The sequence below is a fragment of the Chryseobacterium sp. GQ58 genome, from assembly GCF_059758895.1.
Genome location: NZ_JCAXEH010000002.1, coordinates 403,701 through 634,386 on the forward strand (window position 1 = coordinate 403,701; position 230,686 = coordinate 634,386).

Consider the following 230,686-nt stretch of genomic DNA (forward strand, 5'->3'; position numbering starts at 1 on the left):
GTTTTTCCGTTGTAGGCGGTAATCACATCGCTTGGAAGATATGCTTTTTCTGAAATTGCATTGTCGGTAACAGGTAAAATTACGGTGATGTTAAACGGAAGTTTCATCTCCGCAGCGTAAATCAATGTTCCGATTACAGCTGTTGCGCCGCCCATATCAGACTTCATGTAATGCATGTTGTCGGGATTTTTGAGAGAAATTCCGCCGGTGTCAAAAAGCACACATTTTCCAACCAATCCGAAAGTTTTTGCGTTTTTTTTGGTGGTTTTGTACTCCAAAATCGTAAATGCCGCGTCATAAGCACTTCCTTGATTGACGGAAAGAAAGGCTCCCATACCTAATTCTTCACATTTTTTTCTATTGAAGACCGTATATTTTAAAGAATATTTTTCAGCTAAAGTTTTAAGATAAAGGTTAAAAATATCAGGTTTTTTCAGATTAGCCGGTCTGTTGAGCCAATCTTGGCAAACCGTTTGTCCTTCGCAAAGTGCCTGAGTTTTTTTACTGATCAGAGTTAATTTTTCAGGACTTAAATTTTCAAAATGAATTTCAAATTTTTCGTTCCAGAAAGGATGGCTTTTGTCGAAAGGATATTTGTAAGTTCCCAAAAACAAACCTTTTACAAGCTCTTCAAACTGTTTTTCGCTAATGAAATCTGCTAAAATCAATGTAGGCACCGTCTGAAAACTCTTATTGTGAGCTTGGGAAAACTTTACCGCAATTTGCTGAAATTCAAAATCCTGAAGATCAGATTTTCCGATTCCTATAAAATAAGTAACGGTTTCTCCACTTGTATTAATGAAAATCTCATGTTTTTTTCCGGAAAAAAAAAGTGAAATGTTTTTATTATAATTTTCATATTCTTTAGCCCAAGATTCTTCCGTAAATAATTGAAATATCTGTGAATATTGTTTGCTTTTTTTGTTTAATAATTTCATAATTTTTTTTAATTTTTTAATGTGTTTTGTTGCGGCTGTACTTCCACAGGATTTTCGGTATTGTTGTAAAACAGCCATTCAATTGCTCTTGGGAATTCCTGCGACCAATAAAATTCTGAGTGAGAGCCGTCCGGATCAATGCTTGTTTTAAATTCAAAATCAAACAGATTTTTCTTTTCCCATCTTTTAAGATAATTTTCAAATATTTCTATTCTTTTTACCATTTTAGAGCCTTCCTTCCCGCCGCCGTAAAGATAAATTTTAGTTTTAAAAGGCGTTCTGAAATTCATCATCGGAAAATTATTGTTTGGTTCCACCCAAAGCGACGGCGAAAAAATCAATAATTTTGAATACACTTCAGGATAAAGAAAACCGCTGTAAATACTGATAAGAGCGCCCAAAGAACTTCCTCCGATTCCTGTATTTTCGCGGTCTTTTTTGGTACGGTAATTTTCGTCAATAAAAGGTTTTAAAGTATCTGTAATAAAACGGATGTATTTCTTCCCTTCAGAGCCGTTGGCAACATTATCGTTGTCAAAAATATATTCTTTGATTCGGTCTTCACTTCCGTGTTCTACAGCGATTACAATAACATCGCCGCGGCCGTATTCAGCCAAAATAGAAAGTTTTTTATCAATTTCCCAGTTTCCGTAAGCGCTTCCTTCATTGAATAGATTTTGAGCATCCTGTAGATATAAAACAGGATACTTTTTGTTTGAAATATAATAATCGTAAGGCAAAAGTGCCCAGACTTTGCGGTAACGGTCGAGTTGGGGAATATAAAATTCTTCTGAGATTATTTCAACAATCGGAAAAAACTCTTCTTTGAAAGGCCCCCAATTGAGCCTCCATTTTTCTACGACATCAGAAGTTTCGCCTAAAGATTTTATTATTTTTCTGTTCGGGGTAATATTTCTGTGCCGGTCTAGCTCTACATTTTCCCATCCTCCTTTGGTGAATTTATATTCAACTTCATTGCTGAGAATTTCATCATTTATTTCTATGGAATAGGTGTTTTTGTCGTCGGGCTTTAGCCTAAAATTGGGATCTTTGGGATTCCAGCTGTTGAAATTTCCTGTGATATAAACGGCTCTTTCATCGGTTTCATTTGTGTAAAGTCTGAATTTCATTAGCTGTGTTTGTGTTGTAATGACTAAAAGTATAAAATCTTTTTATTATATGTAACTTAAAATTAATAAAAAACGCTCTTTATCAAAGGAAAAATTTATATATTTGATAGTCATCGCCAATTTTTTGAATTTGATTTAACATAATATGTTTTAAAGTTCAAAAAGGTTTTCTGATGATCAATTAGACCAAAAAACTATGATGAATTCTGTAAAAACCTACACGCTTTTCACGGATCATGATATTTATCTTTTTAAAGAAGGTAAACATTATCGGCTTTATGATAAATTTGGTGCTCATTCCGTAGAAAAAGACGGAATAAAAGGCGTTTATTTCTCTGTCTGGGCTCCCAACGCGAAAAAGGTTTCGGTAATCGGAAATTTTAATAACTGGAATCATAAAGATCATATTTTATACCCAAGATGGGATGGATCCGGTATTTGGGAAGGTTTTATAGCGGGATTAACTTGGGGAACGCTTTATAAATATGCTATAGAAAACGTTTATGGTAAAATTTTAGAAAAAAGCGATCCTTATGCATTAAGCTGGGAACAGAATCTTCAGGCGGCATCTTTGGTTTCTACAACCTGGTACGAATGGAGTGATGAAGAATGGCTGGCAAACCGCTGGAAAAAAAATAGTCTGGAAGCTCCGATTTCTGTTTATGAGCTGCATTTGGGATCATGGGTAAGAGATATTGATGAACCGAATAGGTTTTTAAATTATAGAGAAATTGCAGATAAGCTGGTCCCGTATAGTAAAGAAATGGGCTTTACGCATGTAGAATTCATGCCGATTATGGAATATCCTTATGATCCGAGTTGGGGATATCAGATTACGGGTTTTTATGCAGCAACTTCACGTTTCGGATCGCCGCAGGATCTTATGTTTTTGATTAATGAGCTTCATAAAAATAATATTGGGGTGATTCTGGATTGGGTTCCTTCGCATTTTCCTGGTGATGCCAACGGACTACACTGTTTTGATGGTTCTTTTCTTTATGAGCACGAAGATCCGCGGAAAGGTTTTCATCCCGACTGGAAATCTTATATTTTTAATTACGGAAGAAACGAAGTTAAATCATTCCTGATTTCTAATGCCATGTTTTGGCTGGATCGTTATCATGCAGACGGTTTACGCGTGGATGCCGTTACTTCGATGCTGCATCTGGATTATTCAAGGAACGAAGGCGAATGGGAGCCAAATATTTATGGTGGAAACGTCAATCTCGAAGCAAAAACATTTTTACAGGAATTCAATACCGCAGTTTATAAAGAATTTGGGAACAGTATTTTTACCATTGCAGAAGAAAGTTCAGATTTTCCTTTGCTTACAAAACCTGTGCATGACGGTGGCGTGGGATTTGGCATGAAATGGATGATGGGCTGGATGCACGATACTTTAGATTATTTTAAAGAAGATTACGAAAATCGAAAATACCATCATCATAAGCTCACATTTGCCTCAATGTATATGTATAATGAAAATTATATGATGCCTTTGTCTCATGATGAGGTGGTACACGGCAAAGCAAGTCTGATTTATAAAATGAAAGGTGATGAATGGCAAAAATTTGCCAATCTCCGTGCCTTGTATGTGTATATGTTTACGAATCCCGGGGCAAAGCTGCTTTTTATGGGTGATGAATTTGGACAAACCAATGAATGGAATTTTAAACAGAGTTTAGATTGGCATTTACTGCAATATCCTGTACACAAAGGGTTGCAGAATCTTGTGAAAGATCTCAACCATTTATATAAAAACGAAACTGCATTTTACGAAAATCAGTTTAATCAGAATGGTTTTGAATGGGTGGAAGCGAATGATGAAAACAATTCGGTTTATATTTATTTAAGAAAAGGGAAAAAGAAAGACGATGTTTTAATGGTTATTTTAAACCTTAAGCCGGAGACTTTTGATTATAAAATCGGTGTCAATGCCGGGACAAGCTGGAAAGTGATTTTTAATTCTGATGATGAAAAATACAGCGGAAGCGGAGTCGAATCAACCGTTTTCAGGGAAGAAGATGAAGAATGGATGAGCCGCCCCAAATCTATATCTCTTAAGTTTCCGCCGCTTGCCGGAATTGTTTTAAAAATGAAAAAAGATAAAAATTATAAAGTACAAAGAATAAAACAACACAAAAAGTAATGACAATTTATCACCTCAGTACAGAATGTTATCCCGTCGCCAAAGTTGGTGGTTTAGCCGACGTTGTAGGCGCATTGCCGAAATACCAGAATAAAATAGATGGAATTGATGCAAAGGTTGTAATGCCTTGGTACAACAAATCGTTTATTTATGACCACGATTTTGAGGTGGTTTTCGACGGTTTCATTCATCAGGGGCAAAATATGCTTCAGGTTCAGGTGATGAAAGAAAAAGCGGATTCATTAGGTTTTGAATTGTTTTTGGTGAAAATTCCAGGGCTTTTAGATCGTGAAAATCCGTACGGTTACCGCGATGAGAATTTTCAGTTTCTGGCGTTTCAGCATGGTGTTTTACATTGGTTGAGTGCAATGCAAATCCGTCCCGATGTGTTGCATTGTCATGATTATCATACCGGTTTGGTTCCTTTTATGGTAGAACATTGTCCTGAATTCAAGTTTCTGAAAGGCACGAAAACCATAGGAACTATTCACAACGGAGAATATCAGGGAATGATGAGTTGGGATATGGTGCATTTTATGCCGGCTTTTGATCATTACAAATGGGGGCTTTTGGATTGGAACGGTCTTATCAATCCATTGGCGAGCATGATTAAATGTTCACATGCTTTTACAACAGTTTCCGAAGGCTATCTGGAAGAACTTTATGTAAGTTTTAAAGGTTTGGAAAGCCTTGTAAGAGACGAATTTACAAAAGCATACGGAATTATCAACGGAATTGATACCGATATCTGGAATCCGGAAACAGATCCGATGCTTGATTTTAATTACAATAGTAAAAATGTGCTTAAAATTAAAAATAAAAATAAGCGGAAGCTCTGCAAAGAATACGGCCTCAATCCTGAATTGCCTTTATTTGCTTTTATAGGACGGTTTGCTACAGAAAAAGGAGCAGATCTTCTTCCCGAAGTTGTTTGGAGGAGCATTAAACAAACTTACGGAGCATTAAATATTATAATTTTAGGTTCAGGAAACACTTATATTGAAGAAAAATTGCGTGAAGCAGACTTAGTTTATGCAAATTTCGCAACAGATATCGGATATAAAGAACATCTTTCGCATAAAATATACGCTTCGGCAGATTTTTTGTTGATGCCTTCACGGGTAGAGCCTTGCGGTCTCAATCAGATGTATGCCATGAGATACGGAACCGTTCCCGTGGTGAGCTATACAGGCGGCCTCCGAGATACTGTAAAAGATATTTCGACAGGAGGTTCAGGTTTGAATTTTACCTATCCGGGCGTAGATGATATCATTCATGCAATGATTCGCGGGCTAAGTATTTACAATCAAAAAAAGACAATGGATGATCTTGTACTTTCAAATATGAAATTTGATTTTGCATGGGAAAAATCCGCAGAAAAATATATCAATTTATATAAGAAATAAAATCACAAATTATTTATGAACCGTAATGTTATTTCAATCGTTTTAGGAGGAGGTAGAGGGACCAGGCTTTTTCCGTTAACCTATACAAGGTCAAAACCTGCTGTTCCGATTGCCGGAAAATACAGATTGGTGGATATTCCTATTTCCAATTGTTTAAATTCAGGATTGAATAAGATTCTGGTTTTAACACAATTTAATTCAGCATCCTTGAATGCACATATTAAAAATTCTTATCATTTTGATATTTTCAGCAGAGGTTTTGTAGATATTTTGGCTGCAGAGCAGAATGTTGAAAATGACAGCTGGTTTCAAGGCACTGCAGACGCCGTGCGTCAGTCGATGAAGCATTTGGAAAAATATGATTATGATTATATATTAATTCTTTCCGGAGATCAGCTTTATCAGATGGATTTCACCGAAATGCTGGATTTTCACATCGAAAAAGGAGGCGACGTTACCATTGCTACAATTCCTGTAAATGCTAAAGATGCAACAGGTTTTGGGATTTTAAGTTCAGATGATGAAGGAAATATTACTTCTTTTGTTGAAAAGCCCAGTTATGATATGCTGGAAGGTTTAAAATCCGAAGTTTCCGAGAACAACAAGCACGCTGGGAAAGAGTTTTTAGCTTCAATGGGAATTTATATTTTCACGAAAAGTATTCTTAAAAAAATGTTTGAAGATGGTGCGGGTGATGATTTTGGAAAAGATATTATTCCAAATTCCATCGGAAAATACACCACTTTAAGCTATCAATACGAAGGCTATTGGACAGATATCGGAACCATTGAATCTTTTTATGAAGCCAATATAGATCTTTGTCAGGATTTCCCTCAATTCAATTTGTTTTCATCTTCGCCTATTTATACAAGAGCGAGAATGTTGCCGCCGTCAAAAATTAATGGCTCTTATGTAAGCAAAGCTGTTTTCGGAGACGGATGTATCATTATGGCAGATAAAATTGAAAATTCTGTTATCGGAAACCGGACAAGAATAGATAAAGGAAGTACCATCGTAAATTCTTACGTAATGGGAGCCGATTTTTATCAAAATACAAAAGAAATTGTAATCAATGATAGGAAAGGCCGCCCAAATATGGGAATAGGAAAATACTGTTATATCGAAAAAGCAATTCTGGATAAAAACTGTTTTATCGGTGATAATGTACGAATTATCGGAGGCCGACACCTTGAAGATGGCGACTACGGAACCTATTCTGTACAAGATGGAATTGTAGTTGTGAAAAAAGGAGCCGTGCTTGAGCCGGGAACCCACATCGGATAAAAGGCTGAAAGTTTGACGCTGGAAGCTGGAAGTTTTTGAAAGTCATAGTTTAATTTAAGTACTAAAATTAAGTATCTGAATATTAACTTCCATCATCCATATTTCCATCATCTAACAAAATAAAAACTAGAGTGATCACATATTGGTCACTTTTTTTATTTGTATTACTTTTGTGCGATGCGTTTTTTCAAAATCATAGCCGTAATTATTGTTTTGCTTGTAGGAGCTTATGCTGCTTCAATGTATTATTTTGTGGATGAAAGTAAAAGTTTCACCGTTGAAAAGGAAATAGAATATCCTTTGGATAAAGTTTTTAATCAATTTAATAATCTTCAGAATTTTACGCGTTGGAACAATTTTTTTTCAAGCTCAAAATCGATTATTATTGATTATTACACGCCGTACGAGGGGCAGGGAAGTGCAATAAGCTACAATGATCCGGCAAATGAAAACGGAGGCGAAATGTTCATTCGATATGAAAATCCAAACAAAACGCTAAGATATCAACTGTTTGAAGATGAAGATGAAAATGCGACTTTAATTGATGTTAAATTTACGCCGGTTTCTGCTGAAAAAACAAAAATTATCTGGTTTGTACATACGCCGAAATTATCGGTTTTAGCAAGAGCCCAGAATTTTTGGACCGAAGACAGATTTACCGAAAACATTGATAAAAGCATGGCAAATCTTAAAAATGTTTTAGGAAATAAAGTTGAAAAAGACAATCAGCTGGCTTCCATAAAATACGACAGCTTGATGGTAGAAAACGAAGAAGCAAAAATGATTTTGGGAGTCAACGTAAGCACTTCTAATAAAAATGATGCTCTTTATAGAAATATTGTGATGAATTACAATAAAGTCTACAATTTTGTAAGCATGGATCTTGGTAAAAAAGACGACGAATTTGGTTACCCGATTCTTATCACCGATGCAGATAATTTTAAGGACAAAGAAGTTTCGTATTTCTTTGGAATTCCTTTATCAAAAAAAATAGGCATTACGGATAACAATTTTAATTTCAGGTCTGTAAATGCGACGCAGAATTATGTGATTTATTACAAAGGGACCTACGCCGGAAGAATAAAAGCAATTCAGCAGCTGATGCAGAAAGCTAAGAAAGATGAAATGCGCTACGGGGATATTTATCAGACTTTTATCGAGCCTCCGATGCAGGATCAGCAGGTCAATATGAAGCTTTCTTTATCGGTTTATAAATAAATTTCGTTAAATATTTTCTTTATATTTTTTTTAATAGTCTGAGGCTGTCCCAAGTCGGTTTTTTTTATTAAATTTGAGGATTAATTCGATAAACAAAATTTAATAATAGACAAACTGTAATAATGGACAGATTTTCATTCCTAAACGCAGCTCATTCTCAGTTAATTGAGGATTTATACCAACAATATTTAAAATTCCCGGACTCTTTAGAACCATCATGGAAGGCCTTTTTTCAAGGCTTTGATTTTGCGTTGGAAAACTATAGCGACGACGATAGCATTCAGTATGTTCAAAATTCAGTGAATTCTGCACCTGCGGTGCAGCAAATTTCGCAGGCGGCATCCAATGGTGAAGTTCCGGAGCATATCAAAAAGGAATTTAAGGTTGTAAATCTTATTGAAGCTTACAGAACGAGAGGCCATTTATTCACAAAAACAAACCCTGTCCGCGAAAGAAGACACTACACGCCTACTTTGGATATCGAAAATTTTGGTCTTACAAAAGAAGATTTAAATATAAAATTCAACTGCGCTGTTGAAACAGGCATGAAAGGTCCGGCTACATTGAAGGATCTTATTACGCATCTGGAAAACATCTATTGTGATTCTATCGGTGTGGAATATATGCATATCAACAATGTTCAGGAAAAAGATTTTATCAAGCAGTGGCTTCAGGTAAATGAAAATCATCCAAGTCTTTCTGTAAAAGAAAAAACGGATATTTTATTAAAACTAAATCAGGCTGTAGCGTTTGAAAATTATCTGCATACCAAATTTGTAGGTCAAAAGAGATTTTCTTTGGAAGGAGGCGAAACTTTGATTCCTGCTTTGGATCAGCTTATTTCAAGATCTTCTCAACTTGGTGTTGATGAGGTTGTTTTAGGAATGGCTCACAGAGGAAGGTTAAATGTTTTATCTAATATTTTCGGGAAATCTTACAAGCAGATTTTCTCAGAATTTGAAGGAAAAGAATTTGAAGAAGATGTATTTTCAGGTGATGTTAAATATCACTTAGGTTCATCCAAAAAAATAGAAACAGCTTCCGGAGAAGAAGTTGCCATTAATCTGACTCCGAATCCGTCGCATTTGGAAACTGTTGCTGCTTTGGTAGAAGGTATCTGCCGCGCAAAAGTAGATGACAGATACAAAGGTGATTATAAAAAAATATTGCCAATCATCATTCATGGTGACGGCGCGCTTGCCGGACAGGGAATTGCTTACGAAGTTGCTCAAATGATGACTTTGGAAGGATATGAAACCGGAGGAACGGTGCATATTGTTGTCAATAATCAGGTTTCGTTTACAACCAATTATACAGACGCAAGATCTTCTACATATTGTACAGACATCGCAAAAGTAACAGAATCTCCTGTAATGCACGTGAATGCAGATGATGCAGAAGCCGTGGTACATGCAATGCATTTTGCTGCCGATTTCAGAGCTAAGTTTGGAAAAGATGTGTATATCGATTTACTGGGATACAGAAAATATGGTCACAATGAAGGTGATGAGCCAAGATTTACTCAACCTAATTTATATAAATTAATCTCAAAGCACCCGAATCCAAGAGAGATCTATAAAGATAAGCTGATTCAGGACAGCGTGATTTCCAATGATGTTCTTAAAACAATGGAAACCGAATTCAAAGCGCTTTTAGATGAAAATTTTGACGCTTCGAAAGAAATTGAGAAAAACGCAATGGATTTATTTATGTCTGAAGACTGGACAAATTATCCAATGGCTAAAAGAGGAGCGGTGCAGACTCCTGTTGATACAAAATACGACTTGGAAAAGCTGAAAGAACTTGCCATAAAAATGACGACACTTCCGGCTGATAAAAAGTTTATCAATAAAATTACAAGGCTTTTTGATAACCGTTTGAAAGCAATTGACGCCAATTCATTGGATTGGGCTTTAGGAGAATTGCTGGCTTATGCTGCCTTGCTTACTGAAGGTCACAATATAAGAATTTCCGGTGAAGATGTAGAAAGAGGAACCTTCTCTCACAGACATGCCGTGGTAAAAACTGAAGATACAGAAGAAGAGTATATCCCGTTGAGACATATTTCTGAAAATAGATTTGATATTTACAATTCTCACCTTTCGGAATACGGAGTTTTAGGTTTTGATTACGGTTATGCGATGGCTTCTCCTAATACTTTGACGATTTGGGAAGCTCAATTCGGAGATTTTGTGAATGGAGCTCAGATTATTATCGACCAATATTTGGCTGCTGCAGAAGAAAAATGGAAAATTCAGGCCGGTTTGGTGATGTTGTTGCCTCACGGTTCGGAAGGACAAGGTGCAGAACACTCTTCTGCAAGATTGGAAAGATTCTTAACACTTTGCGCCAACGAAAATATGGTGGTTGCAAATGTCACTTCACCTGCCAACTATTTCCACTTGTTGAGAAGACAGTTGAAATGGCCTTTCAGAAAACCGCTAATTGTGATGAGCCCAAAATCATTGTTGAGACATCCAAAAGTAGTTTCGCCATTGGAGGATTTTGCAACAGGAAGTTTCCAGCCGATTTTAGATGATGCGAATGCAGATCCTAAAAAAGTAGAAAAATTAGTTCTTTGTTCAGGTAAATTATACTTCGAATTATTAGCTAAAAAAGAAGAATTAAATGCTGAAAATGTGGCTTTGGTAAGATTCGAGCAATTGTATCCTCTACAGAATGATGCAATCGAAGCGATCTTTAATAAATATGAAAATAAGAAAGAGATCGTTTGGGCTCAGGAAGAACCTGAAAACATGGGAGCTTGGTCTTACATTTTAAGAAACTTCAGAGATACGGGAATTCAGGTGATTTCTCCGGTGCCAAGCGGTGCTCCGGCTCCTGGAAGCCACAAAATGTTTGAGAAAAACCAAAATGCAGTGATCAACAGAGTTTTCGACAGAGACGATGCTCCTGCCAAAAGACCTGTAACAGCTTAATAAAAAAATAATGGTTAGAAGTTAGAAATTAGATACTAAAAACAAAAAATAAAAGTCTTTTATCTTCCTCTTTATTCTTCTAATCTAAAAGTTAATATTCAATTATAAAAATAAAAAATACTCAATATGTCAATTTTAGAAATGAAAGTTCCTTCACCGGGCGAATCAATTACAGAAGTTGAAATTGCAACTTGGCTTGTAAAGGATGGTGATTACGTAGAAAAAGATCAGCCTATCGCTGAAGTAGATTCAGATAAAGCAACTCTTGAATTGCCTGCCGAAGAAAGTGGAATTATTACTTTAAAGGCTGAAGAAGGTGATGTTGTACAAGTGGGCCAGGTAGTTTGTTTAATTGATATGGATGCTGCTAAACCGGAAGGTGCGGCTGCTCCTGCTGCTGAAGCTCCAAAAAAGGAAGAGGCTCCGAAAGCAGCTGAACCGGCTAAACAGGAAGCTCCAAAAGCAGCTGCTCAGCCAGCGGCAACAACGCAAACTTACGCAACCGGAACTCCATCTCCTGCTGCTAAAAAGATTCTTGACGAAAAAGGTATTGATGCTTCTCAGGTTTCAGGATCAGGAAGAGACGGAAGAATTTCTAAGTCTGACGCCGAATTAGCTGCTGTTCCTGCAATGGGAGGAAGCTCATTATCTGCTACAGGATCAAGATCTACAAATACAACTAAACTTTCAGTTCTTAGAAGAAAGATCGCTCAGAGATTGGTTTCTGTGAAAAATGAAACAGCAATGTTAACGACTTTCAATGAAGTTGATATGTCTGAAATCTTTAGACTGAGAAAGCAATATAAAGAAGAATTTGCTCAAAAACACGGAGTTGGACTTGGGTTCATGTCTTTCTTTACAAAAGCGGTGACAAGAGCATTACAAATGTATCCTGATGTAAATGCATCAATCGACGGAGATTTTAAAATTAATTATGATTTCTGCGATATTTCAATTGCAGTTTCTGGTCCTAAAGGATTAATGGTTCCTGTATTGAGAAATGCTGAAAATATGTCTTTTAAAGGTATCGAAGCAAATATCAAAGATTTGGCAACTAAAGTAAGAGACGGAAAAATCACGGTTGATGAAATGACCGGCGGTACTTTCACCATTACAAACGGTGGTACATTCGGATCGATGTTGTCTACACCGATTATCAACCCGCCTCAATCTGCAATCTTGGGAATGCATAATATTATCCAAAGACCTGTTGCGGTTGACGGACAAGTGGTAATTCGTCCGATGATGTATGTTGCGATGTCTTATGACCACAGAATTATTGACGGAAAAGAGTCTGTAGGATTCTTGGTAGCAGTAAAAGAAGGTATTGATAATCCTGTTGAATTCTTATTAGGCGGAGACGAAAGGAGAGGGCTGGAATTATAATTTATTCAAAATATAAATCAAAATATAATCTCGCCTTCCAAAAAGGCGAGATTTTTGTATGAAATAAAAAAAGCTAGTAAGAATGTTTTCTAAAATGACTTCTAATATTAAGGTTTCGGTAGTTCCCGAATATGACGTTAAAAACAGTTATCCTTCAGAAAACCGTTTTGTTTTTAAGTATAATATTGTAATAGAAAATGAAGAAGATTTTCCTATTAAAATTTTAAAAAGAAAATGGCTTATTTTTGATGTCGGATTTGGATTTACCGAAGTAGTGGGAGATGGGGTGATCGGCTTGACTCCCGAAGTGGAGCCACACGACAATTTTACCTATTTTTCAAACGTAATGCTTCGCTCCGGTGTAGGAAATATGAGCGGAAAGTATCTTGTAAGAAACGAAGAAACAAAAGAAAATTTTGAGATTGATATTCCTAAATTTGACCTTCTTTCTGAAATTTTCAGTAACTAAGAAATTTTAAATTAAAGTTTTTTAAGCTTTGTTTGAAAGTTCTCATGAATTTCTTCATTTCTGCTGATGAACAATTTTTCAAAAGCCAGTAAAGATATTCTTGCGCAGGCTTCAGCATCATCACCCGCTCTGTGATGCTTAAATTGTATCTGATGATACTCTGCAAGATGTTTTAAACCATATCTCGGAAGATAATTCCACGACTTTTTGGCAACCTGAATACTGCACAAATAATTAATACTTGGCTTGAACATTCCGTAATAATCCAGGCAGCTTCTTAAAACTCCGGCATCGAAACTCGCATTGTGAGCAATCATCAGACTTCCGTACATCATATCCTGCACTTCATACCAAATATCGTCAAATGTAGGTGAATCTTTCACATCATGTGGTAAAATCCCGTGAACATCAATATTTCTTTGGTTAAAATACGGAAAACTCGGAGGTTTTATCAACCAGGTTTTGGTTTTAACTATTTGCGAATTTTCAACCACACAAATTCCTAGCTCACACGCAGAATTTCTCTCGTGAGTAGCTGTTTCAAAATCTATTGCGCAAAAATCCATTTAAATAGTGTAAAATTAGTTTTTGTTAAATTTAAACAAATTCGAGTAATTATTATCTTCCTAAAAAATGTTTAAAAATCAACCATTTGGTTTGATAATAGTTTTCAATTTGATGTTTTTGCCTGAGTTTCCAGGTTTCTAAAGCTTGGCCATAAAACCCAAAATGAGCTTTTGCAACCGCCAAAAGATGTGAAAATCCGTTTTTGTAAGCAAAATAAAATGAAGCAATCCCGTCAAGGCATAATCTCAAAAAAATCAGCCAAATCAGTTTTGGGAAAGGCAAATTTTTCAGCATCATTGAAAGATTGTTTCTGATATTCAGATACGTTTTCTGAGCGCTTTGTTTATTTAAAGTTCCGCCGCCAACATGATAAATTTTAGATTTTCCTGTGTAAAATATTTTTCTCCCGGAATTCTTCAACCTCCAGCATAAGTCAATCTCTTCCTGATGTGCGAAAAACCTTTCGTCAAAGCCATTTTGATTCCAAAAATCTTGAGAACGGATAAATAAACAACATCCGGAAGCCCAAAAAATCTCTGTTTCGTCATTGTACTGGCCTTTATCTTCTTCCAGATTGTCAAAAATTCTTCCTCTGCAATAAGGATAACCCAGATTGTCGATTAATCCGCCTGCAGCACCTGCAAATTCGAAGAAATTTTTATTATTAAATGATAATATTTTTGGCTGAATTGCTGCAATTTGAGAATCTTTTTCAAATAAATTTAAAACAGGCTCGATCCAGTTTTCCGTAACTTCTACATCAGAGTTTAGTAGACAAAAATATTCTGCATCAATTTTCTTTAGACCTTCATTATAGCCGCCAGCAAAGCCATAATTTTTATTGTTTTTTACAATTTTAACCGAAGGAAATTCAGATTGCACGAAATCAACAGAATCATCATCAGAAAAATTATCAATAACATAAATTTCAGCTTCTTGGGAAAATTTAATGACACTTGGAAGAAATTTTTCAAGCCAGTTTTTGCCATTCCAGTTGAGTATAACAATTGCTAGTTTTCCAGACATTATGAATATTTTTTTTCGGAATCAAATGATTTGATAGAATCCTGATATTTCCACTTTCGGTGTGACCAAAGATAATTATCAGGGTTTTTGTGAATCGTATTTTCAAGCAGTTGATGAAACTTTTTCACCACTTCATTATTTACAAATTTCTCTCCGTCTGGATAAATCCGATGATAATTTACCTGATAAAAACCTCTTTTTACCTTCTTCATTTCACAATAGATAAAAGCAAGATCCATTCTTGTAGCAAGCTTGTCATAACCTATAAACACAGGAGTTCTTTGATTAAGAAATTCTATTCCGTAATTGACATGAGAAGAGTGCGGAGTCTGGTCGGCTACAAACATGTAAATCGATTCGCCATCATTTTTATTTCTGAAAATATTAAGAATCACTTCATTGGCTTCCAAAGCTTCATTCCCGAATCTGTTTCGAACTTTTTTCATTTGATTTTCCCAAAAATCGCTATTCACTTTTCGGTACACCGGATGGCAATGTTTTTGGGGAACAATTTTTGCCAAAGCATTGATCCATTCCCAATTGAAGACGTGTCCGGCCAATAAAATAATATTTTTACCTTCCTTTTGTGCGTCATGAAAAAGTTGCTGATTGATATGCTGCATTCTCACTCTGGCTTCAGTTTCCGAAATACTGAATGACTTTACCGTTTCTACTAAATAATCAGAAAAATTTAAATAAAATTTCTTCCTGATTTCTTCGATTTCTTTTTCGTTTTTTTCAGGAAATGACTTTTTGATATTCTGGGTTATTATTTTTTTTCTGTAGCCAACAAAATTATGATTGATGAAGAAAATAATGTCCGAAAAAACATACAATATTTTAAGCGGCATTTTAGAAATCAGGTAAAGTATTTTTATCAGAAAATTCATAAAGTTTACAAATTTAGTGATAAAAAAATTATGGTTTCATTTTTGCTAATAATTAGTATTAATTTTTTATTTTTAAAGTATGAAAAAGGTATCAAAAAATATAGCGCTATTGTCTTTACTTTCTTTAGGATCTCTTGCTTTTGCTCAAAAAGTTGAAGACAAAGAAGTAAAAACAAGAAAAGATCAATCTTTAATAGTGAAATCAGATAACGCTGAACAGGAAGCTAAAAAGAAAGCTGCGGCTGAAGAAAAAGCAAAAATGCCCAAGCCTTACGACCCAAAAGCTGATGCCCGAAAAGATATCGAAAGTTTATTAGCAAAAGCGAAAAAGGAAAATAAAAATATCATGATTCAGGCGGGAGGAAATTGGTGTATCTGGTGTCTTCGTTTTAATCAATATGTGCAGACAAATCCCGAATTGAAAGAATTGGTAGATAAAAATTATCTTTATTACCATCTTAATTATTCGCCGGATAATAAAAATGAAGAAACTTTTGCTAAATATATTGATTTAAAAGAACAACAATTCTATCCATTTTTTATTATTTTAGATAAGGAGGGAAATAAATTACATATTCAACAAAGTGATGTGCTTGAAGAAGATAAAGGCTACAATTTTGAAAAAGTAAAAAAATTTTTTCAGAAGTGGGAGCCTACTAAATAATAAAAAATCCTTTCAATTGAAAGGATTTCTTGTTTGTAATCTAACAATCTTGTACATGTAAACTTTGATCATTTGAATTATAACATGCAGCTCCATCTGAATAGCTAGTAATACATGATGTACATGAACTAACATAAGCCATAGAACCGTCCGAACAAGATACTGCACAAGATTTTCCCCCTGAAATTGTTCTTAATTTTTCTCTTGATAATTTTTTTAGATTTTTCATAAGATAATATTTTGTATTACAATTACTAAATTAGTGTTTTTTTTTAATTAAAATAGATATAAAGTAAAATAAATTTCAAATTATTATAAAATTTTCTTGATCCACTTTATTTTATTTTCAGAATAGGGAGGATATTTGATGTTCGGTTCGCCCCATGTTGCTTTATCAAGAATTGCTTTCTGATGCGAAAAAGTTTCAAAGCCAAATTTCCCGTGATAATTTCCCATACCGGAGTTTCCGACTCCGCCAAAAGGCAAATTGTCATTTCCCAAATGCATTACAACATCATTGATACAACCGCCGCCGAAAGACAGATTTTGAATAAACAGTTCTTTTTCTTCATCATTATTGGTGAAAATATAAGCTGATAAAGGTTTTTCGTGTTTCAGAACTTCATTCATCGCGTGACGTAGATTGTTAAAAGAAATTACCGGCAAAATAGGTCCGAAAATCTCTTCCTTCATTACAGGATCTTCCCAGCCGATATTTTTCATGATTGTTGGTTCAATAAAAAGTTTTTCTTCATCATAACTTCCTCCAAAATATATTTTTTCACGATCAATAAACTGAATTAATCTCTGAAAATTTTTATGATTAATAATTCTTGTATATTGTTCGGAATCCGGCTCGTATTTGAATTCGGCAATGTATTTTCTGAGTAACTCTAAAAGCTGCTCTTTTACAGATTCTTCAACGAGAATATAATCGGGCGCAACGCAAGTTTGTCCGGCATTTAAAAATTTGCCCCAGACAATTCTCTTGGCAGCAACTTCTATATTTGCTTCTTTTGTGACGATTACTGGCGATTTTCCACCTAATTCTAATGTTACGGGAGTCAAATGCTCTGCGGCGGCTTTGTATACGATTTTACCAACCTTTGTGCTTCCTGTAAAGAATATTTTATCAAATTTTAGCTTTAAAATTTCTGTAGTTTCGTCAATTCCACCTTCAAAAACATGAATATATTCTGACGGGAAGTTTTCATTAATCAATTTTGCCATTGCTTTCATCGTGTTTTCGGCAATTTCACTTGGTTTTAGAACGCAACAGTTTCCGGCGGCAATTGAGGCTATTAAAGGTGATAAAGAAAGTTGGTAAGGATAATTCCATGCTCCGATGACTAACGTGCAACCAAGCGGCTCAGAATGGATTTTGCTGGTCGCAATCTGATTGGATAAATTTGTTTTGACCTTTTTCGGCTTGGAAAGCGAATTTAAATTTTTTAAATAATAATCAATATCTTTTAATACAAATGAGATTTCTGTAACATAAGTTTCAAATTTAGACTTTCCGAAATCTTTTTGTATAGCGTCGTATAAAAGATTTTCATTTTCAACAACCAATGCTTTCAGTTTTTCGAGATATATTTTCCTGAATTTTATATTCTTGGTTTTTTGAGTTTTGAAGAATTCTCTTTGAGAAGAAAGTATATCTTGATAATTCATTTTAGGAGTATTTAAGTAATTAATGAAGCTAAAAAATGTGCCAAACAACAAAAAAACCACTTCATTTGAAGTGGTTTCTATATTTTTTAGAAAATCTCTAAGTCTTAAGCTTCTTCAGAAGGAGTTTCTTCTTCTACTTTAGCTTTTGGAGCTGGTTTAGGAGCTGCAACTACTGGTGGAGCATCAGATACTACATCAAATTCGAAGTTGTATTCTACATTTCTGTGAAGTCTCACAACTGCAGTTACTTTACCAGTTCTCTTGATTGTGTTTCCTGGGATTTTGATATATTTCTTTTCAATTTCAACACCTGCTTTAGCAAGAGCTGCAGAAAGATCTGCATTGTTGATAGATCCGAATAATTTGTCACCAGAACCTACTTTTGTAGGAATCGTGATAGAAGTTTTCTTCAATTGCTCAACTTTAGCGTTTGCAGCAGCGACCAATTTAGCTTCTTCTTCTTTTCTAGCTTCCAAAGTAGCTTCAAGAGTCGCTTTGTTTTTTGGTGTAGCCAAAAGAGCGATACCTTGAGGTAACAAGAAGTTTCTTGCGTAACCAGGCTTTACATTTACTGTATCGAATTCAAGACCTAAGTTTTCTACGTCTTTTTTTAGGATAATTTCCATTGTTGTTGTCCTTTTTTAGAGATTAGATGTTAGAAATTAGAAGTTAGATGATAGACGGTGTCTGTTATCTGAAATCTGTTATCTGAAATCTAAAATCAAGTTAGAATTAAAATTATTTATTCAGCAACAAAAGAAGCAAGCGAGCTTCCTTCTTTTATCTATTTTGTCTTATTTTAATAAGTCAGCTACGTAAGGCATCATTGCAAGGTGTCTTGCTCTTTTGATTGCAGCAGAAACTTTTCTTTGATATTTTAAAGAAGTACCAGTGTATCTTCTTGGTAAAATTTTACCTTGTTCGTTTACAAACTGTAATAAGAAATCAGCATCTTTGTAATCAACGTGCTTGATTCCGAATTTTTTGAATCTACAGTACTTTTTATCAGTTTTTGTGTTGATATCAAGTGGAGTAAGGAATTTTACTTCAGATTCACCTCCGGCTGAGGCTTGTTTAGCCATATCATCTATTGCCATGTCTTGTCTTTTTTAAATTTTGGGTTAGTTAATTAAGCTCTTGAAGCTTTAAGTTTAGTTCTTCTAGTTACAGCGTACTCTACAGCATGCTTGTCTAGTTTTGTAGTAAGGTAACGAATTACTCTTTCGTCACGTTTGAATGCCAATTCTAAATCAGCAACTACATTTCCTTCACCTTTAAACTCGATTAAAGTGTAGAATCCATTCTTTTTAAGTTGAATAGGATAAGCTAGTTTTTTTAATCCCCAATTTTCTCTAGTGACAATTTCACAGTTCTTTTCTTTCAAAAGATCTACATACTTGTTCACTGCTTCCTCCACCTGAGCATCAGATAGAACGGGAGTTAAAATGAAAACAGTTTCGTAATTGTTCATAATGTTAAATGAATTTGTTAATTATTTCGAGGTGCAAAAATAGAGATTTTATTTATTATACGCAATAACTCAGCCTTATATTTAGAAATTAAATATGATTTAATTAAGGTTTAAACTAGAATTGTCTGCTGCTAATTTTTAATCTTTACTATTTCTGGCCTCATGCAGGAAATTAACTTTCAAAACATCATATAATGAATGTCTGCTTACCAAAAGAGAAAGAATAGAAGAGATCATTCCCGCAAGCATCAGGTGAAAAATCAAAGAATGCCTGTCGGTCATTTCCAAAACAATGATGGCGGAAGTAAACGGCGCTCGTGTAATGCCGGTAAGAAATGCAACCATTCCTGCCAAAATCACAACGTTGGTTTCATTAGGTGTCAATTCAATTATTCCTGAAATTACCGAACCTATACTTGCTCCGGCTGTAAGAGCGGGGGCAAAAATTCCGCCTGCTCCTCCTGATGTGAAAGAAAGGGCAGGACCCAGCATTCTTAAAATAGGAACATACCAGTCTTCATGTTTGTTATCTGTAAAAAGTACGCGTTCCATTATTTCTTTTCCGGAGCCTAAAACTTCTCTGCTTATAAAAAAGGAAATACAGGCAATAAGTAAAGCACAAGAAACTAAAAAGATCACATTTGACTGATTGGTATGAAGATTTCTTTTTTTCCAATCGCTGATTTTCAACATAATAACTGAAAGCTGGCTGGCAAAAATACCCGCAATTCCTGCAACAAGAATGATAGGAAACATGACCATCAGAGAAACATCATTCGTTTTCGGGTAGCCTAAATACAAATAGGATCCCGCCAAAGTCTGAGCCGTCAAACCGGCAATAATTACCGCCGTAAAAAGTGCTGTTTTAAAATAATTGATATGTGTTTTTGAAAGCTCTTCGACCGCAAATACAATTCCGCCCAGAGGAGTGTTGAAAGCTGCAGCAAGTCCGGCTGCGGCTCCGGTCATGATCATGTTTTTCTTTGAAATCTTCGCCCACCATTCGGGAAGATATTCATTCACTTTTCTGAAAATAGATCCTGAAATCTGAATAGTTGGTCCTTCACGACCTACAGCGCCACCGCCAATTACCAAAACCACTGATGAAATAATTTTGAAAACAATGATCTTTAAACTTAAAAGGCTTCTTATTTTGGAATGTTCTTTTGGGTTGGCAAGCTCAACAGCAGCCATTACCTGCGGAATTCCGCTGCCTTTTGCATTGGGTGCAAATTCTTTTACGAGCCACCAGGAAAGCACAAATCCTATCGGAGCAATAATGAAAATCATCCAATCATTCCAATGAAGAATAACTTCTAAAAGCTTTTCTCCCCACGCAAAAATCTTAGCATACATCACCGCAAAAAAACCTGTAATAACGGAACCAATCCAGAACGGAATTGCCTGAAGCAAATTGTGTTTCAGCTGTTCGTTTCTGATGTTATCGAAAGATTTTTTTAGACTTTTTTGTAAAAGAGTAATGTATTTCAGCATTTGATAATTTTGAACGGTAAAATTAACCTTTAATTATGGAATTAATAATTTATTTTCAAATTTATAATAATTAAATCATTAATTCTCTCTTTAAACGTATTCTTTTAAAGGAAAAATTGAGTTCAAATACTTGATGATTTCTATCAATACATCATCTTTTAAAGATAAATATTAAAAAACCTCCGAAAATAATTCCGAAGGTTATATCTAAAATTTTGTAGTTGGTAAATAAATTAATTAATTATTACCAATTGTTTATACTTCCGTATTCATATCCCAGTTTTGAAGATAATCATGAACATGCTTTAAGAACATACCGCCTAATGAGCCGTCTACAACTCTGTGATCGTAAGAATGAGACATAAACATCAGTTGACGGATTGCAATCACGTCACCATCTTTAGTTTCAAGAACTGCAGGTTTTTTAACGATAGCTCCGATTGCCAAAATTGCAACCTGCGGCTGAGGAATAATAGGAGTACCCATTAAATTTCCAAAACTTCCAACGTTTGAAATCGTGTAAGTAGCGCCTTGAGTATCTTCAGGTCTCAATTTTTTATTTCTCGCTCTGTAAGCCAAGTCGTTGATTGCTTTTGCCAAACCTGAAAGAGACAATTGATCTGCATTTTTAATAACAGGAACAATAAGATTTCCGTCCGGAAGGGCAGTAGCCATACCGATATTGATGTTTTTCTTTTTAATGATGTTCTCACCATTTACAGAAACATTGATCATCGGATAATCCTGAATTGCTTTTACGATTGCTTTCACGAAGATCGGCATGAAAGTCAGTTTTTCACCTTCGCGCTTTTCGAAAATATCTTTATGTTTGTTTCTCCATTTTACAACATTGGTAACGTCTGTTTCGATGAAAGAAGTAACGTGTGGCGCAATATGTTTTGCTTTTACCATGTTTTCGGCGATGATCTTTCTCATTCTGTCCATCGGAATGATTTCGTCGCCTGCAGCTGTGGAAATTGTAGTAGCCGGAGCTGAATTTGCAACAGGTTTTGCCGCAGGAGTTGTTTGTTGTATAGGAGCAGCTGGCTGTGCAGGCTGATTTTCTCTGTTTGAAACGTATGCTAAAATATCTTCTTTGGTAATTCTTCCTTCCAAACCGCTTCCTTTGATGGATTTAAGTTCAGTTTCAGAAATGTTTTCTTGTTGAGCGATAGATTTCACAAGCGGAGATAAATAAAGGTCTCCGGAAAATTCTACATGTGAAGTTGCCGTTGGATTCAAAGGCTCTTCAATAGCTTTGATAGTTTCTACATCCGGAGCTGAAGTTTCTGTTTTTACTTCTTCAGAAGCTGTATTTCCGCCTTCTCCTTCAATTTCTAAAATGGCGATGGCTTCACCTACTTTTGCAACTTCGTCTTTTTGTTTTAAGATCTTTACGATTTTCCCTGAAACAGGTGTCGGAACGTCCGAATCTACCTTGTCTGTTGCAATTTCTACTACCGAATCATCTTCTTTTACATTATCACCTTCGTTGAATAACCAAGTGATAACCGTAGCTTCCATCACGCCTTCACCCATGGAAGGAAGCAATAATTTGTATTCTGCCATTTTCTTTTTTAGATTTTGACAAATATATAAAAAAAATCGGTTTTTTTATGAAATAGATAAATGTTAGAAAAATTCAATGTAAATATTTTCGCCTACATTTAATCCGAATAGCGTTTTTGCACCGTTCTTTTTGCTGCCTTTATAAATGGTCAATTCCAACTGTTGGCTTGCGTTGAAAATGGCAGCAGACTGCCCGTGATATTCAGTTTCTCTTTCCCAGTCGGCCACTACTTCGGTATGGCTCGAATAAATTTTGGATAAGCTTAAGTTTCTGAATTTTATGGTAAAACTTTCAAAACCTTTGCCCATACTTTCAAAGAATTCTTTACTGATATTTGAAATTATGTTTCCGAAATTATCAATATACATTACTTCACCGATAATCATATTTTCGGGTTCATTATAAACGGGTTTTGGGAAAAGAAGCTGCTTGGCGGTTTCTATTTTTCGCCCGATCACTTCCGGAAGCCCGCCATTGGCCAAATGTACCGCTACGGGAACAAAAACATCCGTTGAAGTGAAATTGACAATATCATCAAACCTGTTGTTTAAAGTAATTTCATAAATAGCTTCCGGTTTAATATCAAAAAAGATCAAACTCAGGACGCCATTATCTGCCGCTAAAAAATAAGACCCGTCTGCTTTGTAGAGAATATTCTTCCTTGATTTGTGAAAAAAACTGTCAACAGAGATGATATGAATGGTCCCTTTTGGAAAATATCTATAAGCATTCCTTACAATATAAGAAGTTTGAATAAGGTTATATGCCTGAATATCATGCGTAATATCAACAGTGTCAACTTCAGGGTTTAGAGACAGCACTTTTCCTTTCATTGCTGAAACTCTGTAATCTGTACGTCCGAAATCTGAGGTAAGGGTAATAATTGACATTAAATAATAACTGATGAACTGCAAATTTATCTAAAATAAAAAGAAAGAATTAAATATTGTGGATAAGAATTTGGTTTAAATTTGAAAAAAAACTTTAATTTTAAAATCTAATAAACTAAAAATGTTTGCATGTTTGAATTAACGTATGAATTAGAAGGTATTGATGCAAAAAACTTTTACGGTGTTAATAACCAATTTTTCAATTTAATAAAATCCAGTTTTCCAACCCTTAAAATCAACGGTAGAGACCATTTCATTTTTGCGATGGGTAATCAGGAAGCTCTTGATATATTTAGACAAAAACTTGATGATATTGTCAGTTTTATTTCAAAAAACAATTCTATCGGGCTGAAAGATGTGGAAAGTCTCCTTAATATAAAAGACGAAAACGAAAAGCAGCTTGTTTTCGATCAGGATATTATCGTAAAAGGTGTCAACGGAAAAATAATTAAAGCCAAAACCACCAATCTTAAAAAACTCGTCAAAGAAACCGAGAAAAAAGACATGGTATTTGCAATCGGACCTGCAGGAACTGGGAAAACATATACCAGCGTCGCTTTGGCAGCAAGAGCCTTGAGAGATAAAGAAGTGAAAAGAATTGTTCTGACAAGACCGGCCGTGGAAGCGGGTGAAAGTTTAGGATTTTTGCCTGGTGATCTTAAAGAAAAACTTGATCCGTATTTGCAGCCTTTGTATGATGCGTTGCGTGATATGATTCCACACGAGAAACTGGAAGGTTTTATTGAGAAAAAAGTAATTGAAGTAGCTCCGTTGGCATTCATGAGAGGACGGACTTTGGATGATGCATTTGTGATTTTAGATGAAGCTCAAAACACGACTCATGCCCAAATGAAAATGTTTCTGACAAGAATGGGAATGAACGCAAAATTCATCATTACAGGAGATCCTACCCAAATCGATTTGCCACCAAAGCAGCATTCTGGGCTGAAAGAAGCCATGCGGATTTTGAAAGAAGTAAAAGAAATAGGCTTTGTATATCTTACCGAAGAAGACGTGGTGAGACACCCGGTTGTAAAGAAAATTATCCTTGCTTATAACGAAGAAGATAAGAGAACCAGAGAATAAGTTTAGAAGTGTTATAGAAATGTTAAAAAATATTTTGCCGTTCCATAAAAAGTGATATATTTGGGCTTTAAAATTTATAAAACTTTTAACATGAAAAAACTATTACTAATTGCTACTGTTGCTCTTATGGGAAATGTAGCATTAAGCGCGCAAGAATTTAGATTTGGTCCAAAAGCAGGTTATTCTTTATCAATGCTTAAGGCAGAAGGTGACGGAGAATCTTATACATTCGATTCAAAATCTACATTTTATGTAGGTGGTTTGGCTGAATATAAGTTCAACGACAAATTTGCTGTACAAGGAGAAGTTTTGTATTCGCCGCTAGGAGGGAAACAGGAAGAAACTTATAGTATTACTCAAATGGGAATTACTGTTACAGGTACTGCAAAGTCAGATATAAAACTTGGAATGGTACAAATTCCTGTAAGTGCAAAATATTTTGCAACCGAAAATCTTGCATTTGGGTTAGGTCTTAATGTAGGTATACTTACCAGCGCAGAATCTGAATATTCAGTAACGGTAACCGGAGGAGATCAATCGGGATCAGAAAGTGGGACAGAAGATATTAAAGATCAAATGAATTCTCTTAATTTAGCACCATTTGTAGGAGCTGAATATACATTGGAAAATGGTTTATTCTTTGATGCAAGATATAATTTGGGAGTATCAAACCTTATCAAGAACCCGGAAGGAAACGAAACGTTGAAAAACAGCTTCTTACAAGTTGGAATAGGTTTCAAATTTGGAGGAAACTAAAATTCAAAAAATAAATTTTTATAAAGCAAGGCAATTTTGTCTTGCTTTTTTGTTTTTTAGACCGTTCTCGGCATCCGATTTGCTGTAGTTGAAAATTGAGTTAATAACAAAACTTTTAAATTATTAAAAATGAAAAAACTACTATTATTAGGTGCTTTTGCTTTTCTAGGAGGTGTAGCACATGCTCAGGAGGGTTTTAAGTTGGGAGGCCACATTGGTGCACCTGTAGGTGATGCGAGCAAATTTTCATCATTTACTTTAGGAGTAGACGCGTCTTATATGTGGAATATTACCAAAGGTTTGGATGTAGGTATTGCATCCGGATATTCACATTTCTTCGGAAAAGACAGATGGGACGATTTCGGATTTATTCCTTTGGCTGCTTCAGGGAAGTATAGATTTTCCGGTGCTCCGGTTTTCGTGGGACTTGATCTTGGAGGCGCAATCTCTACAAGTGAGGGTGTAGACAGCGGTTTGTATGTATACCCTAAAGTTGGTTTTCAGATGTCTACAGCAGAAATCTATTTAGGTTACCAGAATATTGGTAGCGAAAGAGATTTTGACAGAGACAGAAGATTGGACTCTAATTTTGGAGCAATCAATCTGGGTGTAAACTTCTTTTTAAAATAAATATTCAAAAATATAAATTATTTGAAGCTCCAATTGCATAATTGGAGCTTTTTGTTTGGTTTTGTTGAATAAAACATATTTAATTCTCGCTGATTTGATTTTAATCCGAAAAAGTCAATGTTCACGGGTGATATTAATCATGTTAACAAATTTTAATATTAAGTTTCGTCATTATACATTTGCACCAAGAAAGTATTAAAATTATTAAAAAATGAAAAAATTATTAGTAGCAAGTGCTGTTGCACTTTTCGGTTTATCTAATGCACAGATTGCTAAAGGGACTGCTTATTTATCAGGATCTGTTGGTTATTCTCAAGAAGAAAACAACAACGGAAATTTAAAAGAAGAAAACTTCAACGTACTTCCTACAGTTGGATATTTTGTTGGAACAAATTTAGCAGTAGGTTTAGGATTAGGATATCAGACTTCAACAGATACTGAAATTTCTACAACTACAATTGGCGGTGCAACTATCGTTAATACTGACAAAGTAAAAACTCCTGCTATTGTAGTAGCTCCATTCGTAAGAAAATACTGGACTTTATCAGATAAATTATATTTCTTCGGACAATTGGCTGTACCAATGCAGTTTGGAAAAGTTGAAGTAGAAAACACGAATGTAACTACGTTCGGAGATACAACTGAAACAACTACAACTAATACTGAAGCTAAATACACTTCTGTTGGAGTTACTGTAAAGCCAGGTTTAGATTATTTCTTAAACAAAAACTGGACTATCGAAGCTACAATTGGTGAGTTTGGTTACAACAACTTCAAACCAAAAGAAGGTGATGCAACTAATAACTATAGCTTCGGTTTGAATTTATCTTCTGTAACAATCGGTGTTAAATATGTATTTGCTAAATAATTAGTAAAACATTTTAATTGATATAAATCCTGAGATTTTTCTCAGGATTTTTTTTGCTTTAAACTTATCTTAAAATAAAAAACTCCCAGAAAAAATCTGAGAGTTTGTATATTTTGAAAATTCTGTTAATTATTTTCCAAACATTCCGCCCATTCCAGGCATATTTGGCATTTTGCTCATCATCTGCATCATTTGTTTTCCCTGAGGTCCTTGCATCATTTTCATCATTTTCCCCATTTGGTCAAATTGTTTCATTAATGCATTTACATCTTCAATTTTTCTTCCTGCACCTTTGGCAATTCTGCTTTTTCTTTGTGTATTGATGATTGAAGGTCTTCTTCTTTCTTCAGGTGTCATCGAATAAATAATTGCTTCAATATGTTTAAAGGCATCATCACTTATTTCAACATCTTTTATTGCTTTTCCAACTCCCGGAATCATGCCCATCAAATCCTTCATGTTACCCATCTTTTTGATCTGATTGATCTGTTTTAAGAAATCATCAAAACCAAATTCATTTTTAGCAATTTTTTTATGAAGTTTTTTAGCTTCTTCTTCATCAAACTGTTCCTGAGCTCTTTCTACTAAGGAAACAACGTCTCCCATTCCCAAGATTCTGTCGGCCATCCTTTCCGGGTAGAAAAGGTCTAAAGCTTCCATTTTCTCACCTGTAGAAATAAATTTGATTGGCTTTTCTACAACCGAACGGATCGTTAAAGCGGCTCCACCACGAGTATCACCGTCTAATTTAGTTAAAACAACACCGTCAAAATTCAAAGTATCGTTGAAGGCTTTTGCCGTATTCACAGCATCCTGACCTGTCATTGAGTCTACTACGAAAAGAGTTTCGTTAGGTTTAATGGTTGTATGAACGGTTTTGATTTCGTTCATCATCTGCTCATCAATTGCCAAACGACCCGCGGTGTCGACGATCACAACATCGTGTCCGTTTGCTTTTGCAAAACTGATCGCGTTTTCAGCAATTGTAGAAGGATTTGTAGAACCTTCTTCTGTGAAAACAGGAACTCCGATCTGTCCGCCAAGAACTTTCAGCTGATCGATCGCTGCAGGACGATAGACGTCGCAGGCAACCAATAAAGGTTTTTTTGTTTTTTTAGTTTTTAAATAATTAGCCAGTTTTCCCGAAAAAGTAGTTTTACCAGAACCCTGAAGGCCGGCAATCAAAATTACAGACGGTTTCCCCGAAAGATTGATTCCTTCCTGAGAACCTCCCATCAAATCTACCAACTCATCATGAACAATCTTCGTCATCAATTGTCCAGGAGAAAGCGATGTAAGTACGTTTTGTCCTAAAGCTTTATCCTGAACTCTTTTGGTAAGATCTTTTGCAACTTTATAGTTAACGTCGGCATCTACCAATGCTCTGCGGATTTCCTTTACGGTTTCTGCAACGTTGATTTCGGTGATTTTTCCGCGTCCCGAAAGATTATGAAGTGCTTTGTCTAATTTATCCTGTAAACTGTTGAACATATTGATTATAAATTATAGTCTGCAAAAATAAGGAATTTCATTCAGCTATAAAAGTGCTAATGCATGTTTTTGGTTTGCAGTATTTTCTTGAATTTTAATTGATTGACGTTTTAAAAATTATATCACTAAATAATTATTGAATTATACAAAAATTACAGGTGTTTCATCTTTAACAAAATAGTGTTTTTGCATTGCAGAGCTCCATAGGAGCGGAATGTTTGTAGTAACTATATTACAACCATAAACGTTAAGCTCCGTAGGAGCGAAATGTGTGTAGAAAATAGCTTCTTCTAATTTCAAATGAAAAAAACAAACAAAATGATTGTATGCATAATATTATTTTTATAAAAAGTTTATTTTTGCAAAATGAATTTTTGGGATAGTTTTATAGTCATATTTTTAATAGCGGTTTTAAATATTGTGGTGTATATAATATTTAAAAAGCTCCTGTATGGTAAAGAAAATGCAGGAATGAGGTTTATTACCCTTAATATTTCCAAAGATCTCCTTTGGCTCATTGTTTCATTATTGATAATTGATAAAACGACCGAGAATTTTTTGCTGCTTGTGATCTGTTTTATCGTCTCTTCTTTCCTTATATATTTACCTGTAATAAGACTCATTAACAAATCGTGATTTTTTTGATGATAAAAATCAATTTTTAATATTGGTAGAGTTTAATAAAATCAATATATTTGCACACGATTAAAAAAGAGATATGAACAGAAAAGTTTCTTCATTATTTTTCGCATTTTTATTTGTGTTTATTAGCGGTTTTGCGGCTGCACAACATGAGTCTGAAGGAGAAAAATCAGCTGAAAAAGTAGAGCACGCAGAAGAGGATAAGCCCTTCAACGCTACCAAAATGATCATGGAACACATCGGTGATTCAAACGAATGGCATTTATGGACTACTAAAGATGAAAATGGAGAAGAGCATCATACTTCTATTCCGTTGCCTATTATTATTAAAGATAATGCAGGTTGGCATACTTTCTTGTCTAAAGATATTGCTCACGGACATGAACACGACGGATATACTTTAGAACACGGCCATGTAGTTTCTACAAAAGGAATACAGAAAGCAACATTGTTTGCAATGATAGCAGGAAAGCAAAAAGCAAGTGATGTCTTCTTTGATATGTCAATCACAAAGAATGCAGCTTCGATGTTTTTATCAGTAATTTTTATGCTTGTTATTTTCTTGGGAATGGCGAGAAACTATAAAAAATCTCAACTTCCAAAAGGAGCAGGGAAATTATTGGAACCTGTAATTGTATTTATAAGAGACGAGGTGGCTATTCCAAACATCGGTTCTGTGAAATATAAAAGATATATGCCTTATTTATTGACTGCATTTTTCTTTATCTGGTTCAACAACCTTTTCGGATTGGTTCCTTTCTTCCCTGGAGGATCGAATCTTACGGGTAATATTGCAATCACTGCGGTTTTAGCGATTATTACTTTATTAATTACATTATTCAGTGCCAATAAAGATTACTGGAAACACATCTTTATGCCGCCCGTACCAATTTTATTGTACCCAATCATGATTCCAATTGAAATCATTGGAATCTTTACAAAGCCTTTTGCTTTGATGATGCGTCTTTTCGCTAATATTACTGCGGGGCACATTATGATCTTAGCAATTATCTCTTTGATCTTTATCTTTAAATCACCATTTTTAGGATTTGCATCTGTACCATTGGCATTATTTGTTTCTGTATTGGAGCTTTTAGTTGCTGCTTTACAGGCTTATATCTTTACAGTATTATCAGCATTGTTTATCGGTATTGCAGTTGCAGAACACGATCACGATCATGCACACAACGATGATGACAGTGTAGGCCACGATACAATGGTAGCTTAATTAGAAAAAAATAATTTTAACTAAATATTTATTTATTATGGACATCACAACTGGAGCAGGATTAATTTACGTAGGTATCGGTTTAGCAGTATTAGGAGTAGGTCTTGGTATTGGTAAAATCGGTGGTCACGCTATGGATGCTATCGCTAGACAACCAGAGCAAGCTGGTAAGATTCAAGGAGCAATGCTTATTGCTGCAGGTCTTATCGAAGGTGCTGGTCTTATTGCGATCATCTTTGGTGCTTTCATCAAGTAATCTATCCTCAGAGAAAATTATTCTTAGCAGTGAAGCGGTTGGCTGCTGCTAAGAATTTTTAAAAAAGATATCCACAATTTATTACATTAAAAAAAGAATTACAGATATGGAAATTATAGAACCTGGAATTGGACTTTTGTTTTGGATGACGCTTACATTTGTTATCCTGTTATTTATTCTTGCAAAATTTGCATGGAAACCAATTGTAAATGCAGTAAATGACAGAGAAGCTTCTATCGTTGATGCTTTAAATCAGGCTAAATTGGCTAAAAAAGAAATGGAAACTTTGAAGTCTGACAACGAAAGAATCATCCGTGAAGCTAAAATTGAAAGAGATTCTATCCTTAAAGAAGCAAGAGAAATCAAAGACAGAATTGTAGGAGAAGCGAAAGACGTAGCTAAAGCTGAAGGAGATAAAATCATCGAGGCTGCTAAGCAAACAATCCAGTCTGAGAAAAATGCTGCAATGGCAGACATCAAAAATCAGATCGGTGCTTTATCTGTAAATATTGCAGAATCTATTTTACAGCAAAAATTAGAAAACAGCGAGGCTCAGAATGAGTTGGTTCAAAATTATTTAAACAAATCTAATCTTAACTAAGAATGCTTACATCTAAAGTAGCTAAAAGATACGCACAAGGTTTACTGGATTTCACAAACGAATCCGGACAGACCGCTGCTGTATTTTCTGAAATGAAAGATGTTGCGAAATTAATGTCTGAATCTCAGGATTTAAACAGGTTTTTCAAAACACCTTACATTGATGCAAAAAAGAAAGAAGAAGTAGCAAAAGAGATTTTTAAAGGTTTGTCACCGGTTTCTCAAAATTTGATTACTTTAGTAATTAGACAAGGCCGTGAAAACCATTTAAAGCATATCGCTCAGGAATTCATCAACAAAGTTGAAGATATCAACGGCGTACAGAGAATCACTCTTACGACTGCGACACAGCTTTCAAAAGAAAATATTGACCAGATTCTTAAATCGACCAACTTAGTAAAAGCAGATTCTAATTTTGATTTAAACCTTAATGTAAATCCTGATATTTTAGGAGGATATATTTTAAGAGTAGGTGATCAGCAGATCGATGCATCCGTGAAATCTAAGCTGAATAATATTAAGAAAGATTTTCAATTAAATTAAGTAAAAAACAACCATACAATGGCAGAAATAAATCCGGCAGAAGTATCTGCGATCTTAAAACAACAACTGGCCAACTTCGATACTCATTCAAACGTTGAGGAAGTAGGTACAGTTTTAACCATCGGTGATGGTATTGCTCGTGTTTACGGTTTAGAAAACGTACAATACGGAGAGTTGGTAAAATTTTCTAGTGATGTAGAAGGTATTGTACTAAACCTTGAAGAAGACAACGTAGGTGTTGCTTTATTGGGTGAAAGTAAATTGGTAAGAGAAGGAGATACAGTAAGAAGAACAAACAGAATTTCTTCTATCAAAGTAGGAGAAGGTATGTTGGGTAGAGTAGTTGATACTCTTGGTAATCCTATCGATGGCAAAGGGCCAATTGAAGGTGAGCTTTACGAAATGCCATTGGAAAGAAAAGCTCCCGGAGTTATCTTTAGACAACCGGTAACTGAGCCTTTACAAACAGGTATCGTTGCGATCGACTCTATGATTCCTGTAGGAAGAGGGCAAAGAGAGCTTATCATTGGTGACAGACAAACAGGTAAAACTACTGTTGCTATTGATACGATCATCAACCAAAGAGAATTTTTTGATGCAGGAAATCCTGTATATTGTATATATGTTGCAATCGGACAGAAGGCTTCTACAGTAGCTCAAATTGTTAAAACGCTTTCTGATAAAGGAGCTTTAGCATATACTGTAATCGTTGCTGCGAATGCTTCAGATCCGGTTCCTATGCAGGTATATTCTGCAATGGCTGGTGCTTCTATCGGTGAGTTTTTCAGAGACACTGGTAGACCGGCTTTGATCATTTATGATGATTTGTCTAAGCAAGCGGTTGCTTACCGTGAGCTTTCTCTACTATTGAGAAGACCACCGGGCCGTGAAGCTTATCCTGGAGACGTTTTCTATCTTCACTCAAGATTATTGGAAAGAGCTGCAAAAGTAATCGCTGATGATACAATTGCAAGCCAAATGAATGATTTACCTGAGTCTTTAAGACCAATTGTAAAAGGTGGTGGTTCATTAACGGCACTTCCGATTATCGAAACTCAGGCTGGTGACGTTTCTGCATACATCCCGACCAACGTAATCTCTATTACAGACGGACAGATTTTCTTGGAGTCTGACTTGTTCAACTCAGGGGTGCGTCCTGCAATCAATGTAGGTATTTCTGTATCTAGAGTTGGAGGTAATGCTCAGATCAAATCAATGAAAAAAGTTTCTGGTACATTAAAACTTGACCAGGCTCAATATAAAGAATTGGAAGCGTTTGCAAAATTCGGTTCAGACCTTGATGCTTCTACTTTAGCGGTTATCTCTAAAGGGGAAAGAAACGTTGAGCTTTTGAAGCAGCCGGTAAACTCTCCACTTCCTGTTGATAGCCAAGTTGCTATGATCTACGCAGGTACAGAGAACTTATTGAGAAACGTTCCGATCAACAAAGTAAAAGAATTCCAGATTGAATATATCTCTTTCCTAAGATCCAAGCATCCTGAAACAATGGCTGCAATCAAGGCTGGGAAGATTGATAACGATATCACAGGCGTTCTTAAGCAGGCTGCTAATGATTTAGCTTCTAAATATAACTAAAAATCAAATGTTTAAGGTTTGGAATTAATATTTTAAACCTTAAACTTTAGACCATAAACTTTGAACCCAAATTAATGGCAAACTTAAAAGAAATACGAGGAAGAATAAGTTCTATTACATCTACAATGCAGATCACGCGTGCTATGAAAATGGTTTCCGCTGCGAAACTTAAAAAAGCGCAGGATGCAATCGTAATGTTAAGACCGTATTCTGAGAAATTGCAGGAAATCATCCAGAATGTAAATTCTAGCTCAGATCCTGATCAGGTTTCTGTTTATGCTCAAAAAAGAGAGGTTAAAAAAGTACTTTTCATCGCTGTTACATCAAACAGAGGATTGGCGGGTGCATTTAACTCCAATATTGTGAAAGAGCTGAATGTTCAGTTTCAGAACAATTCTCAGTATGAAATTGAAGTTCTCACCATCGGTAAAAAAGCTTATGATGCGGTAAGAAGAAGCCGTACAGTGTTTTCGAATGAAAGCAGTGTATTTGATAAACTGAGCTTTGATGTAGTTTCAAATGTTACTGAAACTGTAATGAGCAATTTCAGAGAAGGTAAATTTGACGAAGTTTATGTTATTTACAATAAATTTATCAATGCTGCAACACAAGAAGTAATCACTGAAAAAGTTCTTCCGATTTCGATGATAGAAACGGATATTGCAGAAACTCAGGTGGAAACAGATTACATTTTTGAACCGAACAGAAACGAAATTTTAGATAATTTAATTCCTAAATCAATTAAAACTCAGATTTTCAAGGCAGTTTTAGATTCTGTAGCTTCGGAGCACGGTGCCAGAATGACAGCGATGCACAAAGCAACAGATAATGCACAGGAATTGAAAAATGATTTGGTTATTTTCTACAACAAAGCAAGACAGGCTGCCATTACAAACGAGATTTTAGAGATCGTTTCAGGCGCTGAAGCTTTGAAGAATTCGTAATAATATATTCAAAAAATATTAAAGCATCGATATACTCGGTGCTTTTTTTGTTATTTATATTTTATATATCTTTGCATAATAAATTATAATTTCTAAATGGACTCCGACATTGTCAGGCTTTTGCTAGCCCTGTTTCTAGTATTGTTAAATGGCTTTTTTGTAGCCGCAGAATTTTCAATTGTTAAAGTTCGTTATTCTCAAATTCAGATTAAAGCTGCAGAAGGTGATTCTATGGCAAAGCAGGCTGAGCACATCATCAAGCATCTCGATGAGTATCTTTCTGCAACACAATTAGGTATTACTTTGGCATCACTTGCTTTGGGTTGGGTGGGTGAAAGTGCAATGCATCATGTTATTGATAACTTATTTCATTCATTAAATATAAATTTTAGTGAAGCTACAGTCACTACGATTTCCCTGGTTCTTAGTTTTTTGATTATTACTGTAATGCATATTGTATTTGGTGAGCTTATCCCAAAATCAATAGCAATCAGGAAAGCAGAAGCAACTACGATGGCAACGGCCGTTCCCTTAAGAGTTTTTTACACTATTTTTAAACCATTTATCTGGTTGATGAATCTAATGTCGAATGGTGTTTTAAGATTAATGAAAATTCATCCCGCATCAGAACAGGAAATACACTCTACCGAGGAGCTTCAGCTATTGGTAAAACAAAGTGCCGACAGCGGAGAAATTGAAGAAGAGAACTATGAAATCATTAAAAATGCTTTTGATTTTACAGATCATTCTGCCAAGCAGATCATGGTTCCCAGACAGAATATTACTTCTATAGATTTTGCTGACGATCTTAATGAGATTATCAATAAAATCATGGAAAGCGGATATTCCAGAATTCCTGTTTATGAAAACTCAATTGATAACGTCATTGGTGTATTTTATACAAAAGAAATCATCAGAGAATTTGTTAAAAGAAAAGGAGAGCTCAGCCACGACGATTTAAGAGAACTGATGCGTGAGTCTTTCTTTGTGGTTGGAAGTAAGAAGATTTCAGATTTATTGAAAATTTTTCAACAAAAAAAACAACATTTGGCCATTGTTATTGACGAGTTTGGAGGAACGGAAGGGATTATTACTTTAGAGGATATTTTGGAAGAATTAGTTGGTGAAATTCAGGATGAAGAAGATGATGAAGAAAAGCTTGTCGACAAAATCGGAGATAATATTTATTGGGTAAAAGCAACTCAGCCTTTAGATGAAATCAACGAATCTTTACCTAAAAAACTTCCTCTTTCAGAAGAAAGCGAATACAATACTCTTGCAGGTTTTATTCTTCACGCACTTACAGATATTCCCGAAGAAAATCAGGAGTTTGATCTTGAAAATTATCATTTTAAGATTTTGAAGATGAATAATAAAAGCGTAGAAATGGTAGAGCTGGAATATAAAGGCCCCAAAGTTATAGATGATATTTTAGATAAATTAGGAGACATTTAAATATTTAAAAATGTTTTACAGCAGCATAAAAGATTATGAAGATCCAAAACGGAAATATCAGGAAGAAGTTCTGGTTTTGGATGATACCGATGAAGTTTATAAATTAATCCTGCACAACGATGATATTCATACTTTTGATTATGTAATCGAAGCGCTGATAGAAATCTGCAAACACAATCTTGAGCAAGCTGAGCAATGCACAATGTTGGTTCATTATAAAGGCAAATGCACAGTAAAAACAGGCTCAATGGATCTTCTAAAGCCAATGCACGAAAAATTAATTTCAAGAAGCTTAACAAGCGAAATCGTATAATATAAACTCTGGCCAAACGCCGGAGTTTTTTTGTTTAATTGAATTTCTTTCCTCTTTATATTCCTAATTTCACGTTTCCGGCTTTTAAATAAAATAGTATATTTGTAGCAACGATATAGAAACAAAAGAATGCTTGTAATAGGAATTGCTGGAGGCACAGGATCCGGCAAAACTACGGTTGTTGATAAGATCATTCAGCAGCTTGATATTGAAGGGATGAACATCCTTTCTCAGGATAATTATTATAATGATAATCACAATCTGACTCTTGGAGAAAGGGAAGCTTTAAATTATGACCACCCAAAATCAATCGATTTTGAATTGATGCTGAAACATGTAAAAGCCTTAAAAAATAACGAGTCGATTGAGCAGCCGATTTACAGTTTTGTTACTCACTCCAGAACGGGAGACCATGTTACCGTGGAGCCGAAAAACGTATTGGTTGTAGAAGGTATTTTGGTGCTAACGAATAAAGAATTATTAAAGGAATTTGATCTGAAAGTCTTTGTACATGCAGATTCTGATGAAAGATTAATAAGAAGAATCAGAAGAGACACCCAAGAAAGAGGAAGAGATCTGAACGAGGTTTTGCACCGCTATCAAACGACATTAAAGCCGATGCATCAGGAATTTATAGAACCTTCAAAGAATGAAGCAGACCTTATTATTCCAAATATGAGACAAAATTCTGTAGCAATAGATTTTTTAACTACGGTTATCAAAAACTCATTGAGAAAACATTAAAAAACATGAAAGAAAATAAACTTATCAAAGATATACAGCCAAAATCTGAGACCTTAAAAGTTCTTCAAAAATATATTTTGAATAAATATTTTATTGCGGTCTTTATGTTTTTAATTTGGATGGTTTTCTTCGATAAAACTTCTTTTTTAGTAATAAATGAACTTAACGGAGAAATCAACAAGTACGAAGAACAGCTGCAATATTATAAATCAGAATACGAAAAGAACGATAAATTCTACAAAAAGCTGATGAATAATAAATCCGAAAAAGAGAAATACGCCAGAGAAAATTATTTTATGAAAAAACCTAATGAAGAGATTTTCATTTTGGTTGTAGACAGTACAAATATTGCCAAAAAATAATTTTTAAAGCGGATAATCAATCGTCAAAGGGGAATTTGCTTTGCTGTCAATTTAAAAATTCACTTGCGAAGCAAAAATTGACCATTCAGAATTGACCTAATTATATTTTACTCATGCAAAACACAGATACATTTTCATCTTGGGAGAACTTAGTTAAAAAACAACTTAAAACCGAAGATATTTACACCATTCTGAAAAAAGAAAATTTAGAAGGAATTGATGTAAAACCTTTTTACGATACCGTTCAGAAGCCTTTGGTAAATCTTCCTAAAGTTGAAGAAAACACCCATTTGGTTGCAACATATCACGAAAGTTTGGAAGAAGATGTTTTTGCATTTATTTTAGATCACAACGTAGAAAATCTTGAGCAGAAAACTATTTTTATAAACAATAAAGATCTTGCAGAACACATAAGTCCGAAAGATGAAGACCAATATTTTTCTCTGATTGACGTTTTTGACGAAGAAAAAGGAGTCATTAATGATCAATTGGTAAAAGAATTATTTGCGAAACAATTTAGAAGGAATATTTGTATTGATGTTTCGTTTCATCAGAATGCCGGAGCCGCAATTGATCAACAATTGGCAATTGCTTTGGCGAAAACTAAAGAGTTGGCTGAAGTCTATGGCTCAGAAATTTTAAATAAGTTAATTTTCAGGTTAGCAATCGGAGGAAATTATTTCTTTGAAATGGCAAAATTGAGAGCTTTTAAATTGGTTTTCAATCAACTTTCAAAAGAATATGGTTTGGATGAAATTCCTTACATTTTTGCGGAAACATCATTGAGGAACAAAGCCATTTTTGATAAAGAAAATAACTTGATCCGTTCGACTTTGGAGCTGGCTTCTGCAATGATTGGTGGTGCTGATGCCGTATTCAGCAACAATTATCTCATTGAAAACAGCACGGAAATTTCAGAAGAAATATCTTTCAAACAACAAATCGTTTTGGCTTACGAAAGCATCATTAATGTTTTTGAAGATGCATCAAACGGGAGCTATTATATTGAAGAGATTACGCAACAGATTGCAGAAAAATCTTGGGCTTTGTTCGTCGAAATTGAAGAAACAGGCGGATATTTAGAACTTTTAAAGCAGGGAATTATCCAAAAAAAGATTTACGATCACGCTGTTGAAGAGCAGAAATGGGTTGAGGAAGGCAAAATAAAGCTGATTGGCGTTAATTTATATCCAAAATTGGAAGTTAAAAAATCTGCTGAAGAGCTTTACAATGAAAAAGAGATTAAGCCTGTTCGTTGGGCTGAAATGTTTGAATGAAGGTAATTGTATTTTTTTGATGCCACGAATGCACGAATATATTTTTAAATTTGTATTTAAACACAAATGGATGAATATATGAATGTTATTTACAAGGAAGAGTCATATCAGATTATAGGTATTTGTATGGAAATTCATAATTATTTAGGACACGGATTTTCTGAAATAGTGTATAAAGATGCTTTGGAAATCGAATTTCGAAAAGCTGGAATGTTCTATGAGAGAGAAAAGGAATATGAAGTGGTATACAAAGGAATTGTTCTTCCTCATAAATTTTATGCAGATTTTGTAATTAAAGAAAAAATTATTCTGGAAATAAAAGGCAAGAATCAGATTGCAGAAGCTGATCTCGCACAGGCAATTAATTACTTGAAAGTTTCTGAAAATAAATTAGCCATGATTGTTAATTTTGGTGAATTAAAGCTAAATTATAAAAGAATAGTTTTATAAGTAACAATTTAAAAAAAGATATTCGTGCATTCGTGGCATTCAAATAAAGAAATCCAAAATTACATCAATGCAAATCTAAACACAGATCTGCATTCTTTATTGTTGAAGAAATCCCCGTTTTCGGAAGTTTCAATGCAGGAAATCGTACAGCAGATTAAAGGAAAACAGGTTGCTCAAAAAAAGTTTCCGTTTTTATTAAAGGAAGGAATTGTTTTTCCGCCGCAGCTCAGTTTGGAACAATCTTCATCAGAAAAAACTGCAATTTATAAGTCACAGATTTTAAAAGGAAAAAAATTCATTGATTTAACGAGTGGTTTTGGAATTGACGCATATTATCTTTCTGAAAATTTCAGTGAAATTACTTTGGTAGAACAAAATTCTGAACTATTAAAAATTGTTGAGCATAATTGGAATATTTTAGGAAAAAAAGCAAAATTCATTAATAAAAAGTTAGAAGATTTTTTAACTGAAAACCGTGAAAATTTTGATGTAATTTATCTTGATCCGGCGCGAAGAGACGACAATAAAAATAAGGTTTTTTTATTAGAAGATCTTTCACCAAATATTCTTGAAATTCAGGAGAAAATGATTTCTGTTTCGAAAGAAGTAGTTATAAAATTGTCGCCTTTAATTGATTTGAAATATCTCGTTTCTGTTCTTCAGAATGTTTCAAGAATTGAAATAATTGCAGTAAAAAATGATGTAAAAGAGGTTGTAGTATTTTTATCAAATGATGATTATGAAAAAATTATTTGCAATTGTACAAATTTAGAAAGTGAAAAAACCGGCTTCCAATTTCAGTTTGATGAAGAAGAAAAGGCTCATGCTGAATATTCCGAACCTGAAAAGTTTATTTATATTCCCAATAATTCTATTTTAAAAGCAGGTGTTTTCAATTTGATTTCAAAAAGATTTAATCTTAAAAAGCTACATCCAAATACACATATTTATACTTCAGTCCATAAAGTTGAAGACTTTCCGGGAAGAATTTTTGAAATGGAAGTTATTGAAAGTAAGCAGATTAAAAAGAAAGAACAGTTTAATATTATTTCAAAAAACTATCCGCTGAAACCCGAAGAAATTAAGAGAAAATACAGCCTGAAAGATGGCGGAGAAAATTACCTTATTTTTACACAATCCAAAAAAGGTAAAATAATTTTAAAATCAGTATAAAAATGTTGCCGAAAAATGCAATATTTCTTACTTTTGGGCAATCAAAAAAATTAGAAATGAAATCGCTTTGCTGTTAAAATGATTAATCGGCTAAAATGATGCGATTCCATATGACTTTTAAAAAATAAATTTTACATATGAAAAAATTAATTATATGTTTAGCTCTTGCAACGGTAGCAGTAAGCTGTAAAAAGATTCAGGCTGGTGGAAATAAAGCTACTTTGAAGCTTGAAGAAGGAGTAGAAAGATATTCTGATGCCGAGCGTACAAGCGGGCATGAAGAGGATCTTGCGGTTGAGCAAGGAGGAGGAGCGATTCACGGTGCACATGAAGCGACAAAAACCGACACTGCAACTGCAAAACACGCTGATTCTGCAAAAGCAGGACACTAATTTTTTTAGTTACAATATACTGAATCCTGCTATTTGCGGGATTTTTTCGTTAAGTGCACATCAAGCTTTAAGGTAAATTATAGCCTTTTGTTTGCGCTGGCGAAACAATTTCTTTATTTTTAACAAAATTAAAATACAATGCAAGAGACATTAAATTACATAAACGAAAACAAACAGCGTTTCGTTGATGAATTATTTGAATTACTGAGAATCGCTTCAATTTCTGCAGATCCTGCTTATAAAAATGAAGTTTTGGAATGCGCAGACAAAGTTGCCGAACACCTTAAAAATACCGGCGCAGATAAAGTAGAAGTTTGTCAGACAAAAGGTTATCCAATTGTTTTCGGAGAAAAAATTATAGATAAAAACTTGCCGACAATTTTGGTATACGGACATTATGATGTGCAACCGCCGGATCCGTTGGAACTTTGGAAAAAACCTCCTTTTGAGCCTTACATAGAAAAAACAGAGCTGCATCCTGACGGAGCGATCTTTGCAAGAGGCGCAGCAGATGATAAGGGACAGTTTTTTATGCAGATTAAAGCTTTTGAAGCAATGATGAAGACCAATTCGCTTCCTTGTAATATTAAGTTTATTTTTGAAGGTGAAGAAGAAGTAGGCTCGGTAAGTTTAGGCGATTTTGTAAATGAAAATAAGGAAAAACTATCTTGTGACTGTATTTTAATCTCCGATACGCATATTTACAGCAACGAACAACCGACCGTAACGACAGGTTTAAGAGGTTTGAGCTACGTAGAAGTGGAAGTGGAAGGGCCAAACAGAGATTTGCATTCAGGTCTTTACGGCGGTGCAGTTCCAAATCCTATTCATGTGCTTTCCAGAATGATCGCAAAATTGATTGACGAAGACGGGCAAATTACCATTGATGGTTTTTATGATAATGTAGAAGATGTTTCAGATGAAGAAAGAGCTGATATGAATAAGCTGAAGGACAATCCTGAGGAATTTAAAAAATCAATCGGATTAAATGATGTAGAAGGCGAAACAGGATATACAACTTTAGAAAGAACATCTATCCGTCCGACCTTAGATTGCAACGGAATTTGGGGCGGCTATACAGGCGAAGGAGCAAAAACAGTAATTCCTTCGAAAGCTTTTGCTAAAATCTCAATGCGTTTGGTTCCTTATCAGGCACCGGAAGAGATTACAGAGAAATTCACGAAATATTTTGAAAAAATAGCCCCGGCAAATGTAAGAGTAAAAGTAACTCCGCATCACGGCGGAATGCCTTATGTGTTGCCGACAGATACCAAAGAATTTTCGGCGGCCAAAAGTGCAATGGAAACAGCTTTCGGGAAAGAAGTTTTGCCATACAGAGGTGGAGGAAGTATTCCGATAACATCTATGTTTGAGCAAGTTTTGGGTGCAAAATCTGTATTGATGGGCTTTGGGCTCGATTCTGATGCGATACATTCGCCGAATGAACATTATGGCTTGTTTAATTTCTATAAAGGAATTGAAAGTATCCCACTGTTTTTTGAGAATTACTCGAAATAAAATATTGATCCTTAAGATTTTTTCTTAAGGATTTTTTTGTAAATCATAAATTTATATTTTTATTAATTTATCAAAAAAAAATAATTATTAGCAGAATATGCATTACAATATAATTTTATAATGTTTTTAATTATTTCGTTATTTTTCAATTTTTCATTATTAAATTTAATTATACTTGTATAAATAATTTATTTTTTTATTATTGTATGAATTAAAAATTAAATTATTATGAAAAAAAAACTACTTATTTGTATTTGGAGTATTATTCGCTATGAATTTGAATGCTCAAACTGTTATTTATTCCCAAGCAAACACGAATGTTCAAAGTATTGTGTCTGATGCGTTGGCTAATGGTAACTTTATTGCAGGTGCTGATGACTTTAAACTAACCAGTCAAAGCACTATCACCAAAATAAGAGTTGAAGGTAAACAGGGAAATAATGCTAATACTTTTGACACTAACATTGCTACGGGAGCCTTAGTGTATATATATGCTGATAATGGAGGAAAACCTGCGGGTATACCGAATAATACAGCTACTCCTATAGCAATGGTCGATGTGGCGAAAGGAGCACCAGGCTATAGTTTGGTGAGATCTAATTCGCTGTACACATTTGAAATTGATTTGACGCTAGCATTGCCTTCTACTTCTGTGGTTTTACAGCCTAATACTACCTATTGGTTGGTGTTTATTGCTAAAACGAATTTAACATCAATTACTGATGCTGCAAGATTTACTTGGTGGAATGGTCAAATTGTTGATAATCATGCTCAAGTTATTGATCCTTCTAATCTTCTTGGAGCAGGACTGACTCAATGGACTGTTATCTCTACGGCGACAGGTGATGCAAATACAGGTGGCTTTACATTTTCTGTAGATGGTATTGCCTCTACATTGGGCACCTATGAGGTATATACTTCTACAAAACCAGTTGTTTCTCCAAATCCTACTTCTGACTATTTAATTATAAAATCAAAAACAAAATCAAATGTAGATAAAGTTTCAGTTTTTGATGTTTCTGGAAGAAAACTAAACGTAAGTTTTGATGGAGAGAAAATAGATGTTAGAAATCTTCAAACAGGAAACTATATCATCAATATAGAAACTGACGGTAAAAACTATACTGAAAAATTTATTAAAAAATAATTAACATAAGCTAATGTTTAAGGCGCTCCAATCGGAGCGCTTTTTTTGTTACTTTCCTTCAAATTGTTATTGTATAAAACTATAATAAATAGTTATTAAAGTATTAATTGTAAAAATTTAATGTTATAATTAAATAATTTTTATTTATATAGCATTTTTGTATATATTTACCATATTAATTAAATTTTTTATACTATGAAGAAAAATTACCTATTAGGATTGCTATTTTGTATAACAGGTCTAAATGCGCAGACTGTTATTTACAATCAGCCGACAACCACAACCAATGGAATTGTTGCAAATTCATTAATGAATAATAATTTCGTTGCAGCTGCCGATGATTTTACACTTACAAGTCAACAGCAGATTACAAAAATAAATATTCAAGGTTTCCAAAACGCAGGAACACTTGAAACAACTGTTGCAACTGGTGCGATGCTTTACATCTATGCAGATAATGCAGGGAACCCCGCAGGAAGCCCAAATAACAGCGCGGTAACACCAATCGCTGCAATCAATGTGGCCAAAGGTGCACCAGCATATCTCTTAACAAAAACAGGAACATCAAATTATACTTTTAGTATTGATTTAACAGCAGCGCTATCAAGCCCGGTGATTTTACAGGCGAATACAGTGTATTGGGTAGTTTTTGCTGCTAAAACTAATTTAACAGCATATACAGCTACAACTAGATTTAATTGGTTTGCAGGTCAGATCAATGGTAGCTCTGCCAAATTAATTGATCCAAGTAATGCTTTTGGAGCTGGTGCAACTACATGGACGAATCTTTCTACATTGACAGGAACACCCGCACTTGACGGTTTAGCATTTTCTATAGAAGGTCAATCATCAACATTAGGAACAACCGAGGCTTATAGCTCTGTGAAAACAGTAACAGTAGCTCCAAATCCTACTTCAGATTATCTTCTCATTAATAGTAAGTCAAAAGTGAATGTTATAGAAGTATACGATATGTCGGGACGAAAAATTGATGTTAATATAGATGATGATAAGGTAGATGTAAGAGATCTTCATGATGGAAGTTATATTGTACGCATAGAAACCAAAGACGGAAAATTCTCTGAAAAATTCATTAAAAAATAAATAGTTGTAAATTTTGCATATGAACGCTCCAGCAGGAGCGTTTTTTTTTAAATTACTTTTTAAGTTATAAAAATTAAATTAATTATTAAAAAATAACCATGAAAAAAATTACTTTATTGGCTGCTTTTGCCTTATTTTCAAATTCTTTATTTTCTCAGCAATGGAATGGTTCTTCAAATTCTACTGATCATATTTCCAGGGATGGAAATGTGAGTATAGGTACAAATATAAATACAGATAAGTTTAATTTATCTGGTAATTTAAGACTTTTGAATGGAACAATTAAGTTGGGGTTAAATTTTGCAGATTTAGGTAATTCGTTTTATGATATTGAAAGTATAAATGGTGGACTCTATATTCATCCGTCATATCCTACAGGTTCACCAACTATACCATTGCAAAGTAAAACTTTAGTCTTATCAAGCAGTCATAAAATAGGTTTAGGAACAGATACTTTTACATGTAATGATTGTACAGATTATCGCCTTTTTGTAAAAGACGGCATTAAAACAGAAAAAGTAAAAGTAGAAATTGCTGTCAATAATGGCTGGGCAGATTATGTTTTCAAAAAAGATTACAAACTTATGCCTTTGAAAGATCTACAGAATTATATTGATGAAAAAGGTCATTTGCCTGAAGTTCCTACTACAAATGAAGCAATTGCCAATGGTATAGAGTTAAAGGAAATGAATATTCTTTTGCTTAAAAAAATAGAAGAACTTACTTTATACACTTTGCAGCAGCAGAAGAATATTGATGAACAGAATCAACGTATTCAATCTTTAGAGAAAAAACTAAATAAATAATTATTAATGTTTAATAATATAGTTATGAAAAAGTTTTTTTTAATAATGGCTTTGTTTTTATTTTTTTTTGGGTATTCGCAGGGCGAGAATGATAATTGGTACTTTGGCGGTAAAGCAGCTGTTAATTTTTCAACTTTGGGAAGCCCGACACCTTTGCTTAATAGTGAGATGCAGGCGTATTCACAACCGGTGGGAAGTATAAGTGATAATAATGGTAATCTCCTCTTTTACTCTGATGGAAAATATATTTGGAATCGTGAGCATCAGATTATGCAAAACGGAATTTTAAATACAGGCTTCGGGTATTATGGGATACAACTTGCTATTTTAAAGCATCCGAATAATCCTAATTTGTATTATGTTTTCACCCCTGTGCCTGGATTTAATAATAATGGAACTATTTCTAACGGCATAAGTTGTTATACAATTATTGATATGTCATTAGGGGGAATTGGAAGTGACGGTTTTCCGTTAGGTGATGTTCTGCCTAACCATAATTCCATACCTTTAAAAGGTGAAAATGAATTGCCCTTTGCAGCAGCAAATATTAATGTTGTTAAGCATTCAGATAATAATTCGTTTTGGGTAATTATACCAAATAAAACAAAATTATACAGCTATTTGGTAAATAGTCAGGGGTTGGTGAACTTACCGGTTGTAAGCAATATGCCTTTAAATATTCCGTATTATTCACCAAGTTCACATCCTTCATATCTTAAGACTTCTCCTGTTGTAAAAGCAAGCAACAATTTTTCTAATTATGTATATATTTCTCATTGGGGGATAGTAAATCCTACAAATTGGGGAAGTATAAAGGTTTTATCTTTTAATAATACTACAGGACAAATAACTACAGATTTTGTATTAGATATTACGACCAATCCTAGTGGCTCAAGTACAGCTGAATTTACTGATGATGGCTCAATTTTGTATATTGGCGGAAATGGGAGTTCTAATATTTATGGGATTGATATGGTTAATATGTCTGGTTCTCTTAATTATTATCTGTTACCCATTAATTATTCATCATCTAGTGCAGGGCCAATGGATATGCAAAGAAATAAATATGGGGATATTTATATGCCTTTTGAAGATAGTAATGGGTATTTAGCTAAAATTATAAATCAAAATAGTTTTAATAATGGAAATGTTGATATTAATGATTTATATTTACAAGGAAGAAATACTACTCGCAACCTTCCTCAATTAGTTCAATCAAAAAATATTGTAGGAAATTGCGTACAAGATATTTTACTTACCAGCACCGAACCAAATAATGCATTTATATATAGAGCTTCAAATTCTATAAAAACCCAAGCAAACTATTTGATTGCTCCAAACCAAAATATTCAGATGAAAGCTGGCTCATATATTTCGTTGACTCCTAATACAACAATTAGTGGCGATTTTTTGGCCAAAATAGAAGATTGTACAATAAATTCTGGTAATTTAAAATTTTTAAATAATACTTTGTTCGAAAAACCAATTAATTTATCGTTGGATTTGAGAACAAATAATACTTTAATAACTGATAAAATTAAATTGACACCTAATCCAACTTCAGACATTTTAAATATCAAAACAGATTTAAAAATAAATAAAGTTGAAATTTTTGATATTTCTGGCAGAAAATTGAATTCAAGGCTAGAAGGAAATAAAATTGATGTTAAAGATCTTAAATCGGGAACTTATCTAATCAATATCGAAACTAAAGACGGTATTACTAGTGATAAATTCATTAAAAAATAATTTATTGTCATTCCACAATACTAAAAACGCCCCGGATGGGGTGTTTTTTTCTTGTTTTAATTCTTATAATTAAGCTTTATTTGAAAAAAAAATAAACAATTAAATTTCTTATAATATTTTTTTTAATTAGAATTTTGTGTTTGTGTTAAAATATTTATATTTGCGGTCTAAAAATTTATTATGAAAAATATTTATATTTTATGCCTAATTAGCTTATCAATATCAACTTTTTCGCAAGTTATTGTGAATGATAATTTTAATGCCTTAACGCTGGGAAATCTGGTTCCTGATACAACCGGAACTGTTGGTCAAAATGGATATTTTGCTAACAAAGGTTCCGTTTCGGATTATCAGATTGTAACTGTTGATGCGGCTCATGGTAATTCTGCACAATTTACAAATGGGACAGGAGATTCTGATAACGATGATAGATTAGCTTTCAAAGCGATCACAGTAAATGCAGATCCCGGAAATAATATAATTCGAGGCTCACTGGAAATTTTTACAGGTGATAATGATGGAAATGGCATAATAGAATGTGTTTTGTATGACAGTAATAATTTCGGAATCGTGGGAATTGGATATGATTATGCTTCAAAAAGGATTGTAGGCAGAGGACGATATACTATTAGTTCAGCACCAGGAAATCCTACAGACTTTTTTACTATAGAAAGAACTACAGGACCTGGAGGCTCTACTTATCCTGCCAATACCTGGGTGGCGGTTTCTTTTACTTACAACAAAACCACAGGAGCTTATGAATGGACAAATCCTCAAGGAAGCTTCAATTATCCAGATGCGTCCGTTGTTCCTGTAGCCGGACTTACGCCGACGCGATATTCATTAGGTTCAAATGTATTATCCAATAACGCTTTCGCAAATACAGCAGCAATTGATAATCTTCTATTAACTTCTACCAATACTACTTTGGGAACGAACGAAATTTCGTCTGTAGACAATAATATCAGCATTTATCCAAATCCGGTTGCTGATTTTATTACAATTAAATCTGATAAGGAAATCAAAAGTATAGAGATTTATGATAATTCAGGTAGAAAAATCAATAGTAATTTAAATGAAGATAAAGTTAATGTGAAAAGCCTTTTACCGGGAACTTATATCATCAATATAAAAACAAAAGAAGGAAAAGTTTCTAAGAAATTCATTAAAAAATAATTACTGACAAATCTTAGTATTTAAAAAACGTTCCATTTGGGACGTTTTTGTTATTTTAGAGAAATTAAATTTAAATATAATGTTGGAAAATAAAGTTGCGTATATAACCGGAGGCACAAAAGGGATTGGTTTCGGAATTGCTGAAATTTTACTTCAAAATGGAATTTCAGTAGCATTTTCAGGACGAAATAAAGACGATGTTGAGAAAGCGGAAAAAGATCTGCAAAAATATTCTGCACAGGTTTTAGGAGTTGTTTCTGATGTCAGAAGTTTGGAAAGTGAAGAAAATGCTGTTAAAAATATAGTTGAAAAGTTTGGAAGATTAGATTTTGTAATCGCCAATGCGGGATTAGGAATTTTTAAGCCGGTTGACGAGCTTTCTTCCGAAGAATGGAATTCTATGATAGAAACCAATCTGACAGGAGTTTTTCATACTTTAAAAGCTTCGATGGAAGAATTAAAGAAAAACGAAGGATATTACATTACTATTTCAAGTTTAGCGGGTACCAATTTTTTTGAAAACGGGGCAGGCTATAACGCGTCAAAATTTGGTGTTGTAGGATTTACACAGGCTGCAATGATCGATTTGAGAAAATATAATATTAAATCCACCGTCATTATGCCGGGTTCCGTAGCAACCAACTTCAACGGAAATATTCCTTCAGAAAAAGACAGTTGGAAAATTCAGCCCGAAGATATGGGAAATCTGGTTTTAGACATATTAAAAATGAATCCGAGAGTTTTGCCAAGCAAGATTGAGTTTAGAGCAACAAAACCAAAGAGTTAAAAACATATAATGCGCTGAATAATAATTAACTAAGTATTATGCATGCATAATATATTTTTTAATTATATTTACAAAACTTAACAAACAAATAAAAATACTTCAGAAAGTTTTTAAATTTAGAAGTAAAAAAGAAAAAAATTAAAACAACATATGAAAATATTAGTTTGTATCAGTAGTGTTCCGGATACTACTTCCAAAATCAACTTTACGGCAGACAAATCTGCATTTGACAAAAACGGAATCCAGTGGGTTATTAATCCTTTAGACGAGTTTGCGTTAACAAAAGCAATAAAATTACAAGAATCTCAGGGAGCAACAGTTACGGTTTTAAACGTAGGTGACGCAGGTACGGAACCGGTGATAAGAAAGGCTTTGGCGATTGGAGCCAATGATGCGGTAAGAGTAAATCTTGATCCTAAAGACAGCTTTTCAACAGCAAAAGAAATTGCTTCCGTGGCTCAAAATGGAGGGTACGATTTAGTTCTTTGTGGTAAAGAATCTATCGATTACAACGGTGGTTCTGTTCCGGGAATGGTTGCTCAGTTGTTGAATCAACCTTTTGTAAATGCTTCAGTTGGTTTAGATGTAAACGGAAGCGAAGCTACGGCTGTAAGAGAAATTGAAGGTGGAAAAGAAACGATTTCAGTTAAACTTCCTGCGGTAATTGCCGGTCAGAAAGGTTTGGTAGACGAAAAAGATTTGATTATTCCAAATATGAGAGGAATTATGTCTGCAAGAACGAAGCCTTTACAGGTTGTTGAGCCTACTTCATCTGAAGTGAAAGTTCAGGGTGTTTCTTACGACAGCGTTCCGCCAAGAGCAGCGGTGAAAATTGTTTCTCCGGATAATTTAGATGAATTGGTAAGACTTCTTCACGAAGAAGCTAAAGTAATCTAATTTCAAATCTCAAATTTTTAATCTCAAACTTAAAACAATGGCAGTATTCGTATACGCAGAAAATATAAACGGAGTTTACAAAAAAGCAGCATTTGAGGCAGTTTCTTATGCTAAAGCAGTTGCTGATCAGGCGGGTGATACCGTTACAGCAATCTCTGTAAACCCAACAGATTCTTCAGATTTATTATACAAATATGGAGCATCAAACGTAATCAATATCAAAGACGAAGGTCTTAAAAATTTCTCAGCAAAAGCTTATGCGCAGGCGGTAAGTGAAGTTGCTGACGGAAATATTATCGTTTTTCCACACACAACAGATGCTTCTTCGGTGGCACCAATGTTGGCTGTAATGAAAAACTTTTCTTTAATTACCAATGTTTTGGAAGCACCGGAAAGCATTTCTCCGTTTCAGGTAAAAAGAAAAGCTTTTTCAGGAAAAGGATTTATGCATGCAAAAGCTGAAGGAAGTGGTGTAATTATCACTGTTTCTCAAAATGCTTTTGGTGTTAAAGAAAATGCAGTTTCAGGTTCTGAAGAAGTTAAAAATCTTTCAGTAGCCAATGAAGACACAAAAGTAATCTCTCACGAGCAAAGTTCAGGAAAACTAGACTTAAAAGAAGCTGAAGTTGTAGTTTCTGCAGGCAGAGGAATGAAAGGTCCTGAAAACTGGGGAATGGTAGAAGAGTTAGCAAGCGTTTTAGGCGCAGCCACAGCTTGTTCAAAGCCGGTTTCAGACATCGGATGGAGACCTCACACAGAACACGTTGGGCAAACTGGTAAAGCGATTGCTCCCAATCTTTACATTGCAATCGGTATTTCGGGAGCGATTCAGCATTTAGCCGGAGTTAACTCTTCAAAAACGATTGTGGTAATCAACAGTGACGCTGACGCTCCGTTCTTCAAATCAGCTGATTATGGAGTAGTAGGTGATGCTTTCCAGATTATTCCTGCATTAACAGAGAAAATTAAAGCAATTAAAGGATAAGCAATTGTGAATGGTCATTGCTTTGCTGTCAATTTTTAAAGATAAATTAAGAAAATTCACTTGCGATGCAAATTCACCAATGAAATGAATTCACAATTCACTTAAAAAAATAAAAGTTCGGTTTCCGAGCTTTTATTTTTGCTTAAAAAGTAAAACCTACAATAAAAAATTAATTTATATTTGTAGCCATGGATTATAAACAGCTAATCATTCGCGGAATATCGTACAGCCAGACACAATCAGGGGCGTACGCATTATTATTGGAACATGAAGAAACACACATTAAATTACCTGTTGTAATAGGCAATTTCGAGGCCCAATCCATTTCATTAGGTCTGGAAAAAGACATTCATCCGCCGCGTCCGCTTACTCACGATTTATTTACAAAATTTATAGTTTCAGCACAATTTGAATTGGTTTCAGTCATTATTTATCAGATTGTTGATGGGGTTTTCTTTTCAAATATCAATTTTAAGAATAAAATCACTGACGAAGAAATGATCCTTGATGCTCGTACTTCGGACGCTGTTGCGATGGCGGTAAGATTTGACGCACCTATTTTTACAACTCAGCAGGTTTTAAACGAGGCTGGAATTCTTCTCGAGCTGGAAGATGTAGCCAAAGAAGAGCAAGATGCGTTTTCAGATACTGTACACGATGAAGACAGCCTTAGAAATGTTTCTATGGAAGAATTGCAAAAACTGTTGGATGAAGCCGTGAAAGAAGAAGATTTTGATACAGCTCTTGAAATTCAGGAAGAAATCAAGAGAAGGAAAAAGAAAATTGATTAAAAGATATACAACTAAACAATGAGTTTAAAACTACGTTTGACCATCCTCAGCTTTCTGCAGTTTTTTGTTTGGGGAGCCTGGCTGATAACGATGGCAAATTTTTGGTTCGGCACAAAACATTGGGACGGAACTCAGTTTGGCGCTGTTTTCGGAACAATGGGAATCGCTTCCATATTCATGCCTACCATTACGGGTATTATTGCCGACCGCTGGATAAATGCTGAAAAAATATTTTCTGTTTTACAGATTCTTTACGGAATCACTCTTTTCATTTTGCCGCACAGCGCAGATCCTAATTCTTTCTTCTCAGTGATGTTGGTTGCCATGTGTTTTTATATGCCGACAATCGCATTGGCCAATTCTATTTCTTATACCGTGTTGAAAAACAGTAATTTAGATGTGGTGAAAGATTTTCCTCCGATTCGCGTTTGGGGAACGATAGGTTTTATTGTTGCAATGTGGATTACCAATTTGACAGGAAATAAAGCCACAGAAGGACAATTTTATATTGCGGGAGTAGCTGCGATAATTTTGGGAATTTATGCATTAACATTACCAAAATGCCCGCCTCAAAAATTAATCAACAAAAATGCACCATTATCCGAACAGCTTGGCCTAAACGCTTTTAAGCTTTTTGGAAGCTACAAAATGGCGCTTTTCTTTTTGTTTTCTATGCTTTTGGGAGCTGCGTTGCAACTTACAAATGCTTACGGAGATGTATTCCTAAGTGAATTTGCCCATTTTCCTAAATATGCAGATTCTTTTGTTGTCCAGAGATCAACAATTATCATGTCGATTTCTCAGGTTTCGGAGACTTTATTTATTTTGGCAATTCCGTTTTTTTTGAAAAAATTTGGAATAAAAAGAGTCATGTTATTTTCTATGTTTGCATGGGTTTTAAGATTCGGATTCTTTGCTTACGGCGTTCCTAATGGATATGGATTAGGTTTAATCGTACTTTCTTGCGTTGTTTATGGCATGGCTTTCGACTTCTTTAATATTTCAGGATCCTTATTTGTTGAAACCACTACAGACAAGAAAATAAGATCTTCTGCACAGGGTTTATTTATGATGATGACCAATGGTTTCGGAGCTGTTTTCGGAAGTTATGCAGCAGGTTGGGCAATTGATAAATTCTTTACACATAAATTTACTACGGCTTCAGATTTGTCAACATATCTTGAAACGACACCAAACAATCCGTCTTTTTTAGAAATACTTAAAAACAGCTTTAATTCTGCGGTAAATCCCGATGGAACTTTATCCAAAATTGTAATGGTAAAAGACTGGCAACAGATTTGGCTTTATTTTGCGGCGTATGCATTGGTGCTTGCAATTCTTTTCTGGATCTTATTCAAGCACAAACACGATCCCAAAGCGGTAGCCAATATTAATCATTGATTTATCTAACTGATTATTAAAATTTTAGATTGCATTTTTGAAAAGAAGTGCAATTTTTTTATTTTCGGGCAACCATTTTCACCTTTTCCCGTCTTATGATTAGAAAACTGATACATGAAGAATTTAGAAGAGAATTTTAAACTTGCCAGAAAACAGGATCGAAGGGCTCAAAAAGCACTTTATGAAATGTTTTCGGCTAAGATGCTCGCTGTTGCAAATTCTTACACAAACAATATTCATGATGCAGAAGATATTTTATTGAATGCTTTTTTTAAATGTTTCAGTAAAATCGAAGATTGCAGAGAATGGAAAAGCTTTCCTTATTGGCTGAGGAAAATAGTGGTAAACGATGCCATCACTTTTGTAAGAAAAAACAGAAATATCCTTTATGCGGATGTTGAAATTGCCGAAGTTTCTGAAGATGAAAATTTTGATGAAAACCTGAACGGAATCAATCTCGAAGAAATATTTTCGGAAATGCCGGAAGGTTACAAGCTCATATTCAATCTTTATGTTTTTGAAGAAAAAAAGCATCAGGAAATTGCAGAATTGCTCAATATTTCTGAAGGGACAAGCAAAAGCCAATTTAGTAAAGCAAAAAAATGGCTGGTAAATTATTTGAAAACAAACAAAAATGAAACGCCTCAAGCAAAAATATCTTTAGAAAACAAAAGAATACAGGCGTTGCATCTGAACAAACAAAAACAATAAAAACAGATGAAAAAAAATATAATAAAACAGCTAAAATCCGATTACGACCAGCTTCAGATAAAACCTTCCGACCAGCTTTGGTCTCGTATAGATGCGGAATTAGATAAAAAAGATAATAAAGTTCAAAAACAGGCTTTTCATTGGTGGAAATATGCAGCGGTAATCATTTTGTTAATTTCTTTCGGCGCATTTTTCTATCTTGAAAATAGTTCTGCTCCAAAAAAAGTAATTACAAAAGTAGCTCCAAGTGATGAGATTTTTAAAAATGCAGCCATTAAAAAAGTTGATATTGAAAATCCGGTTATTGAAAATCCGGTTATTGAAAATTCGACAAAAGAAATTGTTGTTCAAACAAAACCAAACGAAACCTATAAAAAAGATCATTCAGGTTTAACCCAAGAAAATATAAAATCTGAGTCCCAAATTGTGAACAATAAAAAGGAAATTAAAGATGAAATTATTCAGGTTCCGATCAAAGAAATAAGCAATTCTACTATTCAGCAGCATGCAATTGTTGAACGCAAAAAAGTAAGCTACATCAATGCCGATCAGCTGTTATTAGGAAGGGAACTGGATAAAACAAGGGAAGAAAACCATAACAATCAGAAGAATTTCGGTGTTCTTGATATGGCAAAAATTAAAATAAAAAGTCCAAATACTTTTAAAATTTTAGGTTTTACGGTTTTTTCAGATTCCTTAGAAACTAAATAATTTTTTAACATCAAAAATTACGTTTAAGCTCAATTTATACTGTTCTGAAAAAGAATGGAAAATAAAATAATGTCTGAATTTAAAATAAATAATATCTGAATATGAAAACGAAAATTACATTACTGGCTGTTTTCTTTTCCTTTTTTTATGGCTTTGCACAGGAAAAGTCTTACATAGATTTCCAAATGAGAAATTACTCCAAAAAGATTGACAGCATCATTGTTTCTGAAAAATCTAAAATGAATATTGAGCTCGATCTGCTTGATAAAGATTTTAAAGAAAAGAAAATGTCGGCGGAAGAAAAGCAAAAGCAGAGAACAGATATTGCCTTAAAATACGAGCAAATCATCAATGAAAAAGTAGATGAACAAAAAACTGATCTCGAAAATGCAACCAAAGAGCTGGTGAAAAATTTTGTTTTGGGAAAAGGAAAAATATTTGATAATATAGAATTTAGTCAAAACAATGCACTTTTAAGCTTTAAAGATTCAAAACAGACCAAAAAAGAACTTTTAAAAACGATAGATATGAATGTCGCAATAGGATTCATAAACCTTACGAAATCCGCATCGTCACTGGATATTGGGGATAAATCTTCACAGATGAGATTTGGTAAATCTACCTCTACATTGATAGAATTTAGATTCACAAGGCAATTCGGCGCGTTGACATCTCCTGTTTTTTACCGATTCGGCTTAGGTTATAGAGGCGACACATTTGTTCCGTCTCACTCAAAAGTTTTTTCTTACGATAATAATGAATTTTTTTTGACAGATTTTACGTCTGGAAATTTGAAAAATTCACGTTTTATAAATCATTATGCAGTTGTTCCGTTGGACTTTGTGTTTGTACTAAACCCGAAATATATTGTTGAAAACAACGAAAAAATGCTTGATAATTCTAAAGGAAATTTGCGAATATCTGCAGGAATTTATGGCGGTGTAAGAGTGGCGAGCCAAAATCAGATTATTTATAAAAACGCTGATAATCATCGGGTTGCTTATAAAGAAAATATTCCCGGTGTGGCAAATGATTTTCTTTTTGGTGGAAAACTGTCTTTTGGATTTGGCGCATTCAATATTTACGTTCAGAAAGATTTCACTCCGATTTTCAATGATTTTACCAAAATTAATAACAAATATGGTTTTCAGATTGGTTTGGAATTGCTTTATATTAATTTTTGATTAATCATTTAAAATTCATTTTAATTAAAAAATAATTAATTTAACGTTAATTATTTTGTCAATACTTATCATTTAAATTTAAATAATTGATTTTAAAACACACCTGAAATAAGTGTGTTTTTTTTCGTATTTTGGCATTTTAGAAAGATGAAAAATATTCAGTTAATAGGATTGATTTTAGTGGTTGTAGGAAGTTTCCTGCCGCTTGTTCATATTCCGATTATAGGAAACTGGAACTATTGGAAAGTTGATTACTATTTGGCAGGCGCGTGCTGGGTTTTCTCTGCATTTGCACTTTTTGGGATTATTAATAACAGCCTGAAAATGGTAAGAGTTTTTGGAATTTTATTAGTCCTTTTATTTGCCTTTACTTTGTTTGCAATTAAATATCAGGCATTTAGCTATTTCAGCTTTTTACCTTTCAAATCTTGGACAGAAACATTAGCAGCAACCGTAAAGCTGAAATGGGGCTGGATCATCGAGTTTTTAGGAGCTTTTATTATGATTTTTGCAGCTAAAAATCAAACTAAAGTTGAATAATGTTTTTCTTAAAGTTAATTTAAAATAAAAAATAAAGATATACACATGAAAGAAGTATTCATAGTTTCCGCAGTAAGAACGCCAATGGGAAGTTTTATGGGAAGCTTATCAACCGTTCCCGCTACAAAATTGGGAGCAGTTGCTGTAAAAGGAGCATTAGATAAAATAAATCTTGATCCGAAAAACGTTCAGGAAATTTATATGGGGAATGTTTTGCAGGCTGGCGAAGGTCAGGCTCCGGCTCGTCAGGTTGCTTTGGGAGCGGGTCTTTCCAACGAAATTCCTTCTACGACGATCAATAAAGTTTGCGCTTCAGGAATGAAAGCGGTAACAATGGCTGCACAGGCGATCAAAGCAGGCGATGCCGACGTTATTATCGCCGGAGGTATGGAAAATATGTCGATGGTTCCTCATTATTACAATGCAAGAAATGCTACAAAATTAGGCGATATAAAAATGCAGGACGGAATGGTTTTAGACGGTCTTACAGACGTTTACAACAAAGTTCACATGGGAGTTTGTGCAGAAAAATGTGCAACAGATTACAGTTTCACAAGAGAAGATCAGGATAAGTTTGCGATAGAATCTTACACAAGATCTGCAAAAGCATGGAATGATGGTAAATTTGCTGAAGAAATAGTTCCGGTTTCAATTCCCCAGAGAAAAGGTGATCCGATTGTTTTTGCTGAAGATGAAGAATATAAAGCAGTGAAATTTGATAAAATTCCAACTCTTCCAACGGTTTTCAAAAAAGAAGAAGGAACGGTAACGGCAGCCAATGCGTCTACTTTGAATGACGGCGCTTCCGCTTTGATTCTTGTTTCTAAAGAAAAAATGGAAGAATTAGGATTAAAGCCTTTAGCTAAAATCGTTTCTTACGCTGATGCAGCTCATGAGCCTGAAAACTTTACAACTGCACCGTCAAAAGCTTTACCGATTGCTCTTAAAAAGGCTGGTTTAGAGATTTCTGATATTGATTTCTTCGAGTTCAACGAAGCGTTTTCTGTAGTTGGTCTTGCCAATAATAAAATATTAGGTTTAGACTCTTCCAAAGTAAATGTAAATGGTGGAGCAGTGGCTTTAGGACATCCACTTGGAAGTTCTGGCTCAAGAATCATCGTTACTTTAATCAATGTTTTGAAGCAAAACAACGGTAAATATGGTGCTGCAGCTATTTGTAATGGCGGCGGTGGAGCTTCAGCTATTGTTATTGAAAATATGTAATGAAAGCAAAATATGCCATTTTTATATTTTTAGCAGGATTTTTAATTAATTTAATAGCAGCCTGGCTTAGAATTACCCACATTTCGTTTGGAGCAATTAATGGGAATATATGCTTGGTAATAGGATCTATTCTTCAAAGTTTAGGAACCATATTGATTATTTTTAAAGTCCTTACTTATCCAAAATTCAAGGATTTTTTAAACAAATAAAGAACTCTAGATTAAATAATACTCAAAGCCATTAAGAAATATTCTTTTTTTAAGCATATTCTTAATGGTTTTTCTATTTTTGTGCAACTAATTTGTTTTGAAAATGTCTGAAACTGAAAATCAACCGGTACAAAATATAAAGAACAATCCGAAGCTTATGAAAGCTTGGGCTGTTTATGACTGGGCCAACTCTGTTTATTCTTTAGTAATCACTTCTACTATTTTTCCTATATATTATTCTATTCTCACGACAAAACATGAGGAAAAGCAATATGTTGAAGAAACAGGAAGGTGGATCGATGTTCCGGTAAGGCACATGATTAAGATTTTCGGGTCAGAGTTTCAGCCGGATGAGATTTATGGTTATTCGCTTACCATTTCTTTTTTGATTGTCGTTCTTTTGTCACCTTTTTTATCTTCTTTAGCTGATACGATTGGGAACAAAAAGTCTTTCTTGCAGTTTTTCTGTTATTTAGGAGCGACTTCATGTATGGGATTGGCTATGTTTACAGGAATGCACAATGTTTTTTTAGGACTTCTTTTCAGTATTACGGCGAGTGTCGGATTTTGGGGAAGTTTGGTGTTTTATAATTCCTTTTTACCGGATATTGCAACACGGGACAAACAAGATGCGCTTTCAGCAAAAGGATATGTTTACGGTTATCTAGGTTCTGTAGTTTTGGTTATCATTTGTTTGGTGCTGATTCAGGTTTTTGCAAAAGGAGCAGAGCAGCAGTTGATATTCACGAGAATCAGTTTCTTGCTGACCGGAGCCTGGTGGTTTGGCTTTTCCCAATATACATTTAAGCATTTGCCGCAATTTGGTGATGTTAAAGATAAACTTCCTAAAGATTTGGTTCTTCTTAATTATAAAAATATATTTAAAAAACATGAAGAGCAAGGCGGTTTTTTTGGAGTTTTAAAAGATAATTTGAGCTTTTATAAAGACATTTCAAAAGAAAGCTTCCGTGAATTATTTAAAGTAGGAAACGAACTTTTTAAAGATAGAAATCTGAAATTTTTCCTTTCCAGTTTCTTTTTTTACAGCGTCGGAATGCAGACGATTTTCTTAATGGCCACGTTATTTGGTAAAAGTGAAATCAACCTTGCGCAAGACAAGCTGATCGGAACATTGTTGATTATTCAGATTGAAGCCATTATTGGAGCAGTGATCTTCTCAAGGCTTTCCAGAAAAATAGGAAACAAAAATGTAATTTCGATTGCGATCGTTTTATGGATTGTAGCTTGTATCTGGGCATTTTTCCTAAATAAAGAAAATCCAACGGTTGAATACCAGTTTTATGGCGTTGCTGCTGTTGTTGGTCTTGTAATGGGTGGGCTTCAGGCAATGTCAAGATCAACGTATTCCAAACTTTTGCCTGAAGATTCAATGGAAAATACTACATTTTTCAGTTTCTATGACGTGTTGGAAAAGCTGGCAGTTATTTTAGGAACATTCATCTTTGCAACTTTAATCGGGCAATTCAACAATATGCGTTATGCAGCGCTTTCAATGACTTTGTTTTTTGCAGCAGGATTGATTCTGATACGTTTTCTAAATGTAAAGGTTGTAAAAAACAAGGATATTTTGTAATTCGGCTCAAAATTTGCTAATATTCAGCAAAATACATTAACTTTGCAAAAAGAATTATTAACATGACAAACCCTTTATTTTACGCAAAAATCCTTTTGTTTGGAGAATATGGAATTATTGAAGATTCGCAGGGTTTGACATTACCGTATAGTTTTTATAAAGGTGCTTTAAAATTCTCGTCATTAGATTCAGAATTTGAAAAAAAATCAAACCAGAGTCTCTCAAAATACGCAGATTATTTATTAAATCTTGAACTTCCGAAAGGCTTTGAACTTAATGTTCGGGAATTTCAGAACGAAATCTCAAAAGGTTTGTTTTTCGACAGCAATATTCCGCAAGGATATGGTGTGGGAAGCTCAGGAGCTTTGGTAGCTGCAATTTTTGAAAGGTATTCGATTATAAAACATCTTCCTGAAAATATTTCTAAAGACGAACTTAAAAGTCTCAGAAATGTTTTTGGACTAATGGAAAGCTATTTTCATGGAAAAAGTTCAGGAATTGATCCACTTATTTGCTATATGAATCTGCCTATTCTTATTGAAAACAGAGAAAGTGTAGATAAAGTAGCAATCCCGAGAAGTGAAGACGGAAAAGGAGCTATTTTCCTTATCGATTCCGGAATGACGGGTGAAACGGGGCCAATGGTTCAGATTTTCTTTGAAAAAATGAAAACTGAAGGTTTTCGAAAAACTTTGAAAGAAGAGTTTATACGATACAATAATGCTTGCATTGAGGCTTTCCTTAAAAAAGATATGAATCCTTTTTTCAGAAATCTAAAAAAACTTTCACATTGGGCTTACGAACATTTTCGTCCGATGATTCCAGAAAGTATATTTAAAGTATGGAAAAAAGGTCTTGATTCTAATGCTTATTACTTAAAGCTTTGCGGAAGCGGCGGCGGTGGCTACATTTTGGGCTTTACCAAAGATTACGAAAAAGCAGAAAAAATGCTTGAAGGCTTCAATAAAGAAGTGATTTACAGATTCTAAAAAAAACTTTTTGTGGAATGAATTCTGAAAAAGAAACTTTTGAGGAAAAAGATTTTTTTTCCAAATCCTTGTTTTACAGACTTTCACAATTGGTGGGTTTTTTGGTGGGAGCCAGGTTTTTTGTGGCAATTTTACTCACATTTGCATTGTATGTTTCTACGTTTTTCCTGTTTAATCAGGATGAAAATTTCAGAAAATTTGTATTTGATTTTAAAGTTCACGGAATTATTTTCTGTACAGTTTTGTCGATTCTTGCCGGCGGAATTATCAATCAATTTTATGATTTTGAAAAAGATCATATCGTAAAACCATTCCGAACAAGGATTCAGAGTTTTATCAAACAGAAATACTTTTTGTATGCATACATCGCGTTGACGGTTATTTCTTTAGGAATTGCTAGTTTTATTTCTTACAGAGTTCTTATTTTTTTTATTGTTTATCAGTTTTTTATGTGGTTTTACAGTCATAAGCTGAGCCGTATTTTAGTTATAAACAATCTCACCTTTGTAAGTCTTACTTTGTATCCTTTTTTTGGAATGATGGTTTATTACGAAACTTTCTCAAAGGAAGTTCTGCTCATGGCTGTTTTTCTTTTTCTCATGCTTTTATGCATAGATATTGTAAAAGATACTCTTACCAAAAATGCGGACAAAGCATTCGGATATATAACAATACCTAATTTTTTTCCAAATAAAACGGCAAAATCAATTATTATTTTCTTGTTGATCCTTACCATTGCAGTATCTATGAAACTAATTGCTAAAACAGGGATTTCAGGTTTTATGGCTTATTATTTTGCTGCAGGATTATTTGTAATGATAGGATGCGTTTATTTTATTTTGAATTATTCAAAAAAAAGCAACTTTATTACCATTAATATGCTAAGATTGTGGGTTTTTATAGGAATTATTTCAATGTTTATCAACGGAATAGAAAGTAAATTCTAGAAAATATTTACTGAAAATTTTCATGTTTATTCTTACATTTGCAAAATTAAATTTAATAAAAAATGCCCATTTTTAACGATACTAAAGTTGCATTTGCAGACAAAACGGATGCGCAGTTAAGAAAAGCGTATTGGATGTTTAAAATGATCGAACAGCCCGCTTTGACAGGTCTTGGAACTTCAATTCTTAACTTTACCGTTCACAATAATTTTCCTTTCGTTACCACCATTGTAAAAAATACTTTGTTTGAGCAGTTTGTGGGCGGCGAAACCCGCGAAGAAAGTATGAAAGTGGTAAAGCAGCTTTTTAAAAGAGGCGTCGGGAGCATCTTTGATTATTCGATTGAAGGTAAAGAAGATGAAGAAACTTTTGATGCTGTTTGCCAGGAAATTAAGGATATTATCAAGTTTTCTGTAGGAAATCCTGCAATACCTTTTATCGTTTTCAAGCCTACTGCTTTTGGCAGAATTGATTTATATGAAGGGGTTGGAAAAAATTCAGAATTGACTTCAAGCCAAAAAGAAGAATGGGCGAGAGTGGTTAAAAGATTTGATGAAGTATGTAAACTTTGCCATGAACACGACAAAAAAGTAATGATAGACGCTGAAGAAACCTGGATGCAGGATGCAGCAGACCAGCTTTGTGAAGAAATGATGGAGAAATACAACCAGGAAAAACCGATCGTCTGGAATACCATCCAAATGTACAGAACCGGACGTCTTGAATATATGGAGGCGCATCTTCAAAAAGCTAGAGAAAAGAATTATTTTATTGGCTACAAGATCGTTCGCGGTGCATATATGGAAAAAGAGAGAGCACGTGCTGCTGAAAAAGGATATGCAGATCCTATTCAGCCGAATAAAGATGCTTCAGATAAAAATTATAATGCAGGAATCGATTTTGTAATGAATCATTTAGATAAAGTTTCCGCTTTCTTCGGAACTCATAATGAAATTTCGTCTGAATTGGTTATGGATAAAATGAAAACCAAAGGACTGACAAACGACAATCCTCACATTTATTTTGGGCAGCTTTATGGAATGAGCGATAATATTACCTTTTATCTATCCGATAAAGGCTATAATGCGGCTAAATATCTTCCTTACGGACCGGTAAAAGATGTCGTGCCTTATCTTACAAGACGTGCACGAGAAAATACTTCTGTTGCCGGACAAACAGGCCGCGAATTGGGACTTATTAAAAAAGAACTTGAAAGAAGAAAAAAATAATTTATTTAAATTTTTATAAATATTAGACTTCACCTATTGGGTGGAGTTTTTTAATGCTTTCTGAAAAAAAATAATTTATTTGAATTTAGTTAACTATATAACAACTTATTTAGTAAAAAATAATTCAAATAAAATTATTTAAATAATAAATTTAATATTTTATTTTGTTTTTATAATTTTTTTTTTATATCTTTTAAAAATATTTAAAAATTAAAACAATGAATAAAAAATTATTTTTTGCTATAGGTTTAATAGCGAATTTCACATTTGCACAAACCTATCAGAATGGTGGCCTAAGTACAGGAGCTACTTCAAAAAACGGAACTGCCGCACCAACAGGCTACACATGGTCTGAAGTTCAGAATAATGATGGAAATACAACAGAAGCTAACAACTTTTTAGGAATTAGTGGAACATATATTTCTTCATCTACAAGTCACTTTGTTGCTGATGACTTTACAATTCCGGCAGGAGAGCAATGGCAAATTAGTACAATTGATTTTTTTGGTTATCAAACGGGCTATACAGGCACAACTTCTCCCTTCAATAAAGTAAGGGTTAATATTTTTAGCTCGGACCCATCTGTAACGGGTGCAGTAAGTGTTTTTGGAGATGATACCACCAATAGGTTCAGCTCAAGTGTTGATGCTCAAATGTACAGAGTATTAAATAGTAGCGTACCATCTAATCTAAATCCGGGAACAACCAGAAAGATTTGGAAAATTACAGCGAATGCCCCAACTACTTTATCAGCCGGAACCTATTGGGTCAAATTCCAGTTTGAGAATGTCACAACTGCAAGCGGAGGATTTTTACCACCTGTAACAATTGTAGGGAGTAGAGGATTACCAACCTTCAATGCTAAGCAATTAGTTGTTAGTAGCGGGATATGGTCAACTTATATGGATACAGGAAATCCTTCATCAGCTCCTGATGTTCCGATTGATATGCCATTTATAATTACATATACAAATAATACTTTAGGAGCCAATGAGATGTTGCAATATGATAATAGAATAAAGGTTTATCCAAATCCTGTAAAAGACATATTTAAAATAAATATTCCTAAAAACTTAAAGATAAGTAATATTGAAGTTATTGATATGTCCGGAAAATTAATTAGAAACTTGAATGTTTTTGAGGAATATAATATTTCTGATTTGCCTAAAGGAAATTATATTTTAAAAATAAAAAGTAATGAAACTACAAAGGTTGCCAAATTAATTAAAAATTAAACCTCCCATCTTACTATTTTCTGCCTGGCTATTTTTTAGTCAGGCTTTTTTATGATTAGCTTATAGTTCATGCTTATAGTTCTTCATTGTCTGAGGTATAGATTATTGTGATTAGCCATGATTTAAAATAAAAATTTAAAGAATATTAATCGTTTTTAAAGTAATTTTTATTAATAATTTTATTTATTTCATTTTAATTAATTTATTTTTTTATATATTAGTGTGAACTAAAATTGAAACAATGAATAAAAAATTATTTTTTGCTATAGGTTTAATAGCGAATTTCACATTTGCACAAACTTATAATAACGGAGGCCTAAGTACAGGAGCCACTTCAAAAAGCGGAACTGCCGCACCAACAGGATATACATGGTCCGAATTGCAAAATGATGCAGGTAATACTTCAGAAAGCAATACGACTGCGGGTTTTAATGCAAGTGACGGAAGATATCTGGCAGATGATTTCACAATTCCTGCAGGAGAACAGTGGCAAATCTCATCTATCGACTTCTTTGCTTACCAATCAAACTTTGCAGGAGCAACATGTCCATTCGGATCGACTTATGTTAAAATCTACAGTTCAGATCCATCTGTCCCGGGAGCAGGAGTTGCTTTTGATGATCCTACCAATAGATATGAATCTTGTGAAGACGCATTGATGTACAGAATAGCAAATACTACAGTTCCTGCAACAATACCGACCGATACGGAAAAAAAAATATTTCAAGTTAAGGCAAATGTTGCTGTAACTTTGGGACCGGGAACTTACTGGATAAGATATTCGGTTTCAGATGCTACTCAGCAAACGTCTGGAAATGGTGCGTCAAGCCCTACCGTAACAATTCCCGGAAGCAGGGGGCTTCCCAGTTTTAATGCAAAGAATTTTAGAATCATGTTTAACCAGTGGAGCCCATTGGTTGATAAAGGAAATCCATCATCGGCTCCTGATGTGAACGTGGATTTACCTTTTATTATAACTTATACTTCTTCTGATTTAGGGATTAATGAAAATGTACAATATGATAATCGAGTTCAGGTGTATCCTGATCCTGTAAAAGAATCTTTTAAAATTAGTAATATTGATAATTTAAAGGTAAGCAATATCGCACTTATAGATATGTCTGGAAAACTAATTCGAAATTTACAAGTTTCTGAAGAATATAATATTTCAGATATACCTAAAGGGAATTATTTCCTAAAAATTGAAAGTAATGAAACGACAAAAATAGCTAAATTGCTAAAACAGTAATTTTAGTTTCTTCTTCGGAATTTTTACCTGGTCAATTTGATCAGGCTTTTTTATGAATCAAATTCAAATTTCAATTCATGAATAATATAACATTTGAATGTTTGTAATTATTCTAGAAAAATATTTTTATTTGCTTTAAGTTTAAATTATTATTATAAAAATATAATTAAATTAATTTTTTCAATTAATTATTGTTTTGTTTAAATTATTTTTTCATATATTAGTGTACAATAAAATTAGAACAATGAATAAAAAATTATTTTTTGCAGTAGGTTTAATAGCAAACTTCACATTTGCACAAACTTATGAAAACGGCGGTTTAAGTACGGGAGCAACTACAAAATCCGGCGTTGCCGCACCAACTGGCTATACATGGTCGGAGCTACAGAATGATACAGGTAATACTACAGAAAGTAACATTACTACGGGCTATGAAGTTACAAGTGATGAGGGTGCTTTCTTGGCAGATGATTTCACAATTCCCGCAGGATCTCAATGGCAAATATCATCGATTGACTTTTTTGGTTATGATTCCGGTTATACAGGTACTACTAATCCTTATACTACTGTAAGAGTAAATATTTACAGTTCAGATCCTTCTGTAGCAGGGGCAACAAGTGTTTTTGGCGATGATACTACCAATCGGTTTCTATCCGGAGAAAATGCATTCATATATAGAACAGGGAATACTACAGTTCCAACATCCTCACCAAGCAGTACTTCAACCTCAAGAAGAATATTTAAAATAAAAGCTAGTACACCGATAACTTTAGGGCCAGGTATTTACTGGGTAAAATATCAGTTGGATAATATAGTAGTAACAAATGGTGGGTCAAGCCCTTTAGTAACAGTTAATGGAAGCAGAAGCCTTCCTGGTTTTAATGCAAAGAAATATAATGTGGCAACAAGCACATGGTCTCAAGTAACAGATAAGGGTAAGCCTGAAACGGCTCCTGATGTTAATATGGATGTACCATTTATCATAACATATACTTCTGCAACATTAGGAACTAATGAAACGGTACAATATGATAATCGGGTTCAGGTATATCCAAATCCTGTAAAGGATGTTTTTAAAATAAGCAATGCGGAAAATACCAATGCTGTAGAGATATTGGACACGTCAGGGAAATTGGTAAAGGCCTTTAAAGATTCTGAACAATATAATGTTTCCGATTTACCAAAAGGAAATTATATTGTAAGTATTAAAAGCAATGGAACTACAAAAATCACAAAATTGATTAAAAACTAATTCCATCATAATTTTTTTTGCCTGATTATTTTTAATCAGGCTTTTTTATGGCTCAAAACTTTCAAATTTTCCGTTTTCAAAAAACAAAACAATTCTTTTTATTTTATTTGATTGATTTTCAGTTATTTGACTAATTAATTGGTCATTTGACTTTTCTAATGGCTGAGAATCAGATATTTTTTCCTGAGCCTTACTTTGATGCGAAATAACAGATTCTCGTTCAGTCGAAGTTAATTGTAATTCTTCTTCATCGCTTCCAAAATCTTCATCGTCATTCATCATCGTAAAAAGATCGGGAAGTGAAGTTGGTTTAGTTTTCTCTTCTTCAGTTTCCTCTTTTTTGATTTCAGTTTCGGGAAGTTCAGATTTTAGCATTTCTCCTTCGCCGTTCACGAGCCAATCCCAAAGGATTTCAGGAAAGCGAGACTTGATTTTTATTATGAATTCCAATGAAGGTTTATTTCTTCCTGAAGCAATATGCGAAATAGAAGAACGCTGCACATCAATTTCATCTGCAAACTCTGAAGAAGTAAAGCCGGAATATTCTATAACCTTCGAAATTCTTTCATTTAAACCCATAAAACTAATTTTGAATCACTTTACAAATGTAAAGATAAAGTTTACAAATGCAAAATACAAATGTAAACGAATTTAAACATTTAAAATATACAAAAGTAAACTGTCATAACTGGAACAAAATCATATAGTTATATAATTCCATTAATAAATTTCCTAATTACCAACAATATTTTTTGAAATTAACTTTATGATTATTTACTTAAAGTAAAGCATTAGATAGTTTCAATAAAATTTAAAATTTAGCATTTTTTTATAGTAGTATATCCCTTTAATAGTTTAAAATGGATTTATATGCAATATTGCTTTTATAGAGTAGGAGACGGGCTAATATGCTGATTTATGGGATATCAAATTTATTTAAATAATATATAAAGTTTAAATTTCCTTAGTAACGTTTTATTAAATTGAAACTTTGAAAACTTACCTAATTATATTTTCTGACAATTATATATCAACTTATGCTTACTACTTTAATCTAAATCTACTTTATAGCTAGGACTAAAAATAAAATTTTATTACAATTTACATTTGTGTATTATTGTAGTTTACTTAATTCATCCACATTTTACATGTTTAATAAAATAACACTCATTTTCAAATAAATAGACTTATATTCACTTAAAGTATATTTAATTAATATGTTTATATAAATTATATAAACTATTGAATTTAAGATATTTAAATATTATTAGTTAAATATATAGCAATCCACAATTTTATCAACAGACTTTTTGTCAATTTACATTGTTTAACGAAGTTACAAATGTTAATTTTATTTTATTAGGAAAAAACATTATTTTTGACGCTTGTAAATTTCTTTTCATGAGCTTCGAACATTTGTATATTCAAAATCCTGACTTTCCAAACCGCTATATTTCCCCGGAAAAGCTATTTTCTTATTTACAGACGAATCTCAGCGATTACATTTCTGAGATTGGGAAATCGTATTTAGGAAAACCTATTTATAAATTAGGCTTAGGAAATGGCGACACGCATGTTTTAGCATGGTCGCAAATGCACGGAAACGAGTCTAATGCAACACATGCAATGCTTGATCTTTTGGTTACGCTTGACAAAAATCCTGAATTGAAAGAAGAGCTTTTTAGTGAAATAAGTTTAGATTTTATTTTTATGTTAAATCCGGACGGCTCTGAAAAATGGACAAGACTGAATGCCGCAGAAATCGATCTGAACAGAGATTTTCACAATGAAGCAAGTAAAGAGATTAAAATTCTGAAAAATATAGTTTCTGCAAAGAAATACCATTATGCCTTAAATCTTCATGAGCAAAGAACAATTTTCACAACAGACGGAATTCATCCGGCGACGCTCTCTTTTTTGGCGCCTTCTGAAAATGAAGAACGTACAATTACTGAAAACCGGAAGAAGTGTATGGCGGTGATTGGTAATATTTATGAGCATTTAAAAGAATTAATTCCTAATCAAATCGGAAGATATACTGACGAATTTTATCCAAACTCAACAGGAGACAATTTTATTAAAGCAGGAATGCCGACAATTTTGTTTGAAGGTGGTCATTTTGTAGATGATTATACAAGAAAAGGAACCAGAAAATATTATACAATCGCTTTATATTATGCTTTAAAATCAATCGGTGAACTAAAATCCGATTCTAAAGGCTGGGAAAAATATATTGAAATCCCCGAAAATAAAGAAACACATTATGATATTGTGTACAGAAATGTAAAACTGAATACCGATCACGAATGTATTTTGGATATTGCCGTTCAGTACAGAGAAATTTTAGAAGACGGAAAAGAGGAAATTTCCTTTATTCCTTTTGTGATGGAAGTTGGCGATGTAAAGAAAAGAAAAGGATGGCTTGAAATAGACTGCACCGGAAAGAGATTTGTCTGCGAAACAAAATATCCAAAGCTCGATGCACAGGTAAATTTTAAAATTGAAGACTAAAAAAGCGGAACTGAATGTTCCGCTTTTGCATTTTATAGGTGAATGTCATTCCGAGGAATCTCAAAGAATCTTTGGAATAACTAATTCAATAAAAACTTATTAGTTCACAACTTTAATTCCATTCGCTACAAATCTGATCTCTTCTTTCGGTTTTGTGATTGCGTCGATTTCAGATTGTGGTTTTTTAGCATCTTCCGCGTAATGTTTCTGTTCGTCTACAGAAATTACTTTTCTTTCAGCAGCACCTTCCAAAACTACATTTTTACCTTTCAAAGCGGTAGGAACGAAGAATGCATAATCTTTCATTTTTACAAAAAACTGAGAATCGTCTTCAGTCTGGATCGTCAGCCAACATCCTTTTTTCTCACAAACATCAATTACTTTTCCTTTGATGGCTACGTTTTCAACTTTTTTGTTGTCTTTTTTAAGCTTTTTTCCAAGTTTTTCAACAGTTATCGCTTTTGATTCTGCCGATGTTGCAACTGCAGAACCATAAGTATCACCTACAATTGCATTTCCAGCAGGCGGACCAATTTTTTTCTGTTCCTGAGCAAATGCTAAAGTTGAAGCGCTTACGGCTGCAACCAATAATATGGACTTGAATTTCATTCTAATATTTTTTTCAAAATTAATAATAAAAATTGAATTTGAAATGAATAAAAACTTGATTAAAACAGCTTTTTTTCAAATTCACAAACAATAGTGAAAATTAATTGCATATTTATCTATATTTGGAGTCAATATACAGACATGCATAAAAAACTAAAACTTTGGGACGCCACAATGCTTGTGATGGGGTCGATGATAGGAAGCGGAATCTTTATTGTGAGCGCCGATATGATGCGGAATCTCGGTTCCGGATATTGGATGATTGTCGTTTGGATCATTACCGGAATCATGACGGTCGCAGCAGCAATAAGCTACGGCGAGCTTTCAGCATTATTTCCTAAAGCCGGCGGCCAATACACATATCTTACGGAGATTTTTGGTAAAAAGATGGGCTTTCTCTACGGTTGGGGCTTGTTTACGGTGATCCAGACAGGAACAATTGCAGCTGTTGCAATGGCTTTCGGAAAATTTACAGCGTATCTGGTTCCGGCGCTTAATAATGCGGCTCCTATTTTTCAAAGTGGAGAATTTCAGATTACCTGGATTCAGATTCTGGCAATTGCCATTATTCTTTTGCTCACTTACATCAATACGAGAGGTGTCGAAAGCGGAAAATTGCTTCAGAATGTTTTTACAGGTTCAAAAATTCTGGCTTTATTAGGATTAATTGCTGCGGGTTTTATTTTGGTTGATTTTTCTCACTTGGCAGAAAATTTTAGTTTTGGCCAGGATGCATTTAACAATATTAAAAAAGACGCTACCGGAAACTTCCTGAAAACTGGTTGGGAATCCATAGACGGAATGACTTTGATGGGCGGAATTGCCGCTGCAATGGTGGGTTCCGTTTTTAGTTCTGTTGCTTGGGAAAGTGTGACTTTTGTTTCCGGTGAAATAGAAAATCCTAAAAAAAATGTGGTAAAAGCAATGATTTTAGGGACTTCTGCTGTGATGATTTTATACATTGCCGTGAATTTTGTTTATTTAAACGCTATCGACAGAGATTCGATTGCCTTTGCGGCCAACGACAGAGTGGCGGTTGCGGCTTCACAGAATATTTTTGGAAGCGCAGGCACGGTTATCATTGCGGTTTTGGTGATGGTTTCTACTTTTGGATGTAACAACGGATTGATTTTAGCTGGAGCCAGGGTTTTTCAGACGATGGCAAAAGACGGTTTGTTTTTTAAATCCGCAATTGACAACAATAAAAATGATGTTCCGTCAAACGCTTTATGGATGCAGGGAGTTTGGGCTTCTGTCTTATGTCTGAGCGGTCAATACGGCAATCTTTTGGATATGATTTCGTTTGTGATTGTTCTGTTTTATATGATTACCGTTTTCGGGGTTATCTATTTAAGAATTAAACAACCAAACCTTGAAAGACCTTACAAAACATGGTTGTATCCTGTGACGCCGTTCGTTTATCTCTTAATAGGAACTGCTTTTTGTGTTCTGCTTCTTATTTATAAGCAGCAATATACTTGGCCGGGATTTCTGATCGTTTTATTGGGGCTTCCTGTTTATTATTTTATTAACCGAAATAAAAAAGAATCTTAATCAGCATTTGTCATTGCGAGCAAAGCGACGCAATCCCTTAATAATCTTCACAGCTTAAGGAATCTTAATGGTTTAAAGAATTATTAATCATAAAATTTTAAATATACTTACGGCTTTCAAATTTGTTTTGGAGCCGTAAATTTTTTAAAAGTATTTTTAATTTTCAATAGCTCATTATTTCACCCAAAATGATTAATTTGGTATTTCATTTTAAATAATGACACCAAAAATAAATAGAGAATTAAAAATCTATGGACACACCAAATTACAGAATGCCCTTCGTGCCGTCGGCATTGATGAGCGAAGGCGGAAGTATTGATACTTGTGATATGGGGGAAAGTATTGCCCACAATATTATGCTGCTCATTACGACCAAAAAAGGGGAAAACAGATATGATGAAAATTACGGAAACGACGTTTGGAATCTGGAATTTGATAACGGAATAACATCGGCGGTTTGGGAAAATATTTTTATTAAAAGTCTGAAAAAGCAGATTCAGGAGTTTGAGCCCAGAATTGTTCAGCCCAAAATAAGCGCTCATATAGAAATTGTAGAGCACAACTATGACACCAAAGAGCATACGGAAATCAAGAAAAAAGTAAGAATAGCGATCAATGCAAAAATGGAGGCTACAGGTGAGCATTTCAGCTTTTCTACAGAATTATTTCTAAGTCCGATGTCTATCGATTAACTACCTTATTACCAACCATGAATTTAGATCAGAATATATATTCCAAAGAATCCGTAAAAGCAAGGATGCTTCAGAATGCCACCAAAGTCTGGGGTTTGAAAAGCCCGCAATCTCTGGATCCTTTTGTGAAACTTTTAATAGACGCTTTCAGCACAGAAGTTTTCAGGGCAAACAACGAAATACAGACCGTTAATGCAAGGATTTTAGAAAAGCTGGCAAAACTTCTCACGCCTTCCATTTATACACATCCGGTTCCTGCACATGCTGTTGCGTTTACCTGGCCTTTCGAATCTTCCGAAGTTTTATTGGAACATACAGAGTTTTTCTTCAAAAAACAGATGAATTCTACCGTAAAGTCAGAATCCGACAAACAGCTGAACATTCCTTTTACGCCAATCGGAAATGTGCGTACCAACAAGGCTCAGACGGCGATTATGTTTGTAGGAAATACGTGTTACAGCATTGATGAGCGTTTAAATAAAATTCCGATCTCAAGATTTCAGGGAAGGCCTTCGGATTACAGAAAAGTAACGATCGGGATTGATGTTTCAAAATATTCAAATGAAAAATTTTCTAAATATTTAAGCATATTTTGCTCAAACCCGGCTTTCGAGCATTTAGATTTTGTATACAAGCTGCTTCCGTATATTAAAGTTTCCAGTAACGGCAATCCTTTATTTGTAAAGGAAGGTATAAAATATCTTAAAAACGAGCAGACGGAAGGTTATGAACAGATTTTTCGCGAGCAATCTATTCAGACAAAAATTGTTGAAGACATAAAAAGCATTTATCATCACAAATTTATTGAAGTTACGGGGCTTTCAAGAGATCTTTTCTCAGAACCCGGAAAATTGCCTCACGATTTGGATTTTCTAAACGGAAGAGAAGAAATTGAAAAATATATTGAAGGAAAAACCTTTTTGTGGCTCACTTTTGAATTTCCGCCACAGTTTTCGGCAGAGATTTTAGATAATTTTACTTTTGTTCTGAATGCTTTTCCTATTTACAACAGAGGTTGGAAAAAAACCGAATACAGTCTTGACATAATGGGAAACAATATTCCTTTGATAACGGAAGAAGGCGAGCATTTTCTATATGTAGAAGAGGTTCAGGATGGCGACGGAAGAAAATATTCTGAAATACCTTTTACCCCTTCAGATGATTTAAAAAAAGGGTTGTATACCGTAAGAAAAGGCGGAATGGAACGTTTCAACAACAGAAATGCCGTCGATATGATTTCTAATGTTCTGGAATTGACACGAGACGAAATTGCAGCTTTTTCTTTATTAAACCGCGATAATGTGAAAGCAATGCTCAGCGAAATGTCTGACAAAATGAAGTCGATGGTGCAAAAAGTAAATAATGCAAAAAGAAATATCAGGCAAGAACTGAACTACGTCATCATGGAACCTGTTGATAAAACCGATCACACATATGCATCGTTCTGGATAACGCATTGTACTTTTGCCAATCATTTGCGTCCCGGAACCGAACTTTCAAATCAGCTGAAATCACAGTCGCTCGTACTTCTTACGGAAAGTATCGGTGGAGCTGAAGAGCAAAAAGGCTCCGACAGTATTCAGGCTTATAAATATGCTTTGACGACCAGAGACAAAATAATTTCTCTTGAAGATGTAAAAAACTATTGCAGAATGGTTCTGAAAGATGAACTAAAAGACGTACGCGTTAAAAGAGGAACAATGATCAGCAATAAGCCGAAAGAGGGTTTTGTAAGAACGGTGGAAGTAGAAATTATTCCGCATAATTACTCTTTTTACGGAAGAGCGTATTGGGAAAATATGGCCAATATTCTTAGAAATCAAATTATTTCAAAAGCCATCGACGGAATCGAATATCTGGTGAAAGCCACCAATGAGGATGTTGATTTCTATGAAAATTAATTAAAAAATACCAATGAGAAATTCATTGGTATTATAATTTATTGCTTTTATAATAATTTACTTTTTTAAATCTATTAATCTATCACTCTAGATATAATAGTTCTATAACTTCTGGTTATGTTTCCGTTATTAGTTATAGACAGTTGTCCGGAATTATTTATTTTTAAGGTAAAATTGAGCGCTGATGCATTGCCGGTATCTTGGCAACCGCCGCTAAGAGGGTTGACTACTGCAACTGTAGCCCCTTGGTCTGAACTTGTACTTGTAGCCGGACCATTTTCGGAAATTCCTCCCGTATGGCGGATTCTCCAAAATCCTGAAGAACTTCCGGTAACTATAAATGTGTTGTAAGCAGATACTCCGCAGCCATTATGTGTTAAAATTTTAATTTCATAACCAACTCCAGTTCCTGATGATCCAACTGTAAGAGGCAATCCTATGTTTACAGTTGCAGCACTAGCTACTGAACTATTATTTCGCTTGATACTTGAGTTGTCAGAAGTAGTTTCCACTCTATGGGTTATAGGATTTAATACCAATTGTTTATAGCTGGTGTCAATGAGAACATTATCTACAGTAACGATCTCTACTGTACCATTTACATCTAAAGTAGCTGTTGGTGTAATATTTTTAATTCCAATATTTCCGTTTGCCAAAATACTTGTTGCAGCAAGTGGAACACCATTAAAGCCAATATCCAAACGATTGAAGTCAGAGCCGTTTGCTGCATGTACGTATCTTAGCTGTGCTTCATTTTTTTCGGTAGCTGCTATGCCTAAATTAAGAATAGATGCATTCCCAGCAGTAATGTTAGAAGGCGCATGAAAGTCTGCAATGCGAACAAAATTGGCCGATTCAGTAGTATTTACATGTAGTTTACCATTAGGTGCAGTTGTACCTATACCCACTTTTCCGTCATCTTTTATTACAAATTCTGTTCCCGCTGGTCTTACCGCTAAAGCATCACTTTGTGTATCGAGTTTTACCATTTTATTTCCGGTACTGTTATCGTTAATCCACGCATCATTGGTGTTGTCGACATTACTTGCAACCACCAGACAGTCAAAACTTCCTGCTGTTGGGGATATTCTCTTGTATATTTGAATACATTGAACGGTAGAATTGTAAATAAGCATACCGTTAGCGGGAATTAAAGCAGCTAATGCGTTTGCTTGTGGTTGATCCAAGCGGGGTATCAACACACCTTTTGCAGTATCTACAATATCTAAAGCAGAATTTGTATCGGGTGAGGTGGTATTAATCCCTACCTGGCTACTTGCCATAATTGGAGTTAAAGATGTAAAAGCACATACTGATAATGTAATTAGAAAATGATTTAATTTCATAGTTTATTTAAGAATTATTATTTAAAATATAAATATAACTAATTTATTTAATATAAAGTATTTTTTTAACGAATATAAACGAACTTAAATATTTATTAATGTGAAAATTGATTTTTATAATCGATTATTTTATCAGTTAATTTAACAACACCAATTCTGCGACCTTGCAATAAACTGACATTCTTTTAACTTTAGAATTTCCATAAAATTCCGTAATTTTGCAGATCGTGATTTTTGCTTAAGATCACACCAAATTATGAGTAAATCAACAGAATATATAGAAGTTTACGGTGCAAGGGAACATAATCTTAAAAACATTAATGTTAAAATTCCTCGCAACGCATTGGTAGTAATTACCGGACTTTCGGGAAGCGGAAAATCATCATTGGCTTTTGATACGATTTTTGCGGAAGGCCAGCGCCGTTATATTGAAACGTTTTCGGCGTATGCACGTCAGTTTTTGGGAGGCTTGGAACGTCCTGATGTTGATAAAATTGAGGGGCTTTCTCCTGTAATTGCAATCGAGCAGAAAACAACCAACAAAAATCCTCGTTCGACGGTCGGAACAGTTACGGAACTGTACGATTATCTTCGTCTTTTGTACGCCAGGGTTTCAGATGCATATTCACTTTCTTCAGGGAAAAAACTGGTAAGTTATACCGAAGATCAGATTTTGGATACCATCAAAGAAAACTATAAAGGTGAAAAATTGATGTTGATGGCGCCGGTTGTACGTTCCAGAAAAGGGCATTATCACGAGCTTTTTGTTCAAATGGCCAAAAAAGGTTACGGACAGGCAAGAATTGATGGTGAATTGCAGGATATTGAGTATGATTTGAAGCTGGATCGATACAAAACCCACGATATCGACATTGTGATCGATCGTTGGATCATTGGTGAAAGCGCTTCTGAAAGTAGAATGGAAAAATCGCTCAGAACAGCAATGGATATGGGTGAAGGAATTATCGGAATTCAAAAACTGGGAAGCACGGAAATTGAATATTTTTCAAAAAATTTAATGGATGCCGAAACCGGACATTCATTGGCTTTACCGGAACCGAATACTTTTTCGTTTAATTCTCCAAAAGGAAGCTGCCCAAGCTGCAAAGGTTTGGGAATGATCAAAAAAATCAATACCGACCATTTTGTTGAAAACCCGAAATTATCGATCAACCAAGGCGGTTTGCTGCCGTTGGAAGATATTAAATCCAACAAATATATTTTATCTCAGATAAAAAATATTCTTGAAATTTTTGGTTTAGGATTATCTACGTCTTTCAAAGATATTCCGGCAGAAGCTTTGGATTATATTTATAATGGTTGCCACAAAGAATTTAATAAAGACCTGAAATATGCAGGAATTACCAAGAAAATAAAAGTAAGTTTTGACGGACTGATTCCTTTTATGGAAGAGATCATTGAGGAAAAAGATTCTTATGAAGGCGTTTTGCTTGAAAGGCATTTCACAACAGAAGAAACTTGTCCCGAATGTAAAGGAGCGCGTCTTCAGCCGGGAAGTTTAAGCTTTAAAATCGATGGGAAAAATATTGCCGAAGTCAATGGCTTAAGCTTATCTGATCTCAAAGAATGGTTAGCAGATATTAAGGATAAGTTTTCCGAAAAAAATGCAATTATCGCTCACGAAATTTTAAAGGAAATCGAAACAAGGCTTCAATTTTTATTGGATGTCGGTTTGGATTATTTAAGTTTGAGCAGAAGTTCGAAAACACTTTCGGGAGGAGAATCTCAAAGGATTCGTCTGGCAACACAAATTGGTTCGCAGCTGGTAAATGTATTGTATATTTTGGATGAGCCAAGCATCGGATTGCATCAAAGAGATAACGAAAGGTTAATTAATTCATTAAAAAATCTTCGTGACATCGGAAACTCCGTTTTGGTTGTCGAGCACGACAAAGACATGATTCTGGAAGCCGATGAGGTTTTGGATATTGGTCCGAGGGCAGGAAAATTTGGCGGAGAAATTCTTTGGCAGGGAAAACCTGAAGATTTACTGAAAGCCGATACAATTACAGCAGATTATATTACGGGGAAAAGAAAAATCGAAATTCCCGCCGAAAGAAGAGCCGGAAACGGTAAAAACATTCTTTTAAAAGGAGCTACAGGAAATAATCTTAAAAACGTAAATTTGGATATTCCTTTGGGAAAACTGGTTGTCGTTACAGGAATTTCCGGAAGTGGAAAATCTTCTTTGATTAACGGAACTTTGTATCCGATTCTTAATAAGCATTTTTACAGAGCCGTTCAGGAGCCTTTGCCTTACAAAAAAATCGAAGGTCTTGACAATATTGATAAAATTGTAGATGTAGATCAGGCTCCGATCGGAAGAACGCCACGTTCTAATCCTGCAACTTACACCGGAATGTTTACTGATATCAGAAATTTATTTTCTGAATTGCCTGAAAGTAAAATCCGTGGTTACAAGCCGGGAAGATTTTCTTTCAACGTAAAAGGCGGAAGATGTGAAACTTGTCAGGGCGGTGGTTTGAAAGTGATTGAAATGAATTTTTTACCCGATGTTTATGTTCATTGCGAAACCTGCAACGGAAAACGTTTCAACAGAGAAACTTTGGAAGTTCGTTACAAAGGAAAATCAATTTCAGATGTTCTGGAAATGACGATTGATGAAGCGGTCGATTTTTTCCAGCCGATTCCGAAGATTTTTGCAAGAGTGAAAACTTTGCAGGATGTCGGTTTGGGATATATTACGATGGGGCAGCAGTCAACAACGCTTTCGGGTGGCGAAGCACAGCGTATCAAACTGGCAACGGAATTAGCAAAAAGGCAAACCGGAAATACATTATATATTCTTGACGAACCCACAACAGGACTTCATTTTGAGGATGTGAAAATTTTGATGGATGCCATTAATAAGCTTGTTGAGCTTGGAAATTCATTTATTATAATTGAACATAATATGGATGTCATAAAACTTGCCGATCATATCATCGATGTAGGCCCAGAAGGTGGAAAATATGGTGGAGAAATTGTCGCCAAAGGAACACCGGAAGAAATTGTGAAGTCGAAGAAAAGCTTAACCGGAAAGTTTTTAAAGAAAGAATTACAATAAATAAAATTAAATCATCTTAAAATATAGCTAAACTATTAAAGTTTAGCTTTTTTTATATCTTAAAATCAACATCCAATGTTAACAATTCAATTATTTTAATTTTTTATATAATTGATAATCAATATTTTAAGTTTTAATGTTAACTGTATGTTAACTCAATGTGAAATTTGTATGAATATTTTTTTATATCTTTGGTTTAGAAATCAAGACAAGTTTAATATATAATTTAAAATCAAAGACTTATGAAAAATAAAATCCAAATATTTGCCGCTTCACTTTTCGCTTTAGGATTAACGGCTTTGGCGGGTAATGTAAAAGCTCAGACTACAAATAACAATAATACAATTCAGGAAGTTCAGTTAAATAAAAGTGATGCTTTCAACGAAATCAGAAATCTGTTAATTGCCAATTTTGATTTTACAAATTCAGATTACAAGCAGGGAATTGTAAATTCTGAAGTAAAATTTGATATTGCAGAAAACGGAAAAATCGTGAATGTACGTTCAAAAGGTGATTGTAAAAATGTAAGTAAAGAAATTGAAAATGTGCTGAGCCAGCTTCAGTATAAAGTTGACACAAGCAAATTAAACTCAAACATGATGGCCTCTTCATTTGTAATGCCTGTAAGAGTTGACATCAGCAACAGATAAGATAGTAATTTATCAATCATAATCGTTTTTCTAAATTTTATTCAGAAAAATGTAATAAAAAAGATTAAGTTTCGTTTTATGTTTACTAATCATTAATTTAAAAAATATGAAAAACTTAAAGAAGCTTAGCAAAACAGAATTGAAATCAGTGTATGGCGGACAGCCTAAAAAGTACTGCGTTTTCTGCGAATGGATGAATGCTGTTGTTTGCAGCGAAATTCCAATTTCTCAATGCCCTTAAGATTACTGCCGCTTTATTAAGCGGCTTTTTTATTGTAAAGTAATTCATTAAAAAATTATAAATTTGAAAATTAAAAATAAGTTTCAGAAAATAATTATTCTAAATGAATTATGAAATAAGAGAAATGCTGCCAAAAGATGAAACACGTGTTTTGGAAATTTTTAAACAAGGCATTCTTGGCGGAATAGCAACTTTCGATACCGAAGTTCCAACTGCAGAAGCCTGGAATTCCAGTTTTCTTAATGATTGCCGCTGGGTTTTAGAAAACGCGAATAGTGAAGTAATCGGCTGGTGCGCCCTGAAATCTGTAAGCAAAAGAGAATGTTTTAAAGGCGTGGCCGAAGTAAGCATTTATTTTGATAATAATTATCTCGGAAAAGGTTTAGGTACATTTCTAATGAAAAAGCTGATTCTCGACAGCGAAAACCACGGATTCTGGACTTTACAGTCCAACATCTTTCCTGAAAATGAAGCGTCAATAAAATTTCATCTTAAAAACGACTTCAGAATGGTAGGAATTCGGGAGAAAGTGGGGCAGCTGAATGGAGAATGGAAAGATCTTATAATGCTTGAAAGAAGGAGTGAAACGGTAGGTTTTTAAATATTAAAAGCAGTTTGACAAAAAAGTGGCATTATGATTGCTTAATAGCAATTGTAAATTCTGAGTTATGAAAAATTTAATAAAAATCGTCAGCATACTTTTAATAGGAGCATTTATGGCTTCTTGTGTTGCACCGCCGAGACACCCGCATGGAATGCCACCGGGACAGGCTAAAAAAATATTTAAACATAAAAAGCATCATCCTCATGACAGAGGCCATCATAAAGGTCATCACAAAGGACCTCGTGGAAGACACTAAAATATAAGCCCCAAATCGGGGCTTTTTTATTACAATCTTGTCTTTTTTGGATTGAGGAAAGTATTGAAGATCATCACTTCCTGTCCGAATTTTTTTTCTATTCTTTCTGAAATATTGATCAGTTCGCTTTCAGTAAAATCAGTTCTTTTTTCATCATCATCAAACATCAGCAGAAGATTATAATTTTTTCCTTCATCAATATATTCGCTGTGAATTTCGGAAAGAATATATTTGTTGACATCCAACAGGTTTTCGGTCATTAAAACCAGCGTTTCATCGACATATTTTTCCCATTCTTCAATGCCATTTTTTGTACAGTGAAAAGTAATGCTTAGCACGCTCATATTTTAAGAATTTTTAAGATTATTTGGATAAATACTTCAGCAAAAATCGGTAAAATTTTCGTAAATTAGCCCGTTATTAAATATTCAAAAAAAATAGTTATCGGGCAATTTTCTAAAAGTCTGATTATCATTACAATAAAAGTTATATATGCAAAAAGAAGGAGAAAGATTGATTCCCATCAACATCGTTGATGAAATGAAGTCGTCTTATATTGATTATTCAATGTCCGTTATTGTTTCAAGAGCTTTACCGGATGTGAGAGATGGCTTGAAACCTGTTCATAGAAGAGTACTTTATGGTATGTATGGTTTGAACGTTTTTTCAAATAGAAAACACTTAAAATCTGCAAGAATCGTAGGAGACGTTTTAGGTAAATATCACCCACACGGAGATTCTTCTGTATACGATGCTATGGTAAGAATGGCTCAGACATGGAGTTTGCGTTATCCACAAGTAGACGGACAGGGTAACTTTGGTTCGATGGATGGCGATCCGCCTGCAGCAATGCGTTATACCGAAGCAAGATTAAAGAAAATATCAGACGAAATATTATCTGATCTTGACAAAGAAACGGTAGATTTCCAGAATAACTTTGATGATAGTTTGACGGAGCCAAGCGTGATGCCTACAAAAATTCCAAATCTTTTGGTAAACGGTACTTCTGGTATCGCTGTAGGTATGGCAACCAATATGGCGCCTCACAATCTTACTGAAGCTGTAGATGCAATCTCTGCATATATTGATAATAGAGATATTACCATTGACGAATTGATGAAGCATATTATTGCTCCGGATTTTCCGACTGGTGGAATTATTTACGGTTACGACGGCGTGAGAGATGCTTTCCATACGGGAAGAGGAAGAGTGGTTTTAAGAGCAAAAGTAAGTTTTGAAGAAGTACATAACAGAAATGCGATTATTGTAACCGAAATTCCATATCAGGTCAACAAAGCTGAAATGATCGCCAGAACTGCTGAGTTGGTAAAAGACGAAAAAATTCCGGGCATCTACGAAATCAGAGATGAATCTGACAGAAATGGAATGCGTATCGTTTATGAACTAAAAAATGATGCAATTCCTAATGTAATTCTGAATTTATTATACAAATATACATCGCTTCAGACTTCTTTCAGCGTTAATAATATTGCTTTGGTACATGGAAGACCGGAGCAGCTGAATTTGAAAGATATCATTCATCATTTTGTTGAGCACAGACACGTGGTGATTGTAAGAAGAACGGAATACGAACTAAGAAAAGCGCGTGAAAGAGCTCACATTCTTGAAGGTTTCATGAAGGTGATCGGAACTCAGGATTCTTTAGATAAAGCAATTGCGATTATCCGTCACAGCGCCAATCCACAAGCTGCAAAAGAAGGAATTATTCAGGAATTTGATCTGTCTGAAATTCAGGCACAGGCTATTCTTGATCTTCGTTTGGCACGTTTGACAGGAATGGAGCTTGACAAAATCCGTGATGAGTATGACGCAATTATGAAAGAAATTAATAATTTGGAAGATATTTTGGCAAACGAACCAAGAAGATTCCAGATTATTAAGGATGAATTAATTGAAGTAAAAGAAAAATACGGTGACGAAAGAAGAACAGAAATCGATTATTCGGGAGGTGAAATGTCTATTGAAGATATTATCCCGAACGAAGCGGTAGTTCTTACGATTTCTCATGCAGGATATGTGAAGAGAACTTTGCTTTCAGAATACAAAATCCAAAGCAGAGGCGGTGTAGGAAATAAAGCGGCAACAACAAGAGATTCAGATTTCCTTGAGTATATTGTGTCTGCGACCAATCACCAATATATGCTGTTCTTCACCGAAAAAGGTAAGTGTTACTGGTTAAGAGTATTTGAAATTCCTGAAGGTTCTAAAACTGCAAAAGGAAGAGCTGTTCAAAACTTAATAAATATCGAGCCGGACGATAAGATTAAAGCATATATCAGAACCAACGACCTGAAAGATGTAGATTACATCAATCAAATGAGCGTTGTCATGATCACGAAAAATGGGACGATTAAAAAAACATCATTAGAGGCTTATTCAAGACCAAGAGTAAATGGTATCAATGCAATAGAAATCAGAGAAAACGATCAATTGTTGAGCGCTTATTTGACGAATGGAGATTCTCAAATCATGATCGCTACCAAAAATGGTAAATGTATCCGTTTCCCTGAAGAGAAAGTGAGAGAAGTAGGAAGAGGTTCAATTGGTGTGCGAGGCATTACACTTGAAGAAAAGGATGAGGTTATTGGTATGATTGTTGTGAACGATGTTGAGAACGAAACGGTGCTTGTGGTATCTGAAAAAGGATATGGAAAGAGAACGGCGGTAGAAGATTACAGAATTACCAACAGAGGAGGAAAAGGTGTTATCACTCTTAATATCACAGAAAAAACAGGTAATCTTATTGCAATTCAAAATGTTACGGACGACGATGGTTTGATGATTATCAATAAATCTGGAGTTGCGATCAGAATGAATATGGATGAAATGCGTGTGATGGGTAGAAACACACAAGGGGTAAGAATGATCAATCTGAAAAAGAATGATGAGATTGCCGCCATCGCAAAAGTAGCAATGGATAAGGAAGTTGAAGATGAAGAAGAAATTGAGGAAGGAATTGTAGATTCTGCCAATGAAAACGAAGGTGAAAATACACTTCCGCAAACAGAAAATAATGAGGAAACTGAAAACTCAGCAGATACAACTGAAAGTTCAGACTCTGAAGAATAATTTAAAATAAATAAAATTGTTATTATTATGAAAAAGCTAATTTTAGGGATAGCTATTGTTTCATCAGCATTTGTTTTCGGGCAAAAGGATGATGTCAACGCTCAGCTTCAGGCTTCTAATAAAGCAGCAATGGATGCTTATCAGGCAAAAAACTATACTGTAGCTGCGCCAAAGTTTATGGAAGTTTACAACTTGCTGAAAACCAGCGGGCAGGATGATAAAATTTATATGTATTACGCCGGGCTTAGCTATGCTTTGGCTAATAATGTAGATGAAGCGATCAAAATCTATACAGAATTGATTAATTCAGGATTTACAGGAGTTCAGACTTCGTATACAGCTAAAGAAACTAAAACCGGAAACGTTACTACTTTAGATAAAAATACTTGGGAATTACTAAAGAAAAGTTCAAAAGATTATACAGATTTTAAAACTGAGCAAACGAAAAGTGTTGAGCCGGATTTGTATGAAACTTTGTCGACACTATTATTAAATGCTAAAAAGAATGACGAGGCCTTAGCGGTTATAGAAAAAGGGTTGGCAAAATATCCAAATAATGCCAAACTGAAAGAATATCAGGGATCTGCTTTATATGCTTCCGGTAATACAGACAAATTTATGGCTAATTTGAAAGAGCAATTAGCTAAAAATCCGAATGATGCTACCAATTGGTATAATTTGGGGGTTTTGCAATCCAAGAATCCTGCAACTGCAGCAGATGCGATTGCTTCATTTACCAAAGCGGTTGAACTTCAACCAACAATGGCTAATGCTTACCAAAATCTAGTGTATACCATTATCGGAGACGATGCAAAAGCGGTTGAAGATATTAATGCACTCAGAAAAACAAAGCCGGATGAAGCTACAACTTTAATTGAAGCCAGAAAAGAAAGGTTCAATAAAGCTCTTCCTCATGCTGAAAAATGGTATCAGGCAAATCCTGAAAGTTTAGATGCGGTTACCACATTAAGAGAAATTTATGGAATTACCAAAAATCAGGCAAAAATGGCTGAAATGAAAGCTAAAGAAGCTGAACTTCAGGCAAAACAACCTAAATAATTCAAAATACTTGAGTTATCAAAAAACCGAAACATAATTGTTTCGGTTTTTTTGTATTATTATTATTCTGAATAGTAAGAATCTATTTCTATTTAAGATTCTTGCTTCGTCAAATCTGACAAACATTTTGAAATTATTTCTTTGCTGATTGAAATACCTTTGCAAACTATAAATATTCTCAATATTTTAAAGAAACTTAGCGTTCTTTATGATAAATTGATTTTACTCAAATTTTATATTCAACTAAAAAAGTTTAAAAAAAGCAACAATTTTCAGATCATTATCATCAGAAATCAATGTTAAAATTCTCTGCAATTCCGTATCTTTGAGAAAAATTTTACTAGAATGATCGACTGGAAAACCGTTAAAGAATACGAGGATATTACCTATAAAAAATGCAATGGTGTGGCAAGAATTGCTTTCAACAGACCGGAAGTACGCAATGCCTTCAGACCAAAAACCACTTCAGAATTATATGATGCTTTTTATGACGCTTACGAAGATTCTTCGATTGGTGTTGTTTTGCTTTCCGGCGAAGGACCGAGCACAAAAGATGGTGGCTGGGCCTTTTGTAGCGGCGGAGATCAGAAAGCAAGAGGTCATCAGGGTTATGTAGGAGAAGATGGAAGACACCGTTTAAATATTCTTGAAGTTCAGCGTTTGATCCGTTTTATGCCAAAAGCAGTTATTGCGGTGGTTCCGGGTTGGGCAGTAGGCGGCGGACATTCGCTTCATGTGGTTTGCGATCTTACTTTGGCGAGTAAAGAACATGCAATTTTCAAGCAAACCGATGCAGATGTAACAAGTTTTGATGGCGGTTACGGTTCGGCTTATCTGGCTAAAATGGTCGGACAGAAAAAAGCCCGTGAAATTTTCTTTTTAGGTAAAAATTATTCAGCTCAGGAAGCTTTGGAAATGGGAATGGTAAACGCCGTTATTCCTCACGACGAGCTGGAAGATACAGCTTACGAATGGGCTCAGGAAATTTTAGCTAAATCTCCGACTTCTATCAGAATGCTGAAGTTTGCAATGAATTTAACAGACGACGGAATGGTTGGGCAACAGATTTTTGCAGGTGAAGCGACCCGTTTGGCATACATGACCGAAGAAGCTAAAGAAGGCCGAAATGCTTTCCTTGAAAAAAGAAAACCCGACTTCGGAAAAGATCAGTGGATATCATAAAATACCAAGCCATAAACTGAGTTTTGGCTTTTTTAATGGAACAAAAATTTTACAACAAACAGCTTTTTGATTTAGAAATCCCCGATTTTGACGATTTGGAGCTCGCTCCCGTTTCACCAAAGTATCTGAAAATTATATTATTCAACAGAATTCTGTTTTCGGTTATATTAATTTCAGGGTTTGCAATTGCTTATTATTTTTTCAGTAAAAGTTTCTCATTTCTTCAGATTTGGGGATTGTTTGCTGTTATTTTCGTATGGATTATTTTCATGTTCCTCAATGAAATTATTGGATTTAAATTCATGAAATATGCACTTCGTGAAAAAGATTTAGTCTACCAATATGGCTGGTTGAAACGAAGTATAATTATCGTTCCTTTCAACAGAATTCAGCATATCAAAGTAGAGCAGGGATGGTTTTCTAAAATATTGAATCTAAAATCAATTACGGTTTACACAGCAGGAGTCAATGGCGGAGATGGTTCTATCAATGGCCTGCCGGAAGATATTGCGGAAGGAATCAACAATCTGATCCGTAAAAGTATTTCTCAAGAAAAAACAGAAGATGGAGGAGAAGCATAATTCTTTTTTTCAGCCTCAACGACAGTCAAAAACAGGTATCGTATTGCTTTTTCTGTACAATATCGGGATTGTGATCAAAAACTTATGGGTTTTCGCTATCCTTTTTTTTGTCAGAAAAGATAAAATGGAATCTTGGATTATTGTTCTTGCTGTTATCGCGGGGCTTTTAATTTTAATTGTTTCTGCAGTTTTGCAATATTATCATTTCAAATATTATATTGATGAAGAAAATGAAGAATTTGTCATTCATGAAGGAATTATCAATACATCAGTAACAAAAATTAAAAAGGAAAATATTCAGGAGGTAAATATCTTGCAGCCTTTTGTTCATCGCTTTTTTAATATTTATAAACTCGAAATCGATACGCCGGGAAGTTCTGAAAAAGAAGTGAAAATTTCTGCGTTGACAAAACAGAATGCTTTAGATCTTAAAAAATATCTTTTAACCGAAAAAAGAATTGAAAAGAATGCTGAACAATATGATGAAGTTCCTGAAAATGAAGAAATCAAAGAGCTTCGTTCAATCAAAATTTCCACGTTCAGTATTTTAGAATACGGAATTACCTCAAATTATATTCAAAGCTTTTTTGCGTTGGTCAGTTTACTGATTTATGGTTTTTCAGAGCTCAGCAACTTGCTGAAAAAAGCTGAATTTGAGACGCAATTAGATTATGATACCGTAGAATCGCAGTTTTTGGCATTTTCTATTCCTGTCATTTTGGGAATCGTTTTAGTTGTTATTATTGTCGGAATTGTAATTAATGCCGTTCGTACCATTATTAAATTTTTCAACTTTAAAATCACCGAAAATAATCAAAGTTTTTCTTTTGAATATGGTTTGTTTAATACCCGAAATTCGATTGTAAACAAATCAAAAGTTCAGGTTATCACAGAAACCCAAAACTGGATTCAGAAAAAAATGAAAATTTCTTTTGTGAAATTTCTGCAAATCGGAAAAAATGAAGAAGAAAAAAATGTGTCGGCCGTTCCGGGAATTAACAATACAGAAAAAGAGAAACTAATTTCCACGATTTGGAAAGAAAATCCGCTTTTTACAGATTATTTAAAACCAAATTTCAGATTGATTATTGTAAATACCTTTCAATGGATTGTTCTGCCTTTGATTTTAGTTTTCGTTATTAAAAAAGATTTGCTTATAAATTATTGGTTTTTAGCGGTTATTTGCATTGTTTTAGCAGAATTGTTTATCCTGATTTCTTTCAGAAATTTAAAATTATTTTACAGTGAAAGATTTATAAGATTAAAATCAGGAATTTGGGACATCGATACCCGAACTTTTGAGGTGGAAAAGCTTCAAACTGTGAAAATTTCTCAGTATTTTTGGCAAAGAAAAACAAACTTGGGAAGTATCACTTTTTATACGTCTGCAGGACGCTTTAAAATAGTTGCTTTAAACTTTATAAAGCTTAAAAAACTGCTGAATTACTGCATGTATAAAATTGAAAAATTCTAAGAAATAATTAAATAAAATTTAATGACCGATTGGATAAAAGCCGCAAGGTTGAGAACGTTACCGCTTTCGTTAAGCGGAATTATTATGGGATCTTTCATTGCAAAATGGAGGCTTTGGGGCGAAGGAGGTACTTGGGACTGGAAAATTTTTGCTTTGGCAATTTTGGTAACATTGTTGTACCAGGTTTTGTCAAATTACGCCAACGATTATGGCGACGGAGTAAAAGGAACGGACGCAAAAAGAATCAACGAAGCCGAATCCAGAGCCGTTGCTTCAGGAAAAATTACTGCAAAACAAATGAAAAATGCCGTGATTTTACTTTCTGTTGTATCATTTATTGCAACAGTTGCATTGTTGTATTTAGCTTTTATCCCTGAATATATGAATGAATTTTATATTTTCACAGGTTTAGGCGTAGCAAGTATTTTGGCGGCAATTGGCTATACAATTGGTAAAAAACCTTACGGATACATGGGATTGGGAGATCTTTTTGTATTTGTGTTTTTTGGATTGGTTTCGGTCTGCGGAAGTTATTTTCTGTTTACAAAAACTTTCAGTTGGGATATTTTATTGCCCGGAACAGCAGTTGGGCTGATGAGCATGGCGGTTCTTAATCTCAACAACATGAGAGATATCGAAAGCGACAGATTATCAGGTAAAAAAAGTCTGGCTCTCAGAATAGGCTTTAGAAATGCAATGCTTTACGAAATTGTGCTTTTGCAGCTTCCGTTGTTGCTTATCCTTATATTTTTAGGTTTAAATGGTTTTATTCAATCGCAAAATTATTATGTTTTTATCGTCATGATTTTACTGATTCCTTTTGCCAAGCTGCGAAGAAAAATAATGGCTGTGAAAGAACCGAAAGAACTGGATCCTTTCCTGAAACAGGTTGGAATTCTTACTTTTATGATGGCTGTTCTTACAGCTTTTGGACTTAATTTTTTTAAATAAATAATTTCAATATTATGAGTTCTACTATTTATGTTGAAGCTCAAATGCTTATCAGAAAGCCTGTTCAGGAAGTTTTTGAAGCATTTATAAATCCTGAAATCACGACCAATTTCTGGTTTACAAAATCAAGCGGAAAGCTGGAAGAAGGCAAAACAATTACTTGGGAATGGGAAATGTACGGAGCAAAATCTGAAGTTAAAGTTCAGCAAATCATTCCAAATCAATTGATTAAAACAATTTGGGGTGATCCGGCCACAAACGTTGATTACGAATTCAAAGAAATGGAGAAAGGAACTTTGGTTATTATAAAAAGTTACGGTTATCCGCAAACAGGAAACGATTTGTTGAAGGAAATCAATGATAATACAGGTGGTTTTACAACGGTTTTAGATGGTTGCAAAGCATATTTGGAACATGGAATTAATTTGAATCTGATTGAGGATAAATTTCCTGCGAAATAAAATTTTAATTAATGAATCTTATAATGGATTTTTGATTTGTTCAGAAAAAAACTGTTATGAACTTTATGATAAACAGTTAGTATTAGCAATGTCATGCTGAGCGGAGTCGAAGCATCTCAATTAAATAAAAAATAAATTAAAAATGAAAATACAATATTTAGGACAAAACTGTTTTTTGTTCACTTACAAAGAAAAAAATATTTTGTGTGATCCTTTTTACAATTATAAAAAGGCAGAATCGGGATTTGATATTTCAGCTCAAAAAATTGACTATATCTTATTAACTCACGCTCACGGCGATCATATTGCCGATGTTGAGGAAGTTTTACAGTTTCACCCGGAAGCTACCATTATCGGTCAGCCGGAAATTTGCGGATATTTCAAAACTGCAAAAAATACAGATGATGTAAACTTAGGCGGATCTGCAAAAATCGATGATCTTAAAATTTCCATGGTTCCGGCTCATCACACAAGTTCGTTTCCTGACGGAAGCTACGGTGGGGTTCCTGTGGGATATATTTTCAGATTGCCTGAAGGTAAAAATGTGTATTTGGCAGGTGATACCGGAGTGATGGCAGATATGCAATTGTTTCCGCAACTGTTTGGAAGTTTAGATCTTTCAATCCTTCCGATTGGTGGGCATTACACGATGTGTTCAAGAAAAGCAGCTTTTGCAGCTTCAGAATTGTTGAAAACTCCGAAAGTAATAGGATGTCATTTTGATACATTTCCTGCAATTGAAATCGATCATGAAAATGCTTTGAAAAACTTTAAAGAGAAAAATGTGGAATTGATTCTTCCGAAATTAGGCGAAAGCTTTAGTATCTAAAAAAAATTAAGAGATTAAGTAATTTAAATAAATCATCTTAATCTCTTAACCTATAAAAATAAAAAATGGCAAGCTACCTACATCACACCGCTACGACCGATTACCTTTGCTGCGTTCCCACCCTGGAGGGGTCTCAGGAGCTGGTTGTGTAGGACTTGCCGGTGCAAAGATAGGAATTAATTATAAATTTAAAAATATTATTAAAGAAAAATACTTTGAAAACCTCTTTATTGATGCTAAAACATTGAAATTAAGCTCAATATTTTTCAATATTTTTCTAAAAATTTGAAGTATGACAAAAAGTCCCGTTACATTAGGAATTTTATTATTTGGAGCTACAATGCTGATTTTCTTTGTAGTATATTGGTTTTTCTCAGGAATTACCTATTTTGAGACTTCGATGATTGTGAATGCATTTATTTTGCCTGTTTTATACGCCGGAACTGCATTTTGGTCGGTAAAATCTCGTTGGAATAATCACCGTTTGGGCTTCAAAGAGGCCTTCAAAAGAGCATTTGTCCCTATGTTTGTTGGCGGATTTCTTTCCGTGGCAAGTATTTTTGTTTTCTTAAATTTTGTAGATACCGATGCCAAAAACCTTCTTAATTATCAGTTTGTACAGACCAACAAAAAGAAATTGGATGACACTTACAAGGCTGAAAAATCACGTCTGATTACAGAAAAAGACATTCAGGAATTGGAAGAAGATTACCAGAAAAATCTGCAAAGTTTTAATGATAATCAGGTTAAAGGAAAAGATATGCTTACGGCAAGTCATTTTTCAGGATATTTTGCAGCAATACTTATATTTTACTTAGTTTTGTCGTTGTTTTTCGGTGCTTTTTTCAGAACCAGAACAATGCACGAAGAAATAATTAATCAAGAATAATTTTATTAAAATAAATGAATCTATCTATAGTTATTCCGTTGCTCAACGAAGAAGAATCTCTTGAAGAGCTTTTTACCCGAATTGATAATGTCTGCAAAACCAGCAACTTATCTTACGAAGTTTGGTTTATCGATGACGGAAGCACAGATTTGTCATGGAGCATTATTGAAAACTTGAAGGTGCAGCATCCGCAAATTCACGGAATAAAATTTTCCAGAAATTACGGAAAGTCGCAGGCCTTACATGCCGCTTTTGAAAGAGCAAATGGCGATGTTATCATTACGATGGATGCAGATTTACAGGATTTTCCGGAAGAAATTCCTGAACTGTACAAAATAGTGATCGAAGACAATTACGACATTGTTTCGGGCTGGAAAAAGAAGCGTTTTGATAATGTGATGACCAAAAATATTCCGTCAAAATTGTTCAATGCTGCTGCCAGAAAAGTTTCGGGAGTTTATCTTCATGATTTCAACTGTGGTTTGAAGGCTTATAAAAAACAGGTCGTAAAATCTATCGATGTGTATGGAGACATGCATCGCTATATTCCCGTTTTGGCTGCCAATGCAGGTTTCAGAAGAATTACAGAAAAAGAGGTTCCGCATCAGGCACGACCTTACGGAACGTCAAAATTTGGTACAGAAAGATTCATTCGCGGATTTTTGGATTTGGTAACACTTTGGTTTGTAAGCCGTTTTGGTGGAAGACCGATGCATTTCTTCGGAGCAGTTGGGACTTTAATGTTTATTATTGGTTTTCTTTCTGCGCTTTGGTTGGGAATTTCAAAATTAATTGACGTTGCACGAGGAATTTACGGACATTTAATTACCGATAATCCTTGGTTTTTTATTGCTTTGACGATGATGCTGATGGGAACTTTGCTGTTCATTGCAGGATTTTTGGGCGAAATGATCATCCGAACAAACCGCGAACACAAGAATTATAATATTGACGAAGTGATCTAATATATGCTTAAAAAGAGTTGTTTAAACTGCGGCCATTCGGTTTCCGATGATTTTTGTCCTCATTGCGGGCAAAAATCCGACACCGCAAGAATAACTCCGAAATCCCTGATTAGAACAGATATTTTGGGTTCTATCTGGCATATTGAAGACAAGTTTTTCAGGACATTAAAGCATATTTTGTTTAGTCCCGGCAAAATGGCGACGGATTATATTGCAGGCAAAAGAATTAAGTATTATAATATTTTTTCATTATTACTTATTTTGTTCGGTTTCAATGTGTTGGCGTTGCATTTTTATCTGGATTTGAATCTTGAAGAAATTCCTGAAAACAGTTCAAATATTGTTGATTTTTTTTCTAAATATTCGAAGACAATTTTATTTGCATTAATCCCTATCTTGGCTTTGAACTCGTGGATTCTTTTCAAAAGAATGAAGCTCAACTTTGCAGAACATATTATTATTGCATCGGTAAGCCTGTGCGGAATTCTTACCTTAATATTGGTAGACGACGTCATCAGTATCATCGAAATTTATAAACCGTTATCAAAAGTTTTTGGCTTTATAGATAAAATTCTATTTTATATCATCATTTTATTTCCCGCCTTTACTTATTTTAATGCGTTTAAAAATTCTTATTCAGGATGGGGTATAGTATGGCGATTAATGCTGTTTTATGTTTTATGGGGAATCGAAATTTTTATAATAATTATAATTTTATATAAAATACTTTAAAATTAAAATGAAAAATATATTATACGCTTTCATGCTTGTTGCGGTTGTTTCCTGTGGAAAAATTTCTCCGAAAGGAAATTTAGAAAAAAAAGAAATTATTGTTGAAGATTTTGTAAATCTTGATCTTGAAGGAAAATATCGTGTATTTTACGCAAGAGGTCCTAAAAGTTTTGTTGAAGTTGAAACTTACCCGAATATCGCTGATAATCTGGATATTGATGTAGATGATAAAACCCTTTCTATCACAGAAAACAGAGAAACAAAAGGAGTTGATTTCTATAATGTAACCATTTATTCCAAATACAACCTTGAAAAAGTTTCTCTTTCGGATTCTGTAGAAATGAATATTTCGAGCGAAATTAAAACCGATAATTTTAGGCTTAATTTAAAAAATAATGCTACTTTTATGGGTTCGGTGAACACAAGAAGAGCAGAAGTGGAAATGTTGAACAGAAGCCGAGCCAATTTTTTGGGTGAAACTAAAGATGCCGTAATAAAGATCTCGGATACAGCAAGTTTGATTGCTCCTTACTGGAAAATTGCCAATTTGAATCTAGATTCTAAAAACGGAAATTATGCAGAAGTGAATGTAAAAGATTCATTAAAAGGAAGCATAAAAAACACAGCCAAATTTGTGTATTATAATGATCCTATTCGTGCTTTTAAAGTTGATAAAACGACGAAAGTGGAGAATAAAAAACTTCAGTAGATTTCCTAAATATATTTATAAATGAAGATATTTTTATCATTTTTAATTTTGATTCTAATTTGCTCAACATCTTGTGTATCAACTAAAGTAAGTTCAAGAAATAATTACGATTATTCAATTTTAAAAAATAATTCAAACTATATTATTGAAACAAAAGATGGAAAAAAGATTAGACAATTTGAATTTATCAGCCAGACAGAAAATTTAATTACCGGGAAACAAGAAAACTCAGAAATTCAGATCGAGAAAAGCAATATAGAAAAAGTTCTGAAGCCAAGTGCAGGAAAAACAATTCCGTTGATTGTAGGAATAGTAGGTGCTGTAGTTGTAATACCTGCATACATTAGTAATAAACCAATAGGACATTAATAAACAAAAAGATTACAAAATACAATATGACAACATTAGAAAAAGCAAAACTTTGGTTACATGAATCATTTGATAAAGAAACGAGAGATGCTGTTCAATTGTTAATTGAAGGTAATTCTCCCGATTTGGAAGATTCTTTTTATAAAGAATTGGAGTTCGGTACAGGAGGAATGCGCGGAATTATGGGTGTTGGAACTAATCGTTTAAATAAATACACGTTAGGCCAAGCCACACAGGGACTTGCAAATTATATGTTACAGCAATTTCAAGGTGAGGAAATCAAGGTTGCGATCGCTTATGACGTTAGAAATAACTCCAAAGAATTTGGAAAATTGGTTGCGGATGTTTTAACGGCAAACGGAATCAAAGTGCTTCTTTTTAAAGATCACCGGCCGACTCCTGAGTTGTCTTTCACCGTTCGTGACAGAAATTGTAATGGCGGAATTGTTTTAACGGCTTCTCACAATCCACCTGAATACAACGGATACAAAGTATATTGGAATGACGGCGCACAAATCGTCCCGCCACATGATGAAGCGATTATTAATGAAGTATATTCCGTAAAGTTTGACGAAATTAAATTTAACGGAAATGATGATTTAATAGAATGGATCGGAGAGGAACAGGACGATATTTACATTGATGCGTGCATCGAAAACTCTACTTATCAGGATGTGGAAAAAGGAAATTTAAATATCGTTTTCACATCAATTCATGGCACGACTTATACAACCGTTCCGAAAGCTTTGGAAAAAGCAGGCTTCAAAAAGATCGATTTGGTAAGAGAACAGATGATTCCGAGCGGAAATTTCCCAACGGTAGATTCTCCAAATCCTGAAGAGCCTGCAGCTCTGGAAATGGCAATGGATTTAGCAAAAATCACCAATGCTGATATCGTAATCGGAACCGATCCGGATGGCGACAGATTGGGAATTGCCGTAAGAAATTTGGAAGGCGAAATCCAGTTGTTGAATGGAAACCAATGCAATACAATTCTAACATATTATATTTTAGACCAATGGAAAAAGCAAGGTAAAATTACCGGAAAAGAATTCATTGGCTCTACAATTGTGACTTCAGATATTTTCTTTGATATTGCCGAAAAATTCGGTGTTGACTGCAAAGTCGGATTGACGGGATTCAAATGGATCGGAAAAATGATCCGTGATTTTGAAGGTGAAGAAAAATTTATTTGCGGTGGCGAAGAAAGTTTCGGGTTTATGACAGGAGATTTCGTTCGCGACAAAGATTCTTGCGGAAGTATTGTTTTAGCTTGTGAAATTGCAGCGTGGTGCAAGGCCAACGGAAAAACGATGTACGAATATCTGATCGAAATATATCAGGAAACCGGAATGTATTATGAAGGTTTGGTAAACTTGGTGAAAAAAGGAAGAGATGGAGCTGAAGAAATTCAGGAAATGATGAAGAATTTCCGTGAAAACCCACCAAAAAAACTGGCCGGCTCATTGGTAGAAGAAATAAAAGACTTTAAAGAACAAACCAATTTTGTAGTTTCTGAAAACGAAAAACATTTGATGGATGATATTCCGAAATCAAACGTGTTGATTTACTACACACAAGATGATACGAAAGTTTGTGTAAGGCCTTCAGGAACAGAACCGAAAATTAAATTTTATATTTCTGTAAAAGAACAATTGAACTCAAAAGAAGATTTCAAATCAACATTAAAAGCTTTGGAAACAAAAATAGAAGAAGTAAGAAAAGATCTTCAATTAACGTAAAAAAATATTTAGTTATAAGTTTTGAATTATAATTATGAGTGAAGCTATTGACCTAAATTTTTTAAGTAATATAAATCTTCGGTCTTTTGATAAGTAGAACGCCTTTGCGAACTAAAAGCATTTAGTATTAAAAAGGCTTTGTTCACTTTGCGTTAAAATTTCTTTAAGATAAGTAAGAACTCATAATTAATAACTTATAACATTTAACATTTAATAATAAATAAAGTGAAAGTTTCAAAATTAGCGGCGAACCTGATCGGTTCTGAAATTGTAAAAATTGGTAATGAAGTAAATGATTTAAAGGCAAAAGGAGCAGAAATAGCCAACCTTACCATTGGCGACCTGAATTCTAATCTGTATCCGATTCCGGCACAGTTGAAGGAAGAAATTCAGAAAGCTTATCAGAATAATTTAACAAATTATCCGCCTGCAAACGGACTTTTATCTTTAAGAAAAGAGGTTTCCAAAGACCTTAAAAACAGATGGAATCTTGATTATGACGCTAATGATATTTTGGTAACAGCGGGTTCAAGACCATTGATTTATGCTGTTTATAAAACAATTGTGGACGAAGGCGATAAAGTGATTTATCCTACGCCGTCTTGGAATAACAATCATTATGCTTACCTTACTTCGGCAGATGCGATTGAAGTGAAAACCACTCAGGAAAATAACTTTCTTCCAACCGCGGATGACTTAAGACCACATTTGGAAGGAGCGGTTTTGGTAGCGCTATGTTCGCCGTTGAATCCGACGGGAACGATGTTTACAGAAGAGCAGCTTTCAGAAATTTGTGAATTGATTTTAGCAGAAAACAAAAAAAGAAGCGAAGGAGAAAAACCATTGTATTTAATGTACGATCAAATTTATTCAAACCTTACTTTTGGTGCAAAACATTTCGATCCTGTTTCGCTTTTCCCAGAAATGAGAGAATATACGCTTTATATTGATGGGATCTCAAAATGTCTTGCTGCGACGGGAGTTCGTGTTGGTTGGGGATTTGGTCCTACGCATATCATTGATAAAATGAAAGCACTTCTTACGCATGTTGGAGCTTGGGCACCAAAACCGGAGCAGGAAGCTACTGCAAAATATTTTCAAGATGCAGATAATGTAAACACTTTTATTAATGATTTCAAAGGAAAGCTTGAAGCAAGTTTAAAAGTTCTTCACAAAGGAATCCAGGATTTAAAAGGTAAAGGCTTGACGGTAGAAAGTATTGAACCGATGGGCGCAATGTATCTTACCATTAAATTAGATTATATAGGAAAAACAAAACTAGACGGAACAACGATCGAAAATTCTTCAGATTTGGTATTTTACTTAATCAATGAAGCAGGCGTTGCGTTAGTTCCTTTTTCTGCTTTTGGCGAAGTAAAAACCGAGCCTTGGTTCCGTGCATCTGTTGGCGGATTGGCTACTGAAGAAATTTCATCAATGATGCCTAAGCTTGAAAATGCTTTGAATAAATTAAGATAATTTAAAATATAAATGCTTCGACCTCGCTCAGCATGACATTTTAGCGATGTCACGCTGAGCGGAGTCGAAGCGTTTTAATAATAAAGTCGTAAATCATAACATACAGTGAAATTTCTTAGAAAACCATTTCTTGAAACTAAATTGTTGAGTTATTCAACATTAGCAATTATCATTTTGGTGATTTTAAGCGTTTGGCTTTCAGGAAGAGGTTCTCACACGTCTTTATTTCAGAATTCTGTTGTTTCAACCTCGATTTTAGCAGGAGCATTTTTTCTGTTTATAAGTTTAGGATTATTTTTAGGATTGAAATTAAAAGATAATGTTGGAGATATTTTAAGTAAAGATAGATTAAAAAAATACTCTGATAAAACTCCTCAAATTGATGTTTCTGATTTTGATCCCCCTGCAATTGGGGACGGGATAGGGGGAATTATAATTTCCATTATTTTTTGGTTGTTTTTTTCTATTATTCTTGTATTTCTTTTATATTTTTTAGGAGTTTTCTTTTGGGCAACAATCCTATTTTTTGCGGCAATGTTATATTGGATTTTTTTCCGGGCTTTACGTTTAGTATTTAAGAATTCAAAACATTGTAAAGGAGATTTATTGAAAAGTTTCGGCTTCGGGATTTTTTATTCATTTTTGTATATTTCTTGGATTTATGGAATTATTTTTTTTGTTAACTATTTAAATTAATAATTAAATGAAAATCATCGCTGTCATTCCTGCTCGCTACGAAGCAAGTCGTTTTCCGGGTAAACTGATGCAGATTTTAGGAGAAAAAACTGTAATTACCACAACGTATCAAAATGTTGTGGAAACTGGTTTGTTTGATGAAGTTTTTGTGGCTACAGACTCGCTGATTATTTTTGACGAAATTGAAAATAACGGCGGAAAAGCTGTAATGACCGGCCAACATGAAACAGGAAGTGACCGGATTGCTGAAGCAGTACAACATATTGATTGTGATATTGTTATCAATGTTCAGGGTGATGAGCCTTTTTTGAAATTAGAACCTTTGAAACAGCTAATTGAAGTCTTTAAAGAAGATGAAAATCAGGAAATTTCTTTAGCTTCATTAAAAATAAAATTGACCAAAAAAGAAGAGATTGAAAATCCAAATAACGTAAAAGTGATTACCGACAATAATGGTTTTGCTTTGTATTTCAGCCGTTCTGTAATTCCTTTTCACAGGGAAATTTCTTTTGATGTCGATTATTTTAAACATATTGGAGTTTATGCTTTCAGAAAGCATACTTTGCTGCAATTTTCGAAGCTTGAAATGAAACCTTTGGAAATTTCTGAAAAAATAGAATGCATCCGTTACCTGGAATACGGCATGAAAATTAAATTGATAGAAACCAATTTCGTCGGAGTTGGAATCGATACACCGGAAGATTTAGAGAAAGCAAGGAAATTACTTTCCAATTAATCGGTAAACGGTAAAATTGATACATCGGTAAATTAATAAAGCGCTATATTTGAATTATTAAATTGATTGAATGAAGAAATTATTTTTAGTATTCGTCCTGATTTTTTCGCAAATATCTTTTGCCCAAACCGCAAAGGAAATAATAGATAAAAACATCGAATTGTCCGGAGGATTAACCAATTGGAAATTATTAAATTCAGTATTACTTCAAGGAAAAGTAGTTTTGGGAATTAAGGATGAATATCCGATCAAAATTTATCAGCAACGCCCGAATTTAACAAAAACCGTTCTTACAATCAATGGAAAAGAAACTGCAATTGAAGGTTTTGACGGCAATAAAGGATATGCAATGAATTATGCAGCCAACAAGCTTCAGGTTTATCCGGATTATGTTTCGGAAAGTTTTGATAATGATTTTATAGATTGGGAGAATAAAGGTTTTGAGGCAAAATATTTAGGCAAGGAAAAAGTAGGAGATGTCTATTGTCACAAGGTTGAGCTTACAAAAAATGTCAACAAAAATTTCTATTATTTTGACACAAAAACGTATATGCTTTTAAAGGAAATAAAGAAAGACGAAACATTAAATTATTCGGACTACAAAAAAGTCGGAAATCTCGTAATGCCTTTCAGAATAGAATCTTCAAGCGCTAAAAAAGATGGAGATTTTGTAATGTTAATCAATAAAATTGACGTCAATAAAGTATTTCCATCAAATGTTTTTAAATTTTAATTAAAGAAAATAAATATAATTATGAAAAAGATTTTCTTGCTGATGCTTTCTTTTGTGGCATTTCTGCAAAGTTGCACCAACCAAAAAAGTGAATTGTCTAAAGCAAAAACCAACGAACTTATGGGAAAAACAATATACGATTATAAAGTTGAAAGCCTTGACGGGAAAGAAATCAACTTTGCAGATTTTAAAGGAAAGAAAATCCTTATCGTAAATACGGCTTCAGAATGTGGTTTTACGCCACAATATGCAGATCTTGAAAAGCTGTCAAACGACTATAAAGAAAAATTGGTTGTCATTGGTTTTCCTGCAAATAATTTTGGCGGACAAGAGCCGGGAACCAACACCGAAATCGGTGCTTTTTGCCAGAAAAATTATGGTGTAACATTTCCATTGGCAGCAAAAGTTTCTGTAAAAGGTGATGATACCGCTCCGATTTTTAAATATTTAACAGAAAAAGATTTGAACGGAGTAAAAAACACAGCAATCTTATGGAATTTCACTAAGTTTTTGGTGGATGAAAACGGCAAGTTGATTGATACTTTTGTAAGTACAACAAAACCAACAGATGATGCGATTACAAAATATTTAAAGTAATAATAAAGAGTTGTGAAACTTCACAACTCTTTTATTTTTTTATTTCTTAATAAATTTTTGAGTAATGCTATTATCCTTTATTTTCAATTTTAAAAGATAATTTCCTGTTTTCAATGATGAAACATTGATTTTAGGATTTTTTTCATTAATTGCTTTATTCATTAATAATTGTCCAGATAAACTATAAATTTCTATAGTTTCAATTTTCTCTTCAGACTCAATATACAGCATTTCAGAAACAGGGTTCGGATATACAGAAATATTTTTCCCCAAATTAGTATCTTCAATACTTAATGTAACAGGATTTGGGTTTTGTATAGAAAACATTGTATATTCTGCATTATTTGCAGTAGTAGAAGCAATTAACGTTGCTGCACCAGTGGTTTTATCTACAGTATGTATTCCACCTGCGCCTCCACCAAAATAACCTGCCATATAAATAGTATTATCTGCAGTATTTATATCTGCTTCTTGTGCAAACTGTATATTTATTCCTAAAGGTCCAATTAAAGTTCCTGCTCCGGTCATTAGATTTACAGAATAAAAATTATCATTTCCAATATCTGCCATATAAGCGTTTCCTCCGTTATCTATTACCAACCAAATACCCAAAGAATTTCCTGTATTGCCTATAAAGGTACATGCTCCAGTTGTTTTATTAAGTGAATATAATTTAGTTACAGTTCCATCTGTGCCAAGAACATAAAACACGTTATTGGCATAGCTCCAAGATAAACCAGTTAAGTTTCCGTGGTTGTTCCCAGACCTGTAAGGGGTGAAACTACAGTAACTGCACCATTAGCAGTATTTATAGTAAGAAGATTTCTTGTAGTATTATCTAAAGCGTATAAGGTACCTGTATTATCAAAATCATCTGCAAAAATGCCATTGGTAATTGACCCAAGAACATTCATAGTATATGGACCTAGATAAGGAAAAGTTCCAAAATCATCATTTGTTGATCTACCATTCAGAGCATAGGCGTCACCATTTGCCAGCACATTTTTTGAAACTAGAGTTTCATCTGGTTTATAATAGGCTGTAATAAGTGCTTCTTCTTCTTTTGTGAAATATCCTGTAGGAAATGCAGCAGCAGGATTTTTAATTTCCTTCATTTTAGCAAAAATGTTTGCCATTTGAGCTTCTGATGGTTTGTTTTGTGCCTGAAAAAGTCCAATTAAGGATAAAGAGGCAAGTAAGTAAAATTTTTTCATGTTTATTTACAATTAAAATTATTACTTAAAGATAAATGAAATTTATTAAAAGCTAGGTTTTATTTTAAATTATTTACTTTTCTCGGCAAAACAGAAAATATTTCCCAGTTTAATACTTGAATAGCCGTTGCTTTTTATTTTTGAAGAATTAATCATTGCTTTGGCCAAAACATCGGTCGGAAGCGGCTTTTGGCTTTCAAAAAGTCCAAGTTTGTTAGCAAATTTTATTATTCTGCTTCCTAAAACTTCTCCTGTTCTTTCAGAATCTTTTCTTTCCAGCATTCCGGGTTTGAAAATGGTAATTTTATTGAAATGGAGCTGCTTTACCGCTTCTTCCAGTTCTCCTTTCATTTTAGAATAGAAGATTTTAGATTTCGGATTGGCTCCGTAAGCCGAAACCAAAACATAATCATCCACATTATTTTCTTTGGCCGCTTTGGCAAATTCATATTGATAATTGAAGTCGACTTTCTTCTGTGCTTCTTTGCTTCCGGCGGCTTTCAGAGTGGTTCCGAGACAGGAAAAAGCTACATCACCTTTTACAAGATCTTTCCATTCTTCAGGTTTGTCAAAATCGACAATATGTGTTTTTAGTTTTTCATTTTCAATTGTCAAAGGTTTTCTGACAAAAACATCGACTTCATCAAAATCTTTATCATTAAGTAATTGTTTAACCAAATCTTTTCCTGTAGCACCTGTAGCGCCGATTATCAAAGCTTTCATAATAATTGTGATTAGATGATAAGTGATAACTTTCGTTTCTTCTCTTAAATTTACTAAATTTAGACCAAAGTTTAGAAAAGTATTACTTATTATTAATTACACATTACTTATAATTAATGGATGCCAACGAAATTTTAGATTACTGCCTTGCAAAAAAAGGAGTGACAGAAAGCTTTCCTTTTGATAATGAAACGCTTGTAATGAAAGTAGGAACAAAAATATTTTTATTAATGGCTTTGGAAAAACAACCGCTTTCTATCAATGTGAAAACCGATCCCGAATGGAGTGCAGAACTTCGCGAGCAATATCCACAAATTACGGGCGCGTATCACATGAATAAAACTCATTGGAATTCCGTTTTAGCAGATGGTTTGAAAAGGGATCTGATTTTTAAATTAATTGATCAGTCTTATGATTTGGTATTCAAATCGCTGACGAAAAAAGCAAAAGAGGAAATTGAAAATAGTTAAAACTTAAATGCTTTCGTCAGTCTTTTGTCTTCATCCAATCTTTCAACCAACTTTTCAAGACCTTCAAATTTAATTTCTTCATGTAAAAAATCTCTGAATTTCACAGTGATATTCTCATCATAAATATCTTTTTCGAAATCAAGAATATAAACTTCAACGGTTAATTTTTCTCCATTTACGGTCGGATTTGTGCCAATGCTCAACATTCCTTTATATTGTTGATCTTTCACAAAAACTTCAACAATATAAGCTCCTTTTTTTGGTAAAAGCTTAATTGCGTCCGTTTCAATATTGGCAGTTGGATAGCCAATTGTTCGTCCCAGTTTTTTGCCGTGAACAACCGTTCCGGAAATAGAGTAGGAGTAACCCAGCATTTCGTTGGCTTCTTTAATGTTTCCTTTTAAAAGGGCATTTCGGATTTTGGTGGAGCTGATATTATTTTCGTGAATATTGATGGCTTCCATTTGCTCAACCTCAAAATCAAGTTCTTTTGATAATTTTTGAAGCAACTCAAAATTTCCGCTTTTATTTTTCCCGAAAGAATGGTCGTAACCAATAATTAAATACTTTACGTTCAGTTTTTCGATCAGAATCTGACGAACAAATTCGTCGCCAGTTAAATTCCTGAATTCTTCATCAAATTCTTTAAGAAATAAATTATTGATGCCATATTTTTCTATTAAAAACTTCTTTTCATCCAAAGTATTCAGAAGTTTAAGATCTTCATTCGGATTAAAAACAAATCTCGGATGCGGCCAAAAAGTAAGTATTGCGGTCTCAAGATTGTTGTCGGAACCTACTTTTTGTAATTCATTGATAATGCTTTTATGGCCCAGATGTACGCCGTCAAACATACCTAAAGACAATGCTAAAGGTTTTTGTGAATGGTAATCTTTAAAACTTTTGAAGATATTCAAAATGGAAAAAATTTTGACTGCAAATATAGAAATAATGTACCAATGTATCAATATTACAATCTTCCAATACTTTTTGATGATAACATTACTTTATATGATAGATTTATACATTGTAAAATTCTCAAAAAGTATGATAAAAATCTTTTTTTTAGCAATTGTGGGTTTGTGAAGATTGATTATATTTGCACCAAGAAAAAATTTAGCAATGGCAAACCAAATTAAAGGAAAAATTTCTCAAATTATTGGTCCTGTAATCGACGTAGTTTTTAATAATGTGGAAGCAATTCCAAGTATTTATGATGCGTTAGAGATTATCAAAGGGAACGGTGAAAAAGTAGTCTTAGAAGTAGAACAACATATTGGTGAAGATACAGTAAGATGTATTGCAATGGATGCTACAGACGGTCTTCAAAGAGGGCAGGAAGTAATCGGATACGGAAATCCTATTATGATGCCAATTGGTGATGCCGTGAACGGAAGACTTTTCAACGTTGTTGGGGATGCTATCGACGGGCTTCAAAATATTTCTAAGGAAGGTGGTCTTCCAATTCACAGACCAGCTCCGAAATTTGATCAACTTTCAACTTCTGCAGAAGTTTTATTCACAGGTATTAAAGTAATCGACTTAGTTGAACCTTACGCAAAGGGAGGTAAAATTGGTTTGTTCGGTGGTGCAGGTGTTGGTAAAACAGTATTGATTCAGGAGTTGATTAACAATATTGCAAAAGGACACGGTGGTCTTTCTGTTTTTGCCGGTGTAGGTGAAAGAACGAGAGAAGGAAATGACCTTTTAAGAGAGATGCTTGAATCAGGTATTATAAAATACGGTGATGATTTCATGCACTCTATGGAAAACGGCGGTTGGGATCTTTCTAAAGTTGACCTTGAGGTTATGAAAGAATCTAAAGCAGCATTCGTTTTCGGACAGATGAACGAGCCACCAGGAGCAAGAGCGAGAGTAGCACTTTCTGGTCTTACTTTAGCTGAATATTACAGAGACGGTGGTGAAACAGGACAAGGTAGAGACGTACTTTTCTTCGTAGATAATATCTTCCGTTTTACACAAGCTGGTTCTGAGGTATCTGCACTTCTTGGTCGTATGCCATCTGCGGTAGGTTACCAACCGACATTGGCATCTGAAATGGGTGCGATGCAGGAAAGAATTACTTCAACTAAAAATGGTTCAATTACTTCAGTACAGGCGGTTTACGTTCCTGCGGATGATTTAACTGACCCGGCTCCTGCTACAACGTTTGCTCACTTAGATGCAACAACTGTATTAGATAGAAAAATTGCTTCATTAGGTATTTACCCTGCAGTAGATCCATTGGCTTCTACGTCAAGAATCTTGGCTCCGGAAATTATTGGTGAAGAACATTATAACTGTGCTCAGAGAGTAAAAGAAATTCTTCAGAGATACAAAGCTCTTCAGGATATCATCGCAATCTTAGGGATGGAAGAACTTTCTGAAGAAGATAAATCTGTAGTTTACCGTGCTAGAAAAGTTCAGAGATTCTTGTCTCAGCCTTTCCACGTTGCAGAACAGTTTACAGGTCTTAAAGGTTCATTGGTAGATATCAAAGATACTATCAAAGGATTCAACATGATTATGGACGGTGAATTAGATCACTTACCGGAAGCTGCTTTCAACTTGAAAGGAACTATCGAAGAAGCGATCGAAGCCGGACAAAAAATGTTAGCAGACAACGCTTAAGAAATTTTAAATGTTAAATTTTAGATTTTAGATTGAAAAAATTTCATTTAAAATTTAAAATCTATAATCTATAATTCATAAAAGATGAATATAAAAATTTTAACACCAGAATACGTAGTTTTTGAAGGAGAGGTAAACTCTGTATTGTTGCCTGGAAAAAATGGTGAATTCCACATCATGAAAAACCACGCAGGAATCGTTTCTTCATTAGTTGGAGGTAAAGTTAAATTGTACGCAAATTCTATCAACGAAGCTTTTGCGAAAAACTTTACTAAAGAAAATGAAAAAGACTCTGTTTTTTCTTATCCTATAAAAAGCGGTGTGATAGAATTTAATCATGATAAGGGAATTATCCTTTGCGAATAATTAAATGAAAAGCTAAATATATTTTCAAGAAAGTGTAACTTTGGTTACACTTTTTTTATGCCTTGTAAAAGTCTGATTTTATGCAAAAAAGTTTAATCATATTCTTTACAGTTTTGGGTATTGCATTCAATGCTCAGAACATCAAAACAAAAAGAGGAATCGTAACTCTTGACGGTATTCACGTCGCTAAGATTTCTAATAAATCTAATATTTACACTTTCATGGATTTAAAGGAAAATCCTGTTTATACCATGGAATTTATTGATAAAAGTATCGTTGATTCTGTTCGAGACAGTTATGTTAAATTAAACCGGGTTTACAACAGAGAAAAAACTTTAGATTTGGATTATATATCACCTTCAGCTTTTTCGGGTGAGGAGAAATCGGCAATTTATACTTGTGTAAAAGGTTTAAAAATTATTGATGAAAGAGGAATTAATATCAAAAATCTGGATGAGCTTTTCAAGAATATGCCTAAACGCAAGCTTGATAATAAAACAAAAGAAGCGTACACGATCAGAACAAAAATTGATAAATTAAACCTTGAAGTAAATAATGTTGGCGAAATTCTAAGCAACGGAATTCCGGTTGGATATTTCACCAATTTGCCAGTAAGTTTTGGTTCGGAAGACACCATTACAGATAAAACTTTTGTTGATATTGAAATTTATGATGCCAAAAGTAAGTACATCGGAAAATACATCACCACAACAAAACAAATAAAAACAGCAGGCGGAAAAACTTTCACCCTTTACAAAGAAATGTCTGGAAGAGCTTCGATTTTAAAATTCCCGACTTATAAAGCAATTGCCGAGCGATTGGCTATTTTGGATCCGAATTTTATTAAAGTTCAGGAAAAAGTAATTGTAGGTGAAGTTGTAAGAGATGGTATTGAAAAATAGTATTTTATTTATAAGCTTAAAATAATTCCGTTTTCTTTCAACTGCTGCATTGGCTTTGAAAACCAAAACAATTCAAAATCTTCAAGATTTTCTTCAAACTGAACTTTAAGTTGCTGAAGTGTAATTCGTTTCGGGTTTTCAAAAGTGTTTTCTCTTAAAACTTTAATCAGCCATTCTCCTTTTTCCTGCTCCAAATCTACGGTTACAATATTCGTTTTCAGATGAAATGTAATTCGTGTGTACGCCCAAGAGTTTTGCTTTTTAGTTTTTGTGTAATTCTCAGCGATTACGTTTTTTGTTAAAAAAATAATTTTTGAATTTCCCTTAAACTTAAAATCATCATCTTCTAAAAGGCAATCATGAATGTAATCTGGATGAATTGTTGTTTTGGGAATTTTAAACTCAAACCAATTTTGCAGCGGCAATTCAAAATTAATTCCGTGCATATAATTGAATAAAGATTTTTTTAAGCCAAAACTAAATTTACTGTGATCGATTCCTGTTTTATCTGTAAAATCAATATCGTTATTGGCAAATAAAATTTCCTGTTTAATTGGTGTTACTCCAAATTCTTCCGGATTTTGCCCGACCGGGGAATGTGCCGTCATTGCAAACTGATGCCAAAATCCACTTTGCAGAATTCCCATTTCAAAAAGCTGACGAACCATTTCCAAAGAATCAACGGTTTCCTGAATGGTTTGAGTCGGGTAGCCGTACATCAGATAAGTGTGAACCATAATTCCGGCTTCGGTGAAATTTCGTGTAACTTGCGCAACCTGATCTACCGAAACGCCTTTGTCAATTAATTTTAGTAACCGATCGCTCGCCACTTCCAATCCGCCAGAAACCGCAACGCAACCGGAAAGTTTTAATAAAAAACATAAATCTCTGCTAAAACTTTTTTCAAATCGAATATTCGTCCACCAAGTTACAACCAGATTTCTTCGCAAAATTTCCAAAGCTACTTCACGCATCAAAGCCGGAGGTGCCGCTTCATCCACAAAATGAAATCCTGTTTCGCCGTTTGTTGCGATGAGTTCTTCCATTCTGTCAACTAAAATTTTCGCCGAAACCGGCTCGTAAAGCCTGATGTAATCTAATGAAATATCACAAAATGTACATTTCCCCCAATAGCAACCGTGGGCCATCGTCAATTTATTCCATCGTCCGTCGCTCCATAAGCTGTGCATTGGATTGGCGATTTCTATAACCGAAATATATTTATCTAATTGTAAATCAGTGTAATCTGGAGTTCCAACCTGAGCTTGTTTATAATCTTGTTTTATTGAATTATTTTTATAAATAACTTCTTCGTCTTCAATCAAAAATGTGCGTTTGAATTGAGATTCTTCACTTCGTTCAGAAAGACAGACGTTTTCATAAACCAATTCGATCGGAAGTTCGCCATCATCCAAAGTAATAAAATCAAAAAATTCAAATACTCTTTTATCTTTCACTTCTCGTAATTCAGTATTCGGAAAACCGCCGCCCATTGCAATTTTTATTTGCGGATAATTTTCTTTAATGAATTTTGAACATCGAAAAGCCGAATATAAATTCCCGGGAAAAGGAACTGAAAAACAAACCAATTTGGGCTGAATCAATTCTATTTTTTCTTTAAGTATTTTTAAAGTGATATTATCAATAAAAGTCTGATTATCATTTAGTTTTAAATATAAATCGTCGAAAGAATTAGCACTTTTCCCCAACCGTTCAGCATATCTGCTGAATCCAAAATCTGTATCGATATTTTCAACAATAAAATCTGACAAATCTTCTAAATATAATGTTGCCAAATGTTTGGCTTTATCCTGCAAACCCATATTCCCGAAAGCAAATTCCATATCATCCAACTGATTGAATCGTGAAGCTTCCGGCAAAAAATTCATCGAACAAATCTGTCTTGCCAAAGTTGGGTTTTTGTTCTGCAAAAATAGAATAACCTGATCGATGGTTTTGATGTATTCTTCTCTTAAAGCGAAAATTCGTTGAGAGTTTTCAGAAATATTTTTTAGGTCTAATTCTTTTGCAAAAATTCTTTGAATTCCTTCTTTTGAAAATAATTCCAAAATCACTTCAATTCCCAAATCAATTTGATAGCTTGATATATTTTTGGTGTTGAGAAAACCTTTGATATAAGCCGTTGCAGGATAAGGCGTGTTGAGTTGCGTGAAAGGCGGCGTGATAAGAAGAAGATCTTTCAAAAGTAATTTTTTGCAAAGTTATTTTAAATCTTTAAGAATCTACTTTATTTTGGAAAGTTTTGAACTTTAATATTTAATTTTTTATGCCACGAATACACGAATTTATTTAATGCACTCAAAAAAATATTTGTGTATTCGTGGCAAAAAAAGTAGAACAAAAAAACCGCTAGAAAATCTAACGGTTCTTATTATGTTTATTGAAAATCAAACTACATTTGTTTGTATTCGATATTCATTTGTTTTTCCATTTCTGCGTAAGCTCCAGAATCTAATTTTTCTTTGATGCCTTCAAAAGCAGCCAAAGTTTCATTAATTTCTGAGTCTGTATGCGAAGCAGTTGGGATTAATCTCAACAAAATCATTCCTTTTGGAATTACCGGATATACTACAACTGATGTGAATACTCCGTAATTTTCTCTTAAATCTTTTGCTAAAAGTGTTGCTTCAATTGTCGTTCCCTGAATGAAAACCGGTGTTACACAAGTATTTGTGTTTCCAAGGTTGAAACCTCTTTCTTTCAATCCGTTTTGAAGTTTATTTACGTTTTCCCATAATTTATCTTTAATTTCGGGACGAGTTCTTAACAATTCCAATCTTTTCAAACCTCCGATTACCATTGGCATTGTTAAAGATTTAGCAAAAATCTGAGAACGAAGATTATACTTTAAAAAACGAATGATTTTTTCGTCTCCAGAAAGAAATGCTCCAAAACCAGCCATTGATTTAGCAAAAGTTGAAAAGTAAACATCAATCTGATCTTGGCAACCTTGCTCTTCTCCAGCTCCGGCTCCAGTTTTACCTAAAGTTCCGAAACCATGCGCATCATCAACTAAAAGTCTGAAATTGAATTTAGATTTTAAATCACAAATTTCCTTTAGTTTTCCTTGCATTCCGCGCATTCCGAAAACACCTTCGGTAATCACTAAAATTCCGCCACCATTTTCTTCAGCAACTTTAGTTGCTCTTGCTAAGTTTTTTTCTAAACTGCCAATATCATTATGTTTGAAAGTAAAACTTTTTCCCATGTGAAGACGAACTCCATCTACGATACAAGCATGAGAATCTGCGTCATAAACGATTACGTCGTGTCTTGTAACCAAAGCGTCAATCGCAGAAACCATCCCTTGATAACCAAAATTTAAAAGATAAGCAGCTTCTTTTTGAGTGAATTCTGCCAATTCTTTTTCTAATTGTTGATGCTGTTCCGTTTCTCCCGACATTGCTCTTGCACCCATCGGGTAAAACATTCCGAATTCTGCAGCTGCTTTTGCATCAGCTTCTAAAACTTCGGGATGATTACAAAGACCTAAATAGTCATTTGCGCTCCAGAAAATTACATCTTTACCTTGAAATTTCATTCTTGGACCGATCGGACCTTCCAGTTTTGGGAAAACAAAATATCCTTCTGCATAATCTGCAAACTGTCCCAATGGACCTGGATTTTGTTTTATTCTTTCAAAAATATCTACCATTGTATTAGTAATTTTTATGTAAAAAAGCCTTTTGTGATCTACAAAAAAGGCTTGATTTGTGTCAGTTTAATATTTTTTATTTGATGAATTCTGTTTTGAAAACTTCATCGTAATTGTGAAAACAGTTGTTGATGAATCCCTGCTCCTCCATCCACTTGTCGCTGTATACTTTGGTAATATATCTCGAACCGTGATCCGGATAAATCATAACAACGAAATCGTTTTCTGTAAATTCATGTGATTGTGCATACTGAATCAATCCCTGAGTAACAGCTCCGGTCGTATAACCGCCCATTATTGCTTCTTTCAAAGCGATCTCACGGGTTCTGTAAGCAGACATTTCGTCGTTTACTCTTACAAATTCATCTACTTTATCAAAAAGCAGGGCAGAAGGAATCAAGTTTTTGCCCATTCCTTCAATTTGGTAAGGATGAACGTCTTCTTTATGAATTTTACCTGTTTCGTGATAGCTTTTCAGGATAGATCCGTCGGCGTCAACACCAATGATTTTAATATCGGGATTTTTTTCTTTTAAGAATTTAGCTGATCCGGATAATGTTCCTCCAGTTCCGGTACATGCAAAAAGGTGAGTAATTTTCCCTTCAGTCTGCTCCCAAATCTCAGGACCGGTGGTCTGATAATGGGCATCAATATTCAATTCATTAAAATATTGATTGATATAAACAGAATTTGGGGTTTCGGCAGCAATTCTTTTTGCTACTTCATAATATGATCTCGGGTCATTCGCAGGTACATTCGCAGGACATACATATACTGTAGCGCCAAGAGCTTTGAGATAAGCTATTTTTTCAGGCTTTGTTTTGTCACTTACTGCCAAAATACATTTGTATCCTTTGATGATACAAACCATGGCGAGTGAAAAACCTGTATTTCCAGAAGTGGTTTCCACAACTACAGAATCTTCTTTTAATAAACCTTTTTTCTCAGCGTTTTCAATGATATGAAGTGCGATTCTATCTTTAGTTGAATGTCCAGGATTATATGATTCTAACTTGGCATAAACTTTCGCAGGAATTTCTTTAGTTACCGTATTTAGTCTTACCAAAGGCGTGTTCCCAATTAAGCCAAGAATATTATCGTAAACATTACTCATTATTTGTTATTTTTCAATAAAAATCTGACCGCAAAAATACAAAAAAATAAATAATTTCTAAACTTTTACAAAATTATAAGTGTTCAAAGTAAAATTATCTGTTTTAAGGCCGTAATTGCAGCATCGAAATCTTGACAAAAAACAAGCCATATTTTTTAAATTTTGTTAAAATCAATATAAAATGATCTAAAAACCTTATTTTCGCATAATTGATTTTATACTATGAAAAACTGGACTTTTAGGCAATGGAACACCCTTCTCGGATGGGTAATTTTCGTCATTGCATTTTTCACGTACTTGTCAACAATAGAGCCCAACTTTAGTTTTTGGGATTGTGGGGAGTATATTTCGTCAGCCGTAAAATTAGAAGTGACACACGCCCCGGGAGCAGCCCTGTTCCAGATTGTAGGTGCTGTTGCTGCAATGTTTGCGTTTGGAAAAGGTGAAAATTATTCTATTGTGATTAATGGAATGTCTGCATTATTCAGTGCGTTTACCATTCTTTTTCTGTTCTGGACGATCACCCATTTTGTAAGAAGACTTCTTAATAAAGATTTTGAAGAAGTAACAAAGCACCAGGAAATTGCTATTCTTTTTGCAGGAGTTATTGGTTCTCTTTGCTTTACATTTTCGGACAGTTTTTGGTTTTCTGCGGTAGAAGGAGAAGTGTACTCAATGGCTTCTTTATTTATAGCGCTTTTGGTATGGCTGATCACGAAATGGGAAAATGAATACCTTGAGAAAGACAATGAAAGATGGATTATTTTAATTTTCTTTATTGTCGGCCTTTCTGTAGGAGTTCACATGATGTGTATGTTGGCAATTCCGGCAGTTTGTTTAGTATATTATGCAAGAAATTATGAGTTTACCTGGAAAAACTTTCTTTGGGCAAATGTAATTACGTTGGGAATACTAATTATTGTTTTCAAAATTATTTTCCCGGTAATCATGTCATTATTCGGAAAGCTGGAAATATTCTTTGTAAATGGTCTCGATCTTCCTTTCCATTCAGGTACGATTGCAGGCTTCATTATATTGGTTGCGATCTGCTATTTCATTATTAAATACGCCAGAAAGGCAAAAAAGAATATATATCAGACGATTGCATTGTCTGTAGTTTATATGATGATCGGTTTTTCTTGCTGGATGGTAATTCCGATCAGAGCAAACGCTAATCCGCCAATGAACCTGAACGATCCCGATACTGCAATTGGTATGCTCGATTATTACAACAGAGAGCAATATGGTGACTGGCCTACAATTTATGGTCAAAATTATACTGCATTTTTAGATAATAGCGGGATTGAAAAGAATGAAGACGGAAGTTTTAAAACAACCAAAACAGGAGAAATTTACGAAAAAGACGAAAAGACGGGAATGTACAGAAAAACCGGCGACCGTTTCAATTATGTCTTCAACAAATCTCATGTGAGCTTTATGCCAAGGATGTTTAATGAAGATAAAGGCGTGATGGCCAATTACATTTCCATGTACGGAGCGCCTGATTTTACATTTAATTATGACAATGAAGATGCTGCAAACAGCCCTGAAGCTAAACAAATTTTTGATGAGCTTAGAACTAAATATGAAAATAAATCAATTACCGTTCAGGATTATTTAGATGTAAAGCGTTACGAAATAATTACCGTTCAAAGACCTTCTTTGGCTCAGAATATGGATTATTTCATTACATTCCAAAACGGATATTATTTTATAAGATACCTGATGTGGAATTTTGTCGGAAGACAGAATGACCTTGAAGGAAACAGCGAAAATACACGAGGAAACTGGATTTCGGGAATTCCTTTTGTAGACAACGCTTTGTGGGGAAATCAGGATGCAATGCCTGCGAAATTCCAAAATGAAAGCACGGTAGCATTTTTCTTTTTACCATTATTATTAGGATTATTGGGATGCTATTTCCAGTTCATGAAAGATTTTGGAAGGTTTTATGCGATACTTTCGTTGTTTGTTTTGACGAGCGTTGGTATTGTTTTTTACACCGGAATGAAGCCTTTTGAGCCTCGAGAAAGAGATTATGCATTGGTGGGCTCCTTTTACGCATTCGCCGTCTGGATTGGCCTCGGAGCCGGAGCTATTCTCTGGTATCTACAGTCGAAAGTGAAATCGAATGCCGCCAATATCGCTTTTGGTGTGATTTTATTAGGCGTCCCTTTGATGATGGGCTTCCAGAATTATAATGTTCATGACAGAAGTGAAAGATATGCGGCTTATGATTATTCATATTCAGTTTTAAAATCTTTACCGAAAAATGATATTTTATTCGTTTATGGTGATAACGACACTTATCCGGTTTGGGCAATGCAGGAAACGGAAAGATTCCGAGATGACGTAAAAGTGGTCAACTTTACGCTTCTTTCAACGCCATGGAATATCGATCAGGTAAAAAGAAAAACATATAACGCTGAGCCGATTCCAAGTCAGCTGACGCATGAAGATTACAGAGACGGAGTAAATGATCAGATTTATTTAATGAAAAAAGAAGACTGGCAGAGCGTGCTTGGTAATCTTAAAGAAGCCGGAACGCCGGATAATCTTTTGCAGCCGTTTGAGAAATATCTTGTTCAGGATTCTATGACTTTAAAAGAAGCAGTGAATTTCCTTAAGATAAAATCTCCTGAAAAAGATGAAATTTTAAAAATGATCTTTGGAGAAGCACGTTTCGAAAAGTACAATTTCCTTCCTGTAACCAAATTTATTTTACCGGTAAACAAAGAAAATGCAGTAAAAGCCGGAATTATCAATGCATCTGATTTGCCAAACACAGTTGATCAGATCATGATTGATTACAAAGCGAGCACATTATATAAGAATAACCTGATTATGTTTGATCTTTTGGCCAATTTCGACTGGAAACGTCCGATCAATTTTTCTTCGGGAGGTGTTTACGAAAGTGAAAATATTTTCTTTTTGGATGAATATCTTCAGTTTGATGGTTTCAGTTACAGATTAATACCGATTCATACGCCAAGAAGCAACGATGGAGAAATGGGCAGAGTAGATGCAAACTCTCTTTACAATGTTGTGAAAAACTTCAAATGGGGCAACTTCAAAGACTTGAATGTTCATTTTGATGAAACAGCAACATCCAATATTATAAGTTACAGAAGCGCAGCGAGCAGAGCAGCGGCAGCATTGGCGTTATCCGGACAGAAAGGTAAAGCCTTAGAATTGCTTGATTTAGCTGCAAAAGAAATTCCTGCTGAAAAATACAATGATCCACGTTCTTTAAGCTCGATGGTTTATGGATATATCATTGCCGGGCAGGAGCAAAAGGCATTAAAATTAGCAGAAATCCTTAAAAAAGGAATTTTCGAGGAATATGATTATTATCTGACATTGAGCAAAGAAAATCAAAGATATGTCGGCAGACAGATGAGATCAAAACCAATGGAATATTCTCTTGTAGTAACCGCCGTTACAGACGCTTATAAAAAAATAGGGCAAGACGAGAAAGCGTATTCTTACTTGGTGAAATCTATAGAGCCGATTGATAAGAAGTTCAATGTTTTCATAAAAGATCTTCAGCAGATGGGCAAAGAAAAAGCAATGAAAGAATCTGAAAATGTACAGAAAATCACGCCTTTCTACCAATATTTGTTTGATATTATGGAACCTTTCGATTCCACTTATTCGAAAGAAAAAGAAGATCAGATAACGACAGCAATTATTAAAGCGACACAGTAAAATCATTATAAAAACGGGACTTCGGTTCCGCTTTTTATTGTTGATATTCAGGAATATTAAATTTATATTTGTACAACAAAAAAAAGGTAATGCCCCAAAACACAAACAAAAACCTCCCGATTTATGCTGTGCTCTTTGCAGTGATTGCAAAACTTTATTTTTTATTGACTCACCATATTCAGGAAGATGCTTTTATCACTTGGCGCGTTGCACAGAATTTGATGGATTATGGTGTGATCGGTTTCAACGGAGATACCAAAATTTCGGCCTCGACGACGCATTTATATGTTTTTGTTTCTTATTTATTCAATTTAATTTTTGGTAAAGAAAACTTTATAGAACCTCTTTTGATTCTGAATACCATTCTTTTTACCATCGGAAGTTTATTGCTTTCGCATTTATTATTTAAAAATGTTTGGCATAAAGCTATTTTCATCTTTTTATTCGGTCTTTTGCCGCCTGCCATAAAAATTTCAATTCTCGGAATGGAATACGGAATTTTGTTTTTCCTTGAAATGGCTTTGCTGTATTATGGTTTTAAAAAAGAAAAAAAATGGGCTTTCCTGGTTCTTCCGCTATTGATTTTATTTACAAGAATTGATACGGCAATTTTTCTCGGAATTGTTTTTTTAGTTGATACTTTCTGGAATAAAAAAATCAGATGGAATTATGTTTTTGGAGGAATTTTAGCAGTTTTGGGAGTTTTGGCTTTTAATTGGTTTTATTTTGGCGAATTGATAAATAATACAATTTCAGCTAAAAAACTGGCTTATGAAAAACCGTTTACATTTGCGCAGAATTGGGATTATTTCAGGTTAAATTACGGAAACTTTTGGGGAATGTTTAAAGTTCCCGGAGGTTTCAATCCAATCACGATTTTGGTAGCGATATTTGAATTATTGTGTTTTATTTACATAATCAGACAAAGAGAAAAAAGAAACTATTTTTTATGGATTATCTTTCTTTTTGCCTGGGCCAAACAATTGATTTTTCTTTCACAAAAAAGCCTTTTCGATTGGTATTACTGGATTCCGCAAATATTACTTTTTGTACCGGTTTTTATTTTTGTTTTGGAGCAGAAAGTCAAAAGAAATCTTTGGCTAAGCTTATTAATTATATTTTATATTGTACCAATGCTGGCTTTTCAGACTTTGCATTCTATTGCAACAGGAAACGGCGAATGGAACTACAGAAGATCGATCGGATTGTTTTTAGACCTTTATGAAAAAGACAAAAATCAATGGATTTTACTCGAGCCGGCCGGATATATTCCTTATTTTTCAGGTTTAAAAACAATTGATGAAATTGGCTTGGTTGATAAGCAGATTCAGGAAGAAATTAAAAAAGACAAACCAAATTATTGGCTTAATACCGTGAAAAAAAGAAAGCCAAAATATCTTCTTGCTTACGATGATTTATTTGAAGGAAAAGATGCTGCTTATTACAAAACACATTATATATTATTAAATGAATTTCGCATAAAAGATCATCTGAAAAGCGATAACAAAATTCTGGAAAAAATCTACAAATTGAAACCTTCCGGAACTGATTATAATTTGTATGTGAAAATCAAATAATTTAAGCTTTAAATTTAGAGATTCAAAAATCTGCACTTCAATCTAAATCCTAAAAATGAAATACTGTGCATTTCTCCGCGGCGTCAATGTGAAAGGAACCAATATGAAAATGGCCGAAGTCTGTGAGGTTTTCAAAAAAGCCGGAATGACGGATGTAGTTTCAATTCTGGCATCGGGAAATATTGTTTTTACTTCGGATAAAAAAGCTGAAGATTTAAAAGTTATTCTTGAAAAAGCAATGTCAGAACATTTCAATTATGAAGCTTATTTATTTGTGAAATCTCAGGAAGAAACCGAAATGTTTTGGAATTCCAATCCATTTGATAAAAATGCCGATTTGCATGTTTACACATTTGTTGGACACAATGAAGTTGAAAAAGTTTTGATGAAAGAATTTGAAAACGCCACAAAAACCGAAAACGAAAAAGCCGAAATTATAAACGGAATTTTTTATTGGCAGGTTCCAAAAGGAAATACTTTAGATTCTAAATTCGGAAAAGTTTTAGGTAAAAAAAGTCTGAAAGACCAGTTTACAAGCAGGAATATTAATACTTTTGAGAAGATATTGAAGAAATAGCCACGAATTCACGAATTTGATTGGTTATTATTTTCTTTTAATTTATTCTTCATGCATCAACCATATTAAAAATTCGTGAATTCGTGGCAAAAAAATTGCTAGAATCATTTTAAATAGTATAAATATTAGCAGAATAAATAATTTCCAATTCTGAAACATTATAAGTATTTTTACTGAACTTTTTAATTCAAATAAAATGATTCAGTATTTAGAAAACATACAACACAAAGATTCGAAAAACTTTTTCCTTATTGCCGGTCCGTGCATCATCGAAGGAGAAGATATGGCGTTGAGAATTGCCGAAAAAGTAATTGAATTGACTAATAAATATAACATTCCCTATATTTTCAAAGGAAGTTTTAAAAAAGCAAACCGAAGCAGAGTTGATTCTTTCACCACAATTGGCGAAGAAAAGTCTCTTGAAATTCTTAAAAAAGTAGGTGAAACATTCAACATTCCAACCACAACAGATATTCACGAAAACGAACATGCGGCATTGGCGGCGCAATATGTTGATGTTTTGCAGATTCCTGCATTTTTGGTGCGTCAGACCGATCTTTTGGTTGCGGCAGCAAAAACTGGAAAATGTGTTTCACTAAAAAAAGGACAGTTTCTTTCCCCGGAATCAATGAAATTTGCCGTTCAGAAAGTTACAGATTCCAATAATCAGAAAGTGGCAATCATTGAAAGAGGAAATTCTTTTGGATATACAGATTTAATAGTTGATTACAGGGGAATTCCGACAATGAGAGAATATGCTCCGGTAATTCTGGATGTGACGCATTCTCTTCAGCAACCGAACCAAAGCTCAGGAGTTACCGGCGGAAGACCGGATTTGATAGAAACCGTGGCCAAAGCAGGAATCGCGGTGGGCGCAGACGGAATTTTTATTGAAACACATCCAACACCCGAAACGGCCTTGTCTGATGGCGCCAATATGTTAAGACTCGATTTATTAGAAAATTTATTACAAAAATTAACAAGAATTAGAGAATCTATACTATAATTGTTAAAAAATACTTATTTTTAGAATTCTAAAATATTTCTTTTGAAAAAGCTAGTTTTACCACTGAGCCTTATGGTTCCCATGTTAGTATTTTCGCAAACTAAAAAACGAGATACAACGCGAACGACAGATATAGAGGAAGTGATTTTCCAGAAAAAAGTAACCGGGCAAACCAATGACCTTACGACGGTGAAAATATCTGCAAAAGATGCTCAGAATGTTGCGAGCATTTCCGGAGGCATCGAAGGAATCATTAAAACCTTACCTTCTGTAAACTCAAATACAGAATTGTCTTCCCAGTACATGGTGCGTGGCGGAAACTATGATGAAAACCTGATCTATATTAATGATATTGAGATTTACAGACCTTTTCTGATCAGAAATTCTCAGCAGGAAGGTTTAAGTATCATCAATCCGGATATGGTTTCAACGGTAAATTTCTCTGCCGGAGGTTTTGAGCCGAGATATGGTGATAAAATGTCTTCAGCTTTAAATATTTATTACCGCGAACCAGAAAAAACTGAAGTTTCAGGCGAAGCAAGCTTGATCGGAGGAAGATTGACAGCCGGTTTAGCTTCAAAAAATAAAAAATTAACAGCTCTTTTTTCAGGAAGATACAGAAACACCAATCTGGTCTTGAATACTCTGAATGAAGACACCGATTTTAATCCTACTTATTACGATTTTCAGACGTATCTTAATTATCACTTGAATGATAAGTTTACATTTTCATTTATCGGGTATTATTCTAAAAACGATTATGAAATGGTTCCCAAAGAAAGAAGCGTAGATTTTGGAACTGTTCAAAGGCCGATTAATCTTACCGTTTTTTATAATGGTAAAGAAAATGATATGTATAAAAATATGATGGGCACATTTTCGATGAATTATAAGCCGTCGGATAAATGGAGATTTACATTAGACAGTTTTGCCTATCAAAACAGAGAAAGAGAATATTATACGATAGCGTCAAGCTATATTTTGCAGACATTTGACCCGATTACGGGAGATCCAATCACTTCTTATGATGTAGGCGGACAAATTGAGCATGCAAGAAATGATCTTTTTGTAAGAACTTACGGAACACAGTTAAGGACGCGTTTTTCACCTAATGTAAATACGGATATTGAAGTTGGTTTCAAGTTTGAAAAAGAAAATCTCCGTGATCTCACCAACGAATGGAAATTGGTAGACTCTTCCGGATACAGCACTCCGAGGCCTTTGGATGATCCGAGATTTCCGGACGCTTCAGAACTGGATCTTTTTTACAGCATTGCAGGAAATAATCATATTGAGCCGACAAGAATATCCGCTTATGCACAATATTCGCAGAAGTTTTTCTGGGGGTCAAGCAAAGTTTTTGTAAATGCCGGAGCGAGAGTTGCCCATTGGAGCTTCAATGATGAAACTATTTTTTCGCCAAGAGCTCAATTTGCCATAAAACCGGATTGGAACACTGATATGTTGTTCAAGCTTTCGGGAGGTATTTATTATCAGGCGCCATTTTATAAGGAAATAAAAGACTTAAACGGAAATTTTAATCCAAATATAAAATCCCAGCGTTCTATTCAGGCAATTTTGTCCAATGATTTTGAATTTGAATTTGAAAATCGTCCTTTCAAGCTGACAACGGAAGCTTATTATAAGAAAATGGATAATCTGATTCCTTATTATATGGATAATGTGAGAATTCGTTATTCCGGTAAAAATAATGCGTCTGGTTATGCTTACGGGATTGATACACGATTGTTTGGAGAATTTGTTCCAGGTGTAGATTCTTGGTTATCTGCTAGTTATGCGCGAATTTACGAAAATATTGATGGAAGAGGAGATATTCCGAGACCAACCGATCAGAGATTCAGGTTTGCGATGTTTTATCAGGATTATATGCCGAAATTTCCTTCAATGCGTGTCAATTTAACATTGACGTATGCTTTGGGATTGCCAAACGGAGCACCGGTTTTCACGGATCCTTATCAATATCAGAAAACTTTGCCATCTTATAAAAGAGTTGACATCGGACTTTCAAAAGTTTTTATTGATTCTAAAGCTAAAAAGCAAACGTATGGCTTCTGGAGTAATTTTGATGAATTGATTTTAGGTGTGCAGGTTTTCAACGCATTTAACATCAATAATACTGTTTCCAACCAATGGATTACGGATTCAAATACCAATTTAATGTATCCTGTGCCTGTGCGTCTGACGGGAAGATTCTTTAATGTGAAGCTTGAGTTTAAGATTAAATAATTATACTTAAATCTGAAATAAATAAAACTTCTGAAATTTTCAAGAGTTTTTTATTTGCCGAATTTTATAACAACAATACAAAATAATATAACAACCGTTTCCCGGATATTTCTAACTTTGCTGAAGCATAATGAAAAAGTTTCTAGCCATAATATTTTCTGTTTTCTACTTCGGTTTCTCTTCCGGAGCGGTTTTCAGCGTTCATTATTGTATGGAAGAGTTGGCTTCTGTAAGCCAGAAAGTGGATGATATCTGCAGCAAATGCGGTGTAAAAACTAAAAAAGACTGTTGCAAAACAGAAGTGAAAATTGTAAAAGTAGATGATTCTCAAAAATCGTCTTTTCTGAAAATTGATTTCTTAAAACAAATTCAAGATGTAAAAAATCATCAGTTTTTCTTTGTTGACAGGTCTTTTTCGACTACAAAATTTACTCAGATTCAAATCAATGCACCACCGGAAAATCGGACGGTTCCTATTTTTATCGATCATTGTAATTTTAGAATTTAAAATTAGTCTGTCGTTTGGTTTGTCAAATAATTACGAACGAAACGGTTTGTCGCAATATGCGATTTAAATAAATTCTTAATTCTAAATTTTAAAACAATGAAAAATTATATTATCACAGCAGTATTCTCTTTATTTTCAATTATTTCCATTTCTGCACAGTCAAAATCTGATGTTCAGGTTTCAAAATTATATCAAAATTACATTGCTATAAAATCTGCTTTAGCGTCTGATGATGCAGATAAAACTTCAAAAGCAGCTTCAGAATTCATAAAAACAGCTTCTACAATTGATTATAAAGTTGTTTCGGAAGGAAATATAAATATTCTGAGAAAAGATGCAACCATAATTTCCGAAGCCAGAAATATTGCAGCCCAAAGAGAAACTTTCTACAATCTTTCTGATAATATGATAGGTTTGGCAAAACAGTTTAAAGTTTCAAAAAGACCGGTTTATATTCAGTATTGTCCAATGGCGGATGGAAGTTGGTTGAGCGACGAAAAGAAAATCGTAAATCCTTATTACGGCAGCTCAATGCTTTCTTGTGGAAGTGTAAAATCTGAACTTAAATAGTTAAATGTATTTATCTGTAAATAATAAGTTGTGTTGTTTAAGTTAAATTAACTTTACTATTTGATTTAAACTTTCACTTCACATAAATAAGAAATATTATGAAAAAAATCATTTTATTTCTGATGATTTTATTCTCTATTTTCAGCTTTGCACAAACAACAAAAACGTTTTACACCTGTCCGATGGATAAGGAAGTTATTTCTTCCAAGCCGGGAAACTGCCCGAAATGCGGAATGACTTTAGTCAAAAAAACAGTTGTTGTAAAACCGAAAACTGTACAGAAACCGACTGTAAAGCCAGTCCAGAAAATAGAGAAAAAAGCTTCAGAAATTAAAAATAAGGCTAAAATTGAGAAAAAGGTTGACGTTAAAAAGGTAAAAACAGATAAAGCTAAAATAAATACGCCTAAAAAAAAGGTTCAAACTTTATCTAAACCTCAAACTGAGCTTCAAACCCAATACACTTGTCCGATGCATCCCGAAGTAATTTCCAAAAAACCCGGAAAATGTCCGAAATGCGGAATGGATTTAGTGGAAAAAGAAAATCATTTTCAAGAAACTACTGAAAACAAAAAGGAAAAAGAAACAAAGCTTAAAAGAAATTCTGAAAACGGAAAAATTAGCTTTGGCGGAAAAACCGTGCGGTATGATCTTTATGTAAAAGATACGATCGTAAATTTTACCGGAAATAACCGAAGAGCAATTGCCGTAAACGGGAAACTGCAGGCTCCGACTTTGTATTTTACAGAAGGAGATACCGCAGAAATTTACCTTCACAATATGCTCAAAGAAAATACCGGGTTTCACTGGCACGGCGTGATTTTGCCAAACGAGCACGACGGAGTTCCTTATTTGACGACAAAGCCTGTAAAACCGGGAGAAACACATTTATATAAATTTAAAGTTTCTCAAAACGGAACATATTGGTATCATTCTCATGATGGTTTGCAGGAACAAATTGGCATGAACGGAATTTTAGTTTTCAACAAAAGAGAAGGTGAGCCAAGAGTTGAATTTACCAAAGAGATTCCTGTATTGTTGGGGGATTGGAGCGATGAAGATCCGATGCAGATCGCAAGACGTTTGCACATGGCCAATACAGATTGGTATGCCATTAAGAAAAATGCTGTTCAAAGTTATTGGGAAGCCATAAAGTCCGGGAGTTTAGGTACAAAAGTCTTGAATGAATGGAAGAGGATGGAAGCAATGGATGTGAGTGATGTTTATTATGATAAATTTCTCATCAACGGGCAGCCGAGTTCAGATTATTCAGATTTAAAAGCTGGTGATAAAGTAAGGTTGAGAGTTGCCAACGGAGGCTCGTCTACTTATTTTTGGCTGAACTTCGGAGGCGGAAAAATAAAAGTGATCGGAAATGACGGAAATGATGTGGTTCCTGTGGAAGTCGATCGTTTGATTGTCGGAGTTTCAGAAACTTATGATATTGAAGTGACCATTCCTGAAAATAAAAGCTTTGAATTTCGTGCCACTTCAGAAGACAGAATCGGTCATGCTTCGCTTTGGCTGGGTTCAGGTGAAAAAATAGAAGCGCCAAATTTACCACGATTAATGCTTTTTGAAGGAATGAAAATGATGAATGGAATGATGAAAATGAGCGGAAATATGAAGCCGATGAATATGACGATGGGAAATCAAATGATGGACATGAATGAAGTAATGTATCCGGAACTTACTGAAAGCCAACGTAAAATGACAATGAAGCATATGAATGAAATGATGGGAATTAAGGGCAAAGAAGTTGAAAAAGAAGATCATTCAAATCATTCGGGAACTGAAATGAAAGAAGAAAAATCAATCAAAAGGCTTTCATATAATGTTTTAAAATCTCCTGAAAAAACAATTCTACCGACTGAAAATGTTAGAGAATTAAAGTTTACTTTGGAAGGAAATATGAATCATTATTTGTGGACTTTAGATAACAAAACGGTTACAGAAACAGATAAAATTTTGGTGAAAAAAGGTGAAATTTTGAGGATTACGATGTACAACAATTCGATGATGCGACATCCGATGCACCTTCACGGTCATGATTTTAGATTGATTAATTCAAAAGGAGAATATTCGCCGCTGAAAAATGTAGTCGATATCATGCCGATGGAAACCAATACGATAGAATTTGCAGCTAATCAGGATGGTGACTGGTTTTTTCACTGTCATATTTTATATCACATGATGGCAGGAATGGGAAGGGTTTTTAGTTATGAAAATTCAGAACCAAATCCCCAGCTTCCGAATAGAAAACTGGCTTGGAAGGATTTTATGAAAGACAACAGAATGATAAGCTCGATGGCGATGCTTGACATCAACAGCAATAAAATTCATGCAGAAACAATGACGATGTTCGGGCCACGATGGGCGAATCTGAACGAGTTTCATTCTAACTGGAATTTTGACCATTTTGACGGAAACTTTAAAGTCGGAAGATTTCTTGGGAAATTTCAATGGGCTTTACCGTATGTCGGCTTCAGGATTCAGAAATCTCATGAAATCATGGAAGCAAGAATGGCTGAAGAATTGGGAATGGAAAGTCATGGTAAAAAGACATGGTTTGGACAAAATAAAGTCCCGAAAAACAGGAATTCTTTCATTATCGGAGCGCAATATCTTTTGCCAATGCTTATTACAGCCGATGCAAGTGTTGACCACAACGGAAAAGTTTTGTTGGAGTTGAGTAGGGAAGATATTCCGATTTCAAGACGAATAAGAGGGAATTTTAGCCTTAATTCAGATGGACAATTTACGACCGGATTACGTTATATTTTACAGAAATGGTTGTCTGTTTCAGGGAATTATGATAATGAAATGGGTTGGGGAGCCGGAATTACTTTGACTTATTAAAAGAAGGGAACTCAAATTGAGTTCCTTTTTATATTTCAAGGTTTAGAATCTTTTCCACTATCTTCTGATTAAGGCTTTCAGGAATCGAACGCATTAGAAAATTTCTGATTTGATTTCCTTTTTCCCATTGAGAAATCTTCCCGATTGTCCAACTGTTTTTAACAATGTAACCGACTTTTTTTCTTCTTATTTTTTGAAACTCTTCAAAAACCGAATTGAAGTTTTGACTTTTCTCTAATAATTTTCCAATGACATAAGCATCTTCAATCGATTGACAAGCACCTTGACCCATATTCGGAGTGGTTGCATGAGCTGCATCGCCAATCAAACAGAGATTTTCAGTATACCATTTTGGAAGAGGAGTGAGGTCGATAATATCATTCAGAATAATTTTTTCCGGGTTTGTTGCTTCTAAAATTTCCAAAACCAATGAGTCAAAGCCTTTGAAGGTTTCAATTAAATCGAGGTTTTCTCTGAATTTATTTTCATTCACCAAAGCGTACCAATAGACTTTTTGCTCTGAAATCTTTACAAAACCAAAACGTTTTCCTTTTCCCCAGACTTCCAACGCATGATGATTGTATTTTTCGGGAAGATTAAAATCAGTTAAGCCGCGCCAACATTTTTGCCCGGCATTTCGGATTTTTCCAGTTCTTAAAATCTGATTTCTGACTTTGGAATGAATTCCATCGGCTCCGAAAACAATATTACTTTCTACCGTAAAACCGTTTTCAAATTCTAAAAGATAATTTTCTTTCTTTTGGATTTGCTGTAAAGAATGATTAAGTTTTATCCTTTCAAAACCTAAATTTTCAGTTAAAATGTTTTGAAGTTCTGCTCTGTGAATCGTAACATTACAAGAATTGAATTTCTTTTCTAAAGCTAAAACATTTGTTGTAGAAATGGTTTTCAGTTTTTCATCCGTAATAAATATTCCATGAATTTTATTTCCTCTGTTTTCAATTTTGTCTTTTAATCCCAGTTTATCGAAAATCTGCATCGCATTGACTGCCATCATAATTCCGGCTCCGACGGGTTTTATTTCAGGTGCAGATTCATAAATGGTAAAATCTAAATTCTGTTGTTTAAGGATATTTCCTAGTGTTAACCCCCCAATTCCTGCTCCGATAATTGAAATTTGATTCATTTGATGATTTTTAGTTTTGCTTTTAAAATTTATTAGCCACGAATACACGAATAATTTTAAATAATAATTAGGGAAATTCATGCATTCGTGGCTAAGATTTACTTCAAATTTTTCAATTCCTTCAATAATTGATTTTGCTTGTCGATAAAATTATTTAAGCTGTCCGTTTTCAAAGGATGAGCGTTTTGATATTTTTCAATTTCAGGAAGTGTTTTTCTGATTTTGAAAACATTATAAAAGCTATACAGTTTATTATAATTAATATTCACTTTGCCTTTAAATTCCTCTAGTTTTTCAACTTTTAAATCATAGCTTTCGGAACTATTCTTTAAAAGATTAGTGACTTCCGTTTTTAAGATAGAGTCTTGAATATTCTTTGTTCTTGTTTCAGCATCTGAATAATAAGTTTCTGATGTATTGATAATATCATCATATAGATCTTTTATAATCTGACTGTCATTTTGTAATGATAGGAATCTTTTATGAAGATCCTTTAATTTTACATCATTTTTAATTTTTTCAAAATAAATTCCATCAATTATTGCTTCAGATTTGCTCATTCTTTTTATAGGAAAATTAGATTCCGTATTTTCTGCTGCATTTTCTACAATGTTTTCATTTTCAGATTTGTTTTCGTTGCATGTAAATAATAACAAAGAAAGAGTAGATAAAATTATTATATTTTTCATGTTTATTTTTTTCACTGTCATTCTGACGATGGGAAGAATCTCTTAATAAATCTTAATGGTTAATTTACTGTTGAGATTCTTCATTTCGCTGTGCTTCATTCAGAATGACAGATTATTTTTATTAGTTGAAAAGATACTCAGAAATTTAACAAAAAAAACGGAGTCTGAAAAATCAAACTCCGCCTAATAATTGTAACGTTAAAAATTATTTACCTAAATAAGATTTCAAAATCTTACTTCTGGTGTTATGTTTTAATCTCTTAATCGCTTTTTCTTTGATCTGACGAACTCTTTCTCTTGTAAGATCGAAAGTTTCTCCGATTTCTTCCAAGGTCATTGGATGTTTTCCGTTGAGTCCGAAATATAATCTTACCAAATCAGCTTCTCTCGGCGTCAAAGTGTTCAATGCTCTTTCGATTTCAATCTGAAGAGATTCAAGCATCAGATCTTTATCCGGGCTTGGAGATTCTCCTGAACGCAATACGTCATAAAGATTAGAATCTTCACCTTCTACCAAAGGCGCATCCATCGACAAATGTCTTCCGGAGTTTTTCATAGATTCTTTGATATCTTCCTCGCTCATGTCAAGAACTTCAGCCAATTCTTCAGGTGAAGGCGGTCTTTCGTTTTCTTGTTCCAAGTGAGCGTATGCTTTATTGATCTTATTGATCGAACCGATTTTGTTCAACGGCAATCTTACAATTCTTGACTGCTCAGCCAAGGCCTGTAAAATCGACTGACGAATCCACCAAACAGCGTAAGAGATAAATTTGAAACCTCTTGTTTCGTCATATCTTTTTGCAGCTTTCATCAATCCTAAATTACCTTCGTTGATCAAATCGGGTAAAGAAAGGCCTTGATTTTGGTATTGTTTTGATACAGAAACCACGAAACGAAGGTTGGCTTTGATTAATTTCTCAAGTGCTACTCTGTCGCCCGCACGTATTTTTTGTGCCAAATCTACTTCTTCGTCTGCGGTAATCAATTCAACTTTACCAATTTCCTGCAAATACTTGTCTAATGATGCGGTTTCCCTATTGGTAACCTGCTTAGTGATTTTTAATTGTCTCATTTATTTTCCTCAAAATAGAGTTACTATATATTATACGATCGAAAAGGTAAAAAGGTTACACAGGTTTTGATAATTTTTTATTTAATTAAATTGGTTTGAATAAATAGTTGTAAATTATGGCTTTTGTTCGGCGGATAAGTTTTATTACTTCTAGAAGTTTTTTTAAATAAACGTATTGAGAAGTTGTTAATTGACGCTTTTTAAATTTAAAAATAAGTTCTCGATACTTTTTTCTTCGCTTTGCATGGAAAAATATTCGAACTGACGCATAAAAAAAGTGAAACCGAAGTTTCACTTATCTATTTAGAATTAAAAGATTGACTTTTAAAATTAACTTATTCGCTATTCATTTAAAACAAATCATTCAACAATTTCGCCAGTCTCAAACCTCCGTAAAGAAGCTGTCTTTCCATTGTATCATTAAATTTGTATTGATAATCGTAAGAAAGTTTTGAGCCGTCCGGTGTCTGCGCATAGATTTTATTGGCAATTTGGTGAGAATCATATAACCAGTCTTCCAAACTTCCCGACTGAATTTGTTTTACCTCATCTTTAGATTTGATATCCAAAAGTTTTGCATATTCTGTGTAGCTGTATTTTTGTGAATCTACCAATTTTCCGTCCCAAAGAGAATGTAAATTTGTTTTATCTCCAAAATAAGTAACATTAATCTTGTTTCCGCCTAAATCTTCGGATCTTCCTGTATGCATCGGTTGCGCCAGATCGCCCATCATGTGAATAAGGAAAATAAGAGCTATTTTTCGATCTTTTTCAGACGTTTTTTCATCTTTTACCTGAGCGGATAAAGTTTTTATCTGGCTGTAAAGATTAGCGCCTGTCTGAGCTTTTAAGTTTGCTTCAAAAGCTTTAAAATCAGTTTGCGGATCAATATTTACATAATGCCATGCAGAAGCCTGTTTCCAAACGCCGGTGGTGTCTGACTTGATAAAATCCGGCCAGTTGGCCCAATACGCAAGGCGTTCCTGACCCATTATTTTTTTTATTTCCCTTCTTGCTTTCCCCGAAAGATGGTTTTCGGCAATTTCAGCTATAATGCGATGCCCCGTCAATCCCCATGCGTACGAATATAAAGAACTTGAAACGAATAACAAAAGCAAAATTTTTGAACAAATACTTTTCATTTTTAGTAATAATTTTAGACTTGCAAAGATAGTTTACGATTTTGAATATTCGGATATTAAACAAAGCCGTTTTCTTTTTTGTTAAATAAAATTAATTTTAAATTATGATCTATTCTTAGCTATGTTTTAGTAATTTTAGCTAAAGAATTCCAAAACATATAGTATTTTTGATTTAAATTTATTGTTTAATATTTTTTCTAATTTAAGAGATATATTATATTTACACTAATAACCACATCGCAGAACACAAATATGTATGACAACAGCATTATAGATATGCATTATAATAAACTGCAGACAGATTTTAGGGCTGAAGCAGTTGCCGTGAATCTTCTGAAATACCATAGAGCGGTGAGTAATATATTCATCGAGCGTATCGGAATTAATGACAGAGCTTATTTAAAAGATATTAAAAGTATTTCTAGTCAGTATCTTGGTTTTGACGAGGAAGTTCTGAGCATAAAAACTTATAGAGAAGGTATTTACGATTATTTACCTGAAGGACTTTTTCATCCGCCATCGCTTAACACTTCGAGAAAAAATGTTGAAAATGTAATCAACGAAATCCGTAAGCAAAAAAGGGTAGAAGAAGATGCGAGAAAATTTTTCAGGCCTTTTGAGCTTGAAATATTCTTTACGGAAATAAGTTCTTTACTCAAAGAGCATGATTTTGATCTTGCAAGCGACACAGATTCTTTATTAAAGGTATTTTCAGAATTGTGGCCGGTTGTAAAAATGCTTGATAAAAAGAATGCTTATATTTTTATCCATATTTTACCGTTTTTCCATCAGATAAGAGGTGATAAAAGTTGGTTTGAACGATGCATGACGGCTTTTTTACAGGTTCCTGTAGAAATTACTTTTACACCAAACATTATCGACAGGATCGAAGAAAACGACGATTCTATGCTGCTTGGCAATTCAAGGTTGGGAATTACCTATATTCCAAGTGGAAAACATATGGATGGCGAAAGAAATTGGGTGGTCAATATCGGACCAATCCCTTATCATGAAATGAAAAAATACATTCCGGGAAATCCTTTCAGAAAAGTTCTCCAGGCATTGTACGATTATTGTCTTCCTGTAAGTGTGGAAGTTGTGGAAAATTTTGTTACCGAAAAGCAAGAATATTCTTTCATGCTGGAAGATGATGAAAGAAATTCTAACCGATTAGGTTTCTCTACTTTTCTGTAATTATTTTGTTATATTTACAATCATCAAACATCAATATTAATTAAAAGAAATCAATGGAAGTTTCTTCAGTAAAAGGTATATTTTTCAGATATATTTTCGTGCCTTTGTTGGCCGTTATCATGATGGTAATTTTGGGAGTTATCAGAAGAAATAAGCCTGCCATAAAGATCAGGGTGATCATTATTTATGTACTTTTGTGTAGCCTGTGTCTGGCTATTCCGGGATTTTTCGGGTTTTCAAAAAATCTGTTTAATCCTTATTGGTATCTTATTTCACAAATCATTTATTTATTGCTCGGAATCATTCATGTCAATTTATTACACAAATTTTTCAAAAAACATATACAATCTTTCGGATTAAGCATTTTGTTTGAATCTGTACTTTCTATAACGTGTGTCCTTTTAGGCGGTTATTTGTTTGTATTGATTTTTAACTGGATCAGCAATGGACAGGGTTATCCCGTGATGTCAGCCACAAGTGCGCTGATATTTTTTGTACCAATGGTTTTTTATTACAGCTATATTCAGTTTATCAGCATTCCTGTTGATATATACAGGACGTGGAGATATTCGCCTGATCAGAAACCACCGAATTTTGAAGGAGCTGATTTCGACAGATTAATGGTTTTAAATGTAGAGTTGAGCAAAAATATTGAAGATGCCAACAGATTCAGAATTAAGGCTAAAACTCTACCGACCGGAGTTACTTTCGGCGATTGGTTTTTCCGTGTGGTAGACGATTACAATCACAAAAATCCTAAATCGATCATTCATCTTACGGATGAGGAAAAAGAGCCTTATTATTGGATATTTTACACTAAAAAATCATTCTTCAGCTTCAGAAAATACATAGATTTTGACCTTGATATCAGCACCAATAATATCACGGAAAACGAGGTGGTAATCTGTAAAAGGGTTATTCAGCACGAAGAAGAAGGAAGGAGATCTTCATAAATCACAAATTTTAAAAGTATTACATATGATACAGCCAATCAAACATTTTGCAATCAATTGGGTAGACGGGATGAAAGTTTCTCAAAAACACCTTAATGATCAGGATAATTTTTTAATTGATACGATAAGAGATGCCAATTCCCTGGCAATCACAAATTATAATTATGGCTTGTTGCCGATTCCTAACGAATTTACAGATAAAACCATTTTTGATGTTCATAATACTGCAACCAACGATGTGCAGCTTGTAATAAAACATTGCAGCGCCGTTACGCTTGCAGGCTATAGAATTGAATTGAAAGACAGAAGAGTAAGCGTAAAATCTCTTGCTAAATCTTTAAATATCGATGAAAACCAGATTGACGGCGAATATTATATTTTGATTTCGGTTAATCCTTTCGATAAAGTTCCTTTTGGAGATATCGATCCTGAGGAAATTCCGCCGCGTCATCCAAATGCGCATGCCAATTATCACATTGAGCTGTTGCCTGTTGCTTCACTGAACAGCAGCTATTCCGGAGGTAATTATCTTGTGGTTGGAAAGGTAGATTTTAAGGGAAATATCACGCAGGTAAATTCAAATTTTATTCCGCCGTGTACGTCTGTTCAGAGTCATCCGGCTTTGTTGGATTATTATAACGGATATGCAAAATCGATCGGAAATCTACAGCAATATGCTTTTAAGATCATTCAAAAAGCTTCCCATAAGAACCAAAATACAGCTTTGGCACAAAATGTAAAATCTTTGTGTACGGTAATGGTAAATACTTTTGGAGATATGTATTTTCAGTTCAGAAACGTGATTCCTTATCAGGCTCCCGTTTTTCTTATTGAAAGTTTTGCCAAGCTGGCATTGCGATTATACAATGCGACGCAGGTTATCGTTCCGGCAGAGTTAGAAGAAATGTTAAACTATAGTTTGGAATGGAGCGAAATTGCGCCACATACTTTGCTAAACCAGTTATCTACCGTTGCCGAAACCAATTATGATCATCACAATTGCGGCGAACCGCTTTTGTATATTCAGCAGATGCTGAAAAGCCTGGAAGTCATTTTTTCTAAACTGAGCGAACTGGATTATATCGGTCAAAGAAGAGAAAATATTATCGTGAACGAACAGGAAGTGTCTTCAAATACCAATCCTAAACGAGGTTGGAGCGTTTTAGATTAAATTATTTTATTGTTTTTAAATACTTAAATCCGTCTTAATTATAGGACGGATTTTTTTGATTTATTTTGATGTTTTTGTAATAATTTCCTTTAATGTTTGATATTTATTTGTTTAATTGTAGTAAATGTTAATAATTTTATATATTAGATCATCACAATATGAAAAGATGGAAGAGAAGATACTACAAGACCTAAAAGGTGAAAATAATAATGCATTCGGACAGCTTTATAAAGAGTATTTCGGAATGGTAAACCGTTTTGTAAATAATAATAGCGGACGCACAGGTGATGCTGAAGATATTTTCCAGGATACAATGATCGTATTGGTAGAAAAAATGAGAAAGGATGATTTTCAGCTTACGGCATCTATCAAAACCTATATTATGGCGATTGCGAAAAATCTTTGGTTAAAAAGATTAAGAACTTCATCTAAACAAGTAGCATTTTCAGAATGTTTCGACAATCAGTTTTTTGAAGAAATAAGTTCTGCAATAGAAAATGAAAAAACCTATTTTGACAAGCTGCAAAACTTTATACACAAAGTAACCAAACATTGCCAGGGACTTATTCATGATATGTTTTTTAAAGAAAAATCAATTGATCAGATTCAAAAAGAATATGGATATTCTACTAAACATAATGCTCAAAATCAAAAACATAAATGTGTAGAACAGATAAGAAGAATAAAAGAGAAAGAAGAATCTGATTATAAAAAAATAAAATAAACTTTCTTTTGATGTTTTGATAATCAAGAGATTAAAAAATAATTTTAAAAAAAATCACTCAATTTGGGTGATTTTTTTTCGTTTTTGGTATTAATGTATAGATTGTGATATTTCAATATTCATAAAACATTAAAAATCTACAATATGAAAAACAAATCAATTTTAGTAGGTGTACTTTCATTAGGTACACTTGCAATCGGAACAACATCGTTTGCATCCGTAAAATCTGCTGCTGCTGTCACTCTTGAAGCCTCATGCGGTGGCAAAAAAGCAGAAACACAAAATAAAGGAAAGGCTGAAGACGCAAAATGTGGTGATAAAAAAACGAAAACTTCAGAAGCCAAATGCGGCGACAAAAAAGCGGAGGCAAAGACTAAAGATGCAAAATGTGGCGAAGGAAAGTGTGGAGAAGGAAAATGCGGTGACAAAAAAAACAAAGCTAAAAAAACTAAAGCAGCAAAAAAAACGACAAAAGCTTCAAACTAAATTATTTTTTTAAAAAGGTATTATCTGTATCATTTTTCACCCTTAAAACAAATATTATGGTCGGAATAGGTTATCGCAAAGATTTTTCGAAAGCGTTTTTATCAAGCGAAATTCTAAAACCGGATTTTGTAGAAGTAGCCCCAGAAAACTGGATCGGAATTGGCGGTTACTGGAAACAGGAACTAAAAAAAGTTCTCGAAAAATATCCGCTGTATTGCCACGGATTGTCTTTATCTGTAGGAAGTCCGGAAGGTATTGATGTAGCTTTTGTAAAGCAGGTGAAAAGGTTTTTAGATGAAACCCAGGCGGTTCTTTATTCGGAGCATCTTACTTTTTCAAAAGTTGACAATGCACATTTGTACGACCTTTTGCCAATTCCTTTTACAGAAGACGCCATTGATAGAGTAGTGGAAAATATTCAGCAGGTTCAGGATATTTTAGGGAAAAGACTGATTCTTGAAAACGGAAGTTATTACACCGTGCTCGAAGCAGAAATGACCGAAGCAGAATTCGTGAACGAGATTGTAAAAAGGTCCGATTGCGAATTGTTGCTGGATGTGAATAATGTTTTTGTGAATGCATTCAATCATCAATATGATGCAAAAGAATTTATAACAAAAATGCCTTTGTATAAAGTAAAATATATTCACATGGCGGGACATTTTCAGGTTAATGAATCATTAATAATTGATACTCACGGAGCGGAAATCATAGATCCGGTTTACGATTTATTTGATTTTACAATGCAGCATTTGCCGCATGATGTGCCGGTTTTATTGGAAAGGGATTTTAATATTCCCGAGCTTTCTGAAATGCAGGACGAAATCGACACACTTCGTAAAATTAAAAAAGCAGCTCAAAAAAATCATGCGTATGCAGCTCACCAAAAATAAAACTTTTGCTTTGCAGACAGATTTGGGTTTGTATTGCAGAACAGGAATCAACGAACCGAAAACCAGTATTCAGGAACACACGTTTCATTATAGACGACTGGTTTACAATGTAATAAAGGATACATTAAAAAATGCATATCCGATCACCCGAAAATTAATCGGAAAAAAAAGATGGAAAAAAGCAGTTGCTCATTTTTTTGAAAATCACAAATGCGAAACTCCACAAGTCTGGAAGCTGCCTCTGGAATTTTACGAACACTATTCTGAAAACACATTACCCTTTAAAAAGGAATATCCTTTTCTCAAAGAGCTTTTACATTACGAATGGCTTGAAATAGAGATTTTTATGATGGAAGATTTGCCTGTCGAAAATTTTAAAGTAGAAAAGGTTTCCAATGATGAAATAATTGTTCCCAATCCGGAAATTAAAATTTTGGCATTGCAATATCCGATCCATATCAAAAACGTAAAACAGATTACTGAAGAAGACAAAGCGCAGTATTTTGTGACAATTCACAGAGATTTTTATACAAAACAAGTAAGATTCAATGATTTGTCTTATCCGTTTGTAGAAATGCTCATAAAAATAAATGAAGAAAATACAAGTATCAATGAACTGAAAATCATCTTATCCAAATACGAAAATGATAATGTCAAAATAGAAACCGCAATCAATGATTTTATTGTATTTGCATTTCGGGAAAACATGCTTTTAGGCTATAAATAAAAAAATTTAAACTTTTTAATAACAATTAAATAATTACATTATGAAAAAAAAATCAATTTTGGTCGGAACAGTTGCATTAGGATTAGTAACAGCTACAAGTCTTTATTCTTGCAATCCGGCAGACAAAAAAACAGCAATTCCTGAAGCATCCGCTGATGCCAAATGTGGTGAAGGAAAATGTGGAAGCAAAAAAGATTCTGCAATGATGGGGGAAGCTAAATGTGGTGATTCTGCACATGTGGAAACTGCAGAAGGAAAATGTGGTGAAGGAAAATGTGGAGATAAGAAAAAATAAGTCAATCATCAATAAGACGGAGTTTACAAAAACTCCGTCTTTTAATCATAAAGACATTATGTTAGAAAATTATTATAATAAAATCAGCAAATTAAAAGATATACCATTATTGTTTCTAAGATTAATTTTAGCTTACGGTTTTTTTAATCCGGCAATGATGAAAATAAAAGACATCAACGCTATTGCGGAATGGTTTGGAAGTTTAGGAATTCCGATGCCTTTGCTTAATGCTTATTTGACTACAGGCACAGAAATTTTGGGCGTTATATTTTTATTTTTAGGGTTGTTTACGAGAATTATTTCTATTCCTTTAATTATTACGATGATCGTGGCAATTTTTACGGTGCATATTGGCAATGGCTTTGAAGCCGGAGAAAATGGCTTTGAAATTCCGCTGTACTATATTATTATGTTGTTTACATTAATGGTGTTTGGTTCCGGAAAAATCAGTTTGGATCATTGGTTGTTTAATAAAAATATTGAAAAAACAGCAAAAGAAAAATAATTAAGTTTCTGCCTTTTACTTTTTTACTAATATTTTTTCGGTGGCTTTTTTGCTGAGAATTTCTTTTTTTCCGCCAATTTCAATCGTTATAGATTTATCGAAATCTTCAATTTTAAGAATTTTGATTTTTGTATTTAAAAGCAGTTTTCGCTCGGTAAGATAATTAAGAAAAGCATCATCAGAAAGCGTCACAGAAGCAAAAATCACTTCTTCGTTTACTTTGCATGCGCTCAGTTTTTGCAGATCCTGCGAAATAATATTGCCGTCTTTATCGGGAATAGGCTCGCCATGAGGATCAAATTTTGGATGATTTAATATTTCATCCATTTTATCAAAAAATATTTTAGAATGTACATGTTCCAGCTGTTCGGCGATTTCATGTACATTTTCCCAGCCAAAATTCATTTTTTTAACCAAAAACATTTCGGTAAGCCTGTGTTTTCTTACGACCAAAGCGGCTTCCCGTTTGCCTTTATCGGTCACCTTCAACGGTTTATAAGTTTCGTAGATTACCCAGCTTTTATCTGCAAACTTTTTCATCATATTGTTTACACTCGGCATTTTTACATTCAAAAATTTGCTAAGCTCGTTGATGGTCACTTTTCCTTCATTGTCAACTAAATGAAACAAAGCCTTCAGATAATTTTCTTCCGTTAATGTTGTTTTCAAAATGTTAGATGATTTTCATTACAAATCTAACAAAATATTTTTTAAACATCATTTTTGTTGTTTTAAGTTTTTATAATTTTGCATAATGAAATTTTCATTTAAAAACGACTATTCAGAAGGTTGTCATTCCAGTATTTTAGAAGCACTTTTACGGTATAATTTCGATCAGCAGGCGGGTTACGGTGAAGATGAATATTCCTTGAAAGCCAAAGATATAATTAAAGAAAAGCTGAATAATAAAGAGGCGGCGGTTTACTTTGTATCAGGCGGAACTCAGGCCAATCTTATTGTAATTTCTTCTGTTTTAAAACCTTATCAATGTGTGATTTCTGCTTCAACCGGGCATATATTAAATAATGAAACCGGCGCAATCGAAGCGACTGGCCACAAAGTTTTGAGCATTGAAAAAGATGATGGAAAATTAACTCCCGAAGACATCATTCCTGTTTTGGAAAATCATAAAAATATTCCGCATCAGGTAATGCCGAAGTTAGTTTACATTTCAAATTCCACAGAATTAGGAACAATTTACACGAAAAAAGAGTTGGAAAATCTTTCTGAATTTTGTCGTGAAAACAATCTGTATTTATTTATGGATGGCGCAAGATTGGGACATGCTCTTACTTCTGAAATCAGTGATTTAAGTTTAGCAGATTTAGGAAAACTGACGGATATTTTTTATCTGGGCGGAACAAAAAACGGAGCTTTGATAGGAGAGTGCATTATAATCAATCATAAAATTCTTCAGGAAGATTTTGCATTTAATATTAAGCAAAAAGGAGCTTTGCTGGCTAAAGGAAGGCTTTTGGGTATTCAATTTTTGGAATTGATGCAAAATGATTTGTATTTTGACTTGGCAAGACATGCCAATCAGCAGGCAATGAAAATTAAAAATGCTTTGAAAGAAAAAAATATAGAATTTCTTTCTGAAACTTTCACCAACCAGATTTTTCCTGTTTTAAGCAATGAATTGATTGAAAAATTATCTGAAAAGTTTGAATTTTATGTCTGGAAAAAGGTTGATGAAAACAATTCTGCAATTCGTATTATCACTTCCTGGAACACTGGCGATGAACCAATAAATGATTTTATTAAAATTATAAATAATCAATTATAAACAGAAAAAATGCAACCTCAATTTGGTTGCATTTTTTATTTATTTTAAACCTGAAAAAATTATTTTAAAGCTTTGGAAACCATATTGCAATCTGCGGTTTCAAGCTTTTGACCTTTGTCATAAGCGATTTTCTTTTCGTCGGCGTATTTCATCTGACCATTTTCATCTTTCTGATTTCCGATTCCCAACATCAAATTACCTTCTTTCTGAAGAAAATAAATATCTCTTTTGCTCGTCATTCCTTCAGATGCAAATTCGTATGTAAGCTTCAGTGTATCACCGGATTTAAAGCCTACAAGATCTCCTTTTGAACTATCTTTTTCGTAGTTTTTATAAGCCATTTTGCCCGTAACTGTACCCAAATTATCATCAATACTTACAAAAACAGAGTCTTTGCCAGTAACGCCAAGATAACAATAAGATTTTGCACCAAGAGTGTCGATAACAGCTGAAGTGGTGTCTGTCAAAGAATCTGTTTCAGCAATTGGTGCTGTAGTTTCGCTTTTTTTGTTACAGTTCATTAAGAATAACGATAAAGAACCTAAGACGATAAACTTTTTCATAAAAATTATATTATGTTAATTAATGTTGCGCTAAAATAATCAATATTTTTAGTTATCATAAATGTAAAGAAATTATTTTTAAGTTTGGTTTACCACATAATTGCAAAGTATTCAGTTTTATGATTTACTAACTCTCAATATTTAAAATGTCGAAAATTTTTTTTTCTACATTAAAAATATTAAAACCTGTATTTTAAAAGTTAAATACACGAAATTCTAATCGCTGAGAATCGCTTATAATTTTTTGGTTGAACATTTCCTGATAATTTACATTTCTATACTGCGGATTATAAAAATCCTATAATTTATATTATGTTAAATTAAAATAATTTTATGTTTTAAAATACATACATTTTCAAACAATCCAAATTAAGTAATAATACATCCTTTAAGACCTAAAACTATAATATACAGAAATACATTTGATTATTCTTTGACTTTAAAAACAATTTATAATGATATAATTAATTGTCGTAAAACTTCTTTTTCATCCACAAGCTGCATTTTACCAAAAGTATCAATATCGGCACTTCTACCAAAGGTCCGATCACGCCTACAAAGGCCTGTGGCGAATGAATTCCGAATACTGCTATTGCAACTGCTATCGCCAATTCAAAGTTATTTCCTGTTGCCGTAAAAGCAATAGACGAATTTTTATCATACGGAACATGTAAAGATTTATTAATGAAAAAACTTACAAAAAACATCAAAACAAAATAGATAATCAACGGAATAGCTACTTTTATCACATCCATCGGAAGCTCCAAAATTTTATCACCTTTTAAGCTAAACATCAGCACAATCGTAAATAGCAATGCGTACAAGGTAAATGGTGATATTTTGGGTAAGAATTTTCGATTATACCAATCTGCACCTTTTAATTTAATCAGAAAATAACGGCTTAAAAATCCTGCTAAAAATGGAATTCCTAAATAAATAAAGACACTTTCTGTGACATCTTTCATTGATACTCTGACGTCGGAATTGGCTAATCCCAGTTTTCCCGGTAAAAAATTAATGAAAAGCCATACTAAAAAACTATAGGTAAATACTTGGAAAATGCTGTTTAAAGCTACTAATAATGCTGCATATTCTCGGTTTCCTTTTGCAAGATCATTCCAGACAAGAACCATTGCAATACATCTTGCTAGGCCGATTAAAATTAAGCCAATCATATAATCCGGCTCATTTCTCAGGAAAATTACAGCTAAAATGAACATTAAAATCGGACCGATAATCCAGTTTAGAAGCAAGGAAATTCCTATTACTTTTTTATCTTTAAGTGCTTTTGGCAACAACGAATAATCAACCTTAGCAAGTGGCGGATACATCATAATAATTAATCCGATTGCCAAAGGAATGTTTGTAGTTCCTACGGATAAAGAGTTGGTAAAACCGGAAATACCGGGAAAAAGATACCCTAAGCCGATTCCTAAAAACATGGCCAGAAATATCCATAAAGTAAGAAACCGATCAAGGAATTTTAGTTTTGTCTGCATTGAATTATATTAATCTATTCCTACTATTTTGCTTCTTCGTTCCATTAAAATGCTGTCTCTCCAAACGCCTGACAACTTTCCTATTTTCTCGCGATAGCCTATAGTTCTGAAGCCAAATAATTGGTGTAATGCTACTGTAGCTTTATTTTCGGGAAACATTCCGGATTGTAAAGTCCAGATTCCGTTTGATTCACTATCTTTTATCAGCGTTTCCATTAGTATTTTTCCGGTTCCTTTACTTCTTTGATTTTCAGATATATAAATGCTTACTTCCGCAACGCCTCCATAAACACATCTGTCGCTCACTTTTGAAAGTGCCGCCCAGCCTATTACAACGCCATTTTCAACAGCAACCAATCTGCTGTGAGGCATTTTGCTTTCATTCCACTTTTCCCATGAAGGGACGGATTCTTCAAATGTTGCATTTCCTGTATCGATTCCCTGTTTGTATATTGCGGATATTTCCGGATAATGTGATTGATTAATTGCTACTATTTCCATTTTATTTTTTTATTTGTGAAAAAATATAAAACATCTCTGCTCCTATTTCAAGGCTTCTTTCTTTATAAACATCTGATTGGGTCGGATTATTGTCCGAAATTTTCGGATCTTCATAAGTTATAGGAATTCGTTTTTCGGCACCTGCAATAAAAGGACATCCGTCATCCGCTTGCGAACACGTCATAATTGCAGCAAAACCATTATTTGGATTAAACGGATTATCATATTTTTTAGAAAAACCGATTATCGCATGATTATTCTCATCATATTTAATGGCATAAACAGGATTCGGAGCGTTTGATATGTTGAATATTTTGAATCCTTGTTCTTCTAAAGTTTCTACAACTTTTGGAAACATGGCCGTTTCTTCTGTTCCTCCCGAATAGCAGCTTACTTTCGGAATGTCAAAATAAACGCTTGCGATCTGAGCCCAAATCTGCGACAAATGGCTTCTTCTGGAATTATGCGTGCAGATAAAGTTGAGATCAATTGGCTTATCGTTTTCCAGCTTATTTTGAATAAAATCAATTAATGGATTGAGCGTGACTTTTCTTTCTTCGGAAAGTTCTTTAGTCTTTAAAGTTTCTATTGTTTCCAGCAGTTTAGAATACATAATTTGTTGATTTTTAAATTATTTAATCACTTTAGCAGCATCCTGAATTTGGGTCACAAGAAGAAACCTGTTTTGAAGAAAGCTCCGACAGATTCATTTTTTGCTTTTCTACAGGAATACCGCAACCTTCTTGAGCAAGACAAGCTGTTGCTTTATTTTTAAGAATAAAGGTTTTTCCGTTGAATTCCAAATCGTATTTTCCGATGGTTGTATCTTGATATTCAACTTCAATTTCATTATTTTCAATGCCTAATTTCTCTTCAGATAATTTGATGATGTTTAGAAGTTTTGTAGGTTTCAGTCTGTGTTCCAAATCATTGGCATTCCAAAGCTGAAAGTTCACTACCCTTTCGTTTCTGATGGTTCCACCGCAGTCAATAAAGTGTTTATTTACAGTTCCCACTTCTGTTACATGGAAATGTTCAGGCACAAAAGTTCCGTTTTCCAATTGAAATTCCACATTATCCAATGTTGGCAAGATTTCTTTGATTTCAGATAATTTCATGATTTTAATATTTATTGTTTAAATGCAATATTGCGATATTAAGGTTTAAAAAAATGCATTTAGCAGCATTTTTGATTTGTAACGGCTGTTATTATTGTAGAAAAATAATTTTTAAGAATTTCGAAAGTTTTTTCATCAATACAATAACAGATTGCAGTTCCTTCGATGTTTCCTTTGATCAAACCAGCATTTTTAAGCTCTTTTAAATGTTGAGAAACCGTTGCCTGCGCCAATGGAAGTTCGTTTACAATATCACCGCAAATACAGGTATCAACTTTTAGTAAATATTCGATAATAGCAATTCTTGCCGGATGCCCCAAAGCTTTGGCAATGATAGCTATTTTATTTTGTTCATCTGTAAAGTGATCTGTTTTGGTTGCTCCCATTTTATAATTATATATTGCAATATTACGATATTAAATTTAACTTCACCAAATAATTTTTATAATTTTTTTCAAAATGATATTTCTTTATTAAAAACAATCCTTTGAATTCCTAAAACTTCAATATATTTGTTATTCTTGATTTTATAAACATAAATTTTTATTCTAACATATTCCTAAATGAAGACATATCTGGGTTTTTTGTTGTTATTTGTATTTCCTTTTACCGTTTATAGCCAGCAAAATGCAACTGCTGATGAATTATTTTTAAAAGCACGGACGGCTGCATTCGAGCAAAAAGATTACACAACTTCCATTTCTCTTGCAAAGCAGGCGTTGGAAAAATCTCCTGATTATACCGATATTTCTATTTTTTTGGGGAGACTTTATACCTGGAACAAAGATGTAGATTCAGCAAGAGTGATATTTGAAGAACTTGGGAGAAGAAATGTTCAGGATGAAGATTATTTTATAGCCTACGCATCTCTTGAATACTGGAATGACCAAAATGATAAAGCCATTGAAATTCTTGATAAAGGATTGACTTTTCATCCTCAATCTGAACCGCTTTTACTTTTAAAGGCAAAAGCTTTTAACAGCAATGCAAATTATGCCGAAGCAGAAAAAACGATCAATTCGCTGTTGCTGATAAATCCGCAAAATACTGAAGCTAGAGCTTTTTCAGCAAGAATAAATGATCTCTCTGCTAAAAATGCAATTGGTATTGTTTATAATTTTTCGCATTTTGATAAGCAATTTGAAGACGACTGGCATATTGTAGGAATCAGCTATAAAAGAGCAACTTCTTTAGGTTCTATAATTCTCAGAGCAAATTACGCCAACAAATTTGCAGAAAGCGGTACACAAATAGAATTGGAAGCTTATCCGAGATTATCAAAAACATTTTATCTGTATGTCGGCGCCGGATATTCCGGTGATGTTGGAATTTTCCCAAAATACCGTACAGGAGTTTCTCTGAACGCCAATTTACCACATAGTTTCGAAGCCGAAATTGGTTACAGACAACTTTATTTCAGTAAAAATATTTGGATGTATACTGCTTCAGCGGGTAAATATTACAAAAATTTCTGGTTCAATTTGCGTACTTATATTTCTCCCGATCAGAATAATATTTCGCATTCTTATGCAGGAACCATTCGTTATTATACCAAAGGCGCACAGGATTATTTTGCATTTCAGATAGGAACTGGAATAAGCCCCGAAGACCATCGCAACAATTTGCTGGAAAATGAAACTTATAAGCTTAAGACCTTTAAAATAGGCGGTGAATATAATTTTTCTGTCAAAACCCACCTTTTTTCGGTATCTGCAATGTATTTTAATCAGGAATATCGCCCGAATGAAAAAGGAAACCAGTTTGATATTACTTTAGGATACACCAAAAGATTTTAGAATTTCGGGGAAGTTTTTTTCATAAAATTTACGATTACTGAATCCGGCATTAGCTTTTTAGCGGCATAAAAGCGGGAATTCATAGTTTTAAAATCTTTGAAACGTTTATTCATGTCATTCAGCACAGCAGGATTATCCAATTCATCTTCTTCGAGATTATGCAGGACAAACAGCTGCCCGTTTTCTACATAATGCTTTCCGTACACAAAATCGATAAGCTGGTTTTTACTTTGCATCATCGGAATATCTGTTTTACTTATTTCAGAATCCGGCGAAAGACCTCTTCCAACCCAAGTAACTGTTGATGGTGTTTTGAGCGCATAATTGTTTCTGTAATAAGCCAAAATAGATGGCGCAATATCAAAATGGCTTACGGTTTTATTAAATTTTTTAGGCTCTTTCAGCAACGGAGAATAAATAAGCATTGGCACATGATAACGGTCTATCTTGGACTGTAAAGTGATTTCCGGCATACTGTGATCTCCAGTTATAACAAAAATTGTATTGCTAAAATCCGGTCTTTTACTATAATTTTTAAAAAAATCCTTTAAAGCGTCATCAGCATTTAAAACGGAGATTAGTTGATTTTTATGTCCCGCCGCCCATTTTTTCTGTTCGGCAGATAACTTGCCTGAATGCAATGTTTTATTATATAATTTCTCGTAATATTCTTTATTGTTAATCAAAAAAGGATTGTGAGTTGAAAGTGTAAGAATAATATTAAAATAAGGCCTATTTTGTGGTTTTTGCGATTCAAGCATCTTTCCGAATACCGCCTGATCTTCATAGCCCCAACTGTCTCCGCTATTGGAAGGAAGCTTGCGATAAGGTTGGCTGAAAGAAAACTCATCAACAATATGGTCTACTCTATTGTATTCCAAAAATTCATTGTAACGGTCAAATGATACATTTCCGCCGTAATAAAAGCCGGTTTCAAATCCATTTGCTTTCAGGATATTATAAAGATTGAAATTTTCTGGAGTATCTTTTATTTCTAAAAATCCGTTTTTCCCAAAAGGTAAAGAACCTGTAAGTGTTGGCAAAGCACCAAAAGTTCTTCCTGCTGAGCTTAAATTATTTTCCCAAAAAAGACTTTTTTGGGCTAAAGAATCGAGATTTGGGGCGAAATTTCCAACATAACCTTTAGAAGATGTATACGCATGTCCAAAGCCTTCCAATACGACAAAAACCAAATTGGGTGCTTTATCAGATTTATTAAAAAACGATCCTAAAAAATCCGGTGTATTTTCTTTTCTCCAAAAAGGAAACGCTTCATCCAGCATTTCAGAATTGGCTGCAAGATTTTCAGGATTGCTCCACAATTCGTTTATTTCAGGATGATCATTCACAAAATTATCAAGATTGGAATTGAAGAAATAATTCCACTTGCTTCTTGCCGCATTCTGGTCAAATTCATTATTATAGGAAAGTTCATCAGCTTTTAAAATACTTTTAGGAATAAAAAAAGTCAATAAGCCGATGCATAAAAAAACGATTCCTACATAAATTTTCTTAAGAGTAAACTTTTTAGCAATCCAAAAAGGAATAAAACTCGCTGTAATCAAAATAGTCAGTAATGCGAAATTTTTGAAATTCAGCATTCCGCTTGCTTTCAGAATCTGGATCATTTCTTCCTTTGTGTAGTACAAAAAGTCTGCACCCAAAAGATTGTGGGTTTCAGAAAAATAGAGGAAAAAAATATATTGTGTAACAACGACAAGCAAGCATGTTAATACAGCAATTCCTCTAGCCAGATTTTCTTTTAAAAAATTAAGAATCAAATAAAAAATACCAACCACGAATATCATTTTAAACATGAAAATGATATTGGCTGCAAAAAGATCTGCAACGATGACGGAAGCATTCAGCCCGGAAATATAATACCTGTACCAAAGCCATTCTGCTAATGTGCCCAACAAAAACAAAACTGAAAAAACCAACGCCAGCGTTCCCCATTTTCGAAGACCAAACTGAAGAATAGCTAAAAGTCTTTCTTTTAAAGACAAATCTTTATTCATCTGATTAAAGCCTTGCCTTGTCATTTCGCCCCAACTATGAGATTTTTTGAAATAATCAATAAAGCCTTTTACACTTGCTTTTACAACAATCGGATGAAAATAGAAAGGCTCTAAAAAAGCCACACCAATCAGGGTGAGAAAGTCTTTCCTTTTGGTATAAACCTGTCGGCTTACAAGATCGACCAAAATTCCATAAATCGAAAAAAGAAAGCCTGTAGAAATAACGATTGCGAAAAGAACCGTAAAAAAAGACCAGTTGATAATTCCCAATAATAAGAAAATTATAAAAAAGATGTAGCCTGAAAATTCAACCAAAGGACCCAGAAACTCAAACAAAAGCCAATACGGAAGGCTAATCATCCCGAGTTTGCCATATTTGGGATTAAACATCAGTTTTCTGTGTTTCCAGAGTGTTTCCATTGTGCCGCGCATCCATCTGTTGCGCTGTTTTCTGAGGATATCTTTTGTCTCGGGAACTTCAGTCCAGCATAAAGGATCAGGAATTGTAATCACCTCGTAAGGCTCTTTTTGTTCTTCCATATACTTGCGCATACGCACGACCAGCTCCATATCTTCACCTACCGTATTTCTGTCGTATCCGCCACATGCCAGCACGATTTTCCGGTCGAAAACTCCAAAAGCGCCGGATATCAAAATAAGACCGGACGCCCTTGACCAAGCCATTCTGCCGAGAACAAAAGCTCTTATATATTCTAAAGCCTGAGATCTTCCTAAAAGGGTTTTAGGCATATTTACTTCCACGACTTTACCATTTTCAATCTTACAATTATTGGCCAGTCGAATTACTCCGCCGCAAGCGATGATTTTTTTGTCAGTTTCTTTTAAAAATGGTTTTGCAAGGCTTAAGATAGCATCCTGCTCAAGAATGCAATCTACATCTATACAAACAAGATAGTCACCTGAAGATACATTGATGCCTACATTTAGCGCATCGGCTTTACCGCCGTTTTCTTTGTCTACAACAATGAGCTTTTTTAATGCCGGATTTTTACTTTTATAGACGCTTTTTATTTTTTTAGTTTCAATTTGGCCCTGCACGAAAAAAGAAATTGGCTCCAATTCGTAAGCTTCGATCAGTTTTTGAATAGAATCATCCTTGCTGCCATCATTTACAATAATGATTTCCAGGTTGTGATAATATAATGAAAGCAGAGATCGTACATTTTCTACAATAGTCATTCCTTCATTGTAGGCCGGAGCTATAAGACTGAAAGCCGGAGCATTCGGGTTGGAAGCAATGATTCCGTAATCTGTAAATGTATTTTCTTTTTTATAGCGCAATACAGCTCCCAATGCGTAGATGCCAATCCATCCGTAAATAAGCGCCACTGCGGTACCGTACAGCAAAAACAGCCATATTACAATTTCATAAATAATGTGGGAAAATTCTAGCATATTTCTTCTTGCAATGCGTGTTTAATAATTTGAACCAATTGTTCGGATGATAAAGGATTTTTAGCAAGCTGCAAAAGGTATTCCTGAAATCCCAAAGAGAAAAGTGCTTCGGCAGCATAAATTTTTATCTTTGGCAAAGGGTTTTCCAGCAACTGTTGTTTTAAAAAGTCTACACAACGCATATCTTTTGAAATCTTTATTACCCGCAGAATTTCAAGCTGTACTTCAACAGGCTGATTTGGATAAATATTTATGAGATAAGCAATTGTAGATGAATTTTCCATCGATTGCAAAGTCTGTACAACCTGTATTCTTATCTCGACAGAAGGATGATCCAGAAATTCTGAAATGAAAGGATAAAATGATAAAACCTGAAATTTTTTCAGCAATCGAAGTGTAAAAATAATTACAGAATCATTTTTGCTTTTAAGCCAGCCTTTAATCGTTTCTTCATAATTTTCCGGGATATTATTGATCGAAAGAAGCAGACGAAGCTGCTGCCATTCCGATATTTTGGTAGTGACATTGTCCAGAAAAAGCAATCCTTCAAAACCTTTGAAGCCCACCATCGAATATTGAGCTTCCTGATAAACCAATGGCGAAGAATGTGTGAGTAATGCAGAAATTTTTGAAAGCGAATCAACGTCATTCATGGCGGTAAGCTCCTGTATTCCACCCGCAATCAGATGTGGCTTTTTTTGGTTTAGTTTTTTTAAAGCTTCTTTCTGCAGACTGTATTCTTTAAAGAGTGTTTTTATTTTACTTCCCGTAATTCCTGAAAATTTGTTTTCAGATTCTACAAGCTTGGAAAGGAAAAGATTTCTGAACAAAATGTTGTCAGAAAACGCTGCAAATTCTTTATTTGAAGGGATTTCATCTTTATCGTATGCAATGGTTTCCAGAATTTTCTGATTGATAATTCCTGTCCATTTAGCTATTGTAGCCGTTTGTCTGTATTGATAAAAACTATACAGAAGAACCACAAAAATCATCAGTAAAACCAATGATAAAATGCCCAATAAAGTCATAAAAAGGTAATGAACCGGACTGGCTAAGAATAACATATTTTCTTTATTTTGGCGTAAAACGTTTTATTCTTAACATCAATTCATTAGGGCTGAAAGGTTTTACTATAAAATCTGCCGCGCCCAGATCGAAAGCATTGAGTATCACCTCTTCCTGACCCATGCTTGAAAGAATGATAACCGGTATTTTTTTATCCATTGATTTAATGGCTGAAAGTATTTCAATTCCTGAAGCAAAAGGCATCATAATATCGGTAATGGCAAGATCTACAGGCTCATTTTTCAGAGTCTCTATCGCATCTTTTCCGTTACGGGTGAGAATTACCTCGTGTCCTTCTTTTACTAATTTATGTTCAATTGTTTTTAAAATAAGCTCATCATCTTCTGCAATTAAAATCAACATAATTTCTTTTTTTAATTTATTAAACTGTTAATTATACTCAAGCCAACTTTTATTTCATCAGATATTTCTTTCTGCAACGAAAAATAATCTTTATTAATATCAATTTCATTTTCCCAGTTTCCGGAGCATTTTGCAAGCCTGAAAAGTCCCGCTGTACCGGCTGTTCCCTTAAGCTTGTGAAGAATCATTTTTACGGTTGACGGATTTTTTTCTGTGGCTGCGGTTTTTAGTTTTTCATCAGAAACCGTGAGTTCCTGAACCACTAAATCTAAAAACATCTTTTTAAAATCCTCATCATCACTTCCTATTTGCTCGTTGAGAAGCTGAATATCAAGATATTCGTTAGGTTCAAACAAAGTATTTTGCGCTTTGGAATTGTCGTTGGCTATATATTTCTTTAATGTTTCTGAAAGATCATTCTGCCTTAAAGGTTTGGGAAGAAAATCATCCATTCCGGCTTCCATGCATTTTTCTTTTTCACCCAGAATATTGCCTGCAGTCACTCCAATTATCGGAACATTTGAATATCCGGGCAGCAGACGGATCTGTTTCGTGGCTTCAATGCCGTCCATTACAGGCATCTGAACATCCATTATGATAAGATCAAATCTTTTTTCTTTGCATTGCTCCAAAGCCTGAAGGCCATCAACAACTTCTGTGAGTTTTGCATCAGGTATCAGCGACTTCATCATTCTGTTGTTGAGCACCATATTTACAGGATTATCATCAACAAGTAAAACATCCGGCGCAGACGCAAATGAAGATTGTTCTTTTTCAGGTAAAATCTTTGTTTCCGTATCTTTTTCGGTATGCTTTATTACGCGTCTCAGCGTTTTGTAAAGTTCTTCGGACTTTATTGGTTTTAGCAGAAAATATGAATTTTGTTCCGGCTTGAAAGAATTGATCACATCATGTTCTTCTGAAGAGGTATGAAGAACGACAAGCGGGGCAATTTCGTTTTGGCTGTCAAATAATTCTTTGATTTTTTCAATCGTTTCAAGACCGGACAACAAAGGCATGTGATAATCCATTAAAATAACATCAAAACGCTCGCCCTGCTTCAGTATCCGGATTGCTTCCATTCCGTTAGCCGCCAACGTAGAATTGATATTTTTATAAGCCAGCATGTGCTGAAGAATTAGCCTGTTGTTTTCGTTGTCATCCACAACAAGCACTTTATCTATATTTAAATCTTCATTTTGCTCAATAATTGCCGTTTCGTAAGGAACCTGAAGGTCAAAATAAAATACCGAACCTTTCTCCAATTCGCTGACGAGCGAAAGGTTGCTTCCCATGTATTTTAAAATATTATTCGAAATCGTAAGTCCCAAACCTGTTCCTCCGTAACGCTTGCTTATTGAGCTGTTTTCCTGTGTGAAGGCATCAAAAATATGTTTTTGCTTTTCAATGGGAATTCCAATTCCTGTATCTCTTACGGCAAATCTTAAAGTGATATTTTTGTCATCAATATATTTTTTTTCAACCTTAAGCTCTATTTCGCCTTGTTCTGTGAATTTTACGGCATTTCCCAAAAGATTAATCAAAACCTGTTTCAGCCTAGATTCATCCAGCCATAAAGTTTTTGGTAAACCCTGTTCTATATTCAGAAGAAGCTCAATCTGTTTTCGCTGTGACTGATAAAGCACAACATTTACAACCTGATTAACGACATCATATACATCGGATTTCTCGATCAGAAGTTCCATTTTGCCGGATTCTATTTTAGAAAAATCAAGAATGTCATTAATGATATTTAGAAGATTTTCACCGGATTCATTGATATAATTCAAATATTGTGATTGAACTTCGTTGAGCGGTGTTTTAAGTAAAAGGTCTGAAAACCCGATAACTCCGTTGAGAGGAGTCCGGATTTCGTGGCTCATATTGGCTAAAAACTCTGATTTGGCTTTATTGGCTATTTCAGCTGCTTTTTTTGCTTTTTTAAGCTCTTCGTTTGCTTGAATGGAAGCAGTAATATTTTGTGTCGAGACAATGACGCCTCCAATAATGTCGTCTGAAAGATACCAAGGCGTAGCTTCCAAACTGTAATGCTGCAACCCTTCTTTGTTGGCGATTTCTACAGCAAAATTATCGTTTTTATATGCTTTACCTTTTAAAGCGTTGAGATATATTTGTTTTCTTGTTTCCGGAACATTGGGTGAAACTTCAAACATATGTTTTCCTTCCAGATCAATATTATTCATATTGAATTCTTCTTTCCAGCTTTTGCTTACCGAAAGATAATTGAGATCGTTGTCAAACATCGCAACTGAAGCAGGTACATACGTTACAAACGATTGCAGCATTGCTTCTTTCTTTTCCAGCTCAAGAAATATTTTTTTGAAAGTATCAATATCCTGAATGATGCCGTATACTTTTGTACAGACGCCATCATCAAATTCCGGTATTCCCTTTACTCTTACCCAAATTACGACTCCGTCATTGCGCACCAATTGCATTTCTTCGTCATACGGAATGCCTTCGTTTACAGCTCTTTCAAATAAAAGCTGAATTCTTTTTTTACTTTCTTCTTCATAAAAATCAATTGCATTTTCAATATTAGGCTTAAAACTGTCGTCAACTTTGTGAATTTCTCTTGTAGATTGTGACCAGAATACGGAATTGTTTTTAAGATTCACTTCCCAGCCACCCAACTGAGCTACGGCACTCGTTTGCTCAAGCATTTTTTTTGTATAAACAAGATCCCTTTCCATAGCCATTCTCTCGGTAACGTTGAGAGAAGTGCTGATCACATAAGGCTGCCCGTCTTCATCAGTTTCTACTACATTATGATACATCCAGATAATATCTTCTCCGTTTTTTGTTCTTAAGAGCATTGTCCCGAGATCTTCTTTATTATCGTTGATCCGTTTTATATACTGTTCCAGCAAAGGCCAGTTCTTTTCGGGTACAAGATCTTTTAAGTTTAATTGTTTTACTTCTTCGGAAGTATATTTAAGGGTTTCTCTGCCTTTTTCGTTGACCGCAAGAATATTTCCCTGCATATCATGCATACTCATCAGTCCGATTGCATTATCAAAAAAGCTTTTGAATCTTCTTTCGGAGCTTTCCAATTTTAGCTTTTCTTCGATCAAATGAGTAATATTAATACCAAAACAAAAAATTTCGGTACGGGTTTGATTCCATTTAAAATACCATTCAATAATATTACTGTTTGAATGATCGGTCGTGGTCACGCTGGTGAATTTCAGCTCGTCATCAGTTTTGGAAAACTTTTCGGGTTTTAAATTCGGGTCGCCCAAAAGTGTGAAAAAACTTTGACCATTTGCCTGGCTTTTATCAATACCAAAAGCTTTCTCAAATGCTGGATTAATATCCTTAAGCATAAAATCTTTATCTAAAACACAGATAAAATTATTTGAAATACTAAAAGTCTGCTCAAAATACTCTGCCTGAATATTTTTTTTCTTTCCAATAAGCGTTTTGGTGACAGCTTCCCCTAACTTTCTAAGGGTTTCTATTTGTTTGTCAGTTAAAGTTTTAGGAATATAATCGATTACACAAAGAGTTCCTAATGCAAAGCCATCATTATCTATAAGCGGTACGCCCGCATAAAAACGAATTCCGCCTTCTTTAATAAGCGGATTATGAGCTGATCTTTCGTCAAGCAGCGTGTCATTAATAACCAAAATTTCCCTGCTTGCAATTGCGTATTGGCATACCGTATTTTTTCGGTCTACGAAATCCAGCGAAAGGCCGACGCAGCTTTGAATCGTCTGTGTTTCGCTTTCCATCATGGCGATAAGCGAGGCCGGACAATCGGTAATTGTACATGCAACCTCGGCAAAAACATCCAATTGTGGATCTTTTCCCAAATTTAAAAGACCAAATAATTCAAGCTGTTTGATTCGTTGTTCTTCATCTTCCGGAATCGGATATATATTCATATAATTTTAATCGTATTTATATTTTGTATTCTTAAGCAAGAATGCTTCAAATTATGCTTTGAAAATGTTACTTTGTTGATAACCAGACTTATCATAGAAAGAACAAATCGTCCACAAATTACAAATTTATTTGTACAGAATTACAGAAAAAATCATAATAAATAGTTATGAATGTTAAATTTTAAACAATATTAAATTATGTAGTTTTATATGTATAATATTTAAACAAATAAGAAAACTTCCGAACAAATGACAACAACACCTTTTTTTGGTCTTATTATTGAATGAAACTTATGACCACTTCAATATCCGATCAATATGAAAAAGCACATTGTCATTGTCGGAGGAGGATTTGCAGGTATCAATCTGATCAAATCCTTAAAAAACGACAAAAGATTCCAGATTACTTTAGTTGATAAAAATAATTATCACTTTTTTCCACCTCTTATTTATCAGGTTGCGACTTCATTTATTCAGGCTTCGAATATCAGTTATCCGTTTAGGAAATTATTTGCAGGACACAAAAATGTACGCTTTCATATGGGAAGCCTGCTGAATGTAAATCCAGAAACAAAAACCATTGAAACAGATACAGGCGAATTGAAATATGATTATCTCGTGCTTGCATTGGGTACAGAATCTAATTTTTTCGGAATGGAAAACGTACAGAAATGTGGTCTTCCGATGAAAAATATCGAAGAAGCGCTGTATTTGCGAAATCATATGCTTTTAAACCTTGAAGAAGCAGCACGGAATAAAGATATTGAAAAAGCTGAAAAACTACAAAATGTCGTCATCGCCGGTGGCGGGCCTACAGGCGTAGAATTGGCAGGAATGCTTGCGGAAATGGGAAGATATATTGCGAGAAAAGAATATCCTGAAATAAAATTGGGACTTTCCAATTTATATTTAATTGATGCATTGCCTACTCTGCTTTCGCCAATGAGCGAGATGGCTCAAAAAACGTCTTATGAAACTTTAAAAAAGCTTGGCGTTAAAATTCTTCTTAATGTTTCCGTAAAAGATTATGTTGACAATAAAGTAATATTATCGGACGGAAAAACAATAGAAACTGAAACACTTATCTGGACTTCCGGAGTGATTGGCCGGGAAGTTCCGGGAATTCCGAAAGAGAGCATCGGAAAAGGAAGAAGGATATTGGTAGACGCTTATAACAAGGTAAACGGAATCGAAAATATATACGCCTTGGGTGATATTTGTCTTCAGCTTACAGATGAAAATTTCCCGAAAGGACATCCCCAACTCGCGCAGGTTGCTATACAACAGGCTAAAAATCTGGGTAAAAACTTTAAACGCATTGAAGACGAAAAAGTAATTGTCTCTTTTCAATATAATGATAAAGGAAGCATGGCAATTATCTCAAAATTCAGAGCAGTGGTTGATCTTCCGAAATTTTCTTTCAAGGGTTTTATTGCCTGGCTTACGTGGCTGTTCATTCATATCATTCCGCTTGTAGGCTTCAGAAACAGACTGCGTTTGGCCCTGGACTGGTTCAGATTGTTTATTACCAACAATCCTTCGATAAGGCTGATTCTTTATCCGAAAAAAAATGCAAGTAACGATTAACCATTTATAAAATATAATATGAAACCTGTAAGAAATATATCTCCGCTTTTTGGCAAAACAGTCGTGATAACCGGTGCTTCCAGCGGCATAGGAAAAGCAACTGCTGAAGCTTTTGCAAAAGAAGGCGTTCATCTTGTCCTTGCTTCCCGCGGTGAAGATGCCTTGAACGAAACGGCACAATTATGCCGAAATTTAGGAGCAACTGTCTTGGCGATTCCTACCGATACTTCAATTCCTGACGAAGTTTATAAACTTGCAGAAAAAGCATTCCAGCTCAATAATCGTGTTGATTTTTGGGTAAACAATGCCGGTGTTTTGTCTTTCGGTAAATTTGAAGAAACTCCGATTGAAGTTGTTGATCAGATCGTTAACACCAATCTTCTTGGTTACATGCATTCGGCGCATGCTGTTTTACCGATCTTTAAAAAACAGAAAAAAGGGGTTCTAATTAATAACATTTCTATCGGCGGATGGATGCCAGCACCGTACGGAACTGCATATACCGCATCAAAATACGGAATCAGAGGAATGGTGGAAAGCCTTCAGGCTGAAGTTTCGGATTTTCCTGATATTCATATTTGTGCGCTTTATCCCGGATTTCAAAAGTCTTCAGGTATTGAACATGCCGCCAATTATTCTGGAATAAAACTGAGCACACCGCCTCCGTCATTTGATCCTAAAAGTTTGGCCGAAGCGATCGTGAAAGTGGCTAAAAATCCTGTAGATGCAGCGTATACAGATTGGTTTTCAATTGTTTTTAAAAACTTATACGGAATGTTTCCCGGAATGATTCGGAATGTTTCTTCATCAATGATGAGGCTCGTAATGAAAGTAGCAAATAAGGAGAAAGATACAAGCGGAAATATTCTGGAACCTTCAAAAGGAAATATGGGAATTCACGGTAAAACATTGCTTCCTTCCGCTTCGAAAGTGGTGAAAATTACTGCTGTAAGTGTGCTTTGTTTAGGTTTGATAAGTGTTTTGGCATCATCAAAAAATTCAGGAAAGTCTTAAATATTCAATTTGAAAATTAACATTATGGATTCTAAAAACATTTCAAGAATTGCTTTGGGTGCTTTCTTAATAACTGCAGGAATCAGCCATTTAACTTTTGCGAGAAAAGAATTTCAGGCACAGGTTCCGGAATGGGTTCCGTTGAAAAAAGACGATACGGTGGTTTATTCAGGAATTACCGAAATCCTTTTGGGAACGGCAACCATTGCAGCTCCTAAAAAATATAGAAGTGCAATGGGAAAAATCTTAAGCACCTTTTTTATTGCTGTTTTACCGGGAAATATCACACAATACAAAAATAGAAGAGATGCTTTTGGTCTGAATACAGATAAGTTGAGATTTGCAAGGCTTTTTATGCAGGTTCCGCTTATTGCCTGGGCTCTAAATCAACTCAAGATTAATTATTCAACTTTTATCCAGATACTTACGGACTTTTCATTGACGAAGAAAGTTCCTTTTCCGTTGTGATCTGTAATGACTTCTCCAGTTGAATGACCTAAAAAATCTTTAAATTTTGAATTTGCATGGTTTTTTCCAAGCTCTATTTCTTTAGAACTTTTTTCACTGTTTGAGATCAAAACAACACAACCGGGATGCTCTTCATTGCCAGTTCTTACCCAAGCGACGCAATTGGGATGATCAAAATACTTCACTTCTTTTCCATAACCGTATTTTTGGCGTGCTTCCAATAATTTTGGAAGGATTTCAACTTTCGGCATTGTGATTTTTTCCTCTTTTCCATCTTTCTCATCCGTATATTCCGCACCGAAAAGATCCGGATAAAATATGCAGGGATAAGCTTTTTCCAAAAGTAAAATAAATGTATAAGCAAGAGGTTTAAACCAATCTTTAACAGCAGATTCCAACGCCTGAAGTTTTTGTGTATCGTGATTTTCTACAAAAGATACGGCATAAACAGGATTCACTTCAAGAAATGTATCCTTTAAAATTTCGCTTAGATTATAATCTTTTCCTTCTTCGGAAGCTGTATGAAAATTGTAATGCAGCGGCGCATCAAAAAAGGATAAAAGGCCATCCATTTTATCAGAAAATTTGGCTATTTTTTCAACTTCATCTTTCCAGAATTCTCCTAAAATAAAGCAGTCTTTGTTAATTTCTGTTTTAATATAAGTAATCCAATCCTTTAAGAAATCCGATGAAATATGTTTCAGGGCATCCAGCCGGAAACCATCTACTTTTGTTGTTTCAAAATACCATTTTATCCAGTCTTTCATTTCCTGAATCACATGCGGATTACGGTATTCTACATCGGCGCCCATCAGATAATCAAAATTTCCAAGTTGATGGCTTACTGTTTCGTTCCATGTGGTTCCGTATTCGTTATGAATTTTAAAAATACCTTTTTTTTCTTCATTATCTTTGGTGATCACATCGATTCCGCTGAAGCATTGATGATCCCAAACAAAATCCGAATATTTTCCATTTCTTGCCGGAAAGGTAAATTTAGTGCATGCCGAAGCAATAAACGGATCACTTATAATTTTGTTTCGATCTTCTTCATTTACCTCATGAACCGTGATTTTTTCCAGCTCATCACCGCCCATTCTGTGATTTAAAACAATATCGGCATATACAGATATTCCGGATTCGTGAGCCTTATCAATTGCTTTTAAATATTCTTCTTTGGTGCCGTATCTTGTTGCAATTCCACCTTTTTGATCAAATTCCCCTAAATCATAAAGGTCATAAACGTCGTAGCCCCTACCCTTTTTTCCGAGATCACATTTGTTGGCCGGCGGAAGCCATACAGCGGTAATACCAATATTTTTAAGATAATCAACTTTTTGAATAAATTCATTCCAAACATCACCCGGATGATACCAATGGAAGAACTGAATAATTACTCCATTCATAATTTGTTAGTATTAAGTTAATAATAATGTTAATTTGTTGACATAAAAATAATTTAACCCGATAAGATTAAATTAATTGACGCCTTATTTAAAGAATTTAAATGCTGAAAGACAAAATTATTTAAAATCGAGCAAGCCGTCTGCCAGCTTTTTCCATTGAATTTTTGAGAAACCAATAATTCCACCTAAAGCAATACACAGATTTCTTAGCTTGTCGAGAAATATTGCATTGAAATTTGGGATTTCATTTCTGCCATAAATTCCGGTTTCTATACGGTTTCCATCCCGAATTATTGTAAAATTGGACGTAGCTGATGAAGAATAAAAATGCGCGGTATGATTATTTTTTTTGTTATCTGGACTTTTTGTAGGTCTGCAAATTATTAAAATATATTCAAATTTGTCTTCAATGTTTTGATAATCAATTATTTCTGTAATTTCAACCCATTCAAATCCTTTTGACTCAAAATTTCCGGGACCCGGAATATCTATTCTGATATAATCGTTTTGCTGAGGATTTCTTTCGACATAATGCCCCGAAGAATCGTGAAGCTTAAAATCTGCAAAGCCTTCGCCACAAAAGCTTTTCCAATTGTGAACGGAGAAGAATCGTTGTTTTAAAATTTCAAAATTTTGAATTGCAGCTTCATTCGTATCAAATTCTTTTTGACTTTCCGTATTATGAAAACCACCTTTTATCTGTTTCGGAATTACTTTTTTAAGTTCTGATTTCATGGGTCAAAATATTTAAATTAATTTTCATCGTGAGGCGTATCGACAGGCTTAGATTCCGGCGAACCTTTTTCACGAAGCCAGATCGAAAGAATAACAATAGATGCAACCGCCAAAAATTCGCTTTGCCAATTCTGAAAAGATTCAAACCAAAACCTCGATTCCGCGATATAATGCTGAGCAGTCACCGGAAGTTCGTTTTTAGCGATTTGCTCGTCATTAAAATCCTTAAGGCTTCCATAAAAATGTAAAATAAAGCTCAACAAAAAAAGAATAGCAAACGCAATAGAAAGTGAATGTTTGTAAAGCGCAAGCCAAATGCCTCCTTTTTTTACAGGCCAAGGCGCATTCGGATGAGGTTTGGGCTCTTCGTCTATATCTTCTTTTCCTTCCAAAGATTTAGATTCGCTTGAGCCTTGCTGTCTCAAGAAAACCGTGAATAAAACGTAAAGCATCATTTGTAGAAATTCACTTTCCCAGTTTTCAAATGTTGCCTGGATAAAATGGCCGCTTTGAATATATTGTCCTAAACTTAATACAGCTTGTCCTTCCTCCAATAGTTCTTCATTATTGGTTTTCCAGCCTGTAAAAAACTGTGCAACAAGGCAAATAAGCATAAACGCCATCAATACGATGCTCAAACCATTTCTGTAAAAAAAGCTGTGTTTAGTCATGATAATGGATTTTATAATTCAGGGTCTATTCTTTGTAAATTATTTACAGCAGGCGCATTGAGCATTTTTCCATTCACATTGAAACGCGATCCGTGACAAGGGCAATCCCAGGTTATTTCGGCGCTGTTCCATCGTACTTCACATTTTGCGTGCGGGCACGTACTTTTCAAAAGATGGGCTTTGCCGCCAACTTCTTTGTATATCGCATAAGTGTCGCCTTCATATTTCACTACTTTTGCTTCTCCTTCTTTCACTTCGGCAAGAGAATTTATTTTTTCAGCAAATATTTTATCCTTAATAAAATCTGCAGCTACCGTTATATTTTCTTTCACAAAATTTGAAAATCCTGCAATAGGTTTTATTCTTCCCGGATCAAACAGTTTTTCATATCGGTTTGAGCCGTTTAGGATAAGTTCGCTTAAGATATTTGAAGTAATTGTCCCAAATATCATCCCGTTACCAGAAAAACCTGTCGAGACGTATACTTTTCCGCTACTTCCGGGCATTTTCCCAATATAGGGCAATCCGTCAGCCGGCTCGTAATACTGACTGGACCAGCTATAAACAGCGGTTTCCACATCAAAATAATCGCGAACATAATTTTCAAGACTCGAAAAACATTCTCCTGTATTTTCTGCATGTCCCGTTTTATGATCTTCTCCGCCGGCGATAAGGAGTTTTTCGCCATTTATTTCATGAGTTCGGTAATAATGATAAGGATCGTGCAGGTCATATCCTAAATCCGGATATTCAGTATTGTCTTTTAAGCGAAACGCAATAGCATAGCTTCGGTAAGGCGCAGTCGTAAAGTTGAAAATGGTGACGCCGGGCGGAATGTGTGTTGCATAAACAACATTTTTAGCTTTAATTTCACCTTTTGATGTTTTCAGAATCACGTGTTCTTCTTTTTCTTCATGGCTTTCACAAAGGCATTCTTCAACGATAAAACCACCCGATTTCATAAAAACTTCGCATAAGCTTTTGATATATTTTATAGGATGAAATTGTGCCTGATTTGGTATTTTTACCGCTTTTTTGAAAGGTATGGGAAATGGTATTTCGTTACAATAATCCATTTGATGACCTACTTTTGAGCTTCCTTCCACAATATCGTCGAGTTGCTTTTCCTGCTTTTCGTCCAAAGCAAAAAGATAGGCTGTTTTGGTTTCAAAATCACAGTTAATATTATGATCCTGAACATTAGATTTTATAATATCAATTGCATTTTTCCCTACTTGTGCAAAGAGTTTTGCATTTTCTAAACCGAACTTGCTGATCGTATCTGAAAAAGTAGTATCAAAAAAATCATTTAAATGGGCAGTTGTACCGCCTGTGGTTCCAAAACCTATATTGTGTGCTTCTAAAATAACACATCTTTTACCGCTTTTCTGCAATTGCAGCGCCGTTGAAACTCCTGTAATACCGCCACCAACGATAGCGACATCAAATAATTGTGTTGTATCGACTTCTGAAGAAAATGTTTTTATTTCTTCCTGCCATGCGCTTTTCCTTGCTCCATCTCTATTCATAGCTTCATTTGTTTTAAGTTAATTGTCATTTTTAAGTTTATTAATCTGGGTTCGGAGTAAGATTTCCAAACGCAAAGTCAAACAGAATTTAGATAATATTATTTTTCATTATTTAAATTAAACAAAGGTGTTTCACTTAAAACGAAATACAATCTTTGCTTTTTCTTTACGATAAATATTTATAATTTAAAATCAATAATTTAATCGAACTCAGTTTTTATACCTTTATCCATTCACAATGATACCGCCATTCGGATGCAAAACCTGACCGGTAATCTGTGCAGACGCATCGCTTGCCAGAAATAAAAAGCTTGTTGCAACTTCTTCCGGCGTGGCGTTTCGCTCAAAAGGAGGCTTATTCGGATCGTCTTCTTCTTCACCAAAAGTTTCTTTGGTAAGCGGTGTTGCAACAGGTCCCGGAGCTACTGCATTCACACGGATTCCTTTTGGCTTTGCCTGAAGAGCAAGCGAACGCGTGAAAGATACGATGGCTCCTTTTGTAGCAGAATAATCTAGAAGCTCAGGATGTCCCTGATAAGCAACGGCAGAAGTCGTATTGATAATGCTTCCGCCTTGTTTTAAATAAGGGAAAACAATTTTTGTAAGTAAAATCATTCCGATAATATTCGAGTTGAATGTCGTTCTTACATTTTCTTCTTTCAGATTTTCGATGTTATCTTCTGGAAACTGAATACCGGCATTGTTTATCAGAAAATCAATTTTACCAAATTCTGACATCACTTTTTCTACAGTCTGTTCACAAAATTCATAATCATTAATATCACCGGCAAAAAGAATGCATTTTCTTCCCAAATCGGTTATTTCCTTTTTTGTTTTTTCTGCGCTTTCATCATCTTCATAATAAATGATAGCAATATCGCAACCTTCTTTTGCGAAAAGTGTGGCTGCCGCTTTTCCAATTCCGCTGTCTGCTCCGGTAATTAATAAGGTTTTATTTTGTAATTGAAATTCTTTCATAGTTTTATTTTTCGTTGACGGGTTTTTGCATTTCGCTCATTCTGTGAGCAACCAGGCTGTCATTTGCTAAATTGGAAATTGCTACGTTAATTTTGTTTTTCAGACCGGAAACAATTTTATCATCACCGCTCATCAAGGCATTGTAACCATCTAAAGCCACTTCTTCGGGAGAAGATAAATTATCAGGATCTTCAAGAATTTTACTTTCCGTCATATCAGCTTTGTTGAAAAAATCTGTGTCTGTAGGTCCCGGTAAAAGAGCCGTTACGGTAATTCCGGTATCTTTCAGTTCTTCACGAATGGCTTCAGACCACGAAAGGACAAACGCTTTAGTACCGTGATAAACCGAATGCCACGGGCCGGGAGCCTTGCTGGCGATGGAAGCAAGATTTAATATTTTTCCTGATCCTTTTGAAATGCGGTCTTTTAAAAACAGTTTTGTTAAAATAATAACAGAAACAATATTGAGCTTTATAATATCAATCTCACGATGCAGATCTGTTTCTTCAAATTTCCCGTAAACGCCTTGCCCGGCATCATTTACCAAAATTTCAGGGCTTATTCCGTTTAATTTTAAATCTGCATACAACGAATAAGCTTCATCTTCAATAAATAAATTTTTTGAAATCGGAATAACATTTACTCCATATTTTTTGAATTCTTCTGCTTTGGTTTGCAGTTCTTCGTGGTTTCTGGCAACGATGACAAGATCATAACCGTTTTGGGCAAACAGCTTTGCCAGCTCGTAACCAATTCCGCTTGTGGCTCCTGTAACAAGAGCATATTGATTTTTACGTTCCATAATTATTTTAGCATTAAAAATTGGTTAAGCTCACTTTTGAGACAACCCAAAATAAATTCTGTATAATATATCTGGGCATTTAAAGCCTGAGTTTTAGGATGAAGCTCAAGCTGTTTTGAAAGAATAATCTCTCCTCTGTAACTAAAAGAAAAGTAAGAAAATATCTTAAATCCCGAATTACGAACAGGCGTTGCATAGCCTGTAATGGCAATCGACCAGTCTGTCTCAAAAAGTTTTGCTACATTCAAAGCCATTGTATCGGCTATATTTTGTGAAACGCAGTCGTTTTCTTTTGCTTCATTCCTGTCAATATTTAAGAACTTTACTTTTTCCTGTAATGTATACGTCGTTATGCCTCCTTTATAAAACATGGAAGCATTTGGCATTTGTGAAAAAGCCAACTGCAGCAAGCCGGAAGTCACACTTTCTGCAATTGATATCGTTTCATTGGAAGTAATGAAAGACTGACTGATATATTCTAATAAGTTTTTTTGAAATTCCATGGCATAATGTATTATTGTTAAGTATTTAATTGAAACATTTATTTCCAGGGATCAAGTACGACTTTTACACATCCGTCTTCTTTTTTATCGAAAATTTCATAGCCTTTTGCTACTTCATCCAAAGACAAGCGGTGTGTAATAATATCATCCAGTTTTACCTGACCTGTTTCTACATATTTCAAAAGTTTATCAACAATTGGATGTACAGGAGCCTGCCCGGCTTTTAATGTAATTCCTTTATCGAAAATCTGTCCGAGTTTAAAATTGTCATAATGAACAGGATAAACTCCCAATACAGAAACGGTACCACCACGTCTTACTCCGCTGAGGCAGGCCTCCAATACTTTAATAGAACCTTTTTCAAAATTTATTAAAGCTTTGGCTTTATCCAAAAAGCTTCGTTCCGGCTCGAAACCTACAGCGTCAATGCAAAGATCTGCACCGCGTCCGTCTGTAAGATCTCTGATCTGTTCCACCGTTTGATCTGCATCTTCCCATAAAATGGTTTCGCAGCCCGTAAGCTTTTGGATTTTATCTAATCTGTATTGTAAAGTATCAATTACGATTACCTTTTTTGCATTGTGTAGAATTGCACTTTTAGCAGCCATTGATCCGACAGGTCCGGCTCCGAATATGGCGACAGTTTCTCCACCTTTCAGCTCACCCCACATGACACCAATGTAGCCTGTCGGGAAGATATCTGTAAGGAATAGAACCTGCTCATCGGTAAGGTTGTCAGGAACTTTTCGAGGACCTACATTAGCATACGGAACCCTTACATATTGAGCTTGTCCGCCATCATATCCGCCGTAGAGATCTGTATATCCGAATAATGCGCCTCCTTTTTCTGTAAGAATTCCTCCTTCCGGTCCGTAATTTTCAGGATTACTGTGTTCACATGCTACCGGAAGATCGTGCTGACAGAAAAAACAGCTTCCGCATGCTATTGGAAACGGAACAACTACTCGGTCACCGATCTGAAGATTGGTAATATTTTTTCCGACTTCTTCTACAATTCCCATAAACTCATGTCCCATTACCATTGGGCGTAGTTGTGGCAAACCTCCTGAATACATATGCAGGTCGCTGCCGCAAATCGCAGTGGAAGTTACTTTTAAAATGATATCATTGGAATCCTGAATAGTAGGATCATCGACTGTGTCGCAGGTAATTTTACCCGGTGCATGAAAAACTGCAGCTTTCATAATTTTAAATATTTTGTGTGGTGTGGATTATTTTATTTCAAATACAAATTTATGTCAGATTGTTACGTTCTTTTTCAAGTTCCCAAACTCTGTGATTTGCGACAGCTTTTATAAAATCGGCATCCGGATTTTTGCTTTCATTATTAATGATGGCTGGATCAACATGCTTTTTCTTAGCAACATTGCTGGCGTTGTAAATGGCTTCCGTTCCTTCTCCGAAATAGATGGCTTTACAATGGCTGTAAGCTTCATTTATAAATTCTAGGACGTGTTTCTTATTTTCAGGATTTAAAAGTTCTTTTGTCGAATTTTCGCCTGCTGAAATATATAATGCATCGAAACAAACACTTTTAATGCTTGTCAGAGAATGTTTTGGAGTCAATGAAGTTCCATTGTTTGTTTTAATCGGGGCAACGCTTGGAGCGATGAGCTGTATTCTTGCTTTTTCTTTTTCAATTTTTTGCTGTAAAGAATTAAGAACTCCTTCATCCGAACCGTTTGCCACAATAAAGCCTATTGTTCTGCTTGAAATAGTGTCTTTAACTGTATTTTTCATGCTTAGCGCTTCCGAAATTTTTACTTCAGGCTCTCTTTCTTCACTTTGAAGTTCAGCAGGATTGGCGTCAGCCGGAATACTTTGGTTTGGAAGTTCCGGTCTTTTTACCTCAACACCTAGTTTCTGAGCTACTTTTCCAGCAAGGATATTATCAATAAAAGAAAGCTGGCCAACTACTCTTTCCCTGATTTTTGGCATTGTAACTTTTGATAATTCAAATATCAAAGCATTTTGAAGATGCTCTTGTTCAGGAATTGACTGGCTGTGGTAGAATAATTTAGCCTGCGAATAATGATCTACAAAGCTTTTGCTTCTGGCTCTGATCTTTGTTCCGGAAATTCGTTCCTGATGAGAAGTAAATCCGCCTTCTTTCATCATTGCCTGAAAAGGACATCCGCCGCCAATCGAGTTGGGTTCATAGCTTACTTTCCCTTTTACGATCTGTTGTCTCATATGTCCGTCACGCTGATTGTTGTGAACAGTATTGATCGAACGGTTGATCGGAATTTCATGGAAATTCGGAGATCCTAATCTGGATAATTGTGTGTCGGTATATGAAAATAATCTTCCTTGTAATAAAGGGTCGTTGCTGAAATCTATTCCGGGAACCAAATGTCCGGGATGAAAAGCAACCTGTTCAGTTTCGGCAAAGAAATTATCAGGATTTTTATTTAAAGTTAAAGTTCCGATGATCTGAACGGGAACAACTTCTTCAGGAATAATTTTGGTAGGATCTAATAAATCGAAATCGAAATCATTTTCATTCTCTTCCGGAACAATCTGAACTCCAAAGTCCCATTCCGGAAAATTGCCGTTTTCAATAGATTCCCACAAATCTCTTTTGTGAAAATCAGAATCTACGCCTGAAATTTTCTGAGCTTCATCCCAAGCTACAGAATGAACCCCTAATTTGGGTTTAAAATGAAATTTAACAAAATGAACATCTCCTTCACTATTGATAAATTTAAAAGAGTGTACCCCAAAACCTTCCATCATGCTAAAGCTTCTAGGAATTGCACGGTCACTCATCAGCCACATAATCATGTGCATACTTTCGGGCATTAGAGAAATAAAATCCCAAAAAGTATCATGAGCAGAAGCAGCCTGTGGAATTTCATTATCAGGTTCCGGTTTTACGGCGTGTACAAGATCAGGAAATTTCATAGCATCCTGAATAAAAAACACAGGCATATTGTTGGCTACAAGATCGTAATTGCCTTCATCAGTATAAAATTTTACGGCAAAACCTCTTACATCACGGGCTAGATCTGTACTTCCTTTGCTTCCAGCAACGGTAGAGAATCTTACAAAAACTGGTGTTTCTTTTCCTACTTCGGTCAAGAATTTTGCTTTGGTATATTTTTCAATGCTTTTTGTGAGTTTAAAAACTCCATGTGCACCCGAACCTCTGGCGTGTACAATTCTTTCGGGAATTCTTTCATGGTCAAAATGCGTGATTTTTTCTCTTAAAATAAAATCCTCCAATAATGTTGCGCCTCTTTCTCCGTCTTTCAAAGAATCCTGATTATTGTTGATCTTTAATCCCTGATTGGTTGTTAGTTTTTCGTTATCATTTGAAGTAGTAGATGATTCTAATTGGTTCAGCTTTTCGTTGTAGCCTTCTGTATTTTTCATATCAATATTATTTTGGTGTGGTGTTGGTGGAAGAAGCTATTTAAATGCTCTGGTAAACTTTTAAGGTTTTAGATATTTAAATATATTCTATGTTATTTGAGTTTGGTGACTAAAGCCACACAGAAAATTTCCTATATGGCTGTAATTTATTTTTGCGGATTTAATCCTCCTGTTCAGCATCAAAATTGATGAAGCTTTCTGCAATTTCTGTCAGATTATAATCGGTGTCTTCTTCTTCCTGCAAAGTTCTTTCCAGAAGATCGGCAGCCTTATCGTGTCCCATTGTGATGGCGAGCTGAACCAAGCCTCCGTAGCTTGCAATCTCGTAATGCTCTACTTTTTGGGCAGCAATAATAAGTGCGGCATCACGCGTCATAGAACCTTCTTCGGTAGATTTTATAATTTCTTCGCCTTCTTTTACAAGACCTTTTATGGCTTCACATTCTTTTTTCTCTGGCTGCTCATCAATTAGCTTAAATACTTTTTCCAATCGGCTTATTTGCTTTTTAGTCTGTAGCTGATGATCTTCAAAAGCATCTTTCAGTTCTTCGGTTGTTGCTGCTTCCTGCATTTTTTTTAATGCATCAACAATAGAATGCTCGGCGTAATATATATCTTTAAGAGAATCTACAAAGAATTTATGCAGCGGCGAACTTTTCATTTTGTTTTCATCTACGGTAGCATTGTCTACTTTCATTTTTCCTGTAGTTGTAGCTTTGGTATTGCTTGCTGTTTTAGTTGGCATAATTTTGTTTTTTTTGATTAAATTAATGTTAGTTAGTTTGTTAAACTTACAACAGCTTTATTATTCTGAATAATAAATTATACTTTAAATTCAAAAAGATTCCCCGCAATCTGTATAAATAAAGATTGTTTATCAATGAAAAGCCGGCTAAAAGTTTTTATTAATAGAGTATTTTTCTGTCTTTTATTTGGACAACATTATCTTTTTCCATAGACTTTAATACTCTTATTGCGGTTTCTGTGCATAATCCTGTGAGGCAGGCCATTTGTTGTCTGGTCAATGGCACCTGGAAAGAAAAAGGAGTTTTGCACTTTTGAAAGCTTTTCAAATAATTCAACAATCCGGTAAGTCTTTTGGCAGGATTTTTTGACGAATTATTCTGTAGCATAATATATTTATAGTAAAGCCGCTCAGAAAGATGTTTATTCAGGTCCATGCTGATTTTCGGATGCTGTTCCAACAATGCGAAAAAGTTGTTTTTATTTACTTTTAATACAGTACATTTATTGATTGCTACAGCATTCATCGGGTAACTGTGATCTCCAAAAAGTATGGATTCTCCAAAACTCTGTCCGGGGCCAAGAATGTTCTGAATAAATTCTTTTCCATCCTCGTCGTAATTATTAAGCTTAATATTTCCTTCTAAAATCTGAAAATAATAAAACGGCGAGTCTCCTTCTTCAAATATTACCTCTCCCGGGTAATACTGCTTCGTTTTTGCTCCTATAGAGTACAACAATTTTTCATCAATAACCATAATAATCAATTTTAATATAAATCAAATTTTAGTTTTAGACTTGTAATGTTCTATAATGAGGTAATAACTTTACTGTTCTCTTTGAACAACAAAAAGCAAACCATTTTTTAAAACAACATGTTAAAAAATGTTAAATTTTATAAATTGTTTAAACATATATCGGTTATTGATTAAATAATATAATTATAGTAAATAATAATTGAAGTATTAGCAATAAAGATATAAGCCAAGACAATAATCTTAGCGAAAACATTAAAAATTAAACATTAATATAATTGATCTCTATCCGCTTCAGGGCAAATAAAACGGATAGAGATGCTTAACTTATCTTCTGGCTCTTGCAGAATCAGTCTGACCAGAAGTGGCGGTGTCAGCCTGTGATGTTGTCGCGGTATCCATGGTGGCAGGTGGCGCCATCGTTGTTGTCGTATCTTCCATCAGAGTATCTGATGTAGTATCGGGTTGTGTCGTCGTTTCTTTTTTTGAACAACTCATTACTAAAAATCCTAAACCTAGGATTGTTAAAAAAACATTTTTCATAATAATTTTATTTGGTATGAGATCAAAAATAGAAATAATAAACGTTTATTATTTATGATCTGGATCATGTATACTATAAAAAGATTATGATTTAATAATTTTTTTAGTTAATTTTTATATTTTCTGTACTACTTAAAATTGTAATATTCTTTTAAAAGCTTCAGAAGCCAAATGTACTTGCTCAGCCCAATCGCTTGCGGCATCACTTCCGGCATCGTCGGAGATATATTTAAGGCACAAAAACGGAATATTTTCTTTCATAGCAACTAATGCCAAAGGATAAGCTTCCATGTCGATTACATTGTATTCGCTGTTGATATGATTCATTTCGAAACTGTCGCCGGTTCCGCATATTCCTTCTTTCAGGTTTTCCATTTTTAAACCGTATTCAATAACAGGTGGAATTCCGGATAACGGTGTCTCAAATTTTTTAAAGCCAAGCCCGCGAACATCCATATCACGTTGAATGAATTGTGTACAGCAGATAATTTCACCTTTACCAAAGCCATTACCGCCGGCAGAACCGAGATTAACGATAAGCTTTGGTCTTTTTCTTATAATTTCTTTAGTCAGTTCGTATGCTGCATTTACTTTTCCGATGCCTGTAAGAAGTTTATTTGTATGGTCGAATGCACTTCCTGCCTCGTATTCTAAAGCAAAAACAAAAAGTGTATCATCAAGCGAAAAAGTTGTTTCGTTATTTATCTTTATCATTATTTGATTTTTTTAGTAAAAACAATATGTGCTGCCAAAGCCAGTATACCCATAACCGTTCCTACAAGGCAAACACCTTCCCATTGTGCATAATGCCAGGCAACGGAAGCCAGTCAGGTTCCCAATGATCCTCCGATGAAATATGAAACCATATAAACAGTATTCAGGCGGTTGACGGCATTTGTTTTAATTAAAAAATAATTGGTCTGATTCATAATATGGCTCGACTGTACTCCCAAATCGATAAAAATCACACCGACAATAAGCCCCCAATACGTATTTCCCGCAAAATATGTGAAACCCCAACTTCCGATTAATATCAATAATGAATACAGTATGATTCTGTTTAAAGTCATTATCTTTTGCAGCTTTCCTACTTTTGCAGCGGCCAATGCACCTACCGCGCCTGCCAGTCCGAAGCTTCCGACTACAGAAGCTCCAACTTCAAACGGCGGTCTTTCCATATGGAAAACCAAAGTCGTAAATAATGCACACATCGATCCGAAAGCCATTGCCCCACGAAATGATGCCAATTGTAAGACAGGCTGTGTTTTTGCCAGATGTACGACAGATTTCATCAGCTCGACATAAGTTCCTTTAAAATTTGGTTGTAGCACAGGAAGCATTTTATAAACAACAATCCAGACTAAAAGCATCAATCCCGCCGCAATAATGTACACGGTGCGCCATCCCCAAAGCTCACCGACGATTCCACCAACGAATCTTGAAAGTAAAATTCCCAATAACAAACCCGAAACCACCAAACCGATGTTTTCAGATTTTTCATGTTCCGAAGAAAGTTCAGCGGCAATAGGGACAAATAACTGAGGAATTACGGAAGTGGCACCAATCAACAAGCTGGCAGCATAAAGCATCCACAATTCTGTCGCAAAAGCCATCCACAATAAAGCTCCTAAAACCAAAAGCAAATCAATCAGAATCAATTTTTTCCGTAAAAATTTATCTCCCAAAGGAACCAAAAGCAGCAATCCGAAAGCATAGCCAAGCTGGGTAAGAACCGAAATTTTTCCGGCAGCTGTTTCTGAAACATTAAGATCGTTGGATATAAGCCCCAATAAAGGCTGATTGTAATAATTGTTGGCAACAACAAGGCCCGAAATAACGGCCATAAGCCAAACAACAGTTTTTGAAATGTGTGAAGTATGCATTAAGATTTGTTGAACCTTTTTATGATATAGAAAATTGACGTAAAGGTAGGTTTTATCGAATTATTTTCAGATATATTATGTTTAAAATTGGATTAAATGTTCTTATTGATTAATTAAAAATAGCAGCTAAGAGCTATATTCTAACTCAAATAGTAAAATCTCAATGATTATTTTAAAATTGAAAGTATTATTCATAAATAAATGAAATATATTGATTATTTATCATAATATTTGTATTTAACTTCATACATTTGTTTCTAACAAAAAAAGATTATATGAAAAAATACGTATTATTTTGCATGTTATTTTTGGCAGCTAATTTTATAAATGCCCAAAATAATAATTGTTCAGGAGCAATAACGCTTACTGTAGGATCAACCTTTATTGCAGGAGCAATTACTTCTACAAATGTTGGCGCCACTACTGATGGTACTGTACCTTCTTGTAGTTCAGACGGAGCTGAGAATGTATGGTTTAAGGTAGTTGTACCTGCAAGTGGAATGTTAATAATTGAAACTCGTGAAGCTTCAGGTTCTTTATTTGATGATTCGGTTCTTACTGTTTATAGTGGAACATGTGGTACTTTAACTGAGATTGCATGTAATGATGATACAAACGCGAGTACTTTCTCACAGGTTACTTTAACGGGGCAAACTCCGGGAGCTACTTTATACATAAGTGTATGGAAATATGATTCTACGGTCGATAACGGAGAATTTCAGATTTCAGCATTTAACCCGGGAATAGCCAACGATATTTGCTCAAGTGCGATACAGCTTACAGTAGGAACAGATTTTACTTCAGGGATGATCACTTCACATAATTTCCTGGCTACTATTGATGGTACCGTACCTTCTTGCAGTTCAGATGCGGCTGAGAATGTTTGGTTCAAAGTAGTGGTACCTGCAAGTGGAAACATAACATTAGAGACCCGTGAAGCTGCTGGTTCTTCATTTGATGATTCCGTTCTTACCGTTTACAGTGGGACGTGTGGTTCTTTAACTGAAATTGCTTGTAATGATGATACAAATACGAGTACTTTCTCACAAATTGCATTAACCGGGCAAACTCCCGGCGCTACCCTTTATGTGAGCGTATGGAAATATGATGCATTTATAGATGGCGGAGAGTTTCAGATTTCAGCATTTGACAATACCCAATTATCTACCGTTGAGGTTTCTGAGAAGAAAGATAACATCAAAGCTTATCCAAATCCTTTCAGTGATCTTCTTACTATTTCAGATATATCCGAAGTAAGGTCACTTTCTGTTACTGATTTTTCTGGAAGATTAATCAAAACCATTGAAAAACCTTCATCTTCAATTCATTTAGGAGACTTAAAAGAAGGAACTTATTTGATTACTTTAAAAATGAACGACGGAAGTGTAAAAACGATTAAAACGATTAAAAAATAAACTCTTTTAAATATTAATAAACCATAAAGGCTATCAAATCTGATAGCCTTTCTTTATATGAAACCGCACTACCCTTTTGCAGCCTTTACCAGTTCGTTGATGTCGGCATAGAGCAATTTCCAGTCTGGTATATCTTTCATGGCGGTGATGAGATTTAAGAGAGATTTTAATATTTTCTCTAAATCTCTGCGGATTACCGATGCGCTTTTCATCTGTCGGAGACCGGCATTTGCTACTGCCTGTTCGGCAAACAGATCTTCGAATAGATCCTGCTTAGATTTCATGTCATTAAAAGCTGTTATGAGGTTGAGGCTTGCCAGCTTCTGTATATTTTCTGTTTTGTCTAAAGTTTCGATCAGCTTTATCATTTGGGCAGTCTGAGTTGAGTAGCTTTCCTTATCCATATCAAGACCATGAACCTTGAAAATCTGAAACAAATCTTCAGCGAACTGATAATTGGCTAATGAAGTCATTTTTCTGTAGCCGTTGAGGTAATTTTTTAGTATTCTGAAAGCATTATCCCGTTCTTTATCTGCCCCTGCTACATCTACTCCTTTGCCGCTGTAGATCTGTTTGGTGTATACAGCATCATAATCCGCGTATATTATTTTGAAGTCTACGAACAAAGGATGGTCGCTGATGATCGGGAAATTTCCTGATTCTGAACTGCTGATGATTCTCTGAGAAAGAGTAGCCAAATCTTTTGTACTTAGTTTTGATAATGTAATTTTCATTTAATTTGTGTTTTAATAGTTAATAATTCATTTATTACAGGTTTTAAATGTAAATAAATAATTGTTTTGTTCCAAATGTTTTGTGTGAAACAAAATGACTTTGTGTTTGGTCTCACTCAAACTGTAGGAAACTTCCGCCAATTGTGTTTTGTTATAAAACATTTGATTTGAAACAAAAGTAAAAGTTGTTTGGTTACAAAACACCTGTTTTGTGAGTTCCGGAGAAGTTTTGAAGGGTGAAAACGGGTGTTTTGAGAGTTATTATTTTAATAATTTAATCGCATTAATCTTATCGACATATTCTTTGTCAAAAAGTATTTTTCACTTTTGTATATTTGGCTACTAGAGGAATTGTTATGAAAAGAATATTTGGTGATATAGATAAAATTTTTGAAGGTGATATATTTGAAAGCAGAGGTACATTATCATTAGCAAAAGTTCACAGACCATTACAGGCCGGAATTAGTGGGTCTGAACTGGAAGGGGCAGATTCAGTCGTAATTTCGGGTGGTTATGAAGATGATGAGGATCTTGGCGATATTATTATATATACTGGTCATGGTGGTAAAAGTAATGGTTCGAAAAATCAAGTAGCAGATCAAGCATTAGCTCGTGGAAATAAGGCGTTAGCAATTTCCCAAGAAAATCAACTGCCAATAAGGCTTGTAAGAGGTGCAAATAAACATTCTAAGTTTGCTCCTACAACAGGTTATAGATATGATGGTCTTTATCTCGTTACTGAATATTGGCACGAAAAAGGAAAAAGTGGATATATAGTGTGGAGATTTAGATTAGAAAAGATTAAAAGTAAAGAAAACATTAAAGTTTCTACAAGTATTATTAGTGAGCCTGAATCAAATTACTCTAAAACAATTAGAAAAGAATATGTAGTTAATAAAATAATTAGAGAAACAAAAACTGCTAAATTTATAAAACTGCTTTATAATGATATATGTCAAATTTGTGGTATTCAAATTAAAAGCGCTGTCTCAACTTATTCTGAAGCTGCGCATATAAAATCTTTAGGAGCGCCTCATAATGGGCCAGATACCAAAAGAAAATATCCTTTGTCTTTGTCCAAATCATCACAAAATGTTTGATTTAGGAATTATCTCTATAGATGAAAATTTTAATATTTTAGGTTTGGAAAAGAAAAAACTAACTATAGATCCTAAACATAATATTAACTTAAAGTTTATTAAATATCATAAAGAACATCATTATAAAAAGTTATTATGATAGTCAAAAACAAATCTGATGGATTTACAATTCGTGATTTATTTGAAACCTTAATGATTGTAAATTCATAAATCAAAAACCTGCTCAACAGCAGGTTTTCCATATATAATCAAAAATATTAATGTCCCGATTTAGCATCCACTTCCTGCTTCACATGTTCCAAATATTTAGTACAGTACGCGCCGAAAATTAAGATCGCCAAATAACAGAATACAGGAATAATAAACGAATTCTGAACCCCGAAAATATCAGCCAGATAACCCTGGAAAATAGGAACAATAGCGCCTCCTAAAATCGCCATTACAACCAAAGACGAACCTTGGCTTGTATATTTCCCTAATCCTGAAATTGCCAGCGTATAGATGTTGGAGAACATTATAGAATTGAAGATTCCGATTCCTAAAATACTGTACATTGCCATTTCGCCATGATTTACCATTGCCGAAATCAGTAATAAAACATTGATTCCTGCAAAGATTGATAACGTTCTTGCTGGAGCAGATTTTCCGATAAAGAAAGCAATGAAATTAAGAGCAATAAACACCAGAAAGAAACTGATCTGTGCAAAAGTAAGATCAACAATACTGAAGATCACCAGAAAAACAGCAATTGCCGCACCCAACATATAAAGCACTTTCTTGGTCTGGTTTAATGATTGGTTTAAAGAAATTGCACCCAGAAAACGTCCGATCATTGCGCCACCCCAATATAAAGAAAGATAGTTTTTACTTACCACTTCAGAAAGATTCATGATTTGAGGTTGCTCAAGAAAGCTGATGATAAAGCTTCCAACAGCCACTTCCCCACCAACGTAACAAAACATGGCAAAAACACCAAACTTCAGATGATTGAATTGCAATGCTCCCAAACCTTTTACAATTTCCTCTTCATTCGTCTGAAAAGAAGGAAGCTTTACTCTTGAAATCAGCAAAGCAACCAATAATAAAATTCCTGCAAAGATTAAATAAGGAATTCTGGTTGCTACCGCGCTGAAAGATCCGTCAGCAGCAGAGAAAAATTCAAATATCAAATGACCACCCAATACCGGAGCAATTGTAGTTCCGAATGCATTGAAAGCCTGCGTCATATTCAACCGGCTCGATGCAGATTCTTCCGAACCTAAAAGCGAAACATAAGCATTGGCTGTAATCTGTAAAACGGTAAATCCTAAACCAAGAACAAATAAAGCCCCCAAAAATAAACCGTAAGATGAAAATGTAGCTGCCGGATAAAACAAAACGCAACCTAAAGCCGCAAGAAAAATACCGAACAGAATTCCTTTTTTGTAACCTACTTTGTTGATCGGGTCTCCACTTGATGATGAGATCAGAAAATAGATCAGCGAGCCTATAAAATACGCTCCGAAGAAACAGAACTGCACAAGCATCGATTCGAAAAAGGTAAGCTTAAAAAGCTGTTTCAGATATGGAATAAGGATGTCATTCATACATGTGATGAAGCCCCACATAAAGAATAAAAGTGTAATGGTAACCAGCGGAATCGTGTAATTCCTGCTTTTAGATTTTACTTCATTGATCATAAACATTTGTTTTAAATAAATGAGGCTAAAGATACTTTCTTTTTGTCTCATTTTGGGTTTTTAATGTTAATTTTTATCACAAATTTTTCAAATTAACGGTATTTAAGATCAGTTTAGGCTAAAATCTTTTTTTATTATTAAATTTGTAGCGCAATTTTTTCATAAAAACCATCATTTAATGGATTACAAACAGAAGTTTTGGGATAGTTCGGCAGAGGCAAAAGAAATCTATATTCCTCATCTTTCGGCTGATGCGGTGATTTTCGGATTTGAAAAGAATGAGCTTAAAGTTCTTCTTCTTAAGATGAGTTATCGCGGTCAATGGATGCTGCCCGGAGGCTACATCAGAAAAGATGAGAACCTGGATGATGCTTTGGCGAGAATACTGAAAACAAGAGTTGGTGTGAGTGGTATTTATCTTGAAGAATTTGCGGTTTTCGGAAAGAAAAACAGAAGCGAATTTTATTTTGAAGATTTTGACGAAAGCCTTTTTCAAAAACAGAGATTCATATCGATAGGATATTACGCGCTGTACAATTCTTCTGTAATTACGCCTATTCCGGATGAATTCAGCGAAGTTTGCGAATGGATGTATCTGAGCGAATTGCCAAAAATTGAACTGGCGATGGATCACAGGGAAATCATCGAAAAAGCACTGCTTGCGCTCAGAGAAAAAATTGCAATAAAACCTATTGGATATAATCTTTTACCCGAAAAATTTACCCTTTCCGAATTACAGAAATTGTACGAAACTATTTTGGGAACGAGCCTAAACCGTGGAAATTTCTACAGAAAGATTAAAAACTTAGGAATTCTCACCAAATTAGATGAACAGCGTCGAGGCGGTGCACACAAATCGCCTGATTTATACACTTTTAATGAAGAAAATTATGCCAAAGCATTAGAAAATGGCTTAAATAATTGGTAAAATAAAATAAGCCGTGCGAAAATCAACACGGCCTATTCTTATTTAAATCTAACCTGAACTTTTTAGTGAATTGTGAATATCAATTTGGTAATTAAAATTCACTATTTAATTGTGAAGTGAAAATTCGCAGTTGACTATTTTGTATATTTCTCCTGCAAAACCGAAATTTCTCTCGGCCCGATCCCCATTTCAACCTGGAAGAAATTTTCTACACTTCCATATTTTTTGTTAATGGCTGCAAAGAAATTTCTGATCAGTTCCGGTCTCAATTCCATTTGCTGTTTGATTTCGGTTTCTGTCATTCCTGCCATTTTTGACAGCCCGGAATACATTCCTTTCATCGTTGGATTTTTAGCTAAATAAAAATTTGAAGCTACATAATCATTTTCAATGACATCTTGTGGAACTCCCAGTATTTTTAAGAATAAAGCCGAAGCCATTCCTGTTCTGTCACGACCGCCCGTACAATGAAATAATAGAGCTTCATCAGGTTTTAAAGCTAATAACTGAACAAATAAAGATCTGTATCTTTCTCCAAAATAAGGCAATCCGCCTTCACCGTACATGTCAAATAAAAAGTTTTTGTCTTTCAAAAATTTCACCATATCCTGAGCCGTCGGAAGATTATTGCTTCCAGCCGGGCAAAGAAGATAATTCGTGTTTTGGGGAAGTCTGTCCGGAGCTTTTTTGGCTTCTTCAATTCCTCTGAAATCTACCACCGTTACGATTTTTTTATCTTTAAAAGTCTGCAAATCTTTATCAGAAAGTTTATCAATTACATCGCTGCGGAATACTTTTCCTAATGCGACTTCTTTTCCATCTGCAGTTTTGTAACCTCCTGTATCTCTGAAATTGTAAGCTCCTTCCATCTTCACGATTCTGTGGAGACTGTCTTTAATCTGCGCATTTGCTGTTGCTCCAAAAGCAACGATTGCTAATGTAAATACTATTTTTTTCATATATATAAAATTTAAAATATTTGCCAACGAACTCCCATTTGTCCTCTGCTTCCGTACCACTCGTTTGATGTGATTCTTTTTTTGTTGTCACCCATGTAAAGTCTTAAACTTTCATTACTTAAGTTGTTTAATTCAATGAATAGTTTAACTTTTTTTGTGATATCATAACTCGCAGAGAAATCAATCGTGAAGTTTTTATCTGACCAGATGTAATATTGCGGTCCTAAATTTTGATTAATGGTTTCCACAGATTTTCCTCTGTAATTTCCGGCAAGGCGAATCATCATTTTATTGCTTTCATAATACAGAATAGCGTTGAAAAGGTTTTTAGATTGATTGGGAAGTGTAGTTTTATCCAAATATTGAATTTCGTTTGAAATTCTCGGAACTTCTACGCTGGAATCGATGAAAGTATAATTAAACTCAACACCGAAATTGCTCCAGAAACTTGGTAAAAAGTCCAGACGTTTATTAATTCCTACTTCAAAGCCAAGTAAGTTTGAGTCCTGAAGATTTTTCGCTTGAGTTATCATATAATCGGTTCCGTCCAGATTCATGATTGAAGTATCCGAAAAAACTATATCTGAAATTTTCTTATAAAAAACACCTCCCGAAAGGATGCCGATATTGTTGAAATAATATTCACCCATAAAGTCAAAATTGTGGCTGAAAGTAGGCTTCAGATCCGGGTTTCCTCTTGTGATTCTGTTTGGATTTGTAGTGTTGTCAATACTTGAACCCGGCGACATATCTCCAAAGTTGGGTCTGATGAATGATTTTGTATAGGCAAATCTAAGATTCGATTTTGGAGAAAAACTATAACGCAAATGAAGCATCGGAAGAAACGCATTATAATTGCTTTCCACAGTTGACGGGCTGATGACCGTTGTTAAAGGATTTCCTTCTTTGGTGGCTTTTGCTCCGTATAAAGTCAATCTTGTGGTTTCGTTTCTGAATCCTCCTACGATTTTAAATTTATCGCTAGCTTTAATTTCGGCCATTGCGTAAGCTGCAAAAACGTTTTCTTCTCCCGTGTAAACGCTTGTTGCATTGGTTTCTGCACTTGAAAGATCTCTAAAGCCATTTTGTTGTAAAAATTCTGGCGAATACATCTGGAAAAGCTGATCTTTTGTTGGCGGATTCATGATGTATGGGCTGTAATTTCCGTTCATTCCGTTCAGAAAAGCAGCTCCTTGTGGTGGTTCGCTTGTTGATAATTGTGATAAAGTAAGCAATGCCGGAGAATTTGGAATCCCTAAAGCTGCACCCGGAAGAAAAACTGCATTGTATCCGTATGTGCTGTTTCTGTCTTTCTCACGGTATTTTGCTCCTACTTTTAATGAAATATTGGAGTTGATATCATATTTGAGATTTAATCTTGCAATTTTATCTCTTTCATTATTGTCAAGTTTTGCAATGACCAATTGAGAAAGTAGTAATTTGTCCGCGCTCATCACTTCGTTTTGATTAGCTGTATCGGAGCTGTAATCCATGTATTCACCTCCTGTTCCGTTTGGTGAATCGAATCCCCAATACCGTTTTCCGTCATTTGAAAGATTGGTAAAGCCACCAGTAATTTTCTGTCTGAAAGTTGCGATCGGAAGACCTTTAACTCCGTTTGTCGGAGGCGTATCGAGGAAATATTTTGCTTGATAATCGCTTAGCATCCAATCGATATTCAATTTTGAAGTAATGCTGTGTTCTCCACCCAATTCCAATCCATATAATTCCGTTTGATAATGCGAATACCTGAAATTGTATTGATATCGGCTGTTGTTGTAATCTACATAAGATTCATAAACAGGACGGATATCATCAAATTTGTTATACATTCCACGGAAATAGATTTTGTTGTTGGCATTCAATTTATATTCCAGTCCGCCGTTTAGTCCGATCGTTCTTCTCGTTCCCATATATCTTTTCATCATGACTGTTCCGATCGAATTTTTCTGTACATCATTTGCAGATGCTGTATTGTAAGTCACATCGAAAGAATCTGCTCCCCATTGTCTGTCCCAAATCGCACCGGAAAGGATTACGCCAAGTTTATTATTAAAAAAACGGTCTCCATAAACAATTGACCCGTTATAGGTTGCATTTTGAGAAAAAGTATTGTAACCGCCCGCTCCGCTTACGCTTAAAGTTTTCTTGGCCGGAGCGGTTCTTGTAATGAAATTAATGCTTCCGCCAATTGCATCACCATCCATATCGGGAGTTACAGCTTTCGAAACTTGAACAAACTGAATTAATTCTGAAGGAACAACATCCAAAACGAAAGATCTGTTCCCTAAAACGTTGGCACTCGGAAGCCTGTTTCCATTGAATAATGCAGATGTCCATGCAAAAGGAGTTCCTCTCACGGTTGCCTGATCTGCTTCACCATGATACCTTGCAACGGCAACTCCTTGTACTCTCTGTACAGCTTCGGCAGCATTTCTGTCCGGAAGTTTACCAATTGCATCGGCGGCAATTACTTCCATAATGGCATTGCTGTTTTTCTTAATTTCGTAAGCTTTTGCCTGTGTCAAAGCATTTGGTCTTGCGATCACAACCTCCTGAATATCATTTACTTTATCCTTGCTTTTCTTTTCTTCAGGATCGATGGTGATGTAACCGATATCATTTGTTCCTTCTTTTATAGTAATTGGAAAAGTCTTCGTTTCATAACCGATGTATTCAATTTTAAGAATCATTTCTCCCAATGCAGACGAAAGAAGATTGAAATCTCCGTCTAATGATGAAACTGTTTTTGCATCCGCATCTACAATAGAAATATTGGCTCCGGGCAATGCTCCGTTTGTTTTTCCGACAACCGTTCCTTTTATTGTCTGTGCATGAATGGTTCCTAAAGAAGCCATCAGGAAAAAAGCAGATACCTGAATGATTCTTGATTTGTGTTTTGAAAAACCAATAAAATTGTTCATAGTTTTTTTTGATGCAAATGTGGATGAATCAATACCCCTTTTCGTCCGCTTGAAAAAACCAGATTCAAAAACGTGTCAGTTGTTGGTTTGATACTTTTAAAGTATTGTTTTTCAATATATTATACTTAGTAAACTATTTGTTATTTATTTATGAACCTAACATTAAGCTTGAAGTAAAATTTTTAATAGATAAATAATAGACTTCCGGATGATACAAAGCCTATTTTGTATTTATTTTGTGAAAACCTAAGAAAGAATGCAGTATATTGTTATCGTTGGGGCTTTTCAGGCACTTGTAGCGCTTTGGCTTTTACAGTTCAGAGAGAAAAAAACACCTTCAAATTACCTGTTTATTTTTCTTTTATCTGCGATTGCAGTCCATTTGACAATTAAATTTGTCATCTTCAATTTTATACCTTACGAAAGTATCAGGCAGCAGATGAATACATTTATTGGGGTTTGCTACGGCCCTTTGATTTATTTATATGCTTTAAGCAAAACAAAAAGAAATTTTTCTATTGCAGGCAAATGGTATATTTTTATTCCGTTTTTTGTATTGATGATCGCTTATTTTACGACTTCGTGTGTTTTTATTATTTTAAATCGTGTTGATCAGCGATTGCTCGATCTTTATAATAATTTTAGCTTGATTTTAATTTTTATCATTAATTTATATTATCCCTTAAAAAGTATTTTCATTGTTAATAAAAATCAATTTAAAAAACTAGAAATAGCTGAATTTGATGTGATTACAAGAATTTCCTATTGCATTCTTATGATGGAATTTGGAGTGATTGCTTCCAAAACTTTAGTTTATTTTTATGCCGAACAAACTCAAATAATTAATTTTTCAATAAGAAGTATTGCTTATTTTGTATTATTAATTATCTGTCTTTTAATTCTAAGAAAAAGCCTTAAAACAGACATAAAAAGCCTTACGGATGACGATTTAAAAATATCTGTAAAAGAAAATCTTAACAAAGAGATATTTGCAATAAATACAACCGATTACGAAACAAAATTTCATGAGCTTTGGCAAAAAATGGATGATTCTGTGAAACAAAAACAGCTGTTTCGAGATTGTGATTTAAACCTTGATCAGCTTGCTTTAGAAACAAAAATAAACAAATACCAAATCAGCGAAATGTTGAACGGATATCAACACAAGCATTTTTACCGCTATATCAACGAATATCGTATTGAATACTTTAAACATATGGTTGAAAAAGCAATCGAGAAAAATGAAAATATCAATTTTTTATCTTTAGCTTACGAATCAGGTTTCAAATCGAAATCTTCCTTTAATCGGTATTTTAAAGAAATTATTGGCAAAACTCCTTCAGCGTTTTATAAGGAACTCACAAGCCGAGTGCCTATGGAATTGAAAATGGATTAGAAAATCGTATTTATCATAATTGGTTAGATTTTTGAATGGTAAATTCAAACTCATCTTACCATTGAAATTAATTACATTCACAAACAAAGGTATTTACTGTCCGCAGGGAAAATTTTATATTGATCCGTGGCGGCCTGTTGATTTGGCGGTCATTACTCACGGCCATGCCGATCACGCCCGTTGGGGAATGAAAAAATATCTTTGTCATCATTTCACAAAACCTATTTTACATCAAAGAATTTCTCCGGATATAGAATGTCAAAGCGTTAAATATGGCGAAACTGTCAATATAAATGGCGTGAAACTTTCGCTTCATCCTGCCGGACATATTATTGGTTCGGCTCAAATACGATTGGAATATAAAGGTTATGTAAGCGTAATTTCCGGAGATTATAAAGTTCAGGATGATGGTTTGAGTACACCTTTTGAATTAGTAAAATGTAATGAATTTGTTACCGAAAGCACTTTCGGGCTTCCAATTTACAATTGGTTGGAGATTGAAGATTTAAATAGAAAGCTTCAAAGCTGGGTTTTAAGAAATAAAGAAAATCAAAAAACTTCCGTATTCATCGGATATTCTTTAGGAAAAGCTCAACGAATTATGAAAGCGGTTGAAGGCTTGGGAAAGATTCATGTTCACTATTCCATCGGAAAATTAAATGAAGCTTTTGAGTCGGTGGGAATAGATCTTCCCGAATATGAAATTCCGGATTTTAGGGAAAACATAAAGCATGTTCAGGGTGAAATTGTCATTGTTCCGCCTGCCTTACTCGACAGCAATATTATTAAAAAAATACCTGAAGCTGCGACAGCAATCTGTTCTGGTTGGATGCAGGTTCGCGGAGCCAGAAGATGGCGAAGTGCCGATGCCGGTTTTGCAATGAGCGATCATGCCGACTGGAAAGGTTTATTGCAAGCCATAAAAGCAACTGAAGCTGAAATCGTGCACGTAACTCACGGACAAACAGAAGTTTTTTCAAAATACTTAAATGAATTGGGAATAAAATCCGATGTCGTGGAGACGTTGTATGGCGATGATGATGAAGAAGAAACAGAAAAAGAAATCATAGAAAATCCTGAGCCATGAAAAATTTTGCAGAATTGATCAACGCTTTGGAAAGCACCAATAAAACCAACGCCAAAATCGATGCAATCATCGATTATCTGGAACGAGCTCCGGATGATGATAAAGTATGGTTTATTGCCTTGTTTACGGGAAAAAGACCCAAACGAAATGTCAATACAAACTACATGAAAGAATGGGCTTTGGAAATCACGCAATTGCCGTTTTGGCTGTTTCAGGAAAGTTATTCGTCCGTTGGTGATTTGGGCGAGACGCTTTCTTTAATTCTTCCTCCGCCAACCAAAAAAATCGAGAAATCTCTTTCCGAATGGATGAAAGATATCATTAATTTAAAAAACAAAAACGAAGCTGAAAAAAAAGAATTTGTCCTTAATTCGTGGGACGGATTGGATTATACAGAACGGCTTATTTTCAATAAGTTATTAGGCGGAAGCTTCAGAATTGGCGTTTCTTCTAAAACATTGATCAATTCTTTAACCAAATATTCCGGACAGGAAACAAGCACTTTAATGCACAGCCTGATGGGAAAATGGGAACCTGCTGAAACATCATTTCAGGAACTTATTTCTGCTGAAAATATTAATCCGGACAATTCAAAACCATATCCTTTTTGTTTAGCTTATCCTTTGGAAAAAGAACTGGAAGAGCTCGGAACTCCTGACGAATGGCTGATTGAATATAAATGGGACGGAATCCGCGGACAAATTATTAAAAGAAATGACGAAGTTTTCATTTGGTCGCGCGGTGAAGAATTGGTTACGGAACAGTTTCCCGAAATTGCTGAAACAATAAAAGGCATGAAAGGTAATTTTGTTTTGGATGGAGAAATACTTGCGGTAAAGGATTCTAAAGTTCTAAATTTTAATGAATTACAAAAAAGATTAAACAGGAAAACTTTAACTAAAAAGATGCTTTCAGAAATTCCGATCGAGGTTTTTGCATACGATTTATTAGAATTGGAAGGTACTGATTTGAGAGAAAAACCAATCTTTGCAAGACGTGCAATGCTGGAAGAATTATTATTAAATGAAAATCCTGAAAACATAAAGATTTCTCAGGTTATTAATTTTGAAAACTGGGAAGATTTAGACCAAATCAGAGAAAATTCAAGAGATATCAACAGTGAAGGTTTAATGCTGAAACAAAAGAATTCGCCTTATCATTCGGGAAGAAAAAAAGGTGATTGGTGGAAATGGAAAATCAATCCGTTAACGATTGATGCAGTTTTGATTTACGCTCAAAAAGGAAGCGGAAGACGAAGCGCTTATTACACCGATTATACCTTTGCTGTAAAAAACGGCGATGCTTTGGTTACCATTGCAAAAGCGTATTCGGGTTTGACCGACAAAGAAATCATGGAAATCAGCAAGTTTGTCAACAAAAATGCTATTGAAAAATTCGGGCCTGTGCGAACTGTAAAAGCCGAATTGGTTTTTGAAATTGCTTTTGAAGGAATTGGCTTCAGCAACCGTCATAAAAGCGGTGTCGCCTTACGTTTTCCAAGAATTGTACGTTGGCGAAAAGATAAAACTGTTGATGAAATTGATGATTTAGAAGAAATTAAGAAATTGATACAATAAAACGCTTCGACTTCGCTCAACGTGACACTTCAAAAATAAATGTATTTGCGATGTCAATCTGAGCGAAGTCGAAGACTCTAACTAACTTTAAACTGAATTTATTTGTCAACATTTGAAAATACCAACGGATTCAATATCATTCAGCAATGGATGGCGGATAAAGGTATTTCTCCCTTCAAATTTCAGATCGATACCTGGCAAAAATTTGGAAACGGTTACAGCGGGATGGTGGTTGCTCCGACTGGTTTTGGAAAAACTTATTCCGTTTTTTTAGCTTTGGTTTCAGATTTTTTGAGTCATCCCGAAAAATATAAAAAAGGCTTAAAAATGGTCTGGATCACTCCTCTCCGATCGCTCGCCAAAGATATTGCCAAAGCGATGCAGGAAGCAATGGATGAGATTGGTCTGGATTGGATTGTTGGGGTCAGAAATGGTGATACAGATCCGAAAGTAAGACAACAGCAGGTAAAAAATATGCCTGAAATTTTAGTTGTAACTCCCGAAAGTCTTCATCTGCTTTTGGGTCAAAAAAATAATGAACGATTTTTTCAGAATATTCATTGTGTTGCCGTTGACGAGTGGCATGAGCTGCTTGGGTCAAAACGCGGCGTGATGGTTGAATTAGGGATTTCCCAACTTAGAAAATATGTTCCGAAAATTAAAATCTGGGGAATTACAGCAACAATCGGGAACCTTCAAGAAGCAATGGAAATTTTGATTCCTTATGATATCAAAAAAACAAAAATTACAGCTAAACAACTTAAGAAAATAGATATTATTCCTGTCTTTCCGGATGAAGTCGAAATTCTACCGTGGGCGGGACATCTCGGACATAAATTGGCTGATAAAGTTGTTCCGATTATTTTAAACTCAAAATCCACCATTGTTTTTACCAATACACGAAGCCAAAGCGAAATGTGGTATCAATTACTGCTCGATGCTTATCCGGATTTTGCGGGGCAGATTGCCATTCATCACAGTTCGATCGATGCACATTTAAGAATTTGGATTGAAGAAAATTTAAGCAACGGAAAATTAAAAGCCGTAGTTTCCACTTCGTCTTTAGATTTAGGTATAGATTTTAAACCTGTTGATACCGTGATACAAATTGGTTCTGCAAAAGGTGTAGCAAGATTCCTTCAACGTGCTGGACGTAGCGGCCACTCCCCTTTTGAAACTTCAAAGATTTATTGTGTTCCGACGCATTCTTTGGAGCTGATTGAAGTTGCTGCCTTAAAAGAAGCCGTTAAACAAAAAGTGATCGAACCTCGTGAGCCGCAGGTTTTATGCTTTGATGTTTTGGTTCAGTTTTTAATGACATTGGCGGTTGGTGACGGCTTTTATCCTGATGAATTGCATGAAAGAATCAAGCAGGTTTATACTTTCCGGGAAATGACGGATGAAGAGTGGAAAAGCATGATGGAATTTCTTACCATTGGAGGAAGCGCTTTGAAAAACTACGAAGAATATCATAAAGTGGTGATTATGGATGACGGATTGCATAAAGTGACTTCGAGGAAAATTGCCATGTTGCACCGAATGAATATGGGCGCTATCGTAAGTGATGCCATGTTGAAAGTGAAATTTATATCAGGCGGTTACATCGGAATGGTTGAAGAATATTTTATTTCAAAGCTTAAAAAAGAAGAAAAATTTATTCTTGCAGGAAGAGTTTTGGAAGTTGCCATGGTGAAAGATATGACGGTTTATGTAAGATTATCAAAAGGAAAAGCTTTGGCTCCGAGTTATTTAGGCGGAAGATTGCCTTTAAGTTCAAATTTGGGACGATTTTTAAGAGAAAAGCTTTCCGGAGCATTAAATCCGAAAGCTTCTGAAAAAGAATTGAAATTTTTACATCCTTTACTGGCAAAACAGGAAGAGCGATCACACATTCCGAAAGAAGACGAATTCTTGGTTGAACTGATCAAAAACCGCGAAGGCTATCATTTATTTATGTATCCTTTTGAAGGACGTTTGGTACACGAAGTGATGGCTGCTTTAATTGCTTTCAGGATTTCAAAATTGGCTCCTATTTCCTTTTCAATGGCAATGAATGATTATGGTTTAGAATTATTTAGTGATAAAGAAATACCGTTAAATGAAGATAATCTGCAAAGAATACTGACAAGAGAAAATTTGATGGTTGATGTGATTTCAAGTATTAATTCTGCTGAAATGGCTAGGCGAAAATTCAGGGATATTGCTGTGATTTCAGGAATGGTGATTCAGAATATGCCCGGACAGCAACGTTCAAATAAATCTTTACAAAGCTCGGCTGGCCTTATTTTTAAAGTTTTGGAAGATTACGATCCGCATCATTTTCTTGTAAGACAGGCGTATACAGAAGTTTTTAATATGCAGCTTCAGGAGCAGAGGTTGGTCGAAGCTTTTAAAAGAATAGAAAAATCGAAAATTATTTTGAAATTTGCCAATACTTTTACACCTTTGAGTTTTCCGATAAAAGTTGATAGCTTGAGACAAACGCTGTCAAGTGAAGGCTTAGATTCAAGAATTAGAAAATTGATTGAACAAGCGAAGAAAGCGAAATAATATGAATTGTAAATGTGCTTCTGTCATTCTGAATGAAGTAAAGCGAAGTAAAGAATCTAATTTAGTAAAGAACGAGATTCTTCCTTCGTCAGATTGACAAACTTCCGTTAAATTTCTTCAAATAAAAAATGAATTTAGCTACAAAAAATATAAACATCCAAAACGAAAAATTTACCTTGACCAATCAGCGGGCTGCATTTTGGGAAAAGGAAAAAGCTTTGATTTTTTCAGATTTGCATATTGGGAAAACCGCTCATTTTCGCAAAAACGGAATTGCTTTGGCGAATCATATCATGAAAAATGATTTGGAACGATTGTCGATTTTAATAGAATATTTTCAGCCGGAAAAGTTCATTGTCGTCGGCGATCTGCTTCATGCAGGAGACAATTCTGATGTTGACGACTTTTGTGTCTGGAAAAACCAATATCCGCAGATAAAATTTTGTCTTGTAGAGGGCAATCACGACAGGATTTCAAAAAAGCTGGAAGAAAAGCTTTGCTTAGATTTTAGAGCTGATGTTTTAGAAATAAATCCTGTTCTTTTTGTTCATAATTTTGAAAAATCACATCAAAAGTTTCAGATTACGGGTCATATTCATCCGGGTTTTTCTTTGAATTCTGCTGTGAAAAATATCAAACTTCCATGTTTTGTGCAGACTGAAAACCAGTTGCTGCTTCCTGCTTTCAGCGAATTTACGGGTTTGGATCTCAAAAATACTCCTAAAAAAGGAAAGTTTTTTGTATTTACAGATTCAGAAATTTTTGAAATTTAATTATAACTCGTCAAACCACTTGTAGATGTCAACAGATGAAGAAATATTTAGTTTTTTTCGTATTCTGTTTTTCCTGTTTTGTATTGCTTTTGGGGTTACAAAAGTATAGGTTGCAATCTCTTTCGTACTTAAATTGAGCTTTAAATAAACGCAAAAAATAAGTTCAGAATTTTGAAATTTAGGATAAATCGCCGATAATTTTTCGAAAAATTCCGGATAAGTTGATTTAAATTTATTTAAAAGACGTGGAGAATTTTCTTTTGCCAATTTTATAATCTCTTCATCTGCTAAATTTTTCATTTGATGGTCTGCATTCGATTCTGTCTTACTCATATTTAGCTCTCATATTGTCTTTTCGGTATTCCAATTTATTTATATCATAAAATTTAGGGGATTACAAATATATCAGATATAATCGTTTTCTTTTTATGATTCAAATCACAGCCTGTTGGTTTATTTTATAAAAATTAGCTATTATTATTTTTAAATTCAGGGCTATTAAGGCTTAATAGGTTTATTTTTTATAATGTGTGGTATGTGTGTGGTATCATAATAATTCACTTTTCACAAAAATTATTTTTTCTTTACATGATATTAAATTAAAAACTCAGTCGAGATTTAATTTGAATTATTTTTATTGAAGATTATATGATTATTGAAGAACAATTACTTTCTTTAGGTGCCGATTACAAAGAATATCAGATTAACGAAATGATATTTTCCGAAGGTGAAACAGCCCAATATTATATTCAGATAGCTGAAGGAAAAGCAAAACTCAACAATTACAGCGAAAAGGGAAAAGAATTTATTCACAGTATTCTTTCAAAAGGTGAAAGTCTTGTAGAAACCAGTATTTTTCTAGAAAAACCTTATCCCGTAAATGCCGTTGCCATCGAAGATTGTAAAGTTTTAAGGCTGCCAAAAAGTAATTATCAAAGTTTTTTAAGCGAAAATCCTGCGTTTTATGAGAAACTGGTCTTCGTTTTATCTGAAAAACTGCATTATCAGTATATGATGCTGCATTCTATTTCTTTTCTGAGTCCTGAAAAACGGCTGACAACTTTAATGAATTATCTGAAAAATAATCATGAAAATCAATCGCCTTATTCTCTTCAGATTCCGTTGACCAGGCAACAGCTTGCTTCTTTGACGGCTTTGAGCGTAGAAACCGTAATCAGGGTTATAAAAAGTATGGAGAAAGATAAAGTTCTAAAAATTCAAAACAGGAAGATTTTTTACTAAAATTAAATATCAACCTTCCTGCTTTTCAAATTTTTCAGACGCCGTTTTGTTAGCTTTTTTCGGTGCCTGTTTTTTCTGCTTTCACATCTGTTTTTTTTGGCTCATCTTCTTCAATATCGCATCTGCACGAGGAAACGTTTATTAAGCAAACCGCAGCGATAAGAGCAATTATAGTTTTCATTGTTATAATTTAGGATTAAATTTTATAATGTTAAGTAAGTGTTGCGTGAGGAAATTTCATGTATTTTTCAACGTATTTAAGATCTTCTTCGTCTTTTATTGAAAGATAAAACATGGTTTGCAGCGGCTCCTTTTCACCGATACTTTCAAGGCAGTCAAAATGTGAAATCAATACTTTGATATTCTGTATTTTTACATCTTTTTCAATGACGAAAAGTAAAAATATATTTTCTGTAATTTCTTTTGCATAGATTACTGATCCAACTTCAAACAGGTTTGATTGGTTTTTGATTCTTATGAAACGATCAGATTTTAGCGTTCTGAGTACTTTTTGGTAATTCATGGCGTTTATATCCTTATAATCTTGCCAAACAACCGAAGATTGTTTTTTAAGAATAATTTAAAAAAATGAGTTTATTGTTGCGAAATAATTCTCAAAATAAGGATAGCCAAAATTACTGATGAGTGTTGCAATTATTTTATGAGCAGAATCATTGTCTAATAAAAAATCTTTCTGTTGTCGATTTTTATCGTTCGATTCTGTTCCATTTTTTTGAAGGCTCTGATTACGGTTTCAACGCGAAGGCCTGTCAAATCAGCAATTTGTTGTCTTGTTAAATGAATTTCAAATGATGAAGGAACGTCGTCACTATGAAAACTTTTCAGATATTCCAACAGACCTGTAAGTCGTATAACCGGATCATTCGATGCCAAGTTCTGCAGCATCAAAGTCTGAAAATACAATCTTTGCGACATACATTCGCTAATCTGGATGGATACTTCATGATGAGCTTCCAAAAGCTTAAGAAAATTTTGTTTTGACAGTCTTAAAATCGTGGTTGGCTTTAGAGTTTCAGCATTGATGGGATATTTTTTATCCACAAAAAGCATAGAATCTCCTAAGCTTTGCCCGTCTCCCAGAATGTTATGAATAAATTCTTTACCATCCTGGCTGTAATTATTTTCTTTTACCTTTCCTTTAACAATTTGATAATAATATAACGGCGGATCCCCTTGTTGGAAAATTATTTCCTTTTCATTAAAATGTATCAATTCACCACCAAAAGATTTTAAAAGATCCTCTCCTATTTTCGCACAGCTTATTGTTTTCATATCATATTAGTTTCTCATGTGAAGTTAGCATATATTTTGCCAAAATCATTTAGAAACTAAAACTTTTAAAATTTTTGGAGGCCGAAAAATTACCGTAATGAATCAGTAGTATTTGTCGTAGAATCTTGTTTTACAGCAGAAGCATCAGGAATTGTCGGTTCTGCTTGAGATACTGTATCGTCCGACAAAATGTTGTTGGTTTCGGTGCCTGTCTCTTTTTTTGTACACTGCGCAGCAAGCATTCCAACTGCAAAGTGTAAGCATCAACTTTTTCATAATATTTATTTGGTGAATTATCCTTTAAAAGTAATAATTAAAACTGTTTGGTTTTTATGACTTTAGTCATAATTGTAATATATTCATTAATAATTATGTTTTTGTAGCTATTAATTAATAAAACATTAAAATAATTATTTTTTTGATTAATTTTAAAAAATGGTTAGATTTTTGAATTGAAAAGTTCAGAAAAGATTTTATACCGATAAAATTTTTATTTGCATTAAACCACAAAATAATTATAATATGTCTACAGAAAATTTAACCCACAGCGACGCGATTAAAAAAATTAAAGAACTTTCCGAAGAAGCAAGAATCTGTATGTTTTGTACCGATCTTGAAACCCTTCCGATCAATTCTCGACCGATGAGCCTTCAGGAAACAGACAATTCGGGAAATCTTTGGTTTATCAGCAGTGAAGCCAGCAACAAAAATTTTGAAATAAAAGAAGATCGCAGAGTTCAGCTTTTCTTTATGAATAACAGCGATTCTCAATACCTTTCCGTGTATGGCGAAGCTTCGATTTATAAAGACAAATCTACAATTGAAGAAAAATGGTCTGCAATGGCCAATGCATGGTTTGACGGTAAAGACGATCCAAATGTATCGATTATCCGTGTAGAGCCTAAAGAAAGCTATTATTGGGATACAAAGGCCGGAAAATTGGTGAGTTTAATAAGTTTTGTAGCTGCCGCAATTACCGGAAATGAAACCAACAATTCCGACGGAGTTGAAGGAAACGCAACTATTTAAGTTTAACCTTAAAAACTGATAATCATGATTTTTGAAGATAAGCCGCATGCTGTTCTGCAAGACGTGAGCAGCGCGCCTCAGGAAACCTTTAAGTTTGCCAATATTATTAATTTCACAGGAGACAAATCTTGTATTCTTTCTTCTTTACAAAAGATTAAGAACAGTACTTTATGCGAAATTAAAAGAAAAACTATTGATAAATTTATTAAAGAATATTCTGCTCATTTTGACACTTATATAGAAAATGAGAATTATCTTCACGAAGGATATCGTCTTTGTCCTGTTTATGCTAAAAAATCTTACGAAAAAGTTTTAAAGGAACAGGAATATTTAAACAGGCTGATTACGATTTTAAATCCGGATTAAATCATTATTTATCTGTAACAAAATTCTTTCTGGCCAGCTCTTTTCTCACGCGGCTTAAGCTTTCGGGTGTGATGCCTAAATAAGATGCAATCATCCATTGGGGAACTCTGAGCAACAAATCAGGATACATTTTTACAAATTTCAGATATCTTTCCTCGGCGGTTTCGCCCAACAAAGAATTGATTCTGTCCTGTAAATTTTTGACGTGTTTTTGTACAAGCACGTCACTTTTTTCAATGCTGTTGGGAAACTCTTCAATCAATCTGTTGAAAAAATCTACATGCAGAAGTAAAACTTCCGAATCTTCCACAGCTTCAATATAATACAATGATTTTTCGTTAAAATACATGCTGCTTCGATCGGAAATCAGCCAACTTTCCGGGGCAAATTGTATGATATGCTCCTTACCGTTTCTGTCTATGGAATACATTCTCAAAAGCCCTTTTTCAACAAAAAATATGTTTCTGCAAATCTCACCGTACTGAAGAAGAAACTGGTTTTTTGCCACTTTTTTTGTCTCGTACTGCATACTGCAGAGATTCACTTTTTCTAAAGGAACATCAAGAACTTTTGCTAAATAGGTATTGATATTACTCATGATGTAATTTGGCTTATAGAAATATTCTGATGAGATGCGTTGTTGATTACCTTTCCGTTTTCTATAACGAGAAGTTGCGGGCTTTCATGTCTTATGTTGAAATCTTCGGCTATTTTGTTGGATAAATTTCTGTAGGCCAAAAGATCTAAAAAATAAAGAACAGTATTGTTTTCTTCCGCAGATTCAATTTCTTTTTCAAAATTCTTCAAAACGGTTTTACTGATAAAACAGCTTGTCGAATGCTTAAAAATTGCAATTTTCTGCTGGTAAGATTTTTTCACAGCATTTTCGAGATCTTGCTCAGACTGTATAGGATTCCAGAAAGATTTTGATTGGTTTTCTTCCTGTTTTCCGCCAAATATTTTATCAAAAAAACTCATACATTAAATTGTTTCAGGTGATGATTGAGGTGTTTGTATTCTAAAAACCCCCAATCCTTTTCTTTCATTGTTCCAAAAAGAGCGTGGCTTTGTGGCAAATCATTGCTTTCATAAGCATTCTGATAAGCATCAAGTGTTTTCAGAAGATTATTTTTTGCCGTTTCAAAGTCACATTCAAAATTAACGATTACTTTTTGAAAACAAGGCATATTGCGAGGAATTCCGTTATTGAAAATCTGTATTTCTTTTTTTGTGACAATACCAATGATTCTGAACAAAATATTAATGCTCGGAAGCTCAATTTTTTTTAAAGGAATCTGTAAAATCAAATCACAATGCGCCAACATCTGCGCAACGTTCATCTTCCCCCATCTCCGCTGAGAATTTGGAGAAAGATTTGAAATTCTGAAGACAATTTCATCAAAGTGAATTGTATTGTGCAGGCTTTTCTTTACCAACCTTTTTCTCTCTTTAGATTTTCGATGTGAGCAAAATGATGATTGCAATGCCAGACATACAATGCAAGATAATATCTCAGATTATGATCTTTTTCTTTTTCAGGATGATGAAAAGTTCTTTCAAATTGTTTATTGGTAAGTGTTTTCAGAAGAACGTACCATCTTTGATGAATTCCTTTTATCATTTTCAACGCGGGCCTTACCGGCATATTTGCGCTGTCTTGAAGCTCTGCCCATTTTGCTTCTTCGTAAGGTTTTATGGTTGGATTATCTTCGGTAAGCGCAAGTTTAAACCTGAAAAAACTATTTCCATGGCTGTCTGCAATATGATTGACAAGTTGTCTTACTGTCCAGCCACCATTTCTGTAAGGAGTGTCGAGCTGGTCATCAGAAAAATCCTCAATCAGGTTTTTTAGTTTCCCCGGAAAATTTTTTATGACCTTGATTTGCTCATCCAGCTTGATGTCGCAATTATTATCGGTCTCCTGAAATTCTCCAATAGGAAATTTTTTAACGTCTAAATCATCCATTTTTTAAGTTAATTTATAGTTTTTCTGGTCATTAATTTTATACAATTCTCTTGATTATTGAATTGCGTAAATTTATCAAAATATCGAGAAATTTAAATATAAAAAAAGCTTCAAATTATACTAAAATTGAAGCTTAAAATTTAAGTTTACATTAATAACCGTGCAGATCAAGACCTTCTGTTCTTTGTAAAGTCACTTTCTTTCCCATTTTCTTCTGAATTACTCTGAAATGTTGCAGTTCGTCATCAGTAAGAATATTGATTGCAGTTCCTTTTTCGTTGGCACGGCCCGTTCTACCAATTCGGTGAATATAATCTAAAGGCGAACGTGGCAACTCGTAATTGATGACACAAGGCAAAGATTCGATGTGAATACCACGACCAATTAAGTCAGTTGCAACTAAAATTTGAGCCCCGTTTACTTTAAATTCTTCTAAATTATTTCTTCGCGCACCTTGCGATTTCTGACTGTGAATCGCAACCGCTTTTATTTTATTTTTCTTCAGTTTTTCAACCAAATTATCTGCAGATCTTGTTGACGAAACAAAAATCAATGCCTTTTCAACTTTCTTTTCTTTAATTAAATAACGTAAAAATGGGCCTTTATCTTCCCGAGAAACATGATAAGCCAATTGCTCGATATTGTCAATTTCAATTTCTTCTTTTTTAATTTCAATTATCACGGGATTGATGGATAAGCGTTCCTTCATTTCAGAAACTTTATCATTTAAAGTCGCAGAAAATAAAATTGTCTGCTTGGCAACAGGCATCATTGCGAAAAGTTTATTCATTTCTTCACCAAAACCCAGTTGAAACATTTTATCTGCCTCGTCAATCACCAAATGTCGGATTCCTGAGATACTTAACGCATTATGATCAATTAAATCCAATAAGCGGCCGGGAGTTGCGATCAGAACTTCTACCCCAAACATCCCTTTCATTTGCGGATTGATAGAAACGCCGCCATAAACTGCCATTGTACGAACTTCGCGCTTCAGATTTTCTGTAAAAGCTCTGAAAACTTCATCAATCTGAATCGCCAATTCTCGTGTTGGAACCAATATCAAAACCTGAACATTCCGGTCTTTTTTAACTTCCGCATTTTGCAGTTTTTCTAAAATTGGCATTACAAAACAAGCCGTTTTTCCGGAACCGGTTTCTGCAATTCCCATCAGATCTTTTCCCTGCAAAATAACGGGAACAGCCTGCTCCTGAATTGGAAATGGCTTTAGATAACCCAATTTGTTGACGGAATGAATAATGTTGTGTGATAATCCTAACGATTCAAATGACATAAAAATACTTATTTCCTGCAAAGATAAGTTATTGGTATTTGGTTTATATCCTGAAAGCGAAATAGTAATTGTTTTTATAATAAAGAGATTTTGTTTTGTTGGAAAATTGCAAAGACGCAAAAGTTTTTAATTTCAATACTGCTTTAAGGCGCAAGAAAATCAAAGATTTTCAGCAATAGTTTGGTTTGAATGAAATCAATTTTATCGAAGATAAAATCCTTGCGCCTTAAAACATAATGCTAATTATAATTTGCGCCTTTGCGATGACCAACCAGAAAACATTTGTATTAAATGTAAATGCCGTTTTGTCCGATAATTAAGAATTGGACAATTTTTTGAGTATTAGTTTTTTGTAAATTTATCAAAAATTCGAGAATTTTAAAGTATGAAAAAAGCATTAATAATAGTAGATGTACAGAATGATTTTTGTGAAGGCGGAGCATTAGCAGTTCCCGGAGCCAATGAAATTATTCCTTACATCAATCTTCTGATGGAAGAAAACGAATACGACCAGATTATTCTGACTCAGGATTGGCATCCCGCCAACCATAAAAGCTTTGCAAGCAATAACGGAAAAAAAGTAGGCGAAAGCATTATCTTAAATGGTGTTCCGCAGTTTATGTGGCCGGATCATTGTGTGGAAGGAACTTTTGGAGCAGAATTTCATAAAGATCTGAACAGAGAAAAAGTAACGCACATCATTCAAAAAGGTAAGAATCCTGAAATTGACAGCTACAGCGGGTTTCAGGATAACAATCATTTTATGAAAACTGGTTTGGATGACTTTTTAAAATATCATGATATTCAATTGTTGGAAATTGTAGGTCTTGCGATGGATTATTGTGTCAAATTTACCTGTACTGATGCCGCTGCAAACGGATATGTAACCTGTCTTCACTTTAATGGGACGCGTGCAGTAAACGTAAAACCCGATAACGGAAAAGATGCAATTTTTGAAATGCTTCAGAAAGGAGTGACGATTTTGGGGTAGAATTTAATAAGTAATTAGCAATTATTCTAATAATTATTTTTGAAGGAAATAAAGAATATGTTTAGAGTTTTAGATTTTTCCTTCGTCAGAATGACAATATTATAATCAAAAAAACGACGCTGGAATTTCCAGCGTCGTTTCTTATTTCAATTAAAAAATTACAAATTAAAACTCATAATTTATAACTCAAAACTTATAACTTATTAAAGCATTTTCAAGTTGTTCACTTCCAATTCTGTTAAAATTCTCCAGTGACCTCTTTTGATGTTTTTCTTTGTCAGTCCAGCAAACATCACTCTGTCAAGAGCTTCCACTTCGTATCCTAATCTTTGGAAAATTCTTCTGATGACACGATTCCAGCCGATATGGATTTCAATTCCTATTTCATTTTTAGGCTTACCTTCAATGAACGAAATCTGATCTACTTCTGCAACCCCTTCTTCCAGACGAATACCTTCAGCGATCAGCTTCATATCTTCATTTGTCAGCTTTTTATCCAAAGTTACGTGATAGATTTTTTTGGCGTCAAATGAAGGATGCGTCAATTTCTTGGTCATGTGTCCGTCATTGGTCAAAAGAATAACTCCGGTCGTTGAACGGTCCAATCTTCCGACAGGGAAAACACGGTACGGGGAAGCGTTGGCAACCAAATCCATTACTGTTTTTCTTGCTTTGTCGTCTTTTGTTGTAGAAATATATCCTTTTGGCTTGTTCAAAAGTACATAAACAGGCTTTTCGGGAGTGATATTCTGTCCGTCGAAAACTACTTTATCCGTTTTCTGAACCTGGTAACCCATTTCTGTCACCACTTTTCCGTTGACTTCTACCAAGCCTTGAACAATCAGCTCATCAGCTTCTCTCCTGCTGCAAATTCCTGAGTTTGCGATGTATTTATTAAGACGAATCGTATCTTTATGTACGTCTTTTTCAACCTTTTTGAATCTTCTTTTCTGTACAAAAGACCTTGCTCTGTCGTCATCTCTGTCGGTTTCGCTTCCGGGTCTTCTTCCGTATTTTAAGCTTCCTCTTTCGTATTTTCCTCTTGTATCAAAGTTTTTTGCGTCACCTCCTCTTTTGAAGTTGGTCTTTTTGAAAGATGATCTCTCTTCACTTTGATTGGATACGAATGGTTCTTTTTCAGTTTTTGAATATTTCTTTTCCATTCGACTCTCATAGCTGGTATCAGATCTCCTAGAATCGGGTTTTTTAAAACTTTTAGAGCTGTCTGTATCTGTATCTCTATCGCTTCTGCTGAAGGGCTTTTTCTCAAATTTTGATGGGCCGTTTTCATTTCTATCTTTTGGGTCAAAACTTCTTCCGCCAGTTTTAGAAAATGGTTTTTTGAAAGATTTTGAATCTGAAGAATTTCCAGATTTAGGAGAGCGAGGACTGTCCGAATTTCTAGTTGAAGATCTCGGCTTTTTTGGTCTTCCTGAATTATTATTGTCTCTGCTCATTCTAAATATTTTTGCAAAGATAGTAATTTAGTTACGAGTTAAAAATTAAGAATCATAACTTTGTACATTGTTTGCTTATTAATTTATTTAAAAATCAAAAGATGATTACTTTTTTAGACCAACATTTTTCTCAACTCAACGATTTTCTTAGCGAAAAAACATTCAGCAAAATATTTATTCTTGTAGACGAAAATACACACGAATACTGTCTTCCAATACTTTTAGGAAATTTGGAAACAGAAATCAGTTTTGAGATTCTTGAAGTTGAGCCCGGCGAAGAAATGAAAAATATTCAGACGGTCACTCAATTGTGGGAAATTTTAACGGAAATGCAGGCCGACCGAAAAGCTTTGATCATCAATCTTGGTGGTGGCGTAATCACAGATATGGGTGGTTTTGTGGCTTCAACCTACAAAAGAGGAATTCATTTTATCAATATTCCGACGACGCTTTTGTCGATGTGTGATGCGTCAATCGGCGGAAAAACAGGAATTGACCTGATGCATTATAAAAATATGGTGGGAACTTTCAGCTTTCCGGATCAGATTTTTGTTTATCCTAAATTTTTAGAAACACTTCCTTTTAAAGAGTTACTGAGCGGTTTTGCAGAAATGCTGAAACATGGCTTAATTGCAGATAAAATTCATTGGGAAAACCTTATCCAGATTCAAAAGCTGGATCCGGAAAGTGTGATTCCCCATATTCAGACTTCGATGGATATCAAGCAGGAAGTTGTTGAAAAAGACTTTCATGAAAAAAATATAAGAAAAACTTTGAATTTTGGACACACGATCGGCCATGCCGTGGAAAGTCTGTGCCTTGAAAAAGAAACTCCTATTTTGCATGGTGAAGCTGTAGCTTTAGGAATAATCTGTGAAACTTATCTTTCGTATCTCGAAGGTTTGATTTCAAAAGAAACTTCAGAAACCATCATCGAAAACATAAAGAAATATTATTGTTTTATCGATATCAGTGAATTTAAAGATGAAGATATTTTTTCACTTTTATTGAATGATAAAAAGAATATAGATGCTAAAATCAATTTTTCGCTACTTTCAGATGTTGGTAAATGCATATTTGATCATCAGTGTCAATCTGAAAACATTCAAAAATCAATCGACTTTTATAGAAAATTAAGCGGGTTTTAATATTCAAATACCATTTTTTCGTAAATATTTTAATTTTTTCTAATGAGCTTAAATAGATAGTTTTTTCGATCTTATATACTTGGTATTTAGGTAGATAAAAATATGTTGTTTTTGATTTATGGTTTGTTAAAACCTGATATTTATCATCATTTTCAACTTTGGCAGACTATTTGAAAGATACCACTCGTCAAACTGAAAAAGTTTGGTAGTAAAATTTAAAATTAGAATAGTAAATATTAAAAATTTAAAGTTATGAAAAAGTTAATTTTAAGCTTAGCAGTTATTACAAGCTCATTAGCATTCGCTCAGACGACAACGACAACTTCTACTTCATCCATGTCAACTTCACCAGTTAGATTTGGTATCAAAGCAGGAATGAACGTTTCTTCATTATCAAGCGATGGTACTTTGGATGATCAAGGTTCAAAAATAGGTTTCAATGCAGGTTTATTTGCAAATATTCCTATCGCAGAATCTTTCAGCATTCAGCCGGAAGTACTTTATAGCCAATATGGAGATAAATATGATGACACAAATATCGCAGGAAACAGAATTTCTTACGCAAGACATTTAGATTATATCGCTGTACCTGTAATGTTCCAGTACAATTTTGTGCCGAACTTTTATGTAGAAGCTGGTCCTGAATTCGGATTTTTAGTTAGTGCTAAAAACAAATTGAAAAATGAATCAGATAATGATGTAATCAACGAATCTGGTGACTATAAAGATAATCTGAATGGTTTCAATGTAGGAATCGGTTTAGGAGCTGGTTATTATTTCACAGACAATATTGGTATTACTGCAAGATATGTAGCAGGTGTTACTGATATCGCTAAAGACAGACCTGAAAGTTCTGATGCAATCAGAAACAATGTTTTCCAGGTAGGTTTGGCTTACAAATTCTAAGGATTTAGAAACAATTTTAATTTCAATAAAGAAGACCAGGCTTAATTTTAAGTCTGGTCTTTTACATTTAAACAAATAAATTCAAAACAGAAAAATTAATTTACTTTTTATACCATATTAAGCTTTTTATTACTGATTATTTCATAAATTAATATTTTTTGGCAAGAAATTTGCTTAATGAGAAGTGAAAATTAAAAATTCTAATAACTCATGAAAAAATTACTATTAAGTTTTGCAGTTGCTATGACTTCATTAGCATTTGCGCAAGAAAAGGCTGCATCTTCACCTTCTGTAAAATTTGGCTTGAAGGCTGGCCTTAACGTTTCTTCAATTTCCGCAGACGATTCAAAAGCAAAAGCTGGAATATATGGTGGCGCATTTGCAAACATTCCGGTGGCAAGCTCTTTCAGCGTTCAGCCAGAAATTCTATATAACGGAGTTGGTTCCAAATATGACGGAGAATCTGATCTAAGACTGAATCTTGATTATATCTCAATTCCTGTAATGTTTCAGTATAATGCGCTTCCTAATCTTTATCTGGAAGCCGGGCCACAATTTGGATTTTTAATTAACTCAAAACTGAAAAGTGACGTCGGATCTTTTGATGCAGATGATGTTTTTAAGGGCTTTGATGTTGGAATAGGTCTTGGAGCGGGATATTATTTCACTGATGATTTCGGAGTTACGGCAAGATTTGTAGCCGGTCTAAATGATATTGTTGATAATAATCCGGGAGATGCTGTAAGAAACAATGTATTTCAGGTAGGAGTTGCTTATAAATTTAAATAAGAAACTATTATCAATAAAAAATGTCAGACTTAGTTTTAAGTCTGACATTTTTTGTATCTGGTTTGCTATTTCTTAGCTAAATAATTCTATTTCTTCGCCTTTTCCTACAGGATATTCTTCTGTAAAACATCCGAAGCAATGGTTGGCTGATCCTAAAATATCTTTCAGATTATCTGTACTCAAAAACTCTAAAGAATCTACTCCTAAATAATTTCTAAGTTCTTCCGTTGTCATATTGGCAGAAATCAAATCGTCTTTTGAAGGCGTATCGATTCCCAAATAACAAGGCGCAATAATTGGCGGTGAAACACTTCTGAAGTGAATTTCCTTTACACCAGCTTCTTTTAGAATTTTAACCAGTCTTTTAGAAGTCGTTCCACGAACAATTGAATCGTCGATGATTACAACTCTTTTACCTTTGATTTCAGAAATAATCGGGTTCAATTTTAAGTTCACTACCCTTTCTCTCATTTCCTGAGTTGGTACGATAAAACTTCTTCCGATATATCTGTTTTTAATCAAAACCGGACGGAAAGGTATTCCCGAAGCTTTTGAAAACCCAATTGCAGCAGGAACTCCCGAATCCGGAACTCCAATGACAATATCAGCTTCTACAGGTGCCTGATGCCAGATTTTCTCACCCGATTTTTCTCTGATTTCGTAAACATTGATATTTTCTAAAGTCGAGTCGGGTCTTGCAAAATAAATATATTCGAAAGAACAGATTCTTTGCTTTCCTCTCTCTTCGTTTACCATGTAAGAATTCAGTTTTCCAGGCTCATTTTCATTGGTATAAATGATTTCTCCCGGTAAAATATCTCTTACATATTGAGCGCCAACTGCATCTAAAGCTACAGATTCCGAAGCTACAACATATGTTTTTTCGTCAACCGCACCCAAAACCAAAGGTCTGATTCCGTTGAAATCTCTGAAAGCGAAAAACTTATTTCTCGTCATTCCAACAACAGAATAAGCTCCTTCAATTTTCTCCATTGTCGCCTTAATAGCTCCACGAAGACCTAAATCAAGATTTTTTTGAATTAATCTTAAAATAACTTCAGAATCCGAAGTCGCTCTGAAAACAACTCCTTCAGCTTCTAACTCTTGTTTCAGCTCTCTCGCGTTGGTTAAATTACCGTTGTGAGCAATGGAAAGTATAATCTGGTCATATTCGTTTTTTGCGAAAAATGGCTGAAAATTATATTTCTTTTTATCTCCCGCAGTCGTGTAACGAGTGTGCCCGATTGCAGAATTTCCCATAAAAGCTTCAGGATCCTGGATCTCTTTATAAACATCCAAAACCAAACCTTCATCCTTCATATTGGTAATTTTCCCGTCTTTAAGAACGGAAATACCACAAGCTTCCTGGCCTCTGTGCTGTAACGCAAAAAGCCCGAACTGCGAAAGAGAAAACGTATCAAGATCATTGTCAGAATACATTCCGAAGATACCGCACTCCTCATTCGGAGCATCCAGTCTTTCTTCTTCCTGCGTTCTGAAAAGATTTCTTCCGTAGGTTTGGTTTTCAAATTGTTTTAAATATTCACTTTTATGAATGTCTAAACTTTTCATTTCTATTTTTTCTAATCTAGATTTATTTTGATAGATCATTAATTAGATGAAAAATTAAATATTATGTTAAATACAAAACTTAACATCTAATTTTTATCTAAAATCTTACTTGCCAAGTAAAGTTTTCAGCCTGTTGTAAATTTCAACATAAGCTTCAGTAACTTCTCCTAAGTCTCTTCTGAATCTGTCTTTATCCAGTTTCTTCATGGTATCTTTATCCCAAAGTCTGCATGTGTCAGGAGAAATTTCGTCTGCAAGGATAATTTCACCTGTAGAAGTTTTTCCTAATTCGATTTTGAAATCAACCAAAATAATATTCATTTTATCAAAAAGATCGATCAGAATGTCGTTGATATCAGAAGTCAATTCGTACATTTCGTCAAGCTCATCGTAAGTAGCTGCACCCAAGAAAACAGCGTGGTGATCGTTGATCAGTGGATCTCCCAATTCATCTTTTTTGTAGCAGATATCGAAAATCGTAACCGGCGATTTGATTCCTTCCTCAACTCCTAATCTTTGGGCCATGCTTCCTGCAGAATAGTTTCTCACAACCATTTCCAGAGGAATAATGGATACTTTTTTTACCAATTGCTCTCTTTCGTTCAATTGTTTAATGAAATGAGTCTTAATTCCTTTTTCATTTAAATATTCAAAAATAAGAGTGGTAATGGCGTTGTTCATTTCGCCTTTCAGATCAACTTGTCCTTTTTTCTGAGCATTAAACGCGGTTGCATCGTCCTTAAAACGCACTACAACTTCATCAGGATTGTCGGTAGCAAATACCTGCTTTGCTTTACCTTCGTACAACATTTCTTTCTTTTGACTCATAATTTTTACTTTTTTTAAGGAATCCGTGAATCTACGATTTCCAATTGTAATTTAGATTTATATATTTTTTTACTTAATTAAAATACCTGTTAAAACCGCCATTCCAAAGCTTAAAAGCGTTCCGATCAATACATATTCAGTGAGCTTTCTCTGCTTAGCCTGCGCCAGATCGCTGAACCTGAAAACAGATTTTGCAGCGACCATAAAACCAACGCCTTCCCAATGATCTACCAAAATAAAGGTGAAAACCAATAACCGTTCGAGGATTCCTATATATTTTCCGGCACTTGATAAAGATTCGGTTTGTATGTTGCTTTGTGTTTCCGGAACGGGCGTCCATGAAGACAATAATGTTTTAATAAAAATAGATGCCGGTGTCGTTAAAAATAACGCCGCCACTATTATTTTCAATAAATTCTGGTCTTTTAAAAATTCAAAATTAAATTCTTTACAATAAAACGAAATTCCGGCAATCACTAAAATATGCAGAGCCTGATCAATAAAAAACCATCTTTTTTTGTTTTTAATCGTTTGGAAATTCAATTTTGCAGCATCAATAATAAAGTGTGAAATCCCCACTAAAACCGCAACCCACCAAAGCTGAATATCCCAAAGTAAAATGAAACTTAAAACCGTGTGAATCAAAACATGAAGATACAGATATTTGCTCTTCATTTTTTTATTTTCTTTATCTAAAACCCAAGAATTTGGCTGGAAAACAAAATCTCCAAATAAATGTGCCAATATGAGTTTAGTAAAAATCATGTTTACAGTTCTGCAATTTTTTTTCTAAAATATTGATTGGTTTCTACGATAAGATCGTAGTTTGCGCGTTTCAGGCGTTGGCTTATTGACGATTGTGTAATTGTAAATTTTTTTGCCAAATCTTCCTGTGTAATGTCCTGATTCATAATCATTTCATGAATGATTTCAGAAGTCGCCATCGTCCAGTTGTCAAAATCTTTTGAAGACCATTTCAACAAAATATTTAAATCTCTGTCTAAAAGATCGTTGGTGGTTTTTATCGCAACGGTGTGTCCGTCACTTTTCAGATCATTTAATAATCTGCCTGAATGTACATAAGCTGTACCGTTGGATTCTGTAATTTTTTCGGACAGGAAACTTTCGTCGCCAATGCCAATGGCAATCCTCACATCTAAATTTTCCTGACTTTTTATAAGAGATTTGATAGCTAAGAAATGCCAGAAAACATCATCAATATTACATTTGAACTGAAATTCGTCGCCTCTGTAGATTTCCCATGTTTGAGGTGCACTTCCCCAATTTCCGAGAAGATTTTTAAGTTTGTTGATCCAAACCCCCGTTTCTGCGCGTTGCGAATTTATAATATCACCGGTAATGACCGCTACCATTTTGCAAATATAAGCATAATAACTTATAAATAAAATAGATAAGAAGCATCAATTATTGATATTTATTATGAAGATTATTTCTTGATAAACGTATACGTTTTATTGTTGATCTGCAATAAGTAAGTTCCTGAAGATAAGATTTGTACAGAAATATTTTTCTTGTTTTTAAATGGATTTTTTTCTTTATAAATAATCTTTCCTGAGAAATCTAAAATCTGTATCACTTTTACATCATTCGTATTTCCTTCTACAAAAATGTTTTCATGCACAGGATTTGGATAAATTTTAAATTCATTCTCATCAATATAATGTACGTCTGAAGTGGAAAGAACGCCCAAATTCTGGCAATAATCGGTAGCAAAGGAATCCCATTCGCTGCTGTTAAAAACCGAATTTGGCTGATCGATATTGCTTTTTCTGTAAAGAGAAATATCCGCATTGGAATTATTCATAAATTTTGTTCCGATTGCGTCAATTGTTACCGTTTTATTATATGCTAATTCTATATAATTTGTCCCGGAAAACGTCATCGCGTCAGAAGCCGTTAAAAATTGAGCGTTGCTGTTTGTATAACATGGAAGTGACGCATTTGGATTTAAAACCACAAAACTTTCATTATTTGCTATTTTTCCTTCCAATTCGTAGGTATCTCCTAAATAATAATTTCCGCTCGTGGTGTTTTGAAACTGGATATTAAGGCGATAATTGTTGAGATTGACTTCGTGTCCTGTTTTATTAATGATTTCTAAAGCTTTATTATTTCCTGTTCCTTCAATATATTTTAAAATGATAAGATCTTTTGCATAAGAATCTGAAGCTAAAGTTGTGACAGTTACCATATTGCTGCTTGTAGATTCTAAATATCCTTTGTCAAAAGCTTTTACCGTAAAAGTATAGGCGGTTGAAGGCAGCAGATGATCAATCGAAATTGAAGTATTTTTAGTGGTAGAAATTGGTGTTGTAGCGCCATCCATATATATTCTGTAGCCTAAAATATCGGTATCTGCAGTTGGATTCCAGCTCAAATTGACAAAATGTGCATTTTGCCGTGTTGATACCAATGATGAAGGAGCAGATGGCGCAATTGAATCCGGTGTTTCAGACCAGATTAAATTTACCCATTCAGGATGATCAATAAAAGGATTTCTGTTTTTTTGAATAATGTAAACGGCATTATTTCTGTCAATTTCTTTCTGAGAAACAGGATCCAGCGTATGCCATTGTTTCAGCATCTGAATATAAGGCAAATCGATAGCTCTTTCTTCTGTACCGTCAAAAGGGCATTGATCTGTTGTGGGAGTAATGGTTGCCGATGTGCTGTATGCGGTATTAAAAGATCCTAATTTCCCTTCATATCTTACAACAAAATACAATAAAGTTCTCGCAATATCGCCTTTAAATTCATCAATAGGCTCATAAACCCTTCCCGTATAAGGGTAATTGGGCATGGCTGCATTGCTCATTCGCGAACCGTTTGTAAAATTATAGAAATTGGTATTTCCGCCAATTCCGTACGGATAATTATTTCGTAATGAATTGATTCTTGCATCAACAGGAATTATAAAATTCAAATCCGAATACATTGGATAATCGCTAATACTTGAGCTTGTACTGAAAGTACTTTGAGGAATCATATGCTCTCTGTTGTATCCCAAACCTTCGGCTCCTGCTCCACTTGTTAAATTTGCAGAAGTGTATTCATAAGCATCCGGACCTGAAGGAATTTCAGAATAAATATCTAATAAAATCGTAGTATTGTTTGCCCCATAATCATAATATTTATCCAAATCCGTCTGATTGTAAAAAATAGGAAGGTCGCCATAATGCCAGTTGATATTTTTAGCCGAAATGATGTTGTGAATCTTAGATTTCAATGCATAACCTGTTAATCCGGAAGTTCCGTCATAATATCCCGAAGGAATCTGAGCTGAAATATAAGTTGAAATAAAAATTATAGGCAGTAAAAATTTTTTCATTCTTTGAAATTTGATGACTAATTTAGTTAATTTTTATATCTTTACATGAAATTGTTCCATTAAAAATTTGTTAATTATAAAATATAATAATCTGAAATATAAATAATTAAGCAAAAAACCTATTGTTTATGATAATTTATTTTCGTATTTCAGCAATTTAAGTATCTTTGAAGACTAACTTATTATTAAAGAAGACTAACTTATTATTAAATATGAATACAGAATCTATTAACAACATTAAAATGATAGCCGAAACGGCAAAAGAATTTGCTGAGAAGAATATAAGACCCAATATTATGGAATGGGACGAAAGTCAGACTTTTCCAAAAGAACTGTTTCATCAATTAGGTGAAATGGGCTTTATGGGAATTGTAATTCCTGAGCAATATGGTGGTTCTGGTCTTGGTTATCACGAGTATGTTGCTATTCTGGACGAGATTTCTCAGGTAGATCCTTCGATTGGGCTTTCTGTAGCAGCGCACAACTCGTTGTGTACCAACCATATTTACGAATTCGGAAACGAAGAGCAAAGAAACAAATGGCTTCCTCAATTGGCAACCGGAAAAGTAATCGGAGCTTGGGGATTGACGGAACATAATACAGGTTCGGATTCTGGCGGTATGTCTACAACGGCGATAAAAGATGGTGACGACTGGATCATCAACGGTGCTAAAAACTTTATCACACACGCTATCTCGGGAGACATCGCTGTCGTAATGACAAGAACCGGTGAAAAAGGAGCAAAAAATAATTCTACTGCTTTTGTTTTAGAAAAGGGAATGGCAGGCTTTAGTTCCGGTAAAAAAGAAAACAAGCTTGGGATGCGTGCTTCCGAAACGGCAGAATTGATTTTTGACAACGTTCGTGTGCCGGATTCTCACCGTTTGGGAGAAGTTGGTGAAGGTTTCAAACAGGCTATGAAAATTCTGGATGGCGGAAGGATTTCTATTGCAGCTTTAAGTTTAGGAACAGCAAAAGGAGCTTATAAAGCAGCTTTAAAATATGCAAAAGAAAGGCATCAGTTCGGAAAATCTATTGCAAGCTTTCAGGCAATTAATTTTATGCTTGCAGATATGGCAACAGAAATTGATGCTGCCGAACTTTTGATACAGAGAGCTTCCACTTTGAAAAACGCCAAACAAAAAATGACAAGAGAAGGCGCAATGGCAAAATTATATGCTTCAGAAGCGTGTGTAAGAATTTCAAACAATGCAGTGCAGATTTTTGGGGGTTACGGATATACAAAAGACTTCCCTGCCGAGAAATATTACAGAGATTCAAAACTTTGTACTATTGGAGAAGGAACTTCAGAAATCCAAAGACTGGTTATAGGAAGAGATATCACTCAATAATTTCTAATAAAAGATATTTAAATAGCACACAATTATTGTGTGCTATTTTTTTTGAATAATTTTAATTTATGTGCAATGCATTGCATAGTTAATATGTTAAATTATCAAAAATGTATTAATATTTTTCGCTTCTCATTATAATATTTTTTATAGCTTTGATATTCCACAATCAAATTACTATTTATATGAGAAAACAATTATTGATGATTGGAATGCTTTTTATTACAGGCGTTTCTTTCGCTCAGACCGATCGTCTATGGTCTGAAAATTCCGGAAAATCAACTTCAGAGACTTTCGAAAACAAAAAATTCGTTAACAATCCAAAAGTTTACAGTTTGGATATTAATGGTTTGAAAAATGTACTTGCCAAAGCTCCTAAAAGATTAGCTGCACGAGAAAAATCGGAGGTCATTGTCTCCTTTCCAAATTCGGAAGGCAGGATGGAAAACTTTAAAGTTAAAGAAAACTCTAATTTTGATCCGCAACTGGCTGCCAAATATCCAGACATTAAATCTTATGTCGGTGAAGGTCTCGATGATCCCAACTCTACTGTTTATTTCAGTATTTCTCCGCTCGGATTGTCTTCAATGGAAATATATGGTGATAAATCTGCTGTTTTTATTGAGCCTTACACCAAAGATTTATCGACTTATGTAGTTTATAAAAAAACAGACAAAAAAGAAAGCCTTAATAAGTTTGAATGTACGGTAATTGATGTTGCGCAAAAAGGCATTGCCAATACGGCAGCAAGACCAAATGCCGATGATGCAAAATTAAGAACATTCAGATTAGCACTTTCGTGTACAGGAGAATATACGGCTTATTTTGGAGGAACAAAAGCAAATGCTTTGGCGGCAATGAACAACACAATGACCCGTGTAAATGGAGTTTTTGAAAAAGATTTTGCTTCGAGAATGGTGCTTATTGCCAATAATGATGCTGTGATTTATACAAGTGCTTCGACAGATCCATACTCATCTGCTTCTTCTCTAAATAAATGGAATTATGAGCTTATGCAGGCTTTAAGCAGTACTATTGGAAACAATAATTTCGACATTGGTCATTTGTTTGGAGCATCTGGCGGAGGCGGAAATGCGGGATGCATTGGTTGTATATGTAGTAATGATATGTCAACTTCTACATATCAGGGAACGTTATATCCAAACAATTATAAAGGAAGCGGATATACTTCACCTGCTGATGGTATACCTTCTGGAGACAATTTTGATATTGATTATGTTGCTCATGAATTGGGACACCAATATGGTGGAAATCATACTTTCTCACATTCTAGTGACGAAATAACAGGGAACAATATGGAGCCGGGTTCCGGATCAACAATCATGGGATATGCAGGAATTACAGCACAGGATGTTCAGCCACATTCAGATTCTTTTTTTCATGCAATAAGCGTTCAGCAAATTACGGATAATATAAAAACAAAAACATGTTCAGCTGATACTGCAACAGGAAATTCAATACCAACAGCAAATGCAGGTTTAGATTATACGATTCCTAAAAGTACTCCATTTATGCTTACAGGAACCGGATCCGATACCAATAATGATCCTTTGACTTATATTTGGGAACAAATGGACAGCGTTACCTCTACTTCTCAGACAGGATCAAGCTCAGCAGCAAGCGCCACAAAAACCATCGGACCCAATTTCAGATCTTGGACGCCAACAGCTTCACCTGTAAGATATTTTCCGAAAATGTCTTCAGTTTTAACTGGAGCTACCACAACTTCAGGTTCTGAAATTACTGTTGAAGCTCTTTCTTCAGTAGCCAGAACATTAAATTTCAGATTTACAGTTCGTGATAACAGAGCAGGAGGTTCAGGAAATAATTCTGATGATGCAAGAATTACGGTTAATTCAACGGCAGGACCATTTAATATTACTTCACAAAATTCTGCCACAAGTTACACGGGCGGAAGTTCTCAAACGATAACGTGGAATGTAGCAGGAACTACAGCAAACGGTGTTAATACTGCGAATGTTGATATTCTTTGGTCAACAGACAATGGAAACACATGGACGACTTTATTGGCAGCAACACCCAATGACGGATCTCAGGCGGTAACAATTCCAAATGCTTCTACTACAAGCGGAAGAATTATGGTAAAAGGCACGAATCATATTTTCTTTGATGTAAATAATGCCAATATATCCGTAAATGCTTCTTCGGGAGGTACAGATACGGTTGCCCCAACAGCTCCTGTTCTTGCAGCTTCAGGAACGACTTCTACAAGTACCAATCTTTCTTGGAGCGGCGCTACGGATGCGGTAGGTGTTACGGGTTATGATGTTTATCAGGGAAGTTCATTGATAGGTTCTACCGCATCAACCACTTATATGGTAACAAGTCTTACGCCTTCAACAACCTACAGCTTCACGGTAAAAGCCAAAGATGCTGCAGGAAATATTTCTGCTTCCAGTAATTCTGTAAGTGTTACAACTCTTGCAGGAACCACAGTTACTTATTGTTCTGCTTCAGCTACAAATACATCTGACGAAAGAATTGGAAATGTAAAATTCGGAACCATAAATAATACGTCTACAGGTACGGCAGGCTACGAAAACTTCACTTCAGTTTCTACGAATGTGACAAGAGGCAGCGCTTACACGATTTCTGTAACGCCTGTTTGGACTTCTACTAAATATAATGAAGCATATGCAATATACATCGATTATAATAAAGACGGAGATTTCACAGACAGCGGCGAAAAGGTTTGGACGAAATCAGGTTCTACAACATCGCCTGTTACCGGAAGTATCACAATTCCGGCATCAGCAACTCTCGGAACTACAAGAATGAGAGTAATGATGCAGTATAATGCTATTCCATCATCTTCTTGTGGAAGTTATACTTACGGGCAGGTTGAAGATTACACCCTGAATATAGGAGGTTCTACCGCAAAAGGAGAAATAGATACAAAAGATTTATTCACAGATATCAAGCTTTATCCAAATCCGGTAAAAGATATCCTGAATGTTTCAAATACAACTTCAGAGGAATATAAAATCTTTGATTTGGCCGGAAAAATGATTCAATCAGGAAAGTTTGAGCGTGGTTCTGCAAATGTAAACAACCTCGTTACAGGAGCATATCTTATTCAGATTGGAGAAATCTCAAAAAAATTTATCAAAAAATAATCATTTTTAATATAATTTTGAAGAGACTGTCCGGAAACGGGCAGTCTTTTTTATAGTCGAAGCATCTCAATTTTAATTAAAAAATAAATTCTTGCGTCGTTTAGAATGACAAACCGTAAAAACTAAACTCTAATTTCTAGCTTCTAACTTCTAAAAATTTTATATTTGTCATAAAATTTAAAAAAATTCATGGATAAAATTGATAGCCTGAACCAAGTAGCAGAATTCCATACTACTTTCAAAGCCCCTATTTTAGATACACCACAAATTCCTTCTCCCGAAAGATGCAATCTTCGTGTTGAGCTTTTACAGGAAGAATTAAACGAATTGAAGCAGGCAATTGCAGACAATAATATCGTAGAAATTGCTGATGCGCTTTGCGATTTGCAATATGTATTGAGCGGCGCTGTTCTGGAATTTGGTCTTGGCAGCAAATTTGTAGAACTATTCAATGAAGTTCAGCGGTCTAATATGTCTAAAGCTTGCGATAATGAAGAACAGGCACAGGAAACAGTTGAATTTTACAAAGAAAAAGATGTTGAATCTTTCTACGAAAAGTCAGGTGAAAAGTTTAATGTTTATAGAAAAGCCGATCACAAGGTTTTAAAAAACAAATACTACTCTCCTGCCGATTTAAAAACAATTATTGAAAAATAGATGAAAAAAAACATTACCAAACTACTTCTTGTTTCAACATTAGCACTGGCAACTCATCAGGTAAATGCCCAGAAAGTTGTTGTAAACCGTGAAGTTGAAACCCAAAATGACGGCAAAATGCTTTTGGGGCATCAGCTGAAAGATCAGTTCGTGAAAGAGCCTTACGCCAGCTGGTATGTAAAAGAGCATGATGAATACGCACTCGACCAAAAAGCAGTCGGAGAATTAAAAAAAGAAAAAATAAATTCTTACAGTCTTATTGTTTTTCTGGGAACATGGTGCGAAGACAGTCATCGGGATTTTCCTAGACTCGTGAAAATTCTGGAAGAAGTAAATTATCCAGAAAGCAAATTGACCATTATTGCAGTAAACCGCAAAAAGGAATCTCCGACGGGTGATGAAGTAAAATACAATATTCATAAAGTTCCTACAATTATTGTTGAAAAATATGGCAAAGAAGTTGGAAGAATAATAGAAATGCCTACAACAGGCTATATTGAAAGAGATTTGGTTGAAATTTTGAAAAAAGACGACCAATCCGTAATCAAAGAAATTTTTTAATAAATAGGTTTGAAAAATATAAAAGTAATAATATCATTTGTTGCAGGAATTCTCCTGATGCTAATTCTGTTTTTCAGTTTCAGGTCTTGTCTTAATATTAGTAATAAAACCGAAAAATCTGATTATTATATTCTGACCAATCAAATCGCCAAGATGAATAAAATGGTGGTTTTGGAGCAGGATATTTCTTCAATGCAGAAAACCAAAATGGGCTACGAATTTTTCGGAAGAGAAATGACCAGCAACAGCATTATTACCTACACGAAAACAAATGCGCAGGTTTCTTACGATTTGAATAAGATGAAAATAGAAGTTGATTCTGTCAACAAAAAACTTACGATTACAGAATTGCCTGACGCAGATATCAGAATCACACCAAGCGTAGAAATTCAGTCGCTTGACGATTCTTTTTTAAACAGGATTTCTGAAAAAGATATCAAAAATGTACAGCAAAAAGCAAAACAAACAGCAATAAAATCTGTTGACCAAAATAGACTGAGAAATGAAGGCCGACAACAATTAATGAAAAATCTTAATAATATTTTCGTTTTGGCAAAGGCTTTGAATTACACCATAGAAGATAAAACCGGGCAACTCGGTTTTTCAGCACTTTAAATCAAAAGCTATGGACTCAAAAGACGATAAAAAAAAGAAAGAACCTGCAAACTCTGCAGAAACAAGAAAACAAAATGAAGATTTTCGAAATATTCCTTCTTCTTCACAGAAACAAAATCCACCAGATGTTGATAAAGAAGACGTTCAGGAATCTTCCAAAAACAAATCAGGAAAAACAGATAATACTAAGTGAAAGCTTAGTATTTTTTTATTTAAAGAAAATTCTTTTTTGAAAATAAAAAACTAATCAACGTCAAAATTTAAAATAAATTGTATTTTTTGTGAATTATCATGTTACAATTTCTCAAAGAGATAAAAAATGCGTATTTTTGCAGCTTAAAATTTCTTAGTAAACAATGATAAAAATTACACTTCCAGACAATAGCGTCAAAGAATTTGAAGGAGAAGTTACTCCTTTGGATGTGGCAAAATCTATAAGCGAGGGATTGGCTAGAAATACCATTTCCGCAGTTGTAAACGGCACACAAGTCGAGACCACCACGCCTATCACCACAGATTCTACGGTACAGCTTTTGACATGGAATGATGATCTTGGAAAGAAAGCTTTCTGGCATTCTTCTGCTCACCTTTTGGCGCAGGCGATCCTTGAATTTTATCCGAATGCTAAGTTGACAATCGGTCCTGCAATTGAAAACGGGTTTTATTATGATGTAGATTTTGGTGACGAAAGCTTATCTGAAAAAGATTTTGAGAAGATCGAAAAGAAGTTGTTGGAAAATGCTAAAAAAGGTTCAACTTTCTCTTTATACCCTGTTTCTAAAGAAGAAGCTTTAAAAACTTATGCAGATAACCCTTATAAAGTTGAATTGATTTCTAATCTGAATGACGGAGAGATCACTTTTGTAACGCATGACAATTTTACAGACCTTTGTCGTGGCGGTCACATTCCGAATACCGGAATTGTGAAAGCTGTAAAAATTTTGAATGCGGCCGGAGCTTACTGGAGAGGAAATGAAAAAAATCCTCAGCTGACAAGAGTTTATGGTATTTCTTTTCCAAAACAAAAAGAATTAACCGAATATCTTGAAAGATTAGAAGAGGCAAAAAGAAGAGATCACAGAAAATTAGGCAAAGAATTAGGGATTTTTGCTTTCTCAGAAAAAGTAGGTTCAGGTTTACCACTTTGGTTGCCAAAAGGTACAGCTTTAAGAAGAAAATTAGAAAATTTCCTTTCTGATGCTCAGAAAAAGGGAGGTTACGAATTTGTAATGACGCCACATATCGGAGCTAAAGAATTATATGTAACTTCAGGACATTGGGATAAATATGGCGCAGACAGTTTTCAGCCGATCAAAACGCCAAATGAAGGTGAAGAGTTTATGCTAAAGCCAATGAACTGCCCGCATCACTGCGAAATTTATAAAACGTCGCAATGGAGCTACAGAGATTTGCCAAAAAGATATGCAGAATTCGGAACAGTTTACAGATATGAACAAAGTGGCGAGCTTCACGGTTTGACAAGAGTTCGTGGATTTACCCAGGATGATGCCCACCTTTTCTGTACTCCGGATCAGTTGATGGACGAATTTAAGAAAACGATTGATTTGGTTCTTTATGTTTTCGGTTCACTTGGATTTGCAGATTTTACAGCTCAAATTTCATTAAGAGATCCTGAAAATAAAGAAAAGTATATAGGTTCAGACGAGAACTGGGAAAAAGCAGAAACAGCCATCGTTACCGCAGCAAAAGAAAAAGGATTGAATACCATTACAGAATATGGCGAAGCTGCATTCTACGGCCCAAAGCTGGATTTTATGGTAAAAGATGCTTTAGGAAGAAAATGGCAGCTGGGAACGATCCAGGTTGATTACAATTTACCGGAAAGATTTGATCTTACCTACATTGGAAACGATAATGAAAAGCACAGACCGGTAATGATTCACAGAGCGCCATTTGGCTCTATGGAGCGTTTTATCGCAATATTACTGGAAAATACTGCAGGTGATTTCCCTTTATGGTTGAGTCCCGATCAGTTTACAATATTACCAATCAGCGAAAAATATGTAGATTATTCTAAAAAAGTTTCACAATTTTTAGAAAATAACGATATTAGCGGATTAATTGACGACAGAAATGAAAAGACGGGTAAAAAGATCCGTGATGCGGAATTGAAAAAAATTCCTTTCATGCTTGTTGTAGGCGAAAATGAAGAAAGAGATGGCACAATTTCTGTACGCAGACGTGGAGAAGGAGATCTTGGAGTAATGAATATGGATGAGTTTGTAGCGTATTTCAAGAATGCAGCAAAAATATAAGTATTAAAAGATTTAAATAGTAAGAATAAAAGGTAATTTTGATCTTTTAATTAAAAATTAGTTATTAACCAATAAAATATAAAGCAATAGCACAAAGATTTAACAACAGAGGCCCACAAAGACGTCCACCTCAGGAGGACTTACATATGATAAACGATAAGATCCGTGTACGGGAACTTCGTTTGGTGGGCGACAACGTAGAACCGGGAATTTTCCCGATTGACAAAGCGAGACAAATTGCCAAAGAACAGGAATTAGATTTGGTCGTGATTTCAGACAAAGCTGAACCCTTTATTGCGAGAATATTAGACTATAAAAAGTTTTTATACGAGCAAAAGAAAAAGCAAAAAGAACTTAAAGCAAAACAAATAAAAGTGGTTGTCAAAGAGATTCGTTTCGGACCTCAGACAGATGAGCACGATTATGACTTCAAAAAGAAGCATGCTGAAAAGTTCTTGGAGGAAGGTTCAAAGTTAAAAACCTACGTATTTTTCAAAGGACGTTCAATTATCTTCAAAGATCAGGGTGAGATTTTACTTCTAAAACTCGCTCAGGAATTGGAGCATGTTGGAAAAGTTGACCAGCTTCCTAAACTGGAAGGCAAAAGAATGATTATGATGATGAGTCCTAAAAAACCAGCTAAATAATTTTAATAGATTCTAAATCTATAATGCAATATAAAACCTCAAATTACTTTGAGGTTTTTTGTTCTTTAATCATTATTAAATATTCTTTAAAATTGATTTATGTTAATTTTTAATGAAAAGTTTTGCTCTACATTTGTTTTGGAAATGACGTAAAAAATATTATTTCTAAATTATTAATAAAAATAAATAAACAAGCAATGAGCACACTTAAATTAAAAGACGGAACAGAGATTTATTACAAAGATTGGGGAAAAGGACAACCGGTTTTCTTTCACCACGGATGGCCATTATCCAGCGATGACTGGGATGCGCAGATGTTTTTCTTTCTGGAACAAGGCTATCGAGTGATTGCTCACGACAGAAGAGGACACGGAAGATCGGAACAGACTCCTACAGGTCACGACATGGATACTTATGCTTCGGATGTTTCAGAAATTGTTGCAGCATTAGATTTAAAAGATGTAATTCACGTTGGCCATTCTACCGGCGGCGGCGAAGTGATAAGATATGTTGCAAAACACGGAAACGGAAGAGTTGCAAAAGCAGTTTTGGTAAGCGCAGTAACGCCGATTATGGTTCAGAATGATAACAACCCGAATGGTGTTCCGATGTCTGCATTGGATGATATTCGTAACAATACTTCAAAGCACAGACAGCAATTTTACATAGATCTTACTTTCCCTTTTTATGGCTACAACAGAGAAGGCGCAAAGGTTTCCGAAGGCATTCAGAGAAATTGGTGGAGACAAGGTATGAATGGTTCTATCAAAGCTCATTACGATTGTATCAAAGCTTTTTCTGAAACAGATTTTACGGAAGACCTGAAAAGTGTAGAAGTTCCGGTTTTGGTAATGCACGGTGAAGATGACCAAATGGTTCCTTTTGAAACTACAGGCAAAATTGCTGCTACTCTACTTAAAAATGGTAAATTAATTTCTTATCCGGGTTTTCCACACGGAATGCCAACTACGGAAGCTGAAACAATCAACAAAGATTTATTGGAATTCTTTAAATCATAATTTGGCTTAAATTTAAAATAAAGCAGTAAGCAATATATGTTCGCTGCTTTTTATATTCTACATTCAGATTTTTTTCGTATTTTTGCAAACCATTATTCTCATATTTAAGAGTAATCTCAAACAGATATTGATAACAAAAACATAAAAAAGCAAAACAATGCCAAAATTAAAAACGAAATCAGGTGCTAAAAAGCGTTTTGCTCTTACCGGTTCTGGTAAGATCAAAAGAAAAAATGCTTATAAAAGCCACATCTTAACAAAAAAAGAAACTAAGCAGAAGAGAAATCTTACTACTACTTCTTATGTTGCTAAAGTGGACGAAAAAAGCGTTAAACGTCAATTAGCAATTAAGTAGTTTTTATAATCCAATATTCGGTTTATAAGAATAACAATTCAAAATTTTAACCCTGAAATGGTGCAGCTAAGTGCAATGAAAAAGTTTGTCGCCCTTTTCAAAAAAACAATTAAATTATGCCAAGATCAGTAAATGCCGTAGCTTCTAGAGCTCGCAGAAAAAAATTAATGAAACAAGCTAAAGGTTTTTTCGGTAGAAGAAAGAACGTTTGGACTGTTGCTAAAAACGCGGTACAAAAAGCAATGCAATATGCTTACCGTGGAAGAAAAGAGAAAAAGAGAAACTTCAGATCACTTTGGATCATGCGTATCAACGCTGGTGCAAGAGAGCACGGAATGTCTTACTCTCAATTTATGGGAGCTCTTAAAAAGAACAACATTGAATTGAACAGAAAAGTTTTAGCTGATTTGGCTATGAACTATCCTGAAGCATTCAAAGCAGTTGTAGATCAAGTAAAATAATGTAAAATTTTTTGTTATCAATATAATAAATCCTGGGTTTTTTGCTCGGGATTTTTTTATTATTTACATTTGCCTAAAAAATTACCCCACATAACATTGACATTCAAAGTGAAAAAAATATCTACATTTCTGCTTCTTTCATTAGCTGTTTGCAATATACAGGCTCAGACTTTTATACAGGCTTATCAGTCAAGAGCCAATCAGGTAACACAGGCAAATATTACTTCACTTCTTCAGGAGTTTGCAGGATTGGGCGTGAAAACCACAGGCACTGATGCCAATAATAATACGTTAAACTGGCTTAAGGCAAAATACCAGTCTTATGGTTACGCTGCAAGTCAGGTTACAGAAAATACTTTCTCTTTTGGAAATACAACTTCAAAAAATTTAATAATTACCAAAACAGGTACGGTTTATCCCAATACCTACGTTATTATTTGTGGGCATTATGATACAGTTGCAGGTGTAGGAGCAAGCGACAACGGAAGCGGAACCGCTATTCTTCTTGAAGTTGCAAGAATTTTAAAAGATATTCCGACAGAATATTCTATCAAGTTTATTCATTTTTCAGGTGAGGAACAAGGTCTTTTAGGGAGCAATCATTATGTAAACAATGTTGTTTTTCAGAATAATGTACGCCAGCTGAATCTCAGAGTTGTTTTCAATATCGATCAGGTTGGCGGGCAGCTGGGAAATATCAATAATACAATCACCTGTGAAAGTGACCAAAGCGGGCAAGCATCCAACAACGCTGCTTCTTTGGCATTTACTCAGCAGCTGGCAACGTGCACTTCGCTGTATTCGCCATTGCAGACAACTATGTCAAATGCCTACGCATCAGATTATATTCCTTTCGAAAATAAAGGCGATATTATTACAGGTTTTTATGAAACAATAGAGAGTAATAACGAGCATACAATAAATGATACTTTTGCAAACCTAGATCCAGTCTATGTTTTCAATGTCGGAAAAGCAGCTATCGGCGCTCTTCAACATTTTGCTGTTGCAACGGCGACTTTAGGAGTGAACGAATCTTCCGCAAATCAATTAGAATCTGTAAAAATGTATCCTAATCCTACCAAAAATACATTGCATATTGATTTACCCGATAAAATTAAAAGTTTCACAGTTGAAATTACAGATATGTCCGGAAAATTGATTTTAAAATCTGCAAACGAAACAGAAATCAACGTTTCTCTGTTACAATCCGGAACATATTTATGTTCATTAAAAACAGATAATGAAAATATTACCAGAAAAATAATTATAGAAAAATAAGTCGAAACCTGCAATCGCAGGTTTTTATTTATTGCGGTTTAGAAGGACTTCTTCAATTTCACTTAATGTAAAATTTTTAGTTTTTAACAAAATTAAAAAATGATAAAGAAGATCTGCAGCTTCATTTTTAAATAATTCATCATTGTTATCTTTGGCCTCGATGACCAATTCTACAGCTTCCTCTCCTACTTTTTGTGCTATTTTATTGATGCCTTTCCGGAAAAGCGAATAAGTGTAAGAATCCTCTGTTTTATTATCAATTCTCTGAGAAATTTTATCTTCCAGTTCATATAAAAAACCTTTCGGGTCTTTTTCACCAAAACAACTGAAGCTTCCTGTATGACAGACTATATTTTTTGGAATTACCTTCATTAAAACAGTATCATTATCACAATCAACCTGAATATCTTTTACCGTTAAAAAGTTACCAGACTCCTCGCCTTTTGTCCAAAGTCTGTTTTTTGATCGGCTGAAAAAAGTTACGATTCTTTCATTTTCTGTTTTTTCAAAGACTTCTTCGTTCATATAACCAAGCATAAGAATTTGTAATGTCCTGTCATCCTGAATAATAACGGGAATAAGCCCACCGGTTTTATTAAAATCTATTTTCATCGTATTACAATTTTTTTTAATGTTAATTCTTTTTTTAAATCCTGAATTTTAAGTTCTCCAAAGTGAAAAATACTTGCCGCTAAGCCTCCTGTTGCTATAGTTTCCGTGAAAACATCTTCAAAATCTTTAATTTTTCCGGCTCCTCCGGACGCAATGACGGGAATATTTACATTTTCGGAAATTAGTTTTGTAATTCTCAGATCAAAACCGTTTTTCGTTCCGTCGCCATCCATTGAGGTTAAAAGGATTTCGCCGGCTCCTAAGTTTTCGGCTTGCCTTGCCCATTGTAAAGTTTCGAGATTGGTGATTTCCCGTCCACCTTTAATATGTACCCAATCCGAATTGTGGGTAAACTTTGTATCGATCGCTACAACAATACACTGATTTCCAAATTCTTTGGCCAAATTTGAAATTAATTCAGGGTTTTTCACGGCAGAAGAATTGATGCTTATTTTGTCAGCTCCGGCTTCCAAAAGTTTTCTTACGTCATCAATCGAAGAAATTCCGCCTCCAACCGTGAAAGGAATGCTGAGTTCTTTTGCAATATTTTTCACCAGCTCAACGAAAGTTTTTCGTTTTTCAATCGTTGCTGTAATATCTAGAAAAACCAATTCGTCAGCTCCGTCTTTTTCGTATTTTTTTGCTAATTCAACAGGAATTCCGGCGCTTCTCAAACCTTCAAAGTTGATTCCTTTTACCGTCATTCCGTCTTTGATATCCAAGCAAGGGATTATTCTTTTTTTAAGCATTTTCAATAAATTTCTTTAGTTCAGATAAACCAATTCTGCCTTCATAAATCGCTTTTCCGATAATCGTTCCCGAACAACCTATTTTTTTCATTTCATAAACATCTTCAATACAAGAAATTCCTCCGCTCGCGATTAACTGAATCGTCGTTTTTTCTAAAATCTCTTTATATAAATCTGTCGAAGCACCTTCCAGCATTCCGTCTTTTGAAATATCTGTACAGATTACATTTTCAATTCCTTTTTGTTGATATTGAATAATAAATTGGATCACATCTTTACCACTTTCTTCCAGCCAACCCGAAGTTTTTATTTTTTTATTTTCACAATCGGCTCCTAAAATAATTTTTTCTGAGCCATATTTTTTAATTAAATCAAAACAGAATTCGGGATTTTGAACGGCAATGCTTCCGATCGTAATTTGTTTTGCGCCCGAATTAAAAGCAATTTCAATATCTTTTTCTGTTTTCAGACCGCCTCCGAAATCAATTTGCAATGAAGTTTCTTTAGCAATATTTTCCAATACTTTTTGGTTGACAATATGTTTAGATTTTGCGCCATCAAGATCCACTAAATGAAGGAATTTAATTCCAAAATATTCAAACTCTTTCGCGACTTCGAGCGGATTTTCATTGTAAATCTTTTTTGTGCTGTAATCTCCTTTCGACAGCCGCACGCATTTTCCGTCGATTATATCAATTGCAGGAATAATTTTCATATGCAGTTATTTATTGTTTTTATAGGTCATATGCAATCGCGTCTTTTATGAATTTTTGGTTTTCCAAATAATGACGATTTCATAATTAAATTTTTAAAAAGTTAGCTAAAATCCGGCTTCCAATTTTCCCCGATTTTTCAGGATGAAACTGTGTCGCAAAAAAGTTATCTTTCTGCAAAGACGCGCTAAAAGGCAAAATATAATCGCAAACTGAAGTAGTAAATTCAGACAATTCACAATAATAGCTGTGAACAAAATATACATCACTTTTATCTTCAATTTCAGAAAAAATGGAAGATCTAAAATCAGAAATAGTATTCCAGCCCATGTGCGGAACAATATCTTTCGGTGGGAATTTCTTTACATTAATATCAAAAATCCCCAATCCGGTTGTATTTCCTTCATCATTATTTTTACACATCAACTGCATTCCCAAACAGATTCCCAAAACCGGCTGTTTTAAATTTGGAATTAATATATCCAAACCATTTTCTTTCAATACTTTCATCGTTGAAGAAGCTTCACCGACGCCCGGAAAAATAACTTTATCTGCTTTTTGAATCAGTTCAAAATCATCCGTAATTATAGATTTTTTATTCAACCTATTCAGAGCATTTTGTACGGAATTTACGTTTCCACCGTTGTATTTTATTATTGCGATCATTATAAACTTCCTTTTGTTGATGGTAAATTAAAATTCTGATCTGTCTGATTTACAGCCATTTTAATAGCTTTAGCAAATGCTTTGAAAACGGACTCAATCTTGTGATGTTCGTTTTCTCCTTCCACTTTTATATTTAAATTCGATTTAGAAGAATCTGTGAAAGATTTAAAGAAATGATAAAACATTTCGGTTGGAACATCGCCTATTTTTTCGCGCGTGAAGTCAGCTTCCCAAACCAACCAGGGACGGCCTCCAAAATCTAATGCAACCTGCGCCAGGCAATCGTCCATCGGAAGTAAAAACCCGTATCTTTCGATTCCTTTTTTCCTTCCCAAAGCCTGTAAAATTGCTTCACCAAATACAATTCCCGTGTCTTCGATCGTGTGATGCTCATCAACCTGCAAATCACCTTTTACCTTAATTTTTAAGTCTAAATTTCCATGTTTTGATATTTGTTCGAGCATGTGATCAAAAAAATGCAAGCCGGTTGATATTTCAGAATTTCCGTTGCCGTCAAGATTGACTTCAATATCAATTTCTGTTTCATTAGTTTTTCTTGAAACTTTAGCTTTTCGTAGAATTTGTTTTAAATGCTTATAAATTTCTGACCAGTTTTCAGTTGTTAATTCTGCATTTTCATTTTGAGTTTTATTAATGAAAATAGCTTTCGAACCTAAGTTTTTAGCCAATTGAATATCAGTAATTCTGTCACCAATAACATAAGAATTTTTAAGATCATAATTTCCATGAATATATTTTCCCAACATTCCGATTCCAGGCTTTCTTGAAGGTGAATTTTCATACTCGAAACTTTTATCAATTAGAATTTCACTAAAGATTATTCCTTCGTTTTTGAAAGCTTCCAACATTTTTTCGTGAGGTTTTATAAAATCTTCAACAGGAAAACTTTCCGTTCCCAAACCATCCTGATTCGTCACCATGACCAATTCAAAATCCAATTCTTTAACAATTTTTGAAAGGTTTTGAAATACTTCGGGATAAAATTCCAGTTTTTCTAAAGAATCAACCTGAAAATCTGTCGGAGGCTCGATAATCACTGTTCCGTCGCGGTCTATAAATAAAACTTTTTTCATGATTTAATGTTTTTTAAAATAGAAATTAGCTGAATATTTTCATCTCTGCTCCCAATATTTATTCTGATGCAATTTAGAATTTGAGGCGATCTTTTACTCGTCAAAACTTCCTTTTCCAATAGTTTTTGGTATATTTCTTCAATATTTTCAAATTCAATAAGAAAGAAATTGGCATTTGAAGGGAAAACTTTTTTGATACAACTGACATTTTCAAATTCATTTTTCAGCCACTCTTTTTCGGCCAATATATTTTTTAAATTTTCTTCAAATTCTTTTTTATCGTTCAGGCTTTTTAAAATCAGTTCCTGACTTAAAGAATTGACATTATAAGGTGCTTTCACAATATTGATAAAACCGATGATTTCTTTTGAAGCATAGGCAATTCCAACTCTTGCTCCGGCCATTCCCCAAGATTTTGAAAAGGTATGAAGCACAATAAGATTTGAATATTTTTCAATAAGTTCAAGGCTGGATTTTTTATCCGAAAACTCAATATATGCTTCGTCAACCACAACAATTCCGTTAAAATTTTCAAGATAAAACTCGATATCTTTAATACTGTTTCCTGTCGGATTATTAGGCGAACATAAAAAGAAAATTTTTGGTTGAACGTCTTTAATAATCTTTAAAAAATCATCTTTTACAATTTCAAAATCATTATTTAAATTAAGCTTTACAACCGTATTTTCATTAATGGAAGCGTAAAATCCATACATCGCAAAGGAAGGATTCATCATTAAGACCGAATCTTTTTTAGGCTCGCAAAAAACTTTAATAATCAGATCAATAAGTTCATCACTTCCATTTCCGACGGCAATTTGTTCAGGCGAAATGTTTTTAATTTTTGCTAATTTTTCTTTTAGTTTTTTCTGTGTAGAATCGGGATAACGGTTATATTTCCCAAACGGATTTTCGTTGGCATCCATTAAAATTGGAGATTTAAACACATTATGATCCCTAAAACTGATGTAAGGTTGCAATTCTAAAACGTTTTTTCTTACGAAATTTTTTATATTTAATTGTTTCATTTTAAATTATTTAATCGGATTGAAACGACATTTTTGTGAGCAAACAATCCTTCTGCTTCGGCCATTAATTCTATTGTTTTTCCTAAATTTTGTAATCCTTTTTCTGATAAATACTGAAATGTAATTTTCTTTACAAAACTGTCTAAAGAAACTCCGCTGTAATTCTTTGCAAATCCGTTGGTAGGAAGCGTATGATTGGTTCCGCTTGCGTAATCTCCGGCGCTTTCGCATGAATAATTTCCAAGAAAAACAGAACCTGCATTTTGGATTTCAGGAATATATTTTTCAAAATTTTTAAGAGCCAAAATAAGGTGTTCCGGAGCGTAAAGATTGCTGAATTCAATGGATTCTTCAACCGTTTTGAAAAGAATAAAATTGCTGTTATCTAAAGATTTTTGAGCAAATTCGTTTCGTGGAAGTTCCTTAATTTGTTTGGAAATTTCCTCAATTGTTTCATTAAATATTTTCAAATCTGTCGAAATAAAAATAACCTGGCTGTCACTTCCATGCTCGGCCTGAGAAAGTAAATCTGCCGCACAAAACTTTGGAATGGCCTGTTCATCAGCAATTACCAAAACTTCGCTTGGTCCGGCCGGCATGTCGATAGAAATACCATATTTTTGAGAAAATTCTTTCGCTGCAACAACAAACTGATTTCCAGGACCGAAAATTTTATAAACATTCGGAACACTTTCTGTTCCCAAAGTCATGGCTGCAACCGCTTGAGCTCCACCAACTTTAAAGATTTTTGTTACACCACAAAGTTGTGCCGTATAAAGAATCGCAGGATTGATATTTCCATTTTTATCTGGCGGTGTGCATAAAATAATCTCTTCACAACCAGCTAATTGCGCAGGAATAGCCAACATTAAAACTGTTGAAAAAAGTGGCGCCGTTCCTCCCGGAATGTAGATTCCGACTTTTTCAATTGCCCTGTTTTCTCTCCAGCAAACAACTCCTTTTGTTGTTTCAATTTTCTGGATTCCAGGTTGTTGTGAAGCATGAAATTTTGTAATATTCTCTTTTGCCTGTTGAATGGCTGTTTTCAATTCTTCACTAATCAAATTTTTTGATTTTTCAATTTCTGTTTTAGAAACCTGAATATTCTTAATTTCAGCTAAATCAAACTTTTTATTAAAATTTAATAATGCTTCATCTCCTTTTTTTTCAACTTCAGAGAAAATTTCTGTAATTATTTTTGAGATTTCGTCTCTTTTTAAAGATGGACGTTTAGTAAGTTCTTTCCAGTTTTTTTTATCCGGATATTTGTAAATTTTCATATTAAATCACCATTTTATCAATTGGAATTATCAAAATATCTTGCGCTCCATTTTCTCTTAATTCATCAATTACTTCCCAAAAACGTTCTTCATCAATAACCGAATGAATACTGCTCCAACCCTCTTCTGCTAAAGGAATTACGGTTGGACTTTTAAGAACGGGAAGCACTTTTGAAACATCTTCAATCTTTGAATTGGGAACATTCATTAAAATATATTTTGAATTTTTGGCTTTCAAAACAGCCTTTATTCTGAAAAGGAGTTTTTCCAGAATATTTTCTTTTTCCTGAGTTAATTTGGAGGTTTTAGCAAGAACTGCTTCAGATTTCAAGATGGTTAAAGTTTCTTTCAAACCATTTTTAAAAAGTGTGCTTCCGGAGCTTACAATATCACAGATCCCGTCTGCCAATCCGATATTCGGGGCGATCTCAACCGAACCTGAAATGACATGAATATCTGCGGAAATATTGTTCTTTTCCAAGAATTTTTTAAGTGTATTCGGATAAGAAGTTGCAATTTTTTTGCCTTCGAAATAAGAAAGATCATTGGTTTCAACATCTTTAGGAATTGCCAGAGAAACACGGCATTTTGAAAAGCCAAGCTTTTGAACAATATTGATCTCTTTTTGTTTTTCAACCAGAAGATTTTCGCCTACAATAGCCACATCTACAACTCCATCTTCCAGGTATTGAGGAATATCCGAGTTTCGGAGATACATAATCTCCATTGGGAAATTGTCTACAGAAACTTTAAGCTGATCTTTTCCGTTGTTGATCGAAATTCCGCAATCTTTCAGAAGCTGAAGAGATTCTTCGTACAGCCGACCGCTTTTTTGGATCGCAATTTTTAATTTACTCATTTGTTTAGTTTGAGCCTGAGTAAATAAAAACAGATTATTGAAAAAAATTCCGGGAAATTTAAAAACAAAAAAACCGCCTGTTTACTCAGACGGTTTAATATTTTTTGATTTTTAACACATGTATAATATCAATCAATTCCGTCTTAGCAGAGATGATGATAATGATGTAATGTTAAAAAATTAGGTTTCATTATTGAAATTTTGTGGTACAAATGTAAAACTTATTTTTAAACTTCAAACATTTTTTACAAAATATTTTGATAAAAAGTCATTAACTGATTGGCAATAGGCTCATCATTAAACTTCTGAACAAACTCAAAACCTTTATCAGCACGGCGTTTTCTTTCAGATTCGTTGTCCCAAAGAAATTTAATTTTAGCCTGAATATCTAAATGATTTTTTGGATCAATATAAACAGAATCCTTTCCGCCGGCTTCAGGAAGACAACTTTTGTTTGAAGTTATCGTTACTGTTTTTGAAAATAAAGCCTCAATTACTGGAATTCCGAAACCTTCAAAAAAACTCGGATAAACGAAAATATCTGCTAATTTATAAATCACGGCGAGCTCATTCATCGAAACACCTTCCAAAAAGTGAATCTGTTTTTCCATTTTATTTTTCCTGATATATTGCTCTATTTTGCTGAAATATTTTGTTTTTTTACCAACAACGATTAATGGGATTTCTGTTTTGTGAATTGCTTTTACAATATTTAAAAGATTTTTCCGCTCTTCAATTGTACCGACATTTAGAATAAATCTTTCAGGAAGATTGAATTTTTCTTTAGTTTCTAAAATAAATTCTTCGGATTGATTTTCTTTGAAAGCTTGATGACAACCTTGATAAATTACTTCAATTTTACTTTCAGGGATTTTTAAATAATGAACAATATCTTTTTTGGTCTGTTCGGAAATCGCAATAATTTTATCCGCAGTTTGTGCTGCTTTTCTGAACTTCCAAAAATGAATTTTCCTGTCAAAAAAAGAATAATATTGTGGATAACGTGCGAAAATAAGATCGTGAATGGTCACTACTTTTTTTATCGGTTTTTTATCCCACTTTAATGGCAATTCACCCGATAAACCATGAAAAATATCTGCATTTTGGCGTTGTGCATCTTTTCCCATTTTGAATTGGCGTGACATATTTCCTTTTGAAGTCTGAACAAACTTAACATGAGGATTTTTAAGAATTTCTTCTCCTCTTTCCGATTTATTTTTATTTAATAAAAGATATTCGTTTTCAGGGAAATATTTCGCCAAAATACGAACAAAATCTCTTGAGTAATTGCCCAGTCCGGAAGCATTATGGAAAAAACGTTTGGCGTCGTAGGCTATTTTCATTAATCTTCAATTGGTTTTATAATATCCTGAGAATGTTGTTTTTTTCTCCAATGTTCAGATTTTTTGCCATAAAGAAAAATGCGGCCCAATTTGTATTTAACATTCAAATGGCCTTCATAATCGATTCCCACAAAGCGATGCGGAGTTGAAGGATTTTCTGCTAAAACTTCGTTTACAGATTCGGTGTAAACCGTCGGTCCGGTTGTTTTATGTACATCATTTGGAAAACGGTGAGTGAAAATATTATCAACTACTTTTTCCAAAACTCTTTTCAAAAAAGGATGTTCTTTATCAAAAATTAAAGCCCATTGGCCGTACAGACCGGGATTTCCTTCGGGACTTATAACGGCAACATCTTCTTCTTTCAAAAATTTGTCGAATGGAGTTTTTACGCTTGAATCGATATCGATATAAACGCCGCCATATTTATATAAAACCGCATATCTGAAAAAATCTGCTTTGGCGGCTCCAATTGTTAAGCTTTTATAGGCTTTTAAATATTCAGGAGAAAATTCATTTTTAAAAAAGTGTAAAATTCGGGCGTCATCATAAAAATGATACTTCCAACCCGGATTTTTCTTTTTCATCCTATTAACATAAAACCTCGTGATCCAAGGAAGATCAGAGGTTTTAAAAGTTTGAAATATATTTTTTGGAATTGCCATAAACTGTTTTTAAACGGCAACGTTATTTTCTCTCAAAGCGTCATTCAAAGACGTTTTTTTATCTGTAGATTCTTTTCTCTGGCCGATAATCAAAGCGCAGGGAACCTGATATTCTCCTGCAGGATATTGTTTTGTATAACTTCCCGGAATTACAACCGAACGTGCAGGCACTCTTCCTTTGATCTCAACAGGCTGATCACCAGTAACATCAATGATTTTGGTAGAGGCTGTCAAAACTACATTAGCTCCCAAAACAGCTTCTTTTTCGACATGAACACCTTCCACAACGATACATCTTGAACCAATAAAGCAATCGTCTTCAATGATTACGGGTGCGGCTTGCAAAGGCTCTAAAACGCCGCCAATACCAACTCCACCGCTTAGGTGAACATTTTTACCGATTTGAGCACAGCTTCCAACCGTTGCCCAAGTATCAACCATTGTTCCCGAATCTACATATGCTCCGATATTTACATAAGAAGGCATCAAAATGACTCCTGAAGCCACAAAAGAACCTTCTCTTGCAATGGCATGCGGTACAACTCTTACTCCTTTTTCGGCATAATTTCTTTTCAAAGGGATTTTATCATGAAATTCAAACGGGCCAACTTCAATAGTTTCCATTTTTTGAATCGGAAAATACATCACGACCGCTTTTTTCACCCATTCATTTACCTGCCATCCGTTTTCTGTAGGTTCTGCAACACGAAGTTTTCCGGAATCCAAAAGTGAAATCACTTCTATGATCGTCTTCTTGCTTTCTTCATTTTGTAGTAAATCTCTATTATCCCAAATGTTTTCAATAGTTTGTTGTAACGACATGTTTCTAGTTTAAAATTACATCGTCAAAGATACAAAAAAGTTCATCAAAAGCTTTTATTGGTTGATTTGATAGGTATAAAATTTCAGTAAAACTTAATGATTTTTGAATATAGAATTTGAGATAATTCTTTTATAAACGCAATGTTAAACAAAGAAATTTAAAAAATAACTTTTTGATTATCCGTAAAACAAAGGCGTTACACTTAACAATGAAATACTATAAAATCCTTTGTGCATGCAGATAAGCTTTATTCCAGTATTTTTCGTTGAGTGATGAAATGATTACCCCTTTGGAAGTTGAAGCATGAATGAATTTCACTTCTCCGCCTTTTCCTATATCATGCACAATTCCGACATGAGAAACCCTGCTACCACCTGCTGTTGCAAAAAACAAAAGATCTCCGGGTTTAACTTCTTTAATGTCTATTTTTTTTCCTGTTTCGGCCTGATCGGAAGACCTTCTTGGAAGGTTTAAATCATTTTCTTCAAAAACTTTCACCGTAAATCCCGAACAGTCGAATCCTGAAGAGGAATTTCCGCCAAACTTATAAGGAGTTCCGAGATATCTTTCAGCGTTTTTTAATATATCTTTTGTTGAACCTGAAATTTTACCTTCAAATTTTGAATCAAGCTTTCTCAGGTTCGCTGTTTTCGAGATAGATTTTGATGGAGAACTTTTAGTATTTGATACGCTTTTTGAGCTTCCGCATGAAGTGACCAAAAATGCGCAAAACAGTGCAATTGAAAGCTTTTTTGTACCGATATATTTTCCTGAGAAATTCAAATTCATATCTGATTGATTTTTGACAGTAAATTGATTGACACAAATATAACAATTATATTTAAATTATATATAAACTATACTATAACTATATTATAAAAGTATAAATAAATTTTTTATTCTTATATTTGAACCTTAATATTCAGTATGGCTACATATGAAAGTTTAATCACAATAAACGGTGCGGTTGGAGATTTGGTTTTCTATAATCTGAACGGAAAAAATATTGTCCGGAAAAAAAGTGGATTTAATAAAACAGCTTTTAAGAAAAGTCCGTCGTATGAAAAAGTCCGTCAAAACAGCTCTGAATTCGGGCATTGCTCTAAAGTTGGAAAAATAATAAGACAATGCATCAATTCTTTTATTAAACAAGCGGATGACGCTCTACTCTATCAGAAATTCGCGAAACTGATGACTGAAATAAAAGATTTAGATACAGTTTCCGGAAGAGGAAAAAGAACCGTAAACAATGGAATGGTGACAGAAAACGGGAAAGAAATGCTTAGAAATTTTCAGTTTGGAAATATTGCAAATATGGAGAATAAAGCTTCAATTTCGTTCGGTTTATGGGATGGAAGTTTGGCTTTAGATAAGGATATTATTGCTGATGAAATTCAGATTTTAACCATAAAAGTTGATTTCGAGAAATATGAAACAGAATATTTTGAAGAGCAAATAACTATTCAGAAAGCACAAAAAGAATTTACTTTTGAAAAACACTTTTCAGATGATATAATACTTCATTTTGTTGCTTTAAAGAAAGAAAAGAAGATTGTTCAGATGGGTTTTGTTTAAAAAAAGAAGCCTGCAAACTAAGTTTACAGGCTTTTATTTAAGTATAAAATATTATTTATTTTTTTCTCCGGTCCAGCTTCCGCTTCTATCCGGTGTCGGAACAGAATTTGTCCAGTTGCCGTTTCCTTTTTCATCGATTGTCAAAGTTCCGACAAATTGCCCGTCTGCAGGCAAACCAAGCTCTGCCGTTAATTGACCTGAAGCATCAAGGTGTCCTGAAATGCTATAATTTTCATTATTATCTTCAGAATGCATCGTTCCGGTAACTTTACCGTCGTTGGCAACTACAAAATTCCAAATTCCTTTATCATTACCTTCATAAGTTCCGGACCAGGTTCCTATATAATCATAAATAGTTTCGTCGGTAGAACTACATCCAATGAATAAAAAAGCAGTAAATAAAAGTAAAAAAAGTTTTTTCATATCTTTTATAGAATTTGATAAAGTTTGTTTGTGGAGAATACGGGGATCGAACCCGTCACCTTTAGACTGCCAGTCTAACGCTCTAGCCAGATGAGCTAATTCCCCTTTCCCTTGCTTTTCACTTGAAGCGGTACAAAAGTAAGTAAATAAACGATATTTGCAAATAATTTATTAAATTTTATTTAAGAAGATGATTAATTAAGTACAGAATAATTATTTTTTAATCAATATTATCAAAAAAAGAATAAAAAAACGTATGCTGAGCGAGCATACGTTTAAAAATCAATATTTTAATTTAATTATTTCCAGCCTCCGCCTAAAGCCTGATAAAGATCTACTGCCGCTTTCATTTTGCTGTATTGGGCATTTGAAATATTCAATTCAGCGTTTAATGAATTTACGTTGGCATTTAGCACTTCAAGATAGTTTGCCAAACCGTAGTTTACCAGTTCCTGCGAATATTCTACCGAGTTTTTATAAGCATTAAGTTCCTTCGTTTTCAAATCTATAAAAGAATCCTGTACAGAAAAAACTTTTATTGCATCCGAAACCTCTTTTCCGGCGGTAAGAACTGTCTTTCTGAAATTCAGATAAGCAGTTTCTTTAGCCGCAAGACTTACTTCATAATTTGTTTTAATCTGTCTTCTGTTTAAAATCGGTTGCGCCAATCCTCCTACGATATTTGCGAAAAGTGAATTTACACTAAACAAATGATCAATATCAACAGATTGCAATCCGCCGCTTCCCGTAAGTCTTAAAGTAGGATAAAACTGTGCTTTTGCAGAATTTGTAAGTTCAAATGCATTCATCAGATCAAACTCTGCCTGCATTATATCAGGACGATTTGCCAAAAGATTGGCAGGATACCCTAAAGCAAGGCTTTCAGGAAGTATTTGGCTATCTAAAGTCGATCTTTCAATCGCTTGAGACGGCTCGCCCATCAAAAGGCTCATCGTATTTTCTAAAAGCTGAATCTGTGTGTCGATATCTATTAAAAGAGATTGTGCATTATAAACCAAGGCCTGGCTTTGCTGCACGGCAACTTCAGTCAGAGTTCCGGCTTCTTTTAAAGCTTTTGTGGTTTCCAGATTATTTTCACGAATTTTTATAGTTTCCTGAATAATCTTTTTCTGATCATCTAAAGTCAACAACTGATAATAAGATGATGCAACAGATGCAACCAAACCGCTTTTCACAGTTTTATGCGCCGCAACGCTTCCTAAATAAGTTGCTAGTTGTGCTTTTTCCTGAGCTTTCAGTTTCCCCCACAAATCGGCTTCCCAACCGATGCTTGCGGTAATATCAAACTGATTAACATATCTTCTTTCTCCAATAATCTGCCCAAACTGCGTATTGACAGACTGTGTCTGGAATGTATAATTCGGGCCAATAGAAAGTGTTGGCTGATAAGCGGCCTTACTTTGTCGAAGATAAGCTTCTGCCGATGTGATATTCTGTAAAGCAATCCTGATATCTAAATTGTTGTCTAATGCTTTAGAAATATGCTTTTGAAGAACAGGATCTTTGAAGATTTCTTTCCAGGAAACATTAGCCACACTTACGCTGTCCTGCGGAAGCATATCTGTACGGAAAAGATTTTCATCCACAATGTTTTTCGGCCTTTCATATTCTTTTCTTGCCATGCAAGACGATAAGACTGCGATTGTAAGAACTGAAAATGCGGTTCCTTTTATTATAACTGATAATTTTTTCATTATTTAAAACCTTAAAGATTTTTTATTCTGCTAAATTCATTTCTTCATGTTTAATAGGCTTCACTTTCTCCTGCAAAGTCTGGAAAATCACAAAAAGAACAGGAATGACAAACACTCCTAAAATAGTTCCTATCAATAATCCTATTGCAGCTCCGGTTGCGATCGAACGGTTACCGACAGCCCCAATTCCGCTTGCTAAAACTAAAGGAAGCAATCCGAAAATAAAGGCTAAAGAAGTCATCAAAATGGGTCTTAACCTTGCTTTAGCAGCGTTAATAGCCGCAGTTGCAATGCTTTCGCCATGATGTCTTCGCTGAATGGCAAATTCTACAATCAAAATTGCATTTTTCGCCAGCAAACCGACCAACATAATTAAAGCAATCTGGAAATAAATATTATTTTCAAGTCCCATTATTTTCTGTCCAAAATAAGCTCCCATTACCCCTAAAGGAAGTGAAATAATCACAATCAAAGGCAGAATATAACTTTCGTATTGTGCAGAAAGAATAAAGTAAACAAACACCAAACTTAAAGCGAAAATCAATAAAGTTTGCGATCCCGAGTTCAATTCTTCTCTCGTCAAACCTGTAAATTCTACATCGTAATTCTGATTCAAAGTTTCCTGAGCAACTTCCTGTACTGCCGTGATTGCATCTCCGGAACTGAACCCAGCCGAGTTTGCACCTGTGATTTTAACAGAAGTAAATAAGTTGTATCTGCTCACAGACTGAGGCCCATAAGCTTTTGTAAGCGTTACAAACTGAGAAATCGGCGACATTGTTCCTGAAGCTGTTTTTACATAAAGCTCATTCAGATTATTAATATTCTGTCTGGATTCCGGCAACGCCTGAACCATTACTCTGAACTGCTTTCCGTATTTTGTAAAGTCGGCTGTATAAACGCCACCAATATATCCTTGCATTGTGCTTAGAATTTCATTCACGGAAACACCAAGCTGTTTTGCCAAAGGAACATTGATTTCCATTTGGTACTGCGGATATTTTGTATCAAATGAAGTCTGGGCAAACTCAATTTCGGGTCTTTCCATCAGTTTTCCGATAAATTGATTGGTTTTGTCATCCAAATCTACATAATCTCCTCCCGACTTATCCAATAAAACCATTTCAAAACCTGCGCTGCTACCAAATCCGGGTACACTTGGAGGCTGGAAAAATACAACTTTGGCATCAGGAACTTTCCCTGCAATTCCGAAGAGTTTTTTGGTAATGTTTTCTGACGTGAGTCCATCCTTTTTTCTGTCTGCAAATGGAGCTAATTTTACGAAAGCAAGACCATTATTACTACCATTTCCGGATAAAAAGCCCCGTCCTGTAGAAATCGTTACATTCTGTACACCAGGAACTTTCATAGCATTTGCCTGAAGTGTTTTCAGAGCGTTGTATGTTCTTTCCATTGATGCTCCGGCAGGAAGCTGAACGTCTGTAAAGATAATTCCGCGGTCTTCTGTAGGCACGAAACCTTTTTTCATTGTAGAACTTGCCCAGAACAGAATACCACCTGTAATTGCGAAAATAAGAAGGGTAACCCATTTGTGCTTTAACAAGAAGGTAAAACCTCTTCCATATCTTTCTGTAGCCGTTTTGAATGCAATATTGAATTTATAGAAAAATTTCTTTATAAAGTTTTTCTTCTTATAATCTTCATGATGCTCGTCGTGAGGTTTTAAGAATAAAGAACATAATACAGGACTTAAAGTCAATGCATTAATTGCAGAAATTACAATAGCTACAATCAAAGTGATCCCGAATTGCTGGTAAAAAACTCCTGTAGGACCAGTAATAAATGTAACCGGAACAAATACCGCCGCCATTACCAAAGTAATTGAAATAATAGCACCTGTAATCTCGTCCATGGCTTCTACCGTTGCCTTTTTGGCGTTTGACACACCATTTTCCATTTTGGCATGCACTGCCTCGACGACGACAATGGCGTCATCCACAACAATACCAATTGCCAGAACCAAGGCAAAAAGCGTCAGTAAGTTTAAGGAATATCCAAAAAGATTAAGGAAAAAGAAAGCCCCGACAATAGATACAGGTACTGCAATCGCCGGAATCAAAGTTGATCTGAAATCCTGTAAGAATATATAAACAACAATAAATACAAGAATAAAAGCCTCGATCAATGTATGAAGAACTTTCTCAATCGAAGCCTCCAAAAATTCATTGGTATCAAAGTTGAAAGTATATTTAATCCCTTCTGGAAAGCTTCCTTCAGCAGATTTTAGATATTCTTTGATGTTTTTAATAATTTCCTGAGCATTAGATCCCGGAGTCTGGAAAATACCCATACTGATCGCAGGACTGTTGCCGTTTTCACCAACTCCTGAATAAGACTGGCCCGCTAATTCTATTTTCGCGACATCTTTCAGCATTAAGTTTTGTCCGTTACCTAAAGCCTTAATAATTATGTCATCATATTGTTCCTTTTCGTTGAATTTACCAACATATTTAATGATATATTCGAATGAGCTGCCGCTATTTTGTCCAATAGAACCCGCTGCAGCTTCTCTACTTTGCTCATTGATCGCTGTCGTTACATCATCGGGTGTCAACTGATAAGCCGCCATTTTTGCAGGATCAAGCCAAACTCTCATCGAATAGTTTTTTCCACCGAAAACATTGGCTTCACCTACTCCGTTTATCCTTTGCAGGTTTGGAATAATATTGATATTCAAAAAGTTCTGAAGATAAACATCATCAATATCCTTATTTTCAGAATAAAATGACATATACATCAAAGCACTGGTTTGCTGTTTTTGAGTAACCACACCGGAACGTGTCACTTCGCTCGGAAGCAAAGGCGACGCTCTTGTTACACGATTCTGAACGTTTACCGCTGCAATATCCGGATCAATTCCTTGTTTAAAAAACACCTGAATTTGTGCTGAACCGTCATTTCCGGCTGAAGAAGTAATATAATCCATCCCTTCAACCCCGTTGATCTGCTCTTCCAGAGGAACAACCACACTTTTCATTACCGTTTCGGCATTGGCTCCCGTATAGTTTGCTCTTACACTTACCGTAGGCGGCGCAATATCCGGATATTGTGTTACCGGCAGGGAA

At 34.5% G+C, this 230,686-nt stretch carries 222 protein-coding genes, 1 tRNA gene and 1 other RNA gene (2 of these 224 only partly in view); 133 read left to right on the top strand and 91 right to left on the bottom strand.

The annotated features are described in order from the left end of the window. Together AC6CHK_RS05965 and AC6CHK_RS05970 are read right to left on the bottom strand one after the other, a co-directional pair. Positions 1–938, bottom strand: partial view of a M17 family metallopeptidase gene (locus tag AC6CHK_RS05965; RefSeq protein ID WP_498094478.1) — the 5' portion only. It extends 478 nt beyond the left edge of the window; 938 of the gene's 1,416 nt are visible here — the first part of the coding sequence; its start codon is at positions 936–938; its stop codon lies beyond the left edge, outside the window. Positions 939–946: 8 nt separating this feature from the next. Next, the gene (locus tag AC6CHK_RS05970; protein WP_498094480.1) at positions 947–2,068 is read right to left on the bottom strand and encodes an alpha/beta hydrolase-fold protein; all 1,122 of its coding nucleotides are present in this window, start codon (positions 2,066–2,068) and stop codon (positions 947–949) included. Positions 2,069–2,267: 199 nt separating this feature from the next. Between AC6CHK_RS05970 and glgB the strand changes: the two genes are divergently transcribed. From glgB to apaG, 7 genes are all read left to right on the top strand, one after another. After that, positions 2,268–4,217 carry a 1,4-alpha-glucan branching protein GlgB gene (glgB, locus tag AC6CHK_RS05975; protein ID WP_498095120.1) on the top strand — a complete coding sequence of 650 codons (1,950 nt, stop codon included), beginning with the start codon at positions 2,268–2,270 and terminating at the stop codon, positions 4,215–4,217. Beyond that, positions 4,217–5,623, top strand: coding sequence for a glycogen synthase (locus AC6CHK_RS05980; RefSeq protein ID WP_498094481.1), 1,407 nt, complete (start codon positions 4,217–4,219; stop codon positions 5,621–5,623). The genes glgB and AC6CHK_RS05980 overlap by 1 nt, the downstream gene beginning before the upstream one ends. A 15-nt stretch (positions 5,624–5,638) precedes the next feature. Then, complete coding sequence (locus AC6CHK_RS05985; protein WP_498094483.1) at positions 5,639–6,907, top strand: glucose-1-phosphate adenylyltransferase; 1,269 nt, start codon at positions 5,639–5,641, stop codon at positions 6,905–6,907. A 177-nt stretch (positions 6,908–7,084) separates the two neighbouring features. After that, a complete protein-coding gene (locus tag AC6CHK_RS05990) occupies positions 7,085–8,125 on the top strand; it encodes an SRPBCC family protein (protein WP_498094485.1) in 1,041 nt (346 codons plus the stop codon). 122 nt (positions 8,126–8,247) lie between these two features. Further along, positions 8,248–11,064 carry a 2-oxoglutarate dehydrogenase E1 component gene (locus tag AC6CHK_RS05995; protein ID WP_498094487.1) on the top strand — a complete coding sequence of 939 codons (2,817 nt, stop codon included), beginning with the start codon at positions 8,248–8,250 and terminating at the stop codon, positions 11,062–11,064. Positions 11,065–11,190: 126 nt separating this feature from the next. After that, positions 11,191–12,450, top strand: coding sequence for a 2-oxoglutarate dehydrogenase complex dihydrolipoyllysine-residue succinyltransferase (gene odhB, locus AC6CHK_RS06000; protein WP_498094489.1), 1,260 nt, complete (start codon positions 11,191–11,193; stop codon positions 12,448–12,450). Between the two features lie 94 nt (positions 12,451–12,544). Further along, a complete protein-coding gene (apaG, locus tag AC6CHK_RS06005; protein WP_498094491.1) occupies positions 12,545–12,919 on the top strand; it encodes a Co2+/Mg2+ efflux facilitator ApaG/CorD in 375 nt (124 codons plus the stop codon). 11 nt (positions 12,920–12,930) lie between these two features. On the opposite strand, the gene AC6CHK_RS06010 is transcribed toward apaG, so the two are convergent. The 3 genes from AC6CHK_RS06010 to AC6CHK_RS06020 are packed head-to-tail and all read right to left on the bottom strand — an operon-like array spanning position 12,931 to position 15,402. Further along, entirely contained in the window at positions 12,931–13,485 is a 555-nt protein-coding gene (locus AC6CHK_RS06010; protein ID WP_498094493.1) for a 3'-5' exonuclease, read from the bottom strand. Positions 13,486–13,537: 52 nt separating this feature from the next. Beyond that, positions 13,538–14,512 (bottom strand): glycosyltransferase family 2 protein, encoded by a 975-nt coding sequence (locus AC6CHK_RS06015; RefSeq protein WP_498094495.1) that lies wholly within the window; start codon positions 14,510–14,512, stop codon positions 13,538–13,540. Continuing rightward, complete coding sequence (locus AC6CHK_RS06020) at positions 14,512–15,402, bottom strand: lysophospholipid acyltransferase family protein (protein WP_498094497.1); 891 nt, start codon at positions 15,400–15,402, stop codon at positions 14,512–14,514. Before AC6CHK_RS06020 ends, AC6CHK_RS06015 begins: the two co-directional genes overlap by 1 nt. A 79-nt stretch (positions 15,403–15,481) precedes the next feature. Between AC6CHK_RS06020 and AC6CHK_RS06025 the strand changes: the two genes are divergently transcribed. Next, a complete protein-coding gene (locus tag AC6CHK_RS06025) occupies positions 15,482–16,066 on the top strand; it encodes a thioredoxin family protein (RefSeq protein ID WP_498094499.1) in 585 nt (194 codons plus the stop codon). Positions 16,067–16,106: 40 nt separating this feature from the next. On the opposite strand, the gene AC6CHK_RS06030 is transcribed toward AC6CHK_RS06025, so the two are convergent. The 8 genes from AC6CHK_RS06030 to AC6CHK_RS06065 form a co-directional block, all read right to left on the bottom strand. Further along, positions 16,107–16,295, bottom strand: coding sequence for a bacteriocin-like protein (locus AC6CHK_RS06030; protein ID WP_498094501.1), 189 nt, complete (start codon positions 16,293–16,295; stop codon positions 16,107–16,109). Positions 16,296–16,378: 83 nt separating this feature from the next. Then, entirely contained in the window at positions 16,379–17,740 is a 1,362-nt protein-coding gene (locus tag AC6CHK_RS06035; RefSeq protein WP_498094503.1) for an aldehyde dehydrogenase, read from the bottom strand. A 104-nt stretch (positions 17,741–17,844) separates the two neighbouring features. Continuing rightward, complete coding sequence (gene rplI, locus AC6CHK_RS06040) at positions 17,845–18,366, bottom strand: 50S ribosomal protein L9 (protein WP_498094505.1); 522 nt, start codon at positions 18,364–18,366, stop codon at positions 17,845–17,847. A 168-nt stretch (positions 18,367–18,534) separates the two neighbouring features. Further along, positions 18,535–18,837, bottom strand: coding sequence for a 30S ribosomal protein S18 (rpsR, locus tag AC6CHK_RS06045; RefSeq protein WP_498094507.1), 303 nt, complete (start codon positions 18,835–18,837; stop codon positions 18,535–18,537). A 32-nt stretch (positions 18,838–18,869) separates the two neighbouring features. After that, positions 18,870–19,211: a 30S ribosomal protein S6 gene (gene rpsF / locus AC6CHK_RS06050; protein WP_498094509.1), complete on the bottom strand. Its 342-nt coding sequence runs from the start codon at positions 19,209–19,211 to the stop codon at positions 18,870–18,872. Between the two features lie 138 nt (positions 19,212–19,349). Continuing rightward, on the bottom strand, positions 19,350–20,705 hold the full coding sequence (locus AC6CHK_RS06055; protein ID WP_498094511.1) for a chloride channel protein: 1,356 nt from the start codon (positions 20,703–20,705) through the stop codon (positions 19,350–19,352). A gap of 255 nt (positions 20,706–20,960) precedes the next feature. Next, complete coding sequence (locus tag AC6CHK_RS06060) at positions 20,961–22,274, bottom strand: dihydrolipoamide acetyltransferase family protein (RefSeq protein ID WP_498094513.1); 1,314 nt, start codon at positions 22,272–22,274, stop codon at positions 20,961–20,963. Positions 22,275–22,337: 63 nt separating this feature from the next. Beyond that, on the bottom strand, positions 22,338–23,165 hold the full coding sequence (locus AC6CHK_RS06065; protein ID WP_498094515.1) for an SAM hydrolase/SAM-dependent halogenase family protein: 828 nt from the start codon (positions 23,163–23,165) through the stop codon (positions 22,338–22,340). Positions 23,166–23,294: 129 nt separating this feature from the next. Here AC6CHK_RS06065 and AC6CHK_RS06070 point away from each other — a divergent pair, with 129 nt between their 5' ends. From AC6CHK_RS06070 to AC6CHK_RS06085, 4 genes are all read left to right on the top strand, one after another. Beyond that, complete coding sequence (locus AC6CHK_RS06070; RefSeq protein ID WP_498094517.1) at positions 23,295–24,251, top strand: PhoH family protein; 957 nt, start codon at positions 23,295–23,297, stop codon at positions 24,249–24,251. A gap of 90 nt (positions 24,252–24,341) precedes the next feature. Beyond that, a complete protein-coding gene (locus AC6CHK_RS06075; protein ID WP_498094519.1) occupies positions 24,342–25,007 on the top strand; it encodes a porin family protein in 666 nt (221 codons plus the stop codon). A gap of 129 nt (positions 25,008–25,136) precedes the next feature. Beyond that, entirely contained in the window at positions 25,137–25,637 is a 501-nt protein-coding gene (locus tag AC6CHK_RS06080; RefSeq protein WP_498094521.1) for a hypothetical protein, read from the top strand. Positions 25,638–25,848: 211 nt separating this feature from the next. Continuing rightward, the gene (locus AC6CHK_RS06085; RefSeq protein WP_498094523.1) at positions 25,849–26,505 is read left to right on the top strand and encodes an outer membrane protein; all 657 of its coding nucleotides are present in this window, start codon (positions 25,849–25,851) and stop codon (positions 26,503–26,505) included. A 129-nt stretch (positions 26,506–26,634) separates the two neighbouring features. On the opposite strand, the gene ffh is transcribed toward AC6CHK_RS06085, so the two are convergent. After that, positions 26,635–27,996 carry a signal recognition particle protein gene (ffh, locus tag AC6CHK_RS06090; protein ID WP_498094525.1) on the bottom strand — a complete coding sequence of 454 codons (1,362 nt, stop codon included), beginning with the start codon at positions 27,994–27,996 and terminating at the stop codon, positions 26,635–26,637. 718 nt (positions 27,997–28,714) lie between these two features. Here ffh and atpB point away from each other — a divergent pair. The 38 genes from atpB to AC6CHK_RS06280 all read left to right on the top strand — a co-directional run bounded on the left by atpB (position 28,715) and on the right by AC6CHK_RS06280 (position 65,406). Then, positions 28,715–29,866, top strand: coding sequence for a F0F1 ATP synthase subunit A (atpB, locus tag AC6CHK_RS06095; RefSeq protein ID WP_498094527.1), 1,152 nt, complete (start codon positions 28,715–28,717; stop codon positions 29,864–29,866). A 37-nt stretch (positions 29,867–29,903) separates the two neighbouring features. Further along, the gene (locus tag AC6CHK_RS06100) at positions 29,904–30,122 is read left to right on the top strand and encodes an ATP synthase F0 subunit C (protein WP_034711425.1); all 219 of its coding nucleotides are present in this window, start codon (positions 29,904–29,906) and stop codon (positions 30,120–30,122) included. A gap of 106 nt (positions 30,123–30,228) precedes the next feature. Next, entirely contained in the window at positions 30,229–30,723 is a 495-nt protein-coding gene (locus AC6CHK_RS06105) for a F0F1 ATP synthase subunit B (protein WP_498094529.1), read from the top strand. A gap of 2 nt (positions 30,724–30,725) precedes the next feature. Further along, the gene (atpH, locus tag AC6CHK_RS06110; protein ID WP_498094531.1) at positions 30,726–31,265 is read left to right on the top strand and encodes an ATP synthase F1 subunit delta; all 540 of its coding nucleotides are present in this window, start codon (positions 30,726–30,728) and stop codon (positions 31,263–31,265) included. Positions 31,266–31,283: 18 nt separating this feature from the next. Continuing rightward, positions 31,284–32,861 (top strand): F0F1 ATP synthase subunit alpha, encoded by a 1,578-nt coding sequence (gene atpA, locus AC6CHK_RS06115; protein WP_498094533.1) that lies wholly within the window; start codon positions 31,284–31,286, stop codon positions 32,859–32,861. A gap of 74 nt (positions 32,862–32,935) precedes the next feature. Beyond that, positions 32,936–33,805: an ATP synthase F1 subunit gamma gene (gene atpG / locus AC6CHK_RS06120; protein WP_498094535.1), complete on the top strand. Its 870-nt coding sequence runs from the start codon at positions 32,936–32,938 to the stop codon at positions 33,803–33,805. 96 nt (positions 33,806–33,901) lie between these two features. Further along, positions 33,902–35,260, top strand: coding sequence for a hemolysin family protein (locus AC6CHK_RS06125; RefSeq protein ID WP_498094536.1), 1,359 nt, complete (start codon positions 33,902–33,904; stop codon positions 35,258–35,260). Between the two features lie 10 nt (positions 35,261–35,270). Continuing rightward, positions 35,271–35,573 (top strand): ATP-dependent Clp protease adaptor ClpS, encoded by a 303-nt coding sequence (locus tag AC6CHK_RS06130; protein WP_498094538.1) that lies wholly within the window; start codon positions 35,271–35,273, stop codon positions 35,571–35,573. 129 nt (positions 35,574–35,702) lie between these two features. Next, positions 35,703–36,317, top strand: a complete 615-nt coding sequence (gene udk / locus AC6CHK_RS06135; RefSeq protein ID WP_498094540.1) for a uridine kinase — start codon at positions 35,703–35,705, stop codon at positions 36,315–36,317. 5 nt (positions 36,318–36,322) lie between these two features. Further along, positions 36,323–36,679, top strand: a complete 357-nt coding sequence (locus AC6CHK_RS06140) for an FtsB family cell division protein (protein WP_498094542.1) — start codon at positions 36,323–36,325, stop codon at positions 36,677–36,679. Positions 36,680–36,792: 113 nt separating this feature from the next. Then, the gene (locus AC6CHK_RS06145) at positions 36,793–37,956 is read left to right on the top strand and encodes a methylmalonyl-CoA mutase family protein (protein ID WP_498094544.1); all 1,164 of its coding nucleotides are present in this window, start codon (positions 36,793–36,795) and stop codon (positions 37,954–37,956) included. A 66-nt stretch (positions 37,957–38,022) separates the two neighbouring features. Continuing rightward, a complete protein-coding gene (locus AC6CHK_RS06150; RefSeq protein WP_498094546.1) occupies positions 38,023–38,406 on the top strand; it encodes a GxxExxY protein in 384 nt (127 codons plus the stop codon). A gap of 24 nt (positions 38,407–38,430) precedes the next feature. Beyond that, the gene (locus AC6CHK_RS06155; RefSeq protein WP_498094548.1) at positions 38,431–39,579 is read left to right on the top strand and encodes a class I SAM-dependent methyltransferase; all 1,149 of its coding nucleotides are present in this window, start codon (positions 38,431–38,433) and stop codon (positions 39,577–39,579) included. 137 nt (positions 39,580–39,716) lie between these two features. Continuing rightward, a complete protein-coding gene (locus tag AC6CHK_RS06160; protein ID WP_498094550.1) occupies positions 39,717–39,971 on the top strand; it encodes a hypothetical protein in 255 nt (84 codons plus the stop codon). 138 nt (positions 39,972–40,109) lie between these two features. Beyond that, on the top strand, positions 40,110–41,489 hold the full coding sequence (locus tag AC6CHK_RS06165) for a dipeptidase (RefSeq protein ID WP_498094552.1): 1,380 nt from the start codon (positions 40,110–40,112) through the stop codon (positions 41,487–41,489). 271 nt (positions 41,490–41,760) lie between these two features. After that, positions 41,761–42,636 carry a T9SS type A sorting domain-containing protein gene (locus AC6CHK_RS06170; RefSeq protein ID WP_498094554.1) on the top strand — a complete coding sequence of 292 codons (876 nt, stop codon included), beginning with the start codon at positions 41,761–41,763 and terminating at the stop codon, positions 42,634–42,636. Between the two features lie 195 nt (positions 42,637–42,831). Next, a complete protein-coding gene (locus tag AC6CHK_RS06175) occupies positions 42,832–43,740 on the top strand; it encodes a T9SS type A sorting domain-containing protein (protein ID WP_498094556.1) in 909 nt (302 codons plus the stop codon). A gap of 98 nt (positions 43,741–43,838) precedes the next feature. After that, positions 43,839–44,546 (top strand): hypothetical protein, encoded by a 708-nt coding sequence (locus tag AC6CHK_RS06180; protein WP_498094558.1) that lies wholly within the window; start codon positions 43,839–43,841, stop codon positions 44,544–44,546. Between the two features lie 24 nt (positions 44,547–44,570). Then, entirely contained in the window at positions 44,571–46,295 is a 1,725-nt protein-coding gene (locus tag AC6CHK_RS06185) for a T9SS type A sorting domain-containing protein (RefSeq protein ID WP_498094560.1), read from the top strand. Positions 46,296–46,475: 180 nt separating this feature from the next. After that, positions 46,476–47,471: a T9SS type A sorting domain-containing protein gene (locus AC6CHK_RS06190; RefSeq protein ID WP_498094562.1), complete on the top strand. Its 996-nt coding sequence runs from the start codon at positions 46,476–46,478 to the stop codon at positions 47,469–47,471. A gap of 79 nt (positions 47,472–47,550) precedes the next feature. Beyond that, positions 47,551–48,258, top strand: a complete 708-nt coding sequence (locus AC6CHK_RS06195) for an SDR family oxidoreductase (protein WP_498094564.1) — start codon at positions 47,551–47,553, stop codon at positions 48,256–48,258. A 150-nt stretch (positions 48,259–48,408) separates the two neighbouring features. Beyond that, positions 48,409–49,155, top strand: coding sequence for an electron transfer flavoprotein subunit beta/FixA family protein (locus AC6CHK_RS06200; protein WP_498094566.1), 747 nt, complete (start codon positions 48,409–48,411; stop codon positions 49,153–49,155). 37 nt (positions 49,156–49,192) lie between these two features. Continuing rightward, a complete protein-coding gene (locus AC6CHK_RS06205; protein WP_498094568.1) occupies positions 49,193–50,140 on the top strand; it encodes an electron transfer flavoprotein subunit alpha/FixB family protein in 948 nt (315 codons plus the stop codon). Positions 50,141–50,328: 188 nt separating this feature from the next. Next, positions 50,329–50,931, top strand: a complete 603-nt coding sequence (locus AC6CHK_RS06210) for a bifunctional nuclease family protein (RefSeq protein ID WP_498094570.1) — start codon at positions 50,329–50,331, stop codon at positions 50,929–50,931. An 18-nt stretch (positions 50,932–50,949) separates the two neighbouring features. After that, positions 50,950–52,332: a nucleoside permease gene (locus tag AC6CHK_RS06215; RefSeq protein WP_498094572.1), complete on the top strand. Its 1,383-nt coding sequence runs from the start codon at positions 50,950–50,952 to the stop codon at positions 52,330–52,332. Between the two features lie 114 nt (positions 52,333–52,446). Then, a complete protein-coding gene (locus AC6CHK_RS06220; RefSeq protein WP_498094574.1) occupies positions 52,447–53,043 on the top strand; it encodes an RNA polymerase sigma factor in 597 nt (198 codons plus the stop codon). Positions 53,044–53,049: 6 nt separating this feature from the next. Continuing rightward, positions 53,050–53,754 (top strand): hypothetical protein, encoded by a 705-nt coding sequence (locus tag AC6CHK_RS06225; protein ID WP_498094576.1) that lies wholly within the window; start codon positions 53,050–53,052, stop codon positions 53,752–53,754. A 101-nt stretch (positions 53,755–53,855) separates the two neighbouring features. Beyond that, positions 53,856–54,938 (top strand): OmpH/Skp family outer membrane protein, encoded by a 1,083-nt coding sequence (locus AC6CHK_RS06230; protein WP_498094578.1) that lies wholly within the window; start codon positions 53,856–53,858, stop codon positions 54,936–54,938. A gap of 147 nt (positions 54,939–55,085) precedes the next feature. Next, on the top strand, positions 55,086–55,478 hold the full coding sequence (locus tag AC6CHK_RS06235; protein ID WP_498094580.1) for a hypothetical protein: 393 nt from the start codon (positions 55,086–55,088) through the stop codon (positions 55,476–55,478). A gap of 45 nt (positions 55,479–55,523) precedes the next feature. Then, positions 55,524–56,702, top strand: a complete 1,179-nt coding sequence (locus AC6CHK_RS06240) for an acetyl-CoA C-acyltransferase (protein WP_498094582.1) — start codon at positions 55,524–55,526, stop codon at positions 56,700–56,702. Then, positions 56,702–56,911, top strand: coding sequence for a hypothetical protein (locus tag AC6CHK_RS06245; RefSeq protein ID WP_498094584.1), 210 nt, complete (start codon positions 56,702–56,704; stop codon positions 56,909–56,911). Before AC6CHK_RS06240 ends, AC6CHK_RS06245 begins: the two co-directional genes overlap by 1 nt. A 103-nt stretch (positions 56,912–57,014) precedes the next feature. Beyond that, positions 57,015–58,505 (top strand): MFS transporter, encoded by a 1,491-nt coding sequence (locus tag AC6CHK_RS06250; protein ID WP_498094586.1) that lies wholly within the window; start codon positions 57,015–57,017, stop codon positions 58,503–58,505. Positions 58,506–58,567: 62 nt separating this feature from the next. Beyond that, positions 58,568–59,494, top strand: a complete 927-nt coding sequence (locus tag AC6CHK_RS06255; RefSeq protein WP_498094588.1) for a mevalonate kinase family protein — start codon at positions 58,568–58,570, stop codon at positions 59,492–59,494. A gap of 17 nt (positions 59,495–59,511) precedes the next feature. Further along, positions 59,512–60,441: a UbiA family prenyltransferase gene (locus tag AC6CHK_RS06260; RefSeq protein ID WP_498094590.1), complete on the top strand. Its 930-nt coding sequence runs from the start codon at positions 59,512–59,514 to the stop codon at positions 60,439–60,441. 62 nt (positions 60,442–60,503) lie between these two features. Then, positions 60,504–61,670 carry a proline dehydrogenase family protein gene (locus tag AC6CHK_RS06265; RefSeq protein ID WP_498094592.1) on the top strand — a complete coding sequence of 389 codons (1,167 nt, stop codon included), beginning with the start codon at positions 60,504–60,506 and terminating at the stop codon, positions 61,668–61,670. A gap of 218 nt (positions 61,671–61,888) precedes the next feature. Further along, on the top strand, positions 61,889–62,905 hold the full coding sequence (locus AC6CHK_RS06270) for a T9SS type A sorting domain-containing protein (RefSeq protein ID WP_498094594.1): 1,017 nt from the start codon (positions 61,889–61,891) through the stop codon (positions 62,903–62,905). A 241-nt stretch (positions 62,906–63,146) separates the two neighbouring features. Further along, a complete protein-coding gene (locus AC6CHK_RS06275; RefSeq protein ID WP_498094596.1) occupies positions 63,147–64,154 on the top strand; it encodes a T9SS type A sorting domain-containing protein in 1,008 nt (335 codons plus the stop codon). 244 nt (positions 64,155–64,398) lie between these two features. Beyond that, complete coding sequence (locus AC6CHK_RS06280; RefSeq protein WP_498094598.1) at positions 64,399–65,406, top strand: T9SS type A sorting domain-containing protein; 1,008 nt, start codon at positions 64,399–64,401, stop codon at positions 65,404–65,406. A 45-nt stretch (positions 65,407–65,451) separates the two neighbouring features. Here AC6CHK_RS06280 and AC6CHK_RS06285 read toward each other — a convergent pair whose 3' ends face one another. Continuing rightward, positions 65,452–65,985, bottom strand: coding sequence for a helix-turn-helix transcriptional regulator (locus tag AC6CHK_RS06285; RefSeq protein ID WP_498094600.1), 534 nt, complete (start codon positions 65,983–65,985; stop codon positions 65,452–65,454). Between the two features lie 822 nt (positions 65,986–66,807). Between AC6CHK_RS06285 and AC6CHK_RS06290 the strand changes: the two genes are divergently transcribed. Continuing rightward, positions 66,808–67,917: a M14 family zinc carboxypeptidase gene (locus AC6CHK_RS06290; RefSeq protein WP_498094602.1), complete on the top strand. Its 1,110-nt coding sequence runs from the start codon at positions 66,808–66,810 to the stop codon at positions 67,915–67,917. Between the two features lie 99 nt (positions 67,918–68,016). On the opposite strand, the gene AC6CHK_RS06295 is transcribed toward AC6CHK_RS06290, so the two are convergent. Beyond that, complete coding sequence (locus AC6CHK_RS06295) at positions 68,017–68,526, bottom strand: DUF4920 domain-containing protein (protein WP_498094604.1); 510 nt, start codon at positions 68,524–68,526, stop codon at positions 68,017–68,019. A gap of 141 nt (positions 68,527–68,667) precedes the next feature. Between AC6CHK_RS06295 and AC6CHK_RS06300 the strand changes: the two genes are divergently transcribed. From AC6CHK_RS06300 to AC6CHK_RS06310, 3 genes are all read left to right on the top strand, one after another. Beyond that, on the top strand, positions 68,668–70,080 hold the full coding sequence (locus AC6CHK_RS06300; RefSeq protein WP_498094606.1) for an APC family permease: 1,413 nt from the start codon (positions 68,668–68,670) through the stop codon (positions 70,078–70,080). Positions 70,081–70,331: 251 nt separating this feature from the next. Then, on the top strand, positions 70,332–70,772 hold the full coding sequence (locus tag AC6CHK_RS06305) for a GPW/gp25 family protein (protein ID WP_498094608.1): 441 nt from the start codon (positions 70,332–70,334) through the stop codon (positions 70,770–70,772). Positions 70,773–70,789: 17 nt separating this feature from the next. After that, positions 70,790–72,673: a type VI secretion system baseplate subunit TssF gene (locus tag AC6CHK_RS06310; RefSeq protein ID WP_498094610.1), complete on the top strand. Its 1,884-nt coding sequence runs from the start codon at positions 70,790–70,792 to the stop codon at positions 72,671–72,673. A 74-nt stretch (positions 72,674–72,747) separates the two neighbouring features. On the opposite strand, the gene AC6CHK_RS06315 is transcribed toward AC6CHK_RS06310, so the two are convergent. Continuing rightward, complete coding sequence (locus tag AC6CHK_RS06315) at positions 72,748–74,019, bottom strand: phage tail-like protein (protein ID WP_498094612.1); 1,272 nt, start codon at positions 74,017–74,019, stop codon at positions 72,748–72,750. Positions 74,020–74,275: 256 nt separating this feature from the next. On the opposite strand from AC6CHK_RS06315, the gene uvrA reads away from it, so the two are divergent. From uvrA to AC6CHK_RS06340, 5 genes are all read left to right on the top strand, one after another. After that, entirely contained in the window at positions 74,276–77,107 is a 2,832-nt protein-coding gene (gene uvrA, locus AC6CHK_RS06320; protein WP_498094613.1) for an excinuclease ABC subunit UvrA, read from the top strand. A 242-nt stretch (positions 77,108–77,349) separates the two neighbouring features. Next, positions 77,350–77,757 carry a hypothetical protein gene (locus tag AC6CHK_RS06325; RefSeq protein ID WP_498094615.1) on the top strand — a complete coding sequence of 136 codons (408 nt, stop codon included), beginning with the start codon at positions 77,350–77,352 and terminating at the stop codon, positions 77,755–77,757. A gap of 106 nt (positions 77,758–77,863) precedes the next feature. Then, a complete protein-coding gene (locus tag AC6CHK_RS06330; protein WP_498094617.1) occupies positions 77,864–77,998 on the top strand; it encodes a bacteriocin-like protein in 135 nt (44 codons plus the stop codon). Between the two features lie 103 nt (positions 77,999–78,101). Then, on the top strand, positions 78,102–78,599 hold the full coding sequence (locus AC6CHK_RS06335) for a GNAT family N-acetyltransferase (protein WP_498094619.1): 498 nt from the start codon (positions 78,102–78,104) through the stop codon (positions 78,597–78,599). Positions 78,600–78,666: 67 nt separating this feature from the next. Beyond that, positions 78,667–78,858: a hypothetical protein gene (locus AC6CHK_RS06340; RefSeq protein WP_498094621.1), complete on the top strand. Its 192-nt coding sequence runs from the start codon at positions 78,667–78,669 to the stop codon at positions 78,856–78,858. A 29-nt stretch (positions 78,859–78,887) separates the two neighbouring features. On the opposite strand, the gene AC6CHK_RS06345 is transcribed toward AC6CHK_RS06340, so the two are convergent. Continuing rightward, a complete protein-coding gene (locus tag AC6CHK_RS06345) occupies positions 78,888–79,202 on the bottom strand; it encodes a DUF4286 family protein (RefSeq protein ID WP_498094623.1) in 315 nt (104 codons plus the stop codon). 148 nt (positions 79,203–79,350) lie between these two features. Here AC6CHK_RS06345 and gyrA point away from each other — a divergent pair, with 148 nt between their 5' ends. From gyrA to AC6CHK_RS06385, 8 genes are all read left to right on the top strand, one after another. Then, complete coding sequence (gene gyrA, locus AC6CHK_RS06350; RefSeq protein WP_498094625.1) at positions 79,351–81,948, top strand: DNA gyrase subunit A; 2,598 nt, start codon at positions 79,351–79,353, stop codon at positions 81,946–81,948. Between the two features lie 27 nt (positions 81,949–81,975). Then, on the top strand, positions 81,976–83,007 hold the full coding sequence (locus AC6CHK_RS06355; RefSeq protein WP_498094627.1) for a tetratricopeptide repeat protein: 1,032 nt from the start codon (positions 81,976–81,978) through the stop codon (positions 83,005–83,007). 345 nt (positions 83,008–83,352) lie between these two features. Continuing rightward, complete coding sequence (locus AC6CHK_RS06360) at positions 83,353–84,189, top strand: 1,4-dihydroxy-2-naphthoyl-CoA synthase (protein ID WP_498094629.1); 837 nt, start codon at positions 83,353–83,355, stop codon at positions 84,187–84,189. Between the two features lie 35 nt (positions 84,190–84,224). Further along, the gene (locus AC6CHK_RS06365) at positions 84,225–84,770 is read left to right on the top strand and encodes a PH domain-containing protein (RefSeq protein WP_498094631.1); all 546 of its coding nucleotides are present in this window, start codon (positions 84,225–84,227) and stop codon (positions 84,768–84,770) included. Next, entirely contained in the window at positions 84,754–86,244 is a 1,491-nt protein-coding gene (locus tag AC6CHK_RS06370) for a PH domain-containing protein (RefSeq protein WP_498094633.1), read from the top strand. The genes AC6CHK_RS06365 and AC6CHK_RS06370 overlap by 17 nt, the downstream gene beginning before the upstream one ends. Before the next feature lie 21 nt (positions 86,245–86,265). Next, positions 86,266–87,195: a 1,4-dihydroxy-2-naphthoate octaprenyltransferase gene (gene menA / locus AC6CHK_RS06375; protein WP_498094634.1), complete on the top strand. Its 930-nt coding sequence runs from the start codon at positions 86,266–86,268 to the stop codon at positions 87,193–87,195. A gap of 14 nt (positions 87,196–87,209) precedes the next feature. After that, positions 87,210–87,656 carry an SRPBCC family protein gene (locus AC6CHK_RS06380; RefSeq protein ID WP_498094636.1) on the top strand — a complete coding sequence of 149 codons (447 nt, stop codon included), beginning with the start codon at positions 87,210–87,212 and terminating at the stop codon, positions 87,654–87,656. A 142-nt stretch (positions 87,657–87,798) separates the two neighbouring features. Next, the gene (locus AC6CHK_RS06385) at positions 87,799–88,485 is read left to right on the top strand and encodes a metal-dependent hydrolase (RefSeq protein ID WP_498094637.1); all 687 of its coding nucleotides are present in this window, start codon (positions 87,799–87,801) and stop codon (positions 88,483–88,485) included. A gap of 63 nt (positions 88,486–88,548) precedes the next feature. Here AC6CHK_RS06385 and ffs read toward each other — a convergent pair. Further along, an RNA gene (ffs, locus tag AC6CHK_RS06390) (signal recognition particle sRNA small type) lies at positions 88,549–88,646 on the bottom strand. Positions 88,647–88,777: 131 nt separating this feature from the next. Between ffs and AC6CHK_RS06395 the strand changes: the two genes are divergently transcribed. The 11 genes from AC6CHK_RS06395 to AC6CHK_RS06445 all read left to right on the top strand — a co-directional run bounded on the left by AC6CHK_RS06395 (position 88,778) and on the right by AC6CHK_RS06445 (position 98,132). Beyond that, entirely contained in the window at positions 88,778–89,374 is a 597-nt protein-coding gene (locus tag AC6CHK_RS06395) for a DUF4199 domain-containing protein (RefSeq protein ID WP_498094639.1), read from the top strand. Positions 89,375–89,388: 14 nt separating this feature from the next. Next, positions 89,389–90,339 carry a glycosyltransferase family 2 protein gene (locus tag AC6CHK_RS06400; RefSeq protein WP_498094640.1) on the top strand — a complete coding sequence of 317 codons (951 nt, stop codon included), beginning with the start codon at positions 89,389–89,391 and terminating at the stop codon, positions 90,337–90,339. Positions 90,340–90,342: 3 nt separating this feature from the next. Next, positions 90,343–91,071: a DUF3667 domain-containing protein gene (locus tag AC6CHK_RS06405; protein WP_498094642.1), complete on the top strand. Its 729-nt coding sequence runs from the start codon at positions 90,343–90,345 to the stop codon at positions 91,069–91,071. Positions 91,072–91,078: 7 nt separating this feature from the next. Continuing rightward, on the top strand, positions 91,079–91,780 hold the full coding sequence (locus AC6CHK_RS06410) for a GIN domain-containing protein (protein WP_498094644.1): 702 nt from the start codon (positions 91,079–91,081) through the stop codon (positions 91,778–91,780). Between the two features lie 21 nt (positions 91,781–91,801). Continuing rightward, complete coding sequence (locus tag AC6CHK_RS06415; protein WP_498094646.1) at positions 91,802–92,149, top strand: hypothetical protein; 348 nt, start codon at positions 91,802–91,804, stop codon at positions 92,147–92,149. Positions 92,150–92,175: 26 nt separating this feature from the next. After that, positions 92,176–93,891, top strand: a complete 1,716-nt coding sequence (locus AC6CHK_RS06420; protein ID WP_498094648.1) for a phospho-sugar mutase — start codon at positions 92,176–92,178, stop codon at positions 93,889–93,891. Positions 93,892–94,116: 225 nt separating this feature from the next. After that, the gene (locus AC6CHK_RS06425) at positions 94,117–95,370 is read left to right on the top strand and encodes a pyridoxal phosphate-dependent aminotransferase (RefSeq protein ID WP_498094650.1); all 1,254 of its coding nucleotides are present in this window, start codon (positions 94,117–94,119) and stop codon (positions 95,368–95,370) included. Between the two features lie 144 nt (positions 95,371–95,514). Then, entirely contained in the window at positions 95,515–96,066 is a 552-nt protein-coding gene (locus AC6CHK_RS06430; protein ID WP_498094652.1) for a hypothetical protein, read from the top strand. A 7-nt stretch (positions 96,067–96,073) separates the two neighbouring features. After that, positions 96,074–96,802, top strand: a complete 729-nt coding sequence (gene kdsB / locus AC6CHK_RS06435; RefSeq protein ID WP_498094654.1) for a 3-deoxy-manno-octulosonate cytidylyltransferase — start codon at positions 96,074–96,076, stop codon at positions 96,800–96,802. 70 nt (positions 96,803–96,872) lie between these two features. Then, a complete protein-coding gene (locus tag AC6CHK_RS06440; RefSeq protein ID WP_498094656.1) occupies positions 96,873–97,535 on the top strand; it encodes a histidine kinase in 663 nt (220 codons plus the stop codon). Positions 97,536–97,556: 21 nt separating this feature from the next. After that, positions 97,557–98,132, top strand: a complete 576-nt coding sequence (locus AC6CHK_RS06445) for a glutathione peroxidase (protein WP_498094658.1) — start codon at positions 97,557–97,559, stop codon at positions 98,130–98,132. A gap of 39 nt (positions 98,133–98,171) precedes the next feature. Here the strand turns inward: AC6CHK_RS06445 and AC6CHK_RS06450 are convergent, their stop codons facing one another. From AC6CHK_RS06450 to AC6CHK_RS06460, 3 genes are all read right to left on the bottom strand, one after another. Further along, positions 98,172–98,843, bottom strand: a complete 672-nt coding sequence (locus tag AC6CHK_RS06450) for a T9SS type A sorting domain-containing protein (protein ID WP_498094660.1) — start codon at positions 98,841–98,843, stop codon at positions 98,172–98,174. A gap of 29 nt (positions 98,844–98,872) precedes the next feature. After that, positions 98,873–99,268 (bottom strand): hypothetical protein, encoded by a 396-nt coding sequence (locus tag AC6CHK_RS06455; RefSeq protein WP_498094662.1) that lies wholly within the window; start codon positions 99,266–99,268, stop codon positions 98,873–98,875. Positions 99,269–99,415: 147 nt separating this feature from the next. Beyond that, positions 99,416–100,069: an NAD(P)H-binding protein gene (locus AC6CHK_RS06460; protein WP_498094664.1), complete on the bottom strand. Its 654-nt coding sequence runs from the start codon at positions 100,067–100,069 to the stop codon at positions 99,416–99,418. Positions 100,070–100,185: 116 nt separating this feature from the next. On the opposite strand from AC6CHK_RS06460, the gene AC6CHK_RS06465 reads away from it, so the two are divergent. After that, a complete protein-coding gene (locus AC6CHK_RS06465) occupies positions 100,186–100,539 on the top strand; it encodes an MmcQ/YjbR family DNA-binding protein (RefSeq protein ID WP_498094666.1) in 354 nt (117 codons plus the stop codon). On the opposite strand, the gene AC6CHK_RS06470 is transcribed toward AC6CHK_RS06465, so the two are convergent. Continuing rightward, positions 100,536–101,456: a bifunctional riboflavin kinase/FAD synthetase gene (locus AC6CHK_RS06470; protein WP_498094668.1), complete on the bottom strand. Its 921-nt coding sequence runs from the start codon at positions 101,454–101,456 to the stop codon at positions 100,536–100,538. The two genes, AC6CHK_RS06465 and AC6CHK_RS06470, sit on opposite strands and share 4 nt — an antisense overlap. A 205-nt stretch (positions 101,457–101,661) precedes the next feature. Here AC6CHK_RS06470 and atpD point away from each other — a divergent pair, with 205 nt between their 5' ends. The 3 genes from atpD (at position 101,662) to AC6CHK_RS06485 (ending at position 104,438) form a co-directional block, all read left to right on the top strand. Then, on the top strand, positions 101,662–103,170 hold the full coding sequence (atpD, locus tag AC6CHK_RS06475) for a F0F1 ATP synthase subunit beta (protein ID WP_498094670.1): 1,509 nt from the start codon (positions 101,662–101,664) through the stop codon (positions 103,168–103,170). 84 nt (positions 103,171–103,254) lie between these two features. Then, positions 103,255–103,536 (top strand): F0F1 ATP synthase subunit delta/epsilon, encoded by a 282-nt coding sequence (locus tag AC6CHK_RS06480; RefSeq protein ID WP_129536951.1) that lies wholly within the window; start codon positions 103,255–103,257, stop codon positions 103,534–103,536. Positions 103,537–103,616: 80 nt separating this feature from the next. After that, on the top strand, positions 103,617–104,438 hold the full coding sequence (locus AC6CHK_RS06485; protein ID WP_498094672.1) for a hypothetical protein: 822 nt from the start codon (positions 103,617–103,619) through the stop codon (positions 104,436–104,438). A gap of 8 nt (positions 104,439–104,446) precedes the next feature. On the opposite strand, the gene AC6CHK_RS06490 is transcribed toward AC6CHK_RS06485, so the two are convergent. The 3 genes from AC6CHK_RS06490 to AC6CHK_RS06500 form a co-directional block, all read right to left on the bottom strand. Beyond that, positions 104,447–106,642 carry a B12-binding domain-containing radical SAM protein gene (locus AC6CHK_RS06490; RefSeq protein ID WP_498094674.1) on the bottom strand — a complete coding sequence of 732 codons (2,196 nt, stop codon included), beginning with the start codon at positions 106,640–106,642 and terminating at the stop codon, positions 104,447–104,449. 209 nt (positions 106,643–106,851) lie between these two features. Further along, positions 106,852–108,114: an aminotransferase class I/II-fold pyridoxal phosphate-dependent enzyme gene (locus AC6CHK_RS06495; protein ID WP_498094676.1), complete on the bottom strand. Its 1,263-nt coding sequence runs from the start codon at positions 108,112–108,114 to the stop codon at positions 106,852–106,854. A gap of 76 nt (positions 108,115–108,190) precedes the next feature. Beyond that, positions 108,191–109,228, bottom strand: coding sequence for a PLP-dependent cysteine synthase family protein (locus AC6CHK_RS06500; RefSeq protein ID WP_498094678.1), 1,038 nt, complete (start codon positions 109,226–109,228; stop codon positions 108,191–108,193). Between the two features lie 222 nt (positions 109,229–109,450). On the opposite strand from AC6CHK_RS06500, the gene AC6CHK_RS06505 reads away from it, so the two are divergent. From AC6CHK_RS06505 to AC6CHK_RS06540, 8 genes are all read left to right on the top strand, one after another. Further along, entirely contained in the window at positions 109,451–112,936 is a 3,486-nt protein-coding gene (locus AC6CHK_RS06505) for a glycosyltransferase family 117 protein (RefSeq protein ID WP_498094680.1), read from the top strand. Between the two features lie 89 nt (positions 112,937–113,025). Beyond that, entirely contained in the window at positions 113,026–114,513 is a 1,488-nt protein-coding gene (locus tag AC6CHK_RS06510) for a DUF8728 domain-containing protein (RefSeq protein ID WP_498094682.1), read from the top strand. Positions 114,514–114,568: 55 nt separating this feature from the next. Beyond that, entirely contained in the window at positions 114,569–115,090 is a 522-nt protein-coding gene (locus AC6CHK_RS06515; protein WP_498094684.1) for a DUF1697 domain-containing protein, read from the top strand. A gap of 196 nt (positions 115,091–115,286) precedes the next feature. Then, complete coding sequence (kdsA, locus tag AC6CHK_RS06520; protein ID WP_498094686.1) at positions 115,287–116,096, top strand: 3-deoxy-8-phosphooctulonate synthase; 810 nt, start codon at positions 115,287–115,289, stop codon at positions 116,094–116,096. 42 nt (positions 116,097–116,138) lie between these two features. After that, a complete protein-coding gene (locus AC6CHK_RS06525; RefSeq protein WP_498094688.1) occupies positions 116,139–118,343 on the top strand; it encodes a TonB-dependent receptor plug domain-containing protein in 2,205 nt (734 codons plus the stop codon). Positions 118,344–118,473: 130 nt separating this feature from the next. Further along, entirely contained in the window at positions 118,474–118,851 is a 378-nt protein-coding gene (locus tag AC6CHK_RS06530; protein WP_498094690.1) for an HYC_CC_PP family protein, read from the top strand. Between the two features lie 96 nt (positions 118,852–118,947). After that, complete coding sequence (locus AC6CHK_RS06535; protein WP_498094692.1) at positions 118,948–119,421, top strand: DUF3347 domain-containing protein; 474 nt, start codon at positions 118,948–118,950, stop codon at positions 119,419–119,421. 98 nt (positions 119,422–119,519) lie between these two features. After that, positions 119,520–122,279, top strand: a complete 2,760-nt coding sequence (locus AC6CHK_RS06540) for a multicopper oxidase domain-containing protein (RefSeq protein WP_498094694.1) — start codon at positions 119,520–119,522, stop codon at positions 122,277–122,279. Between the two features lie 28 nt (positions 122,280–122,307). Here AC6CHK_RS06540 and AC6CHK_RS06545 read toward each other — a convergent pair whose 3' ends face one another. The 4 genes from AC6CHK_RS06545 to AC6CHK_RS06560 form a co-directional block, all read right to left on the bottom strand. Next, positions 122,308–123,426, bottom strand: coding sequence for an FAD-dependent monooxygenase (locus AC6CHK_RS06545; RefSeq protein ID WP_498094696.1), 1,119 nt, complete (start codon positions 123,424–123,426; stop codon positions 122,308–122,310). 98 nt (positions 123,427–123,524) lie between these two features. Continuing rightward, positions 123,525–124,115 (bottom strand): hypothetical protein, encoded by a 591-nt coding sequence (locus tag AC6CHK_RS06550; protein WP_498094698.1) that lies wholly within the window; start codon positions 124,113–124,115, stop codon positions 123,525–123,527. A gap of 205 nt (positions 124,116–124,320) precedes the next feature. Continuing rightward, positions 124,321–125,187: a sigma-70 family RNA polymerase sigma factor gene (locus AC6CHK_RS06555; RefSeq protein ID WP_034757900.1), complete on the bottom strand. Its 867-nt coding sequence runs from the start codon at positions 125,185–125,187 to the stop codon at positions 124,321–124,323. 350 nt (positions 125,188–125,537) lie between these two features. Next, positions 125,538–126,329 carry a S1/P1 nuclease gene (locus tag AC6CHK_RS06560; RefSeq protein ID WP_498094701.1) on the bottom strand — a complete coding sequence of 264 codons (792 nt, stop codon included), beginning with the start codon at positions 126,327–126,329 and terminating at the stop codon, positions 125,538–125,540. A 252-nt stretch (positions 126,330–126,581) separates the two neighbouring features. Here AC6CHK_RS06560 and AC6CHK_RS06565 point away from each other — a divergent pair, with 252 nt between their 5' ends. The 9 genes from AC6CHK_RS06565 to AC6CHK_RS06605 all read left to right on the top strand — a co-directional run bounded on the left by AC6CHK_RS06565 (position 126,582) and on the right by AC6CHK_RS06605 (position 133,277). Next, on the top strand, positions 126,582–127,523 hold the full coding sequence (locus AC6CHK_RS06565) for a type VI secretion system baseplate subunit TssG (protein WP_498094703.1): 942 nt from the start codon (positions 126,582–126,584) through the stop codon (positions 127,521–127,523). Between the two features lie 53 nt (positions 127,524–127,576). Continuing rightward, a complete protein-coding gene (locus AC6CHK_RS06570; RefSeq protein WP_498094705.1) occupies positions 127,577–128,476 on the top strand; it encodes a TssN family type VI secretion system protein in 900 nt (299 codons plus the stop codon). Positions 128,477–128,501: 25 nt separating this feature from the next. Beyond that, positions 128,502–129,647 (top strand): hypothetical protein, encoded by a 1,146-nt coding sequence (locus AC6CHK_RS06575; RefSeq protein ID WP_498094707.1) that lies wholly within the window; start codon positions 128,502–128,504, stop codon positions 129,645–129,647. A gap of 166 nt (positions 129,648–129,813) precedes the next feature. Continuing rightward, entirely contained in the window at positions 129,814–130,371 is a 558-nt protein-coding gene (locus AC6CHK_RS06580; protein WP_498094709.1) for an RNA polymerase sigma factor, read from the top strand. A 144-nt stretch (positions 130,372–130,515) separates the two neighbouring features. Beyond that, complete coding sequence (locus AC6CHK_RS06585) at positions 130,516–130,857, top strand: HvfA family oxazolone/thioamide-modified RiPP metallophore (RefSeq protein WP_498094711.1); 342 nt, start codon at positions 130,516–130,518, stop codon at positions 130,855–130,857. A 56-nt stretch (positions 130,858–130,913) separates the two neighbouring features. Further along, positions 130,914–131,750 carry an HvfB family MNIO-type RiPP peptide maturase gene (locus AC6CHK_RS06590; protein ID WP_498094713.1) on the top strand — a complete coding sequence of 279 codons (837 nt, stop codon included), beginning with the start codon at positions 130,914–130,916 and terminating at the stop codon, positions 131,748–131,750. Then, positions 131,731–132,477, top strand: a complete 747-nt coding sequence (locus tag AC6CHK_RS06595; protein WP_498094715.1) for an HvfC/BufC N-terminal domain-containing protein — start codon at positions 131,731–131,733, stop codon at positions 132,475–132,477. The genes AC6CHK_RS06590 and AC6CHK_RS06595 overlap by 20 nt, the downstream gene beginning before the upstream one ends. 40 nt (positions 132,478–132,517) lie before the next feature. Then, the gene (locus AC6CHK_RS06600) at positions 132,518–132,772 is read left to right on the top strand and encodes an HvfA family oxazolone/thioamide-modified RiPP metallophore (protein ID WP_498094717.1); all 255 of its coding nucleotides are present in this window, start codon (positions 132,518–132,520) and stop codon (positions 132,770–132,772) included. A 58-nt stretch (positions 132,773–132,830) separates the two neighbouring features. Beyond that, positions 132,831–133,277, top strand: a complete 447-nt coding sequence (locus tag AC6CHK_RS06605) for an HvfX family Cu-binding RiPP maturation protein (RefSeq protein WP_498094719.1) — start codon at positions 132,831–132,833, stop codon at positions 133,275–133,277. 15 nt (positions 133,278–133,292) lie between these two features. On the opposite strand, the gene AC6CHK_RS06610 is transcribed toward AC6CHK_RS06605, so the two are convergent. Beyond that, on the bottom strand, positions 133,293–133,946 hold the full coding sequence (locus AC6CHK_RS06610) for a metal-dependent transcriptional regulator (protein WP_498094721.1): 654 nt from the start codon (positions 133,944–133,946) through the stop codon (positions 133,293–133,295). Between the two features lie 85 nt (positions 133,947–134,031). On the opposite strand from AC6CHK_RS06610, the gene AC6CHK_RS06615 reads away from it, so the two are divergent. Further along, positions 134,032–135,063 (top strand): threonine aldolase family protein, encoded by a 1,032-nt coding sequence (locus AC6CHK_RS06615; protein ID WP_498094723.1) that lies wholly within the window; start codon positions 134,032–134,034, stop codon positions 135,061–135,063. Between the two features lie 59 nt (positions 135,064–135,122). On the opposite strand, the gene AC6CHK_RS06620 is transcribed toward AC6CHK_RS06615, so the two are convergent. From AC6CHK_RS06620 to AC6CHK_RS06645, 6 genes are all read right to left on the bottom strand, one after another. Continuing rightward, positions 135,123–135,626 (bottom strand): hypothetical protein, encoded by a 504-nt coding sequence (locus AC6CHK_RS06620; protein WP_498094724.1) that lies wholly within the window; start codon positions 135,624–135,626, stop codon positions 135,123–135,125. Between the two features lie 464 nt (positions 135,627–136,090). After that, on the bottom strand, positions 136,091–137,125 hold the full coding sequence (arsB, locus tag AC6CHK_RS06625; protein WP_498094726.1) for an ACR3 family arsenite efflux transporter: 1,035 nt from the start codon (positions 137,123–137,125) through the stop codon (positions 136,091–136,093). A gap of 9 nt (positions 137,126–137,134) precedes the next feature. Then, positions 137,135–137,626, bottom strand: coding sequence for a GNAT family N-acetyltransferase (locus tag AC6CHK_RS06630; RefSeq protein WP_498094728.1), 492 nt, complete (start codon positions 137,624–137,626; stop codon positions 137,135–137,137). 1 nt (position 137,627) lies between these two features. Continuing rightward, a complete protein-coding gene (locus tag AC6CHK_RS06635) occupies positions 137,628–138,239 on the bottom strand; it encodes an arsenate-mycothiol transferase ArsC (protein WP_498094729.1) in 612 nt (203 codons plus the stop codon). Between the two features lie 31 nt (positions 138,240–138,270). Beyond that, positions 138,271–138,744, bottom strand: coding sequence for a DUF6428 family protein (locus AC6CHK_RS06640; RefSeq protein WP_498094730.1), 474 nt, complete (start codon positions 138,742–138,744; stop codon positions 138,271–138,273). A 59-nt stretch (positions 138,745–138,803) separates the two neighbouring features. Continuing rightward, positions 138,804–139,130, bottom strand: coding sequence for an ArsR/SmtB family transcription factor (locus AC6CHK_RS06645; RefSeq protein ID WP_498094732.1), 327 nt, complete (start codon positions 139,128–139,130; stop codon positions 138,804–138,806). 177 nt (positions 139,131–139,307) lie between these two features. On the opposite strand from AC6CHK_RS06645, the gene AC6CHK_RS06650 reads away from it, so the two are divergent. After that, positions 139,308–140,540 (top strand): YaiO family outer membrane beta-barrel protein, encoded by a 1,233-nt coding sequence (locus AC6CHK_RS06650; protein ID WP_498094734.1) that lies wholly within the window; start codon positions 139,308–139,310, stop codon positions 140,538–140,540. On the opposite strand, the gene AC6CHK_RS06655 is transcribed toward AC6CHK_RS06650, so the two are convergent. The 4 genes from AC6CHK_RS06655 to AC6CHK_RS06670 are packed head-to-tail and all read right to left on the bottom strand — an operon-like array spanning position 140,537 to position 149,310. Beyond that, the gene (locus AC6CHK_RS06655) at positions 140,537–143,974 is read right to left on the bottom strand and encodes a sulfatase-like hydrolase/transferase (protein ID WP_498094736.1); all 3,438 of its coding nucleotides are present in this window, start codon (positions 143,972–143,974) and stop codon (positions 140,537–140,539) included. The genes AC6CHK_RS06650 and AC6CHK_RS06655 overlap by 4 nt on opposite strands. Further along, entirely contained in the window at positions 143,968–145,038 is a 1,071-nt protein-coding gene (locus AC6CHK_RS06660; RefSeq protein WP_498094738.1) for a HEAT repeat domain-containing protein, read from the bottom strand. Before AC6CHK_RS06660 ends, AC6CHK_RS06655 begins: the two co-directional genes overlap by 7 nt. Positions 145,039–145,045: 7 nt before the next feature. Then, positions 145,046–145,402 carry a response regulator transcription factor gene (locus AC6CHK_RS06665; protein WP_498094740.1) on the bottom strand — a complete coding sequence of 119 codons (357 nt, stop codon included), beginning with the start codon at positions 145,400–145,402 and terminating at the stop codon, positions 145,046–145,048. 11 nt (positions 145,403–145,413) lie between these two features. Then, the gene (locus AC6CHK_RS06670; RefSeq protein WP_498094742.1) at positions 145,414–149,310 is read right to left on the bottom strand and encodes a response regulator; all 3,897 of its coding nucleotides are present in this window, start codon (positions 149,308–149,310) and stop codon (positions 145,414–145,416) included. Between the two features lie 318 nt (positions 149,311–149,628). Between AC6CHK_RS06670 and AC6CHK_RS06675 the strand changes: the two genes are divergently transcribed. The 3 genes from AC6CHK_RS06675 to AC6CHK_RS06685 are packed head-to-tail and all read left to right on the top strand — an operon-like array spanning position 149,629 to position 152,379. Continuing rightward, the gene (locus AC6CHK_RS06675) at positions 149,629–150,897 is read left to right on the top strand and encodes an NAD(P)/FAD-dependent oxidoreductase (protein WP_498094743.1); all 1,269 of its coding nucleotides are present in this window, start codon (positions 149,629–149,631) and stop codon (positions 150,895–150,897) included. An 18-nt stretch (positions 150,898–150,915) separates the two neighbouring features. Continuing rightward, the gene (locus AC6CHK_RS06680) at positions 150,916–151,911 is read left to right on the top strand and encodes an SDR family oxidoreductase (RefSeq protein ID WP_498094745.1); all 996 of its coding nucleotides are present in this window, start codon (positions 150,916–150,918) and stop codon (positions 151,909–151,911) included. A 24-nt stretch (positions 151,912–151,935) separates the two neighbouring features. Then, positions 151,936–152,379, top strand: a complete 444-nt coding sequence (locus tag AC6CHK_RS06685; RefSeq protein WP_498094747.1) for a DoxX family protein — start codon at positions 151,936–151,938, stop codon at positions 152,377–152,379. On the opposite strand, the gene amyA is transcribed toward AC6CHK_RS06685, so the two are convergent. The 14 genes from amyA to AC6CHK_RS06755 all read right to left on the bottom strand — a co-directional run bounded on the left by amyA (position 152,313) and on the right by AC6CHK_RS06755 (position 166,324). Continuing rightward, the gene (amyA, locus tag AC6CHK_RS06690) at positions 152,313–153,785 is read right to left on the bottom strand and encodes an alpha-amylase (protein WP_498094749.1); all 1,473 of its coding nucleotides are present in this window, start codon (positions 153,783–153,785) and stop codon (positions 152,313–152,315) included. The genes AC6CHK_RS06685 and amyA overlap by 67 nt on opposite strands. Before the next feature lie 117 nt (positions 153,786–153,902). Further along, positions 153,903–154,520, bottom strand: a complete 618-nt coding sequence (locus AC6CHK_RS06695) for a hypothetical protein (protein ID WP_498094751.1) — start codon at positions 154,518–154,520, stop codon at positions 153,903–153,905. Between the two features lie 17 nt (positions 154,521–154,537). Next, the gene (locus AC6CHK_RS06700) at positions 154,538–155,191 is read right to left on the bottom strand and encodes a DUF6766 family protein (RefSeq protein WP_498094753.1); all 654 of its coding nucleotides are present in this window, start codon (positions 155,189–155,191) and stop codon (positions 154,538–154,540) included. Between the two features lie 11 nt (positions 155,192–155,202). After that, positions 155,203–156,720 (bottom strand): FAD-dependent oxidoreductase, encoded by a 1,518-nt coding sequence (locus AC6CHK_RS06705; protein WP_498094755.1) that lies wholly within the window; start codon positions 156,718–156,720, stop codon positions 155,203–155,205. Between the two features lie 225 nt (positions 156,721–156,945). After that, a complete protein-coding gene (locus tag AC6CHK_RS06710; protein ID WP_498094757.1) occupies positions 156,946–157,698 on the bottom strand; it encodes an SDR family oxidoreductase in 753 nt (250 codons plus the stop codon). A 4-nt stretch (positions 157,699–157,702) separates the two neighbouring features. Beyond that, on the bottom strand, positions 157,703–158,500 hold the full coding sequence (locus AC6CHK_RS06715) for an SDR family NAD(P)-dependent oxidoreductase (protein WP_498094759.1): 798 nt from the start codon (positions 158,498–158,500) through the stop codon (positions 157,703–157,705). Positions 158,501–158,502: 2 nt separating this feature from the next. Continuing rightward, positions 158,503–159,003 carry a CinA family protein gene (locus tag AC6CHK_RS06720; protein ID WP_498094761.1) on the bottom strand — a complete coding sequence of 167 codons (501 nt, stop codon included), beginning with the start codon at positions 159,001–159,003 and terminating at the stop codon, positions 158,503–158,505. Between the two features lie 38 nt (positions 159,004–159,041). Next, the gene (locus AC6CHK_RS06725; protein ID WP_498094763.1) at positions 159,042–160,208 is read right to left on the bottom strand and encodes a zinc-dependent alcohol dehydrogenase; all 1,167 of its coding nucleotides are present in this window, start codon (positions 160,206–160,208) and stop codon (positions 159,042–159,044) included. 49 nt (positions 160,209–160,257) lie between these two features. Next, on the bottom strand, positions 160,258–162,399 hold the full coding sequence (locus AC6CHK_RS06730) for a catalase (RefSeq protein WP_498094764.1): 2,142 nt from the start codon (positions 162,397–162,399) through the stop codon (positions 160,258–160,260). A 160-nt stretch (positions 162,400–162,559) separates the two neighbouring features. Continuing rightward, complete coding sequence (locus tag AC6CHK_RS06735; protein ID WP_498094766.1) at positions 162,560–163,144, bottom strand: YciE/YciF ferroxidase family protein; 585 nt, start codon at positions 163,142–163,144, stop codon at positions 162,560–162,562. A gap of 160 nt (positions 163,145–163,304) precedes the next feature. Continuing rightward, a complete protein-coding gene (locus AC6CHK_RS06740) occupies positions 163,305–163,901 on the bottom strand; it encodes a Crp/Fnr family transcriptional regulator (RefSeq protein WP_498094768.1) in 597 nt (198 codons plus the stop codon). 324 nt (positions 163,902–164,225) lie between these two features. Beyond that, entirely contained in the window at positions 164,226–164,396 is a 171-nt protein-coding gene (locus tag AC6CHK_RS06745) for a hypothetical protein (RefSeq protein WP_498094770.1), read from the bottom strand. Between the two features lie 177 nt (positions 164,397–164,573). Next, entirely contained in the window at positions 164,574–165,155 is a 582-nt protein-coding gene (locus tag AC6CHK_RS06750) for a 5'-methylthioadenosine/S-adenosylhomocysteine nucleosidase family protein (protein WP_498094772.1), read from the bottom strand. A 113-nt stretch (positions 165,156–165,268) separates the two neighbouring features. Next, the gene (locus AC6CHK_RS06755) at positions 165,269–166,324 is read right to left on the bottom strand and encodes an MFS transporter (RefSeq protein WP_498094774.1); all 1,056 of its coding nucleotides are present in this window, start codon (positions 166,322–166,324) and stop codon (positions 165,269–165,271) included. Positions 166,325–166,599: 275 nt separating this feature from the next. Between AC6CHK_RS06755 and AC6CHK_RS06760 the strand changes: the two genes are divergently transcribed. Further along, on the top strand, positions 166,600–167,739 hold the full coding sequence (locus AC6CHK_RS06760; protein WP_498094776.1) for a T9SS type A sorting domain-containing protein: 1,140 nt from the start codon (positions 166,600–166,602) through the stop codon (positions 167,737–167,739). A 68-nt stretch (positions 167,740–167,807) separates the two neighbouring features. Here the strand turns inward: AC6CHK_RS06760 and AC6CHK_RS06765 are convergent, their stop codons facing one another. Then, positions 167,808–168,473 carry a DUF6261 family protein gene (locus AC6CHK_RS06765; RefSeq protein ID WP_498094778.1) on the bottom strand — a complete coding sequence of 222 codons (666 nt, stop codon included), beginning with the start codon at positions 168,471–168,473 and terminating at the stop codon, positions 167,808–167,810. 356 nt (positions 168,474–168,829) lie between these two features. Here AC6CHK_RS06765 and AC6CHK_RS06770 point away from each other — a divergent pair, with 356 nt between their 5' ends. Both AC6CHK_RS06770 and AC6CHK_RS06775 read left to right on the top strand, forming a co-directional pair. Continuing rightward, positions 168,830–169,573, top strand: coding sequence for a YDG/SRA domain-containing protein (locus AC6CHK_RS06770; protein WP_498094780.1), 744 nt, complete (start codon positions 168,830–168,832; stop codon positions 169,571–169,573). Next, positions 169,512–169,712, top strand: coding sequence for an HNH endonuclease (locus tag AC6CHK_RS06775; RefSeq protein ID WP_498094782.1), 201 nt, complete (start codon positions 169,512–169,514; stop codon positions 169,710–169,712). Before AC6CHK_RS06770 ends, AC6CHK_RS06775 begins: the two co-directional genes overlap by 62 nt. A gap of 118 nt (positions 169,713–169,830) precedes the next feature. On the opposite strand, the gene AC6CHK_RS06780 is transcribed toward AC6CHK_RS06775, so the two are convergent. Next, positions 169,831–171,303, bottom strand: a complete 1,473-nt coding sequence (locus AC6CHK_RS06780) for a sugar MFS transporter (protein WP_498094784.1) — start codon at positions 171,301–171,303, stop codon at positions 169,831–169,833. Between the two features lie 127 nt (positions 171,304–171,430). Between AC6CHK_RS06780 and AC6CHK_RS06785 the strand changes: the two genes are divergently transcribed. Then, on the top strand, positions 171,431–172,180 hold the full coding sequence (locus AC6CHK_RS06785; protein ID WP_498094786.1) for an NUDIX hydrolase: 750 nt from the start codon (positions 171,431–171,433) through the stop codon (positions 172,178–172,180). 134 nt (positions 172,181–172,314) lie between these two features. Here the strand turns inward: AC6CHK_RS06785 and AC6CHK_RS06790 are convergent, their stop codons facing one another. After that, a complete protein-coding gene (locus AC6CHK_RS06790) occupies positions 172,315–173,139 on the bottom strand; it encodes a tyrosine-protein phosphatase (protein ID WP_498094788.1) in 825 nt (274 codons plus the stop codon). Positions 173,140–173,150: 11 nt separating this feature from the next. Further along, positions 173,151–176,063: a TonB-dependent receptor gene (locus AC6CHK_RS06795; RefSeq protein WP_498094789.1), complete on the bottom strand. Its 2,913-nt coding sequence runs from the start codon at positions 176,061–176,063 to the stop codon at positions 173,151–173,153. Positions 176,064–176,319: 256 nt separating this feature from the next. On the opposite strand from AC6CHK_RS06795, the gene AC6CHK_RS06800 reads away from it, so the two are divergent. From AC6CHK_RS06800 to pdeM, 5 genes are all read left to right on the top strand, one after another. Beyond that, a complete protein-coding gene (locus tag AC6CHK_RS06800) occupies positions 176,320–177,459 on the top strand; it encodes a helix-turn-helix domain-containing protein (RefSeq protein ID WP_498094791.1) in 1,140 nt (379 codons plus the stop codon). A 61-nt stretch (positions 177,460–177,520) separates the two neighbouring features. Then, entirely contained in the window at positions 177,521–178,546 is a 1,026-nt protein-coding gene (locus tag AC6CHK_RS06805) for a ligase-associated DNA damage response exonuclease (RefSeq protein WP_498094793.1), read from the top strand. Continuing rightward, positions 178,543–180,123: an ATP-dependent DNA ligase gene (locus AC6CHK_RS06810; RefSeq protein ID WP_498094795.1), complete on the top strand. Its 1,581-nt coding sequence runs from the start codon at positions 178,543–178,545 to the stop codon at positions 180,121–180,123. The genes AC6CHK_RS06805 and AC6CHK_RS06810 overlap by 4 nt, the downstream gene beginning before the upstream one ends. 102 nt (positions 180,124–180,225) lie before the next feature. Next, positions 180,226–182,673 (top strand): ligase-associated DNA damage response DEXH box helicase, encoded by a 2,448-nt coding sequence (locus AC6CHK_RS06815; protein WP_498094797.1) that lies wholly within the window; start codon positions 180,226–180,228, stop codon positions 182,671–182,673. Between the two features lie 128 nt (positions 182,674–182,801). Beyond that, entirely contained in the window at positions 182,802–183,446 is a 645-nt protein-coding gene (pdeM, locus tag AC6CHK_RS06820) for a ligase-associated DNA damage response endonuclease PdeM (RefSeq protein WP_498094799.1), read from the top strand. Here pdeM and AC6CHK_RS06825 read toward each other — a convergent pair whose 3' ends face one another. Next, positions 183,447–183,779 (bottom strand): helix-turn-helix transcriptional regulator, encoded by a 333-nt coding sequence (locus AC6CHK_RS06825; RefSeq protein ID WP_498094801.1) that lies wholly within the window; start codon positions 183,777–183,779, stop codon positions 183,447–183,449. 315 nt (positions 183,780–184,094) lie between these two features. Between AC6CHK_RS06825 and AC6CHK_RS06830 the strand changes: the two genes are divergently transcribed. Next, entirely contained in the window at positions 184,095–184,688 is a 594-nt protein-coding gene (locus AC6CHK_RS06830) for a Crp/Fnr family transcriptional regulator (protein WP_498094803.1), read from the top strand. Positions 184,689–184,737: 49 nt separating this feature from the next. Here AC6CHK_RS06830 and AC6CHK_RS06835 read toward each other — a convergent pair whose 3' ends face one another. From AC6CHK_RS06835 to AC6CHK_RS06850, 4 genes are all read right to left on the bottom strand, one after another. After that, a complete protein-coding gene (locus AC6CHK_RS06835; RefSeq protein WP_498094805.1) occupies positions 184,738–184,869 on the bottom strand; it encodes a hypothetical protein in 132 nt (43 codons plus the stop codon). A 30-nt stretch (positions 184,870–184,899) separates the two neighbouring features. After that, positions 184,900–185,211, bottom strand: a complete 312-nt coding sequence (locus AC6CHK_RS06840; protein ID WP_498094807.1) for a hypothetical protein — start codon at positions 185,209–185,211, stop codon at positions 184,900–184,902. A gap of 155 nt (positions 185,212–185,366) precedes the next feature. Next, positions 185,367–185,981 carry a Crp/Fnr family transcriptional regulator gene (locus AC6CHK_RS06845; RefSeq protein WP_498094809.1) on the bottom strand — a complete coding sequence of 205 codons (615 nt, stop codon included), beginning with the start codon at positions 185,979–185,981 and terminating at the stop codon, positions 185,367–185,369. A gap of 89 nt (positions 185,982–186,070) precedes the next feature. Then, on the bottom strand, positions 186,071–186,223 hold the full coding sequence (locus AC6CHK_RS06850; RefSeq protein WP_498094811.1) for a hypothetical protein: 153 nt from the start codon (positions 186,221–186,223) through the stop codon (positions 186,071–186,073). Positions 186,224–186,503: 280 nt separating this feature from the next. Between AC6CHK_RS06850 and AC6CHK_RS06855 the strand changes: the two genes are divergently transcribed. After that, on the top strand, positions 186,504–187,010 hold the full coding sequence (locus AC6CHK_RS06855; protein WP_498094813.1) for a pyridoxamine 5'-phosphate oxidase family protein: 507 nt from the start codon (positions 186,504–186,506) through the stop codon (positions 187,008–187,010). Between the two features lie 24 nt (positions 187,011–187,034). Continuing rightward, on the top strand, positions 187,035–187,376 hold the full coding sequence (locus AC6CHK_RS06860) for a hypothetical protein (protein WP_498094815.1): 342 nt from the start codon (positions 187,035–187,037) through the stop codon (positions 187,374–187,376). Positions 187,377–187,380: 4 nt separating this feature from the next. Here AC6CHK_RS06860 and AC6CHK_RS06865 read toward each other — a convergent pair whose 3' ends face one another. The 5 genes from AC6CHK_RS06865 to AC6CHK_RS06885 all read right to left on the bottom strand — a co-directional run bounded on the left by AC6CHK_RS06865 (position 187,381) and on the right by AC6CHK_RS06885 (position 190,636). After that, positions 187,381–187,974 (bottom strand): Crp/Fnr family transcriptional regulator, encoded by a 594-nt coding sequence (locus AC6CHK_RS06865; protein ID WP_498094817.1) that lies wholly within the window; start codon positions 187,972–187,974, stop codon positions 187,381–187,383. After that, entirely contained in the window at positions 187,971–188,354 is a 384-nt protein-coding gene (gene ytxJ / locus AC6CHK_RS06870; protein ID WP_498094818.1) for a bacillithiol system redox-active protein YtxJ, read from the bottom strand. Before ytxJ ends, AC6CHK_RS06865 begins: the two co-directional genes overlap by 4 nt. Then, the gene (locus AC6CHK_RS06875) at positions 188,351–188,812 is read right to left on the bottom strand and encodes a DUF1569 domain-containing protein (protein ID WP_498094820.1); all 462 of its coding nucleotides are present in this window, start codon (positions 188,810–188,812) and stop codon (positions 188,351–188,353) included. Before AC6CHK_RS06875 ends, ytxJ begins: the two co-directional genes overlap by 4 nt. Further along, a complete protein-coding gene (locus AC6CHK_RS06880) occupies positions 188,806–189,342 on the bottom strand; it encodes a YfiT family bacillithiol transferase (protein WP_498094822.1) in 537 nt (178 codons plus the stop codon). Before AC6CHK_RS06880 ends, AC6CHK_RS06875 begins: the two co-directional genes overlap by 7 nt. A gap of 151 nt (positions 189,343–189,493) precedes the next feature. Then, a complete protein-coding gene (locus tag AC6CHK_RS06885) occupies positions 189,494–190,636 on the bottom strand; it encodes a DEAD/DEAH box helicase (protein ID WP_498094824.1) in 1,143 nt (380 codons plus the stop codon). A 385-nt stretch (positions 190,637–191,021) separates the two neighbouring features. Between AC6CHK_RS06885 and pncA the strand changes: the two genes are divergently transcribed. Then, entirely contained in the window at positions 191,022–191,627 is a 606-nt protein-coding gene (gene pncA / locus AC6CHK_RS06890) for a bifunctional nicotinamidase/pyrazinamidase (RefSeq protein WP_498094826.1), read from the top strand. Between the two features lie 203 nt (positions 191,628–191,830). On the opposite strand, the gene AC6CHK_RS06895 is transcribed toward pncA, so the two are convergent. Further along, positions 191,831–192,790: a pseudouridine synthase gene (locus tag AC6CHK_RS06895; protein WP_498095121.1), complete on the bottom strand. Its 960-nt coding sequence runs from the start codon at positions 192,788–192,790 to the stop codon at positions 191,831–191,833. 395 nt (positions 192,791–193,185) lie between these two features. Between AC6CHK_RS06895 and aroB the strand changes: the two genes are divergently transcribed. The 3 genes from aroB to AC6CHK_RS06910 all read left to right on the top strand — a co-directional run bounded on the left by aroB (position 193,186) and on the right by AC6CHK_RS06910 (position 195,927). After that, positions 193,186–194,232, top strand: a complete 1,047-nt coding sequence (aroB, locus tag AC6CHK_RS06900; RefSeq protein WP_498094828.1) for a 3-dehydroquinate synthase — start codon at positions 193,186–193,188, stop codon at positions 194,230–194,232. A 252-nt stretch (positions 194,233–194,484) separates the two neighbouring features. Next, the gene (locus tag AC6CHK_RS06905) at positions 194,485–195,138 is read left to right on the top strand and encodes a porin family protein (protein ID WP_498094830.1); all 654 of its coding nucleotides are present in this window, start codon (positions 194,485–194,487) and stop codon (positions 195,136–195,138) included. Between the two features lie 210 nt (positions 195,139–195,348). Continuing rightward, positions 195,349–195,927, top strand: a complete 579-nt coding sequence (locus AC6CHK_RS06910) for a porin family protein (RefSeq protein ID WP_498094831.1) — start codon at positions 195,349–195,351, stop codon at positions 195,925–195,927. 72 nt (positions 195,928–195,999) lie between these two features. Here the strand turns inward: AC6CHK_RS06910 and purF are convergent, their stop codons facing one another. From purF to AC6CHK_RS06935, 5 genes are all read right to left on the bottom strand, one after another. Continuing rightward, positions 196,000–197,499, bottom strand: coding sequence for an amidophosphoribosyltransferase (purF, locus tag AC6CHK_RS06915; protein WP_498094833.1), 1,500 nt, complete (start codon positions 197,497–197,499; stop codon positions 196,000–196,002). Positions 197,500–197,604: 105 nt separating this feature from the next. Continuing rightward, the gene (purC, locus tag AC6CHK_RS06920) at positions 197,605–198,327 is read right to left on the bottom strand and encodes a phosphoribosylaminoimidazolesuccinocarboxamide synthase (RefSeq protein ID WP_498094835.1); all 723 of its coding nucleotides are present in this window, start codon (positions 198,325–198,327) and stop codon (positions 197,605–197,607) included. 69 nt (positions 198,328–198,396) lie between these two features. Further along, positions 198,397–199,092 (bottom strand): DUF3307 domain-containing protein, encoded by a 696-nt coding sequence (locus AC6CHK_RS06925; RefSeq protein WP_498094837.1) that lies wholly within the window; start codon positions 199,090–199,092, stop codon positions 198,397–198,399. A gap of 2 nt (positions 199,093–199,094) precedes the next feature. Continuing rightward, the gene (locus AC6CHK_RS06930) at positions 199,095–199,700 is read right to left on the bottom strand and encodes a SatD family protein (RefSeq protein WP_498094839.1); all 606 of its coding nucleotides are present in this window, start codon (positions 199,698–199,700) and stop codon (positions 199,095–199,097) included. Positions 199,701–199,774: 74 nt separating this feature from the next. Next, positions 199,775–201,676 (bottom strand): endonuclease, encoded by a 1,902-nt coding sequence (locus tag AC6CHK_RS06935; protein WP_498094841.1) that lies wholly within the window; start codon positions 201,674–201,676, stop codon positions 199,775–199,777. 212 nt (positions 201,677–201,888) lie between these two features. Here AC6CHK_RS06935 and AC6CHK_RS06940 point away from each other — a divergent pair, with 212 nt between their 5' ends. The 12 genes from AC6CHK_RS06940 to AC6CHK_RS06995 all read left to right on the top strand — a co-directional run bounded on the left by AC6CHK_RS06940 (position 201,889) and on the right by AC6CHK_RS06995 (position 214,055). Next, a complete protein-coding gene (locus AC6CHK_RS06940) occupies positions 201,889–203,028 on the top strand; it encodes an acyl-CoA dehydrogenase family protein (RefSeq protein WP_498094843.1) in 1,140 nt (379 codons plus the stop codon). Between the two features lie 185 nt (positions 203,029–203,213). Continuing rightward, positions 203,214–206,186, top strand: coding sequence for a reprolysin-like metallopeptidase (locus AC6CHK_RS06945; RefSeq protein WP_498094845.1), 2,973 nt, complete (start codon positions 203,214–203,216; stop codon positions 206,184–206,186). A 189-nt stretch (positions 206,187–206,375) separates the two neighbouring features. Beyond that, entirely contained in the window at positions 206,376–206,843 is a 468-nt protein-coding gene (locus AC6CHK_RS06950; RefSeq protein WP_498094847.1) for a pyrophosphohydrolase domain-containing protein, read from the top strand. Beyond that, the gene (locus AC6CHK_RS06955; protein WP_498094849.1) at positions 206,844–207,404 is read left to right on the top strand and encodes a TlpA family protein disulfide reductase; all 561 of its coding nucleotides are present in this window, start codon (positions 206,844–206,846) and stop codon (positions 207,402–207,404) included. It begins immediately after the preceding gene. 9 nt (positions 207,405–207,413) lie between these two features. Further along, entirely contained in the window at positions 207,414–208,019 is a 606-nt protein-coding gene (locus AC6CHK_RS06960; RefSeq protein ID WP_498094851.1) for a DUF4230 domain-containing protein, read from the top strand. A 10-nt stretch (positions 208,020–208,029) separates the two neighbouring features. Then, positions 208,030–208,212 carry a hypothetical protein gene (locus AC6CHK_RS06965; RefSeq protein WP_498094853.1) on the top strand — a complete coding sequence of 61 codons (183 nt, stop codon included), beginning with the start codon at positions 208,030–208,032 and terminating at the stop codon, positions 208,210–208,212. A 163-nt stretch (positions 208,213–208,375) separates the two neighbouring features. After that, positions 208,376–210,295 (top strand): threonine--tRNA ligase, encoded by a 1,920-nt coding sequence (gene thrS / locus AC6CHK_RS06970; RefSeq protein ID WP_498094855.1) that lies wholly within the window; start codon positions 208,376–208,378, stop codon positions 210,293–210,295. A 146-nt stretch (positions 210,296–210,441) separates the two neighbouring features. Then, a complete protein-coding gene (infC, locus tag AC6CHK_RS06975) occupies positions 210,442–210,942 on the top strand; it encodes a translation initiation factor IF-3 (protein WP_034676299.1) in 501 nt (166 codons plus the stop codon). A gap of 197 nt (positions 210,943–211,139) precedes the next feature. Beyond that, positions 211,140–211,961 (top strand): alpha/beta fold hydrolase, encoded by an 822-nt coding sequence (locus tag AC6CHK_RS06980; protein WP_498094857.1) that lies wholly within the window; start codon positions 211,140–211,142, stop codon positions 211,959–211,961. A gap of 157 nt (positions 211,962–212,118) precedes the next feature. Further along, positions 212,119–212,316: a 50S ribosomal protein L35 gene (gene rpmI / locus AC6CHK_RS06985; protein WP_027385360.1), complete on the top strand. Its 198-nt coding sequence runs from the start codon at positions 212,119–212,121 to the stop codon at positions 212,314–212,316. Between the two features lie 116 nt (positions 212,317–212,432). Then, the gene (gene rplT / locus AC6CHK_RS06990; protein WP_047444038.1) at positions 212,433–212,777 is read left to right on the top strand and encodes a 50S ribosomal protein L20; all 345 of its coding nucleotides are present in this window, start codon (positions 212,433–212,435) and stop codon (positions 212,775–212,777) included. 108 nt (positions 212,778–212,885) lie between these two features. After that, entirely contained in the window at positions 212,886–214,055 is a 1,170-nt protein-coding gene (locus tag AC6CHK_RS06995; RefSeq protein ID WP_498094859.1) for a M28 family peptidase, read from the top strand. Between the two features lie 24 nt (positions 214,056–214,079). Here the strand turns inward: AC6CHK_RS06995 and hisIE are convergent, their stop codons facing one another. The 12 genes from hisIE to AC6CHK_RS07055 all read right to left on the bottom strand — a co-directional run bounded on the left by hisIE (position 214,080) and on the right by AC6CHK_RS07055 (position 224,676). Continuing rightward, a complete protein-coding gene (hisIE, locus tag AC6CHK_RS07000; protein WP_498094861.1) occupies positions 214,080–214,667 on the bottom strand; it encodes a bifunctional phosphoribosyl-AMP cyclohydrolase/phosphoribosyl-ATP diphosphatase HisIE in 588 nt (195 codons plus the stop codon). Beyond that, positions 214,664–215,416, bottom strand: a complete 753-nt coding sequence (hisF, locus tag AC6CHK_RS07005; RefSeq protein WP_498094863.1) for an imidazole glycerol phosphate synthase subunit HisF — start codon at positions 215,414–215,416, stop codon at positions 214,664–214,666. The genes hisIE and hisF overlap by 4 nt, the downstream gene beginning before the upstream one ends. Further along, complete coding sequence (hisA, locus tag AC6CHK_RS07010; RefSeq protein ID WP_498094865.1) at positions 215,409–216,131, bottom strand: 1-(5-phosphoribosyl)-5-[(5-phosphoribosylamino)methylideneamino]imidazole-4-carboxamide isomerase; 723 nt, start codon at positions 216,129–216,131, stop codon at positions 215,409–215,411. Before hisA ends, hisF begins: the two co-directional genes overlap by 8 nt. 85 nt (positions 216,132–216,216) lie before the next feature. After that, positions 216,217–216,795 carry an imidazole glycerol phosphate synthase subunit HisH gene (gene hisH, locus AC6CHK_RS07015; protein WP_498094867.1) on the bottom strand — a complete coding sequence of 193 codons (579 nt, stop codon included), beginning with the start codon at positions 216,793–216,795 and terminating at the stop codon, positions 216,217–216,219. Continuing rightward, positions 216,795–217,889 carry a bifunctional histidinol-phosphatase/imidazoleglycerol-phosphate dehydratase HisB gene (gene hisB, locus AC6CHK_RS07020; protein WP_498094869.1) on the bottom strand — a complete coding sequence of 365 codons (1,095 nt, stop codon included), beginning with the start codon at positions 217,887–217,889 and terminating at the stop codon, positions 216,795–216,797. Before hisB ends, hisH begins: the two co-directional genes overlap by 1 nt. Beyond that, positions 217,886–218,917, bottom strand: coding sequence for a histidinol-phosphate transaminase (gene hisC / locus AC6CHK_RS07025; protein WP_498094871.1), 1,032 nt, complete (start codon positions 218,915–218,917; stop codon positions 217,886–217,888). The genes hisB and hisC overlap by 4 nt, the downstream gene beginning before the upstream one ends. Then, positions 218,914–220,197, bottom strand: a complete 1,284-nt coding sequence (hisD, locus tag AC6CHK_RS07030; RefSeq protein ID WP_498094873.1) for a histidinol dehydrogenase — start codon at positions 220,195–220,197, stop codon at positions 218,914–218,916. Before hisD ends, hisC begins: the two co-directional genes overlap by 4 nt. 1 nt (position 220,198) lies before the next feature. Beyond that, complete coding sequence (gene hisG, locus AC6CHK_RS07035) at positions 220,199–221,056, bottom strand: ATP phosphoribosyltransferase (protein ID WP_498094875.1); 858 nt, start codon at positions 221,054–221,056, stop codon at positions 220,199–220,201. Between the two features lie 245 nt (positions 221,057–221,301). Beyond that, positions 221,302–222,399, bottom strand: a complete 1,098-nt coding sequence (locus AC6CHK_RS07040) for a glycosyltransferase family 4 protein (RefSeq protein WP_498094877.1) — start codon at positions 222,397–222,399, stop codon at positions 221,302–221,304. Further along, complete coding sequence (locus AC6CHK_RS07045) at positions 222,399–223,064, bottom strand: glycosyltransferase family 32 protein (protein WP_498094879.1); 666 nt, start codon at positions 223,062–223,064, stop codon at positions 222,399–222,401. The genes AC6CHK_RS07040 and AC6CHK_RS07045 overlap by 1 nt, the downstream gene beginning before the upstream one ends. Positions 223,065–223,073: 9 nt before the next feature. Continuing rightward, positions 223,074–223,886 (bottom strand): 2,3,4,5-tetrahydropyridine-2,6-dicarboxylate N-succinyltransferase, encoded by an 813-nt coding sequence (locus AC6CHK_RS07050; protein ID WP_498094881.1) that lies wholly within the window; start codon positions 223,884–223,886, stop codon positions 223,074–223,076. 217 nt (positions 223,887–224,103) lie between these two features. Beyond that, positions 224,104–224,676, bottom strand: coding sequence for a C40 family peptidase (locus AC6CHK_RS07055; protein ID WP_498094883.1), 573 nt, complete (start codon positions 224,674–224,676; stop codon positions 224,104–224,106). Between the two features lie 138 nt (positions 224,677–224,814). Here AC6CHK_RS07055 and AC6CHK_RS07060 point away from each other — a divergent pair, with 138 nt between their 5' ends. Beyond that, the gene (locus tag AC6CHK_RS07060) at positions 224,815–225,462 is read left to right on the top strand and encodes a hypothetical protein (protein WP_498094885.1); all 648 of its coding nucleotides are present in this window, start codon (positions 224,815–224,817) and stop codon (positions 225,460–225,462) included. Between the two features lie 51 nt (positions 225,463–225,513). On the opposite strand, the gene AC6CHK_RS07065 is transcribed toward AC6CHK_RS07060, so the two are convergent. The 4 genes from AC6CHK_RS07065 to AC6CHK_RS07080 form a co-directional block, all read right to left on the bottom strand. Next, a complete protein-coding gene (locus AC6CHK_RS07065; protein WP_498094886.1) occupies positions 225,514–225,885 on the bottom strand; it encodes a hypothetical protein in 372 nt (123 codons plus the stop codon). 31 nt (positions 225,886–225,916) lie between these two features. Beyond that, positions 225,917–225,990, bottom strand: a tRNA-Ala gene (locus AC6CHK_RS07070). A gap of 194 nt (positions 225,991–226,184) precedes the next feature. Continuing rightward, positions 226,185–227,600 (bottom strand): efflux transporter outer membrane subunit, encoded by a 1,416-nt coding sequence (locus AC6CHK_RS07075; RefSeq protein WP_498094888.1) that lies wholly within the window; start codon positions 227,598–227,600, stop codon positions 226,185–226,187. A gap of 22 nt (positions 227,601–227,622) precedes the next feature. After that, positions 227,623–230,686: the 3' portion of an efflux RND transporter permease subunit gene (locus AC6CHK_RS07080; RefSeq protein WP_498094890.1), read on the bottom strand. Its footprint extends 83 nt past the window's final position; only the last 3,064 of its 3,147 coding nucleotides appear in the window; its start codon lies off the right edge, out of view — the gene reads right to left on this strand; its stop codon occupies positions 227,623–227,625.

What these genes read in the sequence shown, in the direction of transcription:
- AC6CHK_RS05970 (WP_498094480.1), bottom strand. Translation starts at nt 2,068, where the DNA reads ATGAAATTCAGACTTTACACAAATGAAACCGATGAAAGAGCCGTTTAT.
- glgB (WP_498095120.1), top strand. Translation starts at nt 2,268, where the DNA reads ATGAATTCTGTAAAAACCTACACGCTTTTCACGGATCATGATATTTAT.
- AC6CHK_RS05980 (WP_498094481.1), top strand. Translation starts at nt 4,217, where the DNA reads ATGACAATTTATCACCTCAGTACAGAATGTTATCCCGTCGCCAAAGTT.
- AC6CHK_RS05985 (WP_498094483.1), top strand. Translation starts at nt 5,639, where the DNA reads ATGAACCGTAATGTTATTTCAATCGTTTTAGGAGGAGGTAGAGGGACC.
- AC6CHK_RS05990 (WP_498094485.1), top strand. Translation starts at nt 7,085, where the DNA reads ATGCGTTTTTTCAAAATCATAGCCGTAATTATTGTTTTGCTTGTAGGA.
- AC6CHK_RS05995 (WP_498094487.1), top strand. Translation starts at nt 8,248, where the DNA reads ATGGACAGATTTTCATTCCTAAACGCAGCTCATTCTCAGTTAATTGAG.
- odhB (WP_498094489.1), top strand. Translation starts at nt 11,191, where the DNA reads ATGTCAATTTTAGAAATGAAAGTTCCTTCACCGGGCGAATCAATTACA.
- apaG (WP_498094491.1), top strand. Translation starts at nt 12,545, where the DNA reads ATGACTTCTAATATTAAGGTTTCGGTAGTTCCCGAATATGACGTTAAA.
- AC6CHK_RS06010 (WP_498094493.1), bottom strand. Translation starts at nt 13,485, where the DNA reads ATGGATTTTTGCGCAATAGATTTTGAAACAGCTACTCACGAGAGAAAT.
- AC6CHK_RS06015 (WP_498094495.1), bottom strand. Translation starts at nt 14,512, where the DNA reads ATGTCTGGAAAACTAGCAATTGTTATACTCAACTGGAATGGCAAAAAC.
- AC6CHK_RS06020 (WP_498094497.1), bottom strand. Translation starts at nt 15,402, where the DNA reads ATGAATTTTCTGATAAAAATACTTTACCTGATTTCTAAAATGCCGCTT.
- AC6CHK_RS06025 (WP_498094499.1), top strand. Translation starts at nt 15,482, where the DNA reads ATGAAAAAGGTATCAAAAAATATAGCGCTATTGTCTTTACTTTCTTTA.
- AC6CHK_RS06030 (WP_498094501.1), bottom strand. Translation starts at nt 16,295, where the DNA reads ATGAAAAATCTAAAAAAATTATCAAGAGAAAAATTAAGAACAATTTCA.
- AC6CHK_RS06035 (WP_498094503.1), bottom strand. Translation starts at nt 17,740, where the DNA reads ATGAATTATCAAGATATACTTTCTTCTCAAAGAGAATTCTTCAAAACT.
- rplI (WP_498094505.1), bottom strand. Translation starts at nt 18,366, where the DNA reads ATGGAAATTATCCTAAAAAAAGACGTAGAAAACTTAGGTCTTGAATTC.
- rpsR (WP_498094507.1), bottom strand. Translation starts at nt 18,837, where the DNA reads ATGGCAATAGATGATATGGCTAAACAAGCCTCAGCCGGAGGTGAATCT.
- rpsF (WP_498094509.1), bottom strand. Translation starts at nt 19,211, where the DNA reads ATGAACAATTACGAAACTGTTTTCATTTTAACTCCCGTTCTATCTGAT.
- AC6CHK_RS06055 (WP_498094511.1), bottom strand. Translation starts at nt 20,705, where the DNA reads ATGCTGAAATACATTACTCTTTTACAAAAAAGTCTAAAAAAATCTTTC.
- AC6CHK_RS06060 (WP_498094513.1), bottom strand. Translation starts at nt 22,274, where the DNA reads ATGGCAGAATACAAATTATTGCTTCCTTCCATGGGTGAAGGCGTGATG.
- AC6CHK_RS06065 (WP_498094515.1), bottom strand. Translation starts at nt 23,165, where the DNA reads ATGTCAATTATTACCCTTACCTCAGATTTCGGACGTACAGATTACAGA.
- AC6CHK_RS06070 (WP_498094517.1), top strand. Translation starts at nt 23,295, where the DNA reads ATGTTTGAATTAACGTATGAATTAGAAGGTATTGATGCAAAAAACTTT.
- AC6CHK_RS06075 (WP_498094519.1), top strand. Translation starts at nt 24,342, where the DNA reads ATGAAAAAACTATTACTAATTGCTACTGTTGCTCTTATGGGAAATGTA.
- AC6CHK_RS06080 (WP_498094521.1), top strand. Translation starts at nt 25,137, where the DNA reads ATGAAAAAACTACTATTATTAGGTGCTTTTGCTTTTCTAGGAGGTGTA.
- AC6CHK_RS06085 (WP_498094523.1), top strand. Translation starts at nt 25,849, where the DNA reads ATGAAAAAATTATTAGTAGCAAGTGCTGTTGCACTTTTCGGTTTATCT.
- ffh (WP_498094525.1), bottom strand. Translation starts at nt 27,996, where the DNA reads ATGTTCAACAGTTTACAGGATAAATTAGACAAAGCACTTCATAATCTT.
- atpB (WP_498094527.1), top strand. Translation starts at nt 28,715, where the DNA reads ATGAACAGAAAAGTTTCTTCATTATTTTTCGCATTTTTATTTGTGTTT.
- AC6CHK_RS06100 (WP_034711425.1), top strand. Translation starts at nt 29,904, where the DNA reads ATGGACATCACAACTGGAGCAGGATTAATTTACGTAGGTATCGGTTTA.
- AC6CHK_RS06105 (WP_498094529.1), top strand. Translation starts at nt 30,229, where the DNA reads ATGGAAATTATAGAACCTGGAATTGGACTTTTGTTTTGGATGACGCTT.
- atpH (WP_498094531.1), top strand. Translation starts at nt 30,726, where the DNA reads ATGCTTACATCTAAAGTAGCTAAAAGATACGCACAAGGTTTACTGGAT.
- atpA (WP_498094533.1), top strand. Translation starts at nt 31,284, where the DNA reads ATGGCAGAAATAAATCCGGCAGAAGTATCTGCGATCTTAAAACAACAA.
- atpG (WP_498094535.1), top strand. Translation starts at nt 32,936, where the DNA reads ATGGCAAACTTAAAAGAAATACGAGGAAGAATAAGTTCTATTACATCT.
- AC6CHK_RS06125 (WP_498094536.1), top strand. Translation starts at nt 33,902, where the DNA reads ATGGACTCCGACATTGTCAGGCTTTTGCTAGCCCTGTTTCTAGTATTG.
- AC6CHK_RS06130 (WP_498094538.1), top strand. Translation starts at nt 35,271, where the DNA reads ATGTTTTACAGCAGCATAAAAGATTATGAAGATCCAAAACGGAAATAT.
- udk (WP_498094540.1), top strand. Translation starts at nt 35,703, where the DNA reads ATGCTTGTAATAGGAATTGCTGGAGGCACAGGATCCGGCAAAACTACG.
- AC6CHK_RS06140 (WP_498094542.1), top strand. Translation starts at nt 36,323, where the DNA reads ATGAAAGAAAATAAACTTATCAAAGATATACAGCCAAAATCTGAGACC.
- AC6CHK_RS06145 (WP_498094544.1), top strand. Translation starts at nt 36,793, where the DNA reads ATGCAAAACACAGATACATTTTCATCTTGGGAGAACTTAGTTAAAAAA.
- AC6CHK_RS06150 (WP_498094546.1), top strand. Translation starts at nt 38,023, where the DNA reads ATGGATGAATATATGAATGTTATTTACAAGGAAGAGTCATATCAGATT.
- AC6CHK_RS06160 (WP_498094550.1), top strand. Translation starts at nt 39,717, where the DNA reads ATGAAAAAATTAATTATATGTTTAGCTCTTGCAACGGTAGCAGTAAGC.
- AC6CHK_RS06165 (WP_498094552.1), top strand. Translation starts at nt 40,110, where the DNA reads ATGCAAGAGACATTAAATTACATAAACGAAAACAAACAGCGTTTCGTT.
- AC6CHK_RS06170 (WP_498094554.1), top strand. Translation starts at nt 41,761, where the DNA reads ATGAATTTGAATGCTCAAACTGTTATTTATTCCCAAGCAAACACGAAT.
- AC6CHK_RS06175 (WP_498094556.1), top strand. Translation starts at nt 42,832, where the DNA reads ATGAAGAAAAATTACCTATTAGGATTGCTATTTTGTATAACAGGTCTA.
- AC6CHK_RS06180 (WP_498094558.1), top strand. Translation starts at nt 43,839, where the DNA reads ATGAAAAAAATTACTTTATTGGCTGCTTTTGCCTTATTTTCAAATTCT.
- AC6CHK_RS06185 (WP_498094560.1), top strand. Translation starts at nt 44,571, where the DNA reads ATGAAAAAGTTTTTTTTAATAATGGCTTTGTTTTTATTTTTTTTTGGG.
- AC6CHK_RS06190 (WP_498094562.1), top strand. Translation starts at nt 46,476, where the DNA reads ATGAAAAATATTTATATTTTATGCCTAATTAGCTTATCAATATCAACT.
- AC6CHK_RS06195 (WP_498094564.1), top strand. Translation starts at nt 47,551, where the DNA reads ATGTTGGAAAATAAAGTTGCGTATATAACCGGAGGCACAAAAGGGATT.
- AC6CHK_RS06200 (WP_498094566.1), top strand. Translation starts at nt 48,409, where the DNA reads ATGAAAATATTAGTTTGTATCAGTAGTGTTCCGGATACTACTTCCAAA.
- AC6CHK_RS06205 (WP_498094568.1), top strand. Translation starts at nt 49,193, where the DNA reads ATGGCAGTATTCGTATACGCAGAAAATATAAACGGAGTTTACAAAAAA.
- AC6CHK_RS06210 (WP_498094570.1), top strand. Translation starts at nt 50,329, where the DNA reads ATGGATTATAAACAGCTAATCATTCGCGGAATATCGTACAGCCAGACA.
- AC6CHK_RS06215 (WP_498094572.1), top strand. Translation starts at nt 50,950, where the DNA reads ATGAGTTTAAAACTACGTTTGACCATCCTCAGCTTTCTGCAGTTTTTT.
- AC6CHK_RS06220 (WP_498094574.1), top strand. Translation starts at nt 52,447, where the DNA reads ATGAAGAATTTAGAAGAGAATTTTAAACTTGCCAGAAAACAGGATCGA.
- AC6CHK_RS06225 (WP_498094576.1), top strand. Translation starts at nt 53,050, where the DNA reads ATGAAAAAAAATATAATAAAACAGCTAAAATCCGATTACGACCAGCTT.
- AC6CHK_RS06230 (WP_498094578.1), top strand. Translation starts at nt 53,856, where the DNA reads ATGAAAACGAAAATTACATTACTGGCTGTTTTCTTTTCCTTTTTTTAT.
- AC6CHK_RS06235 (WP_498094580.1), top strand. Translation starts at nt 55,086, where the DNA reads ATGAAAAATATTCAGTTAATAGGATTGATTTTAGTGGTTGTAGGAAGT.
- AC6CHK_RS06240 (WP_498094582.1), top strand. Translation starts at nt 55,524, where the DNA reads ATGAAAGAAGTATTCATAGTTTCCGCAGTAAGAACGCCAATGGGAAGT.
- AC6CHK_RS06245 (WP_498094584.1), top strand. Translation starts at nt 56,702, where the DNA reads ATGAAAGCAAAATATGCCATTTTTATATTTTTAGCAGGATTTTTAATT.
- AC6CHK_RS06250 (WP_498094586.1), top strand. Translation starts at nt 57,015, where the DNA reads ATGTCTGAAACTGAAAATCAACCGGTACAAAATATAAAGAACAATCCG.
- AC6CHK_RS06255 (WP_498094588.1), top strand. Translation starts at nt 58,568, where the DNA reads ATGACAAACCCTTTATTTTACGCAAAAATCCTTTTGTTTGGAGAATAT.
- AC6CHK_RS06260 (WP_498094590.1), top strand. Translation starts at nt 59,512, where the DNA reads ATGAATTCTGAAAAAGAAACTTTTGAGGAAAAAGATTTTTTTTCCAAA.
- AC6CHK_RS06265 (WP_498094592.1), top strand. Translation starts at nt 60,504, where the DNA reads ATGCCCATTTTTAACGATACTAAAGTTGCATTTGCAGACAAAACGGAT.
- AC6CHK_RS06270 (WP_498094594.1), top strand. Translation starts at nt 61,889, where the DNA reads ATGAATAAAAAATTATTTTTTGCTATAGGTTTAATAGCGAATTTCACA.
- AC6CHK_RS06275 (WP_498094596.1), top strand. Translation starts at nt 63,147, where the DNA reads ATGAATAAAAAATTATTTTTTGCTATAGGTTTAATAGCGAATTTCACA.
- AC6CHK_RS06280 (WP_498094598.1), top strand. Translation starts at nt 64,399, where the DNA reads ATGAATAAAAAATTATTTTTTGCAGTAGGTTTAATAGCAAACTTCACA.
- AC6CHK_RS06285 (WP_498094600.1), bottom strand. Translation starts at nt 65,985, where the DNA reads ATGGGTTTAAATGAAAGAATTTCGAAGGTTATAGAATATTCCGGCTTT.
- AC6CHK_RS06290 (WP_498094602.1), top strand. Translation starts at nt 66,808, where the DNA reads ATGAGCTTCGAACATTTGTATATTCAAAATCCTGACTTTCCAAACCGC.
- AC6CHK_RS06295 (WP_498094604.1), bottom strand. Translation starts at nt 68,526, where the DNA reads ATGAAATTCAAGTCCATATTATTGGTTGCAGCCGTAAGCGCTTCAACT.
- AC6CHK_RS06300 (WP_498094606.1), top strand. Translation starts at nt 68,668, where the DNA reads ATGCATAAAAAACTAAAACTTTGGGACGCCACAATGCTTGTGATGGGG.
- AC6CHK_RS06305 (WP_498094608.1), top strand. Translation starts at nt 70,332, where the DNA reads ATGGACACACCAAATTACAGAATGCCCTTCGTGCCGTCGGCATTGATG.
- AC6CHK_RS06310 (WP_498094610.1), top strand. Translation starts at nt 70,790, where the DNA reads ATGAATTTAGATCAGAATATATATTCCAAAGAATCCGTAAAAGCAAGG.
- AC6CHK_RS06315 (WP_498094612.1), bottom strand. Translation starts at nt 74,019, where the DNA reads ATGAAATTAAATCATTTTCTAATTACATTATCAGTATGTGCTTTTACA.
- uvrA (WP_498094613.1), top strand. Translation starts at nt 74,276, where the DNA reads ATGAGTAAATCAACAGAATATATAGAAGTTTACGGTGCAAGGGAACAT.
- AC6CHK_RS06325 (WP_498094615.1), top strand. Translation starts at nt 77,350, where the DNA reads ATGAAAAATAAAATCCAAATATTTGCCGCTTCACTTTTCGCTTTAGGA.
- AC6CHK_RS06330 (WP_498094617.1), top strand. Translation starts at nt 77,864, where the DNA reads ATGAAAAACTTAAAGAAGCTTAGCAAAACAGAATTGAAATCAGTGTAT.
- AC6CHK_RS06335 (WP_498094619.1), top strand. Translation starts at nt 78,102, where the DNA reads ATGAATTATGAAATAAGAGAAATGCTGCCAAAAGATGAAACACGTGTT.
- AC6CHK_RS06340 (WP_498094621.1), top strand. Translation starts at nt 78,667, where the DNA reads ATGAAAAATTTAATAAAAATCGTCAGCATACTTTTAATAGGAGCATTT.
- AC6CHK_RS06345 (WP_498094623.1), bottom strand. Translation starts at nt 79,202, where the DNA reads ATGAGCGTGCTAAGCATTACTTTTCACTGTACAAAAAATGGCATTGAA.
- gyrA (WP_498094625.1), top strand. Translation starts at nt 79,351, where the DNA reads ATGCAAAAAGAAGGAGAAAGATTGATTCCCATCAACATCGTTGATGAA.
- AC6CHK_RS06355 (WP_498094627.1), top strand. Translation starts at nt 81,976, where the DNA reads ATGAAAAAGCTAATTTTAGGGATAGCTATTGTTTCATCAGCATTTGTT.
- AC6CHK_RS06360 (WP_498094629.1), top strand. Translation starts at nt 83,353, where the DNA reads ATGATCGACTGGAAAACCGTTAAAGAATACGAGGATATTACCTATAAA.
- AC6CHK_RS06365 (WP_498094631.1), top strand. Translation starts at nt 84,225, where the DNA reads ATGGAACAAAAATTTTACAACAAACAGCTTTTTGATTTAGAAATCCCC.
- AC6CHK_RS06370 (WP_498094633.1), top strand. Translation starts at nt 84,754, where the DNA reads ATGGAGGAGAAGCATAATTCTTTTTTTCAGCCTCAACGACAGTCAAAA.
- menA (WP_498094634.1), top strand. Translation starts at nt 86,266, where the DNA reads ATGACCGATTGGATAAAAGCCGCAAGGTTGAGAACGTTACCGCTTTCG.
- AC6CHK_RS06380 (WP_498094636.1), top strand. Translation starts at nt 87,210, where the DNA reads ATGAGTTCTACTATTTATGTTGAAGCTCAAATGCTTATCAGAAAGCCT.
- AC6CHK_RS06385 (WP_498094637.1), top strand. Translation starts at nt 87,799, where the DNA reads ATGAAAATACAATATTTAGGACAAAACTGTTTTTTGTTCACTTACAAA.
- AC6CHK_RS06395 (WP_498094639.1), top strand. Translation starts at nt 88,778, where the DNA reads ATGACAAAAAGTCCCGTTACATTAGGAATTTTATTATTTGGAGCTACA.
- AC6CHK_RS06400 (WP_498094640.1), top strand. Translation starts at nt 89,389, where the DNA reads ATGAATCTATCTATAGTTATTCCGTTGCTCAACGAAGAAGAATCTCTT.
- AC6CHK_RS06405 (WP_498094642.1), top strand. Translation starts at nt 90,343, where the DNA reads ATGCTTAAAAAGAGTTGTTTAAACTGCGGCCATTCGGTTTCCGATGAT.
- AC6CHK_RS06410 (WP_498094644.1), top strand. Translation starts at nt 91,079, where the DNA reads ATGAAAAATATATTATACGCTTTCATGCTTGTTGCGGTTGTTTCCTGT.
- AC6CHK_RS06415 (WP_498094646.1), top strand. Translation starts at nt 91,802, where the DNA reads ATGAAGATATTTTTATCATTTTTAATTTTGATTCTAATTTGCTCAACA.
- AC6CHK_RS06420 (WP_498094648.1), top strand. Translation starts at nt 92,176, where the DNA reads ATGACAACATTAGAAAAAGCAAAACTTTGGTTACATGAATCATTTGAT.
- kdsB (WP_498094654.1), top strand. Translation starts at nt 96,074, where the DNA reads ATGAAAATCATCGCTGTCATTCCTGCTCGCTACGAAGCAAGTCGTTTT.
- AC6CHK_RS06440 (WP_498094656.1), top strand. Translation starts at nt 96,873, where the DNA reads ATGAAGAAATTATTTTTAGTATTCGTCCTGATTTTTTCGCAAATATCT.
- AC6CHK_RS06445 (WP_498094658.1), top strand. Translation starts at nt 97,557, where the DNA reads ATGAAAAAGATTTTCTTGCTGATGCTTTCTTTTGTGGCATTTCTGCAA.
- AC6CHK_RS06455 (WP_498094662.1), bottom strand. Translation starts at nt 99,268, where the DNA reads ATGGCAAACATTTTTGCTAAAATGAAGGAAATTAAAAATCCTGCTGCT.
- AC6CHK_RS06460 (WP_498094664.1), bottom strand. Translation starts at nt 100,069, where the DNA reads ATGAAAGCTTTGATAATCGGCGCTACAGGTGCTACAGGAAAAGATTTG.
- AC6CHK_RS06465 (WP_498094666.1), top strand. Translation starts at nt 100,186, where the DNA reads ATGGATGCCAACGAAATTTTAGATTACTGCCTTGCAAAAAAAGGAGTG.
- atpD (WP_498094670.1), top strand. Translation starts at nt 101,662, where the DNA reads ATGGCAAACCAAATTAAAGGAAAAATTTCTCAAATTATTGGTCCTGTA.
- AC6CHK_RS06480 (WP_129536951.1), top strand. Translation starts at nt 103,255, where the DNA reads ATGAATATAAAAATTTTAACACCAGAATACGTAGTTTTTGAAGGAGAG.
- AC6CHK_RS06485 (WP_498094672.1), top strand. Translation starts at nt 103,617, where the DNA reads ATGCAAAAAAGTTTAATCATATTCTTTACAGTTTTGGGTATTGCATTC.
- AC6CHK_RS06495 (WP_498094676.1), bottom strand. Translation starts at nt 108,114, where the DNA reads ATGGTAGATATTTTTGAAAGAATAAAACAAAATCCAGGTCCATTGGGA.
- AC6CHK_RS06500 (WP_498094678.1), bottom strand. Translation starts at nt 109,228, where the DNA reads ATGAGTAATGTTTACGATAATATTCTTGGCTTAATTGGGAACACGCCT.
- AC6CHK_RS06505 (WP_498094680.1), top strand. Translation starts at nt 109,451, where the DNA reads ATGAAAAACTGGACTTTTAGGCAATGGAACACCCTTCTCGGATGGGTA.
- AC6CHK_RS06510 (WP_498094682.1), top strand. Translation starts at nt 113,026, where the DNA reads ATGCCCCAAAACACAAACAAAAACCTCCCGATTTATGCTGTGCTCTTT.
- AC6CHK_RS06515 (WP_498094684.1), top strand. Translation starts at nt 114,569, where the DNA reads ATGAAATACTGTGCATTTCTCCGCGGCGTCAATGTGAAAGGAACCAAT.
- kdsA (WP_498094686.1), top strand. Translation starts at nt 115,287, where the DNA reads ATGATTCAGTATTTAGAAAACATACAACACAAAGATTCGAAAAACTTT.
- AC6CHK_RS06530 (WP_498094690.1), top strand. Translation starts at nt 118,474, where the DNA reads ATGAAAAAGTTTCTAGCCATAATATTTTCTGTTTTCTACTTCGGTTTC.
- AC6CHK_RS06535 (WP_498094692.1), top strand. Translation starts at nt 118,948, where the DNA reads ATGAAAAATTATATTATCACAGCAGTATTCTCTTTATTTTCAATTATT.
- AC6CHK_RS06540 (WP_498094694.1), top strand. Translation starts at nt 119,520, where the DNA reads ATGAAAAAAATCATTTTATTTCTGATGATTTTATTCTCTATTTTCAGC.
- AC6CHK_RS06545 (WP_498094696.1), bottom strand. Translation starts at nt 123,426, where the DNA reads ATGAATCAAATTTCAATTATCGGAGCAGGAATTGGGGGGTTAACACTA.
- AC6CHK_RS06550 (WP_498094698.1), bottom strand. Translation starts at nt 124,115, where the DNA reads ATGAAAAATATAATAATTTTATCTACTCTTTCTTTGTTATTATTTACA.
- AC6CHK_RS06555 (WP_034757900.1), bottom strand. Translation starts at nt 125,187, where the DNA reads ATGAGACAATTAAAAATCACTAAGCAGGTTACCAATAGGGAAACCGCA.
- AC6CHK_RS06560 (WP_498094701.1), bottom strand. Translation starts at nt 126,329, where the DNA reads ATGAAAAGTATTTGTTCAAAAATTTTGCTTTTGTTATTCGTTTCAAGT.
- AC6CHK_RS06565 (WP_498094703.1), top strand. Translation starts at nt 126,582, where the DNA reads ATGTATGACAACAGCATTATAGATATGCATTATAATAAACTGCAGACA.
- AC6CHK_RS06570 (WP_498094705.1), top strand. Translation starts at nt 127,577, where the DNA reads ATGGAAGTTTCTTCAGTAAAAGGTATATTTTTCAGATATATTTTCGTG.
- AC6CHK_RS06575 (WP_498094707.1), top strand. Translation starts at nt 128,502, where the DNA reads ATGATACAGCCAATCAAACATTTTGCAATCAATTGGGTAGACGGGATG.
- AC6CHK_RS06580 (WP_498094709.1), top strand. Translation starts at nt 129,814, where the DNA reads ATGGAAGAGAAGATACTACAAGACCTAAAAGGTGAAAATAATAATGCA.
- AC6CHK_RS06585 (WP_498094711.1), top strand. Translation starts at nt 130,516, where the DNA reads ATGAAAAACAAATCAATTTTAGTAGGTGTACTTTCATTAGGTACACTT.
- AC6CHK_RS06590 (WP_498094713.1), top strand. Translation starts at nt 130,914, where the DNA reads ATGGTCGGAATAGGTTATCGCAAAGATTTTTCGAAAGCGTTTTTATCA.
- AC6CHK_RS06595 (WP_498094715.1), top strand. Translation starts at nt 131,731, where the DNA reads ATGCAGCTCACCAAAAATAAAACTTTTGCTTTGCAGACAGATTTGGGT.
- AC6CHK_RS06600 (WP_498094717.1), top strand. Translation starts at nt 132,518, where the DNA reads ATGAAAAAAAAATCAATTTTGGTCGGAACAGTTGCATTAGGATTAGTA.
- AC6CHK_RS06605 (WP_498094719.1), top strand. Translation starts at nt 132,831, where the DNA reads ATGTTAGAAAATTATTATAATAAAATCAGCAAATTAAAAGATATACCA.
- AC6CHK_RS06615 (WP_498094723.1), top strand. Translation starts at nt 134,032, where the DNA reads ATGAAATTTTCATTTAAAAACGACTATTCAGAAGGTTGTCATTCCAGT.
- AC6CHK_RS06620 (WP_498094724.1), bottom strand. Translation starts at nt 135,626, where the DNA reads ATGAAAAAGTTTATCGTCTTAGGTTCTTTATCGTTATTCTTAATGAAC.
- arsB (WP_498094726.1), bottom strand. Translation starts at nt 137,125, where the DNA reads ATGCAGACAAAACTAAAATTCCTTGATCGGTTTCTTACTTTATGGATA.
- AC6CHK_RS06630 (WP_498094728.1), bottom strand. Translation starts at nt 137,626, where the DNA reads ATGGAAATAGTAGCAATTAATCAATCACATTATCCGGAAATATCCGCA.
- AC6CHK_RS06635 (WP_498094729.1), bottom strand. Translation starts at nt 138,239, where the DNA reads ATGTATTCTAAACTGCTGGAAACAATAGAAACTTTAAAGACTAAAGAA.
- AC6CHK_RS06640 (WP_498094730.1), bottom strand. Translation starts at nt 138,744, where the DNA reads ATGAAATTATCTGAAATCAAAGAAATCTTGCCAACATTGGATAATGTG.
- AC6CHK_RS06645 (WP_498094732.1), bottom strand. Translation starts at nt 139,130, where the DNA reads ATGGGAGCAACCAAAACAGATCACTTTACAGATGAACAAAATAAAATA.
- AC6CHK_RS06650 (WP_498094734.1), top strand. Translation starts at nt 139,308, where the DNA reads ATGAAGACATATCTGGGTTTTTTGTTGTTATTTGTATTTCCTTTTACC.
- AC6CHK_RS06655 (WP_498094736.1), bottom strand. Translation starts at nt 143,974, where the DNA reads ATGCTAGAATTTTCCCACATTATTTATGAAATTGTAATATGGCTGTTT.
- AC6CHK_RS06660 (WP_498094738.1), bottom strand. Translation starts at nt 145,038, where the DNA reads ATGTTATTCTTAGCCAGTCCGGTTCATTACCTTTTTATGACTTTATTG.
- AC6CHK_RS06665 (WP_498094740.1), bottom strand. Translation starts at nt 145,402, where the DNA reads ATGTTGATTTTAATTGCAGAAGATGATGAGCTTATTTTAAAAACAATT.
- AC6CHK_RS06670 (WP_498094742.1), bottom strand. Translation starts at nt 149,310, where the DNA reads ATGAATATATATCCGATTCCGGAAGATGAAGAACAACGAATCAAACAG.
- AC6CHK_RS06675 (WP_498094743.1), top strand. Translation starts at nt 149,629, where the DNA reads ATGAAAAAGCACATTGTCATTGTCGGAGGAGGATTTGCAGGTATCAAT.
- AC6CHK_RS06680 (WP_498094745.1), top strand. Translation starts at nt 150,916, where the DNA reads ATGAAACCTGTAAGAAATATATCTCCGCTTTTTGGCAAAACAGTCGTG.
- AC6CHK_RS06685 (WP_498094747.1), top strand. Translation starts at nt 151,936, where the DNA reads ATGGATTCTAAAAACATTTCAAGAATTGCTTTGGGTGCTTTCTTAATA.
- amyA (WP_498094749.1), bottom strand. Translation starts at nt 153,785, where the DNA reads ATGAATGGAGTAATTATTCAGTTCTTCCATTGGTATCATCCGGGTGAT.
- AC6CHK_RS06695 (WP_498094751.1), bottom strand. Translation starts at nt 154,520, where the DNA reads ATGAAATCAGAACTTAAAAAAGTAATTCCGAAACAGATAAAAGGTGGT.
- AC6CHK_RS06700 (WP_498094753.1), bottom strand. Translation starts at nt 155,191, where the DNA reads ATGACTAAACACAGCTTTTTTTACAGAAATGGTTTGAGCATCGTATTG.
- AC6CHK_RS06705 (WP_498094755.1), bottom strand. Translation starts at nt 156,720, where the DNA reads ATGAATAGAGATGGAGCAAGGAAAAGCGCATGGCAGGAAGAAATAAAA.
- AC6CHK_RS06710 (WP_498094757.1), bottom strand. Translation starts at nt 157,698, where the DNA reads ATGAAAGAATTTCAATTACAAAATAAAACCTTATTAATTACCGGAGCA.
- AC6CHK_RS06715 (WP_498094759.1), bottom strand. Translation starts at nt 158,500, where the DNA reads ATGGAACGTAAAAATCAATATGCTCTTGTTACAGGAGCCACAAGCGGA.
- AC6CHK_RS06720 (WP_498094761.1), bottom strand. Translation starts at nt 159,003, where the DNA reads ATGGAATTTCAAAAAAACTTATTAGAATATATCAGTCAGTCTTTCATT.
- AC6CHK_RS06725 (WP_498094763.1), bottom strand. Translation starts at nt 160,208, where the DNA reads ATGAAAGCTGCAGTTTTTCATGCACCGGGTAAAATTACCTGCGACACA.
- AC6CHK_RS06730 (WP_498094764.1), bottom strand. Translation starts at nt 162,399, where the DNA reads ATGAAAAATACAGAAGGCTACAACGAAAAGCTGAACCAATTAGAATCA.
- AC6CHK_RS06735 (WP_498094766.1), bottom strand. Translation starts at nt 163,144, where the DNA reads ATGCCAACTAAAACAGCAAGCAATACCAAAGCTACAACTACAGGAAAA.
- AC6CHK_RS06740 (WP_498094768.1), bottom strand. Translation starts at nt 163,901, where the DNA reads ATGGTTATTGATGAAAAATTGTTGTACTCTATAGGAGCAAAAACGAAG.
- AC6CHK_RS06745 (WP_498094770.1), bottom strand. Translation starts at nt 164,396, where the DNA reads ATGAGTTGTTCAAAAAAAGAAACGACGACACAACCCGATACTACATCA.
- AC6CHK_RS06750 (WP_498094772.1), bottom strand. Translation starts at nt 165,155, where the DNA reads ATGATAAAGATAAATAACGAAACAACTTTTTCGCTTGATGATACACTT.
- AC6CHK_RS06755 (WP_498094774.1), bottom strand. Translation starts at nt 166,324, where the DNA reads ATGCATACTTCACACATTTCAAAAACTGTTGTTTGGCTTATGGCCGTT.
- AC6CHK_RS06760 (WP_498094776.1), top strand. Translation starts at nt 166,600, where the DNA reads ATGAAAAAATACGTATTATTTTGCATGTTATTTTTGGCAGCTAATTTT.
- AC6CHK_RS06765 (WP_498094778.1), bottom strand. Translation starts at nt 168,473, where the DNA reads ATGAAAATTACATTATCAAAACTAAGTACAAAAGATTTGGCTACTCTT.
- AC6CHK_RS06770 (WP_498094780.1), top strand. Translation starts at nt 168,830, where the DNA reads ATGAAAAGAATATTTGGTGATATAGATAAAATTTTTGAAGGTGATATA.
- AC6CHK_RS06775 (WP_498094782.1), top strand. Translation starts at nt 169,512, where the DNA reads ATGGGCCAGATACCAAAAGAAAATATCCTTTGTCTTTGTCCAAATCAT.
- AC6CHK_RS06780 (WP_498094784.1), bottom strand. Translation starts at nt 171,303, where the DNA reads ATGAGACAAAAAGAAAGTATCTTTAGCCTCATTTATTTAAAACAAATG.
- AC6CHK_RS06785 (WP_498094786.1), top strand. Translation starts at nt 171,431, where the DNA reads ATGGATTACAAACAGAAGTTTTGGGATAGTTCGGCAGAGGCAAAAGAA.
- AC6CHK_RS06790 (WP_498094788.1), bottom strand. Translation starts at nt 173,139, where the DNA reads ATGAAAAAAATAGTATTTACATTAGCAATCGTTGCTTTTGGAGCAACA.
- AC6CHK_RS06795 (WP_498094789.1), bottom strand. Translation starts at nt 176,063, where the DNA reads ATGAACAATTTTATTGGTTTTTCAAAACACAAATCAAGAATCATTCAG.
- AC6CHK_RS06800 (WP_498094791.1), top strand. Translation starts at nt 176,320, where the DNA reads ATGCAGTATATTGTTATCGTTGGGGCTTTTCAGGCACTTGTAGCGCTT.
- AC6CHK_RS06810 (WP_498094795.1), top strand. Translation starts at nt 178,543, where the DNA reads ATGAAAAATTTTGCAGAATTGATCAACGCTTTGGAAAGCACCAATAAA.
- pdeM (WP_498094799.1), top strand. Translation starts at nt 182,802, where the DNA reads ATGAATTTAGCTACAAAAAATATAAACATCCAAAACGAAAAATTTACC.
- AC6CHK_RS06825 (WP_498094801.1), bottom strand. Translation starts at nt 183,779, where the DNA reads ATGAGTAAGACAGAATCGAATGCAGACCATCAAATGAAAAATTTAGCA.
- AC6CHK_RS06830 (WP_498094803.1), top strand. Translation starts at nt 184,095, where the DNA reads ATGATTATTGAAGAACAATTACTTTCTTTAGGTGCCGATTACAAAGAA.
- AC6CHK_RS06835 (WP_498094805.1), bottom strand. Translation starts at nt 184,869, where the DNA reads ATGAAAACTATAATTGCTCTTATCGCTGCGGTTTGCTTAATAAACGTT.
- AC6CHK_RS06840 (WP_498094807.1), bottom strand. Translation starts at nt 185,211, where the DNA reads ATGAATTACCAAAAAGTACTCAGAACGCTAAAATCTGATCGTTTCATA.
- AC6CHK_RS06845 (WP_498094809.1), bottom strand. Translation starts at nt 185,981, where the DNA reads ATGAAAACAATAAGCTGTGCGAAAATAGGAGAGGATCTTTTAAAATCT.
- AC6CHK_RS06850 (WP_498094811.1), bottom strand. Translation starts at nt 186,223, where the DNA reads ATGCTTGCTGCGCAGTGTACAAAAAAAGAGACAGGCACCGAAACCAAC.
- AC6CHK_RS06855 (WP_498094813.1), top strand. Translation starts at nt 186,504, where the DNA reads ATGTCTACAGAAAATTTAACCCACAGCGACGCGATTAAAAAAATTAAA.
- AC6CHK_RS06860 (WP_498094815.1), top strand. Translation starts at nt 187,035, where the DNA reads ATGATTTTTGAAGATAAGCCGCATGCTGTTCTGCAAGACGTGAGCAGC.
- AC6CHK_RS06865 (WP_498094817.1), bottom strand. Translation starts at nt 187,974, where the DNA reads ATGAGTAATATCAATACCTATTTAGCAAAAGTTCTTGATGTTCCTTTA.
- ytxJ (WP_498094818.1), bottom strand. Translation starts at nt 188,354, where the DNA reads ATGAGTTTTTTTGATAAAATATTTGGCGGAAAACAGGAAGAAAACCAA.
- AC6CHK_RS06880 (WP_498094822.1), bottom strand. Translation starts at nt 189,342, where the DNA reads ATGGATGATTTAGACGTTAAAAAATTTCCTATTGGAGAATTTCAGGAG.
- AC6CHK_RS06885 (WP_498094824.1), bottom strand. Translation starts at nt 190,636, where the DNA reads ATGTCATTTGAATCGTTAGGATTATCACACAACATTATTCATTCCGTC.
- pncA (WP_498094826.1), top strand. Translation starts at nt 191,022, where the DNA reads ATGAAAAAAGCATTAATAATAGTAGATGTACAGAATGATTTTTGTGAA.
- AC6CHK_RS06895 (WP_498095121.1), bottom strand. Translation starts at nt 192,790, where the DNA reads ATGGAAAAGAAATATTCAAAAACTGAAAAAGAACCATTCGTATCCAAT.
- aroB (WP_498094828.1), top strand. Translation starts at nt 193,186, where the DNA reads ATGATTACTTTTTTAGACCAACATTTTTCTCAACTCAACGATTTTCTT.
- AC6CHK_RS06905 (WP_498094830.1), top strand. Translation starts at nt 194,485, where the DNA reads ATGAAAAAGTTAATTTTAAGCTTAGCAGTTATTACAAGCTCATTAGCA.
- AC6CHK_RS06910 (WP_498094831.1), top strand. Translation starts at nt 195,349, where the DNA reads ATGAAAAAATTACTATTAAGTTTTGCAGTTGCTATGACTTCATTAGCA.
- purF (WP_498094833.1), bottom strand. Translation starts at nt 197,499, where the DNA reads ATGAAAAGTTTAGACATTCATAAAAGTGAATATTTAAAACAATTTGAA.
- purC (WP_498094835.1), bottom strand. Translation starts at nt 198,327, where the DNA reads ATGAGTCAAAAGAAAGAAATGTTGTACGAAGGTAAAGCAAAGCAGGTA.
- AC6CHK_RS06925 (WP_498094837.1), bottom strand. Translation starts at nt 199,092, where the DNA reads ATGATTTTTACTAAACTCATATTGGCACATTTATTTGGAGATTTTGTT.
- AC6CHK_RS06930 (WP_498094839.1), bottom strand. Translation starts at nt 199,700, where the DNA reads ATGGTAGCGGTCATTACCGGTGATATTATAAATTCGCAACGCGCAGAA.
- AC6CHK_RS06935 (WP_498094841.1), bottom strand. Translation starts at nt 201,676, where the DNA reads ATGAAAAAATTTTTACTGCCTATAATTTTTATTTCAACTTATATTTCA.
- AC6CHK_RS06940 (WP_498094843.1), top strand. Translation starts at nt 201,889, where the DNA reads ATGAATACAGAATCTATTAACAACATTAAAATGATAGCCGAAACGGCA.
- AC6CHK_RS06945 (WP_498094845.1), top strand. Translation starts at nt 203,214, where the DNA reads ATGAGAAAACAATTATTGATGATTGGAATGCTTTTTATTACAGGCGTT.
- AC6CHK_RS06950 (WP_498094847.1), top strand. Translation starts at nt 206,376, where the DNA reads ATGGATAAAATTGATAGCCTGAACCAAGTAGCAGAATTCCATACTACT.
- AC6CHK_RS06955 (WP_498094849.1), top strand. Translation starts at nt 206,844, where the DNA reads ATGAAAAAAAACATTACCAAACTACTTCTTGTTTCAACATTAGCACTG.
- AC6CHK_RS06965 (WP_498094853.1), top strand. Translation starts at nt 208,030, where the DNA reads ATGGACTCAAAAGACGATAAAAAAAAGAAAGAACCTGCAAACTCTGCA.
- thrS (WP_498094855.1), top strand. Translation starts at nt 208,376, where the DNA reads ATGATAAAAATTACACTTCCAGACAATAGCGTCAAAGAATTTGAAGGA.
- infC (WP_034676299.1), top strand. Translation starts at nt 210,442, where the DNA reads ATGATAAACGATAAGATCCGTGTACGGGAACTTCGTTTGGTGGGCGAC.
- AC6CHK_RS06980 (WP_498094857.1), top strand. Translation starts at nt 211,140, where the DNA reads ATGAGCACACTTAAATTAAAAGACGGAACAGAGATTTATTACAAAGAT.
- rpmI (WP_027385360.1), top strand. Translation starts at nt 212,119, where the DNA reads ATGCCAAAATTAAAAACGAAATCAGGTGCTAAAAAGCGTTTTGCTCTT.
- rplT (WP_047444038.1), top strand. Translation starts at nt 212,433, where the DNA reads ATGCCAAGATCAGTAAATGCCGTAGCTTCTAGAGCTCGCAGAAAAAAA.
- hisIE (WP_498094861.1), bottom strand. Translation starts at nt 214,667, where the DNA reads ATGAAAATAGATTTTAATAAAACCGGTGGGCTTATTCCCGTTATTATT.
- hisF (WP_498094863.1), bottom strand. Translation starts at nt 215,416, where the DNA reads ATGCTTAAAAAAAGAATAATCCCTTGCTTGGATATCAAAGACGGAATG.
- hisA (WP_498094865.1), bottom strand. Translation starts at nt 216,131, where the DNA reads ATGAAAATTATTCCTGCAATTGATATAATCGACGGAAAATGCGTGCGG.
- hisH (WP_498094867.1), bottom strand. Translation starts at nt 216,795, where the DNA reads ATGATCGCAATAATAAAATACAACGGTGGAAACGTAAATTCCGTACAA.
- hisB (WP_498094869.1), bottom strand. Translation starts at nt 217,889, where the DNA reads ATGAAAAAAGTTTTATTTATAGACCGCGACGGAACAGTGATTATCGAG.
- hisC (WP_498094871.1), bottom strand. Translation starts at nt 218,917, where the DNA reads ATGAAACAATTAAATATAAAAAATTTCGTAAGAAAAAACGTTTTAGAA.
- hisD (WP_498094873.1), bottom strand. Translation starts at nt 220,197, where the DNA reads ATGAAAATTTACAAATATCCGGATAAAAAAAACTGGAAAGAACTTACT.
- hisG (WP_498094875.1), bottom strand. Translation starts at nt 221,056, where the DNA reads ATGAGTAAATTAAAAATTGCGATCCAAAAAAGCGGTCGGCTGTACGAA.
- AC6CHK_RS07040 (WP_498094877.1), bottom strand. Translation starts at nt 222,399, where the DNA reads ATGAAAATAGCCTACGACGCCAAACGTTTTTTCCATAATGCTTCCGGA.
- AC6CHK_RS07045 (WP_498094879.1), bottom strand. Translation starts at nt 223,064, where the DNA reads ATGGCAATTCCAAAAAATATATTTCAAACTTTTAAAACCTCTGATCTT.
- AC6CHK_RS07050 (WP_498094881.1), bottom strand. Translation starts at nt 223,886, where the DNA reads ATGTCGTTACAACAAACTATTGAAAACATTTGGGATAATAGAGATTTA.
- AC6CHK_RS07055 (WP_498094883.1), bottom strand. Translation starts at nt 224,676, where the DNA reads ATGAATTTGAATTTCTCAGGAAAATATATCGGTACAAAAAAGCTTTCA.
- AC6CHK_RS07060 (WP_498094885.1), top strand. Translation starts at nt 224,815, where the DNA reads ATGGCTACATATGAAAGTTTAATCACAATAAACGGTGCGGTTGGAGAT.
- AC6CHK_RS07065 (WP_498094886.1), bottom strand. Translation starts at nt 225,885, where the DNA reads ATGAAAAAACTTTTTTTACTTTTATTTACTGCTTTTTTATTCATTGGA.
- AC6CHK_RS07075 (WP_498094888.1), bottom strand. Translation starts at nt 227,600, where the DNA reads ATGAAAAAATTATCAGTTATAATAAAAGGAACCGCATTTTCAGTTCTT.